At 71.1% G+C, this 217,914-nt stretch carries 230 protein-coding genes (1 of these 230 only partly in view); 118 read left to right on the forward strand and 112 right to left on the reverse strand.

The window, feature by feature from the left end:
- Together katG and MCBMB27_RS20905 are read right to left on the reverse strand one after the other, a co-directional pair.
- A protein-coding gene (gene katG, locus MCBMB27_RS20900; RefSeq protein ID WP_075381201.1) for a catalase/peroxidase HPI crosses the window boundary here: on the reverse strand, positions 1-548 show its beginning. The gene continues 1,771 nt to the left of window position 1, outside the view; 548 of the gene's 2,319 nt are visible here — the first part of the coding sequence; the start codon lies at positions 546-548; the stop codon falls past the left edge of the window.
- A 364-nt stretch (positions 549-912) separates the two neighbouring features.
- Complete coding sequence (locus tag MCBMB27_RS20905) at positions 913-1,158, reverse strand: hypothetical protein (RefSeq protein ID WP_075381202.1); 246 nt, start codon at positions 1,156-1,158, stop codon at positions 913-915.
- Between the two features lie 140 nt (positions 1,159-1,298).
- Between MCBMB27_RS20905 and MCBMB27_RS20910 the strand changes: the two genes are divergently transcribed.
- From MCBMB27_RS20910 to MCBMB27_RS20930, 5 genes are all read left to right on the forward strand, one after another.
- Positions 1,299-2,039: a GntR family transcriptional regulator gene (locus MCBMB27_RS20910; RefSeq protein WP_043389087.1), complete on the forward strand. Its 741-nt coding sequence runs from the start codon at positions 1,299-1,301 to the stop codon at positions 2,037-2,039.
- A gap of 86 nt (positions 2,040-2,125) precedes the next feature.
- A complete protein-coding gene (locus MCBMB27_RS20915; protein ID WP_075381203.1) occupies positions 2,126-3,361 on the forward strand; it encodes an MFS transporter in 1,236 nt (411 codons plus the stop codon).
- 4 nt (positions 3,362-3,365) lie between these two features.
- Positions 3,366-4,280, forward strand: coding sequence for an amidohydrolase family protein (locus MCBMB27_RS20920; protein WP_075381204.1), 915 nt, complete (start codon positions 3,366-3,368; stop codon positions 4,278-4,280).
- A gap of 44 nt (positions 4,281-4,324) precedes the next feature.
- Positions 4,325-5,683: an MFS transporter gene (locus MCBMB27_RS20925; RefSeq protein ID WP_083683655.1), complete on the forward strand. Its 1,359-nt coding sequence runs from the start codon at positions 4,325-4,327 to the stop codon at positions 5,681-5,683.
- A gap of 95 nt (positions 5,684-5,778) precedes the next feature.
- Positions 5,779-6,303 (forward strand): cupin domain-containing protein, encoded by a 525-nt coding sequence (locus MCBMB27_RS20930; protein ID WP_043389080.1) that lies wholly within the window; start codon positions 5,779-5,781, stop codon positions 6,301-6,303.
- Positions 6,304-6,418: 115 nt separating this feature from the next.
- Here MCBMB27_RS20930 and MCBMB27_RS20935 read toward each other — a convergent pair whose 3' ends face one another.
- Together MCBMB27_RS20935 and MCBMB27_RS20940 are read right to left on the reverse strand one after the other, a co-directional pair.
- Positions 6,419-7,279: a hypothetical protein gene (locus MCBMB27_RS20935; RefSeq protein WP_043357896.1), complete on the reverse strand. Its 861-nt coding sequence runs from the start codon at positions 7,277-7,279 to the stop codon at positions 6,419-6,421.
- A 59-nt stretch (positions 7,280-7,338) separates the two neighbouring features.
- The gene (locus tag MCBMB27_RS20940) at positions 7,339-7,614 is read right to left on the reverse strand and encodes a hypothetical protein (RefSeq protein ID WP_043357894.1); all 276 of its coding nucleotides are present in this window, start codon (positions 7,612-7,614) and stop codon (positions 7,339-7,341) included.
- 154 nt (positions 7,615-7,768) lie between these two features.
- Between MCBMB27_RS20940 and ppk2 the strand changes: the two genes are divergently transcribed.
- From ppk2 to MCBMB27_RS20955, 3 genes are all read left to right on the forward strand, one after another.
- Positions 7,769-8,686, forward strand: coding sequence for a polyphosphate kinase 2 (gene ppk2 / locus MCBMB27_RS20945; RefSeq protein ID WP_043357892.1), 918 nt, complete (start codon positions 7,769-7,771; stop codon positions 8,684-8,686).
- An 80-nt stretch (positions 8,687-8,766) separates the two neighbouring features.
- Positions 8,767-9,015, forward strand: a complete 249-nt coding sequence (locus MCBMB27_RS20950) for a hypothetical protein (RefSeq protein ID WP_139231578.1) — start codon at positions 8,767-8,769, stop codon at positions 9,013-9,015.
- Between the two features lie 523 nt (positions 9,016-9,538).
- The gene (locus MCBMB27_RS20955; RefSeq protein ID WP_043357889.1) at positions 9,539-9,766 is read left to right on the forward strand and encodes a hypothetical protein; all 228 of its coding nucleotides are present in this window, start codon (positions 9,539-9,541) and stop codon (positions 9,764-9,766) included.
- A 7-nt stretch (positions 9,767-9,773) separates the two neighbouring features.
- Here the strand turns inward: MCBMB27_RS20955 and MCBMB27_RS20960 are convergent, their stop codons facing one another.
- Complete coding sequence (locus tag MCBMB27_RS20960; RefSeq protein ID WP_043357887.1) at positions 9,774-10,730, reverse strand: helix-turn-helix domain-containing protein; 957 nt, start codon at positions 10,728-10,730, stop codon at positions 9,774-9,776.
- A 121-nt stretch (positions 10,731-10,851) separates the two neighbouring features.
- Between MCBMB27_RS20960 and MCBMB27_RS20965 the strand changes: the two genes are divergently transcribed.
- Positions 10,852-11,295, forward strand: a complete 444-nt coding sequence (locus tag MCBMB27_RS20965; protein ID WP_374701394.1) for a Ros/MucR family transcriptional regulator — start codon at positions 10,852-10,854, stop codon at positions 11,293-11,295.
- Positions 11,296-11,436: 141 nt separating this feature from the next.
- Here MCBMB27_RS20965 and MCBMB27_RS20970 read toward each other — a convergent pair whose 3' ends face one another.
- The 16 genes from MCBMB27_RS20970 to MCBMB27_RS21045 all read right to left on the reverse strand — a co-directional run bounded on the left by MCBMB27_RS20970 (position 11,437) and on the right by MCBMB27_RS21045 (position 29,925).
- Entirely contained in the window at positions 11,437-11,952 is a 516-nt protein-coding gene (locus MCBMB27_RS20970; protein WP_075381206.1) for a hypothetical protein, read from the reverse strand.
- Between the two features lie 31 nt (positions 11,953-11,983).
- A complete protein-coding gene (locus MCBMB27_RS20975; protein WP_051045126.1) occupies positions 11,984-12,508 on the reverse strand; it encodes a hypothetical protein in 525 nt (174 codons plus the stop codon).
- Positions 12,509-12,676: 168 nt separating this feature from the next.
- Complete coding sequence (locus MCBMB27_RS20980) at positions 12,677-13,615, reverse strand: pirin family protein (protein WP_043389064.1); 939 nt, start codon at positions 13,613-13,615, stop codon at positions 12,677-12,679.
- 198 nt (positions 13,616-13,813) lie between these two features.
- Positions 13,814-14,845, reverse strand: coding sequence for an aldo/keto reductase (locus MCBMB27_RS20985; protein ID WP_043357881.1), 1,032 nt, complete (start codon positions 14,843-14,845; stop codon positions 13,814-13,816).
- A gap of 111 nt (positions 14,846-14,956) precedes the next feature.
- Positions 14,957-15,952, reverse strand: coding sequence for an HlyD family secretion protein (locus MCBMB27_RS20990; RefSeq protein ID WP_075381207.1), 996 nt, complete (start codon positions 15,950-15,952; stop codon positions 14,957-14,959).
- A 1-nt stretch (position 15,953) separates the two neighbouring features.
- Entirely contained in the window at positions 15,954-16,169 is a 216-nt protein-coding gene (locus MCBMB27_RS20995) for a DUF1656 domain-containing protein (protein ID WP_236952766.1), read from the reverse strand.
- On the reverse strand, positions 16,166-18,022 hold the full coding sequence (locus tag MCBMB27_RS21000; protein WP_075381208.1) for an FUSC family protein: 1,857 nt from the start codon (positions 18,020-18,022) through the stop codon (positions 16,166-16,168). The genes MCBMB27_RS20995 and MCBMB27_RS21000 overlap by 4 nt, the downstream gene beginning before the upstream one ends.
- Positions 18,023-18,069: 47 nt before the next feature.
- Positions 18,070-19,056: a cytochrome d ubiquinol oxidase subunit II gene (gene cydB / locus MCBMB27_RS21005; protein WP_043389059.1), complete on the reverse strand. Its 987-nt coding sequence runs from the start codon at positions 19,054-19,056 to the stop codon at positions 18,070-18,072.
- A 6-nt stretch (positions 19,057-19,062) separates the two neighbouring features.
- A complete protein-coding gene (locus MCBMB27_RS21010; RefSeq protein ID WP_053609659.1) occupies positions 19,063-20,487 on the reverse strand; it encodes a cytochrome ubiquinol oxidase subunit I in 1,425 nt (474 codons plus the stop codon).
- 107 nt (positions 20,488-20,594) lie between these two features.
- Positions 20,595-22,106: a malate dehydrogenase (quinone) gene (gene mqo / locus MCBMB27_RS21015; protein WP_043389053.1), complete on the reverse strand. Its 1,512-nt coding sequence runs from the start codon at positions 22,104-22,106 to the stop codon at positions 20,595-20,597.
- Between the two features lie 31 nt (positions 22,107-22,137).
- Positions 22,138-22,533 carry a cupin domain-containing protein gene (locus tag MCBMB27_RS21020; protein ID WP_075381209.1) on the reverse strand — a complete coding sequence of 132 codons (396 nt, stop codon included), beginning with the start codon at positions 22,531-22,533 and terminating at the stop codon, positions 22,138-22,140.
- A 30-nt stretch (positions 22,534-22,563) separates the two neighbouring features.
- A complete protein-coding gene (gene poxB / locus MCBMB27_RS21025; RefSeq protein WP_075381210.1) occupies positions 22,564-24,291 on the reverse strand; it encodes a ubiquinone-dependent pyruvate dehydrogenase in 1,728 nt (575 codons plus the stop codon).
- A gap of 46 nt (positions 24,292-24,337) precedes the next feature.
- Positions 24,338-25,795: a class II fumarate hydratase gene (gene fumC, locus MCBMB27_RS21030; protein WP_043389241.1), complete on the reverse strand. Its 1,458-nt coding sequence runs from the start codon at positions 25,793-25,795 to the stop codon at positions 24,338-24,340.
- A 270-nt stretch (positions 25,796-26,065) separates the two neighbouring features.
- Positions 26,066-27,508, reverse strand: a complete 1,443-nt coding sequence (locus MCBMB27_RS21035; RefSeq protein WP_075381211.1) for a CoA transferase — start codon at positions 27,506-27,508, stop codon at positions 26,066-26,068.
- Between the two features lie 216 nt (positions 27,509-27,724).
- Entirely contained in the window at positions 27,725-28,588 is an 864-nt protein-coding gene (locus MCBMB27_RS21040) for a class II aldolase/adducin family protein (RefSeq protein ID WP_053609663.1), read from the reverse strand.
- A 32-nt stretch (positions 28,589-28,620) separates the two neighbouring features.
- Entirely contained in the window at positions 28,621-29,925 is a 1,305-nt protein-coding gene (locus tag MCBMB27_RS21045; protein WP_043389044.1) for an MFS transporter, read from the reverse strand.
- Between the two features lie 131 nt (positions 29,926-30,056).
- Between MCBMB27_RS21045 and MCBMB27_RS21050 the strand changes: the two genes are divergently transcribed.
- Together MCBMB27_RS21050 and MCBMB27_RS21055 are read left to right on the forward strand one after the other, a co-directional pair.
- On the forward strand, positions 30,057-30,950 hold the full coding sequence (locus MCBMB27_RS21050; RefSeq protein WP_053609665.1) for a LysR substrate-binding domain-containing protein: 894 nt from the start codon (positions 30,057-30,059) through the stop codon (positions 30,948-30,950).
- 296 nt (positions 30,951-31,246) lie between these two features.
- Complete coding sequence (locus MCBMB27_RS21055) at positions 31,247-32,608, forward strand: NAD(P)H-dependent oxidoreductase (RefSeq protein WP_043357553.1); 1,362 nt, start codon at positions 31,247-31,249, stop codon at positions 32,606-32,608.
- A 4-nt stretch (positions 32,609-32,612) separates the two neighbouring features.
- On the opposite strand, the gene MCBMB27_RS21060 is transcribed toward MCBMB27_RS21055, so the two are convergent.
- Together MCBMB27_RS21060 and MCBMB27_RS21065 are read right to left on the reverse strand one after the other, a co-directional pair.
- The gene (locus MCBMB27_RS21060) at positions 32,613-33,503 is read right to left on the reverse strand and encodes an AraC family transcriptional regulator (RefSeq protein WP_075381212.1); all 891 of its coding nucleotides are present in this window, start codon (positions 33,501-33,503) and stop codon (positions 32,613-32,615) included.
- Positions 33,504-33,584: 81 nt separating this feature from the next.
- Positions 33,585-33,815: a hypothetical protein gene (locus MCBMB27_RS21065; protein ID WP_043357549.1), complete on the reverse strand. Its 231-nt coding sequence runs from the start codon at positions 33,813-33,815 to the stop codon at positions 33,585-33,587.
- Between the two features lie 553 nt (positions 33,816-34,368).
- On the opposite strand from MCBMB27_RS21065, the gene MCBMB27_RS21070 reads away from it, so the two are divergent.
- Positions 34,369-35,685 carry an HlyD family secretion protein gene (locus MCBMB27_RS21070; protein ID WP_075381213.1) on the forward strand — a complete coding sequence of 439 codons (1,317 nt, stop codon included), beginning with the start codon at positions 34,369-34,371 and terminating at the stop codon, positions 35,683-35,685.
- Entirely contained in the window at positions 35,682-37,823 is a 2,142-nt protein-coding gene (locus MCBMB27_RS21075) for a peptidase domain-containing ABC transporter (protein ID WP_075381214.1), read from the forward strand. Before MCBMB27_RS21070 ends, MCBMB27_RS21075 begins: the two co-directional genes overlap by 4 nt.
- Here the strand turns inward: MCBMB27_RS21075 and MCBMB27_RS21080 are convergent.
- The 4 genes from MCBMB27_RS21080 to MCBMB27_RS21095 form a co-directional block, all read right to left on the reverse strand.
- On the reverse strand, positions 37,789-38,793 hold the full coding sequence (locus MCBMB27_RS21080; protein ID WP_075381215.1) for a helix-turn-helix domain-containing protein: 1,005 nt from the start codon (positions 38,791-38,793) through the stop codon (positions 37,789-37,791). The genes MCBMB27_RS21075 and MCBMB27_RS21080 overlap by 35 nt on opposite strands.
- A 124-nt stretch (positions 38,794-38,917) precedes the next feature.
- Positions 38,918-40,327 carry an MFS transporter gene (locus tag MCBMB27_RS21085; RefSeq protein WP_236952767.1) on the reverse strand — a complete coding sequence of 470 codons (1,410 nt, stop codon included), beginning with the start codon at positions 40,325-40,327 and terminating at the stop codon, positions 38,918-38,920.
- A gap of 249 nt (positions 40,328-40,576) precedes the next feature.
- Positions 40,577-40,822, reverse strand: a complete 246-nt coding sequence (locus MCBMB27_RS21090; protein ID WP_075381217.1) for a hypothetical protein — start codon at positions 40,820-40,822, stop codon at positions 40,577-40,579.
- Between the two features lie 233 nt (positions 40,823-41,055).
- Positions 41,056-41,469: a Ros/MucR family transcriptional regulator gene (locus MCBMB27_RS21095; protein WP_043389239.1), complete on the reverse strand. Its 414-nt coding sequence runs from the start codon at positions 41,467-41,469 to the stop codon at positions 41,056-41,058.
- A gap of 529 nt (positions 41,470-41,998) precedes the next feature.
- On the opposite strand from MCBMB27_RS21095, the gene MCBMB27_RS21100 reads away from it, so the two are divergent.
- The 3 genes from MCBMB27_RS21100 to MCBMB27_RS21110 all read left to right on the forward strand — a co-directional run bounded on the left by MCBMB27_RS21100 (position 41,999) and on the right by MCBMB27_RS21110 (position 43,064).
- The gene (locus MCBMB27_RS21100; protein WP_043357527.1) at positions 41,999-42,259 is read left to right on the forward strand and encodes a hypothetical protein; all 261 of its coding nucleotides are present in this window, start codon (positions 41,999-42,001) and stop codon (positions 42,257-42,259) included.
- Positions 42,259-42,666: a hypothetical protein gene (locus MCBMB27_RS21105; RefSeq protein ID WP_043760055.1), complete on the forward strand. Its 408-nt coding sequence runs from the start codon at positions 42,259-42,261 to the stop codon at positions 42,664-42,666. Before MCBMB27_RS21100 ends, MCBMB27_RS21105 begins: the two co-directional genes overlap by 1 nt.
- Before the next feature lie 86 nt (positions 42,667-42,752).
- A complete protein-coding gene (locus tag MCBMB27_RS21110; protein WP_043357523.1) occupies positions 42,753-43,064 on the forward strand; it encodes a hypothetical protein in 312 nt (103 codons plus the stop codon).
- A gap of 27 nt (positions 43,065-43,091) precedes the next feature.
- Here MCBMB27_RS21110 and MCBMB27_RS21115 read toward each other — a convergent pair whose 3' ends face one another.
- From MCBMB27_RS21115 to osmF, 7 genes are all read right to left on the reverse strand, one after another.
- On the reverse strand, positions 43,092-43,544 hold the full coding sequence (locus MCBMB27_RS21115; protein WP_043357521.1) for a hypothetical protein: 453 nt from the start codon (positions 43,542-43,544) through the stop codon (positions 43,092-43,094).
- A 52-nt stretch (positions 43,545-43,596) separates the two neighbouring features.
- Positions 43,597-43,962, reverse strand: a complete 366-nt coding sequence (locus MCBMB27_RS21120; RefSeq protein ID WP_236952768.1) for a hypothetical protein — start codon at positions 43,960-43,962, stop codon at positions 43,597-43,599.
- A gap of 464 nt (positions 43,963-44,426) precedes the next feature.
- Positions 44,427-44,639, reverse strand: a complete 213-nt coding sequence (locus MCBMB27_RS21125; RefSeq protein ID WP_043389020.1) for a hypothetical protein — start codon at positions 44,637-44,639, stop codon at positions 44,427-44,429.
- Positions 44,640-44,896: 257 nt separating this feature from the next.
- A complete protein-coding gene (locus MCBMB27_RS21130; protein ID WP_075381218.1) occupies positions 44,897-45,640 on the reverse strand; it encodes an ABC transporter permease in 744 nt (247 codons plus the stop codon).
- Positions 45,637-46,569, reverse strand: coding sequence for an ABC transporter ATP-binding protein (locus MCBMB27_RS21135; RefSeq protein ID WP_043389016.1), 933 nt, complete (start codon positions 46,567-46,569; stop codon positions 45,637-45,639). Before MCBMB27_RS21135 ends, MCBMB27_RS21130 begins: the two co-directional genes overlap by 4 nt.
- Positions 46,566-47,756 carry an ABC transporter permease gene (locus MCBMB27_RS21140; protein ID WP_043389013.1) on the reverse strand — a complete coding sequence of 397 codons (1,191 nt, stop codon included), beginning with the start codon at positions 47,754-47,756 and terminating at the stop codon, positions 46,566-46,568. The genes MCBMB27_RS21135 and MCBMB27_RS21140 overlap by 4 nt, the downstream gene beginning before the upstream one ends.
- A 118-nt stretch (positions 47,757-47,874) precedes the next feature.
- Entirely contained in the window at positions 47,875-48,768 is an 894-nt protein-coding gene (gene osmF, locus MCBMB27_RS21145) for a glycine betaine ABC transporter substrate-binding protein OsmF (RefSeq protein WP_043389235.1), read from the reverse strand.
- A 442-nt stretch (positions 48,769-49,210) separates the two neighbouring features.
- Here osmF and MCBMB27_RS21150 point away from each other — a divergent pair, with 442 nt between their 5' ends.
- On the forward strand, positions 49,211-49,426 hold the full coding sequence (locus MCBMB27_RS21150) for a hypothetical protein (RefSeq protein ID WP_043357502.1): 216 nt from the start codon (positions 49,211-49,213) through the stop codon (positions 49,424-49,426).
- 16 nt (positions 49,427-49,442) lie between these two features.
- Here the strand turns inward: MCBMB27_RS21150 and MCBMB27_RS21155 are convergent, their stop codons facing one another.
- The 5 genes from MCBMB27_RS21155 to MCBMB27_RS21175 form a co-directional block, all read right to left on the reverse strand.
- Positions 49,443-50,918 carry a protein adenylyltransferase SelO gene (locus MCBMB27_RS21155; RefSeq protein ID WP_075381219.1) on the reverse strand — a complete coding sequence of 492 codons (1,476 nt, stop codon included), beginning with the start codon at positions 50,916-50,918 and terminating at the stop codon, positions 49,443-49,445.
- A 332-nt stretch (positions 50,919-51,250) separates the two neighbouring features.
- Positions 51,251-51,511, reverse strand: a complete 261-nt coding sequence (locus MCBMB27_RS21160; RefSeq protein ID WP_043357512.1) for a hypothetical protein — start codon at positions 51,509-51,511, stop codon at positions 51,251-51,253.
- A gap of 178 nt (positions 51,512-51,689) precedes the next feature.
- Complete coding sequence (locus MCBMB27_RS21165) at positions 51,690-52,220, reverse strand: Ros/MucR family transcriptional regulator (protein ID WP_043389007.1); 531 nt, start codon at positions 52,218-52,220, stop codon at positions 51,690-51,692.
- 352 nt (positions 52,221-52,572) lie between these two features.
- Entirely contained in the window at positions 52,573-52,875 is a 303-nt protein-coding gene (locus tag MCBMB27_RS21170) for a hypothetical protein (protein ID WP_043357496.1), read from the reverse strand.
- A 168-nt stretch (positions 52,876-53,043) separates the two neighbouring features.
- A complete protein-coding gene (locus MCBMB27_RS21175; RefSeq protein ID WP_043357494.1) occupies positions 53,044-53,424 on the reverse strand; it encodes a hypothetical protein in 381 nt (126 codons plus the stop codon).
- 96 nt (positions 53,425-53,520) lie between these two features.
- On the opposite strand from MCBMB27_RS21175, the gene MCBMB27_RS21180 reads away from it, so the two are divergent.
- From MCBMB27_RS21180 to MCBMB27_RS21190, 3 genes are all read left to right on the forward strand, one after another.
- On the forward strand, positions 53,521-54,279 hold the full coding sequence (locus MCBMB27_RS21180; RefSeq protein ID WP_043357492.1) for a CDP-diacylglycerol diphosphatase: 759 nt from the start codon (positions 53,521-53,523) through the stop codon (positions 54,277-54,279).
- Positions 54,280-54,364: 85 nt separating this feature from the next.
- Positions 54,365-54,694: a hypothetical protein gene (locus MCBMB27_RS21185; RefSeq protein ID WP_236952769.1), complete on the forward strand. Its 330-nt coding sequence runs from the start codon at positions 54,365-54,367 to the stop codon at positions 54,692-54,694.
- A 196-nt stretch (positions 54,695-54,890) separates the two neighbouring features.
- Positions 54,891-55,136 (forward strand): hypothetical protein, encoded by a 246-nt coding sequence (locus MCBMB27_RS21190; protein ID WP_170861824.1) that lies wholly within the window; start codon positions 54,891-54,893, stop codon positions 55,134-55,136.
- A 16-nt stretch (positions 55,137-55,152) separates the two neighbouring features.
- Here the strand turns inward: MCBMB27_RS21190 and MCBMB27_RS21195 are convergent, their stop codons facing one another.
- Both MCBMB27_RS21195 and MCBMB27_RS21200 read right to left on the reverse strand, forming a co-directional pair.
- Complete coding sequence (locus tag MCBMB27_RS21195; RefSeq protein WP_043357488.1) at positions 55,153-55,341, reverse strand: hypothetical protein; 189 nt, start codon at positions 55,339-55,341, stop codon at positions 55,153-55,155.
- 173 nt (positions 55,342-55,514) lie between these two features.
- A complete protein-coding gene (locus tag MCBMB27_RS21200) occupies positions 55,515-55,778 on the reverse strand; it encodes a hypothetical protein (RefSeq protein ID WP_043389003.1) in 264 nt (87 codons plus the stop codon).
- A gap of 238 nt (positions 55,779-56,016) precedes the next feature.
- On the opposite strand from MCBMB27_RS21200, the gene MCBMB27_RS21205 reads away from it, so the two are divergent.
- The 4 genes from MCBMB27_RS21205 (at position 56,017) to MCBMB27_RS21220 (ending at position 57,479) form a co-directional block, all read left to right on the forward strand.
- The gene (locus MCBMB27_RS21205) at positions 56,017-56,403 is read left to right on the forward strand and encodes a hypothetical protein (protein ID WP_043357484.1); all 387 of its coding nucleotides are present in this window, start codon (positions 56,017-56,019) and stop codon (positions 56,401-56,403) included.
- A gap of 20 nt (positions 56,404-56,423) precedes the next feature.
- On the forward strand, positions 56,424-56,609 hold the full coding sequence (locus tag MCBMB27_RS21210) for a hypothetical protein (protein WP_043357482.1): 186 nt from the start codon (positions 56,424-56,426) through the stop codon (positions 56,607-56,609).
- A 64-nt stretch (positions 56,610-56,673) separates the two neighbouring features.
- Positions 56,674-56,937, forward strand: a complete 264-nt coding sequence (locus tag MCBMB27_RS21215) for a hypothetical protein (protein WP_043357480.1) — start codon at positions 56,674-56,676, stop codon at positions 56,935-56,937.
- 296 nt (positions 56,938-57,233) lie between these two features.
- The gene (locus MCBMB27_RS21220) at positions 57,234-57,479 is read left to right on the forward strand and encodes a hypothetical protein (protein ID WP_043357477.1); all 246 of its coding nucleotides are present in this window, start codon (positions 57,234-57,236) and stop codon (positions 57,477-57,479) included.
- Positions 57,480-57,497: 18 nt separating this feature from the next.
- On the opposite strand, the gene MCBMB27_RS21225 is transcribed toward MCBMB27_RS21220, so the two are convergent.
- On the reverse strand, positions 57,498-58,238 hold the full coding sequence (locus MCBMB27_RS21225) for a DUF4336 domain-containing protein (protein ID WP_075381220.1): 741 nt from the start codon (positions 58,236-58,238) through the stop codon (positions 57,498-57,500).
- A gap of 384 nt (positions 58,239-58,622) precedes the next feature.
- Positions 58,623-58,922 carry a hypothetical protein gene (locus MCBMB27_RS21230; protein WP_236952770.1) on the reverse strand — a complete coding sequence of 100 codons (300 nt, stop codon included), beginning with the start codon at positions 58,920-58,922 and terminating at the stop codon, positions 58,623-58,625.
- Between the two features lie 191 nt (positions 58,923-59,113).
- On the opposite strand from MCBMB27_RS21230, the gene MCBMB27_RS21235 reads away from it, so the two are divergent.
- Positions 59,114-59,842: an SDR family oxidoreductase gene (locus MCBMB27_RS21235; RefSeq protein WP_075381221.1), complete on the forward strand. Its 729-nt coding sequence runs from the start codon at positions 59,114-59,116 to the stop codon at positions 59,840-59,842.
- 18 nt (positions 59,843-59,860) lie between these two features.
- On the opposite strand, the gene MCBMB27_RS21240 is transcribed toward MCBMB27_RS21235, so the two are convergent.
- From MCBMB27_RS21240 to MCBMB27_RS21250, 3 genes are all read right to left on the reverse strand, one after another.
- Positions 59,861-60,622 (reverse strand): amino acid ABC transporter ATP-binding protein, encoded by a 762-nt coding sequence (locus MCBMB27_RS21240; RefSeq protein WP_043388991.1) that lies wholly within the window; start codon positions 60,620-60,622, stop codon positions 59,861-59,863.
- On the reverse strand, positions 60,619-61,299 hold the full coding sequence (locus MCBMB27_RS21245; protein WP_043357468.1) for an amino acid ABC transporter permease: 681 nt from the start codon (positions 61,297-61,299) through the stop codon (positions 60,619-60,621). The genes MCBMB27_RS21240 and MCBMB27_RS21245 overlap by 4 nt, the downstream gene beginning before the upstream one ends.
- 221 nt (positions 61,300-61,520) lie before the next feature.
- Positions 61,521-62,237 (reverse strand): amino acid ABC transporter substrate-binding protein, encoded by a 717-nt coding sequence (locus tag MCBMB27_RS21250; RefSeq protein ID WP_418287739.1) that lies wholly within the window; start codon positions 62,235-62,237, stop codon positions 61,521-61,523.
- 388 nt (positions 62,238-62,625) lie between these two features.
- Here MCBMB27_RS21250 and MCBMB27_RS21255 point away from each other — a divergent pair, with 388 nt between their 5' ends.
- Positions 62,626-63,552, forward strand: a complete 927-nt coding sequence (locus MCBMB27_RS21255) for a dihydrodipicolinate synthase family protein (protein WP_075381223.1) — start codon at positions 62,626-62,628, stop codon at positions 63,550-63,552.
- Positions 63,553-63,682: 130 nt separating this feature from the next.
- Here the strand turns inward: MCBMB27_RS21255 and MCBMB27_RS21260 are convergent, their stop codons facing one another.
- Positions 63,683-64,903, reverse strand: a complete 1,221-nt coding sequence (locus MCBMB27_RS21260; RefSeq protein WP_043760080.1) for a pyridoxal phosphate-dependent aminotransferase — start codon at positions 64,901-64,903, stop codon at positions 63,683-63,685.
- Between the two features lie 261 nt (positions 64,904-65,164).
- On the opposite strand from MCBMB27_RS21260, the gene MCBMB27_RS21265 reads away from it, so the two are divergent.
- From MCBMB27_RS21265 to MCBMB27_RS21280, 4 genes are read left to right on the forward strand one after another with little or no spacing between them, the layout of a single operon-like run.
- The gene (locus tag MCBMB27_RS21265) at positions 65,165-66,583 is read left to right on the forward strand and encodes a cytochrome ubiquinol oxidase subunit I (RefSeq protein ID WP_053609675.1); all 1,419 of its coding nucleotides are present in this window, start codon (positions 65,165-65,167) and stop codon (positions 66,581-66,583) included.
- A 7-nt stretch (positions 66,584-66,590) separates the two neighbouring features.
- The gene (gene cydB / locus MCBMB27_RS21270; RefSeq protein WP_075381224.1) at positions 66,591-67,598 is read left to right on the forward strand and encodes a cytochrome d ubiquinol oxidase subunit II; all 1,008 of its coding nucleotides are present in this window, start codon (positions 66,591-66,593) and stop codon (positions 67,596-67,598) included.
- Complete coding sequence (locus tag MCBMB27_RS21275) at positions 67,598-67,720, forward strand: DUF2474 family protein (protein ID WP_043346965.1); 123 nt, start codon at positions 67,598-67,600, stop codon at positions 67,718-67,720. The genes cydB (MCBMB27_RS21270) and MCBMB27_RS21275 overlap by 1 nt, the downstream gene beginning before the upstream one ends.
- Before the next feature lie 45 nt (positions 67,721-67,765).
- Positions 67,766-68,344, forward strand: a complete 579-nt coding sequence (locus MCBMB27_RS21280) for a GbsR/MarR family transcriptional regulator (protein WP_075381225.1) — start codon at positions 67,766-67,768, stop codon at positions 68,342-68,344.
- Between the two features lie 42 nt (positions 68,345-68,386).
- Here the strand turns inward: MCBMB27_RS21280 and MCBMB27_RS21285 are convergent, their stop codons facing one another.
- Together MCBMB27_RS21285 and MCBMB27_RS21290 are read right to left on the reverse strand one after the other, a co-directional pair.
- Positions 68,387-69,082 carry a GntR family transcriptional regulator gene (locus MCBMB27_RS21285; protein ID WP_075382060.1) on the reverse strand — a complete coding sequence of 232 codons (696 nt, stop codon included), beginning with the start codon at positions 69,080-69,082 and terminating at the stop codon, positions 68,387-68,389.
- Between the two features lie 284 nt (positions 69,083-69,366).
- The gene (locus MCBMB27_RS21290) at positions 69,367-70,305 is read right to left on the reverse strand and encodes a LysR family transcriptional regulator (protein WP_043346969.1); all 939 of its coding nucleotides are present in this window, start codon (positions 70,303-70,305) and stop codon (positions 69,367-69,369) included.
- Positions 70,306-70,424: 119 nt separating this feature from the next.
- Between MCBMB27_RS21290 and MCBMB27_RS21295 the strand changes: the two genes are divergently transcribed.
- The 5 genes from MCBMB27_RS21295 to MCBMB27_RS21315 all read left to right on the forward strand — a co-directional run bounded on the left by MCBMB27_RS21295 (position 70,425) and on the right by MCBMB27_RS21315 (position 74,434).
- Positions 70,425-71,348: a ring-cleaving dioxygenase gene (locus tag MCBMB27_RS21295; protein ID WP_075381226.1), complete on the forward strand. Its 924-nt coding sequence runs from the start codon at positions 70,425-70,427 to the stop codon at positions 71,346-71,348.
- Between the two features lie 71 nt (positions 71,349-71,419).
- The gene (locus MCBMB27_RS21300; protein WP_075381227.1) at positions 71,420-72,052 is read left to right on the forward strand and encodes an alpha/beta hydrolase; all 633 of its coding nucleotides are present in this window, start codon (positions 71,420-71,422) and stop codon (positions 72,050-72,052) included.
- A gap of 34 nt (positions 72,053-72,086) precedes the next feature.
- Positions 72,087-72,497 carry a DoxX family protein gene (locus MCBMB27_RS21305; RefSeq protein WP_170861825.1) on the forward strand — a complete coding sequence of 137 codons (411 nt, stop codon included), beginning with the start codon at positions 72,087-72,089 and terminating at the stop codon, positions 72,495-72,497.
- A gap of 37 nt (positions 72,498-72,534) precedes the next feature.
- Entirely contained in the window at positions 72,535-73,356 is an 822-nt protein-coding gene (locus tag MCBMB27_RS21310; protein WP_075381229.1) for an alpha/beta fold hydrolase, read from the forward strand.
- A gap of 100 nt (positions 73,357-73,456) precedes the next feature.
- Positions 73,457-74,434: a Gfo/Idh/MocA family protein gene (locus MCBMB27_RS21315; protein WP_075381230.1), complete on the forward strand. Its 978-nt coding sequence runs from the start codon at positions 73,457-73,459 to the stop codon at positions 74,432-74,434.
- A 171-nt stretch (positions 74,435-74,605) separates the two neighbouring features.
- On the opposite strand, the gene MCBMB27_RS21320 is transcribed toward MCBMB27_RS21315, so the two are convergent.
- From MCBMB27_RS21320 to argJ, 3 genes are read right to left on the reverse strand one after another with little or no spacing between them, the layout of a single operon-like run.
- Positions 74,606-75,034: a (deoxy)nucleoside triphosphate pyrophosphohydrolase gene (locus MCBMB27_RS21320; RefSeq protein ID WP_043346979.1), complete on the reverse strand. Its 429-nt coding sequence runs from the start codon at positions 75,032-75,034 to the stop codon at positions 74,606-74,608.
- Positions 75,031-75,747: an SIMPL domain-containing protein gene (locus tag MCBMB27_RS21325; protein WP_043346980.1), complete on the reverse strand. Its 717-nt coding sequence runs from the start codon at positions 75,745-75,747 to the stop codon at positions 75,031-75,033. Before MCBMB27_RS21325 ends, MCBMB27_RS21320 begins: the two co-directional genes overlap by 4 nt.
- Complete coding sequence (gene argJ, locus MCBMB27_RS21330) at positions 75,744-76,994, reverse strand: bifunctional glutamate N-acetyltransferase/amino-acid acetyltransferase ArgJ (RefSeq protein WP_075381231.1); 1,251 nt, start codon at positions 76,992-76,994, stop codon at positions 75,744-75,746. The genes MCBMB27_RS21325 and argJ overlap by 4 nt, the downstream gene beginning before the upstream one ends.
- Positions 76,995-77,222: 228 nt before the next feature.
- Between argJ and MCBMB27_RS21335 the strand changes: the two genes are divergently transcribed.
- Both MCBMB27_RS21335 and MCBMB27_RS21340 read left to right on the forward strand, forming a co-directional pair.
- Complete coding sequence (locus tag MCBMB27_RS21335; RefSeq protein ID WP_043346983.1) at positions 77,223-77,657, forward strand: response regulator; 435 nt, start codon at positions 77,223-77,225, stop codon at positions 77,655-77,657.
- A 540-nt stretch (positions 77,658-78,197) separates the two neighbouring features.
- A complete protein-coding gene (locus MCBMB27_RS21340; RefSeq protein WP_083683864.1) occupies positions 78,198-80,144 on the forward strand; it encodes a methyl-accepting chemotaxis protein in 1,947 nt (648 codons plus the stop codon).
- A gap of 13 nt (positions 80,145-80,157) precedes the next feature.
- Here the strand turns inward: MCBMB27_RS21340 and MCBMB27_RS21345 are convergent, their stop codons facing one another.
- The 7 genes from MCBMB27_RS21345 to MCBMB27_RS21375 form a co-directional block, all read right to left on the reverse strand.
- Positions 80,158-80,979: a TetR/AcrR family transcriptional regulator gene (locus MCBMB27_RS21345; protein WP_170861826.1), complete on the reverse strand. Its 822-nt coding sequence runs from the start codon at positions 80,977-80,979 to the stop codon at positions 80,158-80,160.
- 102 nt (positions 80,980-81,081) lie between these two features.
- Positions 81,082-81,891, reverse strand: coding sequence for a pyrroline-5-carboxylate reductase (proC, locus tag MCBMB27_RS21350; RefSeq protein ID WP_075382062.1), 810 nt, complete (start codon positions 81,889-81,891; stop codon positions 81,082-81,084).
- 8 nt (positions 81,892-81,899) lie between these two features.
- Complete coding sequence (locus MCBMB27_RS21355) at positions 81,900-82,409, reverse strand: type III secretion system chaperone family protein (protein WP_043346992.1); 510 nt, start codon at positions 82,407-82,409, stop codon at positions 81,900-81,902.
- A 290-nt stretch (positions 82,410-82,699) separates the two neighbouring features.
- A complete protein-coding gene (locus MCBMB27_RS21360; protein ID WP_043346993.1) occupies positions 82,700-82,984 on the reverse strand; it encodes an accessory factor UbiK family protein in 285 nt (94 codons plus the stop codon).
- Positions 82,985-83,132: 148 nt separating this feature from the next.
- Positions 83,133-83,381, reverse strand: a complete 249-nt coding sequence (locus tag MCBMB27_RS21365; protein WP_043760094.1) for a hypothetical protein — start codon at positions 83,379-83,381, stop codon at positions 83,133-83,135.
- 133 nt (positions 83,382-83,514) lie between these two features.
- On the reverse strand, positions 83,515-84,231 hold the full coding sequence (locus MCBMB27_RS21370; RefSeq protein ID WP_012321860.1) for a PhoH family protein: 717 nt from the start codon (positions 84,229-84,231) through the stop codon (positions 83,515-83,517).
- 419 nt (positions 84,232-84,650) lie between these two features.
- Entirely contained in the window at positions 84,651-87,032 is a 2,382-nt protein-coding gene (locus tag MCBMB27_RS21375) for an ATP-dependent helicase (protein ID WP_043389230.1), read from the reverse strand.
- Between the two features lie 499 nt (positions 87,033-87,531).
- On the opposite strand from MCBMB27_RS21375, the gene MCBMB27_RS21380 reads away from it, so the two are divergent.
- On the forward strand, positions 87,532-90,987 hold the full coding sequence (locus MCBMB27_RS21380) for an AsmA family protein (protein WP_075381233.1): 3,456 nt from the start codon (positions 87,532-87,534) through the stop codon (positions 90,985-90,987).
- Between the two features lie 138 nt (positions 90,988-91,125).
- Here the strand turns inward: MCBMB27_RS21380 and MCBMB27_RS21385 are convergent, their stop codons facing one another.
- The 3 genes from MCBMB27_RS21385 to MCBMB27_RS21395 all read right to left on the reverse strand — a co-directional run bounded on the left by MCBMB27_RS21385 (position 91,126) and on the right by MCBMB27_RS21395 (position 95,725).
- The gene (locus MCBMB27_RS21385) at positions 91,126-93,261 is read right to left on the reverse strand and encodes a S9 family peptidase (protein ID WP_075381234.1); all 2,136 of its coding nucleotides are present in this window, start codon (positions 93,259-93,261) and stop codon (positions 91,126-91,128) included.
- Between the two features lie 297 nt (positions 93,262-93,558).
- Entirely contained in the window at positions 93,559-94,473 is a 915-nt protein-coding gene (locus MCBMB27_RS21390; RefSeq protein ID WP_043355261.1) for a manganese catalase family protein, read from the reverse strand.
- A gap of 553 nt (positions 94,474-95,026) precedes the next feature.
- Positions 95,027-95,725, reverse strand: a complete 699-nt coding sequence (locus MCBMB27_RS21395) for a glutathione S-transferase family protein (protein ID WP_075381235.1) — start codon at positions 95,723-95,725, stop codon at positions 95,027-95,029.
- A gap of 110 nt (positions 95,726-95,835) precedes the next feature.
- On the opposite strand from MCBMB27_RS21395, the gene MCBMB27_RS21400 reads away from it, so the two are divergent.
- Entirely contained in the window at positions 95,836-96,399 is a 564-nt protein-coding gene (locus tag MCBMB27_RS21400) for a TetR/AcrR family transcriptional regulator (protein ID WP_075381236.1), read from the forward strand.
- A gap of 318 nt (positions 96,400-96,717) precedes the next feature.
- Here the strand turns inward: MCBMB27_RS21400 and MCBMB27_RS21405 are convergent, their stop codons facing one another.
- The 3 genes from MCBMB27_RS21405 to MCBMB27_RS21415 all read right to left on the reverse strand — a co-directional run bounded on the left by MCBMB27_RS21405 (position 96,718) and on the right by MCBMB27_RS21415 (position 100,042).
- Positions 96,718-97,575, reverse strand: a complete 858-nt coding sequence (locus MCBMB27_RS21405; protein ID WP_236952771.1) for a hypothetical protein — start codon at positions 97,573-97,575, stop codon at positions 96,718-96,720.
- A 284-nt stretch (positions 97,576-97,859) separates the two neighbouring features.
- Complete coding sequence (locus tag MCBMB27_RS21410) at positions 97,860-99,611, reverse strand: LLM class flavin-dependent oxidoreductase (protein ID WP_075381237.1); 1,752 nt, start codon at positions 99,609-99,611, stop codon at positions 97,860-97,862.
- Positions 99,612-99,688: 77 nt separating this feature from the next.
- Positions 99,689-100,042: a putative quinol monooxygenase gene (locus tag MCBMB27_RS21415; RefSeq protein WP_083683658.1), complete on the reverse strand. Its 354-nt coding sequence runs from the start codon at positions 100,040-100,042 to the stop codon at positions 99,689-99,691.
- 767 nt (positions 100,043-100,809) lie between these two features.
- Between MCBMB27_RS21415 and MCBMB27_RS21420 the strand changes: the two genes are divergently transcribed.
- The 3 genes from MCBMB27_RS21420 (at position 100,810) to MCBMB27_RS21425 (ending at position 103,558) form a co-directional block, all read left to right on the forward strand.
- Positions 100,810-102,501, forward strand: a complete 1,692-nt coding sequence (locus MCBMB27_RS21420) for a methyl-accepting chemotaxis protein (protein ID WP_075381238.1) — start codon at positions 100,810-100,812, stop codon at positions 102,499-102,501.
- A gap of 186 nt (positions 102,502-102,687) precedes the next feature.
- On the forward strand, positions 102,688-102,846 hold the full coding sequence (locus MCBMB27_RS29760; protein WP_159020367.1) for an STAS domain-containing protein: 159 nt from the start codon (positions 102,688-102,690) through the stop codon (positions 102,844-102,846).
- Between the two features lie 328 nt (positions 102,847-103,174).
- Positions 103,175-103,558 carry a nuclear transport factor 2 family protein gene (locus MCBMB27_RS21425; protein ID WP_075381239.1) on the forward strand — a complete coding sequence of 128 codons (384 nt, stop codon included), beginning with the start codon at positions 103,175-103,177 and terminating at the stop codon, positions 103,556-103,558.
- A 286-nt stretch (positions 103,559-103,844) separates the two neighbouring features.
- On the opposite strand, the gene MCBMB27_RS30290 is transcribed toward MCBMB27_RS21425, so the two are convergent.
- Positions 103,845-104,015 carry a hypothetical protein gene (locus tag MCBMB27_RS30290; RefSeq protein ID WP_164706349.1) on the reverse strand — a complete coding sequence of 57 codons (171 nt, stop codon included), beginning with the start codon at positions 104,013-104,015 and terminating at the stop codon, positions 103,845-103,847.
- Between the two features lie 503 nt (positions 104,016-104,518).
- Between MCBMB27_RS30290 and MCBMB27_RS21430 the strand changes: the two genes are divergently transcribed.
- The 3 genes from MCBMB27_RS21430 (at position 104,519) to MCBMB27_RS21440 (ending at position 107,371) form a co-directional block, all read left to right on the forward strand.
- Positions 104,519-106,027: a PAS domain-containing protein gene (locus tag MCBMB27_RS21430; RefSeq protein WP_257787390.1), complete on the forward strand. Its 1,509-nt coding sequence runs from the start codon at positions 104,519-104,521 to the stop codon at positions 106,025-106,027.
- Positions 106,028-106,189: 162 nt separating this feature from the next.
- The gene (locus MCBMB27_RS21435; protein ID WP_052083757.1) at positions 106,190-106,426 is read left to right on the forward strand and encodes a hypothetical protein; all 237 of its coding nucleotides are present in this window, start codon (positions 106,190-106,192) and stop codon (positions 106,424-106,426) included.
- 93 nt (positions 106,427-106,519) lie between these two features.
- Positions 106,520-107,371: a DUF6456 domain-containing protein gene (locus MCBMB27_RS21440; protein WP_170861827.1), complete on the forward strand. Its 852-nt coding sequence runs from the start codon at positions 106,520-106,522 to the stop codon at positions 107,369-107,371.
- Positions 107,372-107,377: 6 nt separating this feature from the next.
- On the opposite strand, the gene MCBMB27_RS21445 is transcribed toward MCBMB27_RS21440, so the two are convergent.
- Both MCBMB27_RS21445 and MCBMB27_RS21450 read right to left on the reverse strand, forming a co-directional pair.
- Positions 107,378-107,806 carry a SufE family protein gene (locus MCBMB27_RS21445; protein ID WP_075381241.1) on the reverse strand — a complete coding sequence of 143 codons (429 nt, stop codon included), beginning with the start codon at positions 107,804-107,806 and terminating at the stop codon, positions 107,378-107,380.
- An 80-nt stretch (positions 107,807-107,886) separates the two neighbouring features.
- The gene (locus MCBMB27_RS21450; RefSeq protein WP_170861828.1) at positions 107,887-108,978 is read right to left on the reverse strand and encodes a sensor histidine kinase; all 1,092 of its coding nucleotides are present in this window, start codon (positions 108,976-108,978) and stop codon (positions 107,887-107,889) included.
- A gap of 345 nt (positions 108,979-109,323) precedes the next feature.
- Between MCBMB27_RS21450 and MCBMB27_RS30630 the strand changes: the two genes are divergently transcribed.
- The 3 genes from MCBMB27_RS30630 to MCBMB27_RS21465 all read left to right on the forward strand — a co-directional run bounded on the left by MCBMB27_RS30630 (position 109,324) and on the right by MCBMB27_RS21465 (position 111,734).
- Positions 109,324-109,707 carry a DUF3761 domain-containing protein gene (locus MCBMB27_RS30630; protein ID WP_236952773.1) on the forward strand — a complete coding sequence of 128 codons (384 nt, stop codon included), beginning with the start codon at positions 109,324-109,326 and terminating at the stop codon, positions 109,705-109,707.
- Positions 109,708-109,828: 121 nt separating this feature from the next.
- Positions 109,829-110,467 (forward strand): helix-turn-helix domain-containing protein, encoded by a 639-nt coding sequence (locus MCBMB27_RS21460; protein WP_075381242.1) that lies wholly within the window; start codon positions 109,829-109,831, stop codon positions 110,465-110,467.
- Positions 110,433-111,734: a DNA-packaging protein gene (locus MCBMB27_RS21465; RefSeq protein WP_083683661.1), complete on the forward strand. Its 1,302-nt coding sequence runs from the start codon at positions 110,433-110,435 to the stop codon at positions 111,732-111,734. The genes MCBMB27_RS21460 and MCBMB27_RS21465 overlap by 35 nt, the downstream gene beginning before the upstream one ends.
- Positions 111,735-112,056: 322 nt before the next feature.
- Here the strand turns inward: MCBMB27_RS21465 and MCBMB27_RS21470 are convergent, their stop codons facing one another.
- Positions 112,057-113,034 carry a hypothetical protein gene (locus MCBMB27_RS21470; RefSeq protein WP_075381243.1) on the reverse strand — a complete coding sequence of 326 codons (978 nt, stop codon included), beginning with the start codon at positions 113,032-113,034 and terminating at the stop codon, positions 112,057-112,059.
- A 30-nt stretch (positions 113,035-113,064) separates the two neighbouring features.
- Between MCBMB27_RS21470 and MCBMB27_RS21475 the strand changes: the two genes are divergently transcribed.
- From MCBMB27_RS21475 to MCBMB27_RS21485, 3 genes are all read left to right on the forward strand, one after another.
- Positions 113,065-114,258 carry a phage portal protein gene (locus MCBMB27_RS21475; protein ID WP_075381244.1) on the forward strand — a complete coding sequence of 398 codons (1,194 nt, stop codon included), beginning with the start codon at positions 113,065-113,067 and terminating at the stop codon, positions 114,256-114,258.
- Positions 114,259-114,351: 93 nt separating this feature from the next.
- Positions 114,352-114,864, forward strand: coding sequence for an HK97 family phage prohead protease (locus MCBMB27_RS21480; RefSeq protein ID WP_043355122.1), 513 nt, complete (start codon positions 114,352-114,354; stop codon positions 114,862-114,864).
- Positions 114,865-114,890: 26 nt separating this feature from the next.
- On the forward strand, positions 114,891-116,183 hold the full coding sequence (locus tag MCBMB27_RS21485; protein WP_075381245.1) for a phage major capsid protein: 1,293 nt from the start codon (positions 114,891-114,893) through the stop codon (positions 116,181-116,183).
- A 254-nt stretch (positions 116,184-116,437) separates the two neighbouring features.
- Here MCBMB27_RS21485 and dps read toward each other — a convergent pair whose 3' ends face one another.
- The 3 genes from dps to MCBMB27_RS21500 all read right to left on the reverse strand — a co-directional run bounded on the left by dps (position 116,438) and on the right by MCBMB27_RS21500 (position 118,916).
- Positions 116,438-116,983 (reverse strand): DNA starvation/stationary phase protection protein Dps, encoded by a 546-nt coding sequence (gene dps / locus MCBMB27_RS21490; protein ID WP_043353382.1) that lies wholly within the window; start codon positions 116,981-116,983, stop codon positions 116,438-116,440.
- Positions 116,984-117,095: 112 nt separating this feature from the next.
- The gene (locus MCBMB27_RS21495) at positions 117,096-118,019 is read right to left on the reverse strand and encodes a S1 family peptidase (protein ID WP_078947095.1); all 924 of its coding nucleotides are present in this window, start codon (positions 118,017-118,019) and stop codon (positions 117,096-117,098) included.
- A gap of 126 nt (positions 118,020-118,145) precedes the next feature.
- Positions 118,146-118,916, reverse strand: coding sequence for a S1 family peptidase (locus tag MCBMB27_RS21500; RefSeq protein WP_075381246.1), 771 nt, complete (start codon positions 118,914-118,916; stop codon positions 118,146-118,148).
- Between the two features lie 25 nt (positions 118,917-118,941).
- On the opposite strand from MCBMB27_RS21500, the gene MCBMB27_RS21505 reads away from it, so the two are divergent.
- Genes MCBMB27_RS21505 through MCBMB27_RS21560 form a run of 12 tightly spaced genes read left to right on the forward strand, consistent with a single transcriptional unit; the run spans position 118,942 to position 129,184 of the window.
- Positions 118,942-119,505, forward strand: a complete 564-nt coding sequence (locus tag MCBMB27_RS21505) for a head-tail connector protein (protein WP_075381247.1) — start codon at positions 118,942-118,944, stop codon at positions 119,503-119,505.
- Between the two features lie 34 nt (positions 119,506-119,539).
- Positions 119,540-119,893, forward strand: a complete 354-nt coding sequence (locus MCBMB27_RS21510) for a head-tail adaptor protein (RefSeq protein WP_043349544.1) — start codon at positions 119,540-119,542, stop codon at positions 119,891-119,893.
- Entirely contained in the window at positions 119,890-120,318 is a 429-nt protein-coding gene (gene gp17, locus MCBMB27_RS21515; protein ID WP_043349542.1) for a tail completion protein gp17, read from the forward strand. Before MCBMB27_RS21510 ends, gp17 begins: the two co-directional genes overlap by 4 nt.
- A gap of 11 nt (positions 120,319-120,329) precedes the next feature.
- A complete protein-coding gene (locus tag MCBMB27_RS21520; protein WP_043349538.1) occupies positions 120,330-120,740 on the forward strand; it encodes a phage major tail protein, TP901-1 family in 411 nt (136 codons plus the stop codon).
- 5 nt (positions 120,741-120,745) lie between these two features.
- The gene (locus MCBMB27_RS21525; protein ID WP_043387351.1) at positions 120,746-121,078 is read left to right on the forward strand and encodes a gene transfer agent family protein; all 333 of its coding nucleotides are present in this window, start codon (positions 120,746-120,748) and stop codon (positions 121,076-121,078) included.
- A 14-nt stretch (positions 121,079-121,092) separates the two neighbouring features.
- Complete coding sequence (locus MCBMB27_RS21530; RefSeq protein WP_075382066.1) at positions 121,093-121,296, forward strand: phage tail assembly chaperone; 204 nt, start codon at positions 121,093-121,095, stop codon at positions 121,294-121,296.
- A 9-nt stretch (positions 121,297-121,305) separates the two neighbouring features.
- Positions 121,306-121,872, forward strand: a complete 567-nt coding sequence (locus tag MCBMB27_RS21535; protein ID WP_075381248.1) for a phage tail tape measure protein — start codon at positions 121,306-121,308, stop codon at positions 121,870-121,872.
- Positions 121,873-121,915: 43 nt separating this feature from the next.
- Positions 121,916-122,557 (forward strand): DUF2460 domain-containing protein, encoded by a 642-nt coding sequence (locus tag MCBMB27_RS21540; protein WP_075381249.1) that lies wholly within the window; start codon positions 121,916-121,918, stop codon positions 122,555-122,557.
- A 14-nt stretch (positions 122,558-122,571) separates the two neighbouring features.
- Entirely contained in the window at positions 122,572-123,447 is an 876-nt protein-coding gene (locus MCBMB27_RS21545; protein ID WP_053609246.1) for a DUF2163 domain-containing protein, read from the forward strand.
- Positions 123,444-124,019, forward strand: coding sequence for an NlpC/P60 family protein (locus MCBMB27_RS21550; protein ID WP_075381250.1), 576 nt, complete (start codon positions 123,444-123,446; stop codon positions 124,017-124,019). Before MCBMB27_RS21545 ends, MCBMB27_RS21550 begins: the two co-directional genes overlap by 4 nt.
- Complete coding sequence (locus MCBMB27_RS21555) at positions 124,007-127,915, forward strand: baseplate multidomain protein megatron (RefSeq protein WP_075381251.1); 3,909 nt, start codon at positions 124,007-124,009, stop codon at positions 127,913-127,915. Before MCBMB27_RS21550 ends, MCBMB27_RS21555 begins: the two co-directional genes overlap by 13 nt.
- 18 nt (positions 127,916-127,933) lie before the next feature.
- Positions 127,934-129,184: a DUF2793 domain-containing protein gene (locus MCBMB27_RS21560; RefSeq protein WP_075381252.1), complete on the forward strand. Its 1,251-nt coding sequence runs from the start codon at positions 127,934-127,936 to the stop codon at positions 129,182-129,184.
- A 39-nt stretch (positions 129,185-129,223) separates the two neighbouring features.
- On the opposite strand, the gene MCBMB27_RS21565 is transcribed toward MCBMB27_RS21560, so the two are convergent.
- Entirely contained in the window at positions 129,224-129,757 is a 534-nt protein-coding gene (locus tag MCBMB27_RS21565) for a GDSL-type esterase/lipase family protein (protein WP_075382067.1), read from the reverse strand.
- Positions 129,758-129,870: 113 nt separating this feature from the next.
- Here MCBMB27_RS21565 and MCBMB27_RS21570 point away from each other — a divergent pair, with 113 nt between their 5' ends.
- The 17 genes from MCBMB27_RS21570 to MCBMB27_RS21650 all read left to right on the forward strand — a co-directional run bounded on the left by MCBMB27_RS21570 (position 129,871) and on the right by MCBMB27_RS21650 (position 145,952).
- Positions 129,871-130,380, forward strand: coding sequence for a phage tail tip lysozyme (locus tag MCBMB27_RS21570; RefSeq protein WP_075381253.1), 510 nt, complete (start codon positions 129,871-129,873; stop codon positions 130,378-130,380).
- Between the two features lie 66 nt (positions 130,381-130,446).
- Positions 130,447-130,968: a hypothetical protein gene (locus tag MCBMB27_RS21575; protein WP_051976246.1), complete on the forward strand. Its 522-nt coding sequence runs from the start codon at positions 130,447-130,449 to the stop codon at positions 130,966-130,968.
- A gap of 40 nt (positions 130,969-131,008) precedes the next feature.
- Entirely contained in the window at positions 131,009-131,368 is a 360-nt protein-coding gene (locus MCBMB27_RS21580; protein WP_075381254.1) for a hypothetical protein, read from the forward strand.
- A 1-nt stretch (position 131,369) separates the two neighbouring features.
- Positions 131,370-131,591 carry a hypothetical protein gene (locus MCBMB27_RS21585; RefSeq protein WP_075381255.1) on the forward strand — a complete coding sequence of 74 codons (222 nt, stop codon included), beginning with the start codon at positions 131,370-131,372 and terminating at the stop codon, positions 131,589-131,591.
- A 197-nt stretch (positions 131,592-131,788) separates the two neighbouring features.
- A complete protein-coding gene (locus MCBMB27_RS21590) occupies positions 131,789-132,160 on the forward strand; it encodes a PepSY domain-containing protein (RefSeq protein ID WP_043354854.1) in 372 nt (123 codons plus the stop codon).
- A gap of 35 nt (positions 132,161-132,195) precedes the next feature.
- Positions 132,196-132,873: a response regulator transcription factor gene (locus MCBMB27_RS21595; RefSeq protein ID WP_012321897.1), complete on the forward strand. Its 678-nt coding sequence runs from the start codon at positions 132,196-132,198 to the stop codon at positions 132,871-132,873.
- A complete protein-coding gene (locus MCBMB27_RS21600) occupies positions 132,870-133,235 on the forward strand; it encodes a PrpF domain-containing protein (RefSeq protein WP_257787391.1) in 366 nt (121 codons plus the stop codon). Before MCBMB27_RS21595 ends, MCBMB27_RS21600 begins: the two co-directional genes overlap by 4 nt.
- 15 nt (positions 133,236-133,250) lie before the next feature.
- Entirely contained in the window at positions 133,251-134,669 is a 1,419-nt protein-coding gene (locus MCBMB27_RS21605; protein WP_043349505.1) for an ATP-binding protein, read from the forward strand.
- 189 nt (positions 134,670-134,858) lie between these two features.
- A complete protein-coding gene (gene ccmI, locus MCBMB27_RS21610; protein WP_075381256.1) occupies positions 134,859-136,349 on the forward strand; it encodes a c-type cytochrome biogenesis protein CcmI in 1,491 nt (496 codons plus the stop codon).
- Positions 136,350-136,533: 184 nt separating this feature from the next.
- A complete protein-coding gene (gene ccmE, locus MCBMB27_RS21615) occupies positions 136,534-137,046 on the forward strand; it encodes a cytochrome c maturation protein CcmE (RefSeq protein WP_043388080.1) in 513 nt (170 codons plus the stop codon).
- Between the two features lie 10 nt (positions 137,047-137,056).
- A complete protein-coding gene (locus MCBMB27_RS21620; RefSeq protein ID WP_043760138.1) occupies positions 137,057-139,057 on the forward strand; it encodes a heme lyase CcmF/NrfE family subunit in 2,001 nt (666 codons plus the stop codon).
- On the forward strand, positions 139,057-139,521 hold the full coding sequence (locus tag MCBMB27_RS21625) for a cytochrome c-type biogenesis protein (protein ID WP_043388082.1): 465 nt from the start codon (positions 139,057-139,059) through the stop codon (positions 139,519-139,521). The genes MCBMB27_RS21620 and MCBMB27_RS21625 overlap by 1 nt, the downstream gene beginning before the upstream one ends.
- Before the next feature lie 97 nt (positions 139,522-139,618).
- Positions 139,619-140,275 carry a glutathione S-transferase family protein gene (locus tag MCBMB27_RS21630; RefSeq protein ID WP_053609266.1) on the forward strand — a complete coding sequence of 219 codons (657 nt, stop codon included), beginning with the start codon at positions 139,619-139,621 and terminating at the stop codon, positions 140,273-140,275.
- Positions 140,276-140,735: 460 nt separating this feature from the next.
- Positions 140,736-141,209, forward strand: coding sequence for a formate dehydrogenase subunit gamma (locus MCBMB27_RS21635; RefSeq protein ID WP_010684574.1), 474 nt, complete (start codon positions 140,736-140,738; stop codon positions 141,207-141,209).
- Positions 141,206-142,765, forward strand: a complete 1,560-nt coding sequence (locus MCBMB27_RS21640; RefSeq protein WP_043760140.1) for a formate dehydrogenase beta subunit — start codon at positions 141,206-141,208, stop codon at positions 142,763-142,765. The genes MCBMB27_RS21635 and MCBMB27_RS21640 overlap by 4 nt, the downstream gene beginning before the upstream one ends.
- Positions 142,766-142,775: 10 nt before the next feature.
- Positions 142,776-145,649, forward strand: coding sequence for a formate dehydrogenase subunit alpha (fdhF, locus tag MCBMB27_RS21645; protein ID WP_043349489.1), 2,874 nt, complete (start codon positions 142,776-142,778; stop codon positions 145,647-145,649).
- Positions 145,650-145,658: 9 nt separating this feature from the next.
- Positions 145,659-145,952, forward strand: coding sequence for a formate dehydrogenase subunit delta (locus tag MCBMB27_RS21650; RefSeq protein ID WP_043349488.1), 294 nt, complete (start codon positions 145,659-145,661; stop codon positions 145,950-145,952).
- A 268-nt stretch (positions 145,953-146,220) separates the two neighbouring features.
- On the opposite strand, the gene MCBMB27_RS21655 is transcribed toward MCBMB27_RS21650, so the two are convergent.
- Together MCBMB27_RS21655 and MCBMB27_RS21660 are read right to left on the reverse strand one after the other, a co-directional pair.
- On the reverse strand, positions 146,221-146,883 hold the full coding sequence (locus MCBMB27_RS21655) for a 3-oxoacid CoA-transferase subunit B (RefSeq protein ID WP_043349486.1): 663 nt from the start codon (positions 146,881-146,883) through the stop codon (positions 146,221-146,223).
- Between the two features lie 24 nt (positions 146,884-146,907).
- Positions 146,908-147,648: a CoA transferase subunit A gene (locus MCBMB27_RS21660; RefSeq protein WP_043349483.1), complete on the reverse strand. Its 741-nt coding sequence runs from the start codon at positions 147,646-147,648 to the stop codon at positions 146,908-146,910.
- 304 nt (positions 147,649-147,952) lie between these two features.
- On the opposite strand from MCBMB27_RS21660, the gene MCBMB27_RS21665 reads away from it, so the two are divergent.
- Both MCBMB27_RS21665 and MCBMB27_RS21670 read left to right on the forward strand, forming a co-directional pair.
- Positions 147,953-149,788: an AsmA family protein gene (locus tag MCBMB27_RS21665; RefSeq protein WP_236952775.1), complete on the forward strand. Its 1,836-nt coding sequence runs from the start codon at positions 147,953-147,955 to the stop codon at positions 149,786-149,788.
- A 67-nt stretch (positions 149,789-149,855) separates the two neighbouring features.
- Positions 149,856-150,635, forward strand: coding sequence for a DUF1499 domain-containing protein (locus tag MCBMB27_RS21670; protein WP_043349473.1), 780 nt, complete (start codon positions 149,856-149,858; stop codon positions 150,633-150,635).
- Between the two features lie 13 nt (positions 150,636-150,648).
- On the opposite strand, the gene MCBMB27_RS21675 is transcribed toward MCBMB27_RS21670, so the two are convergent.
- Together MCBMB27_RS21675 and MCBMB27_RS30295 are read right to left on the reverse strand one after the other, a co-directional pair.
- Positions 150,649-151,569, reverse strand: coding sequence for an MBL fold metallo-hydrolase (locus tag MCBMB27_RS21675; RefSeq protein WP_075381258.1), 921 nt, complete (start codon positions 151,567-151,569; stop codon positions 150,649-150,651).
- A gap of 228 nt (positions 151,570-151,797) precedes the next feature.
- On the reverse strand, positions 151,798-151,974 hold the full coding sequence (locus tag MCBMB27_RS30295; protein WP_164706346.1) for a hypothetical protein: 177 nt from the start codon (positions 151,972-151,974) through the stop codon (positions 151,798-151,800).
- A 204-nt stretch (positions 151,975-152,178) separates the two neighbouring features.
- On the opposite strand from MCBMB27_RS30295, the gene MCBMB27_RS21680 reads away from it, so the two are divergent.
- Positions 152,179-152,355, forward strand: coding sequence for a DUF1328 domain-containing protein (locus tag MCBMB27_RS21680; RefSeq protein WP_007568853.1), 177 nt, complete (start codon positions 152,179-152,181; stop codon positions 152,353-152,355).
- A gap of 185 nt (positions 152,356-152,540) precedes the next feature.
- Here the strand turns inward: MCBMB27_RS21680 and MCBMB27_RS21685 are convergent, their stop codons facing one another.
- A complete protein-coding gene (locus MCBMB27_RS21685) occupies positions 152,541-152,888 on the reverse strand; it encodes a NepR family anti-sigma factor (protein ID WP_236952776.1) in 348 nt (115 codons plus the stop codon).
- Positions 152,889-153,061: 173 nt separating this feature from the next.
- Between MCBMB27_RS21685 and MCBMB27_RS21690 the strand changes: the two genes are divergently transcribed.
- Entirely contained in the window at positions 153,062-153,865 is an 804-nt protein-coding gene (locus MCBMB27_RS21690) for a response regulator (RefSeq protein WP_043349459.1), read from the forward strand.
- 249 nt (positions 153,866-154,114) lie between these two features.
- Positions 154,115-154,696: a hypothetical protein gene (locus tag MCBMB27_RS30635; protein ID WP_236952777.1), complete on the forward strand. Its 582-nt coding sequence runs from the start codon at positions 154,115-154,117 to the stop codon at positions 154,694-154,696.
- Between the two features lie 147 nt (positions 154,697-154,843).
- On the opposite strand, the gene MCBMB27_RS21700 is transcribed toward MCBMB27_RS30635, so the two are convergent.
- Positions 154,844-155,032, reverse strand: coding sequence for a con-10 family general stress protein (locus MCBMB27_RS21700; protein WP_043349455.1), 189 nt, complete (start codon positions 155,030-155,032; stop codon positions 154,844-154,846).
- Positions 155,033-155,275: 243 nt separating this feature from the next.
- Between MCBMB27_RS21700 and MCBMB27_RS21705 the strand changes: the two genes are divergently transcribed.
- Positions 155,276-155,482 (forward strand): hypothetical protein, encoded by a 207-nt coding sequence (locus tag MCBMB27_RS21705; RefSeq protein WP_053609227.1) that lies wholly within the window; start codon positions 155,276-155,278, stop codon positions 155,480-155,482.
- A gap of 18 nt (positions 155,483-155,500) precedes the next feature.
- Here MCBMB27_RS21705 and MCBMB27_RS21710 read toward each other — a convergent pair whose 3' ends face one another.
- Positions 155,501-156,316 carry a thioredoxin domain-containing protein gene (locus MCBMB27_RS21710; RefSeq protein ID WP_236952778.1) on the reverse strand — a complete coding sequence of 272 codons (816 nt, stop codon included), beginning with the start codon at positions 156,314-156,316 and terminating at the stop codon, positions 155,501-155,503.
- 79 nt (positions 156,317-156,395) lie between these two features.
- Here MCBMB27_RS21710 and MCBMB27_RS21715 point away from each other — a divergent pair, with 79 nt between their 5' ends.
- On the forward strand, positions 156,396-156,839 hold the full coding sequence (locus MCBMB27_RS21715) for a cyclic nucleotide-binding domain-containing protein (protein ID WP_043349450.1): 444 nt from the start codon (positions 156,396-156,398) through the stop codon (positions 156,837-156,839).
- On the opposite strand, the gene MCBMB27_RS21720 is transcribed toward MCBMB27_RS21715, so the two are convergent.
- Positions 156,840-157,280, reverse strand: a complete 441-nt coding sequence (locus tag MCBMB27_RS21720) for a VOC family protein (RefSeq protein ID WP_075381259.1) — start codon at positions 157,278-157,280, stop codon at positions 156,840-156,842.
- A gap of 171 nt (positions 157,281-157,451) precedes the next feature.
- Here MCBMB27_RS21720 and MCBMB27_RS21725 point away from each other — a divergent pair, with 171 nt between their 5' ends.
- Positions 157,452-158,132: a L,D-transpeptidase gene (locus MCBMB27_RS21725; RefSeq protein WP_043349444.1), complete on the forward strand. Its 681-nt coding sequence runs from the start codon at positions 157,452-157,454 to the stop codon at positions 158,130-158,132.
- A gap of 46 nt (positions 158,133-158,178) precedes the next feature.
- Here MCBMB27_RS21725 and MCBMB27_RS21730 read toward each other — a convergent pair whose 3' ends face one another.
- On the reverse strand, positions 158,179-158,439 hold the full coding sequence (locus tag MCBMB27_RS21730; protein ID WP_075381260.1) for a hypothetical protein: 261 nt from the start codon (positions 158,437-158,439) through the stop codon (positions 158,179-158,181).
- Positions 158,440-158,648: 209 nt separating this feature from the next.
- Between MCBMB27_RS21730 and MCBMB27_RS21735 the strand changes: the two genes are divergently transcribed.
- On the forward strand, positions 158,649-159,152 hold the full coding sequence (locus MCBMB27_RS21735) for a thermonuclease family protein (protein ID WP_075381261.1): 504 nt from the start codon (positions 158,649-158,651) through the stop codon (positions 159,150-159,152).
- Between the two features lie 13 nt (positions 159,153-159,165).
- Here the strand turns inward: MCBMB27_RS21735 and MCBMB27_RS21740 are convergent, their stop codons facing one another.
- Positions 159,166-160,284: an AI-2E family transporter gene (locus MCBMB27_RS21740; protein WP_043350201.1), complete on the reverse strand. Its 1,119-nt coding sequence runs from the start codon at positions 160,282-160,284 to the stop codon at positions 159,166-159,168.
- A 302-nt stretch (positions 160,285-160,586) separates the two neighbouring features.
- On the opposite strand from MCBMB27_RS21740, the gene MCBMB27_RS21745 reads away from it, so the two are divergent.
- From MCBMB27_RS21745 to MCBMB27_RS21770, 6 genes are all read left to right on the forward strand, one after another.
- A complete protein-coding gene (locus tag MCBMB27_RS21745) occupies positions 160,587-160,895 on the forward strand; it encodes an acyl carrier protein (RefSeq protein WP_010683687.1) in 309 nt (102 codons plus the stop codon).
- A gap of 22 nt (positions 160,896-160,917) precedes the next feature.
- On the forward strand, positions 160,918-161,397 hold the full coding sequence (locus tag MCBMB27_RS21750) for a 3-hydroxyacyl-ACP dehydratase FabZ family protein (RefSeq protein WP_043350198.1): 480 nt from the start codon (positions 160,918-160,920) through the stop codon (positions 161,395-161,397).
- Between the two features lie 7 nt (positions 161,398-161,404).
- Positions 161,405-162,532, forward strand: a complete 1,128-nt coding sequence (locus MCBMB27_RS21755; RefSeq protein ID WP_075381262.1) for a beta-ketoacyl-ACP synthase — start codon at positions 161,405-161,407, stop codon at positions 162,530-162,532.
- Between the two features lie 370 nt (positions 162,533-162,902).
- On the forward strand, positions 162,903-163,112 hold the full coding sequence (locus MCBMB27_RS21760; RefSeq protein WP_010683690.1) for a cold-shock protein: 210 nt from the start codon (positions 162,903-162,905) through the stop codon (positions 163,110-163,112).
- A gap of 123 nt (positions 163,113-163,235) precedes the next feature.
- Positions 163,236-163,604, forward strand: a complete 369-nt coding sequence (locus MCBMB27_RS21765; protein WP_043350195.1) for a DUF6481 family protein — start codon at positions 163,236-163,238, stop codon at positions 163,602-163,604.
- A 35-nt stretch (positions 163,605-163,639) separates the two neighbouring features.
- On the forward strand, positions 163,640-163,840 hold the full coding sequence (locus tag MCBMB27_RS21770) for a hypothetical protein (protein WP_043350192.1): 201 nt from the start codon (positions 163,640-163,642) through the stop codon (positions 163,838-163,840).
- 12 nt (positions 163,841-163,852) lie between these two features.
- On the opposite strand, the gene MCBMB27_RS21775 is transcribed toward MCBMB27_RS21770, so the two are convergent.
- A complete protein-coding gene (locus MCBMB27_RS21775) occupies positions 163,853-164,335 on the reverse strand; it encodes a GNAT family N-acetyltransferase (protein WP_043761689.1) in 483 nt (160 codons plus the stop codon).
- A gap of 2 nt (positions 164,336-164,337) precedes the next feature.
- Positions 164,338-165,105 (reverse strand): NAD kinase, encoded by a 768-nt coding sequence (locus MCBMB27_RS21780; RefSeq protein WP_043350190.1) that lies wholly within the window; start codon positions 165,103-165,105, stop codon positions 164,338-164,340.
- A 143-nt stretch (positions 165,106-165,248) separates the two neighbouring features.
- Here MCBMB27_RS21780 and cutA point away from each other — a divergent pair, with 143 nt between their 5' ends.
- The 3 genes from cutA (at position 165,249) to MCBMB27_RS21790 (ending at position 166,887) form a co-directional block, all read left to right on the forward strand.
- Positions 165,249-165,602 carry a divalent-cation tolerance protein CutA gene (gene cutA, locus MCBMB27_RS21785; RefSeq protein ID WP_075381263.1) on the forward strand — a complete coding sequence of 118 codons (354 nt, stop codon included), beginning with the start codon at positions 165,249-165,251 and terminating at the stop codon, positions 165,600-165,602.
- A 133-nt stretch (positions 165,603-165,735) separates the two neighbouring features.
- The gene (locus MCBMB27_RS29765; protein WP_139231579.1) at positions 165,736-166,215 is read left to right on the forward strand and encodes a hypothetical protein; all 480 of its coding nucleotides are present in this window, start codon (positions 165,736-165,738) and stop codon (positions 166,213-166,215) included.
- 84 nt (positions 166,216-166,299) lie between these two features.
- Positions 166,300-166,887 carry a cupin domain-containing protein gene (locus tag MCBMB27_RS21790; RefSeq protein ID WP_236952779.1) on the forward strand — a complete coding sequence of 196 codons (588 nt, stop codon included), beginning with the start codon at positions 166,300-166,302 and terminating at the stop codon, positions 166,885-166,887.
- A gap of 45 nt (positions 166,888-166,932) precedes the next feature.
- On the opposite strand, the gene MCBMB27_RS21795 is transcribed toward MCBMB27_RS21790, so the two are convergent.
- The 4 genes from MCBMB27_RS21795 to MCBMB27_RS21810 all read right to left on the reverse strand — a co-directional run bounded on the left by MCBMB27_RS21795 (position 166,933) and on the right by MCBMB27_RS21810 (position 171,468).
- Positions 166,933-168,069, reverse strand: coding sequence for a glycosyltransferase family 2 protein (locus MCBMB27_RS21795; protein ID WP_075381264.1), 1,137 nt, complete (start codon positions 168,067-168,069; stop codon positions 166,933-166,935).
- Between the two features lie 67 nt (positions 168,070-168,136).
- Positions 168,137-168,895: a lysophospholipid acyltransferase family protein gene (locus tag MCBMB27_RS21800; RefSeq protein ID WP_075381265.1), complete on the reverse strand. Its 759-nt coding sequence runs from the start codon at positions 168,893-168,895 to the stop codon at positions 168,137-168,139.
- Positions 168,896-168,990: 95 nt separating this feature from the next.
- Entirely contained in the window at positions 168,991-170,520 is a 1,530-nt protein-coding gene (locus MCBMB27_RS21805; protein ID WP_043760156.1) for a phytoene desaturase family protein, read from the reverse strand.
- 105 nt (positions 170,521-170,625) lie between these two features.
- Positions 170,626-171,468 carry a type 1 glutamine amidotransferase gene (locus tag MCBMB27_RS21810; RefSeq protein WP_043760158.1) on the reverse strand — a complete coding sequence of 281 codons (843 nt, stop codon included), beginning with the start codon at positions 171,466-171,468 and terminating at the stop codon, positions 170,626-170,628.
- 964 nt (positions 171,469-172,432) lie between these two features.
- On the opposite strand from MCBMB27_RS21810, the gene MCBMB27_RS21820 reads away from it, so the two are divergent.
- On the forward strand, positions 172,433-172,885 hold the full coding sequence (locus tag MCBMB27_RS21820; protein WP_236952780.1) for a cache domain-containing protein: 453 nt from the start codon (positions 172,433-172,435) through the stop codon (positions 172,883-172,885).
- 32 nt (positions 172,886-172,917) lie between these two features.
- Here MCBMB27_RS21820 and MCBMB27_RS21825 read toward each other — a convergent pair whose 3' ends face one another.
- The 6 genes from MCBMB27_RS21825 to croR form a co-directional block, all read right to left on the reverse strand.
- Positions 172,918-174,126 (reverse strand): ABC transporter permease, encoded by a 1,209-nt coding sequence (locus tag MCBMB27_RS21825; protein ID WP_043386036.1) that lies wholly within the window; start codon positions 174,124-174,126, stop codon positions 172,918-172,920.
- Positions 174,123-175,100: an ABC transporter ATP-binding protein gene (locus MCBMB27_RS21830; protein ID WP_043350168.1), complete on the reverse strand. Its 978-nt coding sequence runs from the start codon at positions 175,098-175,100 to the stop codon at positions 174,123-174,125. The genes MCBMB27_RS21825 and MCBMB27_RS21830 overlap by 4 nt, the downstream gene beginning before the upstream one ends.
- A gap of 4 nt (positions 175,101-175,104) precedes the next feature.
- Entirely contained in the window at positions 175,105-175,524 is a 420-nt protein-coding gene (locus MCBMB27_RS21835; protein ID WP_043350167.1) for a DUF2141 domain-containing protein, read from the reverse strand.
- Positions 175,525-175,571: 47 nt separating this feature from the next.
- The gene (crtI, locus tag MCBMB27_RS21840) at positions 175,572-177,161 is read right to left on the reverse strand and encodes a phytoene desaturase family protein (protein WP_043350165.1); all 1,590 of its coding nucleotides are present in this window, start codon (positions 177,159-177,161) and stop codon (positions 175,572-175,574) included.
- Between the two features lie 410 nt (positions 177,162-177,571).
- Positions 177,572-178,399, reverse strand: coding sequence for a TrmH family RNA methyltransferase (locus MCBMB27_RS21845; protein WP_170861829.1), 828 nt, complete (start codon positions 178,397-178,399; stop codon positions 177,572-177,574).
- A gap of 1 nt (position 178,400) precedes the next feature.
- Positions 178,401-178,874 carry a 3-hydroxybutyryl-CoA dehydratase gene (gene croR, locus MCBMB27_RS21850; RefSeq protein WP_043386041.1) on the reverse strand — a complete coding sequence of 158 codons (474 nt, stop codon included), beginning with the start codon at positions 178,872-178,874 and terminating at the stop codon, positions 178,401-178,403.
- Between the two features lie 189 nt (positions 178,875-179,063).
- Here croR and MCBMB27_RS21855 point away from each other — a divergent pair, with 189 nt between their 5' ends.
- The 3 genes from MCBMB27_RS21855 (at position 179,064) to MCBMB27_RS21865 (ending at position 181,577) form a co-directional block, all read left to right on the forward strand.
- Positions 179,064-179,669, forward strand: a complete 606-nt coding sequence (locus MCBMB27_RS21855; RefSeq protein ID WP_170861830.1) for a cation efflux transmembrane domain-containing protein — start codon at positions 179,064-179,066, stop codon at positions 179,667-179,669.
- A gap of 22 nt (positions 179,670-179,691) precedes the next feature.
- Positions 179,692-180,543: a metallophosphoesterase gene (locus MCBMB27_RS21860; protein ID WP_170861831.1), complete on the forward strand. Its 852-nt coding sequence runs from the start codon at positions 179,692-179,694 to the stop codon at positions 180,541-180,543.
- 140 nt (positions 180,544-180,683) lie between these two features.
- A complete protein-coding gene (locus MCBMB27_RS21865; RefSeq protein WP_043350152.1) occupies positions 180,684-181,577 on the forward strand; it encodes a transporter in 894 nt (297 codons plus the stop codon).
- 87 nt (positions 181,578-181,664) lie between these two features.
- Here MCBMB27_RS21865 and MCBMB27_RS21870 read toward each other — a convergent pair whose 3' ends face one another.
- Positions 181,665-183,110 (reverse strand): homospermidine synthase, encoded by a 1,446-nt coding sequence (locus tag MCBMB27_RS21870; RefSeq protein ID WP_043350149.1) that lies wholly within the window; start codon positions 183,108-183,110, stop codon positions 181,665-181,667.
- A gap of 376 nt (positions 183,111-183,486) precedes the next feature.
- Here MCBMB27_RS21870 and MCBMB27_RS30300 point away from each other — a divergent pair, with 376 nt between their 5' ends.
- From MCBMB27_RS30300 to MCBMB27_RS29770, 4 genes are all read left to right on the forward strand, one after another.
- A complete protein-coding gene (locus MCBMB27_RS30300; RefSeq protein WP_167380422.1) occupies positions 183,487-183,663 on the forward strand; it encodes a hypothetical protein in 177 nt (58 codons plus the stop codon).
- A 102-nt stretch (positions 183,664-183,765) separates the two neighbouring features.
- Positions 183,766-184,473: an invasion associated locus B family protein gene (locus tag MCBMB27_RS21875; RefSeq protein ID WP_043760167.1), complete on the forward strand. Its 708-nt coding sequence runs from the start codon at positions 183,766-183,768 to the stop codon at positions 184,471-184,473.
- Positions 184,474-184,600: 127 nt separating this feature from the next.
- A complete protein-coding gene (locus MCBMB27_RS21880; protein WP_075381268.1) occupies positions 184,601-187,993 on the forward strand; it encodes a hypothetical protein in 3,393 nt (1,130 codons plus the stop codon).
- Positions 187,990-188,157, forward strand: coding sequence for a hypothetical protein (locus MCBMB27_RS29770; protein WP_159020369.1), 168 nt, complete (start codon positions 187,990-187,992; stop codon positions 188,155-188,157). Before MCBMB27_RS21880 ends, MCBMB27_RS29770 begins: the two co-directional genes overlap by 4 nt.
- Before the next feature lie 124 nt (positions 188,158-188,281).
- Here the strand turns inward: MCBMB27_RS29770 and fliP are convergent, their stop codons facing one another.
- The 3 genes from fliP to MCBMB27_RS21895 are packed head-to-tail and all read right to left on the reverse strand — an operon-like array spanning position 188,282 to position 190,615.
- Positions 188,282-189,046, reverse strand: a complete 765-nt coding sequence (gene fliP, locus MCBMB27_RS21885; RefSeq protein WP_043350145.1) for a flagellar type III secretion system pore protein FliP — start codon at positions 189,044-189,046, stop codon at positions 188,282-188,284.
- 14 nt (positions 189,047-189,060) lie between these two features.
- Positions 189,061-190,128: a flippase-like domain-containing protein gene (locus tag MCBMB27_RS21890; RefSeq protein ID WP_075381269.1), complete on the reverse strand. Its 1,068-nt coding sequence runs from the start codon at positions 190,126-190,128 to the stop codon at positions 189,061-189,063.
- A gap of 55 nt (positions 190,129-190,183) precedes the next feature.
- The gene (locus tag MCBMB27_RS21895; protein ID WP_043354672.1) at positions 190,184-190,615 is read right to left on the reverse strand and encodes a hypothetical protein; all 432 of its coding nucleotides are present in this window, start codon (positions 190,613-190,615) and stop codon (positions 190,184-190,186) included.
- Between the two features lie 192 nt (positions 190,616-190,807).
- Between MCBMB27_RS21895 and MCBMB27_RS21900 the strand changes: the two genes are divergently transcribed.
- Both MCBMB27_RS21900 and MCBMB27_RS21905 read left to right on the forward strand, forming a co-directional pair.
- The gene (locus MCBMB27_RS21900) at positions 190,808-192,118 is read left to right on the forward strand and encodes a KpsE/RkpR family capsule polysaccharide export protein (protein ID WP_075381270.1); all 1,311 of its coding nucleotides are present in this window, start codon (positions 190,808-190,810) and stop codon (positions 192,116-192,118) included.
- Positions 192,119-192,220: 102 nt separating this feature from the next.
- Positions 192,221-192,505, forward strand: a complete 285-nt coding sequence (locus tag MCBMB27_RS21905; RefSeq protein ID WP_043347393.1) for a hypothetical protein — start codon at positions 192,221-192,223, stop codon at positions 192,503-192,505.
- A gap of 109 nt (positions 192,506-192,614) precedes the next feature.
- On the opposite strand, the gene flbD is transcribed toward MCBMB27_RS21905, so the two are convergent.
- The 8 genes from flbD to MCBMB27_RS21945 form a co-directional block, all read right to left on the reverse strand.
- The gene (gene flbD / locus MCBMB27_RS21910; protein ID WP_043386056.1) at positions 192,615-193,976 is read right to left on the reverse strand and encodes a sigma-54-dependent transcriptional regulator FlbD; all 1,362 of its coding nucleotides are present in this window, start codon (positions 193,974-193,976) and stop codon (positions 192,615-192,617) included.
- A 93-nt stretch (positions 193,977-194,069) separates the two neighbouring features.
- Positions 194,070-194,402 carry a flagellar motor switch protein FliN gene (gene fliN / locus MCBMB27_RS21915; protein WP_012321962.1) on the reverse strand — a complete coding sequence of 111 codons (333 nt, stop codon included), beginning with the start codon at positions 194,400-194,402 and terminating at the stop codon, positions 194,070-194,072.
- Positions 194,403-194,412: 10 nt separating this feature from the next.
- Positions 194,413-195,024, reverse strand: coding sequence for a FliH/SctL family protein (locus MCBMB27_RS21920; RefSeq protein WP_043347399.1), 612 nt, complete (start codon positions 195,022-195,024; stop codon positions 194,413-194,415).
- Positions 195,021-196,079, reverse strand: a complete 1,059-nt coding sequence (locus tag MCBMB27_RS21925) for a flagellar motor switch protein FliG (protein WP_075381271.1) — start codon at positions 196,077-196,079, stop codon at positions 195,021-195,023. The genes MCBMB27_RS21920 and MCBMB27_RS21925 overlap by 4 nt, the downstream gene beginning before the upstream one ends.
- 25 nt (positions 196,080-196,104) lie before the next feature.
- Positions 196,105-197,733: a flagellar basal-body MS-ring/collar protein FliF gene (fliF, locus tag MCBMB27_RS21930; RefSeq protein ID WP_043347402.1), complete on the reverse strand. Its 1,629-nt coding sequence runs from the start codon at positions 197,731-197,733 to the stop codon at positions 196,105-196,107.
- Between the two features lie 370 nt (positions 197,734-198,103).
- Entirely contained in the window at positions 198,104-198,379 is a 276-nt protein-coding gene (gene sciP, locus MCBMB27_RS21935; protein WP_007569077.1) for a CtrA inhibitor SciP, read from the reverse strand.
- Positions 198,380-198,470: 91 nt separating this feature from the next.
- Positions 198,471-199,160, reverse strand: coding sequence for a flagellar hook assembly protein FlgD (locus MCBMB27_RS21940; RefSeq protein WP_043386058.1), 690 nt, complete (start codon positions 199,158-199,160; stop codon positions 198,471-198,473).
- A gap of 89 nt (positions 199,161-199,249) precedes the next feature.
- Positions 199,250-200,737 carry a flagellar hook-length control protein FliK gene (locus tag MCBMB27_RS21945; RefSeq protein ID WP_236952782.1) on the reverse strand — a complete coding sequence of 496 codons (1,488 nt, stop codon included), beginning with the start codon at positions 200,735-200,737 and terminating at the stop codon, positions 199,250-199,252.
- A 333-nt stretch (positions 200,738-201,070) separates the two neighbouring features.
- Between MCBMB27_RS21945 and mnmA the strand changes: the two genes are divergently transcribed.
- From mnmA to MCBMB27_RS21965, 4 genes are all read left to right on the forward strand, one after another.
- A complete protein-coding gene (mnmA, locus tag MCBMB27_RS21950; RefSeq protein WP_075381272.1) occupies positions 201,071-202,225 on the forward strand; it encodes a tRNA 2-thiouridine(34) synthase MnmA in 1,155 nt (384 codons plus the stop codon).
- A gap of 25 nt (positions 202,226-202,250) precedes the next feature.
- Positions 202,251-202,904, forward strand: a complete 654-nt coding sequence (locus MCBMB27_RS21955; RefSeq protein ID WP_043357432.1) for a class I SAM-dependent methyltransferase — start codon at positions 202,251-202,253, stop codon at positions 202,902-202,904.
- Entirely contained in the window at positions 202,901-203,695 is a 795-nt protein-coding gene (locus tag MCBMB27_RS21960) for a TVP38/TMEM64 family protein (RefSeq protein WP_053610826.1), read from the forward strand. The genes MCBMB27_RS21955 and MCBMB27_RS21960 overlap by 4 nt, the downstream gene beginning before the upstream one ends.
- 210 nt (positions 203,696-203,905) lie before the next feature.
- A complete protein-coding gene (locus MCBMB27_RS21965) occupies positions 203,906-205,393 on the forward strand; it encodes a sensor histidine kinase (RefSeq protein ID WP_043357428.1) in 1,488 nt (495 codons plus the stop codon).
- 107 nt (positions 205,394-205,500) lie between these two features.
- On the opposite strand, the gene bioB is transcribed toward MCBMB27_RS21965, so the two are convergent.
- Entirely contained in the window at positions 205,501-206,514 is a 1,014-nt protein-coding gene (bioB, locus tag MCBMB27_RS21970; RefSeq protein ID WP_075381273.1) for a biotin synthase BioB, read from the reverse strand.
- 513 nt (positions 206,515-207,027) lie between these two features.
- Positions 207,028-207,912, reverse strand: coding sequence for a fumarylacetoacetate hydrolase family protein (locus tag MCBMB27_RS21975; protein ID WP_043357420.1), 885 nt, complete (start codon positions 207,910-207,912; stop codon positions 207,028-207,030).
- A gap of 413 nt (positions 207,913-208,325) precedes the next feature.
- Here MCBMB27_RS21975 and MCBMB27_RS21980 point away from each other — a divergent pair, with 413 nt between their 5' ends.
- The gene (locus tag MCBMB27_RS21980; protein ID WP_075381274.1) at positions 208,326-209,639 is read left to right on the forward strand and encodes an OmpP1/FadL family transporter; all 1,314 of its coding nucleotides are present in this window, start codon (positions 208,326-208,328) and stop codon (positions 209,637-209,639) included.
- A gap of 82 nt (positions 209,640-209,721) precedes the next feature.
- Here the strand turns inward: MCBMB27_RS21980 and MCBMB27_RS21985 are convergent, their stop codons facing one another.
- On the reverse strand, positions 209,722-211,503 hold the full coding sequence (locus MCBMB27_RS21985) for a PHA/PHB synthase family protein (RefSeq protein ID WP_053609579.1): 1,782 nt from the start codon (positions 211,501-211,503) through the stop codon (positions 209,722-209,724).
- Positions 211,504-211,719: 216 nt separating this feature from the next.
- Here MCBMB27_RS21985 and MCBMB27_RS21990 point away from each other — a divergent pair, with 216 nt between their 5' ends.
- The 4 genes from MCBMB27_RS21990 to MCBMB27_RS22005 all read left to right on the forward strand — a co-directional run bounded on the left by MCBMB27_RS21990 (position 211,720) and on the right by MCBMB27_RS22005 (position 214,255).
- Positions 211,720-212,097, forward strand: coding sequence for a hypothetical protein (locus MCBMB27_RS21990; protein WP_236952783.1), 378 nt, complete (start codon positions 211,720-211,722; stop codon positions 212,095-212,097).
- A 120-nt stretch (positions 212,098-212,217) separates the two neighbouring features.
- Positions 212,218-213,435, forward strand: a complete 1,218-nt coding sequence (locus MCBMB27_RS21995; protein ID WP_043357422.1) for an LL-diaminopimelate aminotransferase — start codon at positions 212,218-212,220, stop codon at positions 213,433-213,435.
- Positions 213,436-213,569: 134 nt separating this feature from the next.
- Complete coding sequence (locus MCBMB27_RS22000; RefSeq protein WP_020090818.1) at positions 213,570-213,782, forward strand: hypothetical protein; 213 nt, start codon at positions 213,570-213,572, stop codon at positions 213,780-213,782.
- Between the two features lie 113 nt (positions 213,783-213,895).
- Positions 213,896-214,255: a hypothetical protein gene (locus tag MCBMB27_RS22005; RefSeq protein WP_043357408.1), complete on the forward strand. Its 360-nt coding sequence runs from the start codon at positions 213,896-213,898 to the stop codon at positions 214,253-214,255.
- Positions 214,256-214,276: 21 nt separating this feature from the next.
- Here the strand turns inward: MCBMB27_RS22005 and MCBMB27_RS22010 are convergent, their stop codons facing one another.
- On the reverse strand, positions 214,277-214,615 hold the full coding sequence (locus MCBMB27_RS22010; RefSeq protein ID WP_043385613.1) for a DUF3140 domain-containing protein: 339 nt from the start codon (positions 214,613-214,615) through the stop codon (positions 214,277-214,279).
- A gap of 198 nt (positions 214,616-214,813) precedes the next feature.
- Here MCBMB27_RS22010 and prfB point away from each other — a divergent pair.
- Positions 214,814-215,942, forward strand: a protein-coding gene (prfB, locus tag MCBMB27_RS22015; RefSeq protein WP_100794053.1) for a peptide chain release factor 2 whose coding sequence is annotated in 2 segments (ribosomal slippage) — positions 214,814-214,882 and positions 214,884-215,942 — 1,128 coding nt in all. Because the reading frame shifts where the segments join, the coding sequence is not laid out codon by codon here.
- Between the two features lie 218 nt (positions 215,943-216,160).
- Here the strand turns inward: prfB and ggt are convergent.
- On the reverse strand, positions 216,161-217,762 hold the full coding sequence (gene ggt, locus MCBMB27_RS22020) for a gamma-glutamyltransferase (RefSeq protein WP_075381276.1): 1,602 nt from the start codon (positions 217,760-217,762) through the stop codon (positions 216,161-216,163).
- Positions 217,763-217,914: the final 152 nt, after the last annotated feature.

Here is a 217,914-nt window from a genome sequence, read left to right on the forward strand (position 1 = left end):
CCGTAGGTCGGCAGGCCCATGATCTCCAGGGCGCAATTGCCGGTCAGGACCATCAGGTCGGCCCAGGACAGGGCGTTGCCGTACTTGTGCTTGATCGGCTGCAGGAGGCGGCGCGACTTGTCGGTGTTGCCGTTGTCCCACCAGCTGGAGATCGGCGCGAAGCGCTGCATGCCGGTGCCGGCGCCGCCGCGCCCGTCGGCGATCCGGTAGGTGCCGGCCGAGTGCCAGGCCATACGGATCATCTGCGGGCCGTAATTGCCGTAGTCGGAGGGCCACCAGTCCACCGAGGAGGTCAGGAACTGCTTGATGTCGCGCTTGAGCGCCTCGAAGTCGATCTTGGCGAACTCAGCCGCGTAGTCGAAATCCGGCCCGAGGGGATCGGCCGCCAGTCCGTTCTGGTGGAGCACTTCCACCCGCAGGCGATGGGGATACCAGTTCTCCAGCGTCGGACGGTTGCCGTGGGCGCCGCCGATCCGGTCGCCGCCGAACGGACACTTGCCCGCCATCGGGAACGTCGTCGTGTCCGTCTTGTCGATCGTCTCGCTCATCAGTGGTCCCCTAGGCATTGAGCCGCCGGCCGCCCGAGGCTCGGGCATCGAAGGCGGCGGGGCGGTGCAGGCAGTTCGAACCGCCGGGGAATCCCCGTCGCGCTCGAGGCTGGTGACGAAATGAGGCAGTCGCTCCCGGGATCAAGTTCGGAGCAGCGAAGTCCTTCCAAGGACCGGGGCAGGCGGCCTCGCAATAGTGCCGATGACATTGCCGTGATCCGACACGCCGCCGCAGGCGCCGAGGGCGCGCGGGGATTCCACGTCGACACGGATACCCGCCCGGGGGTCGCTGATCCTCGCGAATCTGTGTCTCGGCGTCTCAGCGCACCACTTGGCGCACCCTCTGGCGTGAAGCCGCTCCTCGTCAGGGCGCCGGACGCGCGCTGGCTGCCGGGGCGGCCCCGCCGGAGCCCGTCTCGGAACCGGTCACGACCTTTCGGGCCGCGGCCTGGCTCTGGCTGGCGTAATCGGGCGGCGATGCCGCGCCCTGCCAGATCAGCAGACCGGCCCATGCGGCGATCATCAGCGCCACACTCACGGCGAGCACGACGAGAACCGGCCTGCCCCGCCGGCCCTGGCGGCTCTCTTGAGCCGTGCGACGTTCGATCATCCGCTCCTCGCTGAGCCCGCCTTCAGACATCCGGGCTCAAACCCGCGACGCTGCGCCTGGGTCCCGCCCTGCGACGCTGTGCACCGCCGCTGCCCTCGGCCCCATTGGCGGCGATGCGCGAGGATCATACAGTCATACACATGACCTTCACGCCCGCGCCGCAGCCCGATCTCCGTCTGCCGCTCTATCAGCGACTGCGCGACGCGATCGCCTTCCAGATCGCGCGCAACGTCTGGCGGTCGGGCGAACCGATTCCCACGGAGGCGGAACTCGCGGCGACCCATCGCGTCGCCATCGGCACCGTGCGCAAGGCGATCGATGTCCTGGTCGCCGACGGCTTGGTGGAGCGCCAGCAGGGCCGCGGCACCTTCGTCCGCCGGCCGCGCTTCGACCGATCCTTGTTCCGGTTCTTCCGGCATCTGGGGCCGGATGGGAGCCAGGCCGTGCCGGAAGGGCGGATCCTGCTGCGCGAGGCCCGGCCGGCGCCCGCGGCCGTGCGTGAAGCCCTCGGCCCCGACGCAGGCGGCGAGGCGATCCGCCTGATCCGGACGCGGCTCCTGCAGGGCCGACCGATCCTGTCCGAGGAGATCTGGCTGCCGGCCGCGCGCTTCGCACCGCTCCTCGAGGCTCCGCTGACGGAGATCGGCGATCTGCTCTACCCCGCCTACGAGCGCCTGTGCGGCGAGATCGTCGCCCGGGCGGAGGAGACCCTGACGGTCGGCATCGCCGATGCGACCGACGCCGAGCGCCTCGGGATCGCGGAGGGCGAGCCCGTCGTCGTGATCGCGCGCCTCGCCTTCGGCTTCGATGCCCGCCCGATCGAGTGGCGCGTGACGCGCGGCGCCGCCAGGGACTTCCGGTACCACATCGACATCCGGTGAAAGGCCGCCGCCTTGACGGGCCGTCGGGCCCATGCTCATTAAGTCATATAAATGACTAGTCCTCTTTAGAGGGCGGAGGAAAGCCCGTGTTCCGCTGGTACCGTGAGGTCGGTCCGGCCGAGCGTCGCACCTTCTGGGCCTGTCTGGGCGGGTGGTCGCTCGACGCCCTGGACGTGCAGATGTTCAGCCTCGCCATCCCCGCCCTGGTCGCGAGCTTCGGGCTCAGCCGCCCGGAGGCCGGCCTGATCGGCGCGGTCACGCTGGTCACGGCGGCGATCGGCGGCTGGCTCGGCGGCCTCATGGCGGATCGGATCGGCCGCGTCCGGGCCCTCCAGATCACGGTGCTGTGGTTCGCGGTCGCGACCTTCCTGGCGGCCTTCGCGCAGAGCTTCGGCCAGCTCTTGATCGTGAAGGCGCTGCAGGGGATCGGCTTCGGCGCCGAATGGGCGGCTGGCGCGGTCCTGATGGCGGATGCCATTCGGCCCGAGCATCGCGGCAAGGCGCTGGGCGCCGTCCAGGGCGGCTGGGCGCTCGGCTGGGGCGCGGCCGTGCTCCTGTCCACCGCGGCCTTCTCCGTCCTGGATCAGGAGACCGCCTGGCGGGCTCTGTTCGCCTGCGGCCTCGCGCCCGCGCTCCTCGTCCTCTACCTCCGCCGCTCGGTCCCGGAGCCGGTCCGACCGGCCGCCGGACCGATCCGGCCGGCCATCGGGCCGCTCCTGATCTTCTCGCCCGGCCTGCGCCGGATCACGGTGATCGGGACGCTGCTCGGGCTGGGGGCGCACGGGGGCTTCCACGCCCTGTTCACGTGGCTGCCCACGTATCTGAGCGTCGAGCGCGGCGCCTCTGTGGCGGGCACCGGGCTCTACCTCGCGATCATCATCGCGGCCTTCGGCCTGGGCTGCCTCGTGGCGGGCGGCCTCGTGGACCGGCTCGGTCGCCGGCGGACGGTGGCGTTGTTCGCCGCCGGCTGCATGGCCCTGGTCGTCCTCTACCTGCTGGTGCCGGTCGGCGGCACGGGGCTGCTCCTTCTCGGCGCCCCGCTCGGTTTCTGCACGGCCGGGATCCCCGCGAGTCTCGCCGCTCTGTTCAGCGAGCTCTTCCCGGACGGCCTGCGCGGGACCGGGATGGGCTTCTGCTACAATGCCGGCCGTCTCGCCTCCGGGGTGCTGCCCCTCGGCGTCGGCCTGCTCAGCGAGATCTGCGGCCTTGGGACGGCGATCGGCCTGTCGGCCATCGGCGCCTACGGGCTCGTCCTCCTCGCCGTCGCGCTCCTGCCGGATCGGCAGTCCGGCGGCGCGCTGCTCCCCCAGACCGTGAGATGATCCGATGAACCGGCGCCTGTTCTGCCGTACCCTGTTCGCGGGCGGCGTCGCGCTCGCATTCCCCGTCCGCGGCCGGGCGGCCGAGACGGGCCCCGACGCGCGCGACGGCGTGGCGGCGGTGGATACCCACGCCCACGTCTTCACCCGGACTCTCACCCTGGTCGGGGACCGGCGCTACGCCCCGGCCTACCACGCGAGCATCGCCGATTATCGCGCCATGCTGGACCGGAACGGCATGGCGCGCGGCGTGCTGATCCAGCCGAGCTTCCTCGGCACCGACAACAGCTACATGGTCTCGGCCCTGCGATCCGCCCCGGAGCGGCTGCGCGGCATCGCGGTGCTGGACCCCGCGGCGGAGACGGCCACCCTGCGCGATCTCGCCGACCAGGGCGTCGTCGGTCTGCGCCTCAACCTGATCGGCCGGCCGGACCCGGAGTTCGGCAGTCCGGTCTGGCGGGCCCACCTCGCCCGCGTGGCGGATCTCGGCTGGCAGATCGAGGTCCAGGCCGAGGCGCGGCGTCTCGCGCATCTGCTGCCGCCGCTGATCGAAGCGGGCGTCCCGGTGGTGGTCGATCATTTCGGCCGGATCGACCCCGCCCTCGGCATCGCCGATCCGGGCTTCGCCGACCTCCTCGGCTTCGGCCGCGGCGGCCGCGTCTGGGTCAAGCTCTCGGGCGCCTACCGCATCGGCAGCGGCGCGGCCGGCCGGCAGACGGCGCTGCAGGCGGCCGAGCGCCTGCGCGGTGCCTTCGGTGCGCGGCGCCTGCTCTGGGGCAGCGACTGGCCGCACACGCAGTTCGAGACCCAGGCCAGCCCCGCCGAGGCGCGGCGCGACCTCGACGCCTGGGTACCCGACCCGGCCGAGCGCCGGATCATCCTGGGCGAGACGCCCGCCGCCCTTTTCCGCTTCGACCACTGAGCCGCCCGGCGCGCGCCAGCCCGGATTTCAACGAGGACAGGACCATGGCAACACCGACCATGCCTCACGGGGCGGACGCGGCCGCCTTCGAGAGCCGAACGATGCGGAAGGTCGGCCTGCGCCTGATCCCCTTCCTTGTGCTCTGCTACTTCATCGCCTACGTCGACCGGGTGAATGTCGGATTCGCGGCGCTGACCATGAACCGCGACCTCGGCCTTTCCGCCGCGGCCTTCGGCCTGGGCGGCGGCCTGTTCTTCGTGGCCTACGTGCTGTTCGAGGTGCCGAGCAACCTCGCCATGGAGCGGGTCGGCGCCCGGATCTGGATCGCGCGGATCATGATCACCTGGGGGCTCGTCGGCATCGGTTCGGCCTTCGTCACCGGTCCGGCGAGCTTCGCCACCGCCCGCTTCCTGCTCGGCGCGGCCGAGGCCGGCTTCTTTCCCGGCGTGATCCTGTACCTGACCTACTGGTTCCCCAAGGCCTACCGGGCGCGGATCGTGGCGATGTTCATGGTCGCGATCCCGCTCTCCAGCTTCTTCGGCTCGCCGCTCTCGGCGGCGCTGCTCACCCTCGACGGGGCCGCGTCCCTGCGCGGCTGGCAGTGGCTGCTGATCATGGAGGCGATCCCGGCCGTCCTCCTCGGCATCGCCGCCCTGGCGCTGCTGCCGAGCCGGCCGGCCGAGGCGGCCTTCCTGAGCCCGGCGGAGCGCCGATGGCTGGCGGATCGGCTGGAGACCGAGCGCCGCGCCGCGGAGGCGGGTTCATCCCACCACGCCCACGGCCTCGCGGCGGTGTGGGCGGTGCTCGCCAGCCGTCAGGTCTGGCTCCTCGCCGTGATCTACGCGGGCAGCTCGGCCACCAGCAACACGCTGTCGCTGTGGATGCCGCAGATCCTCAAGGGGTTCGGCCTCAGCAACCTGGAGACCGGCCTTCTGAACATGATCCCCTTCGGCATCGCCTCGGTGTTCATGATCGTCTGGGGCCTGCGGGCGGACCGCAGCGGCGAGCGCATCTGGAGCACGGCCCTGCCGCTGGCACTGACCTCGCTGAGCTTCGCCCTGACCCTGCTGACGGGCTCCCTCTGGATCACCCTGGTCCTGCTCTCGCTGGTCCTGCTCGGCAATTACGCGATCAAGGGCCCGTTCTTCGCCCTGGCGACCGAGACGCTGCCGCCAGCCCAGACGGCCGCCGGCATCGCGGCGATCAACACGCTGGCGCATCTGGGGACCGGAGCGATCACCTCGCTGATCGGGGTGCTGCGCGAGCAGACCGGCAGCTTCCCCGTCGCCCTGCTGCCGCTCTGCGCCCTCACGGGCATCGGCTGTGCCCTGGTCTTCTGGATCGGCCGGCACCCGTCGCGGCCGCCGGCCGTCGGCCCGGCCCCGTCGGTGGCGGGGGGCTGAGGCTGCGGGGAACCGTCCGGCCGCCCGTCGATCCCGCGACCGGCCTCCTCGGCGATCCCGCGCCGCCATGCCATGATGGCGCGGGAGGATTCGACATGCACGACAGCGGCGACGATCACACGCACCCGCATGCGCACGACGAGGCCCACGAGCCGGGCGCCCCGGAGCGGTGGAAGCACGACGGCGTGCGGGTCATCCCGGGCGACCGGCTCGATGCCAACACCGCGCAGACGCCCGGCATGTTCCGGCAGGCGGCCGTCAACGCCGCCCGGGTCGGCGCCCAGAAGATCTGGGCCGGCACGGTGGCGATCCAGCCCGACGCCAAGACCGGCGTGCACCATCACGGCGAGCTGGAGAGCGTGATCTACGTGGTCTCCGGCCGGGCCCGGATGCGCTGGGGCGACAAGCTCGAATACGTGGCCGAGGCCGGCCCCGGCGACTTCATCTTCGTGCCGCCCTTCGTGCCGCACCAGGAGATCAACGCCTCGACCGACGAGCCCCTGCATTGCGTGCTGGTGCGCTCCGACAACGAGGCGGTGGTGGTCAACCTGCCCGATGTCGAGGCCGCCGAGACGCCCGAGACCGTCTACTGGGTCGATCCGATCCACAGGCATCCGTGAGCGACCGGCGCCCGCGGCGATAGGCCGGACGCCGCGCCCCGGCGGCCGCGTCGAGTGCGACAGCGGCCTCGCCCGGCCGGCCCACCGCGTCTTCCCGCCGGACGCCCCGCCGGCCTCAGACGGGCCCCGATCCGGGATGCGGGCCCATGCGGCGGCGGTCGTGTTCGATGGCGAAGACATGGGCGTAGAGGTTGGCGACCCAGCCCCGGCCCTCGACCGTGAGGTCGAGGAAGCGGATCGCATCCCCGATCACGGGCTCGATCTTGCCCCAGAAGAAGGACGGATAGCGCTCGGCAAGGTCGGCCGGGCTGTCGTAGCCGAGTTCCGCGTTGACGCCGATCTCGGCGAATTCGTGAAACAGCGCATTCAACTTGCGCGGATAAAGCGGGTCGCCGAGCTGCCCGATCAGGTCGGCCGCCCGCAACAGGCCCGCCTCGGTCCCGGTCTCGCGATGCGCGTCGTCTTCCGGCACCGGGAAGCGGGTCAGCTCGATCGCCCGGATGACCCGGCCCGCATCGACGAGATCGTGCGTGCCGAAGCGCTCCTGGACAGCGAGTTTCGAGCGCTCGACGTGATACGGCGCCAGCGCCGCATCGGAGGCCCCGCGGGGCAGGCACACGGTCCCGCCCCGCGCGTCGATGACGAAGGCCTGGGCCCGGTCGCCCGCGCAGACGCCGCGCACGTAACCGATGTCGTGGTAGAGGGCGGCCAGGATCATGTGCAGCCAGTCCTCCGGCGTGACACCCTCGTGCAGGAAGCGGCCGCGCAGGATGTCCTGGGCGACCAGGGTGACGAGGGCCGTATGATCGCCGTCATGGTAGAGGGCATCGCTCCCGACGATCCGCTCGATCGTCAGGCGCGCCGAGGCCTCGATGATCTCGGCATAGCGCGGCTCCCGGCTGCCGAAGGTCCGCTGGTAGGTGACGGCGAGGTGCTCGCCGAGGGCATCGGCGAGCATCTTGGTCGCGTCGAACATGGTCGGGCCTCGCCGTCAGCTGCGGCCGGCGGCGACGCGCCGGGCCGGGTCGGTGCAGATCACGTGGACCGCTCCCCGCGTTGCACCAGCCGTTCTTCGAGATAGGCCGCCGCATCCGCGTAGAGTTCGTAGCGGCGGAGCAGGACCGCGCGCTTCTCGGCCGGCGTCGCCGCATCGAGCTTGCCATGGGCCTTGTCGGCGCGGGCGCGCATCTTCCTGGCGAGCTTCTCGAACGCCGCGTCGATCCGGGCGCCGACCTTCTCGCCTTCGGCCCGCGCCGGATCCAGATCGTCCGGCGCCCGCCCCGGCGGGGGCTTCGTCGCTTCTCCAGCCATGACGCGTCTCCGGTCGCGGTGCTCCGTGGCCGAAGCGTATGACGGAACGATCACGGGTGCGATACCGGATCGTCCGCCCGCGGACCGATCGCTTCTCAGGCCTGTCACGGAAGGCTGCTCTAGCTCGGCCGTCCGACACGCAGGGGGACCCGCGATGAGGCTCGACGACAGTGCTGCCCTGGATGCCGCCCTGGAGGCGATCCGGCGCGACCTTGCCGACAGCTACGATGAGGAGGTGGAACTCGGGCTCGAGGAGGAGCGCCTCGATCGGCTCGCCGCCGACGGCGCACAGCCCGAGCGCCTGGACCGCAAGGTCTATTTCCGCGAACTGCTGCGCCTGCAGCACGAACTGGTCCGCCTCCAGGACTGGGTGCAGGATCGGAAGCTGCGTGTCGTCGTCCTCTTCGAGGGCCGCGATTCGGCCGGCAAGGGCGGCGTGATCAAGCGGATCACCCAGCGCCTCAACCCCCGCGTCTGCCGCGTGGCCGCCCTGCCGGCCCCGAGCGAGCGCGAGCGGACGCAATGGTACTTCCAGCGCTACGTCTCTCACCTGCCGGCCGGCGGGGAGATCGTGCTGTTCGACCGGTCCTGGTACAACCGCGCCGGGGTCGAGCGGGTGATGGGCTTCTGCACCGAGGCGGAGGTCGAGGAGTTCTTCCGCTCGGTGCCCGAGTTCGAGCGGATGCTGGTGCGCTCCGGCATCGTCCTCCTCAAATACTGGTTCTCGATCACCGACGCGGAACAGGAATTCCGCTTCCAGATGCGGATCCGCGATCCGCTCAAGCAGTGGAAGCTGTCGCCGATGGACGTCGAGTCGCGTCGGCGCTGGGAGGATTACACGCGGGCGAAGGAGGACATGCTGGCGCGCACCCACATCCCCGAGGCGCCCTGGCGGGTGGTCGAGGCGGTGGACAAGCGCCGGGCCCGCCTGAACTGCATCAGCCATCTGCTCGGCCAGATCCCGTACGGCAGCGTGGAGCACCCGCCGGTCCACCTGCCGGCCCGCCTGCGGCATGCGGATTACGTGCGCGGTCCGGTCCCCGCCGAGATGTACGTGCCGGACGCGTACTGAACGGGGCGCCGCGGCCCGGGGCGGGAGTCGTGATCCTGTCGTGCAGACGCCGCTATAGCGCCGCCATGGCGAAGCGCCCGATGACCCTCGACCTGTTCACGACCCTCGACATCGTCGATGACGACGTCTCGGCCGTCGTGGACGCGTATCTGGCCGATCCCACGCCCGGCTCTGTGGCGTTCGGGGACGGCTTCCGCATCGACCCTGCGGCGGCGGTGGCCTCGCATCCCTTCGCCCGGACGCTGATCGATCAGCCCTGGGCCGATACCGGACTGCGCCGGGCGGCGATCCGCGCCGCCATCCTGCTGGCGGAGCCCGAACGGGTCTGATCGAACCGGGCCGTTCGGCCCGTGACTGCCGCGCTCGGGATGTCGGGGCCCGTCGCACCGCCGGCGCGGTCGCGTCGCGGCGGCGCCCGGTCGGCCCGCTTGCGCGCGATCTGCGCCCGATCTGCGCCCGGGTCGGACCTCCTCCTAAAGCGGTATGCGCGCGGCCTTCCATCGGCGCGGCGACCCGGATCTATCCTGGGGCGATCACGGGGCGGATGGACGGCCCGCCGCCACGGTGAACGATTGGTTTACCCAATCGGCAAACTTGCACCGACCGCCCCGATCCGGATGCGATCGGCCGGCGTTCTACGGGCAGTTCCACCGGAGACGTGCTGCCATGCTGATCTTGAATCCGCTGACCGGACAAACCGTCGAGGTGCGTGTTCCCCGGCCGAAGCCGAAAGCCGCCTGAACGCGCGTCGCGTTCCGCTCCGCGGGCGGCCCCGGAGGCCTCCCGCGCTCCGCTCGCTTCCCCTGCACGTCCGCGGCATCGGCGGCGTGCCCCTCCAGACCCGCCTATGCCATGATGCCGACCGACCTCGACAGACCCGCCGAACTGACTCTCTGGCCGGGCTACGCGCCCGCCCGGGTCGCCGACTCGCGCAGCTTCCCGACGCTGCGGGCCGCCCTGGCCGCCGCGGTCGCGGCGATCGACGCCGAGGATGCCAGCCCGTGGATCATCACGGAGGACGGCGACATCCTCGCGCCGGGATGGATCCGGGCGAACTCCGCGGGGGCCCGTCCCCAATAGCCGGCCGTCAGCCCGCGATCCCGGGCGCCCTCCGGTAATCGCTCGGTGAGAGTCCGTAGCTCTCCTTGAAGCGTCGGCTGAAGTGGCTCTGGGTACTGAAGCCGCAGCTATAGGCCAGCTCGCCCACGGACAGGTGGCTGAAGCCGGGATCCGTGAGCCGCTGTGCGGCGCTCTCCAGACGCCGCCGCCAGATCCAGTCTGCGATGTTGCGGTCCTGCTCGCGGAACAGCGTCTGCAGGTGGCGCAGCGACACGCCGACCGCCGCCGCGAGCTGGGCGGGGTCGAGATTCACGTCGCCCAGATTGGCCTCGATGTGGGCCAAGGCGCGCTGAAAGATGAGGATCCCCTGGATGTTCCTCGGGGGCTCGTGGGCGAGGCGCTCCGCGATGCTGGCGACCACCAGGTCGACGCCGATCGAGGCCATGCGGTTCGCCATGTCCGGGGTCATCTGACCGGCGGTGCGGGCGAGCTCCTGGAAGAAGGTCGTGACCATCGACGTGCCGACTTGGTCGGCCCCGATCGTCAGGGCCGTGAAGCGGCGCGTCGAGCCGAGCGCCCGTTCCAGGCACGCGCGCGGCATCTCGATGAACAGCGTCTGCGTGTCGCCATCCGAACCCATGACGGCCGGTCGCCGATCCATCACGACGATGTCGCCGGGATTTTGGATCGCGGTGCGATCGTCCTGCGCGCTGAACACGCGGCCCTTCAGGGTGATCGCGACGTTCAGCGTCTCGTATTTGCCGTGCCGCCGGATCGTGTCCGGGGTCGCGACGGTCGTGACGGCACTCTGCGTCACCCGCGTGATGAGCAGAGGTCCGACCTCGGCGGCCTCCAGGGAGCCGGCGAATCCGTGAGCGGCGGTGGGCGTAAGTTCGACAGGCACAATGCGATCGAAGATCGTCTCACGCCAGAAGCGGAAACTGTCTTCTGGCGCGTAATCCGCCGTCGAGAACAAAGTCCTCATTGCAACTTCTTGTATTCGGGCGCCCGCGTGCGCGCTCAGGAAAACGGTAGCACGCTTCCAGGCAAGCGCAATGGGACGGACCAACCTATGAAGGTTTTCATCCCATTCAGGAGGCCGCCCCGTGTCCCCATCGACTCCGATGAGCCCCCAATCCAATATCGAGCTGGTTGCTGGGCTCGTCGTTGCCTACGTGTCGAATAACCGGGTCCCCGTCACCGAATTGCCGGCCCTGATCGCGCAGTGCCACAGCGCGATCAGCGCGCTGGCGTATCCCGGGAGCGGGCCGGTGACGGCGGCCCCGGATCTGCAGGTGCGGCTCGACAAGCCGAGCGCGGCGCAGGTCCGCGGCTCGGTCCAGCCCGACGGCATCATGAGCTTCATCGACGGGCGCGTCTACAAGACCCTCAAGCGCCATCTGACGGCGCATGGGCTGGACCCACAGAGCTATCGCGCCCGCTTCGGCCTGCCGGGCGACTATCCGATGGTCGCGCGGGAATATGCCGAACGCCGGGCCGCGCTGGCGCGTGCGATCGCCCAGGGCGTGCCCCGCGACCGGGCCGCCTGAGCCGGCGGATCCCGACGGGCTGAGGCCGACCCACCTCGGATTCCGACGAGGAGGTTCTCCTGACCGGGCAACGGGCCGTCTTCCCGGGGCCGATGACCCACCGGGAGACCGGCGTTTCCGAAAGGCCCGGCGTCCCGCGCTTCAGGCGGCCGCATGCCGGCCGTCCGGCAGCAGATCCCGGCTGGCCTGTTCGATACGCTTGAGCCAGTCCTCGGCCGACTCCGCCCGCACGATCGCGGCCTCGGCGCGCTCGTCGGCGTCCCGGACCCGCCCGTCGGCCAGCGCCTCGACCTCGCGGACGCGCAGTGCCGCCTGGGTCTGCACCTCCTGCAGATGCGCCCGCAGCGCCTCGATTTCCTGCCGGGCCGCCTGCAACTCCGCAGACAGGGTCTCGCAGGTGGCGGATCGCTGGCGCAGGCGCTGATCCTGCTCCTGGGCCGCGATGCTCGCGGCCGACAGCGTGTCCAGAACCTGGCTCCAGTCCGCATCCGGCCGCGACGGTGGCTCGGACGGTGGCTCGGACGGCGTCTCGGGACCCGCTCCGGAGGCCGCCACCGGGAGCGGCCCGGCGACCGCCGGATTGCCGTCGGCGGTCGACGGGGCCGGCTCCGCGCGCGCGATGCGTGCGTCGAGCTCTGCCCAGAAGGCCGCGTTCATCGCCGCCGCGATCCGGCCGGGCCCGCGCGGGTCACGAGGCCGCCCGGGTGGCGGAGGCCCGGGTCCGGGCGTCCTGTGGGCCCGCCTGCGTCACGAACTCCGCGTCGATCGTCTCGGCGATGCGTTGGAGCATGAGTTCCGCCGCTGCAGCCCGCTCTTCGGCGGCCGCGGCCCGGTCCTCGGCGGCCTGGATCAGTTTGATCGCCTGCGCATGGACCTCGTGGGTCTCCCGCTCGGCCGCCTGCACCTGGGCGCGGGCCGCATCCATGTCGGCCCGCACCTGCCGCAGGAGATCCTGGACGTGCGTCTCCTGCTCCTGCGCCCGGTCTTCGACGTCCCGGATGTACCGGGCCGCGCCCTGCACCCGCTCCAGCAGGTCTGGCCACCGCTCCACCGGCGACGGGTTCGGGTTCCGGCCCTGCGCGGTGGCGCGCTCGTCCGCGGCGAGAAGGACCAGGTTGCCGGTCCGGATCCGGGTCGTCGGCTCGCGGATGTCGCACGCGGCGGCTTCGATCGGGGTCAGCGTCTCGGCCTTGGGGTGCTTCGTCTGTTCCATCACGCGTCCTGCCGGCAGGGTGCAGCGCAAGCCTCCGATGAGGCATCGGTGTCCGTCCCACACCGATGGAAAATGGTTAACAACTCCTTAACACTCGCGCTAGGGTTGCGTTCGAGCGGCCATGATCGCCTGTCGCTGCACGCCGGACCGCCGGATCGGGCTGTCGGCTCAGGGGTAGCGGACGGGCTGCGGATCCTCCGGCAGGGGGATGAATTCGGCGTCGTTCGGCACCGTGTCGAACCGGCCCTGGCGCCAATCCTCCTTGGCCTGCGCGATCCGCTCGGGGCGGGAGGAGACGAAGTTCCACCACAAGTGGCGTGGACCATCCATCGGCTCGCCGCCCAGCACCATGAACCGGGCCCCCTCCAGGGCGCGCACGCTGATGCGGTCGCCGGGCCGGAACACCAGCAGCTGGCCGGGCCCGAAGCCGTCGCCGGCGATCTCGATGGCGCCCGCCACCGTGTAGATCGCCCGCTCGTCGTAGGTCGGATCGAGGGGCAGGACGGCCCCGGCCTCGAGCGCCACGTCGGCGTAGACCATCGGGCTCGAGGTGCGCACCGGCGAACGTGCGCCGAAGGCCTCGCCCGCGATCAGCCGGACGGTCTTGCCTTCGCCGGTGAGGACCGGCAGCGCGGCGGCGTCGTAATGCTCGAAGGCGGGGGCGTTCTCCTCGTCCCGGTCGGTGAGGGCGACCCAGCTCTGGATGCCGAACAGCCGGGAGCCAGTCTGCCGCAGCGTCGGGGCCGTGCGCTCCGAATGGGTGATTCCGCGGCCTGCGGTCATCCAGTTCAGCTCGCCCGGCCGGATCGGCAACTCCGTGCCGAGGCTGTCGCGGTGCATGATCTCGCCGTCGAACAGGTAGGTGACGGTGGAGAGGCCGATATGCGGATGCGGCCGCACGTCCATGCCCTGCCCGAGCAGGAACTCGGAGGGGCCCATCTGATCGAAGAAGATGAAGGGGCCGACCATCCGGCACTCGGTGGAGGGCAGCGCCCGCCGCACCGCGAAGGAGCCGAGATCGCGCGAGCGGGGCACGATCAGGGTCCGGATCGCGTCGCAGCTGAAATGGTCGCCCGGGATCGGATCCTCGGCACTGTGCCAGCTCATCGCCTTGCTCCTTCGCGCGGGGGAGGGAGGAGCGCCATCGGCTGCTGCGCGGCGCCCCGGATGGCGGAGCCGACATCGTTCGGGATCGGCCCGCCATCCGCAGGCATCCTGGACCGGGACCGCACGAGTTGAAACAGAAACGATCGAAACGCATCGTTTCCGATTTCCGCCCTCAGGGTCCCGGCCGCGCGCCGCGGGCTACCAGACCGTCGGCTTCGGGTTGCGCTCGTCAAAGCCCTTCTGGTGCCAGTACGGATAGATCGGCGTCTCGTGGCTCGCCGCGTCGAGGCGGGCGACCTGCTCGGCGGTCAGGGTCCAGCCGAGGGCGCCGAGATTCTGCTTCAGCTGTTCCTCGGTGCGGGCGCCGACCACGATGTTGCACACGGTCGGCCGGGTCAGCAGCCAGTTGAGCGCCACCTGCGCCACCGTCTTGCCGGTCTCGGCCGCCACGGCGTCGAGGGCGTCGACCACGCCGAACAGGTATTCGTCGGAGACAGGCGGCCCACCCTCGGCGCCACCGGCGGCGATGCGGCCGCTCTGGTTGGCCTGTCCGCGGCGAATCTTGCCGGTGAGGCGGCCCCAGCCGAGCGGGCTCCAGACCATCAGGCCGACACCCTGGTCGATCCCGAGGGGCATCAACTCCCACTCGTAGTGCCGGCCGATCAGCGAATAGTAGCCCTGGTAGGCGACGTAGCGGGCGAGGCCGTGGCGCTCCGAGGTCGCGAGCGCCTTCATGAGCTGCCAGCCGGAAAAATTCGAGGCGCCGATGTAGCCGATCTTGCCCGCGCGGGTGAGGTCGTCCAGCGCCCGCAGGGTCTCGTCCACGGGGGTGAGCGCATCGAACCCGTGCATGAAGTAGACGTCGATATGGTCGGTGCCGAGCCGCTTCAGGCTGGCCTCGCAGGCGCGGACCAGATGGTAGCGCGAGGAGCCCACCTGGTTCAGGTCGTCGTTGAACCGGAAGGTCGCCTTGGTGGAGATCAGCGCCCGGTCGCGCTTGCCCTTGAGGGCCTGACCCAGGATCTCCTCGGAGGCGCCGCCCGAGTAGATGTCGGCCGTGTCGAAGAAGTTGACCCCGGAATCGAGGCAGAGATCGACCATGCGGGTCGCCTCCGCGACGTCCGTCTGGCCCCAGCGCTGGAAGAATTCGTTCGTGCCGCCGAAGGTGCCGGTGCCGAAGCTGAGCACCGGCACGGTAAGGCCGGAGCGTCCGAACTGCCTGTAGTCCATCGGATCCTCATCGCGATCGCGGGCGCCGCATGTCGGCGCGCCTGCCGGTCTAACGCGGTCGCCGCCCCGGCTTTCCCGGCGGCGGGCATGCCACGACGAGGGCCGTGCGCGTCAGCGCCGCGACTCGACGACCGGCGCCCCCTCGCAGCGCTGGCCGGCGGCCGCGCCGGTGCGCCGGTCGGGCGGCAGGGCGTTCGGGGATCCGGCCTTCTCGGGCAGGATCGCGACATTCGCCGTCATCCCCGCCGCCAGCACGATCGGGCACGGCACGTCGTCGAGGTCGATCCGGATCGGCACCCTTTGCGCCAGCCGGACCCAGGTGAAGATCGGGTTGACCGTCGGTAGCCCCTGAACGCCCGGGGCGGCGTCGGCGACGCTGATGCCGCGGCCGAGGCCGGTCACCCGGCCCCGGATCGGACGGTCCGGCCACGCCATCAGCGACACCCGCGCGGCGTCACCCTCGCCGATGCGCGGCAACTGGGTCTCCTCGAAGTAGCCTTCGATCCAGAAGCTGTCGCCGTTGACCAGCGTCAGCGCCGGCTGCCCCGTGGCGGCGAACCCGCCCTCCTGCAGCAGCAGGTTGGTGACCCAGCCGTTCACGGTGGCCCGCAGGGTCGTGCGCTCCAGGTTGAGCCGCGCCTGCGCCAGCGCGCCCTCCGCCTGGACCACGTTGGCCTGGGCGGCCTGCGCCTGGCCGCTGGTCGTCTGCTTCTGCTGCGGGGTGGTGGCGAGATCGTCGAGTTCGGCGGTGCGCTGCGCGATCCCCGCGAGGTAGCCGGCCTGTGCCCGGGCGCTGGCGAGGGCGCCCTCCGCCTGGGTCACGGCGTTCCTGAACGTGCCGGGATCGATCGTGAACAGCACGTCGCCCTTGCGGACGAACTGGTTGTCCCGGACGCGGACCGCCACCACCGTCCCGGAGACCTCGGGAGCCACCTGCACGGTGTAGACGCGCACGCGCCCGTCCCGGGTCCAGGGCGTGTAGGCGTAGTAGAGGAAGGCGAGGTAGGCGAGGCCCACGGCCGCCGCCAGCGCCAGCAGGGTGGCGGCGACGTTGTAGGCGGGCGGCGGCTGCCAGTCGCGCAGGGACGGTCGCGGGGTCGTGGCCATGTCACGGACCCTGGACGCGCAGGGACAGGATCAGCAGAGCCGTCACGGCGGTCAGGAGGCTGAAGTCGAACAGGGCGCGGTTCCAGACAAGGTGGTTGATGCCGATCCAGTCCAGGATCCAGCGCAGGCCCCAGGTGATTACCAGGGCGGCGAGCAGGCAGATCACCGCGGGCTCGACGTAGAGCCCCAGCACGTCGACCGCCCGCAATCCGATCACGCCCGCACCCCCGGATCGAGGTTCGGCCAGCCCGCGCGGTCGAGATCCGACACGAGGGCGGCCAGCGCCCCGATGCGCTCCGCCTGGAGCGGCAGGGTCGCCCGGCCGGCGAGCTCGCGCAAGGGATCCGGCACCGCATCCGCCTCTGCCGGACGGGACGCGGCGAGCCGGGCCCAGACCGCCCGGCCGACCCGGCGGCCCTCCCGGTCGTCCGTCTCCCGCAGGGCGAGCAGCAGGAGCCCGATGACGAGCAGGCGCTCGCCGCCCCGGGCCATCGCCTCATCCGCGCCGATGAGGGCGAGCCGGCCGAAGCCCCGGGCGAGATAGCGATCGCGGGGCGGCAGCAGGAGCGCCGGGTCGAGGGCCGCGCCGCGCACCGACCGGACCAGCCGGCGGCGGGCCCGCAGCCGCAGCGTCGCGGGGCTCACCGGCGGCGGCAGGGCGGCGAACGCGACCGCCGCCACCGCCATCCCGAGCAGCTCGGCCAGCACGGTGTTGAGCGAGTCGGCGAGGTCGTAGGTCATCGGGTTCTTGGGATCGAGGACGCCGAAGACGAAGAAGCCGAAGCCGATGCCGTAGATCGCGCGCTTGTCGGCCCGGCCGACCACCGCCAGCATCGCCACCGGCAGGAGCACGGCGGCCAGGAGCGCGAAGCTCCCGGTGGTGGTCAGCAGGGTGTAGCGCAGGGTCAGCCCGACCACGGCGGCGAGCAGCGCGCCGATCAGGAAGGCGCGGGATTCCGCCCGCGGGTCGGCATGGGCGGCGAGCAGGACGCAGACGAGGCTCGCCCAGGTCGCGGCGCCGGCCCCGTGCGACCAGCCTGTGGCGTACCAGAAGCCGTTGACGAGCAGGACGGCGGCGGCGGTGCGCAGGCCGTTGTCGAAGGCGTGCCAGCCGTCCCAGTCCAGGTCGTTCCACAGGAGCAGGTGCGGGCGGAACGGCACGCGCCGCCGCCCCACCCGGCCCCCGGCCCGCAGGAGCCGCGCCGAGACCCGGACGCGCCCGATCTGCCGGACGGCGATCGCCCCGCCGGCCCCGATCAGGTCGGTCGAGCGCGATCCCGGCCGGTCCGGCAGCAGGGCCCGCAGCAGGCCCGCGGCGAGCACGCGCCGCAGCCGGGGGGCGGCGTTGCGGATCCCCCGGCCGCCGGAACGGAGGGAGGGCTGCTCGGTGAACGTGTCGCTGACTTCCTCGCCGAGCGTCATCACGGCGGCGATCGGCATCGGGCCCGGCCGCTCGCCCCGCCGCAGGGCGGCCATCCAGGCGTCGCAAGCCTGCGCGGCCGCCTCGAGCCGCCCCGCCAGGGTGCGGCTGACGGCGGGGACGCCCGGCGCCACGAACACGTTCGACGCGTAGGCGCAGCCGATCCCGAGCAGGATCGTCGAGCAGCGGTCGACGCCGATCTGGAACACCGTCTCGGGGCTCTGCACGTCGGCCAGGGCGATGATCGGCACCGTGAAGCCCATGGAGGCGAAGCCGTAGGCGCGCTGGCCGCTCTCGACGCTGGAGGCCGCGGTGAGCAGGCCCATCCACAGGGCCAGCGCGAGGTCGAAGGCCAGGGTCGCCTGGGCGAAATTGGCCACCAGCACCATCGCGACGGTGACGCCGACAAGCGTGCTGCCGGCCCGCCACAGGCTCTTGCGCAGGGAGGCCGCGCGGGTGGCGAGCGTCACCGAGATGACCGTCCAGCCGGCCCAGTGCGGCAGCGCCAGTTCGAGCCACATGGCGAGCCAGATCGCCGCGATGGCGGTGAGCGCGATGCGCACGGCCTCGGCCGCCTCCCGCGGCCACCACGCGGCGAGGCGCTGCAGGAGGCCCGGCGCGTCCTCGGAGAGCGCGACCTCACCGGCCACGGCGCGGCCTCAGCGGCCGGGGCGGGTCGGGGAGCCCGGTCGCGGGCTCACTCATAATGCTCGGCGACGTCGACCTTCCCCTTGAACACCCGATAGACGACCAGGGTGTAGATCAGGGTGATCGGCAGGACCACGATCCCCGCGCCCCAGAACATGAAGGACAGGCTCGCCTCCGGCGCCGCCGCCTCGGTCACCGTCACGCTGAACGGCACCATGTAGGGCAGGAACGAGGCGGCGAGCGTCGCGAAGGCGGCGGCGAAGATCAGCGCCACCAGCGGGAACGGCAGGGCGTCGTTCCGGCGCCGCGCCGCGTAGAGGAGCCCCGCGCAGGCCGCGGCCCCCACGAGGGGCAGGACCAGCATCTCGGGCCGCTCGATCCAGCGGTGCAGCACCCGCAGGTTGATCGCCAGCGCGTACACGAAGGCCGCGCCTAGGAAGGCCAGCACCCCGAGCAGGAGCCGCGGCAGCAGCCGGAAGCCGAGGTCGCGCACGTCGGACTCGGTCTTGCCGCACAGCCACGCGGCGCCGAGCAGCGCGTAGCCGAGGCACAGGCCGAGCCCGCAGAGCAGCGAGAAGGGCGTGAGCCACCCGAACGCCCCGCCGACATAGAGCCCGTCCCGGACCGGCAGTTCCTGCACCAGCGCCCCGACCGTCACGCCCTGCACGAAGGCCGCGCAAAAGGAGCCGCCGACGAAGCCCGCGTCCCAGACCCGCCGCAGCCGCCGGGACTTGTAGCGGAACTCGAAGGCGACGCCGCGCAGGATCAGGGCCGCGAGCATCAGGAGGAGCGGCAGGTAGAAGGCCGAGAGCAGCAGCGCGTAGACCGCGGGGAAGGCCCCGAACAGGATCGTCGCGGCCAGAACCAGCCAGGTCTCGTTGCCGTCCCAGACCGGGGCGATCGCCTGCATCATGTGGCGGCGCGCCGCCTCGTCCGGGGCGATCCCGAACAGCATGCCGACGCCGAGGTCGAACCCGTCGAGCAGCACGTAGAGCATCAGGGTGAGGGCGAGGGCGGCGGCCCAGAATTCGATCATGGCCGCTTACTCCGCCGGTGTGCCGGTCGGCGTGGCGCCGGGTGTGCCGGGACTGTCGCCCGGCACGGCGAGCGGCCGCTTGGGGTTGGCGGCGCTCCCCGCATGCGCGGGCGTCGGCAGGATGCCGGCCCTGAGCATGCGGTAGATGTAGACGGTGCCGGCCGCGAAGATCAGCGCGTAGACCGCGCCGAACACGGCGAGGGAGGTCGCCACCTGCGGGGATGTCAGGAACGGCGTCGCCGCATCGGCAGTGCGGAGCTGGCCGTAGACCGTCCAGGGCTGGCGCCCGACCTCGGCGGTGAACCATCCGGTCAGCGTCGCGACGAAGCCCAGGGGGAACGACAGGAAGATCGCCCATTGCAGCCAGCGCGCCCGCTCCAGCCGCCCGGTGGCGTAGAAGGCCATCCCGCCCCAGGCGAGCGCCAGCATCAGCAGCCCGCAGCCGACCATGATGCGGAAGGCGAAGAACGGGATCAGCACCGGCGGCCGGTCGGCCTTGGGGATGTCCTTGATGCCGATCACCTTGCCGGTGAGGGTGCCGTCGTCGATCAGGCTGCCGGCGGGGGCGGGCAGGGCGATGACGAAGTGGTTTGTCTCCTGCGCCTCGTCGGGCCACGCGAACAGGATCTCGCCGGCCGGCGCCCGGCTCTCCCAGTGGCCCTCGATGGCGGCGATCTTCGAGGGCTGGTGCCGGACGACGTAGTCGCCGGTGAGGTGGCCGAAGAACAGCTGCAGCGGCACGAGGACCGCGGCGAGGCCGAGCCCCATCCGGACCATGGCGCGGGCCTCGACGCGGTCCCGGCCCCGCAGCATGGACCACGCGCCCGTCGCCGCGACGCAGAAGCTGGTGGTGACGTAGGCGGCCAGGACCATGTGGGGGAAGCGGACCCAGACGACTCCGTTGAAGAGGATTGCCCACCAGTCGGTCGGCACGAACACGCCGTCCGGCCGCAGGGCGAAGCCGGTCGGATACTGCATCCACGAGTTGTTCACGAGGATCCAGAACGACGACAGGCTGGTGCCGAGGCAGACCATCAGGCAGGCGAACAGGTAGAACCAGCGCGGCACCCGCCGCCGGCCGAACATCAGCACGCCGAAGAACGAGGCCTCCAGCGCGAAGGCCGTGAAGCTCTCGTAGCCGAGAAGCGGCCCCTGGATCGGCCCGGTGCGGCGGGCGAGCTCGCTCCAGTTGGTGCCGAACTGGAACGCCATGACGATGCCGGAGACGACCCCGAGCCCGAAGGCGACCGCGAAGATCTTGAGCCAGAAGTCGAACAGGCGGTCGTAGACCGGCTCGCCCGAGATCATCGCCCGCGCCTGGAGGAAGGCGAGCCAGGCCGCCAGCCCGACCGTGAAGGCCGGGAAGATGATGTGGAACGAGACCGTGAAGGCGAACTGGATGCGCGACAGCATCAGGGCGGAGATGTCCATCGTTCCTCTCTCCAGCCGAAGCTCGCCGGTCCGCCGCCCCCGCTCGGGCGCGTCGCACCCTCTGATGTCCACCGGCGGGGCGCGGGGAACCGCGCCTCGCGGAAGTGTCAGACGGTGTCGATCCTCAGGATCGGCGCCGTCTCGGCCCGGCTGCGCCGGCAGGCCTCGGCATCCTGCTTGAGGTCGATGCCGTAGGTCGGGATCACGGCCTTGAGGCGGGGCAGCCAGCCCTCCGGCGTCAGCCGGTCGGCGAAGCACTTCTCCAGCACCTCGACCGCGATGAAGGCCGCCGTCGAGGCGCCCGGCGAGGCGCCGAGCAGCGCGCAGATCGAGTGGTCGGCGGCGGCCACGAGCTCGGTGCCGAACTCGAGGTAGCCCTCCTCCAGCGGGTTCGACTGGCCGGTCGGCTTGATCGTCTGCACCCGCTGGCCGGCGACCGCCGACGTCCAGTCCTGCTTCAGCGCCTTGGGGAAGAACTGCTTCAGTGTCGCGAACTGGTGGTCGGAACTCTGGAGCACTTGGCCCACGAGGTACTCGGTCAGCGCGACGTTGTCCTTGGCGACGTCGAGCAGCGGCACGATGTTGTGCGGGGTCAGCGCGGTGAACAGGTCCGTGAGCGCGCCGTGCTTGAGGAAGCGCGACGAGAAGCCCGCATAGGGTCCGAACAGCAGCGAGCGCTTGCCGCCGATGATGCGGGTGTCGAGGTGGGGCACCGACATCGGCGGCGAGCCGGAGGCCGCCTTTCCGTAGACCTTGGCGTGGTGGCGCGCGCTGACCGCGTCGACGTCGCAGCGCAGCCAGATGCCGGAGACCGGGAAGCCGCCGTAGCCGCGCCCCTCCGGGATCTTCGAGGCCTGCAGCAGCGGCAGCGAGCCGCCGCCCGCGCCGATGAACACGAACTTCGCCGTCACGGTCTGGCGCGTGCCGTCGTAGGTGTCCTCGACGGTGACGGCCCAGCGGCCGTCGTCGACCCGGTCGAGGGCGACGACCTTCCGGTTGTAGTGCACGGAAAAGCCGGGCTGCGCCGCGAGCTGCTTGACCAGCAGGTGCGTGAGGGCGCCGTAATCGACATCCGTCCCTGTGACGATCCGGGTGGCGGCGATGGGCTCGCCGGGGGCGCGGCCCTCGATGATCAGCGGCGCCCAGCCGGCGATGACCTGCGGGTCCTCGCTGTATTCCATGCCGTGATAGCAATGATGCGCCGACATCGCGGCGTAGCGCGCCTTGAGGAACGCGACGTTCTCGGCCCCCCAGACGAAGCTCATGTGCGGGCAGGGATGGATGAAGGCGCGGGGATCGGGGATCGCGCCCTTCCGCACGAGATGCGCCCAGAGCTGGCGCGAGATGTCGAACTCGGTGTTGACCTCCAGGGCCTTGGCGATGTCGACGCTGCCGTCGGGGCGCTGGGGCGTGTAGTTCAACTCGCAGTTGGCCGCGTGGCCGGTGCCGGCATTGTTCCAGCCCTCCGAGCTCTCCTGCGCGCAGTCGTGGAGCGTCTCGAACATCGCGATCCGCAGCGACGGCTCCAGCTCCTTCAGGACGGTGCCGAAGGTCGCGCTCATGATCCCGGCGCCGATCAGCACCACGTCGGGAGTGTCGTCGTCGCTTAGGCCGGCCATCGCGGAACTCCTGGCACCGGTTCGGGGGAACTCACTGGGCGTTCGGGACGAAGGGCAGCCGGGCCTCGGCGCCGGGGGCGAGGATCACGTAGGCCCGGCACCAGGGCTCGTCGTCGACGAGGCGCCAGGAATGGCCGGAGCCGGCCGTGTCCTCGGCGATGAGGATGTCGCCGGGGCGGATCGTGAAATGCGCCCCGGCCTTCGTCTGGAAGTCGAGGGTGCCGCGCAGGGTGATGACGAACTGGCGGGTCGGGGCCGTGTGCCACGCGTAGGTGCCGCCGGACTGCGTCTCCCGGAAGGAGATCGAGACCACGTCGGTCGTGCCGCTGAGGAGGTCGCCGCGCTCGCCGTGGGGCAGGTCGATGACGCCCTCCGCGAAGTGGGAATTGCCGTCGTCACCGGTCCAGATGCGAACGCAGCGGATCATCGGGCTGACCTCCAGCTTGGGATCGGCGCGTCAGCGCCAGAGGTTGGTCTTGGCGAGGTCGACGATCTCGGTCCCGCGCCCGTCGATCACCGCCTTGGCGAGCCACATCCCGAAGCCCGTCACCTGCTCGAGGCCGACCTTCGGCGGCATCGACAGTTCCTGGCGGGCCGAGACGACGTCGAGGAGGGCCGGACCGTCGTGGTCGAGCAGCGCGCGCATCGCGTCCGGCAGTTCGGCCGGATCCTCGACGCGCCGGGCGAAGATGCCGGCCCCGCGCGCCATGGCGGCGAAGTCCGGGTTCACCAGTTCGACGCCGGTCTCGAGGAAGCCCGCGGCCTTCATCTCCATCTCGACGAAGCCCAGGGTGCCGTTGTTCAGCACCACGATCTTCACCGGCAGCTTGTGCTGGTTGAGGGTCAGCAGGTCGCCCATCAGCATGGCGAAGCCGCCGTCGCCGGAGAACGAGATGATCTGCCGCCCGGGATAGGCCGCCTGCGCGCCGATCGCCTGCGGCAGGGCGTTGGCCATGGAGCCGTGGTTCAGCGATCCGATCAGCCGGCGCTTGCCGTTCATGGCGAGGTAGCGGGCCGCCCAGATCGTCGGCGTGCCGACGTCGAAGGTGAAGACCGCGTCCTCGGAGGCCGCCTCGCTGAGCGTCCGGGCGACGTATTGCGGGTGGATCTTGCCGCCGGGCTTGCCCACCGCCAGGGCGTCGAGCCCGGCGCGGGCCTTGCGGTAATGGGCGAGGCTGTCGTCGAGATGCGCCCGGTCGGTCTTCGCCTGCAGCTTCGGCAGCAGCGCCGTGATCGTCGCGCCGACGTCGCCGATCAGGCCGAGATCGATCCGGCAGTGGCGCCCCAGGCTCCCGGCCCGCAGGTCGACCTGCGCGATCTTGGCGTCCTCCGGGTAGAACTGGCGGTAGGGGAAGCCGGTGCCGAGCAGAAGCAGGGTGTCGCAGTCGAGCATCGCCCGGTAGCCCGAGGAGAAGCCGATCAGCCCGGTCATGCCGACGTCGTAGGGATTGTCCCACTCGACGTATTCCTTGCCGCCCAGCGCGTGGACCACCGGCGCCTTCAGCGCCTCGGCGAGCTGCAGCAGCTCCGCGTGGGCGCCGGCGCAGCCGCGGCCGCAGAACAGGGTCACGCGGCCGGCATCGTTAAGCATCCCGGCCAGCGCATCGAGGTCGGCGTCGCGCGGGCGCACCACGGGCGGGGGCGGCACCAGGGCGGCGGAGAGTGCGGGCGCGTTCCCCGGCATGGCCATGAGGCCGACATCGCCGGGGATCACCACCACGGCGACCCCGCGCTCGGCGACGGCGACGCGGATCGCGGTCTCGATCACGCCGGGCAGCTGGGCCGGCGAGGAGACCAGCTCGCAGTAGTGGCTGCATTCCTGGAACAGGTTCTGCGGGTGCGTCTCCTGGAAGTAGCCCCGGCCGATCTCCGCCGAGGGGATCTGGGCCGCGATGGCCAGCACCGGCACGCGGGAGCGGTGCGCGTCGAACAGGCCGTTGATCAGGTGGAGGTTGCCCGGCCCGCAGGAGCCGGCGCAGACCGCGAGGTCGCCGGTCAGGTGCGCCTCGGCGCCGGCCGCGAAGGCGGCGCTCTCCTCGTGGCGCGTGTGGATCCAGGCGATCGAGCCGTCCTGGCGCAGGGCCTCGGTCAGCCCGTTGAGGCTGTCGCCGACGACGCCGTAGATGCGCTTCACGCCGGCTTGCGCCAGCGCCCGGACGAACAGATCGGCGACCTTCGTGCTCATGGTGTCTCGCTCAGCTGAGGGGCCCCGACGGATGGTCCCGGCGGGTTCAGGCGCCGGCCAGCCCGTGGCCGGTCATGGTCTTGGGATCGCACACCGCGTCGAAGCGCTCGGCCGGAACGCCCTCGGCCAGGGCGGCCTCGCGCAGCGTCGTACCCTCGTCGTTGGCGCGGTGGGCGATTTTGGAGGCGAGGTCATAGCCGATCACCGGCGACAGGGCCGTGACCAGCATCAGCGACTGGTTCACGGTCTCGTCGATCCGCTTCCGGTTGAGCTCCGTGCCCGCGACCGAGTAGGTCCGGAATTTCTCGCAGGCATCGCCCAGCACGCGGATCGCGTGCAGCGTGTTGTTGATGATGATCGGGCGCATCGCGTTCAGCTCGAAATTGCCCTGCGCGCCCGCGAAGGCGACGGCGTTGTCCTCGCCGATCACTTGGATGCAGACCATCACCATGGCCTCGCACTGGGTCGGGTTGACCTTGCCGGGCATGATCGAGGAGCCCGGCTCGTTGGCGGGCAGCAGCAATTCGCCGAGACCGCAGCGCGGCCCCGAGGCGAGCCAGCGCATGTCGTTGGCGATCTTCATCAGCGCGACCGCGAGCCCGCGCACCGCCGCCATGGCGGCGACCATGGCGTCGAGGGAGCCTTGGGCGGCGAACTTGTTGGGCGCCGTGACGAACGGCTTGCCGGTCAGCGCGGCGATCTGGCCGGCGATCTCCGCGCTGAAGCCCTCCGGGGCGTTGAGGCCGGTGCCGACCGCGGTGCCGCCGGCCGCGAGCTTGTAGAGCCCGGCCCGCGACGCCGCGACTAGGGCCAGCGCGTCGCGCATCTGCTCCACGTAGCCCGACCATTCCTGGCCGACCGTCAACGGCGTCGCATCCTGAAGATGAGTCCGGCCGGTCTTGACCACATCCATCCAGGCCTGCGCCTTCGCGTCGATCGCGTCGGCAAGGGCGTGCGCCTGCGGGAGGAGCACCTCGTCGAGTTCCAGCACCGTCGCGATGTGCATCGCGGTCGGGAAGGTGTCGTTCGACGACTGGCCCATGTTGACGTGGTCGTTCGGGTGGACCGGGCTCTTGGAGCCGAGTTCACCGCCGAGGAGCTGGATCGCGCGGTTCGACAGCACCTCGTTGACGTTCATGTTGGACTGGGTGCCGGAGCCGGTCTGCCAGACGTAGAGCGGATAATGCGCGTCGAGCTTTCCCGCGATCGTCTCGTCGGCGGCCCGGACGATGGCCTGCGCCCGCCAGTCCTCCAGGCGTCCGGCCGCGGCGTTGACCAGGGCCGCGGCCTTCTTGACGTAGCCGTAGGCGTGATAGACCCGCTTGGGCATGCGATCGTTGCCGATCGAGAAATGCTGGAGCGAGCGCTGCGTCTGCGCCCCCCAGTAGCGGTCCGCCGGAACGTCGATCGCCCCCATCGAATCCGTCTCGCGGCGTGTCCCCGTGGCGGAGATGCCGATCGGGATTTCGCGCAGGACAGGATGGTCCGGGGCAGACGCGGGCATCGTCATCCTTCTCGGTGTCGAACCGTATGGCACAGAGCAAGTCTGGGTCGGCGAAACGGATGTGCTTTGAGGTAAATCGTATTAATATTCCCTTTTGCTTGATGGACTGTTGCCAAATCGAGGTTTTTAGGAATTTATCGTTTCATTTTTGCAAATTGTTGTATATATTAACATAGTGTCATGCATATCGTACGTGCCGATTGCCAGACGACGCGGATCGATGTCAAGGGTCGCGTAATGTCGCCGGTGCAAAAATATTAGATGGATTGATCAATTTATAGCGCGGCTGCTGTTCGGGCTGGAAAATTGCGCGCTATCGAAATTGGAAACCAGTGCAGCCTCCGTAGATCCGAGATCTCGGGCGGGCCTATCCCATCGCAGGGGAACGCCGTCGATCCGCGCGGGCGCGTACAGCCTGAGGGCGGGTCCCCACGCCGTGTGTTCGATCTTTGGTAAGAAGTCCCGGTCCTGATCTCCGCTGAAGGCGGGCCCCGGTGCGCCGCCGACATGGTCGGTGAGCAGAAACGCCGTGCGGGCCAGGGAGAGCCTCGCGGTGGCGGCGCGCCCCTCCCGCAACCGGGCGATCAGGCCCCGTATGGACGCCGCCGCCATCAGATAGCCGGTGGTGTGGTCGAGCGCCTGGACGGGCAGCGGCACCGGCCGGTCGGCCTGTTTCCAGCGCTGTCCGGCCGACGCGATGCCGGCCGACATCTGGACGAGGCTGTCGAAGCCGCGCCGACCGGCCCAGGGCCCGGTCCAGCCATAGGCGCAGAGCGTGACGTCGATCAGGTTCGGACTGAGCGCCCGGCGATGCTTCTCCCCGTAGCCGAGCCGCTCCAGGGCATCCGGGCGGTATCCATGCACGAGGATGTCCGCCTCCGAGAGCAGCCCCTCGAACCGCTGTCGGTCGGCTGCCCGATGGAGGTCGAGCCGGGTGCAGACCTTGCCCAGGGTGACGTCGGGCGCCAGGGACGGCTCGTCCCAGCCGGGCGGGTCGATTCGCAGGACGTCGGCGCCCAGCCCGGCCAGGAAGCGCGTGGCCACAGGCCCCGCCAGGATGCGGGTCAGGTCGAGGACCCGGATCCCCGCGAGGGGACGGGCCGGGTCCGGGCGCCACCGTCCGGAGTCGTGGCCGGGCGCCTCCGTGACCGCCACGAGGGGCTCGGCCCGGACCGCCCGGCCCTGGTCCAGTCGCTGCCACGCCTCCAGGCTGCGCATCGCCGCGGCGCAGCCCCCCGCGCGCAGGATCGCCGATTCCAGGGTCTCGGCCGTCTCCCGGGCCACGGCGGCCGCAACCGCCTGCCGGTCGCCCGGACAGTCGAGCACCGAGAGGGCGGCGGCGCGATGGTGGGGCGCGTTGGTGTGCAGCCGGATCCAGCCGTCCGCCGCCCGGTAGTCGCCGGCGATCGGGTCCCAGGCGGCCGGCATCGTCCATCCGCGCGGCCGCACCGACGGGCCGAACCACGCCGAGGCGAGATGCCGGTCCACCGTCACGGCGGGCGCATCTCCGAACAGGCCCAGAAGTTCGGAGACGGCGAGGCCGGCGGCACCGATCGCCGTCGTCGCCAGCTCCGTGACGGGGAAGCAGGACGGCAGGCTCTCCGTGCCGGTGACCGTCAGCCGGTCTCCGGCATCGGGCGGCAGCGCCAGGGCTGCCAGCGCCTCCGCGAAGATCGACCGCAGGGCGTCCTCGTCGGCGTGTCGCTTGCGCATGGTCGCGGCCCTCACATGACCTGTGCAGGGTGGCGGCCGCCGACGGATGAATCAATCTTGTACCGCTGATGGGCAGGACGGACCGGCTCCCCGCTCCATCCGGATGGCGCCGCCCGGGCGCCGGCCCATACCGGCCCATAGCGGAAGGGCCGGCCTCGCGGCCGGCCCCGATGCGCGTCGCGGCGCCGTCCGCGCGGGGGCGGCGCCCGCCGGGCCTCAGGCGAACATGTCGGGCTGGGTCTCGGCGATGTGGTTGTACAGCGTCTGGAAGTGCAGCCAGCCGATATAGTCGCTGCCGACATGCTCGCGGCTGTAGCGGGCGGTCTTCTCCGAGAGGAGCTGCGGCTTGATGCCGGAGGCCTCGACGAGGAGCTGCTGCTTGCAGGCCCGCTCCAGGGCGATGAACCAGAAGGCCGCGTCGTCGATGCTGTGGTGCGAGCAGGTCAGCAGGCCGTGGTTCTGGTGCAACACGCCGCGGTTGCGGCCGATCTGCTGGGCGACCGAGAGGCCGCTCTCCTTCTCCACCGCCACGGCGCCGGCCGAGGCGCCGATCACCGCGTGGCTGTTGTAGAAGGCCGCCGCGTCCTGGCTGATCATGTCGAGGGGCCGACCGGTGGCGCACCACGCGGTGCCGTATGTGGTGTGCGCGTGGCACATCGCCATGACCTCGGGGTACTCGTCGTGCACGGCGGCGTGGAGGACGAAGCCCGCCCGGTTGATGGCGTGGCGCCCCTCGACCACCCGGCCCTTGTGGTCGGCCAGGATCAGGTTCGACATCCGCACCTGCGAGAAGTGCACGCACATCGGGTTGGTCCAGTAGAGCTCCGGACGCTCCGGGTCGCGGATCGTCAGGTGCCCGGCGAAGCCGTAGTCGAAGCCGTGCATCGCGAAGGCGCGGCAGGCGGCCACGAGGTGCTTCTTGCGGTACTCGCGCGCCTCGGCGTGGTTGGCGAATTCCGGGATCTCCGGGAAGATCAGGCCGGCCTGCTCCGGCTGGTAGATCGAGGTCCGCTTGCGGCCGGCATCGTCGTCCGGCAGGTCGAGGGCGACGGGCGCGTCGTGGGAATGATCGTCGAGCATGGCGTATCCTTTCGTCGGGTGAGGGGAGGGCGTCAGCGGTTGACGAGGCGCTTGGGCACCGTCAGCGCCAGGAGGCTGCCCAGGGCGAGGCACGCGGCGAGGGTGTAGACGCCGAGGCTCGTGGACTTGGTGGTGTCGATGATCCAGCCGATCAGGTAGGGGCTCACGAAACCCGCGAGGTTGCCGACCGAGTTGATCACCGCGATGCCGGTGGCGGCGGCCGCCCCCGCCAGGATGGCGGTCGGCAGGCACCAGAACTGGGCGAGCGTCACCAGCACGCCGATCGTCGCCACGGTGAGCGCCGCCTCGGCGATCACGAGGTCCGTGCTGAACCGGATGCTGACCAGCCAGCCCGCCACCCCGACGAGGCCCGGCACCGTGATGTGCCAGCGCCGCTCCCGGGCCGCGTCGGACAGGCGCCCGACCGTAATCATCGCCACGGCGGCGGCGCCGTAGGGCAGCATGGTCAGGAGGCCGATCTGCAGCGGGTCGGAGACGCCCGCGCCCTTGATCAGGGTCGGCAGCCAGAAGCCGACGCCGTAGAGGCCCATGATGAAGAAGAAGTAGATCCCGCAGAGCAGCCAGACCCAGCCGCTGGTGAAGCCGTCCCGGAACCGGTGCGCGGTCACGGAGGCGCCGTCGGCGGCGACGTTGTGGGCGAGCAGCGCCTTCTCGTCGGCGCTCAGCCACTTGGCCTTCTGGATGCCGTCGTCGAGATAGGCGAGGACGCAGAAGCCCAGCACGACGGACGGAAGCGCCTCGATCAGGAACAGCCACTGCCAGCCCGCGAGGCCACCCGTGCCGGCAAACGCGTTCATGATCCAGCCGGAGACCGGTCCGCCGATCAGGCCGGCGATCGGGATGCCGGTCATGAACAGGGCGATGATGCCGCCGCGGCGCTCGGACGGGTACCAGTAGGTCAGGTAGAGGATCACGCCCGGGAACAGGCCCGCCTCGGCGAGGCCCAGCAGGAAGCGCAGGACGTAGAACCAGGTCGGCGAGGTCACGAACATCATGGCCGCCGAGATGACGGCCCAGCTCAGCATGACCCGGGCGATCCAGATCCGGGCGCCGACCTTGTGGAGGATCATGTTGCTCGGCACCTCGAACAGGAAGTAGCCGAGAAAGAAGATCCCGGCGCCGAGGCCGTAGACGGTCTCGCTGAACTGCAGGTCGCTCAGCATCTGCAGCTTGGCGAAACCGACATTGACGCGGTCGAGATAGGCCGCGACGTAGCAGGCGAACAGGAACGGCACGAGGCGCCACGTAACCTTGCGGTAGACCCGCGTCGTCTCGTCGATACTGGGCTCGACGAGGGTCATGACCCCCTGTGCCATTCCGATGTCTCCCTAGACTTTATCGTTTCGCCACCGTCTGCGCGGCGCGGCCGGCACTATCGTGCTGCGTCCAATCGTTGACAAACGACGATTTTTCACGCTTTTCGTGAATTCAATTCACGGATTGTCCCATGCGCCGGATCCCGAGCTTCCCCGCCCTGCGGGCCTTCGAGGCGGCCGCGCGCCTCGGCAGCTTCGCGCGGGCGAGCGAGGAGCTGCACCTCACGCCCTCGGCGGTGAGTCACCAGATCCGCGCCCTGGAGCGCTGGTTCGGACGGGCCCTGTTCCGGCGGGCGAATCGTCAGGCGACGCTCACCGCCGACGGCCAGCGCCTGCTCGCGGGGCTCTCCAGCGCCTTCGACGCCATCGAGGCGGTCTGTGCCGAGCTGAGCCCGCCGCCCCCCTCGTCGCTGGCCGTCCACTGCACGCCGAGCTTCGCGGCGAAGTGGCTGGGGCCCCGGCTCCCCGCCTTCGTGGAGACGCATCCCGGCATCGCCATCCGCCTTTCCACCAGCGCCGACCCGTTGGATCTCGCCCGGCACGAGGAGATCGACATCCTGATCGCCTACGGCCGGCCGCCGCGCGGGCCCGGCCTGACCGTCGAGTCCCTGGGGCCGGAGGAGATCGCCGCCCTGTGCACGCCGGAGGTTGCCCGGGCCGCGGGGTCGGCCGGGGCCTTCACCCGGCTGGACTCGTCCTTCAGCCCCATCCGCTGGCCGGACTGGTTCGCCCATAACGGCCTGCCCGTCCCGACCGGCGCGTCGGGCGCGGCCTTCGACCGGGGTTCGCTGGTGATCTCGGCGGCCGTCCAGGGGCTCGGCGTGGCGCTGGAGACCCTGCGGTTCGCCCGGGACGAACTCACCGCCGGGCAGTTGGTGCGCCTCGGCGCCGGGCGGTTCGAGAGCCTGTCCCGGGACCTGCACTTCATCTGCTACCGCGAGCGCGACGGGGCCTTGGAGAAGATCCGGGCTTTCCGCCGCTGGCTGCTCGACGTGGAGGTGGAGAGCCGGGCGGTTCCGGCCTGACGCGGAAAGATGTTGGCGCGGAAAGACATGGGCGCGGTGATCGTCGTCGGCCGGATCGCTTCGGCGACAGGCGGGCGCCTCACGCCGTCGGTCCGGGGCGCCGGAGGCGAGCCCGGAACCCGGAGACACGGGCGGCGCAGGGTCCGGCGCGCGTCCCCTCGGTCGCAACGGTTATGTCAGTCTTGTCATGCGGCGGGTCTCAACGGGATCGCGAGCCGCGCTAGGTGCGGGTCCAAACAACGCGGCAAACGCGGCGGGACCCGAGCCCGACCGTGCGCCCCCAGGGAGAACGCCCCATGTCCCTCTTCGCCAAGCTGCAGCGGCGCGCCGACGAGGGCCGGCCCGTCCGGGTCGGCCTGATCGGGGCCGGCAAGTTCGGCGCGATGTACCTCTCGCAGGCGCCACGCACGCCCGGGATCCACCTGATCGCCGTGGCCGATCTGTCGCCCGACCGGGCGCGCGCGTCGCTGCGGCGGGTCGGCTGGGAGGAGGCCCGGTTCGCGGCGCGCGGGCTGGAGGAGGCCGCCCGGGCCGGCACGACCCTCGTCACCGAGGATGCCGACGCGATGATCGCGAGCCCGTTCGTGGACATCGTCATCGACGCCACCGGCAGCCCGGCCGCCGGAATCCGCCACGCGCTGCGGGCCTTCGCGGCGGCCAAGCACATCGTGATGGTCAACGTCGAGGCCGACGTGCTGGCCGGGCCGCTGCTGGCGCGCAAGGCGGCCGAGGCCGGGGTGATCTACTCCATGGCCTCGGGCGACCAGCCGGCGCTCATCGCCGAGCTGGTCGACTGGGCGCGCACGATCGGGCTGGAGGTGATCTGCGCCGGCAAGGGCACCAAGTACCTGCCGGCCTACCACGCCTCCACGCCCGACACGGTCTGGGGCCATTACGGCTTCAGCGAGAGCCAGGTCGCGGGCGGCGACTTCAACCCGCAGATGTTCAACTCCTTCCTCGACGGCACCAAGTCGGCCCTGGAGATGGCCGCGGTGGCCAATGCCTGCGGGCTCACCCCCCCGCGCGACGGCCTCGCCTTCCCGCCCTGCGGCGTCGACGACCTGCCGAGCATCCTGAAGCCCGTGGCGGATGGCGGCCTCCTCACCGAGCGCGGCACCGTCGAGGTGGTCTCGTCCGTCGAGCGGGACGGGCGGCCGGTGTTCCGGGACCTGCGCTGGGGCGTCTACGCGGTGTTCGAGGCGCCGAGCCCCTACGTGCGCGACTGCTTCGCCCAGTATGGCCTCAAGACCGACGCCAGCGGCCGGTTCGCCGCCACCTACAAGCCCTATCACCTGATCGGGCTGGAGCTCGGGATCTCGGTGGCCTCCATCGCGGTCCGCGGCGAGGCCACGGGTGCCACCGGCGACTGGCGCGGCGACGTCGCCGCCACCGCCAAGCGCGCCCTGCGGGCGGGCGAGCGGCTCGACGGCGAGGGCGGGTTCACCGTCTACGGCAAGCTGATGCCGGCGGCGGAGTCCCTGGCGCAGGACGCCCTGCCGATCGGGCTCGCCCACAACATGGTCCTCAAGACCGACGTGCCCGCCGGCCGGGCCGTGCGCTGGAGCGACGTCGCGTACGAGGCCGACCAGGAGGCGATCCGCGTCCGGCGCGAGATGGAGGACCTGTTTCGCGGGGCGACGGGGCGGGCCGCCGGCTAGGCGCTCAGGCGCGCCGGCCGGCCGTGCGCCCGGTCGGCGAGCGCCCGACCAGCTTCCGGAACGTCCGGCTCATGGCGCCGGCGCTCGTGAAGCCCGACCGCGCGGCGACCTCCGCCATGGACCCCGCGCCGGAGCGGATCAGGGCCTCGGCCCGGCCGACGCGCTCGCGCATGATGTACTGGTACGGCGTCACCCCGGTGCTCTGGCGGAAGGCCCGGATGAAGTAGCCCTCGCTGAGCCCGACGATACCGGCCAGGGCCGACACGGTGATCTCTCGGTCCAGGTGCTCCCGGATATACGCGCAGGCGCGCCCGGCCTGCGATGCCGACAGATCGGGTCCGGCCGACCGGCCCTCCGTGCGGACCGCGATGACCGAGCGCAGGACCGCCAGATGGAGGCTCTCGATCAAAAGCGGGTCTGGCGAAGGATCGTCCCGATGCGCGCAGCTCAGCGCGCTGAGGATGTGACAGGTGCTCCGGCAGGCGCGGAGGTCGCGCCCGTCGGTCGCAAACGCGATCTTTCCGATGGGCGCTTCCGCGAGGCGCTCGACGGCCGCCGCCGAGAAGGACAGGACCCGGCCGGTATACGGGCCGACCCACCGGGTCGTGCCGTGCAGACCGGGGCGCCGGACCAGCAGGCCCTCGCGGTCGCTCAACCGCGCCGCGATCTCGTAATCGACCTCGTGATGCGCCCCCGCGGGCTGCGTGCTGGCCGCGACTTCGAGACCGGAGACCGCATGCGTGCTCCAGCCCCCGGTGGCGAAGCGGAAATCGATGAAGGTGATCTCCGGGAGACCGCGGTCGCCCGGCGCGCAGCAGGTCAGTTCGGGACGGCCGGAGAGATGTCCGGAACTGCCGCTGGTGGCGTACGTGATGGTCTCGGGCGTGCTGTCCATGCGGGCCAGTCGGTTCCGGCTTCGTCGCCCTCGGGCGCCTGAGGAGGGCGGCCTCGCGGCCGCCCTCCCGATTCTCCTCCGTCAGCGAAGGGCGCCGGTCACGCCGCCTACGAGGCCGCCAACCGCGCCGAGCACGCTGCCCACCAAGCCGCTCACGAGGCTGCCCGCTTGGCCGACGACCCCCGAGACCGCACCGAGTTCCTGGCTTGCGTCGACCCCCAGGCCGACGGTGAGGCCGACCCCGAGGCCGCCGCCCACCTGGTCAAGCTCGGTGGCGCTCAGCTCGCGGACGGTATCGATGCTGTCCTGCATGATCGTTCTCCTGATTGAGATTCAAGAAGAAGTTTATTCTGCTCGATCTATTGTCTGATCGCAGCGTCGAGGCGCCTTGGACGTCGGCGCCTGCCTTTAGGATTACAGAGATGTGCTTCGTGTCAATCGGTATCTGGTTCCCGATACGTATCGAGTTCTCTCGAATTCGGCGAATGCGCAAAAACTGACCGGGCTTGCCTTTCCCAGGGCGCGCTCCAGGCGCTTTCGCATCGAGCGCCGTCTTCGCTGGGGCCCCGTGCCTCTCGACAGCATCGCGAAGACGCGATCTTTGCGCTGCAGCACGAGAGCGCGCAAAAATTGACCTTGTTTTGCGGCGCAAAACAAACCGGACCCTCATTCCATTCAAGCAGTTGATATCGTTGAAGTTTTACAGAAAACTGCGACGATCTGACGCGGCATCGGGAATACAAAATTCGCATTCCCGTGCAGTGTTGACACAGCACTCGTACGATGCGACCGAACAAGCCGGATGACGTCGAGGCGCGCTATCCTCGAAGATGTGGTCTCGTTCTGGGAAGGTTGCTTTAGCCGGGTGCCAAGTCCGCTCTTTCGACTGGAAGTTATAGAGGCACGACGCAATGCGTGGCTGGGCGAGGCGCAGATCATCCAGCCCTTGCCGATCCGCATCGTGGCCCTGTCCTGCGTGGCCATGGTGGCGGCCGTCGGCCTCTATGCCTGGCAGGGCACCTATACCCGCCGCATCCACGCCGTCGGCCTGCTCGCGCCCGATATCGGTCTGATCAGTCTCGCCAGCCCGGTCGCCGGCCGCGTCGGCTCGACGGGGGTGCGGGAGGGCGACAAGGTCGCCCGCGGGCAGCTCCTGTACACGATCGACCTCGACGCCGTGTCGGCGAGCGGGCCTACGCAGGAACGGGTGATCGCCGAGCTGGAGCGCCAGCGGCATAGCGTGGAGCGGCAGCGGGCCGCCCGGGCCGATCTGGCCGGGACGGAGCGCCAGGCCCTCCGGGAGCAGGTGGCGAATCTGAGCGAGCAATCCGCCCAGCTCGCCAAGCAGATCGACCTGCAGGAGAAGCTGGTGCCGCCGCTCCGGTCGCGGGTCGAGGAACTCGCCGACGCCGTGGCGCGCGGCTTCGCCCGCGCCGCCGATCTCCAGAGCCAGAACTACCTCTACATGCAGGCGAGCGCGCAGCTCGCGCAGTTCCAGCAGAGCCGCCTCCAGGTCGACGGCAAGCTCGCCGACACGAAATCCCAGCTCGCCGCCTACGACGACCGGCTGGCCCGCGACCTCGCCGACCTCGACCGGACCGCCGCCCAGCTGGCGCAGCAGAAGGCCGAGAGCGAGGCGCGCCGCGCCATCGAGGTCCGGGCACCGGAGGCCGGGACCCTGACGTCGATCCGCGCGCAGGTCGGCCAGACCGTGGCGGCCGGGGCGACGCTCCTGACCCTGCTGCCGAGCGCGGGGCGCCTCCAGGCCAACCTGTTCGTCGATTCGTCGGCCATCGGCTTCGCCGAGGCCGGCGCGCCGGTGATGCTGCGCTACGCCGCCTTCCCGTTCCAGCGCTTCGGCTTGCATCGCGGCGTCGTCACCGAGGTCACGCGGGCGCCGCTGGGCAGCGACGACGCCCCGGATTTCGCGCGCCGCGCCTCCGCCCGGGGGGAGGGGACCGACCTGTACCGCATCGTCGTCCGGCCCGATTCCGACACCGTGCTGGCCTATGGCGAGCGGCGCAGCCTCGAGGCGGGCATGCGGGTCGAGGCCGATATCGCCCTGGAGAAGCGGTCGCTCTACCGCTGGCTGCTCGATCCCGTCGCGCATGTTCGGGAAAGCCTCGCCCTCGTCACGCGCGGCGGCCTCGACGCCCTGCCGGTCCGGAAGGCGGCCCCGTGACGGCGCCATCCCGTGCCGCCCGGCTGGACTTCGGGCTTCGCCGCCGGGTGCCGGTCGTCCTCCAGGCCGAGGCTGCCGAATGCGGCATGGCCTGCCTCGCCATGGTCCTGGCCTATCACGGCCGCCAGCTTGACCTCGCCACGCTGCGGCGGCGCCATCCCCTGTCGCTCAAGGGCATGACCCTGCGCAACCTGATCGACCTCTGCGGCGCCCAGGGCCTGACCGCCCGCGCCCTGCGGGTCGAACTCACGGATCTGCCCCGGCTCCGGCTCCCCTGCATCCTGCACTGGGGCCTCAACCACTTCGTGGTGCTGACCCGTGTCGAGCGCGGCGGCCTCGTCATCAACGATCCGGGCCGCGGCCGGCGCCGGATCAGCCTCGCGGAGGCCTCGCGGGAATTCACCGGTGTCGCCCTGGAGGCGGTGCCGAACCCGGGCTTCAAGCGCGAGCGGGCCAACCCGGGCCTGCGGCTGCGCGACCTGTTCCGCAACATGGCCGGCATCCGCGCCGCCCTGGCCCAGGTGCTGGCCCTCTCCCTGGGGATCGAACTCGTCGCCCTGCTGATGCCCATCGCCTCGCAGGTCGTGATCGACGAGGTGATCGTGAATGCCGACCACGACCTGCTCCTCGTGGTGGCGATCGGCCTCGGATTGCTGCTGCTGCTCCAGCTCGGCCTCAGCATCGCCCGGACCTGGGCGATCATGCTGGCCGGGACCCGGCTGAACTACCAATGGTCGGCCGGCCTGTTCGACCACCTGTCGCGGCTGCCCCTCGACTATTTCGAGAAGCGCCATGTCGGCGACGTGATCTCCCGGTTCGGCTCCCTGGCCACCATCCAGAAGGGCCTGACGACCGACCTCGTCCAGGCCGTCCTCGACGGCCTCATGGCGGTCGGGATGCTGGCCATGCTGATGGTCTATGGCGGCTGGCTGGTCGCGGTGGTTCTGGCCTCGACGGCGCTCAACGCGATCCTCCGGGTCTTCGCCTACGGCGCCTATCGCGAGGGCAGCGAGGAGGCCCTCGTGGCCGAGGCCCGCCAGCAGACGCACTTCATCGAGACGGTCCGCGGCATGGCGAGCGTCAAGCTTCTCGACCTGCGCGAGCGGCGCGGCGGCGCCTGGATGAACCACTTCGTCACGGCCTTGAACGCCCGGCTGCGGCTGCAGCGCCTCGACCTCGTGTTCGGCCGCGCGAACGAGTTCCTGTTCGGCCTCGACCGCCTGATCCTGCTGGTGCTGGGCGCCCGCGCCGTGATCGGCGGGTCGCTGTCGCTCGGCATGCTGGTGGCGTTCCTGGCCTATCGCGACCAGTTCGCCACGCGGATCGGCAGCCTGATCGACGCGTGGTTCAAGCTGCGCATGCTCGACGTGCAGACCGACCGGCTCGCCGACATCGTGCTGTGCGAGCCCGAGGAGCAGGATCTCGCTGCCGCCGCGCCGCCCGCGGCGCCGGTCGTCGCCCTGAAGGCCGGGGCGCTCGCCGGCGTAAGCCTGGCGCTGCGCTACGGCGCGGACGAGCCCTGGATCTTCCGCGGGGTCTCGCTGTCGGTCCGGGCCGGCGCCTGCTTCGCGATCACCGGTCCCTCGGGATGCGGCAAGACCTCGCTCATGAAGGTGATGATGGGGCTGACGCCCCCGACCGAGGGGATCGTCGCCGCCGACGGCCAGGACATCCGCACCGCCGCCGGATCCTACCGCCGCCGGATCGCCGGCGTGATGCAGAACGACGGCCTGTTTGCGGGCTCCATCGCCGAGAACATCGCTGCCTTCGACGAGCATCCGGATGCCGGCTGGATCGCCGAATGTGCGGCCCGGGCCGCGATCCTGGACGATATCCGCCGCATGCCGATGGGCTTCGAGAGCCTCGTCGGCGACATGGGCTCGACCCTGTCGGGGGGCCAGAAGCAGCGCATCGTGCTGGCGCGCGCCCTCTACCGGCGGCCCGAGATCCTGTTCCTCGACGAGGCTACGAGCCATCTCGACGAGGCCACCGAGGCGGTGATCGCCGAGGCTCTGCGGGACCTGCGCATGACGCGGGTCATCGTAGCCCATCGCCCGGCGACGATCGCCCATGCGGACGCGGTGTTCGATTTCCCCGCCCAGGTCAGGGGCGCGGCGGATCTGGCTGCCGCGGGCTGATGCGGTCCGCCTGAGGCCGCGCGGGCCGGAGGTCGCCCGGTGCCAGGCCGAAGCGCTTGCGGAACCCGCGGTTGAAGGTCGGCACGTCGGTGAACCCGCACGCATAGGCGATCGAGGCGATCCGCACCTTGCCGTCGCGGGCAGCTTCCAACCGTCGGCGCGCGAGGTCGAGGCGCGCGTCGCGGATCGCCGTCGCGATGCCGCCGGTCTCCGCGAAGGCGCGGTACAGGCTCGTCCGGGACAGGCCCAGCGCCCTCTGGATGTCCTGCGGGGTCAGGTCGGGATCGTGCATCCGGCGCGCGATATGGGCGCGGGCGAGCGAGACCACCGCCGCCTGCGAAACCTCCGCGGGCTTCGTGCGCCGGGCCGTGCCGTCGACGAGGTGGCCGAGAAGGTGCAGCACGCCCTCGATCGCGGTCTGTGCCTCGCCCTCGGACATCCAGGCGATGGAGGCGGCCACGGTGCACAGGCGCGTCCGGAACGCCACCCCGGCCGGGTGCGGGTTGAGGCTGCGGCCCGCGAAGGCGTCCGCATCGCCGACCCAGGCTTCGAAGACCTCGCGCGGCACGGCGAGCCGGATCTCGCCGTAGGCGCTCTGGGTGCCGGCCACGAAGGGCCGGTTCCGCGACAGGAAGCTGATATCACCGGGGTTCAGTTGGGCGCCGCGGCCGTGCTGCTCGTGATAGCCGACGCCGTCGAGCCCGAGGCCGATCACCACCATCGCGCGGGCATTCCGGTCGACGTGCCGGGACCGGAACTCCAACTCCACCGGGCTGCTGACCGTATGGGTCAGCGACCAGCCGGCCGACGCTACGGTCAGGCGTTTGGCCGCGAAGCGCTCCCGGGGATGCCGCCGGCCGATGTCGCCGAAAGCGGCCAGGGCCGTGCAGCGCCAGAATTCGAAGGCCTGCTTGGGCTCGACGTGATTGGTCGTCTCGACGAGGCTTGGGACGAGCACCGGGCTCAACACGTGTGACACTCCCGTCCGGCCCGGCGGCGCTGTCCCAGCGCCTGTGCAACTCTATCGTGTGAATCTTGCCGGATTGGCAACCGACGCCGATCGGGCCTGACGATGCGGGGCGTCCCCGCGCGGCCTATGCAACGGCCCGGCCGGACAGGCCGCGCGGTCCGGCAAGCAGCAGCGCGGCGCTGGCCCCGAGGACGATCGTGATCACCGCGAACATCGCGTGCGGTCCGTAGGCCGAAAGGACCGGCAGGAGGATGAGCGGCGCCAGGGCGGCGGCGACCCGGCCGCCGGCCCAGGCGCAGGTCATGGCCGAGGCCCGCAGCGGCGTCGGGAGGAGTTCCGTGGCGTAGACGGCGAGGACGCTGCCGTAGGTCGCCGCGGCGGTGTTGAAGGCGATGCCGACGAGAACCAGCGTCAGGAACGTGCCGCTCGCCGCGAAGGCCGTGCCCAGGGCCGCCATCGCGGCCGCCAGGGCCGTCAGGCAGGCGCGCCGCTCGAGCCGGTCGATCACCAGCGCGGTCAGGAGGGTGCCCAGCGGCGGGCCGAGCATCGACAGCGCGGCGAAGGCGAGGGATTGATCGACCCGGAAGCCCTTCTCCACCATCACGACGGCGCTGAGCAGCGGGAAGGCGATCGTCGCCAGGGGGGCGAGCGTGAAGAGGCCCACGAACAGGGCCGTCTGGCGCGTCTGGCGCGTCCCGGTGAACAGGGCGCGAAAGCCCGCCGGCCCGTGTATCGCCGGCCCGTGTATCGCCGGCGCTGGGGCGAGGTCGGCTGCTCCGACGACCGGCGCCCGGCCGGCCGCGCGCTCGAACCGGCGGCAGGCCCCGTCGGCCTCGACGGGTCGCCCGACCGAGGCCAGCCATCGCGGCGATTCCGGCAGCCCCGCGAACAGGATGCTGCCCAGGGCCGCCAGGGCGCCCCCGAGGATCAGGGCCCAGCGCCACGGTTCGACGCCGAGGGGAGCCCCCGGTGCGAGCGCCTGCACCAGGAGGAGGACGGCCAAGCCGCCGAGGAGCCCGATCCCGGCACAGACCATCAGTGTCGCGCCGCGGTGGCGCGCCGGCGTCACCTCGGCGAGGTAGGTCGCGACGAGGGGCGGAAACCCGCCGACCGCGAAACCCGAGACCGTGCGGGCGAGCGTCAGCGCCGTGAGCCCCTGGCTCGCGGCGGCCGCCAGAGATCCGGCGGCCATCAGCGCCAGGGAGGCCTGAAGGGCGCGCCTGCGGCCGAAGCGATCACCGAGGATCCCGAAGAAGGGGGCGCCCACCGCCCCACCGGCGAAGACGGAGGCGAGGAGCAGCGAGAGGCTGCCCCGTGGCATGTTGTGGGGCGGTGCGAGGAAGATGGCCGCCAAGGCGTTGCTCAAGGCGACCTCGGCGATGTCGGTGAACAGGCCCAGCGTGCAGACAGCGAGCGCCGCCACGTGGAGCCGCGTGATCGGGAGGGAATCGAGCCGCCGCGTGACGACCGCCACCGATCCGGCCGCGGGCGCGGCGCTATCGGAGGGCGTCGCGGCCTGCAGGCGGGCGTCCATCAAGGGCGTGTGTCCTCTCCCGACCGGAGCGTGGGCGCAACCGGTGCCGCACCGCCATAGCTGCGCGCCTCGAACCGGGAAACGTGGCGGCGCTCACAAACGCACGATGCGCTGCTGTCGCGGGTCACACGAGATCCGGCGCCGCGCAGGCCGGCCGGCTGCCGCGGACGGCCCTGCCTCCCGCTCGTTCCGCCGACGGAGCGAAGCCGGCCCGGGCGCGCGCCGCGCTGATGGGGCCGCGGCCGCCGGCTAGAAGCGCGGTTGCGTGTGCTTAGATCGATCGCGCTGCGATACGGGAGCGACCGGGCCGGGCCGATGGCCGATCACGTCGCCGTTGCGGTAGGCCTCCCGGATGTTGCGTCGTGCGGAGCGACCGGCCGTCCCACCGGGCTGCGTCACGGCCGAGTCGCCGGATGGCGCCAGGACGGTCTGTGCGGAGGCCGCTCCCCCGCCGAGCAGGGACAGGATGACGACGCAGCCCGACAGACCCTTCATGCCCGTATTCCCCTCGCCTGATCGCGCCGTCCCAGCGGACGGTTCCAGCATCGCCGGCGCGCGTCATAGGTCCGGGGTATCTACGTCCACGCGGACGATCGGTTCACGGGCGAGCCCGGCGCCTGTCCGCCGAGCCCGGTGAGGCTCCCGGCGGGAGCCCGCCCGGCCATGGTGGCGCGGGCGCGGTCGGGGTGCCGCGCGGCAGCCGGGAGCGGCGCCGGGGATCGCGCCGGTCAGGCCGCGTTGCGGCCGAGCCGGATCGCCTTGGCGATTTCCGAACGTCGCTCGGCATAGCCGGGCGCGGTCATCGGGTAGTCCTCCGGCAGCCCGTAGCGTGCGCGATACGAGGCCGGCGTCAGCCCATGCGCCGTGAGATGCCGCTTCAAGGTCTTGTAAGATCGGCCATCGATGAAGCTGACGATGCCGTCCGGGCGGACCGACCGATGGATCTGCGCGGGGGTCGGCTGCTCGTAGGGGATCTCGGCGGCCTTCGGCCGGTCTGTCAGTGCGAACAGGGCGCCGTGCACGGTGGCCAGAAGCGGCGGCAGGCTGGTGTGAGGAATTGCGTTGTTCGACAGGTAGGCCGTGACGACGCGCACCGCGACCTCGCTGATCGTCGATTCGAGATGGTCTTGGTCTTTCGGCAACGCGATCGATCGCATCTCTGGTCCCGGCAACCTCGCTCGGTCCTTATGACTACTCGTACATTATGGCCTGTCAATACTTGTTCGCATGTCCGGTAACCCTCTTATTATGCATACAAAATTTTATTGAGATCTTAGAGACCCGGATCCGAAGGCTTATCGGTCTGCGCTGTTGTCTGAGGTTTCCGGCCTTCACGCCGGCGTGGTCCACCGTCGGGCGCAGGGAATGTGCGGCTGCCTGAAACCGGGCGAAGGAGCGCGGCCGATGCGACGGTCCGACGGGGCCGAGCCGTCGATGGATCCAGGCCGGCGCCGGACCTTGCCGGGTCATGCCTCGTTCGCGATGGGAGGCGCGCCGGACGGGGCGGGCTCTCGGGCGCGGCCGATCTTCGAGGGGTGGTGGGTGTGAGGCTGCGCCGGTTCTGTCTCGGGCGTGACGAAAATGTGGCAGAAGCTTGACTATTGTAGCGGAATCAGTTTATCCCTTGACCGTTGCCTTGCGGTTACACCCCCGAGACCTCTGGAGGTTCGGATGTGCGCGCGGAAGACCTTCTACATTTTCGTGGCGGCCACGGACGGTGAGCAGTTCTGCGCCGTCCGACAAGACCAGCCGATCCCGGCGATCATCGACGGTGTGCACTGGATGTATGTGGGCTGCATCGATACCGCGCGGGACAAGCCGTACGGGTTCGATGCGGACGCGGCGCATGCGGCGATGCGGCGGGGCGGCGTCTACCTCTACCGGCGCGAGCTGATGTTCCGGCGGGCCAATTTCCTGCTCGAAGCCGCCTGATGGGGGGCCGGGCGGGTGCGGTTCTGGCGGGCGCGCTCGTCGTCGGTCTCGGGCTCGCCCCCGGCACCGCCGCGGCGCAGATGCCGACACGGGTCGGCACCTGCGTGGCGACCACGATCTCGCGGATCGGGACGCGGTTCAGCGACAAGCTCGTGAAGCCGAAGGGCGACGGGATCGACGAGGGGACGAGCGTCGATCTCAAGAACGGCGTCTACGGCGTCTCCTACGCCTATATCGACGCGATCGCGCGGTCGCGGGTTGGCGATCGGGTGATGACCTGCCTCGTCGCCCTGCCGACCGGCTGCCCCAAGGGCGACGATCGCGGCAAGATGTATACGACGACCAACCTGCGCACGCTGGATTCCTGGACTCTGCCCGACTCCCAGCACATGTGCGGCGGGGCCTGACCCGGCGGCGGTGAACCCGCCACCGGTGTGACCGCGTTTCCCCGCCGGGGGCCGGAATCCAGGTCTCGGGGAGCGGAGGAGCATCCGTGTCGATCAGGAACGGTCTTGTCGCCCTCGTGCTGGCGGCGGTGGGGATAGTGCCGGCTCCCGCCTGGGCGTGGGGCGTTCCCGGATGCACCAACCTTCCCGAATACAACCGCGCCCTGGGCGCCCTGCAGGGCATGACGAGCGCCTGCGACATGAGCGTCGAGGAGGCCCGCCGGATCGTCGCGGCCCATGACGGCGTCGCGCCCGGTCCCCCGGCCGCCGCAGCGGCGCCGCAGGCCACGCCGCGGGTCGCCCCGCGCCATCGCCGGGTGCGGGCGCACCGGAGCGCGCGTCCGCAGCCCCGCCGCTGAGACGGCTCTCCGCCGGCCGAGGGACGCTCAGGCCTCGTCCCCCGGCGCGGCCGGAGGATCCGTGCGGGTGCGGGCCCAGTCCCGGTCGCGCTCCGCCTGCCGGGCGCGCTGCTCCGCCACGTAGGCGTCCTGGTCGGCGCGCTCCCGCTTCCGGCGGCGGTCGGCGGCGGCCGCCGACCGCTTCTGCCACGCCTCCGTCTCGGCCTTCTGGTGGAGCAGTTCCTCGACCGTGATGGGCGTCACCGGCGCCTTGGGTTGCGCCCAGGGATAGGACCGCCGGGGCGGTGGCGGACGGGTCGCCCGGTGGGCGGATTCCTGTCCCGTCCGCCGGAGCCCTTCGGCCGCCTCGGCGAAGGTGAGGCCCGCGCCCCGGGCGATGCGCTCGGCGGCGGCCCGGGCGGCCGCGCGCTCGCCCATCGTGGCGCCCTGGGCGGCGAGGGCGAGGCATTTTTCGAACCGGTCTCGGTCGGCGGGCGTCATGAACGGCGTCTTACCGCCAAGTCGGCCCGCCTGTCCCGTCGCCCCGAACCTGTCAGTCCCGCTTCGCGCTGGCCACCGCGTTGGTGAAGCTGTAGCTGCCGAGCTTCTCGCCGACCACCTGGATGGCGCCGTCCGTGAGGGAGTTCAGCCGTCGGGAGCGGATCTTCATGGTCCCGGAGATGCCGGCGTACTTACCGGTTCCGCCGATCCACTCGCCCGTGCCCTCGTTGACCGCGCCCAGGGGCTGGACCGGATAGTCCCACTTCTCGAAGACGTGGTCGCCGTCGGCGTCGACGTAGTCGCAATAGCCGTGATTCTCGAGGGTCTTGGCGGCGGTGTCGATCAGCGGGGCGGAGGTGCAGCGTCCGGCCATGTTGTGCAGGAGCCGCCCGCCCGATTCGTTTACGGCGGTCATCATGTTGATCGTCGCCGAAGCCGTTCGGTTGTCGCCGATGGCGACAGGTTTCGGCGCAGAGATATTTGTCGATGTGTAAGTGATTCTGAAATCGCCCTGTCGCGGCATGTCCTCGGCGCGGGCCGTTATGGCAGCGGGCAGCATCAGGACGAGCGCGACAGCGGAGAGTCCTGGGGCGAATGCTGTGTGGATGGTCCTTCGTGTCATGGCGACCTCCCAGTCCGACGCTTTCAAGACCGGTCGGCATCGATCGCGCAATTGGACGACGGCCGAACGAATCGTGTGCGTCGAGTTAATATTGTTATAGCGGGTTTAAATATTCAATATGTTTGGAGTTTGACAGTTTTTGTCGCTCGATCTGCGCGTCGCCATCGCTGCCGGGCCGGCTGGCGGTCCATATGCGCCTGGCCCGCCGTGCGTCTGGGGCCGGTCATGCCGCGCGATTCCGGCGCGTGGGCGGGCCGATGCTACGAGCGGGCGCGTCCGTCCCCGCCCGGACCGATCACCGGCAAGCCGGTCCCGTCCGGCAGGCCGCCGAGCACCACGAGGATCCGTCCCAAGAGCGCCCGCGAGTGCCGCGCGCCACTGCCGGCGCGGTCCGGCCGCCCCGGACGGCCCTCGTAGGCCGCGCGCAGCCGGGCGAGCTGACGTCCGCGCGTTTCGGGATCGCTGGAGCCCATGGTCCATCCCCCCGGCGGGCTCTGATCCGCGGTGCGCCCCCGCGAACGAGCCTTCGACCATCCCGAGTCGGGGAGTTGGAAAACCGTGTCTGAACGGTCCCTACGACCTTTAGCGCCGGAACGCCTGGACATGCGTCGCAGGCTCCCCGACCGTATGGCCAAGGATGCGGGTGCCGTTCTGGTCGGCACCAACCATCAGACAGGGGGTTCCACGCCCCAGGGCCGCGCGTACGGCCCCGCTGGCGTTTTAGTCGCGTCTAGGAACGAAATCCAGCCCGGCGTGCCGCCCCGCGCTCGACATGGCGGAAGCCGGCATCGATCAGGAGGGCCAGCGCCGACACCACGAGGCCGCCCTGCAGCACGTAGGCGGTGTTGCCGGTGAGGAGGCCGGAGATGATCACTTCGCCGAGGGTGCTGGCCGCCACCGTCGAGCCGATGGTCGCCGTCGCGAGGCCGATGACGGCAGCGAGGCGGATCCCCGACAGGATCATCGGCAGCGCCAGGGGCAGTTCGACGCGGAGGAGCCGCTGCCGGTCGGTCATGCCCATGCCGCGCGCGGCCTCCATCAGCGCGGGATCGAGCCCGTCGAGCCCGGTGAGCGCGGTCTCGAAGATCGGCAGGAGCCCGTAGAGCACCAGGGCGATCAGGGTCGGGACGGCGCCGAACCCGAAGATCGGCACCGCCAGGGCCAGGACCGCCACCGGAGGAAAGGTCTGCCCGATCCGGGCCACCGACCGGGCGAACGGCAGCACGTCGCGCCCGGCCGGCCGCGTGGCCGCGACTGCGAGGCCGAGGGCGATCGCGGCGGCCGTCAGGGTCGCGGCGGCGACCAGCACGAGGTGGTTGACGGCGAGGGTCAGCAGCGGCGTCTGCGCGTAGATCGGCGGCGTGTCGCCGGGGGCGAACGGCTGAAACAGGGGCGCGAATCGGCCCGGAGCGACCAGGAACACGCCGAGGAGGGCGAGGAGCGCGGCCCAGGCAAGAGGCGGGGCCCGGCTCACGGCCGGCCGCCCTGCGCCTCGAGGGCCGCCCGCGTCACCCGTCCCAGGATGACGCCGTCGCGGCTGACCGGCAGGGCCGGGCGCCGGGACCACAGGCTCTCCGCGAGGGCGGCCCGCACCGAGGTCCCGGCCGGGATGGGCGGGCCCGGCGCCGGGCCGGGCTCCACCAGATCGTCCACCACGCGCAGGGCCATGAGCTGGAAGGCCCGGTCGCCGCTGCCGAGGAGGGTGCCGACGAAGGCGGTGGCGGGTGCGCCGAGAAGGTCTGCGGGCGGCGCCTCCTGCACGAGGCGCCCGGCATCCATCACGGCGATCCGGTGGCCGAGGTGCAGGGCCTCGTCCATGTCGTGGGTCACCAGCACGATCGTGGTGTTGTAGCGCTGCTGGATCGTCCGCAGATCCTCCTGCGCCCGACCGCGGATGATCGGATCGAGGGCGCCGAAGGGCTCGTCCATGAGCAGGATCGGCGGCTCGGCGGCGAGCGCCCGGGCCACGCCGATCCGCTGCTGTTCGCCGCCGGAGAGCGCCGCCGGCAGGCGATCCCGGTAGGCCGCCGGATCGAGGTTGAACAGGCTGAGGAGTTCGTCGACCCGGGCGGCGATCCGCCTCCGGTCCCAGTCGAGCAGCTTCGGCACCACCGCGATGTTCTCCGCGACCGTGCGGTGGGGGAACAGCCCGTGTCCCTGGATGGCGTAGCCGATCCCGCGCCGCAGGAGATGCGGGGGCACGTCCCGGATGTCGCGGCCTGCGATCCGGATCGTGCCGGCGCTCGGCTCGATCAGGCGGTTGATCATCCGCAGCAGGGTGGTCTTGCCCGATCCCGAGGTGCCGACCACCGTCAGGATCGTCCCGGCCTCGACCCGGAGGGTCACGTCCGCCACGACCGTGCGTCCTTCGAAGACGCGGCTCACCTGGGCGAGGTCGATCATGGAACCCGCTCCGCCGCCCGGCCCCGGCTCAGATCGACGACCGCGTCGAGCAGCACCGCGGCGCCGGTCGCCATGGCGACGGTCGGCAGCGCGCCGAGCAGGACGAGGTCGCCCGCATTCTGGCTGATGCCCTGGAAGACGAACACGCCGAGGCCGCCGCCGCCCACGAGCCCTGCGATCACCGCAAGCCCGATGTTCTGGACGAGGACGATCCGGATTCCGGTCAGGATCGCCGGGAGGGCGAGGGGCAGCTCCACCTGGAGCAGCCGTTGCCGCGCGGTCATGCCGACGCCCCGGGCGGCGTCGCGCACCGGCCAGGGCACGGCATCGAGGCCCGCGACAGTCGCGGCGGCCACGGGCAGGAGCGCGTAGGCGAACAGCGCCACGAAGGCCGGCGCGGCGCCGATTCCCGCAATGCCGAGGGCGGCCGCGCCCGGGACCGCCCGGCCGATCCAGGCCAGGGGCGCGATCAGCATCCCGAACAGCGCCATGGACGGGATGGTCTGCACGACGTTGAGGGTCGCGAGCAGGCCCGTCCGCAGCGCAGGAACCGGGCGCGCCAGGATGGCCGCCGGGATCCCCAGAGCGGCGGCGGCCGCCACCGAGGTGAGGGCGAGGGCGGCGTGGGTCCGCAACTCCCGGCCGAACGTGTCGGAGCGGCTGGCATATTCCCGCAGCACCGAGAGGTTGTTCCAGAACCCGGTCCGCAGGGCGAGTCCCGTCGCGGCGACCAGCAGGGCCAGCAGGGCGATCCGCAGGATCGGTCCCGGCCGCAGCCGCGCCAGCCCGTCGCCGACGGCGAGGGCCGCCGTCGCGAAGGCGAGCCACCAGCCTGCATCCGGCGAGACCCGGCCGTACCGGTCGCCCGGCAGGGTCAGGTGATCGGCCGCCCAGCCGGCCGACAGGCCGAGGAGCAGGAGGATCGCGGCGGCGGCGGCGAGGCGCAGGGGCGGCGCCGCGCGGAGCGCCAGCAGCGGCAGGCCGAGGGCGACGACGCCTCCGAGGAGGAGCACCGCATCCGACGGGAGGGCGGACCAGGCCGTCAGCCCGGTGCCGGCCGCGATCCGGTTCGGCCGGGTCGTCATCAGCGGCAGGGCGAGCAGGCTCAGTCCCAGCAGGGCCGCGAAGGCCGAGCCCAGCGGATCGACGCCCGGGCGGAGCAGCCCCGTCGCGGAATGTCCCCCCATCCTCAAGCTCCGACGGCGCCGGCGCGCGCGGGCCCGCGCAAAAGTGGCCGGCCTCGCGACGAGTCCCCGCGACCCGCCGAGAACCCATGCCGGCAGAGTCTCGGCTTGTCGACGCGTGTCAGCGCACGAATCCGTTCTGCCGGAGGAAGTCCGCCGCGACCGCGGAGGCGGGTTCGCCGCCGATCTGGACGCGGCCGTTGAGATCCCGGAGCGTCGCCAGGTCGAGCCTGCGGAAGATCGGATCCAGCACCGTGGCGATCTCGGGATGGGCCATGAGGACCGCCCCGCGGACCACCGGCGCCGGCTGATAGACTGGCTGGACGCCCTTGTCGTCGTCCATCGTCACGAGGCGCGCGACCGCGAGGGCGCCATCGGTGCCGAACACCATGGCGGCGTTCGTGCCGGACGTGCCCCGCGCCGCCGCGGCGATCGTGGCGGCCGTGTCGCCGCCGGCCAGGATGACGAGCTGCTCCGGCTTGAGGGTGAAGCCGTAGGTCCTGCCGAAGGCCGGCAGGGCGCCCGGGGCGGTCACGAATTCCGACGCGGCGGCGAGCTTGATCGCGCCGCCGCCCGCTACGTAGCGGCCGAAGTCGCTCAGGGTCTTCAGGCCCGCGGCCTGCGCGATCTCCTGGCGCACCGCGATCGCCCAGGTGTTGTTGGCCGAGGCGGGTGTCAGCCAGACGAGGTCGTTGGCCGCGCGATCCAGGTCCCGGGCCGTCCGGTAGGCCGCCTCGGGATCCTTCCAGACCGGGAGATCCGCCTTCCCGAAGAAGAATGCCGCGTTGCCGGTGTATTCCGGATAGATGTCGATCTGACCCTCGATCAGGGCCTGGCGCACGATCGCGGTGGCGCCGAGCTGGATCTTGTCGACCGTCGGGAGGCCCCGGGCCTGCAGGGCCTGCAGGATGATGTTGCCGAGCACCCCGCCCTCCGTGTCGATCTTGGAGGCCACGACGATCCCGGCCGCCGGCGCGCCGGGCGTCGGGCCACATTGGGCGACCAGCAGCGCCAGGGCCGGTGCGACGAACCACGCGAGGATCCGCCTCACCTTGGCCTTCGGATCCCCCGTTCGCGTCGTCTGGTCTCGGCGGGGGCCTGCCGCGCGCGATATCCGGCTGGGGCTGGCGATGATCCCGTTGAGCCCGGGCGACAGGCCGGCGGCCACGGTCGCGACGCGATTCGACTTCCGTTTCATGGGGATGGCTTCGCCGCCTTTGCACGCGGAGCTGAGGGATCCGGCCACGCGCCGCTCATCGCTCCCGCGCCGCTCTCGGTCCCCTCGCGAGGCTCGTGACGACAGGGATGACCTCCGCGCCCGGCGCCTCCGATCTCGACCGTATCAAATCAACGCACTCCGGTTAATAATGGTTAACCTTTACACGATGCTGACGCGAACAATCCTAGCCTAAGAGATATAATGTTGAGTAGATCGTTTGCGTCGAAAGGAGGGGAGTATGTCGTATTCGATTCTGGTCCGCGATCTCGCCCGCGAACCTGGCGGTGCTCCCAAACTTCTAGCTTACGACATTCACGACCGGTCGGCGGCGGAGACTCTCGTTTCCGTGATCGCCACGTCGTACCGGGATCACGGTTTCAACCCCGCCACCCGCGTCCACTGGTTTCGGCACGAGGGCGGGGTGCGCGAGATCTTCACCTGGCCGCGGCAGTGACCGCCGGCGCGCCGCCTCAGGTGCCGCAGAAGGTGCGGTAGCCGACGCCACCGTCCTCGGGCGCCATGGCGAAGGCGGCCTGATCCGGCTGATCCACGTAGGGGCGGGACAGCACGGTCAGCAGCGTCTCGAACGGGGCGAAATCCCCCCGTTCCACGGCTGCCTCGATCATCGCCTCGACCCGGTGGTTGCGCGGGATGAAGGCCGGATTGACCCGGCGCATCGCGGCGGCGGTCTCGGCCGGGTCGCGGGCCTCCTGCGCGAGCCGCCCGCGCCAGTCCTTCGCCCAGGCATCGTAGGCCGTTGGATCGACGAACAGGTCGCGCACGCCCGCGTCGGCCTCCGGCCGCTCCGCGGCGGCGCAGAGCGTGCGGAACGTCAAGGTGAAGTCGGCCCGATTCTCGGCCATGCGCTTGAGGAGGTCGCCCGCCAAAGCGGCGTCGCCGTCCCGGGTCTCGGCGAGGCCGAGCTTGCGGGCGAGGCCGCCGTGATAGGCCGTCTCGAAGCGCGCCGCATAGGAGGCCAGCGCCGCCTCGGCCTCGGCGACCGAGCCCGCCTCGTCCTCCGCGAGCAGCGGCAGCAGGGTCTCGGCCAGCCGCGTCAGGTTCCACAGCGCGATGCGCGGCTGCTGGCCGTAGGCGTAGCGGCCGTTGCGGTCGATGGAGCTGAAGACGGTCCCGGGATCGTAGGCGTCGAGGAAGGCGCAGGGTCCGTAATCGATCGTCTCGCCGGCGATCGACATGTTGTCGGTGTTCATGACCCCGTGGACGAAGCCCACATGCAGCCAGCGGGCGACGAGTTCGGCCTGGGCGGCGATGACGCCCTCCAGCAGCGCGCGGTAGGGGTTCGCGGCCGAAGCGGCCTCGGGATAGTGCCGGGCCACGACGTGGTCGGCGAGCGCCCGCAGGCCCTCGACATCGCCCCGGACCGCGAAGAACTGGAACGTCCCGACCCGGATGTGACTCGCGGCCACGCGGGTGAGGACCGCGCCCGGCAGGAGCGTCTCGCGCACCACCGGCTCGCCGGTCGTCACGGCGGCGAGCGCCCGGGTGGTCGGGATGCCGAGCGCCGCCATGGCCTCGCTGACGAGATACTCGCGCAGCACCGGACCAAGCGCTGCCCGCCCGTCGCCCCGCCGGGAGAACGGTGTCGGGCCCGCGCCCTTCAGCTGGATATCGCGGCGCTGCCCAGTCCGGTCGAGCACTTCGCCCAGGAGGACCGCGCGGCCGTCGCCGAGCTGCGGCACGAACTGGCCGAACTGATGTCCGGCATAGGCCGCCGCGATCGGATCGGCGCCCTCCGGGACGGCGTTTCCCGCAAGCGCCGCCACGCCGTCCGGGCCGGCAAGCCAGTCCGGATCGAGGCCGAGCTCCGCGGCGAGCGCCCGGTTCAGCCGGACGAGACGCGGGGCCGCCACGGGCGTCGGCGGTTGGCGCGCGTAGAAGCGCTCCGGCAGGCGGGCGTAGCTGTTGTCGAAGGGGAGTGCCGTCATCGTCGGGATCTATGGACGGTGGGCGCGGGGGACAAGCGGAAGCCTGAAGGAGCTCGTCGATCGCGTCACCGCCGGCCGGCCGGGTCGTTTCCACCGATGCGTGCCGCAGCGCTCGCGGCAGACGGGCCCGGTTCCGTGCACCCGCTGCTCTGGCCCCACCGGCAGGCGCGGCCTGTGATGGCGGCCCGATCCGCTGGGCGCGACGGCCACGGCGGCGGGCCCACGCCGCGTCTGTCCCGCCGGACCGATATCCCTCGAAGTCGCGCCCCGGCGGGGACAGGCCCGTGCGGCTGCGCAAGTTCGGCTGGGGGCGCCGGGGCTGTGACGGGACGCTAGCGGCTCGTCGTCGGAGGGGTCCCGGTGGCCGGGGGCTTGCCGGTGCCGACCTGACCCTCCGTCGGCGGAACGGCCGACGGATGGGTTACGGCTTCCGTCGCCGTCCGGCCGGGATCCTTCGTATCGGCCGCCGGCTTCGGTGCGGTCTCGGTCCGGGGCGCCGGTCCGGTTCCGGGCCGATCCTGCGCCCAAGCTGCGGCCGGGAGGGCGGCCACGGTCGCGGCGGCGAGGAGAAGGGCGGGGATCGGTCGGTTCACGTTGGGCTCCGTGGCGTTCAGCCGGGCATTCCGCTGGGCCAACGGATGGCCGCAGGCGTCGTTCCGGCACTCCGCGCCGCGGTCTTGACGGGTGGATGCGGCCGCCCCGGCTGTGCCCGATCCCGTCATTCCGAGTCCGGGCCCCGGGATCGCACGTCAGGGCCCGCAACCTCAGGGCTCACGCCTCCGCGTCAGCCTTCCGGGTCTTGCGGCCCTTGGCCACCTTCGTGCCGTCCGCATCCGGCGCCGCGGCGGACGCCGCAGGCTCGCCCCGCTTCGCGGCCGGGCTCCGGCGCTTGTGGCCCAGGCCGGCATTGCGGGCGAACTCGGCCCGCATCGCCGAGTAGGTGGATGCGGTCGTCGGATAGTCCGGCGGCAGACCGTAGCGCTGCCGATACTGCTCGATCGTCATGCCGTTGCCGGTGAGATGCCGCTTCAGCGTCTTGTACGGCTTGCCGTCGATGAAGCTGATCAGGGCGTCGGGGGTGATCGATTTCTTGATCTGCGCAGGCGTCGCCTTCTTGAATTCCGGCTCGGCCGAGACCGTCGTCTGGCTCAGGCCGGCGAGTGCGGCATGAACGCCGGACAGCAGCGACGGCAGATCGGGGACCGGGACGGAATTGTTGGCGACGTAAGCGGAAACAATGTCGGCCGTCAGCTCCACGAAATCGACTGGATCCTGATGCGGTGCGGGATTGCTATCTTCCATGAACGCCTCTCACGTTGGAGTGATGCATGAACGTTGATCCGCCTCTCGACAGTCAAGTCCATATATGAGCGAAGATAACCTATTATGGCTGTTATCTACCGAATGTCTGGGCGAATACCAACATAGATCAGTAGCGATTCTGCCGCTGGATCATTCCGGTCGGAGCTGGCAGCGCGGCTTCCCTCGGATCGTCCGCACGGGGGCCTGCGGCGCGGGCCCGGGCGGGCGGCTTCAGGAAGTGTTAATCCTGCCGTGATCAGTGGCAGGGTCGCTCCGGCTTTGGGGGTAAGAAGCCGAACGGCAGGCGGGCCGAGCCCTGCCCCTCCATGCTCGGCCCGCGCCCCTGCGGCGCTCACGCGTTGACGGCGGTCCCGATCGGCGTGGCGATCGCGCCGCGCGTCCCGGGTGGGACCACCGATTGCAGAATCCGCGCCGGACCGGATGCGGGATCTCCGCGATAACCGCGCTCGAGCGTCATCAGCGCGTGCATCGGGGCTTCAGCCAGGTCGAGAAGGCGCGCGTCGCGCCAGCGGCGCTTGGTGAGGCCGGTCCGGCTGAGCCACCGGGGCTTCTCTTCCTCGACGAGCAGGACCAGCTTGCCCGTCCACGTCTTGCGAAACCAGAACCGTCCCGTGAGCTTGGCTGCGCCGAACATGCCGCACCTCGCGTGAGAGCCCCCTGAGCCAACGTGGGTCAAGCTCGGCGGTTTCCGCCGGAGACCGACCGCAGGATGCCGGGCTGGCGGCGCAGACATGCATCGGCGACATGCATTGGGACATGTGCAAACGTCCGCGTCCGCGGCGACGGTCCGGCCGGGCCGGATTTATCGGCAGGTCGCGTCGTCCGGGCGCCCGCGGCCCAGGACCGCGAGCAGGCGGCCCGCCACCGCGCCGGCCAAGGCCGCGACGGCTTTCACGAGGAAATCGTCGAACCGGCCGTGGCGGGTCCCGGTAAGGGTCTGCCCAAACTCCAGGCCGCCGGCGAGGAGGATGCTGCCGACGAGGATCCAGCGCCCGTGCCGCGGGTAGCCCATGGCCATCAGCAGCCCGGCGAGCGCGTAGGCGGCGAAGCGCTCGATGCTGGGTTCGGCCGTGACGACGGGGCGGAGCCCGATCGGCACCAGCGTGACGGCGGCGATCAGGGCCACCAGGATCCAGGCCGCGATCCGGATCAGGCCGAGCCACGGCACCTTCCCTCTCAGCATCGCGGAATCGTAACCTCGCGCCGACGGCGCCCGCGTACAGTGATGGCGCGCTGCCGCCTGTAGCATAACGGCGGCCGGGGACCGGAACATCTGCTCATGCTTCGTCGTCTGGTCGCCGCGATCCTGTTCGCCTTCGCCACGGTGCCGGCCGCCATCGCGGCGAACCCGGTGCGGGACGTGCTCTGGGTGGCGCTGCAGGGCTGCGTGCTCGCCAAGAAGGCGGCGGGCCGGAGCTTTCCCTGCCTCTCCGTCGACCTCGGCGATGGTACGCGCCCGGGGACGGCGGTGCTGCGCGCGCCGGGACAGCCTACCCACACGGTGGTGATGCCCACCGACAGCATCTCGGGCATCGAGGCGCCCGTGCTCCAGGGACCGCGGGGCGCCGCCTATTGGCGCGCGGCGCTCGCGGCCCGGCACTTTGTGTCGGATGCGCTGCCGGGCCGGCTGCCGGTCGCGGCGGTGGGTCTGGAGGTGAATTCCGTCGGCGGCCGCAGCCAGGACCAGCTTCACATCCATCTCGACTGCATGCACCGGAGCGTCATGGCGGCCCTGAAGGCCCATGGCGGCGCCGTCGGCGAGACCTGGGCCCCGTTCCCCGTGCCGCTGGCGGAGGCGCGTTACGTCGCGCTGCGGATTCCCCCGGACGCGGTGGCGGAGTTCAACCCGTTCGCGGCGCTGGCCCGGGTGCCGGGCTGGCAGGGGCATCTGCACGACGCGAGCTTCGCGGCGGTGGAGGCGGATCCCGGGGATCCGCAGGGCGGGATGATCCTCCTGGCCTATCGGGAGCCGGAGGCCAGCGCCGAGTACCTGATGGATCACAGCTGCCGGATGGCCAAGCCCGGCCGGCACGGCTGATCGGCCGCCGTCCCGAGTCACGGCCACTGTTGCTGCTACGTTCTATCCGAGCTGGGCGCGAATCGGTCATAAAGCGATCATGCGCATGCCGGTGCTCAGCTTGTCCGCGATGCTCCTCCTGACCACCGGTCCTGCCGTCGCGGGTCCGGTCGCCGGAGCGTCCGATCCGGCCGAGCTGGAGCGCGCGTGGCACCGCTGCCTTCGAGACGCCTCCGGGCATCAGCCGACGGGTCAGAGCCGCGCCGGGGACGAGCGCAACGCCCTCGACGAGTGCAAGTCCCGCGAGGATGCCCTGGTGGCATCCCTGATGGCCGGCGCCCGCCCGGCGGACGCACGCACCGGCACGGTGTGGTCGCGGACCTGGGCCGCGTTCGCGGAGCCCCTTGTCACCTGGTTCGGGGCGCTGCGGCGCTGAGGGCGCCCCGTGCCGCGTTTCTCGCGTCCGATCCAGTCGCACCGGGCCGGCACGATCTGGCCGGCACGATCTTGTGCGCTGCGTGTCCGCGACGCTCACGAACCGTCGCGGATATCGCGTTCGCTGAAGCCCGCTCCGCGGCGTCGCACCACGCCTTGCGGGACGAACCGCCGCCGCCACCGATCGTTGGGCATCCATGAGCGCGCAGAATCCCAAGCCACATCCCGATGCCGTCGCCGAGGCCCGTCGTCGCGAGATGGCGACCGAGCATCTGCTGTTCGGGACGGTCCGGTTTCTGGCGCAGCGTCATCCGGAATTGCTGGACGAGCTTGAGGGCAGCCTCGCCCACCTGTGGGATCCGGTCGAGGGCGAGGCGCGGGACGATGAGGCCGTGCGGACCATCGCCCGGCGCATCATCAAGGGCCTGCGGGCCGAAGGCTGATCCGGCCCGTCCGGGCTCACCGCTGGGCGGCGTCGTTCACCTTGACGGTCGGGATCATCGCGACGGCCTTCGCGGTCACGCGGTCGAAGACATCGCCGGTGAGGCCGCGCTCGGTCGCGAGCTTTCGGATCCGCTCCGCATGCTGCGCGAGGGTCAGCCCGAAATAGGTCTTCTCTGTCGCCTGTTCGACAGACTCGTTCGCCACGCTTCGACTCCTGTTCATGGTGGGTGAGGGCCGATGATTTGGGCTGCGGCGGCCGCGGCTTCAACCCCCGCCCGGAACAGGGCGCCCCGGCCATGACGGTTCGTCATACCCTTGGGGGCGCCCTGCAGATGGCCCGCTTGGCCGGGCGCGATGGGGCCGGACGGCCTGCGGTCTCAGCGGCTGCAGCCGATGCAGATTCCGCGCGTGATCGCGTCGTTGCGCTCCTCGATGGCATCCCGCCGCTCGATGCTGCCGGTCTCGCTCGGGCCGAGAGCGCCGGGGTTGGGCACCGTCTGGCCGGTCGCGGCGGTGTGGGGCGCCTTGGCGGTCGTATCGGGGCCGCCCCCGGTTCCCGTCCTGCCGACGGGATCGGCCCAGGCGGTGGCTGAAGCCAGGCTCAGGGTGGCGGCCATGGCGAGGGTTGCGGATCTGCGCATGTGAAGCTCCCGGAACTGCGTGCGTCGGTCTGCGAGAAACCGACGCCTGTCCGTTCATGAAGTTCCCGCGCCCGCGACGCGCCCGCGCCGGCATGTGGTGCATTCGGAGGCGTCGTTTCGCGGCGATGCCGTCGAATTCCGCGCTTAACCTTCGGGCGTAATGGCTAATCAATTTTGAGAGGTATTTTGCAGGCGGAATTGACGGATCGTGGCGCAGTAACATTCGGAGGCGTGCGTCATGAACCCGACCGTCAAAGCCGTTCTGCTGAACGAGCGGGCCGCCGTGCTGTCGGCCATCGCGGCGCGCCAGGGCACCGTCTCCGACCTGCTGGTCCAGATCAACGGCGTCGAGAACGACATCTGGCGCCTGCGCCACCGCCTGATCGACCTCGAAGCGTACCTGATCGGGCATCGCGTCGACCTGCCGAGCGCGGATGGCGGATCCGCCGGGACCGCGGAGGCCGCCGGCACCCTGACCCGGTGCGATCCGGTGCCGCCGGCCGGGATGCGGCCCGCGGAGGTGATCGGCCTTCCGGCCTGCAAGCCGCTCGGCGAATTCGTCCGCACCAAGGGCGGGGCGCGGAAGGCGCAGGCCGCCGCCGGCCGCCTGGCCGAGACCGCCTGAGAGGGTCGGGGGATCTGCGCATGCGCCGCATCCGCACTGGCCTGCGCTGGCGGCGCGGGCCGCCGGCACCGGTCCTGCCCGAGAGTCTGACACGCTTCGTCTCGGAGCCGGGAGCGTTCACCGCTCCGCTGTGGGACATCGCCCTGGCGTTGCTGGCCGGCGTCGTCGTCGCCCTCGCCTGCGGCTGGATCCTCCAGGCTTGGTAGCCGGTCCTGACTGTATCCCGCCCATGGCCTATGAGGATCGGCGAGGATCCGGAGGGATGGACGGATGAGCGACGGCAGCGGCGCGCCGAGCGTGAAGATCGCGGAGGTCCAGCGCCTCGCCACGGCGCTTGCGGCGCGGGTGCGCTACGCGCAGCTCGTCGGCCGTCCCGTCTATGAGGCGCAGATCGCCGCCCTGGTCGGCGCTGCCCGCCTCATGGACGAGGAGAAGGCACCCTGGCCGCCGATGGTGGAGGAGGTGCTGACCGAACTCGCCCGCTCGATCGAGGGGGCCGTCACCGTCGCGGCTGACCCGCCGGAAGAGCCCTGAACGGCCGCCCTTCTTCCGGTCCACGCATCGTCGGTGCCCCGCGCGAAGGCGTCCGCCGGGTCGAGCCCGGACCGAATCGGCGCGCGGGCCGTCATCCATCTGCACGCCTGCTGCGCGGGGCGGGCGATCCCCGACTGCGCCATCGCGGGGGGCGGCTGCCGGCCGGACCCTATCGACGTCGGAACTTCGGCGCGAAGGGTCGATTGACCAGAGGGATCGGTACGGAGATCTGCGCCCGTCGCCAACGTGCGATGGACTGATCCGGCCGAAGTCTTCGCCTTGAAGTCGATGGCCGAATGATCCTGAGCCTGCAGGCCGTGCAGGTCGCGACCAGCAGCGACGATACCGAGAGCCAGCTCGTCTTCGCCGACGGATTTCTGGTCGCGGTGTTGGTCCGCCTCTCGGCGCAGCACGGCGAGGACACCGGAAAATGGTTCCTGGAGGCCGGATTCGGCCCGCTCGCACCGGCTTGTCCGCCGCTCTTCGCGGATCTCGCGGCCGCCCGGGCCTGGATCATGCGACGGCTGATCGCTGCGGCGTGATCCCGATACCGCCCGCCCTCAGAGGCCTTTCGCGAGCCAGCGGAGCGCGTGTCTGAGGCGCGCTGCGCCGTCCCCGGCGAACCAGAGGCCGTGTGCGAAGATGACCCGCTCGGGAGCCAAGGTGAGAAGGTCGCTCGCTGCTCTCGCGGCGTCGTGCCGGCGGAGTTTGATCACGAGGCGCAGGTAGGGGGGCGGCTGGCCGTGCGGTCGCGTCATGCGGGCGAGGCGCAGGAACGGACGCAGGAGCGCCGGCATCTTCTCCGGTTCCAGGTTGAGGACGAGATCGGTCAGGATCAGCGTCCGGCTCGCCCCGTGGAAGAACGCGACCTCCCGGAACCCGAAGCCGCCCGGCACGACGATCTGGCGCAAATCGGCCGCCCAATCGGAGGGGGCGTCGTCCCCGAGAACCCGGTCGATGCGGAGGCCGGCGCGGCGGACCGGGCGACGCTGGCCCAGGTTCGGAGCCGCCCAGGTCAGCGCCTCCGGGCAATGCGCCTGCCACGCCTTCAGGAAGGTCCAGTGGGCGATGTTAGGGGCGACCAGATGCCGGATCGGCCCCAATGCGGCGATCTCGCGGTACAGGTGCGGATCGAACCGTGTCGGTGAGTGCAGCCAGAGTCCGCCGTCGCCTAGGCGGACGACGGTCATGCGGACCGGGAGGGGGATGCCGAGGACGCGGAGCGGCCCGCTGTCGACGATCCAGACGCCATCGGCCACCGGCTTGAGGACGTCGAGGGGCGGATAGGTGGCTTCGGGCAAGTCCCGGTCTCTCCCTCGGCCGCGCAACGTCGCGCCCACGAACCTGTGCAACCGCGGAAGCGCAACGGATTTCCGGGATGGATCGCCGCAGGCCGGCGGACCACGCCCCCGCCGCGGCCGGCGCGCCCGACCTCCTCACAGGAGCCAGGACGGCGCGTCGAAGTGCGCTCACGATCCTGAGGATCGTGTCGGCGCATGGCAGGCCCGTCCGAGTGCCGGACCGTCCGGACCGATCCAGACGCGCGTCGCCGCTGCCCCCCCTTGGTGCAGCCCAGGGTCCGAACGGATCGAGGCGCAGGGCGGTCGCGGCGGATGGGATGATGTGGCGCTTGTTGGCCGGGAGGTGGAAATCTCCACCTCCACCATCCGCCGCCTCAGCGGGCCCTACACGGCCTGGATCGGTGCGTGCTTGCCGTCATGCGCCGCACCCGAATCCAGGCTCTGCGTCTCTGCGCTGTCCTGCTGGTCCCGCGTCGGCGGCGGATAATCCGTCAGCGGACGCCAGGGAGCAGCCGGGGCGCCCAGGCGGGCGCCGGACGGACGCAGCGAGAGCCAGATCGCCACGGCCATCCAGGGCACGACGAAGAAGACGAAGGCGGCAAGCCCCACGGCGATCCTCCACGAAAAAGTTTCGTCGTGAGAACGCCGGACGGGCATCCAGAGATCCGCCGCCGTGCCGGTCATCCCGCGCGGTCGGTTGATTGCGTCGCTCCGGGCGGCGGCGTCGGGTCGGATGGACGGGGCGATCGGGCCTGGAGCCCCGCCCATCCCGAACCTACAACGCTGGGGGGCACTCAGCCCGGATGCCCGGATCTGGCCGGCGTATCCCGGTCCGGGAGCCGACGCGGCGAAGTGCAGCCTGCTGGGAGCGAGCAATGGCAGATCTGTCCGGGAAGACGGTCCTGATTACGGCGGCGGGGCAGGGGATCGGGCGGGCGAGCGCGCTCGCCTTCGCCCAAGCCGGGGCTCGGGTCCACGCCACCGACATCAACGCGGATGCCCTCGCCGGGCTGCGCGCCGACGGTCTCAGCACCGCGATCCTCGACGTTCTCGATGCGGGCGCCGTCAGCACCCTGGTCGCGCGGATCGGCGTGGTCGACGTCCTGTTCAACTGCGCCGGCATCGTGCACGCCGGCACCATCCTGGAGATGCGCGACGACGACCTCGACGTCGCCCTCGATCTCAACGTCAAGGCGATGATCCGTACGATCCGCGCGGTTCTGCCCGGGATGCTGGAGCGCCGCGACGGCGCCATCGTCAACATGGCGTCGGTTGCCTCCTCGGTGAAGGGCGTGCCCAACCGCTTCGCCTACGGGTTGACGAAGGCGGCGGTGATCGGCCTGACCAAGGCGGTGGCGGCCGACTATGTCGGCCACAACATCCGCTGCAACGCGATCTGCCCCGGCACGGTGGAGAGCCCGTCGCTCCAAGAGCGCATCCGCGCGCAGGGCGACTACGCGCAGACCCGCGCGGTCTTCATCGCGCGGCAGCCGATCGGGCGGCTGGGTACCGCCGAGGAGATCGCCGACCTCGCCGTTTACCTGGCGGGCGCGACCTACACGACCGGCCAAGCCGTCATGATCGACGGCGGCTGGACGATCTGATCCGGGCCGGATCGCCCTTTACGCCTCCTCCGCGGCTTCACCGAGCAGGGTCCGGATGAAGCGGCGGGTGCGCGGATCCTTCGGGTGGGCGAACAGGTCCGGCGCCGGTCCCCGCTCGACGATCGTGCCGCCCTCCAGGAACACCACCGTGTCGGCGACGCGCCGCGCGAGGCGCAGGTCGTGGGTTGCCATCAGCATGGTCATGCCCTCCCCCGCGAGGCTGGCCAGCACATCCACCACCTCGGCTGCGAGTTCCGGGTCGAGGGCCGAGGTCGGCTCGTCGCAGAGGAGCAGGCGCGGGGAGGGGGCGAGCGCCCGGGCGATGGCGACCCGCTGCTGCTGGCCGCCTGACAGGTTGGCAGGCCAGTCCCCCGCCTTGTGGGCGAGGCCGACGCGCTCCAGCAACTCCAGCGCCCGCGCCCGCGCCCTGGCCTGCGGCCACTTGGCGACGGTGACGAGCCCCTCCGTGACGTTCTCGAGGACGGTGCGATGGGGAAAGAGCTGGAAATTCTGGAACACCATGCCGGTCTGGCGGCGCACCGCGAGCATCTCCCGCCGGGTCGGCGGCCGGTCCGGTCGGAAGGTGAGTCGGATATCGCCGAGGTCGAGCGTACCGGACCGCGGCATCTCCAGCAGGTTGACGCAGCGCAGGAGCGTCGACTTGCCCGAGCCGGACGGGCCGATCAGCGCCGTGACGCGGCCCTCGGGCACTGCGAGATCGATGCCCCGCAGGACCGCGTTGCCGCCAAAACTCTTCTCGATGGCCGACAGGGCGATCATGCGCGCGCCTCCAGATATCCGCCGTATCGCCCGAGCCGCCGCTCCAAGAGCGTCTGGATCCAGGACAGGAACGTGGATAGGACGAGGTAGATGAGCGCCACTTCGATGTAGAGGATCAGCGGCTCGTAGGTGACGGCTACGATGCGCTGGGCGGCCTGGAACAGTTCCGGCACGGTGATCGCGGCTGCGAGCGAGGTGTCCTTGACCAGCGCGATGAAGGAGTTGGCGAGCGACGGCACCGCCACCCGCGCTGCCTGAGGCAGGATCGTGCGCCGCAGGGCTTGAGCGGGCGTCATGCCGGTGGCGTAGGCCGCCTCCCATTGTCCCCTCGGAATGGAGGCGATGGCGGCGCGGATGATCTCGGACGTGTAGGCGCCGACATTGAGCGTGAACCCGATCACGGCCGCAGGGAAGGCGTCGATCAGGATGCCGGTGCTCGGCAGCCCGTAGAAGATCACGAAGAGCTGCACGAGGAGCGGCGTGCCCCGGAAGATCCACACGTAGAACCAAGCCAGTGCCGCCAGCGGGCGTGGGGCGAACAGGCGCACGAGCGCGGTTCCGAGCCCCAGGCCGAGCCCCAGCATGAAGGCGATCAGGGTCAGCGGGACCGTGAAGCGGAGGCCTGCCGCGAGCAGCGGCCCCAGCGACTGGAGCATGAGGTCGAGCCAGTGCGGCACGGGGCGACGTTTCCTTTCGGTCGGACAGGGTTACGGGTTTCGCAGGTTCGGCCTCGGGGCATGGCCTTCGCCGAAGGATATGTGCGGATCCCCGCGTCCCCTCGGGGAGGGATCCCGATGCGCTCTGCCTTCAGAAGCGCGCCCGGATCCTCGCAGCCTTCAGGCTTGCAGGGGCCTGCAGGCGACCCGCAGGGGCGCCGCGACGGGCCCCTTCCGGACGGCTACTTCGAGACGTCGGCGCCGAAGTACTTCTGGGCGATCGCCGCGTAGCTGCCGTCGGCCTTGATCGACTCCAGCGCCTTGTCGATGGCAGCCTTCAGCGCGGGGTTGTCCTTGCGCATGATGATCCCGGATGCGTCCGCGTCCGTCTGCTCGGCGACGATCTTCACGGGCGCATTCGGCTTCTGCTTGTGGAAGTCGAGGAACGACAGGCTGTCGTTGACGGTCGCGTCGGCGCGGCCGGTAGCCACGAGCTGAACCGACTGATCAAATCCGTCCGTGCCGACGAGCTCGGCACCGGACTGCTCGGCAAGGCGCGCGAAGTTGCTGCTCAGGCTCTGCGCGGCCTTCTTGCCCTTCAGGTCGGCGAAGGACGTGATGTCCGCCCGGTCCGCGCGGGTGATCAGCACGGCCCGCGCCCGGATATAGGGCTCGGAGAAGTCGAACTTCGCCTGACGCTCCTTGGTGATGCCGACTTGGTTGATCACCACGTCGTAGCGCTTGCCGTCGAGGCCGGCGATCAGGCCGTCCCATTTGCCTTCGAGGAATTGCGGCGTGACGCCGAGCTTCTCGGCGACCTTGCGGCCGATCTCCACGTCGAAGCCGACGAGCGCCCCGGAGGCGTCGTGGAACGTGAACGGCGCGTAGGTGCCCTCCGTCCCGATGCGCAGGGTCTTGGCCGCACGGATCGCGTCGAGGTCGTCCGCCTGCGCGGGCATTCCGAGGAGGCATGCCGCAGCGGCGAGGACCAGGGCCAGGCGGGTCGAGACAAAGCGCATCGTGGTTGGCTCCAGCGCGATAGAAGGTCCTGCCGCTGTCGCCGAGGTCGCTCTCAGCTGTCGACGCGGGACGCAGAAAAGGTTTCGGGCAGCCAGCGCGTGGCCGGGACTTGATGGACCGTCAGGAAATGCCGCCGCATGGCGCCACGCTCATGAAGGCCGCGCTTCCCATATCAAGGGGAACCCGGGACGCCTACCGACAGGGGCATCGTCCCGGGGATATGATGCGGCCGCGGACAGGCCGGCTCCGTGCTAGGAGGAAGCGGGTCTCGAATCCGGACCGATTCACGCGCCGGGGAACGCGGCCTTCTCGATGGAAGGAGCGCGCATGACCTCGCCTGCCCAATCCTACCGGGGCGTCTTCCCGGTCGCCCCGACGGTCTTCGACGCCGCGGGCGCCCTCGACCTCGACGGGCAGCGCCGGGCGATCGACTTCATGATCGACGCCGGCAGCCAGGGCTTGTGCATCCTCGCCAACTTCTCCGAGCAGTTCGTCCTCACCGACGCGGAGCGGGAGATCGTCATGCACGCCGTGCTGGAGCACGTGGCCGGCCGCGTGCCCGTGATCGTCACCACGACCCATTTCGCCACGCAGGTCTGTGCCGAGCGCTCGCGGCTGGCGCAGGAGGCCGGGGCCGCCATGGTGATGATCATGCCGCCCTATCACGGGGCCACGATCCGCGTGCCGGACCTCGGCATCTACGAGTTCTTCCGCGCGGTCTCGGACGCGATCTCGATCCCGATCATGATCCAGGACGCTCCGGTTTCGGGGACGCCGCTCTCGGCCGCGTTCCTGGCGCGCATGGCCCGGGAGATCGCCAACGTCGCCTATTTCAAGATCGAGACCGCGCAGGCTGCAGCCAAGCTCCGCGAGTTGATCGCGCTGGGCGGCGAAGCGGTGGTGGGCCCCTGGGACGGCGAGGAGGCGATCACCCTGATGGCCGACCTCGATGCCGGCGCCACCGGAGCGATGACCGGCGGGGCCTATCCGGACGGGATCCGGCAAATCACCGACGCCTACGCGGCGGGCCGCCGGGACGAGGCCATGGACGCCTACGCGCGCTGGCTGCCGCTGATCAACTACGAGAACCGGCAATGCGGCCTGCTGGCCTGCAAGGCGCTGATGGCCGAGGGCGGGGTGATCGCCCACGAGACCGCGCGGCTGCCAATCCAGCCGCTGCACCCCGACACGCGCGCCGGGCTGATCGAACTGGCCCGCCGAAACGATGCGCTGGTCCTGCGCTGGGGGCGCTGACGCGGCGCAGCGGCCTCGGACAGACGACTCCCTGAGCAAGGACGACCCGTAGGCCTTCACCGTCTCTGCTTCACCGCCCTGCTTCGTCGCCGCGCGTGCAAGGCGAGCGGGGCCGCCTAACCCGCCCGGCTCAATGCGCCGACGCGGCCGGGTCGCGGGTCCCGAGTGCGCCCGAGAGCCGCCGTACCGCCTCTCGCGCCAGGGCCGGGCTGATGGCGAAGCAGATCCGGACCAGACCTTCGCCCTCCGGCCCGAAGGCGGTCCCCGGCGCCACCCCGACCTTGGCCTCCCGCAGCAGGCGCAGCGCCAGGTCGAGGCTGGGCTCGTCGCCGCCCATCCGGGCCATGAGGTAGAAGGCCCCGTCAGGCGGTGCGACCGTGACGCCCGGGAGACGGGACAAGCCCTCCATCAGGATCGCCCGGGCCTCGGCGCAGCGGTCGACCATGGTGCGGATGAAGCCGTCGCCCTCCTCGAGGGCCGCGATGCAGGCGTGCTGGACGAAGGTCGGGATCGAGGTGGTGCTGTACTGTCCGAGCTTGGCGAAGGTGGGCGCGAGGCCACGGGGATAGATCACCCAGCCGGCGCGCCAGCCGGTCATGGCCCAGTTCTTCGAGAAGGTGTTGGTGACGATCAGCCGGTCGTCCTCCGAGCAGATCTGCAGGAAGGACGGCGCGATCCGGTTGCCGTAGGTGAAATGCGCGTAGACCTCGTCCGAGAGGATCCAGAGGCCGCGCTCCCGGGCGAGGTCGCGCAGGGCCTTCATCTCCGGCAGCGGCATGGTCCAGCCGGTTGGATTGGAGGGTGAATTCACCATGATCACCCGGGTGCGCGGGGTGAGCGCCGCCTCGATATCGGCGAGCGGCAGCGCGAAGCGTCCGTCCGGCAGCCTGCGGTACGGGACCGTCACCGGGATGCCGCCGGCGATGCGGACCGCCTCGCCGAGATTCGGCCAGGCCGGGGACGGGATGATCATCTCGTCGCCCGGCTCCAGCAGCACCTGGGCGGCCTGCATGATCGCGTTCATGCCGCCCGCCGTGACGGCGAACCGGTCGGGCGGGATCTCCACGTCCCAATGGCGGGCGTGATAGGCGCCGAGCGCCGCGCGCAGCGCCGGCAGCCCCAGCGAGGTCGTGTAGCGGGTGTGCCCGGCGAGCATCGCCTTGTGGGCCGCCTCGACGATGAAGGGCGGGGTCGGCAGATCGCCCTCGCCGATCCAGAGCTTCACGACCTCCGGGTCGTCCCGCCCGCGATCCGCCACCAGCCCGATCTGGCTCGTCCCGATGCCGCGGATGCGCGCCGAGAGGGCGGAGGCGAGATCGACGGGCGCGGCGGATGCGGGGATATCGGCCATGGCGGCGCGTGCTCTGCTTGCGTCGGGACGCGGCGTGCCGTGGCGCGGCATGCACCGGAGCGCCTGCAGGATCCCGACCTGTGGGGAAGGCCGCGACCCTGCCGCGTTCAAGCGCGGACGTCCAGACCCGCGCGTCGCCCGGATCAGCCCCGGAGGCCGACGCGCGCGGCCGCCCCGACGCGCGGCCGTTCTGCATTCTGACTTTTCAGACATTTCTGAAATTGCTATATGCCGAGTCGCGCTCAGTGCCGGAGGCCCGACGTGCTCGCCAATCTCGATCCCCTGATCCTCGCCCGCATGCAGTTCGGGTTCACGGTGGCCTTCCACATCGTGTTCCCGGCCTTTTCGATCGGCCTCGCGAGCTTCCTCGCCGTGCTGGAAGGGCTTTGGCTCGCCACCGGGCGTCAGGTCTTCATGGACCTGTTCAAGTACTGGATTAAGATCTTCGCGATCGCCTTCGCCATGGGCGTCGTGTCGGGGCTGGTGATGTCCTACCAGTTCGGCACGAACTGGTCGGTCTTCTCGGACAAGACCGGCCCGGTGCTGGGCCCGATGATGGCCTACGAGGTGCTGTCGGCCTTCTTCCTGGAGGCGGGCTTCCTCGGCGTGATGCTCTTCGGCATGACGAAGGTCGGGCCGCGGCTGCACTTCGCCGCGACGCTGATGGTGGCGTTCGGGACCTTCTTCTCGGCCTTCTGGATCCTGTCGGTGAATTCCTGGATGCAGACCCCGGCGGGCTACGGCACGAACGCGGACGGCCAGTTCGTGCCGCTCGACTGGTGGGCGATCGTGTTCAACCCGTCCTTCCCGTTCCGCCTCGTCCACATGGTGCTGGCCGCCTATCTCACCACCGCCCTGGTGGTCGGCGCGGTCGGCGCGTGGCACCTCCTGCGCGACCGGTCCAATCCGGCTGCCCGGACGATGTTCTCGATGGCGATGTGGATGGCCGCGCTGGTGGCGCCGGTCCAGATCCTCGCCGGCGACGCGCACGGCCTGAACACGCTGGAGCACCAGCCCGCCAAGGTCATGGCCATGGAGGGGCACTACCAGAGCCACCCGGACGGCGCGCCGCTGATCCTGTTCGGCCTGCCCGACCAGGAGACCGGCACCGTCCGCTACGCGGTCGAGATCCCGAAGCTGTCCTCGCTGGTGCTGAAGCACGATCCGAACGCGCCCCTGAAGGGGCTCGACAGCCTGCCGCGGGCGGAATGGCCGCCGGTGCCGATCGTGTTCTGGTCGTTCCGCATCATGGTCGGCCTCGGGATGCTGATGCTGCTGCTCGGCGCCCTGAGCCTCCTCGCCCGCTGGCGCGGGACGCTCTACGCGTGGCCGCCGCTGCACCGCTTCGCGGTGGCGATGGGCCCGGCCGGCTTCGTGGCGGTGCTGGCCGGCTGGATCACCACCGAGGTCGGGCGCCAGCCCTACACGGTCTACGGCCTGCTGCGCACGGCGCAGTCCGCCTCGCCGCTCCACGCGCCCGCGGTGGCGGCCTCGCTCACCGCCTTTGTGGTGATCTACTTCGCGGTCTTTGCCATGGGCACCGCCTACATCCTCCGCCTGATGGCCAAGCCCCCGCATGCCGGCGAGCGCGGCATCGAGCCCGGCGTGCCGATCCGGACGGCGGGCCTCACCCCCGCCCCGGCGATCGATCCCGACCGCCATCTCCAGCCGGCCGAGTGAGGAACCCATGGCCTACAGCTTCGACCTCACGGTGGTCTGGGCGTTCGTGATCGCCTTCGCGGTCTTCGCCTACATCGTCATGGACGGCTTCGATCTCGGCATCGGCCTCCTGTTCCCCCTCCTGCGGCCCGGCGCGGAGCGGGACACCGCGATGAACTCGGTCGCCCCGGTCTGGGACGGCAACGAGACCTGGCTCGTGCTGGGGGGCGGCGGCCTGTTCGCCGTCTTCCCCCTGGCCTACGCGGTGATCCTGCCGGCGCTCTACGCGCCGATCATCGCGATGCTGCTCGGCCTGATCTTCCGCGGCGTCGCCTTCGAGTTCCGCTGGCGCGATCCCCGCCACCGCGCCGCCTGGGACGTGGCCTTCGCGGGCGGCTCGCTGGTGGCGGCCCTGGCCCAGGGCATCACGCTGGGCGCCCTCTTGCAGGGCATCACCGTCGAGGGGCGGGCCTATGCCGGCGGCTGGTGGGACTGGCTCACGCCCTTCAGCATCCTCGTCGGCGCGAGCGTGGTCGTCGCCTACGCACTGCTCGGGGCGACGTGGCTGGTGATGCGCACCGAGGGCCAGCTCCAGGCGCAGGCCCGGCGCTATGCCCTGGGCCTCACCGTGGCGACGGTCGCGGCCATCGCCCTCGTCAGTGCCGTGACGCCGTTCCTCCAGGGCCGCTACGCCGAGCGCTGGCTGGCGATGCCGAACGTGCTCGTCACCGCGCAGGTGCCGCTGCTCGTGGCGCTCGCCGCGTACGCCCTGTGGCGGGCCCTGCGCAGCGGCGCCGAGCGGGCGCCCTTCCTGATTGCCCTGGGCCTGTTCGCCCTGACCTTCCTGGGGCTGGGCATCAGCATCTTCCCCGACATCGTGCCGGGCCGGATCACGATCTGGCAGGCGGCCGCTCCCGAGGCGAGCCAGATCTTTCTCCTCGCCGGCGCCTCGGTTTTGATCCCGATCATCCTATCCTACACCGCGTACGCGTACTGGGTTTTCCGCGGCAAGGTCGACGCGCACGGATATCACTGATGGCACCCGCATCGGCACAACCCCTCTGGAAGCGCCTCGCTTGGTTCGCGGTGCTCTGGGCCTCGAGCGTCGTCGGCCTCGCCTTCGTGGCGACGCTCCTCCGGTTCTGGCTCAAGTCCTGATAAGCCGGGGGCGACCCCGTACCTTCCCCGCGTCGGACCCTCGCCGTGCAGCTGCCTCCCCTCGTCCAGACCTTCGTGCTGCACTTCGGCGAGATGGGCTCGCGCTGGGGCATCAACCGGACCGTGGGGCAGATCTACGCCCTGCTGTTCGTGGCCGAGCGGCCGTTCAACGCCGACGAGATCGTGGAACGGCTCGGCGTGTCGCGCTCCAACGTCAGCATGGGCCTGAAGGAACTGCAGGCCTGGAATCTCGTGCGCCTCCAGCACCGGCCGGGCGACCGACGCGACTACTTCACGACGCCCGAGGACATCTGGCAGATCGTTCGGACGCTGGTCGAGGAGCGCAAGAAGCGGGAAGTCGATCCGACGCTGACCCTCCTGCGCGAGCTCCTGATGCAGGACGCCGCCACCGAGGAGGAGCGGCACGCCCAGGAGCGTCTCAAGGAGATGCATGACCTCTTCGAGCTGTTCGCGGGCTGGTACGCCGACGTGCGCCGCCTCGAAACAGAGCGCCTCGTCCAGCTCCTCACCCTCGGCGCAAAGGTCCAGAAGGTGCTCGAGATGAAGGATCGCCTGACCCGTCTGCCGGGGCGGATCGGCGGTCGGGCGTCCAAGCCGGACTGAGTCGGCCGGATGCGTCGGGGCGCACGGCTTTGTCAGGTCCGATCAGGCCCTGGCGAGAGCACGCCGGTAGAGGGCGATGAGGGAAGTGCCGACATGCTCGATATGGCCGCGCAGGCAGGCCGCGGCCTCCTGAAACCTGCGCGCCTCGCACAGGTCGAGGATCTGGGCATGTTCGCTGAGGGCGCGGGTCGCGTCGTTGGAGGTCGAGATCTGCAGCCGCGTCGGCCGTTCGCAATCCTGCAGCAGTCCGGCCACGATCGTCAGCGACCGCGGGCGATTGGCGTGGCGGAGCAGGTCGAGATGGAAACGGCTGTTCAGGTCGCCCCATCGGAGGACCTCGCCCGTCTCCAGCGCCGCGCCGTACTCCTGCGCGAGCGCGTCGAGATCCCGGATCTCGTCGTGCGACAGATGAGGGGCCGATAGCAGCAGCAATTGCGGCTCCAGCTGGACGCGCAGCTGGAAGATGTCCTCGACCTCTTGCAGCGACAGACCCGTCACGACCGCACCCCGATGCGGCATGATCTTCACGAGATTACTGGCTTCCAGCTGGAGCAAAGCTTCGCGGATCGGGATCCGGCTGATCCCGAATTCCTCAGCCAGGGCATCCTGGCGAAGCTGCACCCCGGGCGGCAGGTCTCCGTTCAGGATTTGCTGACGCAACGAGTCCGCGACGGCCGCGGACACGGTCTTGTGCCGCAGCCGATCTGGCGCGGGTCGGCCGGGGACCGCAGGGGACATCAACGCCTCGCCGAATGTATACATTTATGCAGGACACCGTCATGCCGCGGAAACGCTCGCATGTCCAATGCCAGATTGTCCTGAGCGAACTTGAGGTTGCAAATTTGCGGGCCCCTGCGGTTTGGTTGTACGTCTCGGCCCCCGCCCGCGAGGTCATTCCGCCGGCAGGGACATCATGCGACTCGCCTGCTGATCGCCGATAACGCACGCAGACGTGGACGGCACTGATCCAGATTGCGAAAACCAGGACCGAAACCGGGTGGGGTACGGCCCCGTCGCGCGGCCTATCGTTCTGGCGGATCGCGCCGGTGGTGCGGATCGGCCCAAGGCGACTGGGCGAGGGTCTGCCCCAGGTATGCGATCAGCGCCGTCACCCGCGCGGGCCTCGGATCGCCGGGGGGCATGACGAGATGCAGCGCGATCGGGGGCGGCGACCAAGCGGGCAGGACCCGTTCGAGGCGCCCGGCCTCGAGGTCCTCCCAGATCATGAAGTCCGGTTGCAGGGCGAGGCCGAGACCGGCCCGAAGCGCCGGTGTCAGGGCCTCGGCATTGTTCGCCCGAAGCTGGCCCGCGGGCACCACGACGGCCTCGGTCCCGGCTCCGTCCACGAATCGCCAGCGATCGGGCGTCGGCAGGTAGGCGTAGCCGAGGCAGGTGTGATGGACGAGATCGTCCGGATGTTCGGGCCTGCCGTGCCGGTCGAGATAGGCGGGCGTGGCCACCAGCGAGCGGCGGATCCCGCAGAGCCGGCGCGCCCGCAGCGATGAGTCGGGCAGGGCGGCGATGCGCAGCCCGGCATCGAATCCGCCCCCGACCAAGTCGACGACCGCGTCGGACAGGTGCAGGTCGACCGAAACGGATGGGTATTGCTGCAGGAAGGCCGGCAGAATCGGCGCCACGTGCATCACCCCGAAGGTCATCGGCGCGGCGAGGCGCACGAGGCCCCGCGGCTCTGTGGCGCTCGCCGTCGCGAGGGCCTCGGCGGCCTCACCTTCGGCCAGGATGCGTGCGGCGCTGTCCTTGGCGCCTTGCCCAGCCGCCGTGAGGGCGAGTTTCCGGGACGTGCGGTTGAACAGACGGGCACCGATCCGGACCTCGAGCCGGCTCACAGCCTTCGAGACCGTGGCCTTCGACAGGCCGAGCTCCGTGGCAGCCCGACCGAAGGAGCCGGTCTCCACCACCTTGGCGAACACCGCCCAGGCCTCGAAATCAGGCAATCGCATCGGTCAATTCCAGAAACGATAGGTTTCCATCGTTTCTATTTTCGCGAGACATGGCAAGGGGCACATTCCCGTCATCGAAACACGCCGCCCTCCGCGGTGGCCTGTCGGGAGACATCGCCATGGTTCAGACCGGCCTCCATCATGTCACGGCCTTCTCCGGCCCGGCCCTCCGCAACCTCGACTTCCACACCCGCGTCCTCGGGCTGCGTCTGGTGAAGAAGACCGTCAACTTCGACGATCCGGGCACCTATCACCTGTATTACGGCGATGCGGCCGGGCGCCCGGGCACGATCCTGACCTTCTTCCCCATCGAGCACGCCGCGCCGGGCCGCGTCGGGATCGGCGAGACCCAGGAGACCGCCTTCCGGGTTCCCCGCGCCTCCATCGGCTGGTGGACCCATCGCTTCATCGAGAAGGGCGTCGCCCACGAACCGCTCGTTCAGGTCTTCGGCGCGCCGACCCTGCGATTCCGCGATCCGGACGGCATGATGCTCGCCCTGGTGGGCGTCGATGTCGGCGATGCGGAGGGCTGGGCGTCGAGCGAGGTACCGGCCGAGCACGCGATCCGCGGCCTCCACGGGGTGACGCTGCTCCTCGACAGGGCCGAGCCCACGGCCGCGATCCTCACGGAGGTGCTCGGCCTGCAGGAGGTCGGCCGCGAGGGCAGCCTGATCCGCTTCGCGGGCAGCGCCGAACTCGGCGGGCTCGTCACCCTGCGGGCGGTGGGCGGCTTCCTGCCCGGACGGCCGGGGGCGGGTTCGGTCCACCACATCGCATTCCGGGCGGCGGACGACGCCGCGCAGGCTGCGATGGGGCAGGCGCTCGCGGCGCGGGGCCTGCACGTCACGGAGCAGAGCGACCGGCAGTACTTCCGCTCGGTCTACTTCCGCGAGCCCGGCGGCGTGCTGTTCGAGATCGCCACGGACGCGCCCGGCTTCGCGGTGGACGAGCCGATCGAGGCCCTCGGCCAGGCGCTCAAGCTCCCCGCCGGCCTGGAGCCGCACCGGGCCGAGATCGAGGCCGTCCTGCCCAAGGTCGCCTGAGCCGCGACACCATCATGCCCGCCCCGCATCCGTGCGGGGCGGGACCGCGCCCCATCAGCCGTGAGGCCATCATGACCCAGGATACCACCGGCTTCATCCACCGCTTCGAGCCCGGTCCCGACACCGCACGTCCCCTGCTGCTCCTGCACGGGACCGGCGGCGACGAGAACGACCTCCTGCCCCTCGGCCGCATGGTCGCGCCGGAGGCCGCGCTGCTCGCGCCGCGCGGCGGCGTCAGCGAGAACGGCATGCCGCGCTTCTTCCGGCGCCTGGCCGAAGGGGTCTTCGACGAGGCGGATCTCCGTCGGCGCACCGGCGACCTCGCCGCCTTCGTGGCGGCGTCCCGGGCACGGTACGGCCTCGGGGCTCCCCTGGCTTTGGGATTCTCGAACGGCGCCAACATCGCCGCCTCGCTGCTGATGCTCCGGCCGGAGACCCTGACGGGTGCCGTGCTGATCCGCCCGATGGCGCCGTTCGCCGAGCCCCCGGCCGCGGACCTCGCGGGCCGGCCGGTCCTGATCCTCTCCGGGGCGATGGACCCGATCGTACCCGTCGAGAATGCAAGGCGCCTCGCGCAGCAGCTTTCCGCCTCCGGGGCGCGCGTGGAGCATAGGATCCTGCCGGCCGGCCACGGCCTGTCGCAGGCCGATGTCAGTCAGGCCCTCGCATGGCTTCGCAGCCTCCCAGGCCCCGAAGCGGCCTGATTCCGCAACTGACGACAGGATGGAGCGATTGACGATGTCCCCGATTTCCTCTCCCGGCGCGACCGCCCTGCTGCCGGTGGCCGGCCGGGTCCTGATGAGCGCGATCTTTCTCGTGAGCGGCGCCGGCAAGCTCGCCGCCCCCGCCGCGACGCTCGCCACCATCGAGGCCGCCCATCTGCCGCTGCCGCCGCTCGCCTACGCGGCGGCGACAAGCGTGGAGGTCGTCGGCGGGCTGCTGCTCATCGCCGGCTACCGCACCCGGCTCGTCGCCCTGATCCTCGCGCTCTTCGCGGTCGCCAACGCGGTGACCTTCCACGCGGCCCTCGGCGACCAGAACCAGATGTTCCACTTCCTGAAGAACCTCGCCATGTCCGGCGGCTTGCTCCAGGTCGCGGCCTTCGGGGCCGGTCCGTTCAGCCTCGACGCGCGGCAGGGCCGGGCCTGACCCGTCCTTCGACTGTTGCGACTATCGGGAGACCACCATGCCCTACTTCACCACGCAGGACGGTACGCAGATCTACTTCAAGGATTGGGGCACTGGGCAGCCGGTGGTCTTCAGCCACGGCTGGCCGCTCAACGGCGACGCCTGGGAGGACCAGATGCTGTTCCTCGGGCAGCACGGGTTCCGGGTCATCGCCCATGACCGCCGGGGGCACGGTCGCTCCGAGCAGCCCTGGTCCGGCAACGACATGGACACCTATGCGGACGATCTCGCCGGGCTGATCGCCCATCTCGACCTGCGCGACTCGGTGCTGGTCGGCCACTCCACCGGTGGCGGCGCGGTCGCCCGCACCATCGGGCGGCACGGCACGGCGCGCATCGCCAAGGCGGTGCTGGTCGGGGCCGTGACGCCCCAGATGGTCCGGACCCCCGCGAATCCGGGCGGCCAGCCCAGGGAGGTGTTCGACGGCATCCGCGACTCGGTCCTCCGCGACCGGTCCCAGTTCTTCAAGGACCTGAGCGGCCCCTTCTACGGCGCCAACCGACCGGGCGCCGCTGTCAGCGATGGCCTGCGGGACACGTTCTGGATGCAGGGCATGATGGCCGGCCTGCGGAACGTGCACGCCTGCGTGGCGGCCTTCTCGGAGACCGACTTCACCGCGGACCTGAAGCGCATCGACGTGCCGACCCTGTTCGTGCACGGCGACGACGACCAGATCGTGCCGATCGACGCCGCGGCGCGCGCCGCCGTCAAGCTCGTGCCGAACGCCGTGCTGAAGGAGTATCCGGGCGCCCCGCACGGGCTGGCCGCCACCCACAAGGACCGGCTCAGCGCAGACCTGCTCGCCTTCATCCAAGGTTGAGGAGACCGGCGGCCTTTCCCGCGCGGGTCCGGGCTCCTAAAGCCTGCGACGGGCCGCACGCCGCGGTCCGTCAGACCCGAACCTCCGCGTGGATCCTCGCATGCCGACTTCCGACGCACCCCTCGCCCTCGGGATCATCGGCGCGGGCATCATGGGCGAGCGCCTGCTCGGCGCGATCCACGGGGCGGCGGATTCGCCCGTGCGGGTCGCGGCGATCTGGGATCCGGCTCCGGAGGCCCTGGCCCGGATCGGCGCGGCCTTCCCGGCGGTGCCGCGCGTGGCCGACGCCGCCGCGGTCGTGGCGGCGAGCGACTGCGTCTACGTCGCCTCGCCGCCTGCCTCGCATCTCGACTATGCCCGTGCCGCCCTGGCCGCCGGCCGGAGCGTCTTCTGCGAGAAGCCGCTCGCCATCGATCTGGCCGATGCCCGCGCCTTCGTGGCGGACACCACGGGTGCCGGCGCGGTCAATTTCCCGTTCGCCTCGTCGCCGGGCGTGGCGACGATCGAGCGCTGGATCGAGGCGGGCGCGGTCGGCACGCCCCGGGCGCTCACCATCGCGGTGGAATTCGCTCGCTGGCCGCGCCCCTGGCAGGCCGACGCCGCGCACTGGCTCGACGCCCGGGCGGAGGGCGGCTTCACCCGCGAGGTGGTCTCGCATTTCCTGTTCCTGGCCCGCCGCCAGCTCGGCCCGCTCCAGGGTCTCGCCGGACGGATCGCCTTCCCGGAGCCGGGCCGGTCCGAGCGCGCGATCGACGTGACGCTCACCGCGGGTGGGATTCCCGTCACCCTGACCGGCCGGGTCGGGGGCGTCGAGGCCGACGACCACAACACGTGGACGCTGGAGGGCGATGCGGGCGCCGTCCGGCTGCGCGACTGGGCCATCGCTGAGCGTCGGGGCGCCGACGGGCGCTTCGAGCCGGAGCCGGACGCGATCCCCAACGAGCGGCTGCGGCCGATCACCCTCCGGCGACAGCTTGAGGGCGTCGTCCGGATGGCCCGCGGCGAACCCCACCCCCTCGCCACCTTCGCGGAGGCGCTCGCCGTGCAGGAGGTCGTCGAGGGTATCCTGGCCTTGTGAGGGCCGGGCGCGGGCCCGCGCCCGAAGAACGAACCCGCCGAGGCTCCGCCGTCTTCGAGCGGAGGGCGGCCATTCAGGCCGTGGGACGCGGGTTGGCCTCTCGCTACCCTGGATCGCTGCGCTCGCGATGACGGAGCGGACCGGGACCGAGCGACCCGGACGGTCAGGCGTTCAGCTTCCCAGCAGGTCGACCAGGAACGGGATCAGCGGCGCGTCGGCGGGCGGCATGGCGAGATCGCGCAGCGCCTTCGGCCGCACCCATTTGAGCGCCTGTCCCTCCATCGGGCGCGGCGTGCCGGTCCAGCGCCGGCAGACGTAGAGCGGCATCAAAAGGTGGAAGTCCGGATAGGCATGGCTGGCGAAGGTCAGCGGCGCGAGGCAGGGCTCCTCGACCCGGATGCCGAGTTCCTCGGCGAGCTCCCGGATCAGGGTCTGCTCGGGGCGCTCGCCGGGCTCGACCTTGCCGCCGGGGAACTCCCACAGGCCGGCGAGCTGCTTGCCCGCCGGACGCTCGCTCACCAGCACCCGGCCGTCGACGTCGACGAGGGCCACGGCGACTACCAGGAGCAGGCGCAGCGCGCCGCCTTCGAGCCCGCTCATTGCGCCACCGCGAAAGCGGCCGAGACCTCGGAGGACATCTGTATCGTGCCCGCCTCGATCGGCACCCGTCGCCCTTTGGCGGCCATCGGTGCCGCGCGGGCCATCTCCAGCGCCGGGCGGTACGGTGTCCCGACCGTGGTGGTCAGCGTGCAGAGCGCGCCGAGCTTGGCCCCGACCGCCTCGGCGAGCGCCTCGGCCCGGCTCCGGGCGTCCCGGGTCGCCGCGACCTGAAGGGCTGCTTCGCTCTTGTCCGGGTCGCGCAGTCCGAAGCTCACGCCGTCGATGCGGTTCGCCCCGGAGTCCAATGCTTGCCGGAGAAGGTCGCCGAGGCGGTCCATATCGGCGAGGCGGACCGTGACGAGGTTGCTGGCGCGGTAGCCGTCGGGCTCCTCGGTCACGGCGCCTCCGGGCCGGGCGACGGTGCGGGTCGCCGTCTGCAGGGTGACGGCGGCCGTCCCGATATCGGCCGGCGGGACCCCGAGGGCACGGGCCTGCGCCGAGACGCCGGACACCGCCTTCGAGGCCGCGTCGAGGGCGGCTGCCGCGGTCGCGGCGCGCGCCTCAATGCCGACGGTCACCTCGGCGAAGTCCGGTGCCCGCGTCTCCGCCGCGCGTCCGACGACGCTGATATGCCGCTTGCACGCCGCGTCGTCGGCCTGAACCGGGGCCGCCAGGACCGTGACCAGCAGGGCGCCGGACAGGATGGCCCTCACGAGCGGTAATCCCCGTTGATCTCGACATAGGCCTTGGTCAGGTCGCAGGTCCAGACGCGGGCATTGCCGTCGCCCAGGCCGAGATCGACCCGGATCTCGATCTCCGGTTCGCACATCACGGCGCTGGCAGCCGCTTCGCTGTAATCGGGGTCGCGGGCGCCCTGGACGGCCACCCGGACGTCGCCGAACCAGATCGCGAGCCGGTCGCGGTCGGCGGGCTCGCCGGCCTTGCCCACGGCCATCACGACGCGGCCCCAATTGGCATCCTCGCCGGCCACCGCGGTCTTCACCAGCGGCGAGTTGGCGATCGACATCGCGATGCGGTGCGCGGAGGCGTCGCTCTCGGCACCGGTGACCCGCACGGTGACGAACTTGCGCGCGCCCTCACCATCCTTGGCGACGAGCTGGGCCAGCTCGATCAGCAGGCCGTCGAGCGCCTCCCGGAAGCCGGCGAGACGCGGGTCGGCGGGATCCGTGATCGCCGGATGGCCGGCCTTGGCGGTGGCGAACAGCATCAGTGTGTCGGAGGTGGACGTGTCGCCGTCCACCGTCACGCAGTTGAAGCTCGTCTTCGTGCCTGCCGAGAGGAGCGCCTGCAGCACGTCCTGCGGCAGGGCCGCGTCGGTGAAGACGAAGGACAGCATCGTCGCCATGTCGGGGGCGATCATGCCGGCGCCCTTGGCGATCCCGTTGATGTTCACGCGCACGCCGGCGATCTCGGCCGTGCGGGTGGCGAGCTTCGGGAAGGTGTCGGTGGTCATGATCGCGCGGGCCGCCGCATTCCAGGCGGCCGGTCCATCCTCGGCCCGGGCCGCGCACTCCGCGAGCACGCCCTCGAACCGCTCCGCCGGAAGCGGCTCGCCGATCACGCCGGTCGACGCCACGTACACCTCCCCCGTGCGGCAGCCCGCCGCCTGCGCGGCGATCTCGACGGTGCGCGCCACCGCATCGCGTCCGAGCCGGCCCGTGAAGGCGTTGGCGTTGCCCGAATTGACCACCAGCGCCCGCGCGGATCCGTCGGCCAGGGCGTCGCGACACCAATCCACCGGCGCCGAGGGACATTTCGACCGGGTGAACACCCCCGCGGCCCGGGTGCCGGATTCCAGCGCGACGTAGAGCACGTCGGTTCGGCCGCTGTAGCGGATCCCCGCCTGAGCGGTGGCGATGCGCACGCCCGGCAGGGGGGGCAGCTCGGGCATCGCGGTGGGCGCCAGCGGGGAGACGGGAGGGGCTTTCGCGGATGACATCGGCTCAGGCTCCGGCACGCGCGGCTCAGGTTCCGCGGCGGCCCGGTGTTGCCCGCGCGACCCCTGCGGCGTCAACCGTGTGCTCAGCCTATGGCCACGCTTCGAGCTGCTTCGGTTTTGTGCACCGACGGCGCCGAATACGGCGGTATCACGGCGTCGGGCTTGCGTGTGGATTGCATCCCAGCCTAGCATGCTGCATCGCAAAGTCAGCGCGAGGTCGAGTGCGGAATGCCCCCAGCCGACGTCGAGACTGCCTCGGGCAGCCTTCCCCAGGGGAGCTGCTATCGAATCCAGGTTCTGGTGGTCGGCTGCCACAAGCGCTGGCGCGACGAGGTCTCCGCGCAAGTCCGGATGCTGGGTTATCAGGTCACCGCCTGCGATCGCGGCGTCGATGCCATGACGGTGCTGGCCCTCGGCCTCCCCGTGGATGTGATCGTGGTGGATACCGCGCTCCAGGGGGGATTGTGCTGCGCGCAGCTCGCCGTCGAGGCGCGGGCCCTGCGCCCGGCCCTGCGCATCATCCTCGCCAGCGACCCGGTGGACGCGATGGAGCCGGAGGCGTCGGCCCGCGTGCCCGACGCGCTGCGCGTCCCGCGCGACCAGCTTCAGAACGGCATGGTCGCCACGATGATGCGCGAGGCGCTGGCGAACCGCGCGGCCTGAGGTCCGGCGCGACGGCCTGAGGGGCCTCGCGAGGCGTCGAGCGAATCGCGGCCGACGCGACTCACGACGTCGCCGCGCCTCCGTGCCGGTTCGGGACTGTTGCAATCGGGACGGCCCGCTCGATGTCAGCAACGCAGGCCGGGCCGCACGGCAATCCAAATGCAGTGGCCGCGTGATCCGGTGAAAGAGGGATCGGCGCGCAGTTTTAGCGCGGCTGAGCAGCGGACACGCGCAAGGCGAATCTTTCGGTCGGCCCAGGACGCGTTGTCAGCACTGGTCCATCGCGACGAGAACGCCCCGATTGCCGTTTGCGCGTGCCGCCCTGCGTCTGCGGCTGACTTGCCTGGCCTGAATATCAAATATATCTCGAGACATTGCCGCCAAATATCTATAGTACAAGTTGAACTTGATCACGTGACACGATGTTGTCATGATTGAGGCGTCTATCGTTCGACCGAGAACTTGGCCTGTTCTGTGGAAGATGCGCCTGTGAGAACTGGGATACACTCTCGCCTCTACGCGGGATTTGCGATGCTCGTCATGATCACGGGTATCATCGGTGCATTCGCGATCTACCAGCAGGGTGTGATCAGCGAAGACCACGCGCTTCAGGAGCGGGTGGAGCGGGGGGCGCAATCGGTCCTGATGATCGACGGTCACGCCGCGCGCCTCATCGGAACCGCCGAACGGTACCGGATCCAGCCGGATCCCGATCTGATCGTCGCGATGGAGCAGGCCCGGCGGGCGATCGAGCAGACCTGCGACAAGTACTTCTCGCTGGCCATGACCGACGGCGGGCGGAAGCTGTACGACGACGTGCGGGAGGCCGCCCGCGCGATGAAGCCGAAGCTGGAGCGCCTCGCGGCCTCGGGCGCGACCCTGCGTGAAGCCAGGGCGAAACTCTACGAGACCGGCAATACACTCACCGTTCTTCTCGGAAACCTGCTCGCGGACGTGCGCGCCCGAGGCGGCGAGGCAATGCTGGCGCGGATCGAGCACATCGAGAATGCCGTCCTGCGGTCCCGCATCGCATCGGCCCGCTTCGTGATCGGCCTGGATCCGCAGGACCGCAGCACCTTCGAGCAGCGGGTCGAGCAGGCTCTGGCGGCCCTGGATGCGTTCAAGGACACGCAGGGCGGCGCGGTCTTCGCGCAGCAGGTCAGGGCCGTTCGCGACGCGCTGGTCGCCGCCGCGACCGGCTTCCGTGCGTACGATCAGGCGGTGGCTTCGGCAAAGGCGACGTTCGAAACCGGGATCAAGCCCCACACCGACGCGATCGAACGGCTCGGCATCGCGCTGCGCGACCGGATCGTGGCCGCCGGCGAGAGGATTTCCCGGGAGACCGCGTCGGCCGCGTCACGGGCCCGCTACATCCTGATCGGCCTCGTCGGCGCGGCCCTGCTCCTCGGGGGCGTCCTGGCCTTCATGCTGGCCCGCAGCATCATCCGGCCGATCGCCGGCATGACGGAGGCGATGACGCGGCTGGCCGGCGGCGACCTTCAGGTCGTGGTGCCGTACCGCGACGCGGCCGACGAGATGGGCGCGATGGCCAAGGCCGTCGACATCTTCCGGCAGAACGCGGTCGCCCGAGCGGAACTCGAGGCGGCGCAGGCCGCCGAACGGGAGGCTCGCCTGCGCCGGGCCGAGCGGGTCGAGCAGCGCGTCCAAGCCTTCCAGGCGAAGATCGCCGCCTCGCTCGCCATCGTCACGGCGGCGACCAGCGAACTCGACGCGACCGCGCAGGCGATGACCCGGGTGGCCGACAACACCAACAGTCAGGCGGTGACGTCGAGCTCGGCCGCCGCGCAGACCTCGGCCAATGTCCAGACCGTCGCGGCGGCCGCCGAGGAGATGGTCTCCTCGCTTCAGGAGATCGAGCGGCAGGTCGTGCGCTCCAACGAGGTGGCCGGTCACGCCGCCCACGAGGCCGAGGCGACCAACGCCGCGATGGCGAGCCTGCGCGCCGCCGCCGAGCAGATCGGCGCCGCCGTGATCATGATCTCCGGCATCGCGAACCAGACCAACCTGCTGGCCCTCAACGCCACCATCGAGGCGGCGCGGGCCGGCGAGGCGGGGCGCGGCTTCGCCGTCGTGGCCTCCGAAGTGAAGGAGCTCGCTTCGCAGACGGCGCGGGCCACCGAGGAGATCGGCGGCCAGATCGCCGCGATCCAGGCGGCCTCGGGGCAGGCCGCGGAGGCGATGGCCCAGATCGGCCGCACCATCGCCGCCGTGAACGAGATCAGCGGCGCCATCGCCGCGACGGTGGTGCAGCAGACGGCCGCCACGAGCGAGATCTCGCGCAATGCCGGTGAAGCGGCGCGGGGCACGGAGAATGTCTCGGCCAACGTCGCGCGCGTGCTGGCCGCCGCCCGCGAGACCGGCAGCGCAGCCGCGCAGGTCCAGAGCGCTGCGTCCGAGCTTGCCACCCAGTCATTGACGGTCAAGCGCGAGATCGACAGCTTCCTCGACGACATTCAGGCGGCGTGAAGGCCAGGGCGGCCTAGATGGCGGCGGTGTCCGTCTCGTCGCCGTCGCGCGTCCGCCGCTCGCGGGGGCGTCGATCGAGGAAGGAGCGGCCGAGGGCGCGCAGCGGCGCCGTCAACCGACGGACATCCTCGGCGCGTTCCATGACGCGCTCGCCGTTGCGGATTTCCTTGTCGAGCTTCGCCATCGTCCGGGCCAGGGCCGGGTCGTCGTCGTCGAGCCAGACCTGGGTCACGCGGGCGAAAGCGATGACCACGCCCTGCAGCTTGAGCTGTCCGAGGGGGCCTTCGGTGTCGATCCCGGCCGCCGCCAGCATGTAACGGTGCGAGTTCAGCATCACGCCGTTCAGCGCCAGCATCGACAGCGGATCGCCGCGCAGCGCGTAGGCGATCCGGCGCAGGGCGGGCTTGTAGGGCTCCATCGCATCGATGCGGCGCATCAGAACGTCGAACAGCCGCTCGCGGGTGGGCTCCTCCTCGAGGCCGGCGAGATCGCCCTCCAGGACCTTGCGGTCGATGATGCGGGTCAGGCCGCCGAGCACGGCGCCCTTCGACGGGAACAGGTCGCGCAGTTCGGCGAGCGTCAGACCCGCCTCCCGGGCGATGTCGCTCACCTCGATGTCGTTCCAGGGCTGCTCGGCGGCGAGCCGCATCAGAGCCTCGACGGCGGCCTCCCGGGGCGGCAGCTTCGGCGGGCTGTCCTCCGGCGCCGCACCGGCGCTCCGCGCCGCGCCATCCTGAGCGGAGGCCGCGGGGGCGACGCTCTCGGGGGCGCTGCTCGCCTTGGGGGACGTCGCGCCCTTGCGGGGACGCTTGGAGGTGGCTCTGCTCTCGGTCATGGATCGGTCGCCCGGTCTGTCGGTCGTGACGCCTCATGTAGGCGAGCCGGCGGCGAAGGGCAGGGCCGTCGCGCGGCCATGCCGCACGGACGCCGCGCCGTGTCAGCCGGCGAGGTCCTCCGCCCGTCTGCGGGCCGCCGCCACGGCCTCCCGCATCAGCGCGCCGAGGCCGTCCGGCCGCATGAGCACGTCGAGGGCCGCCGCCGTGGTGCCGCCGGGGGAGGTGACGTTGCGGCGCAAGTCCGCCGCCTCGGCCGGGTCCGCGTCGAGGAGCGCACCGGCCCCCGCCACCGTCGCCCGGGCGAGGTTGCGGGCCACGTCGGGATCCAGGCCGGCCGCGATGCCGGCATCCGCCAGGGTCTCGGCGAGCAGGAATACGTAGGCCGGCCCGGAGCCCGAGACCGCCGTCACGGCGTCGATCTGCGCCTCGTCGGTGAGCCACGCCACCGTGCCGTTCGCCGCGAACAGCGCCTCGGCGGCCGCGCGCTGCGCGGGCGTCACCTCGGGATTCGCGCAGGCGCCGGTGGCGCCCCGGCCGATGCTCGCCGGCAGGTTCGGCATGGCCCGGACGACGGCCCGCGCCCGCGGCAGGCGGGCGCGGAGATCCGCGATGGTCTTGCCCGCCAGGATCGAGACGAGGAGCGTGTCGCGGCCGATCAGCCGGTCGAGCCCCGGGGCGGCCGTCTCCAGACCCTGCGGCTTGATGCCGAGGACCAGAACGGCGCCGGGCTCGGGGGCCGGGGGGTTCAGGGCGATGCCCCGTTCGGTGCAGAGGTCCACGATCGCGCCGGACGGCACAGGGTCGATGATCGTTGTCCGGCGCGGGTCGAGGCCAGCATCCAGCCAGCCCGCCAGCATCGCGCCGCCCATCTTGCCGGCCCCGGCCAGGACCAGCGAGGCGGGCATCGGCATCGGGCCGGTCACGCCTCGCCTTCGGTCTCGAACAGGACAGCGTCCAGCGCTTCGCGGGCGCTCTTGCCGGCCCAGAGCACGAACTGGAACGCCTGGAAGTAGCGTTCGCAGGCGTCCACCGCGGTCTTCATCATGGTGGCGCATTGCGGGTGGGTCGGCACCGCGCCCCCCGTCAGCAGCAGGGCGTGCCGGAACATCACGACATTGTCGGTGGTCCAAAGGTCGAAATGGCCGACCCACAGTTGTTCATTGATCATCGCGATCAGGCGCATCACCTCGGTGCGCTGCCGCTCCTGCACCTTGAGGTCGAAGGCGCAGGCGACGTGAAGCGCCTCGACATCCTCGATCCAGGTGAAGGCCACGTTGTAGTCGGTCCACCGGCCGGGGCTCGTGACCGACATCTCGTCGGTCTCGGCCCGGTCGAAGATCCAATCGCGCAGGGAGGCCAGCCGCTCGACGACGTCGAGCGGATGCTCGTTCCGGTCCGGGTCGTGGAAGTCGACGTTGAGAAGCGGCATGACGATCCAAAAGGACGGCCCGGACGAGATCCGGCCCGACGTGACGGTGACGCGAAACCGGAGCGTGAGAACACTCCGAGAACTGGAACGATCGGCAGATCTAGGCCGGTGGTGATGCGATCGACTGTCGAAGCTCTGCGGACATCGCCCTGCAGCCCCCGAATCACCCTATGCCCGACTATAGACCGGCCGTGACTCGCGACACAAAGTGCAGGTCACAATCGGTGAACAGGAAACCGGATCGTCGCCGCGGCTTCCTGTGTAAAAGCCGGGGGCGTTGCCGCGGAGACTCAGACGGCCTCGCTCAGGCCCGCGGCGCCCGCTCCGGCGGCACCGGATTTCGCCTCCAGGGCCGCAATGCGGGCCGACAGGGCCTCGTTCTGCGCCTGCAGCTGAGTCACGAGGTCGCGGAGCACGTCGAGCTCCTCGCGCGAGGCGATGTCGAGGTCGCGGATGACGCGTTCGAGCTGCGCCCGGGCCACGGTCTCCGCCTCGCGGCGGACGCCCTGCGCGGCGCCGGCCGCGTCGGTCATCAGGCGGGCGAGGTCGTCGAACAGTCGATTGGAGGGGGGCATCGAGGTCTCCCGGATCGGCCGGCTGCCGCGGCGGCCGCCTGACGGCGCGATTCGAGAGGACGAGATAGGAATCTTCGCGATGGGGAGCAACGCCCGGTCGGTCCGGGACGGCGAGGCGGAGGCGCGAGGCCCCCGCTTCGCCGGCTGATCACATGTGGCGCATCATGCGGCGATGCATGCGGTGATGCATCATGCGGCGCTCCATCCGGCGGTGCATCATGCGGTGATGCATCCGGCGGTGCATCATGCGGTGCTCCATCGGGGTCATGCGGACATGGGTCACGGCGTCGGGCGCCGTGACGGCGCCGGGCATCGCCGGAGCCGCCGAGGCCGGCTGGACGAGAGCGGCGCCGCCCAGGGAGGCCAGCACGGCAAAGGCGAAGGTCAGTTTCCTCACGAGGAGACTCCAATTTTCTGGTGGCCGGGTCGGGTGCCCGGTTCCTCCTCCCGGACGGGAGGTGCGGAGAGTCGTCTCGTGCCGCGGGGCGGCACGGCGGGTCTGCGAGGACCCGCCGCCATCAACTGCCAAGTCAGAGATTCGTTTCCTCGAAGGCCTTCACCCATTCGGCACAGATTCCCGAGCGCACGATGTCGTTGCGGGTGAACTCCACCACCGGGATCGGCATCATCCGGCTCTTGACCATGTGCATGACGGTGCGCAGGCCGGAGGTCTCGCGCAGGTCGGTCTGCGACACATCGCCGTTGATGATGACCTGACAATCGTCGCCGATCCGGGTCAGGAACATCTTGATCTCGTTGATCGTGGTGTTCTGGGCCTCGTCGAGGATCACGAGGCAGTTCTTAAAGGTCCGCCCGCGCATCACCTCGAAGGGGACGATCTCGATGTCGCCGGTCTTGAGGGCGATCTCGAAGGCGGCGGCGCCCATGCGCTCCTTCATGGCCTCGGTCAGCGGGGCGACCCAGGGGGCGATCTTCTCTTCCAGCGTGCCGGGGAAGTAGCCGAGGGACCGGCCCGAGGGCACGTTCGGGCGGGTGATGACGACCTTGGCGATCCGGCGCTGGCGGAGCTGGTCGGCCGCGCGGGTGCCGGCGATGAAGGTCTTTCCGGTGCCGGCCGGCCCCAGGACGATGACCTGCGGGGAGCGGGCGAGGGCGTCGAGATACTCGGCCTGGCGTTCGGTAAGCGGCTGGATGGGGGCGAGGTTGCGTTCTTCGTCGAAGCGTGTGCGGTGAATGCGGGACGTGCGGTCTTCAACCAGTTCAAGTCGTGCGCGGCGTCTCTTCATGGATGTACACTCCAACGGGACTAGCCAACCTGGATCTGTATCTGAACTGCCGTTTACCTGCGTGCTCCCGGTTCTATTCGTTTGCGAAACTTAATACCGGCCCCAGGCCGAAGGTTCCGCCCCGCGCTCGTCCGCCTGTGGAGAGCGTCACGACGATCCGTGCGCGGCCGAATACACGATGCAACTGGCGCACCAGTGCGATTCGCATCCGACGAATGCGCGCCGGGTGTGACCAAGGGGTGACGGTGGGCAAGGGGGCTTCGAAAAAGCCGCGCGGCTAGCGCGGATGCATCAGGTTCGGGACGGGGGAGACGCGATGACGCGGCATCCGGCACGATCACGATCCTCCCCGCCCGCAGGGGCGAAGCCGGCCGACCCTGCCGCCCTGAAACGTCCGGGCTTGGTCGGCGGGACGGGCCTCACCCGGCCTGGATGAAGCTGTCGAGCACCATTTTCTGGCCGGCCTTGTCGAAGTCAACGGTGAGCTTGTTGCCATCGACGCCCGCGACCGTTCCGGGCCCGAACTTGGTGTGGAAGACCCGCTGGCCGGCCTGGAAGGCCGAGGGCGCGCCCGTCGACTTGGCGATCAGCTCGCCCTCGATCTGGCGGGGTCCGCCGGACTGGCCGCCGGAGCGGCCGCCCGGGCCCGCGGACCGGAAGCCGCCGCCGGACCCGGACCGGCCACCCGGCGCGGTGTTGGCCTGCGCCCGCTGCCAGCCCGGCGTGCCGTAGCTCGATCCGAACGGCGCCGGGTTGCGGTCGAACCGCGAGGCGCCGGCCGAGAAGTGGGCGGGGGCCTCGACCACGTCGACGGCGGTCTCGGGCAACTCGTCGATGAACCGCGACGGGATGGTCGACGACCAGAGCCCGTGGATGCGCCGGTTGACCGCGAAGGACAGCTTCGCCCGCTTGCGCGCCCGGGTCAGGCCCACATGGGCGAGGCGCCGCTCCTCCTCCAGGCCGGCGCGGCCGCTCTCGTCCAGCGCCCGCTGGTTCGGGAACAGGCCGTCCTCCCAGCCGGGGAGGAACACGGTGTCGAATTCGAGCCCCTTGGCGGCGTGGAGCGTCATCAGCGAGACCCGCTCGGCGCCCTCGGCCTCGGAGGCCTCCATCACCAGGGAGACGTGCTCCAGGAAGGCCGCGAGGTCGGGGAATTCCTCCATGGAGCGGACGAATTCCTTCAGGTTCTCCAGCCGGCCGGCGGCGTCGGCCGAGCGGTCCTTCTGCCACATCTCGGTGTAGCCGGATTCCTCGAGGATCGTCTGCGCGACCTCGCTGTGCGGCTGCGCCTCCACCAGCCGCGCCCACCGTGCGAAGCTCTCGGTGAGCGCCCGCAGGGTCGAGCGGACCCGGGGCTTCAGCTCGTCGGTCTCGCACAGGCGCTCGGCGGCGATCCGCAGGGGCAGCCGGTTGGCGCGGCCGTAGGTGTGGAGCTGCTGCAGGGTGGCGTCGCCCAGGCCGCGCTTGGGCGTGTTCACGATCCGCTCGAAGGCGAGGTCGTCGCTGACGTTCACGGTGGCGCGCAGATACGCCAGGGCGTCGCGGATCTCGGCGCGCTCGTAGAAGCGCGGGCCGCCGATGACCCGATAGGGCAGGCCGAGCTGGACGAACCGATCCTCGATCTCGCGCATCTGCGCGGAAATCCGCACCAGCACGGCGATCTCCGACAGGGGATGCTGCTTCACCTGGAGGGATTCGATCGATTCGGCGAGCATCCGCGCCTCCTCCTCGGAATCCCAGGCGCCCGTGACGGTGACGCGCTCGCCCGGCTCGTCATCGGTGCGCAGGGTCTTGCCGAGGCGGCTCTCGTTCTTGGCGATCAGCCCCGAGGCGGCGGCGAGGATATGGCCGGTGGAGCGGTAGTTGCGCTCCAGCCGCACCACCACCGCGCCGGGGAAATCGTGCTCGAAGCGCAGGATGTTGTCGACCTCGGCGCCGCGCCAGCCGTAGATCGACTGGTCGTCGTCGCCCACGCAGGCGATGTTCTTGCGCTGTTGCGCCAGCAGGCGCAGCCACAGGTACTGCGCGACGTTGGTGTCCTGGTACTCGTCCACCAGGATGTAGCGGAACCGGTCCTGGTAATTGGCCAGGACGTCGGGGTTCTCCCGCCAGAGCTTGAGGCAGAGCAGCAGGAGATCGCCGAAATCGACGGCGTTCAGCGTCGCGAGCCGGGCCTGGTAGGCGGTGTAGAGCGCGCCGCCCTTTCCGAAGGCGAACGAGGCAGCCTCGCCCGGGGGCACCTGCTCGGGGCCGAGGCCGCGGTTCTTCCAGCCGTCGATGGCGTGGGACAGGGCCCGGGCCGGCCAGCGCTTCTCGTCGACGTTCTGGTCGGCGATCACCTGCTTCATCAGCCGGAGCTGGTCGTCGGTGCCGAGGATGGTGAAGTCGGATTTGAGCCCGACCAGCTCGGCGTGGCGGCGCAGGATCTTGGTGCCGATGGCGTGGAAGGTGCCGAGCCAGGGCATGCCCTCGCCGGCGGGGCCGATCAGCGTGCCGATCCGGTGCTTCATCTCCCGGGCGGCCTTGTTGGTGAAGGTAACCGCCAGGATGTCGAAGGGGCGCGCCCGCCCGGTGGCGATCAGGTGGGCGATGCGGGTGGTCAGCACCCGGGTCTTGCCGGTGCCGGCGCCGGCCAGCACGAGGATCGGGCCCTCCGTGGTCTCGACGGCGCGGCGCTGCTCGGGATTGAGCCCCTCGAGATAGCCGGCGGCGTCGCGGCGGAGGGCGCCCATGGCGCGGGCGGTGATGGACGTGGCGGGCGCGCCGTCCCCGGCGGGCTGCGCTTGCGGGCGGTTCTGCATCCCGCATCCCTGGACCAAATCGCGAACGGCGTCGAGGCCGTTCGCGCCGCCGAGGGGCGCGGAGCCATGAAGCGCGGCTGTCCGCGCTGGGACGATCCGCGCCCTTCGGGGCCCGCGGCCGGCTACGGGGCGCCGCCGTCTCCCCGGTGGCTGCGGATCGGCACCTGTGTGATCGGGGGCCGACAGCGGCGGCGGAGCGCGACAAGCCCCCTCTCCCGTGCGGGAGAGGGTTGGGGTGAGGGACCAGGTCCTTCCGGAGAAGTCGCATCCCTCACCCTGTCCCTCTCCCGCACGGGAGAGGGGACCCGCGCCCGGTCCGGAACCCCTCGCCCGGGGTGCCGCGGACAGCCGCGCGCACCGCTCCGGACCGTGGCATCGCCGCTGGCGCTCCCGGGGGCTTATCGTGCTATGGCCGTGACAACTGACTCGCGGGGGCACGCGGGGCATGGCGGCACGGTGATGGCGCGGCCTCGCGGAGAGATGGTGCGGAACAGGACCATTGCGTGATCTTCTGACCGCGCTGGCGTGCGCCGTCATCCTGGTTCTCGTGGCGGCGCTCGCCGTTCCGCCCTTCGTCGACTGGCAGGCCCATCGCGCGCTCGTCGACCGGGCGCTCGCCCGGTCCCTCGGCGTCCCGGTCCGGACCGACGGCCGGATCGAGGTCCGGCTGCTGCCCTCGCCGCGGCTGCGCGTGGACCGCCTGCATCTCGGCGCCGATCCGGACCGGCCGAGCCTGGACGCCCGGTTCGTCAAGGCCGAGATCGCCCTCGCGCCGCTCCTGAAGGGCGAGTTCCGCTTCACCGAGACCCGGATCGGCCGGGCCGAGATCAAGCTCCCGGTCGCCGGCCCCGACGCCCTGAAGCTGCCGGCCGATTTCGGTGGCGCCCTGCGCGACCGCGACCTCGCGATCGAGAACCTGCAGATCCAGCAGTTCCTGGTCACCACGCAGGTGCCCGCCACCGGGCGGACCGACCAGCTCTACGTCCAGGACCTGCACCTGCAGGCGCCGGCCCTGGTCGGCCCCTGGCGGGTCGAGGGGACGAGCGGCGGCATCCCGTTCCGGGCGGTGAGTGGCACGCCGGGACCCGACGGGCGCCTCGCCGCCAAGATCTCCGGCGGCGGCGACGCGGCTCCGCGCTTCGAGGCGGATGCACGCTTCGGCCTCGCGCCGAGCGAAGCCGGCGGCTCCCTGGTCGAGGCCGAGGGCTCGGCGCGCCTCGTCGTCGGGCCGCCGACCCAGGCCGCGGGCGCCTACCTGCCCTTCTCGCTGGCCGGCACCTTCAAGGCCCGGGGCACGCAGGTGCGGTTCGAGGGCGTCGACCTCGCCATCGATCCCGGGGGCCGGAGCCTGCGGTTCGGCGGCACCGGCCGGCTCGATCTGCGCCAGTGGCGCGGCGGCCTGACCCTCGAGGCCCGCCGCCTCGACCTCGACGCCTTCCTGACCTCGGCGGAGGGCCAGAACCTGATCGGCCGCGGCCTGCCGCGCTCGGCCGGCAGCCTGCCGGCCATGCTCGATCTCGACCTCACGGTGGGCAGCGCCGTGCTCGGCGGCGAGGATTGGTCGAACCTCGCCCTCACCGGCACCCTGGAACGGGCCGGCGGCCTGCTGCTGCGCCGCCTGTCGGTGACGGGCCCGGCCGACGCCACCGTCGCGGCGAGCGGGCAGGTCGAGACGGCCCCGTTGCGCTTCACCGGCCCGGTAGCGCTCACCGCCCCCGATTCGGAGGCGCTGGGCCGCTATCTGCGCCGCCTCGGCGCCGAGGGGCCCCTCGTCGCGCTCCTCGACGGGCGCACGGTCGAGGCCGCCGCCGACCTGTCGGCCGCCGCCACCGGCCTGTCCCTGCGCAACCTGCGCCTCGGCCTCGGACCGGCGCGGATCACCGGCAACGCCCGCTACACCGCCGCCGAGGGCACCGAGCGCGGCCGCTTCGAGGCCCAGATCCGCGCCAGCGGCCTCGACATCGCCGGCCTGCCGCCCCTCGGGACGACGCTCGGGACCCTGCGCGACACCGACCTCGCCCTGACCCTGGAAGCGAAGGATGTCCGGTTCGGCGCCACGGGCTCCGGCACCGGGACGATCGCGGCGCGGATCCAGTCCGACGGCGCCGGCCTCACGGTCGACAGCCTCGACGTCACCGATCTCGCCGGCGCCAGCGCCCGGCTGTCCGGCCAGATCGGTGCGGACGGGACCGGCCGCGTCTCCGGACGGCTGAAGGCCCCGGCGGCGGCGCCGCTGCTCGGCCTGCTCGAGCGGGTCTGGGTGGGCGAGATCCGCCTGCTGCCCGCCGTCCTGCGGGACGCGCCCCTCGACCTCGCCGTCACCCTCGACCGGGCGGGCGGCGCGGCCGCGGCTTTGCGGACCCAGGCGCGGGGCAGCGCCGGCGGCGGCACCCTCGACCTGACCCTGGCGAGCCGCGGCACGCGGATCGAGGGCGGCACCGCCACGCTCACCGCGCCCCGGGCGGGGGCGTGGTTCGGCCGCACCGACATCGTTGGCCTCCAGCAGCCCGCCGAACTGCACGTGACGGCCGAGCGGCCGGACGGGCAGGCCCTCGCCCTGACGGCGAACGGCACGGTCGCGGGCCTCCGGCTCTCCACCGGCCGCCCGATCCTGGTCGGTCCCGACTTCGTGCCCACGGGCGGCGAAGTCCGGGCCGACACGGCCGATCTGGCGCCGTTCCTGACGCTCGCCGGCGCCGCGACCCTGGCCCCCGGCGCGTGGCCGGCCGATCTCACCGTCACGCTGTCGCGGCAGCAGGGCGAGGCCGCCGCCGCCATCGCCGGCACGGTCGCGGGTTCGGGGGTGAACGGGACGCTGCTGCGGGCGGCGGGCGGCGCCCTGCACGGCCGCCTCGCCCTCGACCGCCTGTCCGTGCCGCAGCTCGCCGCCGCCCTGGTGATCCCGCCGGGGGCGAACGGCACGTTCGGGCCGCCGACGGCCCATCCGGCCCTGTCCCTCGACGCCCGCGTCGCCAGCCTGGATCTCGGGCGCGGCCTCGTCGCCACGGAGGCGACGGCCGCCCTGGGCCTCACCGACGGGAACCTGATCCTGCGGGACCTGTCCGGCAAGCTCGCCGGGGGACGGCTCGTGGGTTCGATGACGATCGCCCGTCTCGGGGCCGGCGCCGCGGTCTCCGGCTCGGGCAGCCTCGACGGTGCGGCGCTCCCGACGCTGGCCGGCAGCCCGATCGGCGGCCGCCTGAGCGCCGATCTGCGGTTCGCCGCCACGGCCGAGACCCTGCCGGGCCTCGCCGACAGCCTCTCGGGCAGCGGCGCGCTCACCCTGACCGATCTGAGCCTGCCCGCGACCGATCCCGCGGCCCTCGGCCGGGTGCTGGCCCGGGCGGCCGAGATGGACGACCCGCTCCGCGAGGGGCGGCTCCAGGCCCTGGTCACCGAGGAACTCGCCCGGGGCGGCGGGCAGGCGCGGGGATCCGCCCGGGCCGCCGCCACCATCGTGGGCGGCGTCCTGCGGGCCGGGCCGTTCGACCTCGATCTCGGCCCGGCCCGCTGGGCCGGCACCGTCGGCTACGACCTGCGCGCCAGCCGCCTCGACGTCCGCGGCACGCTCGTGGGCGGCCCGGTCCCCCGGGGCTGGAATGCCGGCCCGCCCGCGGTCCAGTTCGGCCTGACCGGGCCCCTCGGCGCGCCGGAGCGCGTGCTGGACGTCGGCACCCTGTCGAACGGCCTCGCCGCCTTCGTGCTGCAGCGCGAACTGGAGACGATCGAGCTGACCGAGGCCGACCAGGTGGAGCGGCAGCGCCGCCGCGCCCGGATCGAGATGGACCGGGCCCGCGCGGCGGCTCTCAAGGCCGCGGCCGAGAAGGCTGCCGCCGAGAAAGTGGCTGCGGAGAAAGCCGCCGCGGAGAAGGCCGCCGAGGAGGCGGCGAAGCGGGCCCGCAATCCGGACGAGGGGATCGCCCAACCGCCGGCTCCCGCCGAGGTCCGACCATGAGGCCGGCCGCATCCTGAGGCAGCTCCCATCTCCGTGGGACCGGCCCCTCTGAACGCCTCAGGCGCCGCGCCCCGTCATGGTCCCGTCATGGCCCCGTCATCGCCGTCACGGGCCATGCGCCCGCACGGTCGACGGCGCTCAAGCCTTCCCCACCGCCATGAGCGCGAAGGCGTAGATCAGCGCCACCTCCTCCAGCCGGTCGAACCGGCCGGCGGCGCCGCCATGGCCGGCCTCCATGTTGATCCGCAGGAGCACCGGCCCGCCGCCCGTCATGGTGGCGCGCAGCCGCGCGACCCACTTGGCCGGCTCCCAGTAGGTGACGCGCGGGTCGGTGAGCCCGCCGAGCGCCAGGATCGCCGGATAGTCCTTGGCGGCGACGTTGTCGTAGGGCGAGTACGACAGGATTGTCCGGAAGGCGGCCTCGCTCTCCCCCGGGTTGCCCCATTCGGGCCATTCCGGCGGGGTCAGGGGCAGCTCCGCGTCGAGCATGGTGTTGAGCACGTCGACGAAGGGGACGTCGGCGACGATCCCGGCGAACAGCTCCGGCGCGAGGTTGGCCACCGCCCCCATCAGCATCCCGCCCGCCGATCCGCCATGGGCGACGATGCGCTTCTCGGCGGTGTAGCGCGCCGCGATCAGGGCCCGGGCGCAGGCGATGAAGTCTGTGAAGGTGTTGGGCTTCTTCTCGCGCTTGCCGTCGAGGTACCAGCGCCAGCCCTTCTCGGTGCCGCCGCGGATATGGGCGATCGCGTAGACGAAGCCGCGGTCGACGAGGCTCAGCAGGTTCGTGCGGAACGCCGCCGGCATCAGCGTGCCGTAGGAGCCGTAGCCGTAGAGCAGCAGCGGCGCGCTGCCGTCGAGGACGAGATCCCTCCGGTGCAGCAGCGAGATCGGCACCTGCGCGCCGTCGGGCGCGGTGGCGAAGAGCCGCCGGGTCACGTAGGCGGCCGGATCGTGGCCGCTCGGCACCGCCTGACGCTTGCGCAGGACCCGCGTGCGGGCCGCGCAGTCGTAGTCCCAGGTCTCCGACGGGGTCGTCATCGACGCGTAGACGAAGCGGATCGTGGCCGTGTCGAAGGCGAGGCCGGCGCGCAGGCCGAGGGAATAGGCTTCCTCCTCGAAGGCCACCGTGTGCTCGGCGCCGTCGGCCAAGTCGCGCACGACGATCCGCGGCTTGGCGTTCTCGATCTCCAGACGGATCAGGTGGCCGGTGAGCAGGTGCAGGTGGCGGATCATCACCCCGGCCCGGTGCGGCACGAGGTCGGTCCAGCGGGCGCGGCCCGGATCGTCCAGCGGCGCGGTGACGATCTTGAAGTCCTCGGCGCCGTCCGCGTTGGTGCGGATGAACAGCCGGTCGCCGCGATGCTCGACCCCGTAGATCAGCAGCGGCGTGCGCGGCTCGACGAGGCGCAAGGGGGCGTCCTCCGCGTGCCGGTCGAGGAGCCGGACCTCGGAGGTCTCATGGTCGCTCACCGTCACGTCGAGGAAGGCGCCGGACTGGGTCTTGCCGATATGGACGAAGTAGCCGGCATCGGCTTCCGTGTAGACGGTCTCGTCCTCGCTCTGCCCCGTGCCGATGCGGTGCCGCATGACCTTCGCGGGCCGGTGGTTGGCGTCCACCGCCACGTACCAGAAGCTTGCCCCGTCCGCGGCCCAGACCGCCTCGCCGGAGGTCGCGTCGACCCGGTCGTCGAGATCGAGGCCGGTGGCGATGTCGCGCACCCGGATCGTGTAGAGTTCCGAGCCCTTGGTGTCGGCGCTCCAGGCGAGTCGTTCGTGGTCGTCGGAATGCACCGCGGCGGCGATCTCGAAGAACGGCAGGCCCTCGCCCTCGCGGTCGCCGTCGATGAGGATCGTCTCGTCCGGGTCCGGCCCCGTTTCGGGCACGTCGGGCGACGTGGCCGGCCGCCGGCAGATCAGCGGGTGCTGGCCGCCTGCGCGATGGCGGGTGTAGTAGGCGAAGGGCCCGTCCGGCTCCGGGACGCCGCTCTCGTCCTCCTGGATGCGCCCGCGCATCTCGGCGACCAGCTGCCGCCGCAGATCCGTGCTCCCGGCGAGCGCCTGTTCGGCGAAGGCGTTCTCGGCCTTCAGGTAGGCGGCGATGTCGTCGGGCAGCGCCGACGGGTCCTTGAGGACCGTCTGCCAGTTCTCGGCCTTCAGCCAGGCGTAATCGTCGGTGATCTCCTGCCCGTGGACGCTGAAGCGTCGCGGCCGGACCTCGGCGACCGGCGCGCCGGACCGGTGAGCGAGCAAGCCGTGGCCGATCTCCGTCATTGTCTCTCCCGTCGGGTCCCGTCACGTTCGGGTGACGGGATGTGTCCCGCCCGGCGCCGGGATGCAAGGCACCCGGGGCGCAGGGCGGCAGGGCGAGGGCTGTGTTGCGGGGCAGAACGGCGCGGTGATCCCGGGATCTGCGTCACCCCGTCGTCCAGGGGCATCCGGGCCGGGCGCACCGCGCCCGGGGCCTGAACGCCATCGGCTCGGCCGTCCGAGCGGCAGAGAGCCGCCGAGAGAGCCTCCGCGCCCCGCGGCGTCGCATCCGCGGGGCGATCTCCATCCACCGTCGTCCGTTCAGCGGCTCTTCTTGTAGAGCTTGCTCGCGATCTCGAAGATCTCCTGGGGCGCGTAGTTGGGCGCGAATGCCCCGTAATTGCCGTCGAGCTCGGGGATCTTGCCACCCTCGGGCAGACCGTCCACCACTTCCAGGTTGCCGGGCGGATCGCCGGGCAGCGCCACCTCGTCGTTCGACCACACGCCCGCCGCTTCCTTGTAGTCGTCGGGGCTGAACCGGTAGAGGCGCCGGTGCGAGCCCTCCTGCAGGTATTTCTGGCATTCCGGTATCTTGTCGAGGACGATGTTCGGCGTGGGCAGCATCTTCTCGATCTCGACGCCGGTGAGCTTCTTGAGCGCCAGCGCGTAGGCGTGGGCGTGGACCGAGCCGCGCACCAGGAGATAGCCGCAGACCTCGCGACCGGTCGGGTCCGTCAGAGTCTCGTAGACGCGCAGCTTGTGCAGGCGGGCGCCGCACTCCAAGTGGAAGTTGTGCAGCAGGTCGATGATGATGTTGCCCGTGGTCGTGACCATGTCGACGTTCCACGACTGGGCGTTCGAGTTGACAGGTGTCGCGCCGCCGCCGTTCGACAGGAAGCTGCCGGCAAGCCGGATGTCCTGCATGTCGTGGAAGGGGGCCTTGGAGACGTCGACCTCCTCGGTGTCGTCACCCGGACCGTTGTTCAGCATGGCGATGCCGGTTGAGACCAGCTCGACATGCCCGAGTTCCTCCGCGAAGATGCTCGATACCAGGCTGTAGAAAGGGCGCAGCTTCGACTTGTTGCGGAAGTTGAAGCTTTGGAACATGTAGTTTCCGAGCGTCGACATCTCGCCGTATTTTCCGCCGAGCAGCTCCTGCAGGGCGGCAGCGGCGTTGGGATCGGGCTTCTTCGGCTGGGGCAGTTCAGCCTGAAGGCGGTCGAGCTTCATGAACATGCGAGCAGCTCCGTTTGCGCGGGGTGCGCAAGATGGCATCTGTTCGGGCGGATGATTGTTCCTGTCGCCTCGCAGATCGACAGGTGCGGGATCTGGCAATTACGCCAGGCGGGATTACGAATTCCGCCTCGATACGGTGGCAGCTGAGAAGCAGCCCGTCGCATATCCATCCGCACCGGCCGGTCCGCTTTCGCCCCCTTTCGGCCGTGCGGAACGCCGTCGCCGCTTCCGGGGCGCGGTCCCTTGTCGGTCAGCCGGCAGCTTCGGCTTGGAACGGGGCGCGGCCCCTGGCGCGTCGCGCCGAAGGGGGCATCCGCCTCCGACCCATGCCGGCCGCCGGGACAGCCGTCGGCCGCGCCCGAAAGCAGACCCGCATCCGTCAACTTCGGCTCGCGGTGGAGAGCGGTCGCCAGGTGCCGTTCCACAGCCGGAATTGCAGACATCACGTCCGGAGCGGACGCTTCGCCGTTCCCTTGAGAGGGTAGATCGGCCCCGATCGCCGAAACATTCGCGATCGGGCCGGTCCCCATCACCGCCGTATCACGCGCCGGGATTACTGACGGTCGTCCAGCTCCGGCACGCCGCTGCTGCGATCGGCGTAGGCCGCTCGAAACGCCGGGCGCTCCTGCCATCGCCGCCAGAAGGCATCGAGGTGCTCGAACCGCTCGTCCAGCGGCGTGGCGCAGACGGGGAATTTCGAGAAAGCCACCGCCGTCGCCAGCGTGATGTCCGAGAAGGTCGGCGCATCCCCGCCCAACATCCAGGCGCGGCCGTCCGACAGGTGCCGGTCCACGAGCCCCGCGTGAGCCAGCGCCTCCTTGCGGCAGTGCTCACCCCAGGCCGGATTGTGCGTCAGTTCGAGCTTCGGACCCAGCCCACGGTGCAGGACGTGGAACATCGTGGTGATGCGATAGAGGATGTGGACCCAGATGCGGCTGTCCCACATCGCGTCCAGGCCCTGCGCCATCGGGGTTTCGCCCAGGATGCGGCGGCCGGGGAAGGCTTGGTCGAGGTAGCGCACGATGGCGGTCGTCTCGGACAGGATCTCGCCGTCGGCGAGGCGTAGGGTCGGCGTCTCGCCCCAGGGATTCATCTTGAGGTGTTGCCAGCCCCGCTGCTCTCCACCGGGGGCCATGTCGTAGATGACCTCATCGAACTGATCGGCGATGCCCTTCTCGTGCAGAAAGAGGCGCACGCGCTGGGGGTTGGGGAAGGCCGAGGGCGAGGTGAAGAGGCGGGGCTTGTCCGTCATCGTAGCGTCCTCCACGGGCACCTACCGTGCGTCAGGTAGGTACGGTCGGAATAGGAGCTTCACGCATGGCCTGTCAAAGCCTATCTGGCGTCAGGTAGCAGGGGGCCGAGATGAGTGGCGACACGATGCGGGACCGGATCATGGAGGCCGCGCGGCTGACCGTGCAGGATCTCGGATACAGCGGACTCAGCTTCCGTGATCTCGCCAAAACGGTCGGGATCAAGAGCGCCAGCATCCACTACTACTTTCCGACGAAGGGGGCGTTGGTCGAGGCGATCGTGAGGCGCTACATCGATCGCTACGAGCGCTACCTCGACGAGGTCCTGAACGACGCCACGGACCGCACGACCGTGATGCGGCGGTACACCGACGTGTTCCGGGACACGTTGCTGAACGGCAACCGCATGTGCTTGGCCGGGATGCTGGCGGCGGAACGGAACGACCTCCCTGCCGAGGTCCGGACCGAAGTCGTCCGGTGGGGCGAGATGAACGAGCGCTGGATCGCGCGGGTGCTGGCCCCGGGGGAGGGGGATGCCCCGGAGGAGATCCGGCGGCGGGCGAAGGCCATCTTCGCGGCGGTATCGGGCGCGCAGATGATCGCGCACGGCCGGGACGAAGTCGCCCACTACACCGATGTCATCGCGGCTTACCGGGAGAGCGGCCTTATCCCGTGACTTGGGTCGCGTATCCTATGACCGGACGCGCCGAGAGGCCGGGGTGGGGCGTCAGCGGGTGGCAAGGCGAGGTCCGCGTCGATGCGTTGCCGTTCGAAAGCGGAGCAGCTGAGATCCACCCAAAGCGGCTATTGCCCTCCCGGCCCGAGTCGGACGTCCGATAGATCTCCGATCTCTCGAAAGGAGCTGTTCGTCGGCCGTGCGACGAACCCGGCGGGGTGCGCGGGCGGCATCACGCGGCACAACAAGGGTGAACGGCGTCACCTTTGTCCGTGAAGGCGCGGGTGGAGCCTCGCGGCGCGTTTGCCCTGGCTGCGATCAAAAGCTGTAACCGACACGCAGTCGCATCTGATGACGGTCGAAGCTGGACAAATCGAGCGGACCGGGCTCACCCGCCGACTGCCCGGCGATCTGGAAGCTCCAGGTGAATGAGGCCCAGGCATGCGGCGACAGGGTCACATAGGCCGTAGGCCCGAGATACGCGGCCTGACCCGCGAGCCGGTCCAGCGTCAGGCCATCATAGGTCCAGGCATAACGGACCTCGCCGCCGAGGAAGTAACCCGGTTGCACGCGGTAGGCCAAGGCGCCGGCGACCTCGACGCCTGACCCAGCCACGCGCGCGTCCGTCGCGTTCATCCGGACCGATGAGAATGCGAAGCCGACGTTGACCGCAGCGATCAGCATGTCAGGGATGACCTCGCGGTCGGCCAAAAGCCCGACCTCGGTGCCGAAGCTGCTGGCCGGTGCGCCTGATCCCCCGTCTACGGTCCCGTATCCCGGCACGAGGTTGAGGGTCAGGCCGAAGGGCGCGGTGCGGCGGTCCAGCAGACGCAGACGGGTTTCGAGGAAGCCGCCGTTGAACCCGCCCGTGGTCCGGGTCGGGTCGCCGGGCACGCCGATATCGTAGGCGTTGAAGGTGATCCCCGGCGCCAGGCGGAAGTCGCGGGTGAGTGGGACCTTCAGAGCGAGCCCGCTGTCGACGGCCAGGAAACGGCCCAGGCGCTTGCCCAGGCGCCCGCTCGTCTCCCATTCCAGCTCGACTTCCCCGGGTACGCCGAGGTCGCTGCCTTCCGTGAACCCGAACAGATGCTCGCTGTCGAGGTCACCGGGCGTCAGGTTCTCGGCGGCGGTGGGAAGGGTCTGCGCAAGCGCCGGTGCCGTGAGCTGCCCGAGCATCACCGCGAGCCCGCACAGGAGGGGGCCTGACACGGGCGACCGATGTCGGGCGGACGTCTGCCGCATAGCCATGACCCATCATTATAGCCTATGCTATACGTATTAGGCGTTGCGATGACGGGCCGTCAACAACCAAGGCTTACGGAGAGGGGCGGCCCGGCTCACGTGCCTTGCCGCCGTCCGATGCCTTTCACTCAGGCGGTCCCGGACAGGCGCGAGGTTCGTCGGCCGGGGGGCGCGCGACGTCTGCTGCGCCGGCGGGATTGCCGAACGCGGACCGATTCTCAGTGGCCCGGCGCGAAGCTCTTCACGGACAGGAGATCGAGGGGCCGGATGTCGGGCGGGCTCTCCAGCATCTCGTGCTGCAGCGTTCGCAATGATTTGACGATCTGACCGTGGATGTGATCCTCCCGTCCCTCATGACTGAGGAACGTGTCGTAGATGCCGTAGGTCAGGTCGTCGATCTGGAAGGCGTACCAGGTTATCGTACCCGCCTCATCCTCGGCGAATTGCTGCATGTCATGCAGCCACGTTTCCAGCTGCTCCTTCGTCTCCGGCTTTGCCTTGAGCGTGACCAGAAGGCCGACGTTGCGGGGTGAGGTGCGCAGCGTAACCGGGCCCGCGCTGCGCCGAGCCGACGCCTGGGCCGCGCCAACCTTGAAGGCCGCGCCGGGATGATCGTCGCGCAGGCGGCTCTGACCATAGACCCGCTCCCGGGCTGTCTGAGGACGGGCGGGTCGATCCTCCGGGATCAGGCCGCGGCGGCGAAGCTCCGGGGTGATCAGATCCCGAAAATCTTCGAACGTGCCGTAATTCGTCACCCGGGCGATGTTGAATCCATCGACGTCGGCGACGTCGAGCCATTCTTCCAGATGATCGACGATCGTCCTGGGGGACCCGACACAGCTCGCGCTCATCCCGCCCACGCAGAGCCATTCGGCGAGCCGCCGCGGCGTCCAGACGAGTTCGCTGTCCACGCGCGTCAGCATATCGCTGAAGGCCCGGATGCCGTCCCCCTGGAACTGATCGAGGGGCTTGTCCGGATCCGCGCCGGAGAGGTCGATGCCGGTCCAGCCGCCCCAGAGCGCCAGGGCCGCATCGACCTGCGCGCGCGACTTGATCAACGCGAGCTTCTCCTGGGCGGCTGCATCGGTCTCCGCCACGATCGGCGTCAGCATGATGATGATCTTCAGGCTGCGCGGATCGCGGCCCTGTTCCGCCGCCAGCATCCGATACTGATCGACGACGGTGCGGGTGTCCTTGGGATTGGTGCCGATGAGGAAGACCGCCTCGGCGTGGCGCGCGGCGAACTTCCGTCCCCGGGCGGAGGCGCCGGCCTGGAACAGGAAGGGCGTGCGCTGCGGGGAGGGCTCGCACAGATGTGCGCCCGGGACCTTATAGTATTTACCGGCGTGCCGAATGTCGTGAACCTTGGAGGGGTCGGTGTAGAGGCCGGTCTCGACATCGCGCCGCACCGCGTCGTCCTCCCAGGAGCCCTCCCACAATTTGTAGCAGACTTCCATGAACTCATCGGCCATGTTGTAGCGCTCGTCATGGGCGATTTGCGTGTCGAGTCCGAGATTGACGGCCGCACTCTGCTGGTAAGACGTCACGATATTCCAGGCGACACGACCTTTCGTCAGATGATCCAAGGTGGTCATCGTCTTCGCGAACTTGTAGGGCAGCTCGTAGGTCAGCGAGACGGTGGCCCCGAAGCTCAGATGGGTCGTGGCTGCCGACATGGCCGCGATGGTCATGAGCGGATCGCCGACCGGCGCCTGCGCGGCCGTACGCAGCGCCGCATCGCGGTTGCCGCCATAGACATCGTAGAAGCCGAGCACGTCGGCGATGAAGAGCGCATCGAACCCGCCCTGCTCCAGCACGCGGGCCAGCTCGATCCAGTATTCGATATCCTTGTAATTGTGCGTCTGGTCTCCCGGATACCGCCACATGCCCGGGTTCTGATGGACGACGCAGTGCATGTCGAAGGCACTGAGGAAGATGTGCGGTCGCGTCGGTCGCTGATCGATCAGCATAACTCTATCCATCGGCCGGAAGGAGGGCGGTGTCGCGGACGGAAGCCGCGCGCGTGTTTGAGGCGGGCCTTGCGACGCTAGATCTTGGACGCGAGGATCGAGATGGCCCGAAAGTCTGGCGGGCCGACGAGGATTTCCTCGCCGATGCGGCTCAGCAAGCGGCCGACCTCCCCATCCAGATGGGACTTGCGCGCGTCCTCGTCGAAGAACGTGTCGAAGATGCCGAAGCGCGTCTCCGAGATGCGGTAGGCGTACCATGTCACGGTGCCGCCCTCGCGGATGGCGGTCGTGAAGGCGGCGTGGAGCGTCTGCGCGACCTGCTCCTGCTGCCCGTTCTTCGCCTCCAGGGTTACGACGAGACCGTGGGTCGGCCCACGATGCGCTCCGGCAGCCGAGGCTCTGTCGGAGGGAGACGCGGGTTGACGGGTCATGGCGTGGCCCTCCGGCAAGGCTATCGTGCGTGTGCGATCACAATCGACTGGTCTCTGAGTGAGATCGTTTCGCAGTAAGTCCGATTTGATCGGCCTTCCGCTTCTTACATTAGGGAAAGTATTGCAATATGGGCCGCGTCATTAAGATTTAAATTTTGCATGTCGGCGGGCGGGATAAAAGACTGCTCTTCAAACGGCCACGGGCGCAAAAGAACGTGCTACGCCGCTGTCGGGCGGGTGCGACGATGCGGATTCCTGCGCCGGTCCCGTAGGCGCCACCCGCGCCGGGCATCGCGACAGCCGGCTCGGGGTGGCGGGCTGGCCGTCGCGACGCCGGGATGGGTGGGGCGGTTGTCGAACCGAGGCCTGCCCGCCGACCAGCCGAGACGGGTGGCTGTCGTGTGGGGCTGCGTCCCGTCTCACGGGGCAAGCGAAGCGCCCCGAACCGAGCCAGGACCTCACGGACGGCTCGGGAAGGGATGACGGGCCGGCTCAGAGCCGACTGATACCTTCGGATCGTGTTCGGCTAGATGCGGACGATGGAAATCCATCCGGCGCTGACTTCCTGCCTCCGGCACTTTCGACCGCATGATACGGCCTCGATTACGCCAAATGTCGGTCTCGATCAGGAAGATGACACGCGATTATCGTGTCGTAGAATTTAGTATTGATATTTGATATCTTCATTCGCATTTTGATATTTTAAGGGAAAATTTAAGATCGATCGCTATTTTCATCGGTGTAGATGTCGGGGCTGCGCTCGGGCCATGAGAATTTGGTTCTCCAGACTTTCGATCAAGCACCGCCTTGTCGGCGTCCTGGGCCTGCTCATCGGCTGTCTGCTTCTCGTCGACGGCCTGGGTCTCCACGCGGTCGGCACCCTCGCCGATGACCAAGCCCACCTCGGCACCAACACGTTGCCGAGCGTCCGATATGCCGGCGAACTGCGCGGCGACGTCATCGATGTGCGCGTCAGCGTCGTCAACCACATCCTCTACACCGACGCTGCCCGCATGCAGGCCGAGGAGGCCGCCCTGTCAAAGAAGACAGAGGCCACGGCCGCGGCGATGCGCAACTTCGCGCCGCTGATCGGCGACGCGCGCGAGCGTGAACTCTTCGACGGGTTCCGCCGTGAATGGCAGAGCTATCTCGCGGCGATCCCCGCCGTGCTGGAATACTCGCGGACCGGGCATAAGGACTTGGCGCTGCGCGAGAGCCTCGTCGGCGTCCGCCCGCACATCAAGGCGGCCTCCCAGGCTCTCGAAGAGATCGTAGCCCTCAACAATGCCAAGGGCGAGAACGCCGTGGCGCAGGGGGTTGCGACCGCGTCCAAGGCCAAGCGGCTCATGCTCGCCATCGGCGCCTTGGCGCTCGTGGTCGCCACCATCCTCGGAACCCTGATCGTGCGGAGCATCGCCGCCCGTGTCCGGGCCGTGCTGGAACCGATGCGGCAGTTGGCGGCTGGGGATCTCGCCGTCGCGATCCCGCACCAGGGCGAGGCGAACGAGATCGGCCAGATCGCCGACGCCGTGCAGGTGTTCAAGGAGGCCGGGATCGAGGCTCGGCGGCTGGCCGCGCTGCAGGCCGAGGCCGATGCCGCCAAGATGCGCCGGGCCGAACTCCTCGACCGCATCACGCGTGATTTCGAGCGGGAGGCGGGTGCGCTCACGGGCGAGCTGACCGCGGCTGCAACCGAGATGGAGGCGACCGCCGCATCGATGACGGAGATCGCAGCGCAGACCAATACGCTCGCAGTCAGCGTCGCGGTTGCAGCCGAACAAACGTCCGGCAACGTGCAGCAGGTTGCGAGCGCGACCGACGAGATGGCGGCCTCCGTCCAGGAGATCAGCGGACAGGTGACGCATTCGGTCGCGATCGCCGGCGCGGCCATCGCGCGCGCCCAGGAGACGGGCACCATCATTCAGGAGCTGTCCGACAGCGCCGACCGGATCGGCGTTGCGGCGGGCCTGATCTCGGGCGTGGCGAGCCAGACCAATCTGCTCGCCCTCAACGCCACCATCGAGGCGGCCCGCGCGGGGGAGGCCGGGCGCGGCTTCGCCGTGGTGGCCGCGGAGGTCAAGACACTGGCCGAGCAGACAGCCCGGGCGACGCAAGAGATCAGCGCCCGGATCGGTGCGATCCAGTCCGCCACGCGCGGCGCGGTCGAGGCGGTCCAGGGCGTGAGCCGCACGATCGACGACATGTCCGGCATCGCCACCCACATCGCCTCGGCGATCGAGGAACAGGGCGCGGCCACGCGCGAGATCGCGCGGAACGTCCAGGAGGCCGCACACGGGACCCGGCAGGTCACGGATCACATCGGATCGGTGCGCGAGGGCGCCGGCGAAACAGGATCGGCCGCGACGCAGGTTCTCGGTGCCGCGCGCACCCTCGCCGTCCGGTCCGATGGGCTGAGCCGAGCCGTCCGCAAATTCCTGGACGAGGTCCGCGCCGCTTAGTGGGGGAGGGGCCGCGGGGATCGACGCCCGTCTGCCACGCCGATGCCGGTCCACCTCAGACGCCCTGGCACGCCCCGCCGTCTCAACCGTCCCGCGGCAGGGGGAGGCCGGTAAGGCGGCTGTGATCGTTCGCCCAAACGGTATCCTGCGGTCAGGCGCGACCTCCAGGCGGCTCTCCTGGGGCATATGTCGGCCTTCGACGCCCTCGACCGGGTGGTGCGGACGTTCCGTCGCCACGGCATCGCGCTCCCTGTGGTCGGCATGAACGCGGCGACGGCAAGCCGGGTCGAGCGGATCGGCCCGCACGACAAGCCCGGGGCGGCCTGCGCGGTCGGCGGCCTTTGATCCGACCGAAGGCCATCCGCGCGCGGGCTGGCGGTTCGTGAGGATGGTCGCCCGGCGCGCTGCTTACGGTAATCGGATCGCTCCCGGCCCCGAGGGGGCATTCGGCGCACGATTCCTGTCCGGCTTACGGGAGATGGCCAGAGCGTCCATAGCGCGGCGATCCGTCGGTCTGTCTGCGAGAGCGGCTTGTAAGGGGGCGCGGGCACTTGCCTGCCCTATGCCGACATGCTCCCAATCACCGGTCGCAGACGTCCACGATCAAGACGCCCTCGATCCAACTGGCTGTCGGGGGCGGCGGATTGGCCTTGTCGTTGTAGAGGGAGGCCGCATGGCAGATCTCATGCGAAATAAGGCAAACGTGATCGCGTTCTACGAGCTGATGTTCAATGAGTGCCGTCCACGTGAAGCAATCGAGCGGTATGCCGGCGACGCTTACATCCAGCACAACCCGCATGTGGCCACGGGCAAAGACGGCTTCATCGCCTATTTCGAGCGCATGGCGCGTGAGTGGCCGGGGAAGCGGGTGTCGGTGAAGCGGGCAATCGCCGAGGGCGATATGGTCGTGCTGCATTGCCATCAGCACTGGCCGGGCGACCACGATTACGCGGCCGTGGACCTTTTCCGTCTCGATGAGAACGGCCGGATCGTAGAGCACTGGGACGTGCTGCAGATCCTGCCAGAGGCCTCAGCCAACCCCAACGGGATGTTTTGAACGGCGACACTCGCCTCCGCATCGGCGTGCCGCACGATTCGAGGCCGGCATGCGGGCGCGTCGCGCGGGCGCTGCGGCGGGTCGTGAGCGGATGGGTGGCCTCGTCCGCTTCCGCACAAGGCTGCGTGGGGGCGGACGGGCAGGCCCCCCCCTGGCTGTCGATCCAGGGGGTTCGGTTCGGGTATGAGCCTCGCGACCGGGGCGGTGACATCAGCCCCGGTCGCGATCGGCGGGTCCTGTGGCGCTGGGATGCGTGCCAGGGCCCGCCGCCCTTGAGGCTCGTTGGCTACGGCTTGTTGGCTGGGGCCGGGTTGGTCGTCGTCGCCGGAGGCGCCGGGTTTGCCGGTGCGGTGCTGGCAGGCGGCGGAGGAGGCGGGGGTGTCTCGGCCTTCTTCTCGTCTTTGCAGGCCGTGAGCGCGAGCAGGCCGACGAGCGGCAGCAGATAGCCAATACGCATGAGCGTTCCTCCTGTTTGGACCGGGTAGGCGGTAAGGAACGTCACCCGACCGCTGTTCGATCCGGCGCGCGGTGATCCCGGCCCCGCGCCTGATGCCGGTTCATCATGGGTATGGTCGCGGCTGCCCACCGCCACCGGTCTGATTTGGATGTCCCGCGAGACCATCCGGAACAATTCTCTCACCCCGTTCCATCATCGCAGACCGCCAAATCGGGACGGCACGGAGCGGGGATCGCGAGATTCTGCTTCGGGCCGGAAACAGGCGCGGCGACGACGTCCGCGGCCCTGAATTCTTGCCCGAAGGCGGACCGGGGGAAACCCACCCCGAGCGATCGCTCCGTTCCCCACCCATGGGGCCTAGGGAAGGCTGTCATGCCTTCCCGGGAGCAGCGCGCCTCGCCCTGGTCCCGAGCAATCCGGTTCAGGTGGATGGGCGCTTCAGCGGTCTTCGACGCTCTTCATGCGCAGGCGCCGACGCGTTATACGGCAGCGCTTGAGGTCTGATGTGTTCAGGACGTGCCCAGGTGCCGGACTATGAGGAAGAAGCCCGCATCATTCGCGAGCTGACGCGGGCGGGCGCCGGACCAGACCCTTTCTCGTCGGCCGTTCGCGCCACGCGCATGCCGATGCTCATCACCGACCCGCGACAAGACGACAACCCGATCGTCTTCGCCAACGCGGCCTTCACGCGGCTGACGGGCTATGGACGCGACGCCATCATCGGGCGGAACTGCCGCTTCCTGCAGGGACCTGCGACCGACCGGGCGGACGTCGCGCGCTTGAGGAGCGCGATCGACAGCAGGACGCCGATCGAACTCGACCTCCTGAACTATAAGAAGGACGGCTCGACATTCTGGAACCGCCTCCTCGTCTCTCCCGTGTTCGGGGAAGACGGTCAGCTCACCTACTTCTTTGCGTCCCAGTTCGATGTCACCCTGGAGCGTGAACGTCTGGTTCGCCTCCAGCGCGACCGCCTCGATCTGGAGGCGGAGGTCGCGCGGCGCAATGTCGAGTTGCAGGCGAGCGAGGAGCGCCTGCGCTTTGCCCTCGAGGCGGGGCAGCTTGGAAGCTGGAGCATCAACCTCGACACGGGGCATCTGACAGCGTCCGACAGCTGCAAGGCGATCTGCGGACGCCAGCCCGACGAGCCGCTGAGTCTCGAAGAACTGCGCGCCTCCATCCACCCGGACGATCGTGCGGTCCAGCAGGACGCGATCGAGCAGGCGATCGCGAACCGGTCGCTTCTCGACGCCGAGTATCGCCTGACGACGCCCGCCGGTCAGGAGCGATGGGTCCAGATTCGGGGGAAGGCGCATTACCGGGCCGACGGGACGCCGATCCTGATCACGGGAACATCGCAGGACATCACGGACCGTCGGGCGGTTCAGAGCCATCGCGCGCTGCTGACCCGCGAACTCCACCATCGCATGCAGAATACGCTGGCCTCGCTGCAAGCCGTCGTCTCGCAGACCATGCGGCGCGCCAACTCGCTGCAGGACGCCGCCGCGACGCTGACGGCGCGCATCCAGGCGATGTCGGCCGCCAATACCCTTCTGATCACGGAGGATTTCGGCAGCGTCTCGATGCAGGGCCTCATCATGCGTTCGCTCGCTCCCTTCGGGGTCGAAGACGGCGACCGCTTTCAGCTCTCGGGACCGGATCTGCGCCTGCCCCCACAGGTTGTCGTCGCCTACGCCCTGGCACTCCATGAGCTGGCGACCAACTCGACCAAGTACGGCGCGTTGTCTGTCGCCGCGGGTGTGGTCGACGTGGCGTGGAGCGTTCAGGGCGGGAAGGAGCCTCCGCTCCTCCATATTCGCTGGCAGGAGCGCGGAGGTCCCCCGGTCGTGCCCCCGCGGCAGACGAGCTTCGGAACCCAGCTGATCAAGCGCGTTTTGGCCACGGAGATCGGTGGGCGGGTCGATATCGACTACCGCGCCGAGGGCGTCGTCTTCACAGCCGTCGCCCCATTGGCGAACGCCGACCGGGATGACCGCGCTCAGACCGAATAGCGCCGTCCGCCGGCCATCCGGTTGCTGCCCCGGGCGGACCGTCGTCGGCCCGGGCGACCCGGCTTTCGGTTGCGGGACCGCGGGAGCCACGCCCGACCTCGGGCGTTGCATGACGGGCCGTGTCGTCGAACACGGTCGCCGGTTCGATCCCGAGGTGCCGCCATGGTCGCGATCCCCAATCCGTCGCCGGATGCGCAGGACGATCACCCCGAGGCGGATCTGGACCGGGTGAACGACCTCCTCGCCGTCTGGGCGGCCCGCTCCGCCGCCGAGAGCGCCGCGCTCATCGAGCGGTTCGAGGCGATGGGCTACGAGGTCCGGGACAAGTCCGAGGACGAGATCGCCGAGATCCTCCATCGGGCACCGACCCGTGCCGCGCGAAAGACCGCGGCGCGATAGCTGAGAGTTGTAGGTAAAAAAACCTTGAAATTCTGATTTTTCCTGATATGGTGCGGCTTCGGCGCGTCCGTGGTGAACCATACGGAACAAAACATGAACAAACCTCTCAAGGGTGGCCGCGTGGCTTCGGTGAAGGCGCGACCGCGCGGCGCCGGACCTGGGGATCTGCCGGCGGATGCGTGCCGCCTTCTGGCGCGACTGGGCGAGGCGGGCGCCGATGCGCGGCCCGATCCCCTGGTTGAGGATGCGCTGGTGATCCGGCGCGGCGGCGGCGGTGTCTCGGTGGGGGGCGGGCGCTTCGCGGCCGCGGCCGGCCGGGCTCTGGCCGCGGCCGATCTGGCGACGTGGAACGAGGCCGGCACGCGGCTGACGATCACGGAGGCCGGGCGGGCGCGCCTGCGCCGGCAGGCCATGCCGGGCGATCTGGCCTTCGCGGCCCAGCACCACGACCTCGCCGTCGTGGAGGGGGGTGGTGCGGGGCCGACCCTCCGCAACGCTGCCGAGAACCCCCTGGCCTGGATGGTGCGCCGCCGCGACCGGGACGGCACGCCGCTCATCGACGCGGCGGCGTTCGAGGCCGGAGAGCGGCTGCGGCGGGACATGACCGCCGCCGCGTTGCTGCCGCGCATGGGCTCGGATTTCGGGGCCCCCCGGGTCGATGGCGGCGGTCCCCGCGACCCGGCCAGCGCGGCCGACCACGTGATCGCGGCCCGGCAACGTGTGCGCGGGGCCCTCGATGCGGTCGGGAGCGACCTGTCGGGCCTGCTGATCGACCTCTGCGGTTTCCTCAAGGGCCTGGAGCGGATCGAGGCCGAGCGGCGCTGGCCGGCCCGCTCGGCCAAGGTCGTGGCCCGCATCGCCCTGGGGCGGCTGGCCGAGCATTACGGGCTGGAGCGGGAGGCGACGGGGCCCGATCGGGGCCGCCTGCGCCTCTGGCGGGGGTGAGGCCCCTCAGGCCCCGGCGGCGAGCCGGACCGCGTCGCGGTGGATGCGTTCCGCCATCGCCCGCACGCCGTTGGAGCGCTTCGAGGTCACGTGGGCGCCGAAGCGGAGCTGCCGGAACAGGTCGAGGCCGTCGGTCTCGGCGGCCTCCCGGGGCGTCTTGCCGGTGTAGAGCGCCACCATCAGCGCCACGAAGCCGCGGACGATGAACGAATCGCTGAAGCCGTGGAGGACGAGGCGCGGCGTGCCGTCGGACGGCTCCGCCTTCGTGTCGATCCAGACCTGGCTCTCGCAGCCATGGACGCGGTTCGCCTCGGTCCGCTCCGACTCGGGCATCGGCGGCAGGGCGCGGCCCAGCTCGATCAGATACTCAAGCCGCATGTCGTCGTCTTCGACGATCTCGAAATTCTCGATGATGGTGTTGATCGGAGGAAGCATGCTCGGCCGGGTCCGGTAGGGTCCACGCCGCTATAGGCCGACCGCGCCGTCATGGCGACGGGGCCCGGCGACGCGGTCGCTCATTGCGCGGCGGGGCGGGTCGGCGGCAGGGTCAGCCACAGGGGATCGCCCGGGCTGGCATCGCCCGACACGCTGATCTCGGCCTGTGCCGCGTAGGCGGCGATGAGGCGGGGGCCGAGCTTCGGGACGTTCGACCGGCCGGAATCGGCCATCTCGCTCACCCCGGAGACGATCGACAGGCGCGCCGGGAGGCCGGACTCGATGTCGATGGCGATGGAGCAGGCGACGTGCTCGGCCGTGGCGTCCAGGCACTCGGCGACGATCTCGGCGACGATCATCCCGAGGGCGTTGGCGGTACGCGGCTCCACGAGGCCGTTCCCCGAGCCGCCGACATGGACGCTGATCCGCCCGGCCCGCCGGAGCTGCCCGAGCCCGGAGGCGAGGCGGTGGAGGTAGTCCTTGAGGTCGATCGACGCGATGTGCGGCGCCTCATGGAGATGTTGCTGCACCAGCGCGATCGCCCGGACCCGCTGGCCCAGGGCCTCGAAGCTGCCCCGGCAGGCATCCGGCGCCGCCCGGCCGTAGAGGCCGATCAGGCTGACCATCACTTGGAGGTTGTTGCGGACCCGGTGGTAGACCTCGGCCAGCAGCGCCTCCTTCTCGGCCAGCGCGTGCTCGATATGCTCCTCCGCGTGCTTGCGGTCGGTGATGTCGAAGCAGGAGCCGAGATAGCCCTGGAACCGGCCATCCTCCATGAGGGGGCGGGCCGTGTCGAGCAGCCAGCGGTACTCGCCGTCGTGCCGCCGCAGCCGGAACTCGACGGTGAACGGAGCCCGCGCCTCGAAGGCCTCGGCGACGATCCGGGCATGCCGGTCGAAATCCTCGGGATGCAGTCCGCTGCGCCAGCCGAGCCCGAGTTCAGCCTCGAGGGGGCGTCCGGTGAATTCCAGCCAGCACTCGTTGTGGTGGATCGCGTGACCGGCCTCGTCCGAGCGCCACATCATCAGGGGCACGACGTCGGCGAATCGCTTGAAGCTGTCGCTCAGGGCAGCGGCTTCCGCGGTCCCCTGTGCCGGACCCCGACCAGGATCCCCCGAGGGGCCGTTATCCGGCGGTTGTGCCGCGCCGGACCCTGGTGGCTCACCGACCATTCTGTACCCGATTCACTTTGACGAACTGCGTAAAAGGCGATGCCTGCGTGCGGATGGCGCCGGTCAACGTGTCGACCGGACGGCCGTTCCGGTCTTCCACCGCCTTCAACAGCGCACTTTCGGCGACGATAGCCGCGATACCTTTCGAGCCCGTTCCGCGCCCCGCCGCCCTGCGCGCCCGGACCGGGGCGCACGGCCGGACCGCACGCGCCGGCGAGCCGGTCGGACAGACCGGCCATCATGCGGGAGCGACAACCTGTGAGTGACGATGAGATAACTTTAGATAGTTCGTGACGCGATGCTCTGGTTGTGTCTGATGGTGTTTGACACAACCTTGAGGGCGCCGTGCTGCCTGGCCCGATCGCGACCGTTCCCATCCTCCGCCGGAGAGGCGCCGGTGGCGACGCCAGCCGGTGGCGGATCACGCTGCGGCCCAGAGCCTTCCGCCGGGGCGCTGCCCGCTGGTGCGCCCTCGGTGGCTGCCTCCTCCTCGCCATGGCGGGCAGTGCGACCGCGCGGCCCTTCTCCGAACCGGACGACCGGAACCTCGACCGGCACGGCCATTACCGGAGCCGGGACGGATCCGAGGTCCATCAACCGGCCAAGAGCCTCGACGGCGCCAAACCGGCCGGCGCCACCGCCAAGTGCCGGGACGGGACGTGGAGCTTCAGCCATACCCATCGCGGCACCTGCTCCCGCCACGGCGGCGTCGCCCGGTGGGAAGGCTGAAGCCCAGGGCGATCTCTGCCTTAAATCCTATCCTGGGCCAAGAATAGGAATTTGCGCTTGACACCGTCGCGCTGCCCGTGTATCAACACGGCACGGTCGAGACGTGTGCGGAGAGACGCCGATGTGGCCACCTCCTCCCAGCCGGGCGGATAGCCGCGCCGAGGCCCTGAAGCTTCTCCGAGAGACCGATCTGCCGTTCGACGCGATCAGCGCCCGCCTCGGTGTCCATCCGAGCACGGTCCGCACCTGGAACGTCCGGGCCGGCTGGCTGAGACCGCGGAAGCATCGGCCCAGGCTCCTGACGGCGCGGTGGCCGGCGGCGCGTCGGGCGGCGCTGATCCGCCTGCTCTGCACCCCGGGCGCCGATCCCGGCGACGTCACCGAGATCCTGGGACTCGGCCGGCTCGATGCCGCGATGCTGGCCTCGGCCTTCGGGGCGGATCTGCCGCCGACTTTGATCCGGCGCGGCGACCCGGCGACCGATCCGGCGACCCTGCGGACGCATCTGCGCGCCCACATCCTCCGGCAGATCGCCGCCTTCGACGCGACGCTGAGCGGGGTGGGGCCGGCCGCGCGCGACTCCGCCCGGATCCTGCGCGACCTCGGCGGGCTCAAGCGGCTCCTCGACACGGTGGATGCGGACAGGGCGCGGAGCGCGGGGGAGGAGGGGGGCGATGGGAGCGAACCCGACCTGCCCGCCCTGCGCGCGGAGATCGCGCGACGCTATGCTGGCTTTATCGGCGGCCGGACGGCTGCCTGACTTCCTCGGGACCCTGCCTCAGGACCTGCTCCGGGCCCTGGCCGGCGACTGGCTGCATCAGGCCCGGCCCGATCAGCTGCCGCCGCCCGAGCCCTGGACCACCTGGGCGGTGATCGGCGGCCGCGGCAGCGGCAAGACCCGCACCGGGGCCGAGTGGGTCGACGCCCTCGCCCGGGGCGATCCGGCCTTCACCGAGGACCCGGTCGGACGGATCGCGCTCGTGGGCGAGACCCATCTCGACGTGCGCGACGTGATGGTCGACGGTCCCTCGGGACTCCTCGGCCTGCCGGCGCGGGGGCGCGCCCGCCCGGTCTGGTCGCCGAGCCGCCGCCGCGTCGAGTGGAGCAACGGTGCGGTCGCGCTGGCCTTCTCGGCTGAGGAGCCGGACGCCCTGCGCGGTCCGCAATTCGGCGCCGCGTGGTGCGACGAGGCCGCCAAATGGCGCCGGCCGGACGCCGCCTTCGACATGCTGCAATTCGGCCTGCGCCTCGGCGCCCGGCCGCGCAACTGCGTGACGACGACCCCCCGGCCGGTGCCGCTGATCCGCCGCCTGCTCGCCGATCCGCGCACGGTGGTGAGCCGGGCCCGGACGCATGACAACGCCGCGCATCTCGCGCCGGACTTCCTCGACCAAGTGGTCGGGCGCTACGCCGGCACCCGGCTCGGCCGTCAGGAACTCGACGGCGAGCTCATCGCCGACCGGGACGACGCCCTGTGGAACCGCGCCGCGCTGGAGGCGGGCCGGGTCGCCGCCGCGCCCGATCTCGGCCGGATCGTCGTAGCGGTGGATCCCCCGGCCGCCTCCGGGGCGCGCTCGGATGCCTGCGGGATCGTGGCGGCCGGGCGCGCGGGGGGGCACGCCTACGTCCTGGCCGATGCGAGCCTCGCCCGCGCCACCCCGCAGGCCTGGGCGGGTACGGCGCTGGCGCTCTATCACCGGCTCCAGGCCGACGCCCTCGTGGTCGAGGTCAACCAGGGTGGCGAGATGGCCGCCGCCGTGCTCGGCCAGTGCGACCCCGCGGTGCCGGTCACGCGGGTGCACGCCACGCGCGGCAAGTATCTCCGCGCCGAGCCGGTCTCGCTGCTCTACGCCCGCGGACTGGTCCACCATGTCGGGGCGTTCCCGGCGCTGGAGGACGAACTGTGCGATTTCGGGCCGGACGGCCTGTCCGGCGGGGCCTCGCCCGACCGGCTCGACGCCCTCGTCTGGGCGCTGACGCATCTGATGCTCGGGCCGCAGGCCGAGCCGCGGATCCGGCGGCTTTGACCGCGGCGTCTAGAAAACAATTCGGCGCGCTTCCGTGAGAAGCGCGCCGGAGGTGGTTCGTGGTCTCTGGAACGAACTGCATCCTGTATACACAATGTCGTGCGCCAAAGCTGTAGCTGTCCTGCCACGGCGTGCCGTCCCGTGCTGGGAATCCCCACCACAATTCTTTCCGCTTGTGCGACGGCGGCGGGTGGATCGGGCCGCGCATCCTGGGGGCACGATCCTTGCCGTCAGCTGGGGGCGCCGCAGGCGCGCCCGGCATCCAGGACCCCGGGCCCTCGGCGGGTCCTGCAATCCGGACGGTCCAGCACGGGGGGCGCCGTCACGGAGGCGCGGTCAGGGTCCGCAGGGCGGCCCGGACGTCGGCCAGGGAGCCGACCAGGGCATAGCAGGCGAAAGCATGCGCGCCGGCGGCGGCGTGCGCCACCCGGAACCGGCAGCTCAGGCGGTTCGCTCCGGCCTCGGCGTCGACCGCGAAGCCGGGTCGCGGCGCGTCGGGCTCCTGCTCCGGCGGGCCCGGCGCCCAGACCGCCAGGGCGTGCGAGCCCTCCGGCGTCGCCAGGATCACGGGGTCCGGCCGCTCCCCCGGTTCGGGATCGAGGGGCGCGATCCCGCCGCTGGCCGGGTCGAAGCGCCAGGCCGACGAGAATTCCGCCGGCACGGCGGCGGCGAGGGGTTCGAGCCGGAGCGCCGCCGCGGCCTCGGCCAGGTCGAAGCGGGCCTGCACCTCCACGGCGTTGCCGAGGCCGGGCAGGCCGAGGGCAATCCGCTTGTGCAGGATCGGGGCGGGCAATGCCGCGGCCGCGGCGCCCGTCGGGCAGTCTGACGGGGGCTCGTCGGCGGGATCCGACGGCCCGTCCCAGGCCATGCGGGTCTCGGTCTCGGCCCAGCTCCGCCCGGCGCGCAGGGCGCGGAGACGGCGGGCGGCGGGTTCGCCGGTGGGGTCCTGCGGGGTGCCCGCCTCGCTCGCCTGGCGGCAGCCGCCTCCGGACCCGACCTCCGCCCGCGCCTGCAGGGCATCGCCCGGTTCGGTATCGGCCAGGAACGTGACGCCGTCCCAGGTCAGGGTGTCCACCGCTCCGGCGACCCGCCGGGACAGGCGCAGGCTGATCTCGGACCGGCCGAAGGGGCGCGCCAGGATCAGGGTTCCATCGGGTTCCGGCCAGAGGGGCGCGGGCCCGGGCGCATCCCCGGCCCGGGCGGGCACGGCGAGGAGCGCCGCGACGAGGCCGCCGAAACGGGCGGCGCGGAAGCGCGCCCGGAACCGCGCCTGGGGCCGTGTGGGGAACCGGGGCTGCATCGCGTGACCATAGCTCAGGAACGGACCGGCATGTCGACCCTCCTCGAACGGCTGGCGCGGGTGGCGCGCCGCGCCAGCGGCGGCCCGGCGCTCGCCACCAAGGCCGCCGCGGCCCCGGCCTTCGCCCTCTATGCCGAGGGCCGGGCCAGCTGGACGCCCCGCGATCCGGCGGCCCTCGCCCGGGCCGGCTACCAGGCCAACCCGGTGGTCCACCGGGCGGTGCGGCTCGTCGCCGAGAGCGCCGCGAGCCTGCCGCTGATCGCCACCGGCCCCGGGGCCGAGCGGGCGGGCGCCCTCCTGGCGCTGCTGGCGCGGCCGAACCCCCGGGAGAGCGGCACGCACCTGCTTGAAACCGTCTATGCCGACCTCCTGCTCGGCGGCACGGCCTATCTCGAGGCGGTGAGCCTCGACGGGCGGATCGCGGCGCTCCAGGCTCTCCGGCCCGGGCGCATGCGGATGCTGCCGGGCCCGGACGGCTGGCCGACGGCCTATCTCTACACGGCGGGCGGACGCAGCCGCCGGTTCGATCTGCCCGAACCCGGGGCCGCCGTGGCGCCGATCCTGGCGCTGGCGCTGTTCCACCCGGACGACGAGACCGGCGGCCTCGCCCCGATCGCGGCCGCCGCCGCGGCCCTCGACATCCACAACGCCGCGAGCGCCTGGAACAAGGCGCTCCTCGACAATGCCGCCCGGCCGTCCGGGGCCCTGGTCTTCGGAGGGGCGTCGCTGTCCGAACCGCAATTCGACCGGCTGAAGGCGGAGCTGGAGGCGAATTACCAGGGGGCCGCCAATGCCGGCCGTCCCCTGCTGCTGGAGGGCGGCCTGGACTGGAAGCCCCTGGCGCTGTCGCCGCGGGACATGGATTTCGTCGCGGCCAAGAACGCGGCGGCCCGGGAGATTGCCCTGGCCTTCGGCGTCCCGCCGCTGCTGCTGGGGCTGCCCGGCGACAACACCCACGCCAACTACGCCGAGGCCAACCGCGCCCTCTACCGCCAGACCCTGATCCCCCTCGCCACCCGCACCGCGCAGGCGCTGGCCGGCTGGCTGGAGCCCGCCTTCGGCCCCGTCGACCTGGAGCCGGACCTCGATCGGATCGAGGCGCTGGCGGTGGAGCGGGAATCCCTGTGGCGCCGGGTCGAGGCCGCCGATTTCCTGTCGGTGGCTGAGAAGCGCGAGGCGGTGGGCTACCCGCCAGCGATGCCGCAGGAGCCGGGTTCCCGGTGAGGCGCAGGTCTCCCTCCTCCCGGCGCGGGGGAGGGAGGGCCCGTGGCAGTTCCGAACGTCCCCTCACGACCCGCTTCACGCGAGGATCCCCCCATGGACGGGCATTTCTCCGGCTATGCCAGCCTCTTCGGCGTGCCCGATCTCGGCCGCGACGTGGTGGTGCCCGGCGCCTTCGCGGTGAGCCTCGCCCGGCGTGGGGCCGCGGGGGTGCGGCTCCTGTTCCAGCACGACCCCGCCGAGCCGATCGGCCGGTGGCTCGCCCTGCGCGAGGATGGCCGCGGCCTGTTCGCGGAAGGCCAGCTCAACCTCGCGGTGCAGCGCGCCCGGGAGGTCGACGCCCTGATGCGCGGCGGCGGCCTCGACGGGCTGTCGATCGGCTTCCGCACGCTGCGCGCCCGGAAGGGCGCCGGCGGCGAGCGCCGGCTCCAGCAGGTCGAACTCTGGGAGATCTCGCTCGTGACCTTCCCGCTGCAGCCGGGGGCGAGGGCGAGCCCCAGCCCCGAGCCGGATCCGGAGGCCGACGCGATCCGCGGCCTCGCCGGCCTGATCGCACCGCTCCGCACCGCCAGACCCGCCGCCCGGCCTCGGCTGGCCGCGCGGTCCTGACTTTCACCCCGCCGACGAGGCTCACGATGGACGCCCAGACCCTGAACACCGATTCCGCCTTCGCGACGAAGAGCGGCCTGCCTCTTCTGGAGAACAAGGCCGCGCAACCCGAGGGCGGCCCGGTCCGCTCGGCCCTCGACGAGCTCGCCGCCGCCTTCGCGGCCTTCAAGGAGACGAACGACGCCCGGATCGACCAGATCGAGGGCCGCCTCGGCGCAGACGTGCTCACGGAGGAGAAGCTCGCCCGGATCGACGCGGCCCTCGATGCCGCCCGCACCCGCCTCGACCGGATCGCCCTGGAGCGGGCCCGGCCGCCCCTCGGGCAGCCGGACGTCCGCGAGGCGGGGGCCGCGCACGAGCACAAGGCCGCCTTCGATCTCTACGTCCGGGCCGGCGAGAGCGGCGGCCTGAAGCGCCTGGAGGCCAAGGCCCTGTCGGCCGGCTCCGGGCCGGACGGCGGCTACCTCGTCCCCGACACGATCGAGCGCACCGTGCTGACGCGCCTCGGCCAGGTCTCGCCGATCCGGTCGATCGCCAGCGTGCAGCAGATCTCGGGATCCCAGTACAAGCGAGCGGTCTCGGTGGGCGCGCCGGTGACCGGCTGGGCCGCCGAGACCGCGCCACGACCGGAGACCGCCGCGCCGGCCCTGTCGGAGATCGCGTTCCCCGCTATGGAACTCTACGCGATGCCCGCCGCCACCCAGACGCTTCTCGACGATGCCGTGGTGGATCTCGACGCGTGGCTCTCGGCCGAGGTGGAGACCGCCTTCGCCGAGCAGGAGGGCGTCGCCTTCGTGTCCGGCAACGGCGCGAGCCGCCCGCGGGGCTTCCTCAGCTACGACACGGTCGCCAATGCCGCCTGGGTGCCGGGCAAGCTCGGCACGATCGCCACGGGGGCGGCCGGGGCCTTCCCGTCCGCCAGCCCGGCGGACGTGCTGTTCGATCTGGTCTACGGGCTGCGGGCGGCCTACCGGCAGAATGCCGGCTTCGTCATGAACCGGCGCACCCAGAGTGCGATCCGCAAGTTCAAGGATGCGGAGGGCAACTACCTCTGGCAGCCGCCGCTCGCCGCCGGCCGGTCCGCCACGCTGATCGGCTTCCCGGTCACCGAGGCCGAGGCGATGCCGGATCTCGCCAAGGACAGCCTGTCGGTGGCCTTCGGCGATTTCCGCCGGGGCTACCTCGTGGTCGACCGCACCGGGATGCGGGTGCTGCGCGACCCGTACTCGGCCAAGCCCTACGTGCTGTTCTACACCACCAAGCGCGTCGGCGGTGGGGTGCAGGATTTCGACGCGATCAAGCTGTTGAAATTCTCCTGAGGGGATGCCGCGTCGCTCCCCTCGGCGCTTTCGGATCGCCGCGCCGGTTCATCCGCGATGCGCGCTCCTCCGCCGTCAGGGAGAACCGGGACGGGGGGCGTTCGGACGTCACCGGACCGCTCGGTCCAGAGCCGCCCTCACCCTTGGCCCCTCCCCACAGGGGGAGGGGGGATTGCACGCGTCCGGGACGGCGCCGGTCTCGGACGGGGACGTGTGATCCCTCGGGCCAGCGCCTTCAGAAGGACCGCGCGCCTTCAGCGGCCCGGATTGCCGTCGCGCAGGGCGCCGGTCGGCTCTTGGACGTGGGCCTCCAGGAACCAGAGGTGCTTGTCGACCGCCCGGGAGATCTCGGTGAACAGGTCGGCCGTGCCGGGATCGCCCGCTTCGTCGGTCTCGTCGATGTTCTCGCGCACGGCGTTGGCGTAGCCGGCATAGCTGTCGATCAGCGCCGCGACGTGGTCGGCGATGGCGTAGATGCCGGTCGGGTAGGGCGGCAGCTTCGTGCGCTCGGCGACCACCTGGGCCGATCCGAAGGCCGTGGCGCCGAGCTGCACCGCGCGCTCGGCGACCTTGTCGTTGAGGTCGTCCAGCTCGGTGCGGAACCCGTCGAGCATCTCGTGGATGCCGATGAACTGCGGGCCCTTCAGGTTCCAGTGCGCCTGCTTGATCGCCAGGGCGAGGTCGATGCCGTCCGCGAGCCGTGCGTTCAGGGCGTCGATCGAGACCTTCTTGGCGTTCGAGTCGGTGTCGTTGCGGGTCTTGTGGGTCCGGGGTGTGGTGCTGGTGCCGCTCTCGGCCATGCTTTCGCTCCGTCAGTCGAAAAGGTTCGGATGCGAAAGTGCCGGTGCGGCCTCAGGTTCCCGCAGCCGCGACGGATCCGCGGCGGCGGGACTGTTTCGCCGCAGGGCGCGCCTAGCGGTTGCGGCCGGGGCGCGCCATCCAGTCCGACCGGTTGCCGCGGGAGGCCGCCTCGCCGACCTGGATCCGCTGCAGTTCCGCCGAGCGCGAGGCGATCCAGCCGGCATGCTCGGCCACCGGCGTCACGGCGGTGAAGCCGCCGCAGGCGGTGCGGCGCGTGCCCTGCTGCAGGGCCCCGCTCGACCAGCTCACCACGCCGACGATCCGGTAGCCGCCGGGGCCTCCGGTCAGGATCGGGCCGCCGGAATCGCCCAGGCAGGCACCGGCGCCCGAGGTCTCGGCCATGCGCCGCCGGTCGGTCACGACGGTCACCCGGTTGGCGACCTGCAGGGAGCCGATCGACACGAGATGGGCGAGACGCAGGACCCGCGCCGAGTTCCGCCGGTTCTCCGCCACCACGCCGAAGCCCGCGATGTCCACCGGCTCGCCGTTGCTGATCGAGCCGGCGCCCCGGGGATCGAGGGGCACGTAGTCGTTGCCGAGCGGCTGCTCGAGCTTGAGCAGCGCCAGATCGACGCCGGGCTGATCCTCGGGGGTCGTCCCGGGCACGAAGTCCGGGTGCATGGAGGCGGCGATCACCGGGGTCCGGTGCTGCCGGAAGCTCCGGTCGACGCTGATCACCGTGTATCCGGCGGGGCGCATGACGCAGTGGGCGGCGCTGAGCACGAGGTCCGGGGCGATCAGTGTCCCCGAGCAGATCTCGCCCTCGGTGCTCTCGATGCGCACCACGAAGCTGCGCGCGCCGTTCGGATCCCGCGTCGTCGCGCCGTTGATCACCGCGGCGGCGGGCGTGGGGAGCAGGCCCGTCAGGGCGCCGAGCAACGACACGCCGAGCAGGCCGCCCCACAAGCCGCCCCTCAGGCCGCCGCGCAGGCTGCGCTCGCGGGGGCCGGCCGTCCGGATCGGGCGAGGGGACATCGGGATCTCCGGGCGCGCGCTCTGCGCGGGTGGGGGCGCCGGATGCGGGAGGCGGCGCGCGGTGAGCCTAGAGCAAGGCAAGTGCCCGGCCAAGCTGAGGTTCCCTGCGCACACGTCGCCGTGACGTTACTCCGTCCAGCGCGCGGTCCGGTTCCAGCCACCGAGCACGCGATCGATCCAGCCGCGCTGCGGCCCCGTCAGGATGCCCTGGGTCAGGCCGCCGCAGGCGCCGCCGATCCAGGCCGACAGCGCCAGGACGGCCCCGTCCGGTCCCGCGATCGGGCCGCCGGAATCCCCCTGGCAGGCGCCGCCGCCCGTGCCCTTCAGCCAGACCAGGACCCGGCTCGGCCCGTAGGGCTCGATCACCGGCAGCCCGACGCTGCGATAGGTGCCGGTGGAGCGCGGATCGCCGGGCTTGGCCGCGCCGTAGCCCGACAGGGTCAGGATCTCGCCCGCCCGGGCCGGGGCGGCGCTCAGGGTCACGGGCGCGAAGCGGGTCGGCAGCGGCGTCGCGGTGCGCAGCAGCGCGAGGTCGATGGAGCGCCGCCGGGCCGCGGCCGCGCCGGGCGCGTAGCCCGGATGCAGCGCCTGCGCGGCGACGTCGACGAGGACCGGTTCGCCGGCGGCGTCGCGGAAATGGACGCGGTGCTCCCTTGCGTCGGCGAGGCAGTGGCCGGCGGTCAGCACCGTGTCGGGGGCGAGCACCACGCCGGTGCAGACGCCGCCCTTCGACGACAGGACCATCACGGCCCCGCCGGCCGGGGCCTCGGTGCCGCCGACCACCGCCAGCGCCGGGAGGGCGGCGAACGCCAGGATCGGCGCCAGGGCCGCCGCGAAGGCCGCCGCAAGGCTCCCCCCCGCCGGGTGGCGCACCGGGCGGCGCTTCGAGATCGGCATCGGACCACCTGCAGAGAGACGCGCGATGATCCCGTTACGCATCGAGGCCGCCGCCGTCGAGCCGGTGGGCGTGCCCGACCTGCGCGCCTACCTGCGGTTCGAGTCCGATGCGGGCGCCGACGAGGACGGGCTGCTCCAGGCCCTGATCAGTGCGGCGCGCGCGAGCCTGGAGATCGAGACCCGCCGGATCCTGATCCCGGGCCGCTACCGGATCGCCCTGTCCGCATGGCCGCCGGACGGGCAGGTGCCGCTGCCCCTGAGCCCCCTGGTCGCGCTCCTCCGCGCCGGCTTCGCGCAGGCTTCGGGGGGCGTCACCGACCTCGCCGCGGGGCTCGTGCGCCTCGGCCCCGATCCGGGCGAGGCGCCGTCCCTGCGCATCGATCCCGCCGTGCCGGATCCCGCCGGCCGCATGATCCTGATCGAGGTCGCGGCGGGATACGGCGGCGACGGGCCGCCGCTCCCCGAGCCTCTGCGCCTCGCGATCCTGCGTCTCGCCGCCGCCCGCTACGAGCATCGCGGCGACGAGCCCGATGCCGCCCGTACCGACGCGGCCGAACTCGCCGCGCCGTTCCGGCGGATGCGGCTCTGACACGGCTGTGACGCTCGCTCCCGGAGTTTCCCCGATGGCGTCCTCGTCCCAACACCCGCCCCTCGGCGCGCGGCGCCGCCGCTTCGTGCTCGAACGGCCCCTGGAAGAGCCGGACGGCTTCGGGGGCGTGCTGCGCCGCTACGTGGCCGGCCCAGTCCTGTGGGGGGCCCTAGCCCCGGCGGGGATGGCCGATCGCCCGGCCGGCGGCCGCACCGACACGCTGCCCGCCTACCGCGTCACCCTGCGGAGCCGGGCCGAGCTCGACCCGACCATGCGGCTCGCCGCCGGCCCCCGCCGCTTCGCGATCCGCGCCGTCACCGAGCCGGATGCGCGGGGCCGCGACCTGATCTGCCACGTCGAGGAACTGCCCCGGGAGGGCCGGTCGTGAGCGATCCGGGCCCGCTCCTGGCGCTCCGCGCCGGCCTGATCGCCCGCTTCGCCGCCGATGCCGCCCTTGCGGCCCTGCTGGGCGGCCGGGTCCGGCTCTACGACGAGCCGCCGCGGGGCACGCTCCCGGTCTACGCTCTGTTCGGCGACGCCGAGATCACGGACGATTCCGTCGACGGCGCCGAGCGCCACCGGCACAGCCACGCGATCGTGGTGATCGCTCAGGCCGGCTCGGTGCGCACCGCCCTCGACGCCGCGGCGCGGATGGCGGCCCTGCTGCAGGACGCCGCGACGCCGCCCGTCCTCCCCCTTGCGGGCTGCCGGCTCGTCACCCTGCGGGTGCGGGCCGTCCGCGCCCACCGCGACGCCCGGACCGGCGAGGCCCGCGCGAGCCTGACGGTCGAGGCCGTCACCGAGACCCTGTGAGGAGAAGGCCGATGGGCGCGCAGAAGGGCAAGGACCTGCTGATCCGGGCCGGCGACGGCGCGGGCGGCTTCACGGCGGTGGCGGGCCTGCGCAGCCGCCAAATCACCCTCAACGCCGAGACCGTCGACGTCACCAACGCCGATTCCGCCGGGCGCTGGCGCGAATTGCTGGCCGGCGCCGGGGTGCGCCGGGCCGCGATCGCCGGCTCCGGCGTGTTCCGCGACCAGGCGTCGGATGCGCGCCTGCGGCTGCTGTTCTTCGAGGGCGCGGTCGAGGTGTTCCAGATCGTGATCCCGGCCTTCGGGACCCTGGAGGGACCGTTCCAGATCGCGAGCCTCGAATACCGGGGCGACCATGCCGGCGAGGTGACCTTCGACATGAGCCTCGAATCCGGCGGCGCACTCGCCTTCGCGGCGGCCTGAATCCCATGGCCAACCGGATCCGCGGCGAGGTGCCGCTCGACCTCGGCGGGCAGCGCTACACCCTCTGCCTCACCCTCGGGGCGCTGGCCGAGCTGGAGACCGCGCTCCAGGCCGGCGATCTTGCGGGCCTCGCCGCGCGCTTCGCGGGCGGGCGCGTCTCGGCCCGCGACCTGATCGCCCTTCTGGGCGTCGCCCTGCGGGGCGGCGGCCACGATCTCGACGACGCGGCGGTGGCGCGGCTGCCCCTGGCGGGGGGGCTCGATGCCGTCTCGGCCGCCCTGGGGGACGTCCTGGCGGCCGCCTTCGGGGAGGCGCCGGGCCCGGCAAACCCTCCCTAGAGCCGGATGCGGATCTGCCGCCGCGTCCGGCTCCGGGCCGCTTCCCCTGGGACGACGCCCTGGCCCTCGGCCTCGGCGCTCTGGGCTGGCGGCCCCGCGATTTCTGGTCGGCGACCCCGCGCGAATTCGCCGCCGCGCTCGGCCGGCGCGGCGGGCCGGAGCCCCTGACCCGCGCCGCCTTCGCGCGGCTGCTCGCCGCCTATCCCGATCCGACATGAGGCGCTTCGATGGCCGAGACCGACACGCAGACCGACGACCGGATCAGGCAGCTCGAGACCCTCGACCGCCTGGCGCAGACTTTCGGCCGCAGCCTCGACACGGCCCTGACCCGCGGGGCCGCCTCCGGTCGCAGCCTCGACGGGGTGCTCGGCACGATCGGGGCGCGCCTGGCCGGCGTGGCGGCGCGGGCGGCGGCCGGGCCGATCCAATCGGGCGTCACGGGCCTCATCGGCGCGATGCTGGGCTCGGGCTCGGAGACCGGCTTCGCCCGGGGCGGCGTGTTCCGGGGCGGCCGCGTCCAGCCCTTCGCCGCCGGCGGTGTCGTGGCCGCACCGACCTACTTCCCCATGGCGGGGGGCGCCGGCCTCATGGGCGAGGCCGGCCCCGAGGCGATCCTGCCCCTGGGCCGCGGTCCGGACGGGCGGCTCGGCGTCGCCGCGGGTGGCGCTCAGGCCCGGCCGGTTTCCGTGACCGTCAACATCGCGACTCCCGACCCGGGAGCCTTCCGCCGCTCCGAGGCCCAGGTGACCGCGAGCCTCGCCCGGGCGGTGGCGCGCGGCCAGCGGGCGACGTGAGGGATCCCGCCGCCGACGCCCCGCTCCAACCGCCGAGTTCGCCATGGCCGACGACTTCCACGAGGTGCTGTTCCCCCTCGACGTGTCCCTGCGCGCGAGCGGCGGCCCGCAGCGGCTCACCGAGATCGTGACCCTGGCCTCGGGCCGGGAGCACCGGAACGGCCGCTGGGCCGATTCCCGCCGCCGCTACGATGCCGGGTTCGGCATGCGCGGCCTCGACGCGCTGCATGTTGTGCTCGCCTTCTTCGAGGAGCGGCGCGGGCGGCTCTACGGCTTCCGGTTCCGCGACCGGGTCGACGGCCGCTCCGGGCCGCCCGGCCGGCCGATCGGGCCCCTCGACCAGCCTCTCGGCACGGGTGACGGCACCGCGACCACCTTCCCCCTGGTGAAGACCTACGGCGCCGGTCTCGCGACCTATCGCCGCCGGATCGCCAAGCCGGTGGCGGGCAGCGTCCGGGTGGCGGTCTCGGGCCGGGAGATCGAACCCGGCGCCTTTGCCTGCGATCCGACCACCGGTCTCGTCACCTTCGCCTCCGGCCAAGTCCCGCCCCCGGGCGCCGCGGTGACGGCGGGCTTCGCCTTCGACGTTCCGGTCCGCTTCGACACCGACGCGCTGACCATCGACCTCGCCGCCTTCACGGCCGGGGAGATCCCGAAGGTGCCGCTCGTCGAGATCGTGCCCTGAGGAGGCGTGAGGCCATGCGCGACATCCCGGAGGCCTTCGCGGCCCATCTCGCGGGCGGCGTGACCACCCTGTGCCGCTGCTGGTCCCTCCGGCGGCGCGACGGGCTCGCCCTCGGCTTCACCGACCACGACCGCGACCTGACCGTCGCGGGCCTCGTCCACGCCGCCCGCACCGGGCTGGAGGCGGCCGAGGCCAGCGCCGAACTCGGCTTCGCGGTCTCGGGCGGCGACGTGGCCGGGGCGCTCAGCAGCCTCGGCCTCACCGAGGCGGACATCGCCGGCGGCCTCTACGACGGCGCCGCGGTGGAGACCTGGCTGGTGGACTGGACCAACCCCGAGACGCGGCTTCTCATCGACGTCGCCACCATCGGCGAGGTGCGCCGCGACGGGGACGCCTTCGTGGCGGAGCTGCGCGGCCTCGCCCACCGGCTCGGCGCCGAGCGAGGCCGCACCTACCGGGCGACCTGCGGTGCCGATCTCGGTGATGCGCGCTGCCGGGTGGACCGCGCCGCGTGGACGACCACCGGCCGGGTGACCGGCGTGCCGGAGCCGGCCACGCTCGCGGCGACGCTCGTCGGCGCCTTCGCGGACGGCCTGTTCACCGGCGGGCGGCTCACCTGGACCGCGGGGGCCAATGCCGGGCTCGCGGCGGATCTGCGCCTCCAGCTCGGATCCCTGATCGAGCTCTGGACCGTGCCGCCCCGGCCGGTCGCCGTCGGCGACGGCTTCAGCCTCACGGCCGGGTGCGACAAGCGCCTCGCCACGTGCCGCGACCGCTTCGCCAACGCGGTCAATTTCCAGGGCTTCCCGCACATGCCCGGCAACGACGCGGTGATGCGCGCGGTGCCGGGCTCCGACCACGTCCTCGACGGCGGGAGCCTGTTCCGATGAGCGCGATGCGGCGGGATATCGGTGTTGCGGCGCTCGGCGAGGCGCGCCTGTGGCTGGGCACGCCCTACCGGCATCAGGCCTCGCTCCGGGGCGTAGGGTGCGACTGTCTGGGCTTGCTGCGCGGGGTCTGGCGCGGGCTCTACGGCGACGAGCCGGAGGGGCCGCCCCCCTATTCGGGAACCTGGGCGGAATCGGCCGCGCCCGGGACCGACCCCCTCACCGAAGCGGCCGCCCGCCACCTCGTGCCGGTGCCGGGACCCCTGGCGGATCTGGCGCCGCGGGCGGGCGACGTCCTGCTCTTCGCCTTCCGCCGCCACCTGCCGGCGCGCCACTGCGCCATCGCCACCGGCGACGGCGCCATGATCCATGCCCACGACGGCGCGGTGGTCGCCGAGGTGGCGCTCACCGGCTGGTGGCGTCGGCACATGACGGGGGTGTTCCGGTTTCCGGACGTCCCGTCGGGCCGCCGCGGCGTCGCCGAGTCCGACCTGCGGCCCGGCCGCGGTGCGCATCGAGACCGGCGGATCGATTGCGAACAGGTCGATCTCGGAGCTCCGTCATGGCGACGCTGATCCTGTCCTCGGCCGGCGCGGCCGTGGGCACCGCCCTCGGCGGTCCGATCGGCGGCATGATCGGTCGGGCGCTCGGCTCGGTCGCGGGCGCGGCGCTGGGCGGCGCCCTGTCGGGGTCCGGGCGATCTACGCGCTTCGTCGAAGGGCCGCGGCTCGCCGACGTGGCCGGGCTCACCTCCACCGAGGGCGATCCGATCCCGCGGGTCTACGGCCGGGCGCGGATCGGCGGCACCCTGATCTGGGCGACCCGTCCGCGGGAGGTCGCCAACACCGCGGTGCAGCGCGCCGCCGCGCCCGCCAAGGCCATGGGCGGCCTGACGGGCGGCCAGAGGACCGTCACGACCCGCTACACCTACTTTGCCAACCTCGCGGTCGGTCTGTGCGAGGGCGAGATCGCCTTCGTCCGCCGGATCTGGGCGGACGGCAAGGAGATCGACCAGGTCGGCCTGAACCTTCGGGTCCATACCGGCGGCCCCGGCCAGGAGCCCGACCCGCTCATCGTCGCCAAGGAGGGGGCTGAGAACGCGCCGGCCTATCGCGGCCTCGCCTATGTGGTGTTCGAGAACCTGCCGCTCGCCGCCTTCGGCAACCGCGTCCCGCAATTCGCCTTCGAGGTGATCCGCCCGGTCAACGGCCTGTTCGGCCGGGTGCGGGCCGTCGACCTGATCCCCGGCGCCAGCGAGTTCGGCCTCGATCCGGACCGGGTCACCGTCGATCTCGGGCTAGGCCGGACCGAGGCCGCCAACCGGCACCAGCTCCAGCGCGGCACCGACGTCGTCGCCTCCCTCGACGCCCTCCAGGCGCTCTGCCCGAACCTGCGCCGGGTCGCCGTGGTGGCGACGTGGTTCGGCACCGACCTGCGGGCGGGATCCTGCCGGGTCGTGCCGAAGGTCGAGGCCGCACACAAGCGCGCCCTGCCGGAGGATTGGAGCGTTGCCGGGATCACCCGCGACCGGGCCGAGGTGGTCTCGACCCTGCCGGACGGCAGCCCGGCCTATGGCGGCACCCCCGCGGATGCGGGCCTGACCCGGCTGGTGGCCGAGCTGGCGCGCCGGGGGCTCGCGGTGTCGCTCTATCCGTTCGTCATGATGGACGTGCCGGCCGGCAACGCGCTGCCCGACCCGCACGTCCCCGGCGCCGCGCAGCCCGCCTATCCCTGGCGCGGCCGCATCACCTGCGATCCGGCCCCGGGCCGTCCGGGAAGTCCGGACGGGACCGCCGCGGCCGACGCGCAAGTCGCGGCCTTCTTCGCGGGCGGGTACCGTGCCGCTCTGCTCCACTACGCCGGCCTCGCGGCCGGCTGGGCGGCCTCCGGGGTGCCGCTCGCGGCCTTCGTGATCGGCAGCGAGCTCGTCGGCCTCACCCGGGTGCGCGGCGCCGCCGGCTACCCGGCCGTGGACGCCCTGCGCGACCTCGCCGCCGCGCTCCGCGAACGCCTCGGCCCAGCGGTCACCCTGGTCTACGGCGCCGACTGGACTGAGTACGGCGCCCATGTCCGCGACGGCGGCGCCACGGTGCGCTTCCCCCTGGACGCGCTGTTCGCCGATCCGAACATCGGCGCCGTGGGGATCGACTGGTACCCGCCCATCTCCGATTGGCGCGACGACCCGGACCACGCCGACCTCGCGGTGACGGGCGACATCGCCGACCGGGCGTATCTCAAGGCGCGCGGCGCGTCCGGCGAGGCCTTCGACTGGTACTACGCCGACGCGGACGACCGGGCCGCCCAGACGCGCCGGCCGATCACCGACGGCGTCGCCGGCAAGCCGTGGCTCTACCGGGCCAAGGATCTCGTCGCGTGGTGGTCGAGCCCGCACGTGGAGCGCGACGGCGGCGTCGAGACCCGCAGCACCGCCTGGGTGCCGGCCGGCAAGCCGATCTGGCTCACCGAGATCGGCGTGCCGGCGGTGGACAAGGGCACCAACGGCCCCAACGTCTTCCCGGACCCGAAATCCTCCGAGAGCGCCTTCCCGCCGGAATCCCGGGCCCTGCGGGACGAGCTGATCCAGCTCCGCGGTCTGGAGGCCGTGATCGCCCGGTTCGACCCGGCCGTGCCGGGCTTCCGGGAGGCCGACAACCCGGTCTCGCCGGTCTATGGCGGCCGCATGGTCGATCCCGACGGGATTTTCGTCTGGGCCTGGGACGCGCGGCCCTTCCCGGCCTTCCCGACGGTGCGGGGCGTCTGGGCCGACAACGCCAACTGGCGGGTGGGCCACTGGATCACCGGCCGGATCGAAGGCTGCGACCTCGACCTGCTGGTCCTGAGGATCCTCGCGGATTTCGGCTTCGACGCGCCGGTCTCCGTGGAGGCCGCCGCCTATCTCGACGGCTACGTGATCGACCGGCCGCTCACGGCACGCGGTGCTTTGGAGACGCTGGCGCAGGTCTACGGCCTCGACGTCTCGGCGGTGGCCGGGACCCTGCGCCTGCGCGGTCCCCGCCGCGACCGGCCCGTGGCCCTGGCCGAGGCCGACCTCGTCCGGCTGTCCGAGGACCGGCCGGTCCTGCACCAGGTCCGGGCCGAGGAGAGCGCCCTGCCGCGCTCCGTGGAGCTGGGGATCACCGAATCCGAGAGCCCGGATTACCGACGCGCCACGGCGGCGGCCGTGCGGCCCGCCGGCCTGCGGCGGCGCGAGACCCGGATCGAGTCGGCGATCGTCACCCGCCGCGAGACCGGCGACGGGCTCGCGGAGGCGCTGCTCGACCGGCTGATCGCGGCCCGCGACAGCGCGGTGTTCACCGTGAGCCCGCGCCGGGTCGAGCTGGAGCCCGGCGACCTCCTGGCGGTGCCCTGCGCGGTGCCGGGCGGCACGGTCCTGCGCCGGATCGACCGGATCGACGACGCGCCCACGGGCCGCCGGATCGAGGCGAGCGGCGTGCCGCCCCGGGTGGGACCCGGGCGCGGGCTGCCTCGCCAGATGGCCCAGGCGGCGGTGGCGCCGCCCGCCTTCCCGGGACCGCCGCTCGCCCTGGCCCTCGACCTGCCGGTCGACCGCGGCAGCCCGACCGTCCTGCAATACGCCGCGGTGGCGGCCGAACCCTGGCCCGGCGCGATCGCGATCTGGCGCGCGGCGGGCGACGGACCGCTCGCCCTGCACCGCGTCGTCGACTACCCGGCCTGCCTCGGGCGCACCCTGTCGGCGCTGCCGGCCGGCCCGCTCTGGCGGATCCAGCGAGGCGTGCATCTCGACGTCGCCCTGCGGCGCGGCGCGGCCCTCGCGTCGATCGGGGAGGGCGCGATGCGCGCCGGGGGCAACCTGTTCGCCCTGCTCGGCGCGGATGGCGCCGTGGAGCTGCTCTGCGCGGCGAACGCGCTGCTGACCGGGCCCGACACCTACCGGCTGTCCGGCTTCCTGCGCGGGCTCGCCGGAAGCGAGGCGGCGGCGGGGCGCGTCAGCCCGGCGGGGAGCCTGATCGTGCGCCTCGACGACGGCGCCGTGACGCCCCTGATCGACCGGCTGGACGAGGTCGGCCGCGCCTTCCGCTACCGGATCGGGCCGGCGGACAGCGATCCGGCCGATCCGGCCTTCACCGAGTTCACAGCCACGGCCGGCCTCGCGGCGCTCACGCCGCTGCGGCCGGTCCACCTGCGGGCGCGGCGCGGCGCGGATGGCGTGCGGCTCTCCTGGATCCGCCGGGCCCGCCGCGACGGCGACGCCTGGGAGCCGGCCGAGATCCCGCTCGACGAGCCGGAGGCCTACGCGGTGACGCTGTTCTCGGCCGCCGGCACGGCCATGCGCACGCTCCGGGCCGAGGCCCAGCACTGCATCTACGCGGACGAGGCGGCCGATTTCGGCGGGGCCCAGGCGCATCTCGACGTCGCCGTGGCGCAGATCGGGCAGGTCGCCGGCCCCGGCCCTGCCTGTCGCGCCCGCATCCCCGTCCGCACGGCCTGACCGCCCGGGAGTTGCCTCATGTCCGACGCCACGCCCCATCTCGGCCTGCCGCTGATCGCCGCCAGCCAGGCGCAGAAGCACGTCACCCACAACGAAGCGCTCGGCCTTCTCGACGCCCTCGTCCAGCTGGCCTGCCTGGACAAGGACCTCACCGCGCCGCCGCCGAGCCCCGCGGAGGGCGACCGCTACCTCGTGGTCGCCGCCGAGCCCGGGGGCGCCTGGGCGGGGCTCGCCGGCCAGGTGGTGCGCTACGGCGACGGCGTCTGGACCGGCGCGGTGCCGCGGGCCGGCTGGCTCGCCTGGCTGATCGACGAGGCCGACCTCTACGTCTTCGACGGCGCAGCCTGGACGAGCTTGAGCCGGACGCTGACGGCGATCCAGAGCGTCAGCCGCCTCGGGATCAACACGGGGGCGGACGCCACCAACCGCCTCGCCGTCAAGGCCGATGCCGCGCTTCTGACCTGGGACGACGCCACGCCGGGCAGCGGCGACATGCGGGTGTTCGTCAACCGCAAGGCCGCCGCCCGCGACGCCGCTCTGGTCTTCGAGACCGGCTACGCGGCGCGGGCGATGCTGGGCACCCTCGGGAGCGACGACTTCAGCCTGAAGGTCTCGCCCGACGGGTCCGCCTTCGCCACGGCGCTCACTGCCTCGGCCCGGACCGGCGGGATCGACTTCGCCTCGGCCGAGACGGCGCTCGCGGCCGCCCCCACCACCGACCTCGGCGGTGCGGGCACGCGGCGGGTCCTCGTCACCGGCGCGGCACGGATCGCGAGCTTCGGCGCCGCGGCCGACCGGGAGCGGTTCGTGCGCTTCTCGGGGGCCGCGACCCTGGTCCACGATCCTGAGGCGCTGGCGCTGCCGACCCGGGCCGATCTCGTCACGGCCCCCGACGACACCTGCATCGCCACCTCGGACGCGGCGGGCCGCTGGCGCGTGCACCACTACCAGCGCGCCGACGGGACGCCGCTCGCGACCGGCGCGCAGGTGCTCGGCGCGACCGGGTCGGTCCGGCTCCCGGGCGGCCTGATCGTGCAATGGGGGCTCGTCACCGCCGCCGACGCGGACGTCGCGGTGGCGTTCGGCACCGCCTTCCCGGGGAGCTGCCTCGGGGTCTGGGCGCAGCCGGTCGCCGGCGCCGCGCTCTACGTCGCGCAGGTCAGCGACGTGGCAGTCGCCGGGTTCACGCTCCGCACCCGTCGCGCGACGGCCGGTTCGGTGGCGGGCGCCGGGTCGGTGCCGACCTACTGGCTCGCGCTGGGTGCGTGAGCGCCTGACCCTGCGGGTCCGTCGCGGCCGCGTCCGCTGTCAGTCCGGGACTGCGCCGAGGGCCCGCAGCATGACCGGCTCCACGGCCGCGTACCCCGCCCCGTTGAGGTGGATGCCGTCGTCGGTGAGATCCCGCCGGAGCGCCCCCTCCGCCGTGGCGAGCGCCGGCCCGTAATCGACGAGGCGGGCGGTGCCCGCCGCGCAATAGCTGCGCAGCCATCCGTTCAGGGTGCGGATCCGCGCCACCGGGCGCAACTCGGGGCGCCAGCCCCAGAAGTCGCTCGGCATCACGGTGCCGATGGTGAGCGGCAGACCGGCCGCGAAGGCCATCCGCCCCATGGCGATGATGTTCTGGGCGATCGCCCGGTCCGGGACCGGGCCGCCGATCTCCGCGATGTCGTTGATCCCGCATAGCAGGTGGACGCCGCGCGCATCCGCGGTGTCCCGGAGGAAGCGCGCCCGGATCTGTGCGCTCGTCTCGCCCGGCACCCCCCGGGCCACGAAGCCGTGTCGCGCGAAGGTCTCGGCCCGCACGACGCCCCAGGCGGCGGTGATCGAATCGCCGATGAACACGAGCGGCCGGTCCTGTCCGCGTCCCACACGTCCCCCATCGGCGCCGCGCCCGGGATCGGGCGCCGCCGCCTTAGCCCGGTGGGGTCGGGCACGCCACCGTCCGGAGCACGCCCATGTCGAGCCCCCTCCCGAATGCGCGGGATTCCTTCGCCGCCGCATGCCGCCGCCTCGGGCCGCGGCTGATGCGCGATCTCGGCCTGAGTGACGTCCAGGCCGCCGGGCTCCTGGGCAATCTCGGCCACGAGACCGGCGGGTTCCGCCACCTCCAGGAGATCGCCCCCGCGGTGCCCGGCTCCCGCGGCGGATGGGGGCTCGCCCAGTGGACCGGCCCCCGGCGCGTCGCCCTGGAGGCCTGGTGCCGGGCGCGGGGCCTCGATCCCGCCGATCCCGAAGCGGGCTACGGCTATCTCTGCGCCGAACTGCGCACCACCGAGGCGCCGGCCCTCGCCGCCCTGCGAACCACGACGACCCTCGCGGCCGCCACCGAGACGGTCTGGCGGCGCTACGAGCGGCCGGGCGTCGTCGCCCCCGCGCGCCGCCTCGCCTGGGCCCGCCGGGCGCTCGCCGCCCTTCGCGACGGCCCCGCCGCTCCGGCACCGGACCGGCGGCCCGGACAGGCCTGACCGGCCCCGTCGCACCCGATCCCGAGCCGGCCGGGTCCGCCGCGCGCATAGCCACGGAGATCGACGATGATGCACCGTATCCGGGCGGGCCTCGCCCTGGCCTGCACGAGCCTGTCGCTTGCCGCGCTCGCCGAGCCGGCCGCCGCCCGTTCCGCCACCGACCTGGCGATCCCGTGGGGCGACTGGCTGGTCGGCCTGCTCCAGCCGGTGACCGCCGCCCTCGTGCCCCTCGCCGCCGCCGCCGTCACCGCCGGCATCGCCCGGGTCGCGCCCTGGGCCGCCTCGGTGCTCACCCGCGATCGGATCGAGGCCGCGATCCGCGCCGGGGCCGAGTTCGGGCAGAATGCCGTGGCCGGGGCCGCCCGGGGCCGGACCGTCGGCGTCGATGTCGGCGCCGCAGTGGTGGCCGCTGGCGCCCGTCACGTGCTCGCGACCGCCCCCGCGCACGTCGTCCGGAAGGCGGGCGGGCCCGAGGGCGTCGCCGCGCGGATCTTCCGGGCGCTGCCCCTCGATCCGCAGGCGAGCGCCGCCAACGTCCTCGCCCCGGCGCTGACCCAACTGCGCGAGCCGGACAAGCGCCCCGGCTGAGGCCGACGCCCCGGGAGCCCGTGGAACAGGGATCGACGCCATGAACACCGCCCGCACCACGACCCGCAGGGCCTCGGGACGGGCGGTCGAGCCCCCCGAGGACGGGGCCGGTCCCGGCGTCGCGCTGGGCGGCCGGCCCCGGACGATCCGCTTCCCGCCCTTCTGGCACGCGTGGTTTGCGCGTCAGACCGAGCCGCGGCTCGCCGCCCTCGACGAGCTGGTCGATGCGCATGTCGAGCGCCGGGCGCTGCGCCGCTACCTGCGGCGGCTGAAGCACGCGACGGTGTTCGCATTCGTCGCCGCGGCGGCGGCCGCGCACTGGTTCTCCGATCAGGTCGCGTGGCTCGCCGCGCATGTCCCGGCCCTGTGGGCCCTCTGGAAGCTGCTGACGGGAGCGTGAGATGCGTCTGCGCTGGGACAGGGTTCTCGACCGGGCCTGGCTCGCCCTGGCCGCCGCTACGGCGGTGACGGTCGCCGTCCACGAGGGCGGCGCGGTCGGCCGGCGCGCCTGGACGCTCGGGTCCGGCGGCGGCGCGCTGGCCGCGCCGGCGGGACCCGGCGGGGTCAACCCGCCGGCCCGCGCCGCCCTGGCCTGCGGGCCCGCCCCCGCTCCGTCGCCATGACGGCGGTCGACGCGCCTGTGCGAAGCGGCCCGCGGCGTGGAACCGGGCGCCGCCTCGGCCGTCATGTCGGCACGATGCCGTCCGCCGCCAGATCAACCGCGAAGGGAATGTCCGGACCGACGCCGACAACCGCCGGGGTTGACGCACGGCTACGTATTCAGGACGCATTCAGTGCCCTGGGCGCACATCGTTCGCCAATGCGCTACGCCATCGCCCTCGTCGCCATCAGCCTGACCGCCGCGGCCCTCGCCGCGGGCGGGTTCGGCTCCATGGCGGATGACGGGCCGGCCCCCCAGACGGGCGCCGTCTCCAGCCAGGCGCCGCTGCGCATCGAGAGCTGCCTGTCCCCCGCCGACCTGCGCGAGGAGGTCGGCGAGCGGCGGGTGATCCCGCCCGTGGCGGCGATCCGCGCGGCCCGCACGGTGATCCCCCGGGCCGAGATCCAGCGGGCGAGCCTCTGCCGTCACGAGGGCGGCCTCGTCTATATGCTCACCGCCTTGCGCCGGGACGGGCATTTCGTGCACGTGATCGTGGATGCGCGCACCGGCACCGTGGCGGGACAGTATTGAGCGGGCGCCGCAACCGTGTCGGAGGGGAGTAAGCCGTGCGACTGCTCGTCGTCGAGGATGACAAGGACATCAACCGGCAGGTCGTGGCCGCGCTGGAGGAGGCCGGCTACGTGGCCGACAAGGCCTATGACGGCGAGGAGGGTGGCTATCTCGGCGAGAGCGAGCCCTACGACGCCATCATCCTCGACATGGGCCTGCCCAAGGCCGACGGCGTCACGGTGCTCCAGAAGTGGCGCCGGGCCGGCGTGAAGACGCCGGTGATCATCCTCACCGCCCGGGACCGCTGGTCCGACAAGGTCGACGGTTTCGATGCCGGTGCCGACGACTACGTCACCAAGCCCTTCCACATGGAGGAACTGATGGCCCGCGTCCGGGCGCTGCTGCGCCGCGCCGCCGGACACGCCACCAGCCAGATCGCCTGCGGGCCGGTCACCCTCGACACACGCTCCGGCAAGGTCTTCGTCGACGGCGCCCAGGTGAAGCTGACGAGCCACGAGTACCGGCTGCTCTCCTACCTGATGCACCATACCGGCCGGGTCGTGTCCCGGGCCGAACTCACCGAGCACCTCTACGATCAGGATTTCGACCGTGACTCGAACACGATCGAGGTGTTCGTGGGCCGCCTGCGCAAGAAGCTCGCGGTGGACCTGATCCAGACCGTGCGCGGCCTCGGCTATCTCGTGGATCCCAACCAGCCGCCGGCGCGGATGTGAGCGCAACCGCACGTTCCGGCACGCTGCCGGCCGTCTTCATGCGCGGCGGCACCAGCAAGGCGCTGATGCTGCACCGCCGGGACGTGCCGAAGGATCGCGCCGCCCGGGAGCCGGTCTTCCTCTCCGCCATGGACAGTCCCGACCCGTTCGGGCAGCAGCCCAACGGCATGGGCGGGGGCGTCTCGTCGGTGTCGAAGATCTGTGTGGTGGAGCGCTCCGCGCGGCCGGATGCCGACATCGACGACACTTTCTTGCAGGTCGTGGTTGGCGACGGCTGGCGGGTCGCGCGCGGCGCGTTCGTCCGCACGGCGCGCCCGCTGATGCGGGGCGCCGTGTTCGACGATGCGCCGCCGCCCGTCTGAGCGACCGACGCATCCATGATCGACCTCATCGGCCTCTTCTCCCTGCGCCGCCGCTCCATCGCGGTGCGGCTCGCCGTGTCGGCGTTCCTGTCGAGCTCCGCGATCCTGCTGATCGCGGCCTGGATCCTCACGACCCTCTACCGCGAGAACACCGAGCGCTCCTTCGACAGCCGGCTCCTCGTCTTCGCCAACAACCTCGCCACCGATCTCGTCTCGCCCAACGATCCCGAGAGCCGGACCTTCTCGCTGGGCGATCCGCGCTTCGACCTGCCCCTGTCCGGCTGGTACTGGCAGGTCGGCAAGCCCGACGCGAAGCCGCGCGACGTGCGCACCTCCCGCTCGCTGGTCGGCGTGCCGCTGCCGGCGGCCACCGATTCGGACGGCAAGGCCGGCGTCGGCCAGATCCGCCAGGGCTACGGCAAGGGGCAGGACGGGCGCCTCCTGCGCATCATGGAGCGCGACGTCGATCTCGGCGAGGAGGGCCGCTACACGGTCCGGGTCGCGGGTCCCGCCGACGAAATCGTCAACGACGTCGACCGGTTCCGCAATTCGCTGACCATCACCTTCGGCCTGCTGGGCCTGTCGCTGGCGATCACAACCCTGCTGCAGATCCGGTTCGGCCTCGCGCCGCTCAAGAAGATGCGTGCGGCGCTGGGCGCCGTGCGCCGGGGCGAGGCCGACCGCATCACCGGCACCTATCCCCGCGACATCGCGCCGCTCACCGGCGAGGTGAACCTCCTGATCGAGACCAACCGGGAGATCCTGGAGCGCGCCCGCACCCAGGTCGGCAACCTCGCCCACGCCCTGAAGACGCCGCTCTCGATCATCGTCAACGAGGTCGGCGCCTCCGATGCCCCCGAGGAGCTGACGCACAAGATCCGCGAGCAGGCCGCGGTGATGCGCGATCAGGTCAATTACCATCTGGACCGGGCGCGGGCCGCGGCACTCGCCGGCACGCTCGGCACCTCGACCGAGGTGGAGCCGGCGCTGGCCGGCCTCGTGCGCACCTTCGGGAAAATCTACCGGGACAAGGATATCGCCTACGACGTCCACGTGCCTCCCGGCCTGCGCTTCCGCGGCGAGCGCCAGGACTTCGAGGAGATGGTCGGCAACCTCGTCGACAACGCGTCGAAATGGGCCCACGGCCGGGTGGCGATCCGGGCCGAGGCGGTCGACAAGGACGATTATCCCCACCTCGTCGTCGCCATCGAGGATGACGGCCCCGGCCTGCCGCCGGAGGCCCGCCAGGCCGTGCTCGGCCGGGGGCGGCGCCTCGACGAATCGAAGCCCGGATCCGGCCTCGGCCTGTCGATCGTGGCCGACCTCGCCGCCCTGTACCGGGGGCGGTTCACCCTGGAGGAGGGAGCGCTCGGCGGCCTGCGGGCGGTGCTGGAGGTGCCGGGCGACCTGCCCGTCGGTACCGCGACCCACTGAGGCCGTCCGCGAGTTCCGCGAGGGGGCGGTGTGAGGCCGACGCGGCCTCATGGCCCAGCCCAGGCCCTTGTCATCGTGGGAGAGTTGCGTGACACCGTGCCGCCGTCGGGAGGCGTCGTGGCATCACGCTGCCGGCTCCACAGGGCGTGGGGAGGGGCGGGCCGGTCCGGCTCGTTGGCGGAAAGGTCCATGACGGCGATCTGGTTCATTCTGGCGGCCATGACCGCGGCGACCGTTCTCGGCCTGCTCTGGCCGATGTCGCGGCGCGCCGCCGTGCCGACCGGCGAGGCGGGCGGGAGCGGGCTCGCCACCGAGACCGCGTTCTACGAGGATCAGATCGCCGAGATCGACCGCGACCTCGAACGCGGCCTGATCGCTCCGGACGAGGCCGAGACCGCCAAGGCCGAGGCGGCCCGCCGCCTGCTCCGGGCAAGCCGCGAGGCGCAGCGCGAGGCCGAGGATGCCGGCCTCGTCGAGGCCGCGCGCCCGGCCGAGCCGCGCCTGCGCCGGCGGCGGGCGGCCTCGGCCTTCGCGCTCTCCACAATTCCCCTCGTGGCGCTGATCGCCTACGGCCTCTACGGCTCGCCCGAACTGCCCGCCCAGACGGAAGCCGACCGGCAGGCCACCCGCGGCGGGGCCGACGAACTCATGAAGGCGGTGGGGCAGATCGAGGCGCGCCTCGCCCGGGACCCGAACGACGCCCGCGGCTGGGCGGTGCTCGCCCCGGTCTACATGCGCACCGGCCGCTTCGACGATGCCGCCCGCGCCTACGCCAACATCGCGCGCCTGAAGGGCGAGACCGCCGACACCCTCGCCGATCAGGCCGAGGCCCTCACGGCGGCCGGCGACGGCACCGTCTCGCCCGAGGCCAAGGCCCTGTTCGAGAAGGCCCAGGCCAAGGAGCCGAACGCACCGAAGCCGCGCTTCTATCTGGCCCGGGCGGCCGAGCAGGCCGGCGATACCGGTGAGGCAATCCGCCAGCTCACCGAACTCGAGGCCAGCAGCCCGCCGACCGCCCCCTGGCTCGGAATCGTCAAGCAGAGCCTCGCCCGCCTCAAGGGCGAGCCGCCGCCGCCCCCGACGACGCCCCAGGCCGCCCCGAAGATCCCGGCCGAGCAGCAGACGGCGATCCGCGGCATGGTCGACGGTCTCGATGCCCGCCTCAAGGCCGGCGGCGGCACCTCCGACGAATGGCTGAGGCTCGTCCGGTCGCGGGTGGTCCTCGGCGAGCCCGATCAGGCGGCCGCCGCCCTGGCCCGGGCCCGGACCGCCCTCGCGGGTGACCCGCAGGGGCTCGCCCAGGTGGAGCAGGGCGCCCGCGCCGTGGGACTCGGCGCGGAGGGCGCGGCGCCCGGGCCCGCCGGGTCGGGTGAGGCCGGCCCGACCGCGCAGGCCGAGAAGGAGGCCGCGATGGCGGCGGTGCGCGCCATGCCGCAGGCGGAGCAGCAGGCGGCGATTCGCAGCATGGTCGAGGGGCTCGACCGGCGCCTCGCCGCGCGGGGCGGCACGCCGGACGAGTGGATGCGCCTCGTGCGCTCCTACAGCGCGCTTGGCGAGCGCGACCAGGCCGTGAAGGCCCTCGACCGCGCCCGGATGGCGCTGGCCGCCAACAGCGACGCGGTGGCGCGGCTCGACGGACTCGCCCGGGAGCTGGACCTCGCCGCCAAGCCGAATCCCTGACAAGCCCGATCCGCGACACCGCGAAATCGTGAGGCCGCCTGCGCGGGACGGGGCCCGTACGACAATCGGTCCTGATGCCCGCCCTTGACCCGCGGGCGCCTGGAGCCGACACCCTCAAGACTAGAATGAGAACGGTTCCGGTCGGGGCGGGTCTCCGCGCGCCGGACCGCGGGGTGGAAGTATCGTGACGCGTAAGAAACGCCGCCTGATCCTGATCGCCGCCTGCGGCAGCGTGCTGGCGCTCGCCGTGGGGCTGATCCTGTACGCCATGAGCGGCTCGATCGTGTTCTTCCGCTCGCCCACCGACATCGCCCAGCAGGCCATCGCCCCGGGTACGCGCCTGCGGCTCGGCGGTCTGGTGAAGGACGGCTCGCTCAGGCGCGGCCCGGACCAGACGGTCGACTTCGCCGTCACCGACACGAACGCCACCGTCGCGGTCCACTACAAGGGGCTGTTGCCGGACCTGTTCCGGGAAGGGCAGGGCGTGGTCGCCGAGGGGGTCCTGGAGCCCGGCGGCGAGTTCCGCGCCGACACGGTGCTCGCCAAGCACGACGAATCCTACATGCCCCGCGAGGTGGCCGACGCGCTGAAGGCGCAGGGGCGCTGGCAGGAGGGGGGGCCGAACAAGGCGGCCCCGGCGCCGAAACCCGCTACGGCGGCGGCGGACAGCACCCTCGGCCCCCGCAGCGAGCGGTGAGGGAATCCGCATGATCGTCGAGACCGGTCACTTCGCCCTCGCGCTCGCGCTGGCGATCTCCCTCGTCCAGATGGTGATGCCGATCTGGGCGGCACGTTCGGGCGATCCGGCCCTGCGCCAGACCGCTTCGCAGGCGGCGCTCGGCGCCTTCGCCTGCGTGTTGTTCGCCTTCGCGGCGCTCACCTGGGCGCACGTCACCTCCGATTTCTCGGTCCAGAACGTCGTCGAGAATTCGCACACGCAGAAGCCGCTGATCTACAAGCTCTCCGGCGTCTGGGGGAACCACGAGGGCTCGATGCTCCTCTGGGTGCTGATCCTCACGCTGTTCGGCGCCTGCGTGGCCGCCGCCAAGAACGCGGTGCCGCCGCGGCTGCGGGCCAACACCCTGGGCGTGCAGGGGCTGATCACCTTCGTGTTCGTGCTGTTCATCATCACGACCTCGAACCCGTTCACCCGCGTGATCCCGGCGCCGCTCGAGGGCAACGACCTCAACCCGCTGCTGCAGGATCCCGGCCTCGCGATCCATCCGCCGCTCCTCTATGTCGGCTATGTCGGCTTCTCGATCAGCTTCGCCTTCGCGGTGGCCGCGCTGATCGACGGGCGGATCGACGCCGTCTGGGCGCGGGCGGTGCGGCCCTGGACGCTGACCGCGTGGTGCTTCCTGACCCTCGGAATCGCGATGGGCTCCTATTGGGCCTATTACGAACTCGGCTGGGGCGGCTGGTGGTTCTGGGATCCGGTCGAGAACGCCTCGCTGATGCCGTGGATCGCCGGCACGGCGCTGCTCCACTCCACGGTGGTGATGGAGAAGCGCGACGCCCTGAAGGTCTGGACGGTGCTGCTCGCCATCCTGACCTTCTCGCTCTCGCTGATCGGCACCTTCCTGGTCCGCTCCGGGGTCATCACCTCGGTGCATTCCTTCGCCACCGACCCGACCCGCGGCGTCTTCATCCTGGCGATCCTGGTGCTGTTCATCGGCGGCTCGCTGACGCTGTTCGCGTGGCGCGCGCCGCTGCTCCGGCAGGGCGGTCTGTTCGCGCCGATCTCCCGCGAGGGCTCGCTCGTCCTCAACAACCTCTTCCTGGTGGCGGCCTGCGCCACCGTGCTGGTCGGCACCCTCTACCCGCTGGTGCTGGAGATGCTGACCGGCGAGAAGATCACGGTCGGGCCGCCCTTCTTCAATTCCACCTTCGTGCCGCTCGCGATCCCGCTGCTGCTGATCGTGCCCGTGGGGCAGGCACTGGCCTGGAAGCGCGGCGACGTGCTCGCCGCCGCCCAGCGCCTCTTCGCCGCGCTGGCGGTGGCCCTGGTCGTCGGCTTCGTGGTCCTGGCCCTCACCTGGGGCGGCCCGGTCCTGGCGCCGGTGGGGATCGGCCTCGGCGCCTATCTGCTGATCGGCTCCGTTCTGGAGATCGTCACCCGCGCCCGGGGCTACGGGGCGAGCCGGGCCCGCTCGCTCGGCCAGATCGGGCGCCGCGCCGTCGGCCTGCCGCGCTCGGCCTGGGGCACCGCCATCGCCCATGCCGGGGTCGGCGTGGTGGTGCTGGGCATCGCCGCACAGGGCTGGGCCACCGAGGGCTTGGCGACCCTCAAGCCCGGCCAGACCCTGGCGACGGGGCCCTACACGGCCACCCTGGACCGGGTCGCGCCGCGCAAGGGACCGAACTACGAGGAGGCCGCCGCCTACCTGACGATCCGCACCCGGGCCGGCGACGAGGTCGGCCAGGTCGAGACCGGCAAGCGCTTCTACCCGAGCCGCAAGATGGCGGTGACGGAGTCCGGGCTGCTGACGATCGGCGCCAGCCAGGTCTATGCGAGCCTCGGCGAGATCGGCCAGGACGGTGGCGTCGGCCTGCGCCTCTACTACAAGCCGCTGGTCCTGCTGATCTGGCTCGGGGCGGTGGTGATGGCGGTCGGCGGCGGCCTGTCGCTGACGGACCGGCGGATGCGCGTGGGCGTCCCCGCCAAGGCGAAGGCGCGGCCGCTCCCCGTCGCGGTGCCGGCCGAATGATGGCGCGCCGCTCCCTCCGACCGGCCCTGGCGGCGCTGGCCCTGCTGGCGTCGCTTCCCGCCCACGCGGTCCAGCCCGACGAGGTGCTGAAGGATCCCACCCTGGAGCACCGCGCCCGGGAGATCTCGGCCGAGCTGCGCTGTCTCGTCTGCCAGAACCAGTCGATCGACGATTCCGACGCGCCGCTCGCCAAGGACCTGCGCCTGATCGTGCGCGAGCGGCTGCAGAAGGGGGACAGCGACAAGGCGGTGCTCGACTACGTCGTGGCGCGCTATGGCGAGTTCGTGCTGCTGCGCCCGGTCTTCGCGCTGCACACCCTGCTGCTCTGGCTGACCCCGGTTCTGGCGGTGCTGCTGGGCGGCTTCGGCCTGTGGCGCCTCGCCCGCCGCCGGCCGCCCGCACCGGTCCGGACTCTGTCGGCCGCCGAGCAGGCGGAGGTCGCGGCGCTGCTGCGACGCGATTAGAATTGGGGGCGGTAGCGATTCGCCCGCCCCATTCGGCACGAGTCTTGGATCGGGCTTCGCAGACCGCATGATCGGCGACGCGCCCCGGGGCAGGACGATGACGGCCGCTACGCTCACCATCTCGAGCCGCAATTATTCCTCGTGGTCGCTGCGGGGCTGGCTGATCTGCCGGATGGCCGGTCTCGACTTCCAGACCGAGGTCCTGTCCGGCACGGATGCCACCAGCCGGGCGGAGCTGCTGCACCTGTCGCCGTCGTTCCTGGTGCCGCGCCTGCGCCACGGCGACGTGGTCGTCTGGGACACCCTGGCCATCGCCGAATATCTGGCCGAGACTTTTCCCGCGGCCGGTTTCCTTCCCGGCAACGCGGCGGAGCGCGCCCATTGCCGGTCCATCTCCGGCGAGATGCATTCCGGCTTCGTCAATCTCCGCTCGGCCCTGCCGATGAACCTGCGTGCCTTCCACCCTGACTTCCGGGTGTTCAACGGCGCGAAGGCCGACATCGAGCGTATCGTGACGATCTTCGACGATTGCCTGGATCGCTACGAGGGGCCGTACCTGTTCGGAGCGCGACCGTGCCTGGCGGACGCCATGTATGCCCCGGTCTGCACCCGCTTCCGCACCTACGACGTCGCCCTGCCGCCCCGCGCCGCCGCCTACCGCGACACGATCCTGCACTGGCCGCTGATGGTGGAATGGGCGGAAGCCGCTGCCGACGAGCCGGACGAGATCGAGGAACTGGAGATGGAGTTCTGACGAGCCGCCTGCGTGGCCTCCGGCCTGCGCAGGTCGTCCCTGCGAGCGGGGCGCGCAGGCAACCCGGATGCCCTCCCTCGGTCGCTCCCTGTCGCCGCCGGACGAAGGCGACTCACGCACCCAACGATCCAGGGTGCCGGGACACGGGCCAGCGTCGCGGAGGTGCATGGCTCGCGCCGCTCGGAAAGGCAGAGGCGGACGATCGAGCAGATTCACCGTGTGGATGCAATTTATTGCAGGGCACAAATTCATGTTGCGCCGCACGCAGATGTGGTCCGTCACCGCTCTGATTCAAAAAATGAATTTCCGACAAAGAATTAGCCGGAATCGGCCGAGGCGCGGTCGGCCGGGTTACAGCTCGACAAACGTCCTTTGTCGAGCGACCGGACTGCGCGATTGAAGCCAACCGGCATTTCTGTTCCTCTTCGCATTAGAACAGGAACAGACTGGGCTGGAAACCATGGCGCGTCACGAGCCCTGGAGCGCGGAGCGCGCATCCGGGATCATCGCCGAACACACCCATCTCGAAGGGGCCACGCTGCCGATCCTGCACGCGCTGCAGGAGACGTTCGGCTACGTGGATTCCGGCGCCGTGCCGCTGATCGCGGACGCGCTGAACCTGTCGCGCGCCGAGGTGCACGGCTGCATCACCTTCTACCACGATTTCCGCGCCCACCCCGCCGGCCGCCACGAGGTGAAGCTGTGCCGGGCCGAGGCCTGCCAGGCCATGGGCTCCGACAAGCTCCATCGCGAGATCCTCGGCCGCCTCGGCTGCGGCTGGCACGAGACCACCGCCGACGGCAGCGCCACGGTGGAGCCGGTCTACTGCCTCGGCCTCTGCGCCAACGGTCCCGCCGCGCTGGTGGACGGTGAGCCCGTCGCGCACCTGACCGCCGACGCCCTCGAAGCTGCACTGACGGAGGTGCGCCAGTGAGCGTGACCCTCTACATTCCCCGCGATGCCGTCGCCCTCGGCCTCGGCGCCAACAAGGTCGCCCGCGCCCTCTTCGCCGGCGCCGAGCGCCGCGGTCTCGACGTCACCATCGTGCGCACCGGTTCCCGCGGCCTGTTCTGGCTGGAGCCGATGGTCGAGGTCGGCACGCCCGAGGGGCGCGTCGCCTACGGCCCGGTCAAGCTGGCGGATATCGACGCCCTTCTGGATGCCGGCCTCGCCACCGGCGGTGACCATCCCCTGCGCCTCGGTGATCCTGAAAAAATCCCCTACCTCGCCCGGCAGCAGCGGCTGACCTTCCACCGCTGCGGCGTGATCGATCCGGTCTCCGTGGACGATTACCGGGCCCATGGCGGCTATCGCGGCCTCGAGGCCGCGCTGAAGCTCGATGCCGAGGGCATCGTCGCGGCGGTGCGCGATTCCGGCCTGCGCGGCCGGGGTGGTGCCGGCTTCCCGGCCGGCATCAAGTGGAACACCGTGATGCTCGCCAAGGCGGACCAGAAGTATGTGGTCTGCAACGCCGACGAGGGCGATTCCGGCACCTTCGCCGACCGGATGATGATGGAGGGCGATCCCTTCAACCTCATCGAGGGCATGACCATCGCGGCCGTCGCGACTGGTGCCACCCGCGGTTACATCTACCTGCGCTCCGAGTACCCGCAGGCGTTTGCCACCCTGAAGGAGGCCATCGCCAACGGCGTGACCGCCGGCGTGCTCGGCGAGAACATCCTGGGCTCGGGCAAGACCTTCCATCTGGAAGTGCGCCTCGGCGCCGGCGCCTATATCTGCGGCGAGGAGACCTCGCTGCTGGAGAGCCTTGAGGGCAAGCGCGGCATCGTCCGCGCCAAGCCGCCGATCCCGGCGCTGAAGGGCTTCCTCGGCAAGCCGACGCTGGTCAACAACGTCATGACCTTCACGGCCGTGCCGTGGATCCTGGAGAACGGCGCCAAGGCCTACGCCGATTACGGCATGGGCCGCTCGCTCGGCACCCTGCCGATCCAGCTCGCCGGCAACATCAAGCACGGCGGCCTGATCGAGATGGCCTTCGGCATCACACTCCGGCAGGTGATCGAGGATTTCGGCGGCGGCACCCGTTCGGGTCGGCCGGTCCGGGCCGTGCAGGTCGGCGGGCCGCTCGGGGCCTACTTCCCCGACCATCTCCTCGACACGCCCCTCGACTACGAGGCGATGGCGGCCAAGAAGGGTCTCGTCGGCCACGGCGGGATCGTGGTGTTCGACGACACCGTCGACATGGCCGCCCAGGCCCGCTTCGCCTTCGAGTTCTGCGCCACCGAGTCCTGCGGCAAGTGCACCCCCTGCCGCATCGGCGCCACCCGCGGCGTCGAGACCATGGACAAGGTCATCGCCGGCATCCGGCCGGATGCGAATCTCAAGCTGGTCGAGGACCTCTGCGAGGTCATGACCGACGGGTCGCTCTGCGCCATGGGCGGGCTCACCCCGATGCCCGTCATGAGCGCGATCACCCATTTCCCCGAGGATTTCAGGCGCGCCGGCGATCTGCCGGCCGCGGCCGAGTAAGGAGGCGTCGATGGGCCTGATCAAGGAGATCGACTACGGCACGCCGATCCGCGTGGCGGAGCAGACTGTCACGCTGACGATCGACGGCATGTCTGTGACGGTGCCGGCGGGCACCTCGGTGATGGCAGCGGCGATGCATGCCGGGACGCAGATCCCGAAGCTCTGCGCCACCGATAGCCTGGAGCCGTTCGGCTCCTGCCGCCTCTGCCTCGTGGAGATCGAGGGCCGGCGCGGCACCCCGGCCTCCTGCACGACCCCGGCCGAGAACGGCATGGTCGTCCACACGCAGAACGAGAAGCTCGCCAAGCTCCGCAAGGGCGTGATGGAGCTCTACATCTCCGATCACCCGCTGGACTGCCTGACCTGCGCGGCCAACGGCGATTGCGAGCTGCAGACGCAGGCCGGCGTCGTCGGCCTGCGGGACGTCCGCTATGGCTATGACGGCGACAACCACGTCAAGCCGAGCGCCGAGAAGTATCTGCCGAAGGACGAGTCGAACCCGTACTTCACCTACGACCCGTCGAAGTGCATCGTCTGCAACCGCTGCGTGCGAGCCTGCGAAGAGGTGCAGGGCACCTTCGCGCTGACCATCGCGGGCCGTGGCTTCGACAGCCGCGTGGCAGCCGGCCCGACCAACTTCTTCGAGTCGGAATGCGTCTCCTGCGGCGCCTGCGTGCAGGCCTGCCCGACCGCGACCCTTCAGGAGAAGTCGATCCACGAGTACGGCCAGCCCGAGCACGCGGAGGTGACGACCTGCGCCTATTGCGGCGTCGGCTGCTCGTTCAAGGCCGAGATGCAGGGCGAGCGCGTCGTCCGCATGGTCCCCTACAAGGGCGGCAAGGCCAATGAGGGCCATAGCTGCGTGAAGGGCCGCTTCGCCTACGGCTACGCCACCCACAAGGACCGCATCACCAAGCCGATGATCCGCGAGAAGATCACGGATCCGTGGCGCGAGGTCTCCTGGGAGGAGGCCATCGACCGGGCGGCCTCCGAGTTCAAGCGGATCCAGGCCAAGTACGGCAAGGATTCGGTCGGCGGCATCACCTCGTCGCGCTGCACCAACGAGGAGGCCTACCTCGTCCAGAAGCTCGTGCGCGCCGCCTTCGGCAACAACAACGTCGATACCTGCGCCCGCGTCTGCCACTCGCCGACCGGCTACGGCCTGATGTCGACGCTCGGCACCTCGGCCGGCACACAGGACTTCAAGTCGGTGGAGCATTCCGACGTGATCCTGGTGATCGGCGCCAACCCCACCGACGGCCATCCGGTCTTCGGCTCGCGGATGAAGAAGCGCCTGCGCCAGGGCGCCAAGCTGATCGTCGCGGATCCGCGCAAGATCGACCTCGTGAAGTCGCCCCACATCAAGGCCGACTATCACCTGCCGTTGAAGCCCGGCTCCAACGTCGCCTTCATCAACTCGCTGGCGCACGTGATCGTCACCGAGGGGCTGATCGACGAGGCCTATGTCCGCGAGCGTTGCGACCTCGCCGAGTTCGAGTCCTGGGCCCGGTTCATCGCCGATGAGCGGCACTCTCCGGAGAGCCAGCAGCCCTTCACCGGTCTCGACCCGGCGGAAGTCCGCGGGGCGGCCCGGCTCTACGCCAAGGGCGGCGCGGCCGGCATCTACTACGGTCTGGGCGTCACCGAGCACAGCCAGGGCTCGACCATGGTGATGGGCATGGCCAACATCGCCATGGCCACCGGCAACATCGGCAAGCTCGGCGCCGGCGTGAACCCGCTGCGCGGCCAGAACAACGTGCAGGGCTCCTGCGACATGGGCTCGTTCCCGCACGAGCTCACCGGCTACCGCCACGTCTCGGATGACGCCACCCGCGAGAGCTTCGAGGCCCTCTGGGGCGCCAAGCTCGACAACGCGCCGGGCCTGCGCATCACCAACATGCTGGACGAGGCCGTCGAGGGCTCGTTCAAGGGCATGTACATCCAGGGCGAGGACATCGCGCAGTCCGACCCGGACACGCACCACGTCACCTCGGGCCTGATGGCGATGGAGTGCATCGTCGTCCAGGATCTGTTCCTGAACGAGACCGCCAAATACGCCCACGTCTTCCTGCCGGGCGCCTCGTTCCTGGAGAAGGACGGCACCTTCACCAACGCCGAGCGCCGCATCTCGCGGGTCCGCAAGGTGATGGCCCCGATGGGCGGCTACGGCGACTGGGAGGGCACCGTGCTGCTCTCCAACGCGCTGGGCTACAAGATGGAGTACAGCCACCCGTCCGAGATCATGGACGAGATCGCCTCGCTCACCCCGAGCTTCACCGGCGTGTCCTACGCCAAGCTCGACGAGCTCGGCTCGGTGCAGTGGCCCTGCAACGAGAAGGCGCCGCTCGGGACGCCGATGATGCACGTGGACCGGTTCGTCCGCGGCAAGGGTCGGTTCATGATCACCGAGTTCGTGGCCACCGAGGAGCGGACGGGGGCGAAGTTCCCGCTGATCCTCACCACGGGCCGGATCCTGTCCCAGTACAATGTCGGCGCGCAGACCCGGCGCACCGAGAACTCGCGCTGGCACGAGGAGGACGTGCTGGAGATCCACCCGTTCGACGCGGAGCTGCGCGGCATCGTCGACGGCGATCTCGTCGCCCTGGAGAGCCGCTCGGGCGACATCGCCCTCAAGGCCAAGATCTCCGAGCGGATGCAGCCGGGCGTGGTCTACACGACCTTCCACCACGCCAAGACCGGCGCCAACGTCATCACCACCGACTACTCGGACTGGGCGACCAACTGCCCCGAGTACAAGGTGACGGCGGTGCAGGTCCGGCGGACCAACCGGCCGTCCGACTGGCAGGCGAAGTTCTACGAGGAGGACTTCTCCCTGACCCGGATTGCCAATTCCCAGGGCACTGCGCTCGACGCGGCGGAGTAAGAGTATCCGATGAGTGCCGTGACGCAGGCGGACAAGCTCGTCCGCATGGCCAACCAGATCGCCACCTTCTTCCGGTCCTACCCGGAGGAGGAGGCGGTCGCCGGGGTCCAGAAGCACATCAAGGCGTTCTGGACGCCCAAGATGATCGCGCATCTCGAGGCTGCCCTCCCGGAGCAGGGCGACCGGGTCGACAGCTACGTGCGGCGGGCGTTGCAGGGCGAGGAGCCGGCGGCCGACAGCCCGGTGCGGCCCGCGACCCGGGATCCGCAGCTCGCGGGCGCGGGCGCCAGCGACGCGGGCTGACCGATCGGCACTGGTCCGAGGCTTCGGGCTCTGACCCGGCCGGAGCGGAGCGGCAAAGGATCACGCGAAACGCCCCCCTCTTCCGACCGGGAGAGGGGGGCGTTTCGCGTCTGGCCTGTGCCGATGCGTGAAGGGGGGCTGGCGCTGACGAGGTGCGCCGACATCGGGCGCGTCTGAAGGGCGCCTGCGCCGTCATGCGATGGCCGCCCAATCTGGGCGGCCATCGCCCCGTTGGACCCGGCGACGTCGGTCGCCGGGCCTGCGGATGTCAGTTCTTGAGGGCGACCGTGAAGTCGGCCTCGGTCTTCTTGCGGATCTCGTCCTCGGTGACGCCGTCGGCGAGTTCGATCAGCGTCATGCCGCCGTCGCCCTTCTTGTCGATGGCGAACACGCCGAGATCGGTGATCACCAGATCGACCACCTGGGTTCCGGTGAGCGGCAGGTCGCAGGCCTTGAGCAGCTTCGGGCTCTCGGTGCCGTCCTTGTTCTTGGCGACGTGCTCCATCACCACGACCACGCGCTTCACCCCGGCCACGAGGTCCATGGCGCCGCCCATCCCCTTCACCATCTTGCCGGGGATCATCCAGTTGGCGAGGTCGCCATTGCCGGCCACCTGCATGGCGCCGAGGATCGACAGGTTGATGTGCCCGCCGCGGATCATCCCGAAGGAATCCGCCGAGGAGAAGTAGCTCGTCGTCGGAAGCGCGGTGATCGTCTGCTTGCCGGCGTTGATCAGGTCCGGATCCTCCTCACCCTCGTAGGGGAAGGGACCCATGCCCAGCATGCCGTTCTCCGACTGGAGCTGTACCGACATGCCCTCGGGGATGTAGTTCGACACCAGCGTCGGGATGCCGATGCCGAGGTTCACGTAGAAGCCGTCCTCCAGCTCCTTGGCTGCGCGCGCCGCCATCTGCTCGCGGGTCCAGGCCATCGTTCTCGCTCCCTTCCCGTCCGGTCAGTGCGTGCCGCCGCCGGCCGCGGCGGCCGGGGTCGCATCGTTGCGCTTGCGCGTCGTGCGCTGCTCGATGCGCTTGTCGCGCACGCCCACGTCGACGATGCGCTTCACGAAGATGCCGGGCGTGTGGATCGTGTCCGGATCGATCTCGCCCGGCTTCACGAGATGCTCGACCTGCGCCACCGTCATCTTGGCGGCGGTGGCCATCATCGGGTTAAAGTTGCGCGCGGTCATCCGGTAGCGCAGGTTCCCCTCGGTGTCGCCCGTATGGGCGTGGACCAGGGCGAGGTCGGCGAACAGGCCGCGCTCCATGACGTAGTGCTCGCCATCGAACTCGCGGACCTCCTTGCCCTCGGCGACCTTGGTGCCGACGCCGGTCTTGGTGAAGAAGGCCGGGATGCCGGCGCCGCCGGCGCGGATCCGCTCGGCGAGCGTGCCCTGCGGGTTGAACTCGATCTCCAACTCGCCACCGAGATATTGGCGGGCGAATTCCTTGTTCTCGCCCACGTAGGACGAGATCATCTTCCGGACCTGACGGGTGTCCAGAAGCTTGCCGAGGCCGACCCCGTCGATGCCGGCATTGTTCGAGACGACGGTGAGACCCTTGACGCCCGAGAGGCGCACTGCCTCGATCAGCTCGTCCGGGATGCCGCAGAGGCCGAAGCCGCCGCACATCACCATCATGTCGTCGTGCAGGAGGCCGGCCAGGGCCGCGGCGGCATCCGTGTAGACCTTCTTCATCGAACCGTCCTTTTCCCGCCGGACCCGACCGGCCGAAACCTTGGGAAGTGCGTGTCCTCGCGCCTGCTCTCCCCGATTCCGCGCGTGAAATCCAGTGGTGCGCCGCACCGGTCCGCGCGGACGCGGGCGATCCGTAACCGGCACTGCGTTGGGGAGGGCAGGGCGGCCCTGCGCGGGCGCGGCAGACAAAGCCGGCCAAGGACGCTAAATTGCCCACTCGACGTGCAGACCCTGCCGGGCCGCGGCAGCCCGAGGGGCCGGCGCGGCGCCCGGCTTCCGGTTACAGCCGCCGCCCCTTCGGAGCATGATGTCGCTGCGCCGCCCGATCTTCGTCCTCGCTCTCGGGAGCCTGATCGCGGCCGGCCTCGGCCTGCGCGATTGGCCCCTGGAGGACGGCCGGGTCACGGCCTACGCGCGCCGCGCCTTCGACGCCTACGGCCTGGGCCTGACGCTGCAGGGCCCCGCGAGCGTCGCGGTGCTGCCTTGGCCGCGCCTGACCCTCGACCGCGTCCGGCTCGCCGCCGGTTCCGACGGCCCGGTCCTGGCGGATGCGGGCCGCCTGACCCTCGACCTCGACCCGCTGAGCCTCCTCGGCGGGCGCGCGGCCGTGAGCGGGCTTCGCCTGGAGGGCGCGCGGCTGTCGGATGACCCCGCCGGCTGGGACGCCCCCCTCGCGCGCCTCGCCGAGCAGGCCCGGTCCGGCGAGACGGCCCGGCCACGCCGCATCGTCGTGCGCGACGCGCGCCTCGCCGCCGGCGACACGGCCCGGGACATCGACCTGGACATCGCGTGGCCGCTCTGGGGCAAGACCGCCGAGGGCCGCGCCAGCTTCACGTGGCGGGGCGTGCCGACCCGGATCACCCTGACCCACCTGCGTCCGGCCGAGCTGGCCCAGCGCCGCCGCAGCCCGTTCACCGCGGAGGTCACGTGGCCGGACGGCAGCCTCGCGGCGGACGGAACGGTGGCGCCGCCCGCGGAGGGGAACGCGCTGCCCGTCCTGTCCGGGCAGGTCCGGTTCGAGACGCGATCCCTGCCGGAGAGCCTGGCCTGGATCGGCCGTGATGTGCCGCTGGCGCCGCTCGCCGGCGCCTTCTCGATCGACGGCCGGTTCGAGACGGCGGAGCGGTCCATCTCGTGGCCGAGCCTGCGCATCGGCCTCGGTCAGAACGTGCTGGAAGGCGCCGGCGCCGTCGCCTTCGGACCCGGCAAGGCGCCGCGCCTCTCGGTGCAGGCGACCCTGGCGGCCGAGACCCTCGACTTCACGCCGCTCGTCGAGGATCTGACCCGGCTCCTCGATCCCGCCCCGGTATCCGTCGCCCTGGCGCCGCTCACGCAGGGCGACCTCGACCTCCGCCTGTCGGCGGCGGAGGGCCGCGCCGGCGCCGTTCGGGTGCAGGATCTGGCGGCGAGCATCCTGGTGCGGGATACCGCCCTTGAGGTCGCGGTGAACCGGGCCCGGATCCAGGACGGCACGTTCAAGGGGCGCGTGAACCTGACGAGCGGGACCGATCCGGCCGCGACGGAGCTGCGCACCCAGGGGAGCCTCGACCGCGTCGATCTCGGTGCGCTCCTCGGCGAGATCGGCGCGGCCCGCTGGGTGGTCGGGCCCGTCCAGGGGCATTTTGCCCTCGAATCCAGGGCGCGTGACACGGTCGGCCTCCTGGCGCATCTCGGCGGACGGGCCACGCTCGCCATGGATGGGGGCGCCATCGCGGGCCTCGATCTCGCCGACGTCGTCCACCGCAACGGTGCCGTGGCGTCCGGAGCTCTGGCGCGCCGGAACGGCCGGACCGCGTTCGAGCGGGCCGTAGTGACGCTGCGCTTCGTCGACGGTGTCGGCGAGATCGCCGAGTCGGGTCTTCTGGGGCCGAGTGTCGGCGCCACCCTTCACGGCCAGGTGTCGCTGCCGGAACGGCGACTCGACGCCAGGGGCGATCTCGTCCTGCGGCCGCCCGGCGATTCCGCCCGCGGGATCCTGTTCGCGGTGACGGGCCCCTGGAAAGCCCTGACGGCTCAGACGGCCGCCCACAGCGAGCCGTCCGATCCGGCCGGCCGGATCGGGGATGCGATGCTGCCCGATCCTCTCAAATTGCCCGCCACCCTCGGCCTGCCCGGCAGTGTCCGTGCCTTCGCGCCGTGACGGTCGCGCGTTGGCGCCGGCCCCGGCCAAGCTCTAAGATCGGATCCCGATCGCCGTCATGATCCCTATGCGCCGCCTGCTCATCGAGGAACCCGTCACCCGCGCAGGGCCTCTGGCTCGGCGGCTCGCCGTGTTCTCCGTCATCGCCACCGGCATCGCCCTGATCTTGGTCCGGGACCCGCGTGCCGACACCGACGCGGCGCTCGCGGCCCTGGTGGCCGGGTTCGGGGTCGCGGTGCTCGCCGCGGCGGCTGCGGTCTTCGCCTTCGTGCGGGTCTGGCGCGAGGGGGCTCGCGGTCTCGGAGCCGCCCTCGCAGGGCTGATCCTCGCGCTAGCGGTCCTCGGCTATCCCGCTTTCCTGGGCTTGCGCAGCCTGCGGCTGCCGGCGCTGTCCGACATCACCACCGACATCGACAACCCACCCGCCTTCTCGCGCTCGCGGGCGGCCTTCGCGGCTCGCGGCGGCCGCTACCCGGCGGATCCCGGCCCCGCGATCCGCGAGCGCCAGCGCGGCGCCTATCCGCAGATCGCGCCCCTGACCCTCGATATCGGCGCCGACGAGGCCTTCGAACTCGCCCGGCAGGCGGCGCTGAAGCGGCACTGGCAGATCGTCGAGGCGATCCGGCCGGGGGGACGCACCGGGAACGGTCGGATCGAGGCCGTGGCCCGCGGTCTGATCCTCAACCTGCCCGGCGACGTCACCGTGCGCATCCGCCCCCGCGCGGACGGGGCGCGGATCGACGTGCGCTCGGCCTCGCGCCTCAGCGGCCGCGATTTCGGCAGCAACGCGGACCGGATCCGGGCCTATCTCGACGACGTCGCCAACCTCGCCCTCGCGGTGAAGTGACCCGTCGCGTCCCTCAGGCCGGCGCGTAGGTGCCGTCCAGCCGGGGGGCGCCGTCGCAGGTCGCGCGGCCGCGTCCGACAAGATCCTCCAGATGGGCGAAGACCGACAGCGCCGCGGCGCCGCGGAGACGGGGATCGAGCCCCTGGTAGATCGCCGCGACGATGTCGGCGATCCGCCTGTCCCCGGCCGCCAGCCGCGCGCGGATCGCCGCTTCGCGCTGGCGGCGGTGCCCGGCCAGCCCGCGCAGGAACCGGGCGGGCTCGCATACGGGTCCGCCATGGCCCGGCCAGTACACGGTCTCGTCGCGCCCGCGCAGCTTGTCGAGGGAGTCCATGTAGGCCCGCATCGCGCCGTCCGGCGGGGCCACGATCGTGGTCGACCACGCCATGACGTGGTCTCCCGAGAACAGCGCCTGCGCTTCCGGCAGCGCGAAGGCGAGATGGTTCATCGTGTGGCCGGGGGTCTCGACGGCCACGAGGGTCCAGCCTCGACCGGACACGGAATCGCCCTCCGCCATGATCCGCTCGGGAGTGTGAGCCCGGTCGGCGCTGGCATCGAGCATCGGCGCTTCCGCCTCCGAGAGCGCGCGTGCGGCCCTGTGTGGCCCGCATCCGACGATTGGCGCGCCGGTGCGGGCAGCGAGGAGCCGCGCGCCCGGAGAATGATCACGATGGGTGTGGGTGACCACGATGGCCTCCACACGCTCCCCAGCGAGGTCCTGAAGCAGCGCCTCGATATGCACCGGATCATCCGGGCCCGGATCGAGCACCGCGACGCGATCCTGGCCCACCACGTAGGTGCAGGTGCCGCTCGCCGTGAAGGGGCCGCCGTTCGGCGCGACCCGGCGGCGGATCAACGGGGCGACCGGCTCCAGCCGCCCGGCTGGGGGCATCGAACGATCAAAGGTCAGGCTGTTCTCGTCGGCGTCCGCCATCGCGATCCCATGCGATCGACACGGCGCTTCCTTGGACGGTTCGACGCCGCGTGGCAATCGGCCCGGAGACCGCGATCCGACGGTCCGGGCATTCCCCGCGCATCCGGCAGGTTCCGATGTCGCAGACGCGCTCTGAGACCGGATGACCGCCCCTGCACCGGCCTCGCCCCCTGGAGGCGGCCGTCGGTCTGGGCGTGACGCTTACGGGCCAGACCGCGACGAAGGACGTCAGCCCTGGCGGCGGGTCTGCCGGGCGCGCACGCGGACCGGTACGGGCGCCGGTGCCGGCAGGAGACCGAGCGCTGCCGCGCGCAAGGCATCGCCGGTTCTATCGACGAGATCGGCGAGGCGCACCGCCAGCGCGGCGGCCTTCGATCGAACGGCACTCTTGGCAGATTGCAGCATCGCAAATCCCGGATCGAGCCTGGAGACCTCTCTTCGAACGCTAGCGCCCCTGTCTCGTTCCGTCACCCCTTGACGCGGACAGCGCACGCACCCCCGCTCCCCAGGGGACTTCGCGATCGGGGCGGAACCGGAGCGAAACCTTGGCGTTTTCGTGTTCAGAACGACGCGGCCCGCCCGCGTTGAGACTTTCGAAGGATCTGAACGATGCTCGGTTGGGCCGTAACTTTTCTCGTCGTCGCCCTCGTGGCCGCTCTGCTTGGCTTCGGCGGCATCGCCGGCACCGCGATGGAAGCTGCCAAGCTGGTATTCTTCGTGGCCATCGTCCTCTTTGCGATCTCGGCGGTCGTGGGACTGATGCGGGGCCGCTCGCCGACACTTTGAGGAACGACCGGAGACGCCGGCCCCGATCCCGGGCCGGCGCACGGCGCGATGAAAAGCCGCCGCCCCGTGCGGCGGCTTTTTTCGTCGTGTCGGTCCGCATACTGGGCTCGAGACGGTTCCGTCTGGCCGAGGCGGGGGTATCGGGATAGGCGTCCGCTGGATCCGGGGTCGAGGGCTCCCGACCGTCAGGCTTTGCGGTCGGCGCTGTCCAGCTTCGCGATCAGTTCGGCAAAGCGGTCGGGCACCGGTTGCTGCGTGACCGTGTCGTACATCGCGCGCAGCTGCGTCGCGATACGATTGCGGGTCTGGTCGCTCAGGCCGTTCTTGGTCCGGTGGCCGGTGGTCTGGTCAGGGGTGTCGAAAGGTTGCTGATCGACGGCGCCGTCCTGGCCCTCCGACGAGCGATTCGAGACAGTCTCGGCATGCGAATAGCGCGCGCGAAGACCTCCCTCCTTTCCCTGGTCCACCATCAATAGGCCCCTTGTTGCCGAAGTCGGCTCGGCCGCATTGTGCTGCGGCTCGACATACGCCATGGCTGCGGCGGCAACGCCTGCCCGCCGGGATCGGTTCCGCCGGGGGGTGGAACGGAGTGCGGGCCTCCGCGTTGGGCGGTAGGCTGCGCAGGACACAAGCCGGCCCCGGCAGGACTTCGGTAAAGGACCGAGGCGTTCGCGGCCGGGCAACACGGCGAGGCACAGGGGATCGAATGTCGACATCGCAACTCGTGGTACAGCACCTGCCGTACCTGCGCCGCTACGCGCGGGCGCTCACGGGTAGCCAAGTGGCGGGCGACGCGTATGTCGCCGCCACCCTGGAGACCCTCGTCAACGAACCGGACACGCTCGGCCGGAGCACCAACATCAAGGCCGATCTGTTCCGTGTCTTTACGCGGATCTGGAATTCGCTCTCGGTGAACGGCCGCAGCGAGCAGGTTCAGCACGATCTGCCGGCGGAGGTCCGTCTCGGCCAGATCACGCCGCTGCCGCGGCAGGCGTTCCTGCTCTCCTGCCTCGAAGGCTTCTCCGAGGAAGATGCGGCCATCATCCTGGGCGTCGACGTCTCCGAGGTCCGTGACCTCGTGGACGAGGCCGGCCGCGAGCTGGCCGCCGACATGGCGACCGAGATCCTCATCATCGAGGACGAGCCGCTGATCGCGATGGATCTCGAGGCCCTCGTGGAGGGTCTGGGTCACAATGTCATCGGCGTCGCCCGCACCCGCACCGAGGCGATCAAGATCGCCGGCGAGGGTAAGCGTCCCGGCCTGATCCTGGCGGACATCCAGCTCGCCGACGGCTCCTCGGGTCTTGATGCCGTGAACGATCTCCTGAAGACCTTCGAGGTCCCGGTGATCTTCATCACGGCCTATCCGGAGCGGTTCCTCACCGGCGAGCGTCCCGAGCCCGCCTTCCTCATCGCGAAGCCCTTCCAGCCGGCGAATGTCTCGGCGGTGATCAGCCAGGCGCTGTTCTTCCAGCAGACGGCCCGTCGGCGCGAAGCCAAGACGGCCTGAGAGGACGGCCTGAGCCGGGCTCGGCGGTTCTCGCCGGGCTGAACCGGTCCCAGGCCGCCTCCGAGCCTCGATGACGACGAAAACCCCGGCTTGCGCCGGGGTTTTTTGTTGTCCGTGCCGGAGGCCCGGACATCCCGGATGCAGGCGCAAAAAAACGGGCCGGAGAAGTCTCCAGCCCGTCGCGAAGGATCCGGCCGATGCACAAGGGGAATGCGGGGAGGACCAGGTGGCCGGGTGCAGAGAAAACGGATGCCGGACCGGGAGGTTCCAGCAAACGCACTTTTTCTGATGCGGTGGCCTTTTGGCCACATGTGGATGGTGTGGATTGCGGGCGTGCGCCGCCGCACCAACGGCCGGGCTGTCATCGAATACTCAGGATACGTAGGCGCGTCACAGTCTAGGAACCTGCGATTGCAGGGCGCGTTATACGAACATCCTGTCAAGCTCTCGCATGAGGTCGGGGCAATGCTGCGGTCTGGTTTCCTCCTGGGCGTGAGTGCTCCTGCCGCTCTTCTCACCGTCCTCGTCCAGCCGGTCGTGCGCGACACGGCGGATCGTTGGGTGCCCCCGGTGCCCACCGCCCAGACGGCGCAGATTCCGCTGCCGGGGATGCGGCCGGTCTCCATCGCGCTCAGCCCGACGCGGGTCGCGGGCGTTCAGAAGGCCGACGGTCGGATTGCCCCGGTGGCAGGGGAAGCCCAGGATCTGGAGATCAAGCCGATCCTGCGTCAGCCGCCCCGGCGTATGGTCCGCGAAGGCTGCGAGACGGCGCTGAGCTCCCTGGTCGGGCCCGAGGCGCGCCGCATGACCCCCGGGCGTTGCATTTCCTGATCGTTGCCCCCCGGATCCCGTAACGCAAAAGGCCCCGTCACCATGGCGGGGCCTTTTGCGTTGGTGTGCCGTGTTGGCATTGCCGAAACGAAAACGGCGCCGGTCCGAAGACGCGGCGCCGCTACGCGATACGCGTGAGCCGATGCCTCACTCGGCCCGGCCTGTCCCCGTGGACTGACCGCCCTTGCGACCGGCGGACGAGGCCAGTTCGCGATCCTGCGAAAAGGACCGCTTCTCTGCCGGCACGCTGCGGCCGCCCTTGCTGGCGATCTCGCGCTGCCGCTCGAGGTTCATCGAGGCAAAGCCCCGCTTCGAGGTCGAATTTCCGGATGCCATCAGTTCCTCCTCAGGCTTCGCTTCACCCCGCAACAACCTTCAGCAATAACCAAGGTTCCTATCCCGAGACCTGCTCAAGCTTCCGCCAGCTAAGCTTGGCAGCAACCCGGACTTGTGTCGGGCGTTGGTCGACGTTCGACCTTGGTCGACATCCGCGGCCGTGTCGGCATGACCGGAGCCACGGCGACTTGGTCCGGGAGGCGGTGCGACAGTGCGACCGCAGAATGAGATGGGGTATCGCGCATGACGAACCGCAACATGGTCAAGGATCCTGCCCCGGGCACGGCGACGGAGCGGCCGAACACGCCGCCGATGCCGCCGATGCCGGCCCCGGAAGATTCCGCTACGCCGACCACCCGTGAGGAGCCCACCGACTCGCCCCATCTGAATGCCAGCCTCAAGCGCGAAGCGCCCGCTCCCGGGCGCCAGGGCCTCTCGACCGAGCGCTGATCCGGGCCGAAGCCGCCCTCAAGCCTGCCGCCGATGCGTGAGGCGGGTCAGGGCGGCGATCAGGAGGGCGATCGCCAGGATGGTGACGATCCCGGCCCCCGTCAGGATCCGCTGGATGAGCGGCGTATAGAGACCCCGTGCGGCATCGTAGCCGTAGCAGAGCAGCGTGAGCCGGTCGGCGAGGCTGCCGACCCGGCCTTCGCCGGCCTCGGTCAGGGCGAGGCGGAGATCCCGCCCGGTTAGGGCGAGGGGCGACAGCACCCGTGCCACCCGGCCGTCGGCGGCGAGAAGAATGGCCGCCGCCGGATGGGCGAAGCTGTCGGTGCCGGCATCATAGACGGCCTGATAGCCCAGGGCGCCGGTGAGGCGCGCGAGGGCCGTGTCCGAGGCGATCAGCGCCCGGGGGCGGGCCGATGCATCCCGGTCTCCCAGCGTATCCGCGAGCATGCGGCGCGCGGCCGCGGGATCGTCGCGCAGGTCGATCCCGACCAGGACGAGCCCGTAATCGTCCCGCGCGAGTCCTGTCGCCGCGAGGGCCTCCACCGACATCGACACCATCGGGTCGCATACATTGCCGCAGGTGTAATCGACCGGCAGCAGCAGGGCGGCCCGACCGTCGAGGGCCTTGCCCAGGGTGGTGGGCTGCCCGGTGCGCGCATCGGTGACCGCAAGGTCGAGCGGGACGCGGGCCCCCGGGGGCGGCGTGACCGCGACACGGGCGAGATCGGCCTGGACCAGCCGGGCTGCGGCCGGCTTCGACCCCAGGATGAGGCCGAGTGCCAGCAGGGCGCCGAGACCACACCGCCAAGTTGCGTCCAGTGCAGGGCTGGACAAGTGCCTGACGAACCGCATGGATATACGGGCCCGTCCGGCCCCGCCGTCCTGGGCGTGAGACCCGTCGCGGAGCCCCCGAATGACCCTCGACACCGAGGTTTCCTCCCTGAAGCAGGTGCCGCTGTTCCGCGAGGTGGAACCGTCGCGCCTGAAGCTTCTGGCCTTCACCAGCGAGCGGGTGCATTTCGAGCCGGGGCAACGCTTCTTCGCCCGCGGCGATGTGGCGGATGCAGCCTACGTGATCCTCTCGGGCACCGCGGAGGTCAGCATCGATGGCCCCGCCGGCCCGGTGCGGCTGGCGTTGCTCGGCCAGGATGCCCTGGTCGGCGAGATGGGCATCCTGGCCGAGCAGCCCCGGTCCGCCACCGTGACGGCGCAATCCGCGGTGACCGCCCTGCGCATCGACCGGGGCGTCTTCCTGGAACTGCTGGCACAGTTTCCCCAGATCAGCATCGCCCTGATGCGCGTCCTGGCCTTGCGGCTGGAGCAGACCAATCAGGCGCTGGCCGAGAGCCGCGGCTGATCACGCTGCGTAAGTGATGAATTCCAGGAGCGACCCGTCCGGATCCCGGAAATAGACGCTCTGGCCGGGACCCGCGGCGCCGTGCCGCTCCACCGGCCCGAGTTCCACAGCGATGCCGGCTGCCTCGAGATGCGTGATCGCCGCCTCGATCGGACCCGACCAGCGGAAGCACAGATCGCTGTTGCCGGGCTGGACGGGTTTGGCCGCCACGGGCACCGCCTCGACGCCAGGGCCATGGCAGTTGAGCTGGACGCCGCCGAACCGGTAGGCGAAGCCTGGGCCGCGCTCGATGATCTCGGCGCCCACCACATCCCGGTAGAAGGCATTGGATCGGGCCCAGTCGCTGACGTGGATCACACAGTGGTCGAGGTGTATCGCCGGGCTGAGCGGGACCTCGGGTGCGGTCGTCGCCTCGGTCGGAAGAGTTTGGGTCTCGGGCATCCTTCACCTCCGCGCCGGCCGCAATAGAGCGTTGCCGCGATTCTGAATTAGGGCGCAACCGTGGCCGCGCGAGCCGCCCGCGCGCGATCCGCTGCGGCGGAAAAGCTACATCGTCACGGGCGCTGAGGCGGTAGGCATGGCGCGACGACCGTATCCCGCACGACAGGACCTATGATCGCCACGCTTCCATCGGCCTGGAGCCGCCTGCGCCGGATCGCCCTCTCGCGGATCCTCCTCGCCGTGGTGGCGATCGCGCCGCTGGCGGCCTGTCAGACCCGTCCGGTCCAGGTCGCGCAGGACGACGAATCCGCTTGGTACATCGGCGCAAAGCCCGACAAGCCCTTCGACATTCCCCTCGTCGATACCCAGCGGCTCGACCCCAAATATCGCCGGCAGCAGGTCAGCTACAACGGCCCCGAGCAACCCGGCACCATCGTCGTCGACATCGACAAGCGCCAGCTTGTCCTTGTTCAGGCCGATGGCACGGCGATGCAGTACGGCGTCGGCGTCGGCAAAGCGGGCTTCTCCTGGAAGGGCGAGGCCCGGGTCGGGCGCAAGGGTGTCTGGCCGGATTGGAGCCCGACGGCCACGATGGTCTCGCTCCATCCCGACTTGCCACGAACCCGTAAGGGCGGCGTCGACAACCCGCTCGGTGCCCGCGCGCTCTACCTGTACCAGGGCAACCGCGACATCCTGTTCAGGATCCACGGCACCAACGAGCCCTGGAGCATCGGTGAGCAGATGTCGTCGGGCTGCGTCCGGATGCTGAACGAAGACATCGCGGACCTCTACGAGCGCGTGCCGGTGGGAACCCGCGTTCTCGTCAAGCGCAACGGCCAATATCGGACCTGATCGGTCTGGCTTCCCCGACGTCGGCTGCGCTGCGCAAAGGCGGCGGTCAGCCGGCCGGCCTCAAAGAAGCGGCGTCGCGCGCCTCTTCGGAGGCATGGCGCGCGAGACGGCCGAGACCCTCACGATCCAGCGCCGGGTCACGCGGGGCGCCGTCCCGTACCATGCCGTCGCTCGCCAGGACCGCGGCCGTGGTCAGCCCCGGGCTCGTACGGGCGGCCGGTCCTTCCGGCCCGATCGCGAGGCCGATCCAGGTGAGAAGGGCCGCGCTCAGGGCCACGCCGGCGAGCAGGGTCTTGAGAAAGCTCATGCGATACAACGACGGCTCCGGGGCGCCGTTCCGTGGCGCAGCCGGCGCGCAGGGTCGGAACGCTTTCGCAACCACGACGGGAGAAAGTCGGCGCCGGGGAAGCGCCGATCCTCCGGTCGCCCGACAAATTCGCCACATTGGTCGTGCAGCGTGACGGCCCTCACACCGCTTTTCTTCGACGCCTTGCCTCCCGCGTGGACAGTTCCGTGATGATCAGACCGATGCTTGCCCTGTTCCTCCTGTGCGGCCCTGCGGCCGCGGCCGGGACGATCAGCGGTCCGGCGACCGTGATCGACGGCGACACGATCGAGGTGCAGGGGACGCGCATCCACCTGTACGGCATCGACGCCCCCGAGACCGCGCAGAGCTGCGAGAGCGCCAAGGGCCTGGAATATCGCTGCGGCCGCGAGGCCGCGCAGGCCCTGCGCGCGCGGATCGACGGCGGCGTCGTCACCTGCGAGCGGCGGGAGGGAGCCGTCGCCGGGCGTGTCACCGGGATCTGCCATGTCCATGGCGAGGATCTGTCCGCCTGGATGGTCGGCCAGGGCCTGGCGCTGGCCAGCCGCCACGTGACGCCCACCTATGTCCGCCACGAGGGGCACGCCTGGGCGACCCGCCGCGGCATCTGGGCCGGCACCTTCGAGAAGCCGGCCGATTGGCGCCAGGATCGGCGCCGGGTCGAGGCCACGGCCGGGGCGAGCGCGGCCGACTAGCGGGTCCGGCGGCTCAGGCCGTCGCGTCCTGCCCCTCGGTGAATTCCCGCCACAGCAGGACCAGGGCGGCCATCACCGCCGGGCCGACGAACAGGCCGAGCAGCCCGAAGGTCTCGACGCCGCCGAGGATGCCGAGGAGTACCCACAGGAAGGGCAGTTTCGTCGTGCCGCCGATCAGGGCCGGCCGGATGAAATGGTCGGCGACGAAGGTCACGACGAAACCCGCCGCAGCCACCACCAAAGCCGCCGTCACCGAACCCGCCGCCACCAGAAGAAGCGCCGCGATGGCGATGGCCACGGCGGCTCCGAACGGAATCATCGCCGCGACCGCCGTGAAGGCGCCGAGCAGCACGGGGTGGGGCACCCCCGCGAAGTGGTACACGATCCCCAGCACGAAGCCCTCGCCGAGCCCGACCAGCACGAGCCCGTCGACGGTGCCGTGCACGGAGGCCACCATCTGGCGGGCGACGCGCTCGCCGCGCGGGCCGAACAGCCGGTGGCAGGCGGTCAGCGACTGGTCCCGCACCGTCCGCCAGTCGCGGAACAGGAAGAACAGGGCCACGAGGCTGAAGCCGAACAGCACGATCCGGTGCACCACCTCGCGGCCGACATTGCGCGACGCCCCGAGCACGGAATTGTTCTCGAACCGGCGCAGCAGGTCCGAGCCCGCCTGCGCGTGGCCGAGATTGTCGTTCCACCACGCAGTCGCCTGCGCGGCGCCGTAGGGCAGGTGCTGGAGGAACTCCGGCGCCGGGATGCCGTTCGCCTCGGCATTGCGGACGAACTCGGCCACGTCGTGGGCCTCGCGGGCGGCCTGGACGCCGAGGATCGCCAGCGGCGCCAGGAAGACCAGCGCCACCGCCGCCGTCATCAGCGTGGGCAGCAGGATGTTGTGCTTCCCCGGCGGGAAGCGGTGCTCCAGCCGCGTGTAGACTGGCCACAGGGCGATCGCCAGCACCACCGCCCAGGCCAGCGCAGGCAGGAACTCGTGCAGGATCCAGAGACCCAGGGCCGACAGGGTCAGCACGAGCAGGACGCGAGCCGCACCCTGGGAGCGCGCCCGCTCCTGTGGCGGGAGGGGTGGCGTCTCGATCCGCGCCGGCGGAGCGGCGGGCTTGGTGATCGGTGGCATCCGTCTGTTCTCCTGAGGACGCGCGGTCCTCTCGCCGTCAAGCTAGGGTCGGCGCGATCGGCGCACATGCGCGTCCGCGCACCCGGCGGCGCACGCTTGTGGACAGGCGCTGAAACGCCGGGGAAGCGCCGCGGTTGCCGCCCCTGACACCCTCGTGTAGAGGTCGCCGCCATTCGACGGGGCCACGTACGAGGGCCCGTATACGCGTAGGGTGGCCGCACGGGGCGTTTCCGCCGGGCCGCCCGGGCGGCGAGGGGGCTCCCGCACGACCGATCCGGAATTCGAACAGCCCGCGAGAAGACATGTCCGACGAGCCCGCCCACGGCAGCGCCACCTTCGAGCGCGTGGCCGACATCATAGCCGAGACCGCCGACATCCCGCGGGACAAGATCACGCCCGAGAGCCACGCCATCGACGACCTCGGCATCGACAGCCTCGCCTTCCTCGACATCGCCTTCGCGGTGGACAAGGCCTTCGGGATCAAGCTGCCGCTCGAGCGCTGGACCCAGGAGGTCAACGAGGGCAAGGTCCCGGCCGAGGAGTACTTTGTCCTCAAGAACCTCTGCGCGCGCATCGACGGCCTCGTGGCCGAGAAGGCCGCCAAGGTCTGAACGCAGGCCGATCCGACCCATCATGCGCCTCGAATATTTCGAGATGATCGACTCCGTGCGGCTCCTCGATCGGGCCGCCGGCCGCATCGAGGCGCTCGCCCGGGTGCCCATGGCCAGCCCGGTCTTCGAAGGGCACTTCCCCGGCCATCCCCTGGTGCCGGGCGTCCTCCTCACCGAGACGATGGCGCAGGCCTCCGGCTACCTTGTGCTTGCCCATCTCGACTTCGCCCGGATGCCGTTCCTAACCGGCGTCGACAAGGCCCGCTTCCGGTCCTTCGTGGGCCCCGGGGCGGACCTCCTCGTCACGGCGCACCTGGAGCATGACGGCTCGGGCTACGCGGTCACCAAGGCGGCGATCAGCCACGACGGCAAGGCGCTGTGCGACGCGGAGCTGCGCTTCCGCACCATGCCGTTCCCGGACGGCCTCGACGCGCCGATGCGCGAGCGGGCGCGGACGATCGGCCTGTTTCCCGATTCGGCGCCGGCCGAACGCGAGCCCTGAGTCAGCCATGAGCCGCCCCGTCGTCGTCACCGGCCTCGGCCTCGTCTCCTGCGCGGGTGAAGGCGTCGACGCCCACTTGGCCGCCCTCGCCGGGGAGGCGGCTCCGCGCACGGATAGCGAGACCTTTGCGCCCTACCCGGTGCATCCGGCGCCGGCGATCGCCTGGGACGGCCAGATTCCCAAGCGCAGCGACCAGCGGCAGATGGAGGCCTGGCAGCGGCTCGGCGTCTACGCCGCCGGCCTCGCCCTCGACGCCGCGGGCGTGAAGGATGAGGCCGCCTTCAAGCAGGCGCTCCATCTCGTCGTGGCGGCGGGCGGCGGCGAGCGCGATTACGCGGCGGACGGGGCGATCCTCACGGGCCTGCGGGACGCCGCCGATCCGGGCGCCTACCTGAACGAGCGGCTGCAGAACGACCTCCGGCCGACGCTGTTCCTCGCTCAGCTCTCGAACCTGCTCGCCGGCAACATCGCCATCGTGCACGGGGTGACGGGCGCCTCGCGCACCTTCATGGGCGAGGAGTCCGCCGGGGTCGACGCCCTGCGGATCGCCCAGGCGCGGGTGGCTTCGGGCCAGATCGATGCGATCCTGGTCGGCGGCTCCTACAGCGCCGAGCGGCCGGACGTTCTGGTCATCCACGAGATGGGCGGCTACCTCGCCCGCGACGCCTACCGCCCGGTCTTCGCGCGCGGCGAGGCGGGCGGCTTCATCCTCGGTAGCTGCGCAGCGTTCTTGATGCTGGAATCGGCTGCGCATGCGGCCGCCCGCGGTGCCCGTGCCCTGGCCCGGCTTGAGACGGTGGCGAGCGACCGGACCCGGCGCACGCCTGGCAGCGTCGCCGACAGCCTCGAGGCTCTCTGGCGACAGGCCGGCCTCTCGGGCCCCGATCACGTCCTGTCCGGTGCCACCGGAGTCGCGCCGATCACCGCGGAAGAGCACGCTGCGCTGGCCCGTCTCGCGCCCGGCGCGCGGCTGCGCGCCCTCGGGGACGTGATCGGGCACGGGCTCGAAGTGGCGGCACCCTTCGGAACGGCGCTCGGGGCCGCCCTCGTCGCCGGCGGCAGCGCCCGCGAGGTCGCCGTGACCGCCGTCGGCCATCGGCGCGGCGAGGGTGTTCTGCGCCTCGTTCCGGCCTGAGCAAGCCCGTCCGGTGCCTGCGTGCCGACGGCGCTAGTTCGTGCGGCCGTAACCACAGACTTCATGCGCCCACGCCGCATTGAACTCCCTTATCTCGTTGTTCTCGCGGCCGTTCTGGCGTTGCTCAACCGCATTTTCCGCTGAGAATTTCCCGCATCGGCGGGCCTGTTGCCGGGTGAAATATTTCCCTGCGCTTGCCAAAAAACCGCCGGCGGTTTATTTAAGCCGTATCGGCACGTGTCCGGATATCTTGGACCGTTACGCCTTCGCAGGGCGGTTCTGACTTTCCTATCGCTATCGGTCGATGCCGGCGCCTTCTCGCATGAGCGGGTGCCATTCCTCACTATGCCTGCGAAGATCAAGGACTTCCATGAGCACCGGAACCGTCAAGTGGTTCAACGAGACCAAGGGCTACGGCTTCATCCAGCCGGATGACGGCGGCAAGGACGTGTTCGTTCACATCTCGGCCGTCGAGCGCGCCGGCCTGCGCAGCCTGAACGAAGGCCAGAAGGTTTCCTACGAGCTGGAGACCGACCGTCGCAGCGGCAAGCAGTCCGCCGGTCAGCTCCAGACGGCCTGATCGCCGTCCTAGGCGTTTCTGTCGAAGCCGCTCCCTTGGAGCGGCTTCTTCGTATCTGCATTCTCTTTCCTTGCCTTTCTCTCGTGGGCGACGGCCTTCGCCGTGCCCGATCCAGGAGTGTCTGTGAGCTTTTTGAAGAATCAGGGTGTCGTCGATCGTCTGGAGACCGCTGCGAAGGCGCGGTCCGAGATGCTGGCCCGGTTCCGGGCGCGCCCGTCTGCCGATGATCCCACGGTCCTGGCCCGCCAATCCGCCCGCCGCGCCGTGGTCGATGCCCGCGAGGCCCGTGCGGCCGAACGCGCCGCCCAGCGTCAGGCCGAGCTCGAGCGCGCCGCTGCCCTGGCCGAGGCCGAGCGTCTCGCGGAAATCGAGCGCAAGCACGCCGAGCAGCTGGCCGCGCAGGAGCGCGCCAAGGCTCTCCAGGCCGAACAGAAGGCCCAGCGCGACGCTCGCTATCTCGCCCGCAAGGCGAAAGCGCAGAAGAAGCGCTGAGGCGCGGCAGCGGCAACACCCTCCAGGAGCCCGGCATGTCCCACAAGTTCAAGATCGGCCAGCGTGTCTGCCGGCCCCGGCTCGGGACCCCCGGCGAAGCGGGCGAGGTCGAGGTGTTCGAGGTCCTGCGGCTCATGCCGCAGGATCAGACCGGCGAGCCGAGCTACCGGATCCGCACGAAGGCCGGCGAGCGGGCGATCCGCGAAGGCGACCTCGTCGCGGCTGCGCAGCCCTGATCCGGGCGCACCTCAGAGCGTCCGGAACATCACCAGCGCATCGACCGGCCCGAGGTCCGGGTGTCGAAAGGCGCCCGGCAGCCGTCCGACCACGGCGAAGCCGAAGCTTTCCCATAGCCGGACGGCCCGGACGTTGGTGCTGACCACGAAGTTGAACTGCATCGCCGTGAAACCGCGCGTCCGCGCCCGATCGAGGGCATGCGCGCACAGGGCGCGGGCGATTCCGCGGCCGATCGCGGCCTCCCCCGTCATGAATCCGCAATTGGCGACGTGGGCGCCTCCGCCCGCCTGATTGGCGCGCAGGTAATACGTGCCGACCACGGTCCCCGCTTCCTCCGCCACGAAGGTCTCGCGGTCCGGTCCGGTCCAGTAGGCGAGGGCTTCGGCCTCGCCGAGGTCGCGGTCGAGCGCATAGGTCTCTCCCGCCCGGATGGTCGGCACGATGATGCGGGTGATCGCCGCGTGATCGGTCGCTCGCGCGGGTCTGATGTCCAGGCTCACCCGAATTGCTCTCGCAGGATGCGCTCGTCGAGGCTGTGGCCGGGATCGTGGAGCAGCACGAGTTCGGTGGCGCGGTCGAGGGATGTCTCCACGGTGCAGACGCGGCGGAACTCGGTGTGGTCAGCGACCGCCGCCACCGGGCGGTGGGGCGCGTCGAGCACGTCGATCCGGATGCGGGCGTAATCCGGCAGGAGCGCGCCGCGCCAGCGCCGGGGGCGGAAGGCCGAGATCGGCGTCAGTGCCAGCAGCTTGGCGTCCAGAGGCAGGATCGGGCCGCCGACCGACAGGTTGTAGGCGGTCGAGCCCGCCGCAGTGGCGACGAGTACGCCGTCGGCGATCAGCAGGTCGAGCCGGACGTTGCCGTCGACGGCGATCTTCAGCTTGGCGGTCTGGTGGGTCTGGCGCAGCAGATAGACCTCGTTGATCGCCCGCGCCCGGTGAGAGCGGCCTTCGGTGTCGAGGACGTCCATCACCAGTGGGTGGATGACGCTGCGATGCGCCGTCTCCAGATGCTCCAGAAGGTCGTCGTCGCGAAACTCGTTCATCAGGAAGCCGACCGTGCCGCGGTTCATCCCGTAGATCGGCTTCGGGTTGTCCATGAAGCGGTGGAGCACCTGCAGCATCAGGCCGTCACCGCCGAGCGCCACCACGACGTCCGCCTCCTCGGGCGGGACGTGATCGTAGCGACGCATCAGGGCGGCGGCGGCCTCGCGGGCATGGCCGGTCGGACTCGCCACGAAGGCGATCTTCTGGAAGAGCGCCATGGCTCAGGCGCAGCCGCGCAGGCGCGTCAAAATCGCCTCAGGGTTCACGTCACGGCTCCAGTCTGATGAGCGAACCGCCCGGTTGACGTCCTGGCTTGGCATGGGCCTCACTCTGACGGCACATGCGCAATCGGAGGCATAGCATGGAGCGTCCGCTCCTCGTCTACACCACCTTTCCCGACCTCGCCTCTGCGCTGAATATCGGCGAGGCCCTGGTCCGCGAGCGTCTCATCGCCTGCATCAACGTGATGCCGGGCATGCAATCCGTCTACAGCTGGAAGGGCGCCGTCGAGCGCGGCGCGGAGGTCGCGGCCCTTCTCAAGAGCCGCGAGGGTCTCGCCGACGCACTGACGGCCGCCCTGAAGGCGCGACATCCCTACGACACGCCGATCATCCTGCATCTGCCGGTCGCCGGCGCGGACGCCGACACCACCGCCTGGATCCTGGCGGAAACGCAGCCGGACGGCTCGGCCGGAGCAGAGCCCCAGTCGGCCTGATCCAATAGGCCGAGCCCGCGGCACGACAAACCGTTGTGCGATCACCGCACCCGGGCGAACACCGCTTTGGCACCGATCCGGACGAACGCACCGGCGCCAGGACGACCGGGCGGTTCGGCGCCGCGTTGCGGCGATGGACCATGCCGGCACCGAGCAGGCTGTTGCCGGCGAAGGTGACAAGAGCCGCCGTCGCTCCGGCGAACAGGACGGCTGCCGCTGCGCTGCAAGCCGGGCGCGCGCGGTCGTGCGCTGCGAGCCACGACGAGGCGTATCCCGCGATGGGGAGCCCGGCATCCGAAGCCGTCGGATCCATCTGAGCCTCCGACCGGATCCTGCATCTGGCGGTCTGTGGGCGATGAGCGATCTTCGCCCCGATCTGCGGCCGCGGATCGGAGCCGAACCCGTCAGGTTGCCGGCCTCGCTGTCGGGCGTCTGTGGACAAGACCCCTGCGCCGTCGGACGCCGCATGGAGCGCGTGCATCCGGGTATTTCCTTTGACTTGCTTCTCGGCGTCGTGAACAGATCTAAGTTTGCATGCAAAGGTTCGAGATTAAAGATCGATGTTTCGGATAAAGAAAAGCATCGGAAGGTCGTTGCACGGGAAAAAGATTGAGAAAATCTGGCGGCCGATTTTAATGGGCTGCGGCGCGCGTCGCGCCCGAGACAAAGCCGAGGGGAAACCATGGGATGGTTCAGGATGGCAGACCGCGCCGCTGCGGCTCTGCTGATGTCGGTCATGGGCGCCCTGAATGTTCAGGCGGCCGGCGATCCGAAGAAGGAACCGTTGATGACCATCGAGGCGGCGCCGTCCGGTCCGGCCGGTCTCGCCTCAGCCGATCCGCCCGCCTTGCGGTACGGGGTTCTCTATGCCGACGACAAGGGTCACAGCCATGTCCAATACTGTGACCTGAAGAATTTCATCTTCAAGAGCTACGCGCCTCCAGCAGCGCCGCAATACGTCGGCTTTCCGCCGGGGGAGGTGGCGTCGATCAAGTATGCGGTCCTGCCCGTCGGCTATGTCGGCACGTGGCACACGGCGCCGGGGCCGCAATGGGTGATCACCCTGTCGGGCCGCTGGTCGGTGGAGGCCACCGACGGGAGCGTGCTCGAGCAGGGACCCGGCGAGGTGGAGTTCAACGCCGACATGGGATCGACGCCGCAGGGGGAGGAGGGCCATGTCGGGCACCTGACCCGGCAGGTCGGCGATGTGCCGAACGTTCAGCTCATCGTCTCGCTGAAGCCGTCTTCCGGAAAGGCCCGCAACACCAACCCGTGCCAGCCCTGAACGCGTGATCCGGGCCGGCGGTGGCCTTCCGTCGGCCTGCGCGGGTCAGCCGCCGCTCACGGGATAGCTGCGCCCCTTCCAAGTGGCCGCGCCGGCTCGCTCGCGGCGCAGGAGCACGTTCCACTGGATCGCCAGGGCCACCGCGACCGCCGCCGGGTGGAGCGGGATCGTCGCCCAGGGTGCCCGGACCGCCACCGTGACGGCCGTCCGGGTCGCCAGCGACAGGGCCAAGGCCAGGGCGGCCAGGGCCAGGGCGGAGGCGGGCACCAGCCCGAGCAGGCCGGCCAGGATGAGGAGCGGCGGCAGGACCTGGCCGCAGCCGAGCAGGAGCGTCCAGACCGGAAGGGCGCGGGGCGTGGCCATGCCCTCGTGGGCGTTCTTGGAGAAGCCGGCCCAGGCTTGGGTGAAGCCATCGTACATCCGGCATGTTGCCAGCGCGGCGGCGGCCACGAGATCCGTCCGGTAGCCCGCGGCACGGAAGAGGCGGGCCAGGCGGACGCCGTCATGGAGGGACCTGCGGATCGCAGCGTGTCCGCCGACGGCCGTGTAGGCCGCACGATCGACCAAGATCAGCTGACCGCAGGCCGCGCCGAGCGACGGGTCCGGCAGGCGACGCATCAGCGGCACCGGCAGGAAGCCGAGGAGCAGGAAGTCGATCATCGGGACGGTCAGCATCTCGCCGAGCGTGTCCGTGCGCTGCCGGGGTACGCCGCTGACGAGCGCCGCGCCGGTGCGGCGGGCCTGGGCCGCCACGGCAGCCGCGGCCTCGGCCTCGAGGCGCACGTCGGCGTCCAGGAACAGCAGGTGGTCGCCGCGGGCGAGGCCGGCCATATGGCTGCAGGCGTGGTTCTTGCCCGTCCAGCCTTCGGGAAGGGCCGGCACCGAGACGAGGCGCAGACGCGGATCGCCGACGGCGCGCACGATCTCCGCGGTCGCGTCCGTGGAATGATCGTCACCGACGATCACCTCCACCGGAACCGATGTGCTGGCGAGCGCCGCCCGCACGGTGGCGTCGATGTTGCCGGCCTCGTTGCGTGCCGGGATCAGGATCGAGACCAGGCCCGTCCCGGTCTCCGGCATGGGCCGGCGCAGAGCCGCGAGATTCACCGCCGCCAGCACGGCCGGCAGGAGGGCGGTGACCAGGCAGAGCAGGGCCAGGGCCGTGAGGATCGAATCGGTCATCGTCCGCGCCGCGCTGGTGTCGGGTCTCGACCTGGGATCGTACGGGGCCGGGCGCGAGCGGAAGGGGTCATCCGGCGCGATCCTGGCCGCCCGCGGCGCGATGCGCCGGATCGAAGCGTCGCCCGGAGAGCCGGGCCGCCACGCGTCGCCACAGATCGTAGAGGCCGCCGACGCCCTTTCGGCCGGAGACCAGGGTGCGGAAGCGTCCGGGTTCCCGGCTGATCACATCGGCGCTCAGACGGTCGAGGGTCGCGGTCAGGTCGGATTCCAGGCGCGCGAGCCGCTGGTCTCGCGGAAGCGCGGCGAGTTCGGATCCGCCGATCCCGGGACCGAAGGCCACGAAGGCGCCGGCGCCGCGCTCGTCCCAGAAGGTGTATTCCACGGCGAGGGGAACGAACAGGGCGTCGGGGGCGATCTCGGCGAGCCGTGCCACGCCGGGCCTCAGGGCCAGCGGCCGTGCGCGGGCATCCGCGAAACGGCCCTGTGCGGTGATCCAGAGCATGCCGTCGGAGGACGCCAGGATCGACCGGGCGGCCGTGAGGAACTGCGCCGCCCCGCGCGGGCTCTCCAGGTCGACCCCGAAGGCGCCGATCCGCTCGAAGATCCGGTAGCGCGCCAGCATCGCGGCGTCGAACGGGGCGCGGCTCCATCGCTCCGGATAGAGGCGGCCGGCCAGCACGACGATCAGCGCGGCGTCCCACCACGCCGGGTGGTTGCAATAGACCACGATCGCGCCCGGATGGCTCGTCGCCGGCGGTGTGCTCCAGAGGGGCAGCCGCACGGCGTCGAGGTGGCGGTGCATATAGCGCTCGAACCACGCCACCATGAAGGCGCGGATTCCGGGCGAGATCGGGGGCAAGGGGGCGCCGCGCGTACCTCTCTCGCCCCCCGGGACGGAGGCGGGAGGTGGCGGCGTCGCCGTCACGCCGAGGCGCGCAGGGCGCCGCGGGCGTCCTGGTCGTGCGCGTCGGCGGCGATCCAGCCCGACATCATCACCATCGGCATGCCGGGCCCCGGATGGGCGGCGCCCCCCGCGAGGTAGAGGCCGCGCACCTGCCGCGAACGGTTTCCAGGCTTGAATGCGCCCATCACCCGCCCGTGGGAGGCGAGACCGTAGATCGCGCCGTTCAGCACCTTGTAACGCTCGTGGATGTCCTGCGGCGTCAGGTGGCGCTCGACGACGATGCGCTCCTCCAGGTCCGGCATGCCGCCGGTGCGCTTGAGCTTGTCGAGGATCGTCCGGCGGTAATTCTGGAACAGCGGTCCGTCCGGACGCCAGTCGTGGTGCGGGCGCAGATACGGCGTATGCACGAGGACGTAGAGCGCCTCGCCACCCTCCGGCGCCACGCTCGGATCGGTGGAGGAGGGCGCCGCCAGATAGGCGGTCGGGTCGGGGGCCGGCTCGCCCTTGTTGTAGATGTAGTCGAACTCCTCTTCCGGATCCCGGGAGAAGACGAAGTCATGGTGGTTCAGGTGCTCGTAGCGCTTGTTCAGGCCGAGATAGAGCACCACGCCCGAGCAGGCCGGCTCGGGGTTCTTCTTGGCGTAGACCTTGGCCGCTTCGCCGCCGACGAGTTCGCGGTAGGTGCGGACCGAATCCATGTTGGAGATCACCGCGTCGAAGGGCGTGACGCCGTGGGCGGTCCGCACGCCCCGGACGGCGCCGTTCGCGGTCTCGATTCCGGTCACCTCGGTGTCGGTCTTGCAGGTGGCGCCGAGTTCCTGGGCGAGCTTCGCCAGCCCCTCCGCCACGGCGCGGGTGCCGCCCATCGGGTACCAGACGCCGTCGGCGGTCTGCATGTGCGCGATGGCGCAGAGCACCGCCGGCGCGCCGTAGGGCGAGGAGCCGACATATTGCACGAAGTGGTCGAGCATCTGCGCGAGCCGGGCGTCCTTGACCTTGCCGCGGATCGTCGAGGCGACGGAGGCGTGCATGCGCAGGGAGAGCACGTCGCGCAGCGTGCCCGGGTTCATGTTGGCGCGGATGTTGATCGTGTCGAACAGGTCTTCGACCGGCTTCCAGAAGAAGAACTTTTCCGAGACGCCGTGCAGGTGTTCCGAGATCGAGAGGAACTTCTTGTAGCCCTCGCCGGTGCCGGGCGCGAAGCGCTCCATGTCGCCGGCCATCCGCTCGACGTCCTGCATCAGGTCGATCTGGGTGCCGTCATCGAAGAAGCACCGCCATTGCGGGTCGAGGCGGCGCAGATCCATGTAGTCGTGGACCGAGCGGCCGGCTTCCGCGAAGATCCGTTCCAGCACCCGCGGCACGGTCAGGATGGTCGGGCCCATGTCGAAGCGGAAGCCGCCCTCATGGAGCACCGCCGCCTTTCCGCCGAGCCAGCCGTTCTTGTCGTAGACCGTCACGCGGTGTCCCCGCGCGGAAGCGACACACGCGGCCGCCAGACCGCCGAGTCCGCTGCCAATAACGGCCACCGTTGAATCCTGGCTCATCCTGATGGGTCGCTCCCCGGGCCTTCCACGAACGTGACCCGCGACAGCGAAGCTAGCCCCGGGGTCGTGCGGGTCAACGCGCCACCCGGTCGCGGCCGCATTCGGTCAATCCTCACCTGTGGACAGCCGGGTCAGAAAGTTGCCGATCTCGCGGCGGCGGCGATCCGCCTCCAGCACTTCCGGCCCCAATCCGTGGCGCCATGCGAGCCGGCGCACGGCTGTGGGCTCGCCTGTCTGAAGGCCTGCGATCTCGTCGGCATAGGCCGCCACCGTCTCCGGATCCTCCGCGAGGCCCGCCGCGACGATGGCCGTGTCGCACAGGCGGAGCATCGCGGCGACTTCGTCCAGGTCGAGTTCGGGATGATACTGCGTCCCCCAGAACCATCCGTCCCCCTGGCGGATCTCGATCGCCTGGATGCCGAGGATCCGGTTCCCGGCAAGCACGCGGGCGCCCGGCGGCGGTTGGAGCACCGCATCCGCGTGAATCGCGGGGGCGTCCCACGTGGCGGGCCGGCCGGCGAGGAGCGGATGGGTCCGGCCCTCCTCGGTCGGGGTAATGGAGCGGGCGAAGCCGTATTCCGGCCCGCGCGGGTTCTCGGCGGCCCGCCCGCCCGCCACCGTGGCGGCGACCTGCACGCCCCAGCACGATCCGAAGATCGCCAGCCCCGCGTCCAGGGCGGCCCGCATCAGCACGAGCTGCCGCCTCACCTCGGGCGTGCCCTCGGAAACTCTGAGCGTCGAGCCGGTGAAGATCACGCCGTCGACATCCGCGAGGGTCGCCGGGAGGGTGGCGTCGGCATCGGCGGGGCTGACGAGATGGCAGCTGATCTCCGGCCGAAGATCCCGGACCACGGCCGCGTAGGACTCGGCCGAGGTTCGGCCGGTGGCCGCGACGTGCCGGTCCCGGGCCGCGCGGTCGTTGCCGTCGGCGATGAGCAGGCGGAGCATGGGAGTTCCGTTGAGCGGGGCCGTGCGGCGGGGAAGCTGCATGTGCCCTCGCGGAGCCGCGGGGAAACGGCGCGGATCGTCGCGGGCCGAGCATGCCGCAGCCCGGAGCGGCTCCCGGAGCCCGTCGCAGGCGACCGGGTCGAAGCGCCCCCGGCCGGACGCACAGGGCAACGACCACGGTGTGACGGATGCCGAGCGCACGGGTCTTGGCGCGGGTCTCGGCACGGGCCAAGGGTCGGGCCAAGGGACGGAGCTCCCGCCCATCCCTCGGGCTGTCGAATATTATTTATTCGTTGGCGCATCCAAATGAATGATGCGCATTATCCCGCATACGATTTATATTAGGTCGGATCATTACTGAAATCGGGCTATGCTGGAGGGCGAAATGCCGGATTTCACAGGGGTCGAACTCTGTGTCCGAGAGGGGTGGGGTCTCCTCGTCCAAGACACGGAGGCCGTCCGTCGCGCGGCGCAGGCGGGCGCCTGCGCGGGGTCTCGCAGGACGGTCGTGCCGAGGCGTGCCGCGATCGACGACCGTCATTCGATGATCGAGCTGAACGGCAATTGCCTCGCCTTCGCGACGCTGCCCGATGCCGTGGGCCGGCCGGTTTCCGGAAGGCGGACCGGCTGTGCTCTCAGGGGGCACGGCCATGTCGGCGAAGTCCGCGCCTCGGCAACGCGCACGGGGCGGGATTATCCGATGACCTCGGAGGGCTCCCGGCAAGATCCTGACGGGTCGAGCGCGGACCCTCCGATATCCGTTCGGCCGGACTCCCGCAGCCATCCCCTCTCCGGGCAGGCGGGGCTGGAGACGGTGCTGCGGCCGCACCTGCAGTTCGGCGTGCCTGCCGCCTTGGGCGGATCGCCGTGGCGCAGCGCGCCGTGATCGTCTCGGGATCGCCTGGGACGTCTCAGATTCAATCGGTGAGGCGACCACATGTGGAGAGCCCTGCTGATATGGCCGGTGTTGCTCGTGATCGGCCTGACGCTTCCCGCATTCCGGACACGCTCGACTCCGCCCGTCCATCAGGCGGCCGAGATCGAGGCCCTGGTGAACCGGGCGGCCGAGGCGTTGGAAGACCGCGGCGCCGGGGCATTCGGAGAGTTCAGACGGAAAGGTAGCGTCTGGCGCTACGGGGACGTCTATCTGTTCGTCATCGACATGAAGGGGATCGTGCTGTTCAATGCCGCGCATCCGAACCGCGAGGGGCATGATCTTCTCGACGAGCGCGACGCCGACCGGAAGCAGTTCCACAGGGACTTCATCGAGGTTGTGGACCGCTTCGGTTCCGGCTGGGTCGATTACATGTTCCCGAAGCCCGGTCAGTCCGTCCCGACCGTGAAATGGAGCTACGTCTGCGCGACGCACGTCGCCGGTTCGGACGCGGTCATCGGTGCGGGCGTCTACGTCGAGTAACGCGGGTCCGATCCGCGCGCCCGATGGCTGCCCTACACGGTCCGCCGCGCCGCCAGGGTGAGGGCGAGGCCGAGCCCGCAGAGCGTCAGCGCGCCCAGCACCGCGAGCGACGGCGCTGCGGCGGAGAACCCTTCGCCGAGCGCGCTCTGATACGCCTCGATCGCCCAGGCATTGGGGGTGAGCCAGCCGGCCTGCTGCAGCCAGGGCGGCATCAGGAAACGCGGAACCATGGAGCCTCCCACCGCCGAGAGCAGCAGCACTCCGAAGGTCGAGGCGAGGTGCGCCTGCTGGCGCGAGCCAGCCAGCGCGCAGGCAGCGAGCGCGAGGCCGGCGGCCATCGCCGAGACGAGCAGGCAGGTGGCCAGGAAGGCCGGCCAGTGCGGCCCGATCTCGACTCCGTAGAGCAGCGCGGCGGCCAGGAAGATCAGCCCGGCCTGGACGAGACCCTGCAGCGTCAGGAAGGCGAACTTGCCGAGCACGACCACCGGCAGGCCGCCCGGACCGGCCATCAGCCGTTCGGCGAGGCCCGTCTCGCGCTCCTCGACCAGGGACATCGCGCCCTGCATCGCGGCGAAGAGCAGGAACACCGCTGTGATCGCACCGGCATAGTAGCTCACCCGCGCATTGGCGCTGCCAGCGGCGGTGCTGCGCCGCTCCACCAGGGCGGCGAAGCTGAACGGCTCCTTCTTGGCCCGCTGCTCCGCGAAGGCCTCGTCGAGGAAGCGGCGCTCGTCGGGGCCGATCTTGCCCGTGCGCTCGACGTCGGCAACGATCCGCGACAGGACCACGTCGGGCAGCGCCTCGTTCAGGACCCGCTGGAGCTGGCCCAGGGCAATCGGCGTCGCCAACGCCTTGGCGGGGTTCTCCACCAGCACCACCGGTTGATCGACAGACCCGGATGCGGCTTCCGCAGGCGCGGCGATCAGGTCGCCGCGCAGGACCAGCGCCACGTCGACCTCGCCCGCACGAACCGCCTGCGCCACGGCGGCAATGTCGGTGGCGGGCAGGCGCGTCACGCGCAGCGAGGGATCGGCCGCGAGGGCGTCGGCGAGGCGCTCGGTGGCGGCGGTGTGGGCCAGATCGGCCAGTCCGAGATGAATGCGGATCCGGTCGCCGATCGCCCCGGAGAAGATGGCCGCGAAGATTGAGAAGATCACCGTCGGCAGCACGAAGGCCATCACCAGCGCGGCCCGGTCGCGCAGGAGGGTCAGGAGCATCACGCGGAAGGCGGCGGCGATCATCCGGCTGCACCGACCCGGAGCGGCGTGGCCGCGGGATCCGTCAGCTCCCGCGGCCGGAGGGCGTCGAGGTAGAGCGTCTCCAGCCGTGGCGCCCGAACCCGGATCTCGGCCACGGGAACGCCCTGGGCGCGCAGCGCGCCGAGCAGGGCCGCGCCGTCGAGGCCGGAGCGCTCGACGGACCGCCAGACGAGGCCTCCCGCCTCGGCGGGCGCGAACCCGGCCCGGCGTAGCACACCCTCGGCCGGTCCCGTCGCCGGGACGGCGAGGCTCAGCTCCCGCTCGGGGGCGCCCGTGCGCAATTGCGCGAGCAGATCGGCGAGCCGGCCGGCGCGCACGACCCGACCCTGGGCCAGGAACGCAACCCGGGAGGCGAGGCGCTCCGCTTCGGCGAAGTCGTGCGTGGCGATCAGGATCGCGGTGCCGGCGGCCTTCAGGCGGTCGAGCACCGCGTGGATCGCGGCCCGGGCGGCGAGGTCGACGCCGCTGGTCGGCTCGTCGAGGAGAACCAGCCGGGGCCGGTTCATCAGGCTCGCCGCGATGTTGACCCGGCGCCGATATCCCCCCGACAGGACGCCCACCGGGCGTCGGGCCACGTCGGCGATGTCGGCCATGGTCAGGGCGGCCTCCACGGCGGCCTTCCGGTCGCGTCGGGCAACCCCCGCGAGCTGCCCGAAGACGCCGAGATTCTCCGAGACGGTCAGCCGGGGATAGAGGGCGATCTCCTGCGGCACCCAGCCGATGGCGCGGCGTGCGCGTCCCGCGCGATAGGGGTCCGCCTCGGCCACGCGCACCGATCCCGCGCTCGGACACAACCGCCCCGCGACGAGACGCATCAGCGAGGACTTGCCGGCCCCGTTCGGCCCGAGCAGCGCGAGGGTCTCGCCGGCCCCGAGCTCAAGATCGACCCGGTCCAGGACCCGTCGCCCGCGGAGGTCGAGGCCGACGTCCACGAGGCTGACGAGGGGGCCCTCCATCGTCTCACCGTCTCGGAAGGGCACGGCCAAGGCGCACCCGCAGGGCGGCGCCCGGTTCCCGCAGGGCGAAGGCCGCCTCGGCGAAATCGGGCCGCGCCCGGCGCCCGACGGCGCCCGAGAAGCCGTAGGGCTCCAGCGGCAGGCCGAGGCCGGTCCGGTCGAGGCGTCCGTTGCCGTTGGCGTCCTGATAGGCCGCAACCGCGTAGGTCCCCGGCGGAACGTCCCGGAAGGTGAACAGCGCCCGGTCGGCCGTCGCCGGCGAGTCGTCGCCCCGCAGGCACGACGTCTCCGAAAGACCGCCCTGACAGAGCGCCACGCGCACCTGACCGCCGCCCGGCTCGATCCCGTCGACCTCGACCTGAACGGCGGCGGCCGAGACGGGCAGGGCTGCGGCGCAGAGCCAAGCCGACAGGGCGATCGTCACGCGGCCTGTCGGCCCGCGGCCGTGTCTCCTCCGATCCGTCGCCGCGCTCACGAGGCCTCGCCGGAGGTCGCCAAGGGCGCCGTATCGGGAATGCCCGCCGTGGCGGCGGCGCGGGCGCCGGCCAGTTCCTCGATCAGCAACCGCGCCGAGATGCGGGCACCCTCGTAGATTACCGGCAGGCCGGAGCCCGGATGCGTGCCGCCGCCGACGATGTACAGCCCCGGTCCGAAGCGGTTGTGCGGGCGGAAATACAGCATCTGCATCAGGTCGTGGGCGAGGTTGAAGGTGGCGCCCTCATGGACGGCGAAATCCTCCTCCCACTGGGTCGGATCGATGATCCGCTCGTAGCGGATGCGGGATTCGAGATCGTCGATCCCGAGGAGCTTCAGACGCTCCAGGATCAGCGCGCGGTAGGTCTCCCGCAGCGTCGACCAGTCGATCCCCGCCTTGAGGTTCGGCACCGGAACCAGAACGTAGAGGGCCGTATGCCCGGGGGGCGCCATGCCGCCGTCCGTGTAGCCCGCGTGCTGCACGTACAGGGAGGGCTGCATCGGCAGCGTGCCCTCGGTGATCTCGCGGATGTTCTTCTCGTAGCCATCGGCCAGGAGGATCGTGTGATGCCCGAGGCTGTCGGGCATTTTCCCCTCGAGGCCGAGATACAGCATGAAGGTCGAGCAGGAGAGCCGGGCCTTCTGGATCTTGGCGTCGCGCCAGCGCGGCCGGTGCCGCTCCGGGACGAGGGCGCGGACGACCTTGGCGAAGTCGCCGTTGATCATCACTGCGTCGGCGTTGAAGGTTTCGCCGTCCGCCACCAGGCCGCAGGCGCGCTTGCCGTCGAACAGCACCCGCTCGACCGTGCTGTTCAGCCGGAGATCGACGCCCATGCGGCCGGCCAAGCCCGCCATGGCCTCCGAGACGGCGCCGCAACCGCCCACGGGGTGGTAGACCCCGTGCTCGTATTCGAGGAACGACAGGATGGTGAACAGGCTCGGGCACCGGAACGGCGACATCCCGAGGTATTTGGTCTGGAACGAGAAGGCGAGGCGCACCCGCGGGTCGGCGAAGTGGCGCTTGAGGTCGCGGTCGACGCTCCGGCCCGGATGCAGGTAGGGCAGGGCAGCCAGCATCGCCGGGCTCGCCATGCTGCGCAACGTGTGGAAGGCCTGTTCAAGGACCGGCTTGAAATAGTTCAGCTTGGTGCGGTTCTCGGCGAAGAAGGCTTTGACGTTCTTGGCGTCGTCCGGCGCGAGGCGGGCGATCTCCTGCTCCAGGCGCCCGACATCGCCCGTGGCGCTGATCGTCCCCGAAATGCCGTCCTGCCCCTCGAAAACGAGGTGGTACTGCGGGTCGAGCCGCTCGAGCTTGACGTGGTCTTCCAGCCGCTCCCCGCAGCTCGCGAAAATGTCCGCTAGAATCTGCGGATAGAGGAAGAACGTCGGTCCGATATCGAAGCGGTATCCGCCGGGCGCCTCAACGGTTTTCGTCCGGCCGCCGACTTGGGAATCCTTCTCGAAGATGGTGACATGGATCCCGGCCCGCGCCAGGAGCAGGGCAGAGGCAAGCCCACCTGGCCCGGCCCCGACCACGGCCACCCGGCGCCCGGTCAGCGCTCGCAACCCATCCCCAGACTGAAGCAACGTCCCCGACTCCTCACAGAATCCCGACACCCATGTGGCCAAGCTAGCTTGGCATCATCGCGCGGCAATTGCAGCCGTTTGTCGCGCGCAGAACGCTGTATACGATCATACCAGGGACACCCATTCGCAAGATTTGCGCAAGGCCGCCGTTGTCCCGGCCACCGAGGCGCCCGAGGGCGGGCCGGCCCGCAGGCCGCGGACCTGCGCGGGCCGAGACGCGGCCATCATCCGGGAGCCGCCGGTCGGCGGACATCCTGCGCCTCAGCACCGGCCCAGGCGTCGACACCATCCATGCCGGGGCCGGCCTCCGCCCGAAGGTCCCGCTGCCGACCGCCCCCTGCATCGGGCGCCCGGCCAGGGCGGCGATGCCGAGATCGGATTCCGGGCCCCGACCCGCCGGCGCCGCGCGCTCACGTCGGACCGAGGCGCCCCTGGCCGCGGGCGATGGTGAACAGGGCGATGCCCGCCGCCGTGGCGACGTTGAGCGAATCGAATCCGGCGGCCATGGGGATGCGGAGCGGCCGCGCCTGGGCCAGAGTCGCCGCGTCGAGGCCCGGCCCCTCGGTGCCGAGGATCAGGAGCGCCCGCGCCGGCACGGTGAGGGCATCCAGGGACTCGGTCGCCCCCGGGCTGAAGGCCAACGGCTGGAGGTCGAGGGCGTCGGCCAGCCGCAGCCAGTCCTGCCCCGCCGGGAGCCGCCCGAAGGGCTGGATCAGCGCGGCCCCGGCCGAAACCCGGATGCTCTTGCGATAGAGCGGATCGCAGCTCTCCCCGTCGAGGATCACCGCGTCGGCCCCGAAGGCGGCCGCGTTGCGGAAGGCGGCGCCGACATTGTCGTGATTGGTCAGGCCGGCAAGGCCGACCACCAGCGCGGGGGCGGGCGGCGGCGGCACGAGGGCGGTCGCCGCGGGTTCCGCGCCGCGCAGGCCGATGGCCAGGACCCCCCGGTGGATCGGGAAGCCGGTGACCGCGCTCATCACCACCTTGCTGGCGCAATAGACCGGAGGCGGCTCCGGGCAGGCGGCGACGTCGGCGACGAGGCTTGGCCAGCGCTCCGGGGCGATCAGGATCGATTCCGCGCGGAACCGGCTGCGGCGGCCGAGCAGCAGCCGCAGCGTCACCTCGCCCTCGACGATGAAGCGCCCGGCGCGGCCGACGAGGTCGCGCTCGCGCATCCGGGTATAGGGCTCCAGGCGGCGATCGTCCGGGTCGCCGAGGTCTTCCGGGTCCGGGGTCACCTCAGCCCTGGGCGCGCTCGGTGCGGTTCGCCAGCGGGTCGGCCTCGGCCTTGGTCGGCACCTTCACCAGCGCCTCGCCGTCGAGGACGGTCTCGCCCCCGACGGAGCACCGGCAGGCGAGGCGCGCCCGCCGCCGCTCGGGCATGAGTTCGGCCACCGTCACGGTGACGTCGACGACGTCGCCGATCCGCACCGGGGCGCGGAAGTTCAGGGTCTGGGAGATGTAGACGGCGCCCGGTCCGGGCAGGCGCGTGCCCAGCACCGCCGAGATCAGCCCGGCCGTGTACAGGCCGTGGGCGATGCGGGTGCCGAAGGGCGTGCGCGCGGCGAAGTGCTCGGACAGGTGGATCGGATTGCGGTCGCCGGTGATCTCGGCGAAACCCACCACATCCGACGAGGCGATGGTCTTCGACAGAGTCTCCGACAGTCCGACTTCGAGATCCTCGAAATAGAGCACGCGCAGTTCGGGCAGCATGACGCGGCAGACCTCCGGTTCGGGCCGGTCATTCGTCTCGTGCGGCCGGCTCCGGCAACGGCGTCGCACGATCCCGGCGCCGAATCCACCCGGACAAAGGCTGAAGGGCCTCGAACTTTCTTGAGCCGCCGACAGGGTTTTCTCAACAGCCGCTCGACAGAGCCGTGCGCGTCGGCGAAGAGGCGTCCCGTGATCGCCGATGATGTGCCCCCGCCCGCGCGGCCCGCCCTGCGCCCGGTCGTCGCCCGCGTGGCGGCGCTCAACCTCGGCTATTTCGGCATCGAGATCGCGGTGGCGCTCGCCATCGGCTCGGTGGCGCTGATCGCCGACAGCCTCGATTTCCTCGAGGACGCCGCGATCAACCTGCTGATCTACGCGGGCCTCGGCTGGAGCGCGCGCAACCGCGCCCGCCTCGGGACCGCCATGGCGGGCATCCTGCTGCTGCCGGCGCTGGCGGGCGCCTGGGCGGCCTACGGCAAGATCGCCGATTTCACCGCCCCCGCCGCTCTGCCCCTGACCCTCGCGGGGCTCGGGGCACTGGCCGTCAACCTCACCTGCGCGCTGATGCTCGCCCGGCATCGCTCCGGCTCGGGCAGCCTGACCCGGGCGGCCTATCTCTCGGCACGCAACGACGCCTACGCCAATCTGGCGATCATCGCCGCCGGCCTCGTGACGGCCCTCCACCCATCCCCCTGGCCCGACCTCGTCGTGGCGGCCGGGATCGCGATCCTCAACGCCGACTCGGCCGCCGACATCCTCAAGGCGGCCGCGGCCGAGCGCAGAGCCGCACGATAGCGGCCCCTCAGCAGCGACCATCATGCGCATCTTCCCCATCTCGGATCTGCACCTGGAGCGACGCCGCCTCGACCTGATCGCGCCGCCCGCAGAGCCGTTCGACCTGCTCGCCTGCCCCGGCGACCTCCACGAAGGGCATCCCGAACGGGGGCTCGCGGCCCTGCTGCATCTCGCCCAGGGGCGGCCGATCGTGCTGGTGCCGGGCAACCACGAGCGCTATGCCCCGACCGGGGACCGGCGCACCGCACCGGAGCTGCTCGCCGCCCTGGAAGGTGAGGTCGCCCGGCTCAACGAGCTGGGTGCCCGGATCCATCTGCTCCAGCGCGCGCAGAGCTGCGTCATCGACGGCGTCCGCTTCGTCGGCACCACCCTGTGGAGCGACTGGGACCTCGCCGGGCGCTGGCTCGCCCCGGATGCCCCGGACCGGCCCGCCGATCCGGTGGCCTACGCGGCCGCCCGCATGACCGATCCTGTGACGGGCTCGCGGGAATATCTCGGCGCGATCCGCAAGGCCGACGGCAGTCCCTGGCAGCCCGCGGACGCGATGGCGGAGCACCGGATCGAGCGGGCCGCCCTGCACGCGGCGCTGCGGATCCCGCACGACGGTCCGACCGTCGTGGTGACCCATCACCCGGCGAGCCCGTTGGCCGCGGACCGGTTCCGGGACGTGGCCGGCGTTCCCTGGTGGGTGCCGGCCTTCTATGCCAGCACGGCCCTCGACGCCCTTTCCGATCCCGCGCGACCGGCGCTGTGGATCTCCGGGCATTTCCACGCGGGCCACGACCTCGCGGTCGGGCGCTGCCGCTGGGTCTCGAACCCGGTGGAGGGCGCGACCTACCGCTGCGATTTCGTCGTGGAAGTCGAGAACCGGTGATTTAGTCCCGTCCCAAGAGATCGGACCGTCGAGGCTGTGCCGTTGCGCACGGCTTGGCCGTAACGGCGGGATGTTGTCGGAGCGAGCGCCCGTCCAACCCTGATCGGCCCCGCATCCCGGGGCTCAGGTTCGGGGTTCTCATGGTCGGATTTAGCCTGACGTCACGCGGGTTCGCGGCGGTGGTTCTTGCCGTCACCGCTCCCATCTCCGTCGCGTCGACGGCGACGGGCGCCCGGGCGGCCTCCGCTGCGCAGCCGGGGCAGACGGTCGGTCTGCCGGTGGGCGATCAGCTTCCCGTCGGCCTGTATTTCGTGAACCTGTCGAGCTTCGGCGTGCGCGGCACCCGCCCGCGGGATTCCGCAACCAACGTCAACCTGCCGACCTTCGCGTGGGCGACGCCCTGGGACGTCGCGGGCGCGCGCCTGCAATTCTTCTTCACCCAGCCGATCGCGGCCGCGAGCAGCCAGGGGGCGCCCTACCAGAGCGGCGTCGGCCAGCAATTGCTCGCCGCGCAGCTCGCCTGGGATCTCGGCGGGGATGTGGGTGTCAGCTACCTGTTCGGCGGCTACCTGCCGATCCAGACGCGCTTCCTGACCCAGTCCGCCTCGCTGACCCACCGCTTCGCGGTCAGCTACACCGGCCAGGGCTGGAACCTCACGGCGAACCTGCTCTACGGCGTCTTCCTCGACCCGCGCTCGCCCAGCGGCACCCTGTACCCGGACTACCTGAACCTCGACCTGACCATGACGAAGAAGTTCGGCGCGTGGCAGGTCGGCGCGGTGGCGTTCGGGTCGACGGACCTTCCCACCGGGGTGGCGAGCTACCGCCCGCAGGGGCAGATCGCGGTGGGCGGTCTCGTCGGCTACAATTTCGGACCCGTGAACCTCCAGGCCTACCTCACCCACGACGTGGTCGAGCGCAATTACGGCGGCCGCGAGGTCCGCGGCTGGCTGCGGGCGATCGTGCCGCTGTACCAGGACAAGAACGAGGTCGAGCCGGGCCGCACCCTGGTGACGCGGCGGCAGGCCGAGTAGCCAAGCCGGCTGACGCTGTCCGGGCTGGCGTCATCCCGGGCGCAGGCGGCGGATCCGCGCCCCGGCTGACGGGGCGCGGCAGAGCCTTCAGCCGTGCACCAGTACGTTGCGGAACTGCCAGGGATCGCTGGTGTCGATGTCCTCCGGGAACAGGCCCGGGCGGTCGGTGAGCGGCGTCCAGTCCGTGTACACGCCCACGACCGGACCGAGATACGGGGTCTGGACCTCCAGGCAGCGGCGGAAATCCATCTCGTCGGCCTCGACGATGCCGGCCTCCGGGTTCTCCAGGGCCCAGACCATGCCGGCCAGTACCGCCGAGGTCACCTGCAGGCCGGTGGCGTTCTGGTACGGTGCGACCCGGCGGGTCTCCTCGATGGAGAGCTGCGAGCCGTACCAGTAGGCGTTCTTCTTGTGGCCGTAGACGAGCACGCCGAGCTCGTCGATGCCGTCGACGATCTCGGTCTCGTCGAGGATGTGCTGCTGCTCCTGCACCTTGGCCGCCTTGCCGAACATCTCGTGGAGCGACAGCACGGCGTCGTCGGCCGGGTGGTAGGCGTAGTGGCAGGTGGGCCGGAAGACCGGCTTATCGCCCTCGCGCACCGTGTAGTAGTCGGCGATCGAGATCGCCTCGTTGTGGGTCACGAGGAAGCCGAACTGCGAGCCGGCGGTCGGGACCCAGGTGCGCACCCGCGTGTCGGCCCCCGGCTGCAGCAGATAGATCGCGCAGCGCGAGCCCTTCTCCTGCTCGCGGGCGTTGTCGGGCTTCCAGGTCTCGTGCGTGCCCCAGCCGAGCTCGGCCGGCTGGTTGCCCTCGGAGACGAAGCCCTCGACCGACCACGTGTTGACGAAGACGCCGCGCGGCTTCGGATTCTTGGCGCGCTGCGTGTCCCGCTCGGCGATGTGGACGCCCTTCACGCCCAGATCCTTCATCAGGGCGGCCCACTCGGCCTTGGTCTTGGGCTCCGGCCGCTCCAGGCCGGTATCCTGGGCGATATTCAGGAGCGCCTGCTTGACGAACCACGAGACCATGCCGGGATTGGCGCCGCAGCAGGAGACCGCCGTGGTGCCGCCCGGCTTCTGCTCGCGGGCATCGAGGATGTTCTCGCGCAGGGCGTAATTGGTGCGGTCGCCCTGGCTCTTGGTCTTGTCGAAGTAGAAGCCCGGCCAGGGCTCGGCCACGGTGTCGATGTAGAGGGCGCCGAGTTCGCGGCACAGCTCCATGATCGCCCGCGAGGAGGTGTCGACCGACAGGTTCACGCAGAAGCCCTGGCCGCCGCCTTCGGTGAGGAGCGGGGTGAGCACGTCGCGGTAGTTCTCCGGCGTCAGCGCCACCTTCTCGAAGCGCAGGCCGTGCTTCTCGGCGAGGGCGCGATGCGTGTCGACCGGGTCGATCACCGTGAAGCGGGCCCGATCATACTCGAAATGGCGCTCGATGAGCGGCAGGGTGCCCCGGCCGATCGAGCCGAAGCCGATCATCACGATGGGGCCGGTGATCCGGCCGTGGATCGGGTGACGGGTCGGCTGATCGGTCATGCGGGATATCCTCGTTGGCGGATGCCGGGCGCGTCCGCTCATCTGGCTCGCGGGCGGGTTATGGCGCGCGTGTGACAGTGCAGCGACAGGCCCGCGCCGCCGGAGCGGTGCCGGTGCGGTCCAGGGGCCGAGTCGCCGGAAGCGCGCTCAATGGCCGCTCGCCCGTCGCCGGTCAACCGCGCGGATCCGCGCCTTCGTTAACGGCATCTTGCACGCGCCGGGTCGAAACCATGACCTCGACGCATGCGCCCCCCGCCCTGGAACGGATGGCAGGCTCCGCGTGCAGGGCTCATATTGCAGTGCAGCAAGGTCACCGAGAGGACCGCAGGAACTGGGGAGCGTGGAAACGCCCGGGCCCTCGCACTCCGAGTCCGTCATGCTCGCGCTCATAACCTCCCGGATCCCCGGCCCGGCCGTCGAGACCGCCGACCGTGATCCCGGCTTCCTCACCCTCGTCTTTGTGGTCGCCCGTGGCCTGCGCAACGGAGCGGAGACCGCCTTCGCGCGCCGCTGCGCCCTGGCCCGCGCCGTCGGCGGCCCGAATCCGCTCTGAGGGCGGCCCCCGACCCACTGACGATGCTCCGGACGATTGCGTCGCCCCGGCTAGGGCATTAGGCGGCTCTGCCGTCCAATGGCTTCGGGGGATCGTGATTCCATGCCGACATTTCGTGCGCATCTGCGTCTCAGCCTGATCGCGACCTTGCTCACGGCGGTCCCGATCCTGGCGGCGCGCGCACAGGATGCCGAGCCCGAGGCCGCGCCGGCCGCCGAGGCACCCGCCAAGGCCCGTCCCAAGCCCCGGCCGAAGCCCGTCCCCCACAAGGCGGCCAAGCCCGCGGAGGCCGCCAAGCCCGCCGAGGCGGCGAAGTCCGAGGCGGCCGCCACGCCTGCGGCGGCGCCGGCCCACGCCGCGTGGCCCACCGGAGCCAGCACCGTCAGCGAGAGCTACGGCGACTGGACGATGACCTGCACGCGTCCGAACGAGAAGGTCACCTGCATCGTGGCCCAGGCGCAGGGTGATTCGCAGACCGGCCGGCGCAAGTTCGGCATCGAGCTGCAGACGCCGGCGAACGGCCGCTCCGAGGGGATCGTGCTGATGCCCTTCGGACTCGCCATCGAGCCGGGCGTGACCTTCAAGCTCGACGAGCAGACCCTGGGCAAGGGCGCGCCCTACACGACCTGCAGCGCCGAGGGCTGCATCGTGGCGATCAGCTTCCCGACGCTGGCCCTCGACGGGATGCGCACCGCCAAGGCGCTCACCGTGACCGGTCAGAAGGCGGGGGGCACCGAACCGGCCACCGTCTCGGTGCCGCTGGTGGGTTTCCCCCAGGCCTTCGACCGGGCCGTCGCCCTCAGCGGCTGAGGCCCGTCGCCTTTTCCGGTTACGGTTAAGCCAGCGTTAGCCGCAGCGCGGCAGGATCCCGCCGAGATGTGGCGCCGCGCGCCGCGGCGCGTCCAGTGCCGCGCGCCGGGTTCGGATCGGCGAGGCGATGGGATCGGTGGGCGGGCGACCCCGGGTCGGTCGAGGACGTGGCGTGCGGCTGCTGACGACGGCGTCGCTGGCGCTGCTTGCCCTTCTGGCGGCGATCGACCCGGTCCTGGCCGCACGGCTGATCGGCGCGAAGGGCAGCGAGAGCGGCAACGGTGCCGGCGGTTACGGCCGGATCGTGTTCACCTTCGACAAGCCGGTCGCGATCAAGACCAAGCTCGCCGGCGGCGTGCTGCTCGTCGGCTACGGCGAGCGGATCGCGGCCGGGCCCGAGCACCTCGCCGACGACATGCCGGCTTTCGTCGCCAGCGTCCGCCGCGATCCTGACGGGACGGGCCTCCGGCTCGCCCTGCAGCGGCCTTACCAGGTCAACGTCCAGACGGCCGGCGAGCGAGTGTTCGTGGACCTGCTGCCGGAGGGCTGGTCCGGCCTGCCGCCGCCGCTCCCGCCGGAGGTGATCGCCGAACTCGCCCGCCGGGCCCGTGCCGCCGAGGAGGCGCTCAGGGCGCGCATCCCGGAACCCGTGCGCCGGCCGCTGTCGCTCGAACTGGCGCGGCTTCCGACCTTGACGCGGCTGTCGCTGCGCCTGCCCGCCGAGGCCGTCTCAACGGTGACCGCCGAGGGGCCGGCGACGCGGGTGCGGGTGGTTGGGGCCTGGACCATCGACACGGGCGAGACCCGCGGCCGTCCGAGGCCGGGCATCGCCAAGCTGGCCACGGAGATCGACGCGAGTTCGGCGAGCCTGCTCGTCACCCCCGAGGACGGGTTCACGATCGGCACCGAGCGCGAGGACGGCGCCATCATCGTGGACGTGGTCCGGCGCAAGCCGCCGGAGCCGGCGACGGCCGCCGTCGACGTGCCGGGGCCAGCCGCTGCGACAGCGTCGCCGCCGATCCCGGTCCCGGTCCCGCCGCGCCAGGCGGCGCCGGCCGCTCCGCCCCGGCCTCCCGAGGCACCGCCGAAGCGCCGTGCCGGCGGCGGCCTGGTCTTCCCGTTCCAAACCCTGCCGCCGGCCGTCCTGTTCGAGCGCGGCGGCGTCGCGACCCTGGCCTTCGAGACCGCCGAGCCGGTGACCCTGCCGCCGGCGAGCCAGGGGCTCGCGCCAATGGGGCCGCCCGCCCGGAGCGGCCCGCTCACGGTGATGCGGTTTCCCGTCCCGCCCGGACGCCTCGTCGATCTCAGCGCCGTCACCACCGCCAGCGGAGTCGCCTGGGAACTCTCGGCGGGCGAGACGCTGAGTCCGAGCGACACGATCGATCCCGTCCGCAAACCCGATCCGTCCGGCCGCATGGCCGTCACCCTGGCGCTGCCGCATCCCGGTTCGGCGACGTGGCTCACCCTCGACAACGAGCGGATCGCGGTGGTCACCTCGGCCGCGCAGCGCCCGGTCGGCAACCCGAAGAGCCGCCGCTTCGTCGATTTCGAGATCCTGCCGAGCCGGCACGGTCTCGCGGTGCTGGCCGGCGCCGACGATCTCGCCGTGCGGCCCGAGCTCGAGAGCGTCTCGATCGGCCGTGAGGGCGGTCTCGCCGCCTCCATGGCGGCCCGCAAGCCGGAAGCGGTGCTCGCGGATGCGGGTGCGCTTGCGATCGCGAAGGAGCCCTGGGAGCGTGCCCGGATGGGCAACGTCCGCGAGACCCTGCGCGGCCTCTTCGACGCGGCCGTCGCTGCGACGCCATCCGAGCGCGGTCCGGCCCGCCTCGCTTTGGCGCGTGCGGATCTGGCCAACGGCCTCGACTACGAGGGCCTCACGGTCCTCGAGATCGCGGCCGCCGACGATCCGCTCCTGGCCTCCCAGCGCGAGACGGCCATCCTGCGGGGCATGGCCCTGGTGCGGATCGGCCGGAACGCGGAGGCGCTGAAGGCCCTCAGCGTGCCGCCCCTGGCCGATGATCGCGAGGCCGCCCTGTGGCGGGCGATGGCGGCAGCGGGTGCGGGCGACTGGAAGGCGGCGGAAGCCGGCTTCCTCAAGGTGCTGCCGCTGGCCAGTGGCTATCCCACGGATGTGGCGCAGCTGATCCGGGCGAGCGCGGCGGAATCGGCGATCGAGAACGGCGATGCCGAGACCGCCGCCGCCCGGGCCGAGGCAGAGCGTCATCTGGCGCCCTGGATCCGGGACCGCTTGGCCCTGGTCCGCGCCCGCGTGGCCGAGGCGACCGGCCAGACCGAGGCGGCCCTCGACGCCTATGCCCGCCTGGAGGATTCAGCCGTGCGGCCGGTCTCGGGCGAGGCCGCCCTCAGGGGGGCGCTCCTGGCTCGGGCTTCCGGCAAGCTGGCCCTCGATGCCGCCACCGAGCGGCTGGAGCGGCTCGCCCTGACCTGGCACGGCGGCCCCGTCGAGGACGGCATCACGGCCGGCCTCGCCCGCCTCTACCTCGACGCGGGCCGGTGGCGGGACGCCTTCACGGTGGTGCGCCGGGCCAATGCCTCCGCGCCCAACGCCCCCACCACGGAGGCCCTGACGCGGGAGGCGCAGATGGCCTTCGAGAACCTGTACCTCACCGACAAGGGCGACAAGCTCTCCGGGATCGAGGCCGTGGCGCTCTTCTTCGACTTCCGGGAGCTGAGCCCGATCGGGCGGCGCGGCGACGCGGTGGTGCGCCGGCTGGCCGACCGCCTCGTGGGCCTCGACCTCCTCGATTCCGCCGCCGACCTCCTGAAGTACCAGATCGACAACCGCCTCACCGGCCCGGCGCGGTCCGCCGTGGCGACGCGGCTCGCGACGGTGCGGCTGATGGACGACAAGCCGATGGAGGCGCTCAAGGCCCTCGACGCCACCGAGCTGCCCGAGCTCCCGGGCGAGCTCAGGCGCGCCCGCGGCCTGATCCGCGCCCGTGCCCTGTCGGACCTGACCCGGACCGACCTCGCCCTGGAGACGATCGACGGCGAGAGCGGCCCGGATATCGACCGGCTGCGCGCCGACATCTACTGGGGCGCACGCCGCTGGCGCGAGGCCGGCGAGGCCCATGAGGCGCTGCTCGGCGATTCGTGGCAGTCCGGCCAGCCGCTGGACGATCAGGCGCGCGCCGACGTGATCCGCGCCGCGATCGCCTACGATCTCGCGCACGAGGCCATCGGCCTGGAGCGGCTCAAGGCGAAGTTCTCGGAGGCCATGGCGGCGAGCCCGGACGCCCGCACCTTCGCGCTCCTGACCGGCATGGACCCGACCCGGGCGCCGGGCTTCCGGGACATCGCCGCGCGCGCCACGAAGGCCCAGACCCTGTCGGCGTTCCTGGCCGAGTATCGCAAGCGCTACCCGGACGCCGCCACACCCGCGCGCGGCGGGCCGGACGCACCCGGCGCGAGCGGCGAGGCGTCCCAGGAAGCTCCGCAGGCAGGCGGGGCGGGCGGCCAGCAGAGCAGCGCCGGATCGCCCGGCGCGCCGCCCGGGTGAGCCGGCCCGTCGGGATCGATCCGGACGCCTTCCTGACGACCGACGACGGTCGCGTCTGCACGCCCGAACGGAAGGCCGAGCGGCGCGAGATCCTGTGCGGCCTGCAGGGCGCCGGCACGTCGACCGGGATCGCCCGGCAGAGGCCGCAGGCCGGCCGCGTCTAGGCCGATGCCGCGCGGCCCGTCAGGCGACTCCGCGCACCGATCCCCGCCATCGCGCGATCCTGCGGTGTCGCCGCGGAGGCCGTCCGGATTTGCCCGGATCGTCGACGGCCGGTCGCGGCTGCCGTCATCCGCCGTAGCTCTGGACCAGCGAGCCGGCGACCAGGGTCCAGCCGTCGACCAGCACGAAGAAGATCAGCTTGAACGGCAGGGCGACCGTCGCCGGTGGGACCATCATCATGCCGACGGCCATCAGGACCGACGCGACCACGAGGTCGATGATCAGGAACGGGATGAACAGCAGGAAGCCGATCTCGAAGGCACGGCGCAGTTCCGAGATCATGAAGGCCGGGGTCACGATTTCCAGGCCGACATCCTCCGGGCCCTTCGGGGCCGGCACCTTGGCGAGGTCGAGGAACAGCTTCAGGTCCTTCTCGCGCACATTGCGCAGCATGAAGGTCTTGAACGGCGCCGAGGCGCGCTCGAACGCCTGCGCCTGCGTGATCCGGCCGGCGACCAGCGGCTCGATGCCGGCGCTGTAGGCCGCGCGGCCCGTGGGGGCCATCACGAAGGCGGTCAGGAACAGCGCTAGGCTGACCAGCACCGCGGTCGGTGGCGCCGTCTGGGTGCCCAGCGCCGACCGCAGGATCGACAGCACCACGACAATGCGGGTGAAGGCCGTGGCCATGACCAGCACCGACGGGGCCACCGCCAGGACGGTGATCAGCGCCACGAGCTGCAGGGCGCGCTCGGTGGTGCCGCCGGCGCCCAGATCGAGGGTGACGCTCTGCGCGAGGGCGGGGCCGGCGGCGAGCAGACCGCCGGCGAGTCCGGCCAGGGCGAGCAGCCGCAGGCGCGGCTTCGGGACAAGGGCCGCCGGGCGAGGCGGCACGGGACGATTCTGGGTCACGGATTGTCGCAGCTGGGTGTGGCCGGACGCACCCCGGCCCGGCGCGCTTCGAGGTTCTGCCAGACGAGGAGCGCCGGCAGGCCGAGCACCACGTCGGGCACCCGGCGGGCGAGCGAAAGGGCGAGGGCGGTGCCGGCATCGATGCCGAACAGACCGCAGACCAGGACGAGCCCGCCCTCCTGCACACCGAGGCCGCTCGGGACCGGAAAGGCTGCGGCCTTGATCGCCTGGCTGAGCGCCTCGATCACCAGGATGTCGGCCAAGCCGACATGATCCACGCCGATGCAGGCGAGGACGACGGCGACCTCTGCCGTGCCGAGCAGCCAAGCCAGCGCGTGCAGGACGAAGGATTGGGCCAGGTGACTCCGTCGGCTCGGCGCCCAGATCGTGTCCAGAGCCCCCTGGATCCGCCGGGGCGGCTCGGGGCGCGCCTCGGTCTCGCGCACGAAGCGCCGGCCGAGGGCGGTGAGCCGATCCTCGATCACCCGCACGATGCCGATCCGCTGGAGGGCGAAGAACGCCGCGACCACCAGACCGGCCACCGCCAGCGTCCGCAGCGTCCAGCTGGCGAGCGCAGCCGCTTCGGCGCCCTGGACCCGGCTCAGGAGGCCCGCGCCGAGACTGGCGAACAAAGCGAGGGTTCCGACCTGGAAAAGCAGGTCGGCCAGGACCGAGGCCGCCGCCAGGGACCCGGCAACACCCCAGAAGGTGAGGAGGCGTGCCCCGAGAACGTCTCCGCCCACCGAGGCGACGGGCAGCAGAACGTTGATGCCTTCGCGGACGAAGCGCAGGATCAGACAGGCCGGGCCGGCCGGGGGCGGCAGCCCGTCGAGGATGCGCGCCCAGGCGAGGCCGCAGAGGAGGATCACGAGGATCCGCACCAGCGTGACGCCGGCGAAGCCCGCGAAGCCGATCCGCCCGAAGGCCGTGGCCACGGCGGCCAGATCGTTGGTCGCCACGAGCCAGACGGCGAGACCGAGGCCGATCAGGGTACCGATCAAGGGGAGGCGACGCAGCACGGCGTGGGCTGCCCGCCGCTTCCGGGAAACGTGGTTGCCGGTCACGGTGCGGGGGCCTCGCGTCGAGAGGCGGGCAAGAGCGCGCTCCAGGTTGTGCCGGTCAGCGGACCGGCGGCGATTCGTCGGATGGTATCGCCGCTAGAGCGGTATTGGGGCCGAATTCGGGGATTGCACGGCGGGGCAGGACGGGATCGAGTACGGCGGCACGCGCTTCGGCCGGGCCGGCGGCGGGATCGAGCAGGAAAACGCGGCCCGCAGCCAGGCTCGCGCCGGTGGCGACCGCCACCGCGCGCTTGGGGCAGGGGCCGAGGCAGCCCGATTCCACGACACAGAGCTTCCTCCGGCGGCCGGCTCCCCCGTCCTGGACGGTCTGCTTTCCGGCCTTTTTCAGCAGGGCACGGAGGTCTCGGCCGCGCAGACCCTGCCGCTTGGCGCATTTGGAACAGACGACGACGATCTCGGTGAGCTTGGTCTTGGCCGAACGGCCGGTCGGGCGGCCATCCACGCCCGGGACATGGGGTTCTGTCATCATCCAGAGACTGTAGGACGCGATACCCGGTGCGGGCTACGGCGCCTGTCGCCGCGGTGCAGCGACGGGCGGAGCGGCCAAGCCGGGTGCCATAAAAAGGGCCTAAAAGAACGGGATTCCGGTTATCGCGCACGGGCCGCCCCTCGGCCGGCGCCGCGGCAGCGGAACCGGCGCAGACCCAGGAACAAAGAGCGGATGAGCTTCGACGACGTCAAGGACGACACGCGCGAAGGCGAGATCGTGACGTTCGCCGCACCGACGATGACCGAGTTGCGGCGGAGCGCGGAGACGATCCGGCCGGTGCCGGAGAAGCGCACCGCACGAGCGCTCGTCGCCTCGGTCCGTGAGCGCCTGGACTGGACCCGTCTGCCCGGTCTGCGCCCGCGGCAGGAGGACACGTCGAGCTACTGCGCACGGATCATCCGCCGGATCGGCTTCTTCGTGCTTTTGCCCACCCTGGTGGTCGGCCTCTACCTGTTCGCCTTCGCGTCCAACCAGTACGTCGCGGAGGCCCAGTTCGCGGTCCGCGGCAATGTTGAGCCGATGGAGAACATCTCGCTCGGCCAGTACACGAACCTGATCCAGAAGCATAACAGCCAGGACAGCTTCATCGTCCGCGACTACATCAACAGTCAGACCCTGGTCGAGGCTCTCGAGAAGAGCATCGGCATTTCCAAGATGTTTTCGCGGTCCGAGGCGGATTTCTGGGCGCGCTTCGATCCGACCGATCCGATTGAGGATCTCACCAAATACTGGCGCAAGCACGTCGAGGCGCATATCGACTCGATCTCAGGCGTGATCCGGCTGTCCGTGCTCGCCTTCACACCCGAGGACGCCCTGACCATCGCCCGCGCGGTGGTGTTGCGCTCTGAGGCTCTGATCAACGACATCTCGAAGCGGGCGCAGTCCGACATGGTCGCCCAGGCCGAGGCGGACGCCAAGGTCGCGCAGGACCGTCTGCGCAAGGCGCATCTCGCGCTGCAGGCCTTCCGCAATCAGTGGGGCGTGATCGATCCGATCAAGTCAGCGGAGGGAACGCTGACGGCCCTGACGTCCCTGCGGAAGGACAAGCTGAAGGCCGAGAACGACCTGCAGGTCCTGCGCGGCTCCAATCTGGACGAGCGGTCGCGCTCGATCCAGACGCTGGTGGCCAACATCGCGGCCATCGACCAGCAGATGAAGACGCTCCAAGACGAGATGACGAGCGCCACCGCCGGCGCGGGCGGGCAGAACCTGACCGAGGCGCTGCTCCAGTACGAGGGCCTGCTGGTCGAACGGACCATCGCCGAGAAGCTCGAGGAATCAGCCCACACCCTCCTCGACCGGGCCCGCGTCTCTGCCAGCAAGCAGCACATCTTCCTGGCCACCTTCGTGCCTCCGGTCCTTCCCACCGACAGCCTCTATCCCGAGCGGGGCCATACCCTGCTGGTGGCGTTCTTCTGCTTCCTGGTGATCTGGAGTTCGTCCGCGCTCCTGCTCGCAGGCATCCGCGACCAGAGGATGTAGCCGCGGTCGCGGCTCCCGGATCTGGATCCGGGGCGGCGCGGTCTGTAGAGGGAGGCGGCCCGGCCTTTCGGGCGTCCCAGAATGAGCGAACGCTAACACGCCATGTCGGATTTCTCCGATCTCGTCGCGAAGGCGATCCAGCCGTCGATGACCCGTGAGGAGCGCGAGGCGGTCTACACGGTGGTGCGGCAGGCCGTGCTCCGGTTGCAGGAGCGGGAGGCGCTGCCCGCCGACGATCCGCGGGTGGCCCTCCAGCGCCACCTGGTCGAGGAGACGATCCGCGACGTGGAGGGCGACGTGGCCCGCTACGAGTCGCTGCGCAAGCTCGACGCGGCCTTCGCGGCCCAGACCGAGGCCCACAAGGCGGCGCAGAGCGGGCGGCGCTAGGACCGTTCACCACCGCGTCGAGACACCGCCATCCGCATCGATTCCGGGCCGGATTTCCGCCGAGCGGCAGCGCGCCTGAGCGGGGATCGGTCCCGCGACCCCTGGCGCGTCAGCCGCAGGCGACACTCGTCCGGACGCTCCCGGGCTCGGCCACTTCGAGCCCTGCCGAGACGTATTCGTTGAGCTTGTTGCGCAGGGTCCGGATGGAGATGCCGAGGATCCGGGCGGCGTGAGTCCGGTTGCCGAGGCAATGATCCAGGGTGTCGAGGATCAGGTCGCACTCGACCTGCGCCACGGTCCGCCCCACCAGCCCGCGGGTGGCGGCCTCGGCGACCTGCGCGGCGCGCGCGGCCGGTCCCTCGGCCGCGAAAGTCTCGCCGTCGGGCGAGAGAATCGCCTCCGGGCCGATCGTGTCGCCCGAGGCGAGCAGCACCGCCCGGTGAAGGGTATTCTCCAGCTCGCGGACGTTGCCGCGCCACGGGTTCTTCAGCACCAGGGTCCGGGCTTCCGGAGAGAGCGGGCGGACCGGCATCCCGTTCACCGCGGCGTATTTCCGGGCGAAGTGGGTGGCGAGTTCGATGATGTCGGCCGGGCGCTCCCGCAGGGGCGGCAGCCGCAGGGCGACGACGTTGAGCCGGTAGAGCAGATCCTCGCGGAACGTGCCCTTCCGGACTTCCTCGGCGAGGTTGCGGTTCGAGGTGGCGAGCACGCGGATGTCGACCCGCACCGGCGCCGTGCCGCCGACCCTGTCGATCACCCGCTCCTGGAGGGCCCGCAGCAGCTTCGCCTGCAGGCGCACGTCCATCTCGGAGATCTCGTCGAGGAGCAGCGTGCCGCCATTGGCCTCCTCGAACCGGCCGATCCGTCGGGCGACCGCCCCCGTGAACGCCCCCTTCTCGTGGCCGAACAGCTCGGATTCGAGCAGCGCCTCGGGGATCGCCGCGCAGTTCACCGACACGAAGGGCTTGCCCGCCCGGTTGGACTTCTGGTGGACGTGGCGGGCCAGCACCTCCTTGCCGGTGCCGCTCTCGCCGGTGATCAGCACCGAGGCTTCGGAGCGCGCGACCTGCTCGGCGAGCTTGACCACCCGCTCCATGGACGGGTCGCGCCAGACGAAGGCCGCGCGATCCGTGGCGACCGCCTCCAGCACCGCGGCGATCATCTCCGGGTCGGGGGGGAGGGGGATGTACTCCTTGGCGCCGGCCCGGATCGCCGCCACGGCGGCCGACGCGTCCGCCGACACGCCGCAGGCGACCACGGGCGTGCGGATCCGCTCCGCCTCCAGGGCGGTGACGAGCTCGCGGATCGGCAGCCCGACATCGATCATGATCAGGTCGGCGCCCCGGGCGCGCAGGACGTTGAGGCCCTGCGGCACGGCATCGGCCTGCGTCACCGACGCGCCGCGCTGCATGCAAATCTTCGAGGCGGTGATCAGCTCGCCATTGAGCCGCCCGATCATCAGGAGCCGCATGGTTCGTCCCTCTCAAACATCCTGGCGCGGGTTAAGCGCCGAACTGGCCTGCGGCCGTCGCCGGCGCCCGGGCCACATTCTCGGTCGCCCGGGTCATTCACCCTTGACGATCTCGGTCATCGTCACACCGAGCCGATCCTCCACGAGGACGACCTCGCCGCGGGCGACCAGCCGGTTGTTGACGAACACGTCGATCGCCTCGCCGACCTTCCGGTCGAGTTCGAGAACCGCCCCGGGCGCCAGCCGCAGCAGGTCGCCGATCGGCATCCGGGCCGAGCCCAGGACCGCCGAGACCATGACGGGCACGTCGAAGAGCTGCTCCAGGTCGGCGGCGGTCTTCGGGGTGGTGGGCGCGTCGCGGATCGAGCCCGCCGCGTAGTCGGTGTCGTGCTCGCCGAGCTGGGGCAGGCTGAAATCGTCGGACATCAGGATCTCCTCACAGGCTCGTCGGCAGGCCGAGGGCGTCCAGCACCGCCGCCTCGATGCGGGCGCGCTCGCGGACGATGCCGCCGTCCGCCCACTCGATGCGGGCGTCGCCCGCCGCCATGTCGGGGTCGCCGAGGACGACGAGGCGGCCCTCGTAGCCGCGCTCGCGGGCGAGGCGCTTCACCAGGGTCTCGACCTCCTCGACGAGGCTGTCGTGCACCCGCACCACCAAGTGCGGCACGCCGCGCAGATGCTGGAGCGCCGTCCGGGCCGCCTCGCCGATGCCGGCGAGCGGGGCGGCATCGAGGGCGTCGCCCGCCACCTTGCGGGCGATCAGCATGGCCACCTCGACCGCTTGCGCCTCGCGCTCGGTGTCGCGGGCGTCGGCCTGGGCGATCAGGCCCGCGGCGGCGAGCGCCAGGCGGGTCATGGCGTCGGCGAGCCGCCCCTGGACCTGCGCCTCGGCCTGGGCGCGTCCCTCCTGCAGGCCGCGGGCATGCGCCTCGGCCTCGGCGCGGAGCGCGGCCTCGGCGGCGCGCTGGGCCTCGGCGCTCGGGCGGGCGCTGCGGAAATCGGTCTCGAACAGGAACGGCTTGGCGCTCCGGGCGGATTGGGCGCTCAATAGATCAGCTCCTCCTCGGCGCTATTCTTGGCGATCATGATCTCGCCCTTTTCGGCGAGGTCCTTGGCGATCTCGGTCATCTTCGCCTGGGCCTCGTCGACCTCCTTGAGCCGGACCGGCCCGAGGGCGGCCATCTCGTCGGTGAGGTTCTTGGCAGCCCGGGTCGACATCTGCTGCATGAAGAAGGCCCGAGTCCTCTCGTTGCCGCCCTTCAGGGCGCGGCACAGGGTGTCGTTGTCGACCGAGCGCATCAGCGTCTGGACGCTGCCGGGATCGAGCTTCAGCAGGTCCTCGAAGGTGAACATCAGCTCGCGGATGCGCTTGGCCGAGCCGCGGTTGGCCTGGTCCAGGGCGGCGAGGAAGCGGCCTTCCGTCTGCCGGTCGAAGGCGTTGAACACGTCGGCCATCATCTCGTGGGCGTCGCGGCGCTGGGTCTGGGCGATGGTGGAGACGAACTCGACCCGCAGGGTCTCCTCGATGTGGCGCAGCGCCTCCTTCTGCACCGTCTCCATGCGCAGCATCCGGTTGAGGCAGTCGATGGCGAAATCCTCGGGCAGGATGGTGAGCACCTTGGCGGCGTAGTCGGCCCGCACCCGCGACAGCACCACCGCCACGGTCTGCGGGTACTCGTTGCGCAGGAACGAGGCGAGGATCTCCGGGTCGACCTGGGCGATCGAGGCCCAGACGCGCTTGCCCGACGCGCCCTTGATCTCCGCCATGATCAGCGAGACCTGGTCGCTCGGGAAGATCTTGAGGAGCAGCGCCTCGGTCCGCTCGAAATTCGACGAGATGCCGCCGCTGTTGCCGAGCTTCGTCACGAACTCGATGATCAGCTTCTCGACGGTCGTCGCCTCCAGCGTGCCGAGCTGGACCATCGCGGCGCTGACCTTCTTGATCTCCTCCTCTTCGAGCGCCTGCCAGATCGGCGCGCCTTCCTCCTCACCGAGCATCAGCAGGAGCGCGGCGGCGCGCTGCGGACCGGGCATCGCCGCGAACGAATCGCCGCCCGCCGTCGCCAGCGTGTTCGCCAAACCCTGTCCCGCACCTGCCGCCATCGTGTTGCCCTCGACGCCCTACGCTTCACTCTTCCTGGATCCAGGTGCGCAGCACCTCGACGGTCTCGGACGGGCTCGCCCGGACCATGTCGACCACGCGCTGGACCGTCTCGGCCTGGACCTGGCCGTTGATCTTGGCGAACTCCATCAGCCGTGCGGTCGGATTGTCGCGGTCGATGACCGTCACGGTCCCGCTCGGACCCGCAACCACGGCGTCGCCGGGAAAGCCCATGCCGGCCGCGGCCAGAGCCGGCGCCTCCGGCACCGGCGCGAGCACCTGGCGCACCAGGGGGCGGACCACCGTGAGGAGGACGATGAGGGTGAGCAGCGCCAGGACGGCGAGTTCGGCCATCCGCAGCACGTCCTCCTTGGTGGGGGCGAGCAACGACTGGATGAGCGTGGGCTCGGTGAATTGCGGCACGCTCGGCGCCTCCGCGAAGCGCAGGTTCACCACCTCGATCTGGTCGCCGCGGGCCTTGTCGAAGCCGACCGCGCCGCGGACCAGGGCGGTGATCCGCTCGATCTCGGCGGGCGTGCGCGGGCTGTAGGTCTGCTTTCCGTCGGGCGCGGTGGCGTACACCCCGTCGAGGACGACGGCGACCGACAGGCGCTTGATCCGTCCGCCCTCGGCGATCTCGGTCTTCGTCACGCGGGAGATCTCGTAGTTCGTGGTCTCCTCGTTCTTGTTCGTCGCGTCCTTCGGCGTGGGCGCCTTGTCGCCGCCATTGGCGCCGGGCAGCTCGTTGCCGACGCTGACCTGCCCCTCGGCATTGCCGGTGACCGCCGATTCGGTGCGGGTCTGGGCGGAGCGCACGACGCGGCTCTCGGGATCGAAGGTCTCGGAGCGGCTTTCGATCCGGTTGAGGTCGAGTTCGGCGTTGACCTGGACGCGGGCCCGGCCGGTGCCGACGATCCCGGCGACCACGTCCTCGATCTGGCCGCGCAGGCGCCGTTCGAGGGCGGCCTGCCGGTCCTCGAAGCCGCTGGCGACGTCGGTCCCCGCGTCCCGGGCGCCGTCCGCCAGCAGCCGGCCGCGCTCGTCGACGATCGAGACCCGGTCGGGCTTGAGGCCTTCGACCGCGGAGGCCACGAGATGGCGGATCGCCCGAACCTGCCCGGCGTCGAGGTCGCCCATCAGCTTCAGCACGATGGCGGCGCTCGGGCTCTCCCGGTCGCGCTCGAACAGGCGGCGCTCCGGCAGGACGAGGTGGACCCGGGCCGCCTGGACCCGGCCGATCGCCCGGATCGAGCGGGCCAGCTCGCCCTCCAGGGCGCGCAGGTGATTCACGTTCTGCACGAAGTTGGTGGACGAGAACGCATCGCCCTTGTCGAAGATCTCGTAGCCGACCCCGGCCTGGGTCGGCAGCCCCTTGCCGGCCAGATCCATGCGCAGCTTGGCGAGGTCGGGGCGGGGAGCCAGGATCGTCTGCCCGGCATCGCCCCGGGTCTCGTAGCGGATTCCGCGGCTGTCCAGCTCGCGGACCACGGAGGCCGAATCCTGCATCGACAGGTCGGAGAACAGCACGCCCATATCGGGGCGCGAGACCCGCAGGATGATGAACGCGAAGAAGCCGATGAGAGTCAGCGTCACCGCCGCCATGGCGGCGATTCGGGCCGGTCCGAACTTCGTGACGAGATCGAGGACCGGCTTCACGGGAGGATTCGCTGCACTCTAACGCTGGCGGACCCCGGCGGCCCGCTCGGCAGAAATTGCCCAGGTCGTGGTTAGCGAGGCGTTAATGCCGCGCAACCGAGGCCCAAAGGCGGGCGCCGGAACAGCACGAAGCCGCGCCCGGAATCCGGACGCGGCTTCGTGGGTTCTCGGATTCGGGCGATCCACCCCACCGGCGCCGTCGACGTGGTCGCTGCGGGAGTGAGGCCATCGCGTCAGTCCAGGATTGCGAAGCGGAGCCCGTCATCCAGAGCCGCCGACGCGCCGGGTTTCGGCACCCTCGGTCGTGTTGGGGTTCCGGGGGCGTCTGCAGCATCCCGGAACGATGGCGCCCGACAGAGGCGTCGGATAATCAGTGGCGGTAATGCTGGATCCGCGTCGTCCGCAGGCCGGCGAGACCGTGCTGGTCGATGGAGAACTGCCAGCTGAGGAATTCCTCGGTGGTCAGCGTGTAGCGCTTGCACGCCTCCTCCAGGCTGAGAAGGCCGCCGCGCACCGCGGCCACGACCTCGGCCTTGCGCCGGATCACCCAGCGACGGGTGCTCGGGGGCGGAAGATCCGCGATCGTCAGGGGGCTGCCGTCGGGCCCGATCACGTACTTCACTCTCGGGCGGCTCGGTTCGGTCATGATACGCTCTACACTCGACTGACCTGTCGAGCATTGAAGGTACTTGCGCCCGCTTAAGAGATGTTGAAGCGAGTCACTCGGATGTGATTCGTTAAGTGCCACTTGTGGACAACCCGATGGTCTGCACGCTGGACAGCGGCACTTTCTGGGAGCCGATGATCAGCACCGGTGTCGTCCCGCTGAGATCGACCTCGTCGACGGTGCCGGTGAGGCTCGTGTCGACCGCCACGGTGGCGCCGGTGGCGTCGGTGGCCGAGACCTTGATCGAATAGTTCCCATCCGGCGCGGTCAGGCCCGCGGAGGTCTTGCCGTTCCACGTGTAGGCCTGGCTTCCGGCGGTCAGCGTCGTGCTCTGCGTGGCCACGACGTTGTTCTGGGAATCGAGGATCGAGATCACCGCCTTGGAGGCGGCTCGGGCGGGCGTCAGTGTCCAGGAGGCCGAGCCCTTGGACAGCTGCGACGCGCTTCCATCCGCCGTCACGGTCTTGCCGATGTAGCTCGTGGCCGAGGCCGAACTCGCCGATTGCGACGCGCTCAGGATGCTGTCGAGGCGGTCGTTCGATTTGAGCTGCTGCTCGACGCCGGCGAACTGGACCAGCTGCTGGGTGAACTGATTGGTGTCCATCGGATCGAGGGGGTTCTGATTCTTGAGCTGCGTGGTCAGCAGAGTCAGGAACTGCGTGAAGTTGCTGGCGATCTCGGTGGAGTTGCCGCTGCTGCTGCTCGACGACGCGCTCTTCGTCGCCGTCGTGCTGGTGAGGCTGGATATGCCGCTCGTCATGCTGATCTCTCCGGTGCTGCGCCCTGGCGCGGGCCTGGATGCGCGCTGTGTCTGTGTCGGTTCGCGATGCGGGCGCTTGCGCGCGCCGCCTAGATTCTCATGTCGACGCCGCCGTAGCCGCGCAGAAGGCGGATCGGGGCGATGTCCTGGGAGGCCTCGGCCTGATCCTGGGACCAGTTCGCCCCGTTGCTGCGGGGGGAATCCCCCTGCTGGCCGCCGCTGCCGCCCTGGGCGCTTCCGTCGCCCCGCAGCGACAGGTTGATTCCGCCGCCCGAGGGGTCGAATCCCGCCTGGGACAGCGCCTGTTGCAGCTGGCCGGCGTCGCGCTGGAGCAGGGCCAGGGTCTCGGGCCGGTCGACCACGAGGTGGGTCATGACCCGGCCATGCGCCTTGTCGATCTCCAGCTTGACGTCGATGCGCCCGAGTTCGGCCGGATCGAGCCGGATCTGGAACTCGTTCGATCCGCGCAGGGAGCGCAGGCCGATGGTCATCGGCACCTGGCCGATGGGGATGGGCGGATCGGTCTGGACCGGCGCGGCGGTCTGGTTCGGCGCAGCGGTGCCCTCTGCGGCCTTCGTCGTGCCGACGGCCGGGCTCGACGGGACCGGCGGCGTCTGGCCGCCCTGCGGGGCCGGGGGCGTGCCTGAGAGCGGACCTGCGCCCTGTCCCATATCGGCCAGGGCAGTCAGGAAATCCTGGCCGTCCTTGTCCGATGTCGCGACCGCGGAGCCGCCGGCCGCCGGGCCCTCCACCGGGACGGTGCTCTTCCCCACCGAGCCCGGCTCGTTGCCGGCGCCTGCCGCCTTCGCCCCGGAGGGGGTGCCGGCGATGCCCGATACGGCATCACCCGCGGGGCTGCCGACCGGCCCGCCGCTGCCGGGAGCGCTCACGGCCGCGCCCGTTCCGAGGAGCGCTGTCCCGCCGTCCTGCGCGGTCGCCGCGCCGGTGCCCGCGGGCGCCTCGGTCTTGACCGTTCCGGTCGCCGCGCCGCCCTCGGTTAGCGCGGCGATGAGGGCCAGCAGCGAGGCGGCAGGGTCCGAACCGGCGGGCGGGGCGGCGGGCTCGGCCGTCTGCGGCGCCGCAGTCTCAGCCTGCACCGTCGTCTCGGCCTGCGCCGCCTCGGGAGCCGCCGTGTCGCCTGTGGCGGAGGCGCGATCCGATGAGGTCGTGGCAGCCTCGGAGCCCTGTCGTGCGGCGGGTTTCGCCTGGCCCGTCTGTGCGTCGCGCGCCGCGGCCGGCATCCGCGCTTCCGGGCGTGCGTCTGCGGCGGCACGCGGTGCGTCGGCCTTGCCGGTACGCCCCGCCGGAGCCGCCGCCTCCGCCTGTCGGGCGCGGTCGGCCGTCCGGTCCGCGGCGCGGGCCTCGGCCTGCCGTGCCGAATCCTGCGCACGGTCGCCGGCCGCCCGGGCGGCCTGGGCCTGATCGCGCTGATCGGCCTGTCGGGTGCGGGCCGACGCGGCGAGGTCGCGCAGGTCGGCCGTGCGGGCGCGCGTCTCCGCCGCGTCGTCGCGGGCCTGGGCGGCGGTCAGGGCGGCGCCGAAGCGATCCTGCGTCGAATCCCCGGCCCGGGCGGCCACGCCCGCCGCCTCCCAGCCTGACCGCGGGGCAGACGCACTCCGCGCGGACGGAATCCAGGTGGTGACATCCAAACGATCCGCCGCACCGCTCGCCATACCGGACTCCTCTGGGCCGCCCGCAGCAAGCCGCGCGCCACCGGGGTGGCCCGCTAAGATACTGAAAAATATAGTGCTCTTCCGCTGCGCGCGGCGCGGCCCTGATCGAACCTGCCGCCCGATCGGCAGGATCTGCCGGGTGTCGGCGCTGGCCGCCCTGGAAAGCCGGGCGAAGTCCCGCTATAGACGGCCCGTGCAGCCAGGAAGCTTCCGGGCCGGCGGCTGCGGACCCTCGCGATGAACGCCCTCGATCTTCCCAAAGCCCCCCACGAGACGCGCGTCGTCGTCGCCATGTCGGGCGGCGTCGATTCCTCCGTGGTCGCTGGACTGCTGAAGCGGCAGGGCTTCGACGTGGTCGGCGTGACGCTCCAACTCTACGACCACGGCGCGGCGAGCCACCGCAAGGGCGCCTGCTGCGCCGGCCAGGACATCAACGATGCACGGGCTGCGGCGGAGCATCTCGGCATCCCGCATTACGTCCTCGACTACGAGGACCGCTTCCGCGACGCGGTCATCGAAAAGTTCGCCGAGAGCTACCTCGCGGGCGAGACGCCGATCCCCTGCGTCGAGTGCAACCGCACGGTGAAGTTCCGCGATCTGCTGGGCCTCGCCCGGGACCTGAACGCCGACGCGCTGGCCACCGGCCATTACGTGGCGAGCCGGGCGCTGTCGGGCGGCGGCCGGGCGCTCCACCGCGCCCTCGATCCGGCCCGGGACCAGAGCTACTTCCTCTACGCCACCACGACGGAGCAGCTGGCATTCCTGCGCTTTCCCCTGGGCGAGATGGAGAAGACCGAGACCCGCGCGCTCGCGAAGGATCTCGGCCTGTCGCTCGCCGAGAAGCCGGACAGCCAGGACATCTGCTTCGTGCCGCAGGGCCGCTACAGCGACGTGATCGCCCGCCTGCGCCCCGATGCGGCGCGGCCTGGCGAGATCGTCGACCTCGCCGGCCACGTCCTCGGCCGGCACGACGGCATCGTCCACTACACGGTGGGGCAGCGGAAGGGCCTCGGCCTGTCCGGGCCGGAACCGCTCTACGTGGTGCGCCTGGAGCCGGATGCGGCCCGGGTGGTGGTCGGACCGCGCACAGCCCTGGCCACGACCCGGATCCGCCTCTCGGACCTGAACTGGCTCGGCGAGGGCCCGGCCGAGGCCGTGCGCGACCTGCCGGTGGCGGTGCGCGTGCGCTCGACCCGGCCGCCGCGCCCGGCGACACTCACGGTCGGGCCGGACGGCACGGCCGAGATCGTTCTCACCGAGCCCGAGGACGGCGTGTCGCCGGGCCAGGCCTGCGCGATCTACGCGGATGACGGGCCCCGGGCCCGGGTCCTGGGCGGCGGCACCATCCGGCGTGTCGACGCGTTGTCGGCCCGGCCCCGCGAGGCCGCCTGATCTCAACCTCTGGAACCTTCGAACGATGCTGAGCGAGCCGCAGATGGCCGGGCCGAGCACGGCCCTGATGCGCAAGGCCTATGCCCGCTGGGCCCCCGTCTATGACGTGGTCTACGACAAGCTCACCGAGCCCGCGGCCCGCGCCGCCGTCGAGGCGGCGGCCGAGCACGGGCCGCGGATCCTGGAGGCCGGCGTCGGAACCGGGCTGGCGCTGGGCTACTATCCGACATCGAGCTTCGTCTGCGGCGTCGACCTCTCCGAGGACATGCTCAAGCGCGCCCGTGCCAAGGTCCGGCGCCGGAACCTGTCCCACGTGAAGGGGCTGCAGGTGATGGATGTCTGCCACCTGGGCTATGCCGATGCGAGCTTCGACGCGGTGGTGGCGCAGTTCCTGATCACCCTGGTGCCGGATCCCGAGGCCGCGATGTCCGAGTTCCTGCGGGTGGTGCGGCCGGGCGGCGGCATCGTGCTCGCCAACCATTTCGGCCAGAGCGACGGCCCGGTCGCCCGGGTCGAGGAGATCGTGGCCCCGCTCTGCACCAAGATCGGCTGGTCGTCGGACTTCAAGGCGACGCGGATCGAGGCCTGGGCCCGGCGCAACGGCGTCGAGGTCCTGGGATTGAAGCCGACCTTCCCGGGCGGGTTCTTCAAGATCCTGCGGATGCGCAAGCCCGGGTGATCGAGACCGGGAACGCGCCCGTCGGCGAAGAGCGGCGTGACGGACGCTGGAAGCGGCTGCGGCGCTGGCTCCCGCTGGTGCTGCTCCTGACGGTGTCGGCGATCGTCGTGGTCTCCGGCGCCGCCCAGCTCCTGAGCCTCGACCGACTCCTCGCCTCGCGGATCTGGCTGCGCGGCTTCGTCGAGGCCGGCTATCTCCGCGCCTTGGTCGCGGCCTACTGCCTCTATGTCGGGGCCGTGGTCGTGTCGGTGCCGGCCACGCTGATCCTGACGATGGTCTGCGGCTTCCTGTTCGGCATCGTGCCGGGCGCGCTCACCGCGGTCTGCGCGGCCACCACGGGCGCCGCCCTCGTGTTCGCCATCGGCCGGGGGCCGGGGGCCGACCTGCTCCGGCGGATCGGCGGCACGCGCCTCGCCGGGCTGGCCGAAGGCTTCCGGCGCGATGCCTTCGGCTATATCGCGGTCCTGCGCCTCCTCCCCCTGTTCCCGTTCTGGGTGACCAACCTCGCCCCCGCCGCCTTCGGGGTGAAGATGCGGGTCTTCGTCCTCGCGACCTTCCTGGGGCTGCTGCCCGGCGCCGTCGTGTACGCCACCACGGGAGCGGGCATCGAGGACGTCGTCGCCGCCCACGAAGCCGCCAAGGCGGCCTGCCTGGCGGCGGGGGCGGGCGGCTGCGACGACGCCCTGACCCTGCGGGCCCTCGTCACGCCCAAGATGGTGGCGGGCCTCGCGATGCTGGCCGTCTTCGCCCTGGTCAGCGTGCTGCTGAGCCGGCGCGCCAGACGCGGCTGAGAGCGACGCCCGGGATACGCAATCCTCCGCCGGCTGTGTTTTTCCGTGTCTGAGGGCACATGCAACCGCCTGCGGGTGGATATCGTATAGTGCTCACTGCCGAGAGCCTGTATTGCCGCCTGCGAATCTGTGGCTTGCGAACATGTATCCCGCGAAGGCCGGACCCGGCTCGAGCTTTCTCAATCCGCCCTCCGCCGATCCGAATCCGCGATGCCCGCGCGGAGCGTGACCGGCGTGTCCGTCGAGTCCGATGAGGCCGCGGCACCGGCGATGCCGGCGTCCGCCCCGAGCCGCGATCTGCCGGAGCGGCGCACGGCCCGCCTCGGCCTGTCGGGGCGGCTGTTCCTCGTCACCGTCGCGTTCGTGGTGGTGGCCGAGGTGCTGACCTATGTGCCGGCGGTGGCCAATTACCGGGTCGAGTGGATGTCGGACCGCCTGGCGGCCGCGCAGGTCGCCGCCCTGGTCCTCGACGGCCGGACCGGGGAGCCGGTCTCCGAGGCGCTGGAGAGCCGGCTCCTGGCCGGGGTGAATGCCCGGGCGATCGCGGTTCGCGGCGGTGGCGCCCAGCGCCTGCTCGCCATCGAGCCCATGCCCGAGCAGGTCGCCGACATCGTCGATCTGCGCGACGTCACAGCGCTGTCGGCGATCCGGGGGGCGTGGCGCACCCTGGTGGCGCCGGTCCGCGAGCCGATCCGCGTGATCGGGGAGGGGGGGATCGGCTTCGACCGGGTCGAGATCCTCCTCGACGAGGCGCCGCTGCGCACCGCCATGATCGACTATGCCCTGCGCCTGCTGGTCTCCTCGCTGATCATCGCGGCCGCCGCGGCGGGCCTCGTCTTCGTGGTGCTGCAGGTGCTCATCGTGCGGCCGGTCCGGCGGCTCGCTACCAGCATCACGGTCTTCGCGGACGATCCGGAGGATGCGGGGCGGATCATCGCCCCGTCCCGCCGCAGCGACGAGATCGGCCAGGCCGAGCGGGCGCTCGGGCGGATGCAGCGCAGCCTCGCCGACCAGCTCCGCCAGAAGCGGCGGCTCGCCGAACTCGGGCTCGCCGTCAGCAAGATCAGCCACGAGCTGCGCAACCTGCTGACCGGCGCGCAGCTACTCGGCGATCGCCTGGAGGGTACCGAGGATCCGACCGTTCAGCGTGTGGCCCCGCGCCTCGTGGGGACGCTGGCCCGGGCGATCCGCTTCTGCGAGGCGACGCTCGCTTACGGGCGCGTCTCCGAGCGGACGCCGCTCCTGGCCAGCACGCCGCTGGCGCCCATCTTCGCGGAGCTTCCGGATCTCGCCGCGCTGGCGGCGCATCCGGTCTCCGTGGAGGTCGCGGCGGCCGACCTGAGCGTGCAGGCCGACCCGGAGCAACTGGCGCGGGCGCTGGCCAACCTCGTCCGCAACGCCGTGCAGGCGCTCGACGGGGCCGCCGTGCCGGAGGCTGCGGTCCGCGTCGTGGCCTCCCGCGGGGCGCCGGGCCGGATCACGATCCTGGTCGCCGACAACGGCCCCGGCCTGCCGGCGCGCGCCCGGGAGAACCTGTTCGCGCCGTTCCAGGGCTCCATGCGCTCCGGCGGCACGGGGCTCGGCCTGCCGATCGCCGCCGAGCTGATCGGGATCAACGGCGGCACGCTCACCCTCGATGCCTCCGAGGCCGAGGGGCTGAGCGGCGCGCGCTTCCGGATCGTGCTGCCGGAGGGCTGACGCGATCGGCCGTGGGGGGCGGCCGTCACCACCCCATCAGCGCGCGCGGCAAGGTCCCAGCGGCAAGGTCCAAGCGGCAAGGCGCGAGCGGAAAGGCGTCCGTGGGCCTATTCCGCCGCGGCCCGGACCGGCTCGCCGACCCGGATGCCGAGATCGGCCAGCAGGGCCGCGTCGTCGTCCTGCCCGTTATTGGCGGTGGTCAGCAGCCGCTCGCCGTAGAAGATCGAGTTGGCGCCCGCCAGGAAGCACAGCACCTGCGCCTCACGGGTGAGGCTCTTGCGGCCGGCGCTGAGACGGACCCGGGATCGCGGCATCACGATCCGCGCCGTGGCGCACATGCGCACGAGATCGAACGGATCGACCGCCGGCTGGTCCTCCAGCGGAGTACCGGGCACCACCACCAGGGCGTTGATCGGCACGCTCTCGGGATGGGGGGCGTGGTTGGACAGCACCTGAAGCATCGCGGCGCGGTCGGTGACGCCCTCGCCCATCCCGACGATGCCGCCGCAGCACACGCCGATCCCGGCCTCGCGGACATTCGCGAGGGTCTGCAGGCGCTCGTCGTAGGTCCGGGTGGAGATGATGTCCTCGTAGAAATCCGGGCCGGTGTCGAGGTTGTGGTTGTAGGAGGTCAGCCCGGCCTCGGCGAGCCGTCCGGCCTGGGAGGGCGTGAGCATGCCGAGCGTCACGCAGGCTTCCATGCCGAGGCCGCGCACGCCGCGCACCATGGCGAGAACCGCGTCGAACTCGGGCCCGTCCTTGGGCTGGCGCCACGCGGCGCCCATGCAGAAGCGCTGGGCCCCCGCGGCCTTGGCGGCGGCGGCCTCGGCCAGCACGGTCTCCACCGGCATCAGCCGCTCGCGGGCGACGCCTGCGCCCTTGTGGTGGGCCGATTGCGGGCAATAGGCGCAATCCTCCGGGCAGCCGCCGGTCTTGATGGACAGGAGCGACGCGCGCTGGATGTCGGCCGGGTCATTGTGCCGGCGGTGGACCTGCGCCGCCCGGAACACGAGGTCCATCAGCGGCAGGTCGTGGATCGCGCGGATCTCCGCGACGCTCCAGTCGTGGCGGATGTCGCCGAGGTCGGGCTGCGGGGAACCGGGAAGGGAAGTCGCGCTCATCCGGTGTTTGAGCCGGATCGGCGGACAGAAATCAAGCGGGCCGGGCGCCCGAACTCCCCGCGGACGGATCGGTCTGGACTTTGAGGCCGTGCCAACCGAGGCCGCGCGACGTCTCGCGGCCCGGTATCCGGGGGAGGGCCGTGCCCGTGCCGGTCCCGCTCGACGCCGCTCGTGAGACCGTCCGGCCGGCAGGACGCCCGCCCGGTCAGCGATCCAGTCTGATCGGAGGCCCCAAGGATCCGGCCGCCGGCCCCGACCAGGCGCGCGAGGCGATTGGGCTGCGCCGCGATCCGCCGGATCCGGTCGGGCTCGTCCCGCACCGCCTGCTTGACGGTGTCGGCCCGGATCTCGATTGCCTTGCGCGTCGGCGGCTCGGGCTCCGACCCTGCGCGCGGGCCTGCGGACGATCCGATGTCGCAGTCTTGTCCGGCCGAAGCGCGGGACGATCACCGATACCGGTGTCTGTTCCTGGAACCGGCGCCGCCGCCCGGATGCGGGCGGCGGCGCGGCCAGTCAGTCCGTCGGCTCGCCGGCGGAGACCTTGGCGGTCCAGTCGTCGAAGGCGATGACCTGCTGACGCTGCTCGCCGAGCCGGTCGATCCGCAGGACCATCTCGTCCCCGGCCTTGAGGTAGCGCGGCGGCTTCATGCCGAGCCCGACGCCCGGCGGGGTGCCGGTGGTGATCACGTCGCCCGGCTCCAGCAGCATGAAGTGCGACGTGTAGGCGACGAGCTGGGGAACGTCGAAGATCATCGTGGCGGTGGAGCCGGTCTGACGGCGCTCGCCGTTCACGTCGAGGCTCATGGCGAGGTTCTTCAGGTCGGGAATCTCGTCCAGCGTCACCAGCCAGGGGCCCAGCGGCCCGAAGGTCGGTGCGCTCTTGCCCTTGGTCCAGGTCGGACCGCGGTTCATCTGCCATTCGCGCTCGGAGACGTCGTTGCAGATGCAGGCCCCCGCCACGTAGCTCAGCGCCTCGTTGGCGTGGACGTAGCTGGCGCGCCGCCCGATCACCACGGCGAGTTCGACCTCCCAGTCGGTGCTGTGCGACCCCTTGGGGATGATCACCGTGTCGTTCGGCCCGCACAGGCTGGACGGCGCCTTGTTGAAGATGATCGGCTCGGCCGGGATCGGCGAGCCGGTCTCGGCGGCGTGGTCGGCGAAGTTCAGGCCGATGGCCACGACGTTGCGGGTGCCGCCCACGCAGGGGCCGAGGCGCACGTCCGGCGGCAGCTTCGGCAGGGTCTCGGGATCGAGGGCGCGCAGGCGCGCCAGCGAATCGGGCGACAGCGCCGGCCCGGCGATGTCCCGCACGATGCCCGACAGGTCGCGCAGGCCGCCTTTCGCATCCACGAGGCCGGGCTTCTCGTCGCCGCTCGGGCCGTGCCGGAAGAGCTTCATGGCCGCACTCCTCATCCTTCCCTGTGCCGGTCTGCGCCGGACGCCGGGACCATGGCCGGGCCTCGACCCGGGTGCAAGGCCGGCGGTCCGCACGCAGCGCCCCGCCGGGTGTCGCAGCCAAGCAACAGGCCTGCAAAAAAGTTCATGGTCTGATGATAGTGGATCTATTGTTCAGGGCTCAGCGCAAGAGGAAAAGTTGGGTGCGTAATTATCGAAAACAGGTCTTCGTCAGACGTCGGACCCAATGAGACAATGCATCCCAATGTCTCTACGGATCTTCTTTTCACCTCCGGAGGCCGTCTTGGTCATTGCGGTTCAGTCCCCGCAACCGGCACCATGCCCGAAAGGGTGCCACCTGTTGAAGCTCGAAGAATCCTCGGCGCCCGCCAGAACGACAACGCTTGGGGGACGAGATGGGCGGGACGGTGCGCGCTGCAATGCTGGCGGCGACGGCAATGATCCTCGGTGCCGGGCAGGTCCAGGCTGGGGCGTTCGGTCTGCGGGAGCAGAGCACGCAGGCGCAGGGGCTGGCGTTTGCGGGTGCGGCCTCGGGATCGGGCGGCGTGTCGTCGATGTTCTGGAACCCCGCGACCATCACGATGAACCCGGGCTTCGTCGCGGAGCAGAACTTCACCTATATCGGCCTGTCTTCGGAGATCCGCCCGGCGCCGGGCACCAATCCGGGCTTCGCGCGGCTGGGCGGCTCGGGCGAGATCGGTCAGGGCGCCCTCGTGCCGGCGGGCGCGACCTCGTACCAGCTGAACGACCGCCTGTGGCTCGGCCTCTCGACCGGCGCGCCCTTCGGGCTCGTGACCAAGCCCAACCAGGTCTGGGCCGGGGAGGTCTACGGACGCTCGTCGCGGATCTTCTCCCTGGCGATCAACCCGGTGATCGGCGTCAAGGTCAACGAATGGCTGTCGATCGCGGCCGGGCCGAACATCGAGTATTTCCGCCTGACCCTGCGGCAGGCGCTGCCGGTCCCGGGCCTTCTGCCGACCGCCTATCCGAGCTCGTTCCTCAAGGGGGAATCCTGGGGGGTGGGCTTCACCGCGGGCGCCACGCTGACGCCCCGCGACGGGACCGTGCTGGGCATCGGCTACCGCTCCTCGGTGCACCACGACATCGACGGCTCGATCGGCGTGCCGCTGCTCGCCCTGGCCCCGCTCGCCGGCCAGGTCCGGGCGAGGCTGAACACCCCCGACAAGCTGAGCGTCGGCCTGACCCAGGCGGTCTCGCCGGTGGCGCGGGTGAACCTCGGCTTCGAGTGGGACAACTGGTCGAGGCTCGGGACCATCGGGATCGTGTCGAAGACCCTCGGCCTGCCGGTGACCACCCTGCCGCTCAACTACAAGGACGGGTTCACCTACGCGATCGGCGCCGAGTACGACGCCTCGCCGAACCTGACGCTGCGCACGGGCTTCGCCTACGAGACATCGCCGATCGACTTCCGCAACCGTTCGGTGCGGCTGCCGGACGGGGACCGCTACATCGCCTCGGTGGGCGCCAGCTACCGCTGGAGCCGGCAGCTGACGCTGAACCTCGCCTATTCGCACTTCTTCCTGGACCGGTCGCGGATCCTGGCGGGCCTCGGCCGCGACTACAACGTCGGCAACATCGCCTTCGCGGGGGTGGTGGATTCCAGCGCCGACATCGTCTCGGTGGGCTTCCGCTACGTGTTCGGCGCGCCGCCCGCCCCCGCTCCCGCGCCCCTCGTGCGGAAATGGTGATGCGCCTGCGCGGGGCGCCCGGCTCCCCCGGGCGATCCGCGACGGGCGGTGCCCCGCTCCGGTTCGCCGCGGATGGCGCGCCTCAGGCCCGCATGCGCACGTAGGTCCCCGGCGCCGGGCCGAGGGATTGGAGCGCATCCCCGCCGGGTTTCCGGGCCGGCACCCGCTCCGGCGCCTGCGCCTCGATCCACTGGAACCAGTACGGCCACCACGAACCCTTGGTCTCGACCGCGGCGCTGATCCAGTCCTCCAGCGTCCCCTTGACCGGGCCGCCGGTCCAGTAGCCGTATTTCGGCTTGGACGGGGGGTTGATCACGCCGGCGATATGGCCCGATCCCGCCAGCACGAAATCGACCTTGCCGCCGAACACCTTCGAGCCCTCGAAGACCGAGAGGGCCGGCGCGATGTGATCCTCCCGGGTTGCGAGGTTGAAGATCGGGACCTGCACCTTCTTGAGGTCGAGGCGGACGTTGCCGAGCACCATCCGTCCCTGCGCCAGCGTGTTGTCGAGGTAGCAGTTGCGCAGATAGAAGGAATGATTGGCCGCTGGCATCCGCGTGGCGTCGGAATTCCAGTACAGCAGGTCGAAAGCCGAGGGCGATTTGCCCTTGATGTAGTTGTTGACGATGTAGGGCCAGATCAGGTCGTTCGGCCGGAGCATGTTGAAGGCGTTCGCCATCCGGGCGCCCTCCAGGTAGCCCTGCTCGGCCATCCGGGCCTCGACCTGCCGGATCTGCTCCTCGTCGGCGAAGACCTTCAGGTCGCCGGCATGGGTGAAGTCGACCTGCGTGGTGAGCAGCGTCGCGCTCTTGATCCGCCGGTTTCCGGTGGCGGCCTGCATGGCCAGCGTCACGGCGAGCAGCGTCCCGCCGACGCAGTAGCCGGCCGCCGTGACCTCGGTCTCCCCGGTGGCGACCCCGATCGCGTCGATGGCCGCCTCGATCCCCTCGCGCATGTAGGACTCGAAGTCCTTGTCGGCATGCCGGGAATCCGGATTCACCCACGAGATGCAGAAGACCGTCAGGCCCTGGTCGACCATCCACTTCAGGAAGCTCTTCTGGGGATTGAGGTCGAGGATGTAGAACTTGTTGATCCAGGGCGGAACCATCAGGAACGGGCGCCGCAGCACGGTCTCGCTGGCGGGCGCGTACTGAATCAGCTCGATCAGATCGTTGCGGAACACCACCTCGCCGGGGGTGACCGCCATGTTGCGCCCGACCTCGAACCCGCTCGGGTCGGTCTGGCGCACGCGCAGATGTCCGCCGCCCGCCTGTAGATCCTCCTCGTACATCTTCAGGCCGCGGACGAGGTTGGCGCCGTTCTCCTGGAGGGTATGGCGGATCAGCTCCGGGTTGGTCGGCAGGAAGTTCGACGGCGAGAGCATGCTGGTGAGCTGGCGCAGGTAGAATTGCGCCTTGTGGCGCGTGTGCGCATCGAGCCCCTCGGCCTCGTCCACGAGGCTTTCGGCCCAGCGGGCGGCGAGCAGGTAGGCCTGCTTGATGAAGTCGAAATACGGGTTGGTCGACCACTCGGCATGGGCGAAGCGCGCGTCCCGGGGCTCCGGAAGAACCACCGGGTCGGCGGGCTGGCCCTGCAGGCGCATGTAGGTCGAGCCCCAGAGCGACAGGAAGGCCTGCGACAGGCGGGCCTGGGCCTCGGCGCTCCGCTTCGGGTCGGCGAGCCAGGTCTCGGCTACCTGCCCGAGGACCTTGGCGGCCTCGTTCATCTCGCTTCCGGGGGCGCCTCCCTGTCCCTCGGGCCCGAGGGCGCGGGCGATATTGCGCCCCATCGCCTCGACGAACTGTCCGGCATTGCGGGACAGCGCCTCGAAATCCGGCATCGGAGCGGCCATGCCGTCCGGCATCGCGCCGTTCGAGACCGACTTCGGAGGGGCGGTCCGATCCGGCGCCTGCGGACTCGTCAAACGTGCCTCCCTGTGTTTCGTCTGTCGACCCGATCGCGCGGGCCTCGTTTCCGACAAAATAAGGAGCGAGCCAGAGCTTTCGCCACCCCGGTTGCGGACGTCGCCGAAACATCCGGCCGTTCTTTTCAAACCCATGTGACGATGGATCGTGCCATTTTGAACCCTGTCGCCCGCATGTCCCGCAGCGTGCCGCTGATCCGCACGGCCGGCCTCGGGCTGCTGGTCAGCCTGCTCGGGGCCTGCTCGGGCGACGTCGTCCGCTCGCTGGCCTCCGATGCAGGCTACGGGCCGCGGACCGTCGCCGCGCCGGATTTCGTCGCGGAATCCCGCAGCAAGGCGCAGCCCGACTTCATGCCGGTGGGCGTCGACGCCCCGAAGCGCCCGGTCCGGGCCAAGTCGGTCACCGGCCAGAAGGCCCTGGAGGCGGAGCTGGAGAGCGCCCGCGGCCGCAACGAGGTCCGCGGCCGGGCGGCGGCGAGTGCCGGGCAGGGCGCCGCGGCCACCATCAAGCCGGCCCCGGCGCCGCCGCAATAGCACCGATTTGAGCACCGATTTGTGGGTCGGCGGCGGCCCGCAACTCTGCTAGAGCATGGGGTTCGCGCGACCGGCCCAGACGAAAGACGCCAGATTCGGGACGCGCCGATGGACACGCCCATGACCGACTTCCACCGCATCAAGCGACTGCCGCCCTACGTCTTCGAGCAGGTCAACCGGATCAAGGCCGCCGCCCGCGCGCAGGGCGCCGACATCATCGATCTCGGGATGGGCAATCCCGACCTCGACGCCCCCAAGCACGTGATCGCCAAGCTGTGCGAGACGGCCGGGCGGCCCCGCACCGACCGCTACTCGGCCTCGAAGGGCATCGCGGGCCTGCGCAAGGCCCAGGCCGGTTACTACCAGCGCCGGTTTGGCGTGACCCTCAACCCCGACACGCAGGTGGTGGCGACGCTGGGCTCCAAGGAGGGCTTCGCCAACATGGCTCAGGCGATCACCGCCCCGGGCGACGTCGTGCTGGTGCCAAACCCGAGCTACCCGATCCACGCCTTCGGCTTCCTGATGGCCGGCGGCGTCATCCGCTCCGTGCCGGCCGAGCCGACCCCGGCGATGTTCCCGGCCCTCGAGCGGGCCATGCGCCACTCGATCCCGAAGCCGGTCGCCCTGGTCGTCTGCTACCCGTCGAACCCGACCGCCTACGTGGCGAGCCTCGACTTCTACCGGGATCTCGTGGCCTTCGCGAAGCAGCACGAGCTGATCCTGCTGTCGGACCTCGCCTACGCGGAGGTCTATTTCGACGACAACCCGCCGCCCTCGGTCCTGCAGGTGCCCGGCGCCATCGACTGCACGGTGGAGTTCACCTCGCTGTCGAAGACCTACTCGATGGCCGGCTGGCGCATGGGCTTCGCGGTGGGCAACGAGCGCCTGCTCGCGGCGCTCACCCGGGTGAAGTCCTACCTCGATTACGGCGCCTTCACGCCGATCCAGGTCGCCGCGACCGCCGCCCTCAACGGGCCGGACGACTGCATCCACGAGATGCGCAGCATCTACAGGAAGCGCCGCGACGCGCTGGTGGAATCCTTCGGCAAGGCCGGCTGGACCATCCCGTCGCCCGCCTCCTCGATGTTCGCGTGGGTTCCGATCCCGGAGCGCTACCGGGAGATGGGCAGCCTCGAATTCTCCAAGCTGCTGCTGGAGAAGTCGGATGTCGCGGTGGCGCCCGGCATCGGATTCGGCGAATTCGGCGACGAGTATGTCCGCATCGCGCTGGTCGAGAACGAGCAGCGCATCCGGCAGGCCGCGCGCAACATCCGCCGGTTCTTCGACGGCACCGACAAGACCCTGCACAACGTCGTGCCGATGGTCCGGGCCGGCTAGCCGACCCCGCGCGGATTGTTGCCGCGGGGCGACAGGCTCCGCCAAAGGCGCCGACGCCCCGCGCCGGCGCTTGTCAGGACGGATCGCGATGGCCAGGGTCAGGTGCGGGGGTCCTCCCGCGTCCCGAGTGTCGCATGCGCCGCCTGAACCTGATCGCCGCCCTGCTGCTCGCCGCCGCGGCCTCGGCCTGTGCGCCGAACCCGATCATCGCCCGGGATCCGATCCCCGCGCCCGGCCCGGCGGACGTGTATGCGTGCGACTCGAAGCCGTTGCCGGTCAACGCCTTCACGACGGATTGCCGGCCCGTGCCGGCAAGCCCGCAGGTGGTCCTGCGCGCCCGCGGCTGATCCGCGCCGGCATTTCGGTAACCGGTCGATTCGGATGGGCCGGACAAGCCGCCCGCGATCAGCTAGACTGTAGGCCAGATGCCGGACCGGCCGGCCCCCTGACGGAGCATCGCGTGAGCACCAAGACCCTGATCGCCGCCGGACTGCTCGCCCTCCTGGCGGGGCAGGGCGCCTCGGCCTCCGACGCCGCTTATCCGCCCGCGCCGTACCAGCCCCGCGCCTTCGTGTTCACCGCGCCGAACGGGCCCACCGTTCTCGAGACCGAGGGGTGCTGCCAGGTGGTGGTGCCGCCGGGCCGTCCCGATCTCGCGCAGCCCGCGGTCCCGGTCGCCGAGGTGATGAACGGCGGCGGTTTCGGCTATACGGGCTTCGACTATTACAACGACCAGATCACCGAGGGCCGGTTCGGCGCGCGCAAGCGGCCGAAGGAGTACGTGATCGCTCCGTCCTACATCGTGCCGCCGCGCTACTGAGCCGCCGGGCGTTCCGGAGCCTCAATCCTTGTGCGGATCGTGGCCCCAATTCATCAGCGACAACCGCCACGGTGAGTCGGGGTCCTTCCGGGCCTCTCCGCCCTGCTTGAGATGGCGGTGGACGTAGCCCACCACCTTGCGCATGGCGGCGTAATCGTCGTCCGTCAGGTCCGCCTTCTTCGTATCCTTGATCGCCAGGATGCGCCGGCCCATCGCGTGGCCGGTGGACTCGCCGCCGCCCTTCTTCTGGCCGACCTCCTTGCTGGCCTCGCTGTCGAGGTGCTTCTTCAGCGCCGCGGGCGTCATGTTGACGGCCTCGTTGAAGTCCGCCCACGTCGCCGCGTGATCGTCGTCCGCCATCCGCTGCCTCCTGGGCCCTGTCGTTCGTGCCCGACAACGCGCCCGAGGCTTGCCGGCTCGCCTCCTTCCCTGCGGTCGGGCGCCGCACGGGCGGCATGCGACGCGACGCGGAAGCGTTTACAGGCCGGGTCCCGGGGGCTATCACCCCGACCCGACGAGCCTCCATTCTTTCCCCAAACCCCATTCCCGAAAAACCAGATGCGCGCCGAGATCGAGCAAGCCTCGGATGCCGCCAAGCAGTCTATAGGGCTGCTGAGGAGGCATCTTTGACTGGGATACAGTCGATAAACGCCTCGCGGAGCTGAACGCGGCTTCCGAGAACCCCGACCTCTGGAACGATGCCGAGGCCGCCCAGAAGGTCATGCGCGAGCGCCAGCAGCTCGACGAGGCCGTCACGGCGATCAAGAAGCTGGAGCGCGACCTCGAGGACGGCGCCACGCTGATCGAGCTCGGCGAGATGGAGGGTGACGAATCCTCGATCCGCGAGGGCGAGGCGGCGATCCTGGCCGTCGAGAAGGAGGCCGCGAGCCGGCAGGTCGAGACCCTGCTGTCCGGCGAGGCCGACGGATTCGACACCTATCTCGAGGTCCATGCCGGGGCCGGCGGCACTGAGAGCCAGGACTGGGCCAACATGCTTCAGCGCATGTATGCCCGCTGGGCCGAGCGTCGGAAGTACAAGGTCGAGGTCGTCGAGATGACCGACGGCGAAGAGGCCGGGATCAAGGGCGCCACGCTCCTGATCAAGGGCCACAACGCCTATGGCTGGCTCAAGACCGAGTCCGGCGTGCACCGTCTGGTGCGGATCTCGCCCTACGATTCCAGCGCCCGGCGGCACACCAGCTTCGCCAGCGTCTGGGTCTATCCGGTGATCGACGACCGGATCGAGATCGAGATCAAGGAATCCGACTGCCGGATCGACACCTACCGGTCGTCGGGCGCCGGTGGCCAGCACGTGAACACCACCGACTCGGCGGTGCGCATCACCCACAACCCCACCGGGATCGTGGTGGCGTGCCAGCAGGAGCGCTCGCAGCACAAGAACCGGGCGACCGCCTGGAACATGCTGCGCGCCCGCCTCTACGAGGCGGAGCTGAAGAAGCGCGAAGAGAAGGCCAACGCCGAGGCCGCGTCCAAGACCGATATCGGCTGGGGTCACCAGATCCGGTCCTACGTGCTGCAGCCGTACCAGCTGGTGAAGGACCTGCGCACCGGCACCCAGTCCACCGATCCGGACGAGGTGCTCGACGGCGATCTCGACCCGTTCATGGAGGCCTCGCTCGCCCAGCGGGTCTACGGCGGTGGCGAGGCGGTCGAGGATATCGACTGATCCGAACCTCCGGGGATCCGAACGATTGTCGTTCCGGTCCCCGGGGCGTCCAATCCGATCACCTCATCCTGAGGTGCCGGAGCGTAGCGGAGGCCTCGAAGGAGGCCTCCGGATACCGTTGCGATTGCGGGAGCCCTCCTTCGAGGCCCGCTGACGCGGGCACCTCAGGATGAGGGCGGTGGGTGGGAAGGCCTTGAGCATCCCACCGGCCAAGCCCCTCAATACCCCAGCGCCGCCCCGTCCTTGCGCGGGTCCGAGCCGGCCGCCAGCGTGCCGGCCTTGCGGTCGATCCAGATGATCTGGCCGCCGCCGAGCGGCAGCGGCGCGCGGATCGCCGGGTGGCCGCGCTCGATCAGCCCTGCCATCACCGCGTCGGAGATCCCGCCCTCGACCTCCAGGGTCCCGCCATAGGCGAAGCTGCGCGGGGCATCGAGCGCCTCCTGCACGTCGAGGCCCCGGTCGATGAGCCCGGAGAGCAGCTCGACATGGCCCATGGCCTGATAGTGGCCGCCCATGACGCCGAACGGCGCGACCGCCTGCCCGTCCTTCATCAGCATGCCGGGGATGATCGTGTGCATCGGCCGCTTGCCGGGCCCGACGCTGTTCGGGTGGCCGCCCTCCGTGCGGAACGACAGGCCGCGGTTGTGCAGCAGCACGCCGCTCTCGGGGGCCAGGATGCCGGAGCCGAAGCCCTGGAAGATCGAGTTGATCAGCGACAGGGCGTTGCCGTCCCGATCGACCACGCAAAGATAGACCGTGTCCTTGTGGGCGCGGCCCTCGGCGATCTCCTGCCTGATCTCGGGATAGATCTCCGGCTCGCGGGCCCGGCCCATGTCGATCGCCCCGTGGGCGGCGGCCTTCCAGGCGTCGGAGAGGAGGTGCTCGATCGGCACCTGGGCGAGGGCGGCGTCGCCGAACAGGACGTCGCGGTGATGATAGCCCTGCTTGCAGGTCTCGGCGAAGAGATGCAGCCGGTCGAGGTCCGAGATGGCGCCGACGTCGTAATGCGTGAGCACGTTGAGCATCATCAGCGCCGCCAGGCCTTGGCCTGCGGGCGGGCACTCGTAGACGTCGTAGCCCCGGTAGCGGGTTGAGACGGGTGTCACCATGTCGGGCCGGGCAGCGGCGAAGTCGTCCAGGGTGTGCAGGCCGCCGAGCGCGTTGAGCCGGCTCACCATGTCTTCGGCCACCGGCCCCGTGTAGAAGCCGCGCGCGCCCTCCTGGGCGATGCGCCGGAGCGTCGCCGCGAGCTTCGGCAGGCGCAGGACGCTGCCGATGGCCGGCACCTGCCCGCCGGGCAGGTAGGTCTCGGCGGCGTGCGGATCGGCGGCGACGCGCTCCGCGCCCCGCTGCCAGTCCCAGCCGACCCGTTGCTGGATCACGAACCCGTCCTCCGCGTAGCGGATCGCCGGCTGGAGGAGCTCACCCAGCGAGCGGGTGCCGTGCTCGCGGACGAGCAGGTCCCAGGCTGCGATGGCACCCGGCACCGTGACGGCGTGCGGCGAGGTCGGCGTGATGGCGACGCCGTGCTCGGCGTACCAGTCGGGCGTGGCGGCCGCCGGGGCGCGGCCCGAACCGTCCAGGGCGAGGGGCTTGGTGGCGCCGGCGGGGGCGTAGAGGGCGAAGCAGTCGCCGCCGATGCCGGTCATCAGCGGGTCGACCACGCATTGCACGGCGACCGCCGCGATGCCGGCATCCACGGCGTTGCCGCCCGCGCGCAGCACCTCGATGGCGGCGAGAGTCGAGAGCGGGTGCGAGGTCGCGACGGCGGCGTTGGCGGCGTAGACCGGGGAGCGGCCGGGGGCGGAGAAGTCTCTCACGGGATGTCCTGCTGTATGGATCGTCTCGACGAGACGACGCTGCTTGATCCAAAAATCGGCCTGAGGTGCCGGAGCGAAGCGGAGGCCTCGAAGGAGGGCTCCAGGGATCGTGCGGCTCGCTGGAGCCCTCCTTCGAGGCTCGCTGCGCTCGC

The sequence above is a fragment of the Methylobacterium phyllosphaerae genome, assembly GCF_001936175.1.
Lineage (GTDB): Bacteria > Pseudomonadota > Alphaproteobacteria > Rhizobiales > Beijerinckiaceae > Methylobacterium > Methylobacterium fujisawaense.

Bases quoted from the DNA above. Each gene is read 5' to 3' on its own strand.
- MCBMB27_RS20905 (WP_075381202.1), bottom strand. From the start codon at position 1,158: ATGATCGAACGTCGCACGGCTCAAGAGAGCCGCCAGGGCCGGCGGGGC.
- MCBMB27_RS20910 (WP_043389087.1), top strand. From the start codon at position 1,299: ATGACCTTCACGCCCGCGCCGCAGCCCGATCTCCGTCTGCCGCTCTAT.
- MCBMB27_RS20920 (WP_075381204.1), top strand. From the start codon at position 3,366: ATGAACCGGCGCCTGTTCTGCCGTACCCTGTTCGCGGGCGGCGTCGCG.
- MCBMB27_RS20925 (WP_083683655.1), top strand. From the start codon at position 4,325: ATGGCAACACCGACCATGCCTCACGGGGCGGACGCGGCCGCCTTCGAG.
- MCBMB27_RS20930 (WP_043389080.1), top strand. From the start codon at position 5,779: ATGCACGACAGCGGCGACGATCACACGCACCCGCATGCGCACGACGAG.
- MCBMB27_RS20935 (WP_043357896.1), bottom strand. From the start codon at position 7,279: ATGTTCGACGCGACCAAGATGCTCGCCGATGCCCTCGGCGAGCACCTC.
- MCBMB27_RS20940 (WP_043357894.1), bottom strand. From the start codon at position 7,614: ATGGCTGGAGAAGCGACGAAGCCCCCGCCGGGGCGGGCGCCGGACGAT.
- ppk2 (WP_043357892.1), top strand. From the start codon at position 7,769: ATGAGGCTCGACGACAGTGCTGCCCTGGATGCCGCCCTGGAGGCGATC.
- MCBMB27_RS20950 (WP_139231578.1), top strand. From the start codon at position 8,767: ATGACCCTCGACCTGTTCACGACCCTCGACATCGTCGATGACGACGTC.
- MCBMB27_RS20955 (WP_043357889.1), top strand. From the start codon at position 9,539: ATGATGCCGACCGACCTCGACAGACCCGCCGAACTGACTCTCTGGCCG.
- MCBMB27_RS20960 (WP_043357887.1), bottom strand. From the start codon at position 10,730: ATGAGGACTTTGTTCTCGACGGCGGATTACGCGCCAGAAGACAGTTTC.
- MCBMB27_RS20970 (WP_075381206.1), bottom strand. From the start codon at position 11,952: ATGAACGCGGCCTTCTGGGCAGAGCTCGACGCACGCATCGCGCGCGCG.
- MCBMB27_RS20975 (WP_051045126.1), bottom strand. From the start codon at position 12,508: ATGGAACAGACGAAGCACCCCAAGGCCGAGACGCTGACCCCGATCGAA.
- MCBMB27_RS20980 (WP_043389064.1), bottom strand. From the start codon at position 13,615: ATGAGCTGGCACAGTGCCGAGGATCCGATCCCGGGCGACCATTTCAGC.
- MCBMB27_RS20985 (WP_043357881.1), bottom strand. From the start codon at position 14,845: ATGGACTACAGGCAGTTCGGACGCTCCGGCCTTACCGTGCCGGTGCTC.
- MCBMB27_RS20990 (WP_075381207.1), bottom strand. From the start codon at position 15,952: ATGGCCACGACCCCGCGACCGTCCCTGCGCGACTGGCAGCCGCCGCCC.
- cydB (WP_043389059.1), bottom strand. From the start codon at position 19,056: ATGATCGAATTCTGGGCCGCCGCCCTCGCCCTCACCCTGATGCTCTAC.
- MCBMB27_RS21010 (WP_053609659.1), bottom strand. From the start codon at position 20,487: ATGGACATCTCCGCCCTGATGCTGTCGCGCATCCAGTTCGCCTTCACG.
- mqo (WP_043389053.1), bottom strand. From the start codon at position 22,106: ATGGCCGGCCTAAGCGACGACGACACTCCCGACGTGGTGCTGATCGGC.
- MCBMB27_RS21020 (WP_075381209.1), bottom strand. From the start codon at position 22,533: ATGATCCGCTGCGTTCGCATCTGGACCGGTGACGACGGCAATTCCCAC.
- poxB (WP_075381210.1), bottom strand. From the start codon at position 24,291: ATGAGCACGAAGGTCGCCGATCTGTTCGTCCGGGCGCTGGCGCAAGCC.
- fumC (WP_043389241.1), bottom strand. From the start codon at position 25,795: ATGCCCGCGTCTGCCCCGGACCATCCTGTCCTGCGCGAAATCCCGATC.
- MCBMB27_RS21035 (WP_075381211.1), bottom strand. From the start codon at position 27,508: ATGCGCAAGCGACACGCCGACGAGGACGCCCTGCGGTCGATCTTCGCG.
- MCBMB27_RS21040 (WP_053609663.1), bottom strand. From the start codon at position 28,588: ATGCTCGACGATCATTCCCACGACGCGCCCGTCGCCCTCGACCTGCCG.
- MCBMB27_RS21045 (WP_043389044.1), bottom strand. From the start codon at position 29,925: ATGGCACAGGGGGTCATGACCCTCGTCGAGCCCAGTATCGACGAGACG.
- MCBMB27_RS21050 (WP_053609665.1), top strand. From the start codon at position 30,057: ATGCGCCGGATCCCGAGCTTCCCCGCCCTGCGGGCCTTCGAGGCGGCC.
- MCBMB27_RS21055 (WP_043357553.1), top strand. From the start codon at position 31,247: ATGTCCCTCTTCGCCAAGCTGCAGCGGCGCGCCGACGAGGGCCGGCCC.
- MCBMB27_RS21060 (WP_075381212.1), bottom strand. From the start codon at position 33,503: ATGGACAGCACGCCCGAGACCATCACGTACGCCACCAGCGGCAGTTCC.
- MCBMB27_RS21065 (WP_043357549.1), bottom strand. From the start codon at position 33,815: ATGCAGGACAGCATCGATACCGTCCGCGAGCTGAGCGCCACCGAGCTT.
- MCBMB27_RS21085 (WP_236952767.1), bottom strand. From the start codon at position 40,327: ATGGACGCCCGCCTGCAGGCCGCGACGCCCTCCGATAGCGCCGCGCCC.
- MCBMB27_RS21090 (WP_075381217.1), bottom strand. From the start codon at position 40,822: ATGAAGGGTCTGTCGGGCTGCGTCGTCATCCTGTCCCTGCTCGGCGGG.
- MCBMB27_RS21100 (WP_043357527.1), top strand. From the start codon at position 41,999: ATGTGCGCGCGGAAGACCTTCTACATTTTCGTGGCGGCCACGGACGGT.
- MCBMB27_RS21105 (WP_043760055.1), top strand. From the start codon at position 42,259: ATGGGGGGCCGGGCGGGTGCGGTTCTGGCGGGCGCGCTCGTCGTCGGT.
- MCBMB27_RS21115 (WP_043357521.1), bottom strand. From the start codon at position 43,544: ATGACGCCCGCCGACCGAGACCGGTTCGAAAAATGCCTCGCCCTCGCC.
- MCBMB27_RS21120 (WP_236952768.1), bottom strand. From the start codon at position 43,962: ATGATGACCGCCGTAAACGAATCGGGCGGGCGGCTCCTGCACAACATG.
- MCBMB27_RS21125 (WP_043389020.1), bottom strand. From the start codon at position 44,639: ATGGGCTCCAGCGATCCCGAAACGCGCGGACGTCAGCTCGCCCGGCTG.
- MCBMB27_RS21135 (WP_043389016.1), bottom strand. From the start codon at position 46,569: ATGATCGACCTCGCCCAGGTGAGCCGCGTCTTCGAAGGACGCACGGTC.
- MCBMB27_RS21140 (WP_043389013.1), bottom strand. From the start codon at position 47,756: ATGGGGGGACATTCCGCGACGGGGCTGCTCCGCCCGGGCGTCGATCCG.
- MCBMB27_RS21150 (WP_043357502.1), top strand. From the start codon at position 49,211: ATGTCGTATTCGATTCTGGTCCGCGATCTCGCCCGCGAACCTGGCGGT.
- MCBMB27_RS21155 (WP_075381219.1), bottom strand. From the start codon at position 50,918: ATGACGGCACTCCCCTTCGACAACAGCTACGCCCGCCTGCCGGAGCGC.
- MCBMB27_RS21165 (WP_043389007.1), bottom strand. From the start codon at position 52,220: ATGGAAGATAGCAATCCCGCACCGCATCAGGATCCAGTCGATTTCGTG.
- MCBMB27_RS21170 (WP_043357496.1), bottom strand. From the start codon at position 52,875: ATGTTCGGCGCAGCCAAGCTCACGGGACGGTTCTGGTTTCGCAAGACG.
- MCBMB27_RS21175 (WP_043357494.1), bottom strand. From the start codon at position 53,424: ATGCTGAGAGGGAAGGTGCCGTGGCTCGGCCTGATCCGGATCGCGGCC.
- MCBMB27_RS21180 (WP_043357492.1), top strand. From the start codon at position 53,521: ATGCTTCGTCGTCTGGTCGCCGCGATCCTGTTCGCCTTCGCCACGGTG.
- MCBMB27_RS21185 (WP_236952769.1), top strand. From the start codon at position 54,365: ATGCCGGTGCTCAGCTTGTCCGCGATGCTCCTCCTGACCACCGGTCCT.
- MCBMB27_RS21190 (WP_170861824.1), top strand. From the start codon at position 54,891: ATGAGCGCGCAGAATCCCAAGCCACATCCCGATGCCGTCGCCGAGGCC.
- MCBMB27_RS21200 (WP_043389003.1), bottom strand. From the start codon at position 55,778: ATGCGCAGATCCGCAACCCTCGCCATGGCCGCCACCCTGAGCCTGGCT.
- MCBMB27_RS21205 (WP_043357484.1), top strand. From the start codon at position 56,017: ATGAACCCGACCGTCAAAGCCGTTCTGCTGAACGAGCGGGCCGCCGTG.
- MCBMB27_RS21210 (WP_043357482.1), top strand. From the start codon at position 56,424: ATGCGCCGCATCCGCACTGGCCTGCGCTGGCGGCGCGGGCCGCCGGCA.
- MCBMB27_RS21215 (WP_043357480.1), top strand. From the start codon at position 56,674: ATGAGCGACGGCAGCGGCGCGCCGAGCGTGAAGATCGCGGAGGTCCAG.
- MCBMB27_RS21220 (WP_043357477.1), top strand. From the start codon at position 57,234: ATGATCCTGAGCCTGCAGGCCGTGCAGGTCGCGACCAGCAGCGACGAT.
- MCBMB27_RS21230 (WP_236952770.1), bottom strand. From the start codon at position 58,922: ATGACCGGCACGGCGGCGGATCTCTGGATGCCCGTCCGGCGTTCTCAC.
- MCBMB27_RS21235 (WP_075381221.1), top strand. From the start codon at position 59,114: ATGGCAGATCTGTCCGGGAAGACGGTCCTGATTACGGCGGCGGGGCAG.
- MCBMB27_RS21240 (WP_043388991.1), bottom strand. From the start codon at position 60,622: ATGATCGCCCTGTCGGCCATCGAGAAGAGTTTTGGCGGCAACGCGGTC.
- MCBMB27_RS21250 (WP_418287739.1), bottom strand. From the start codon at position 62,237: ATGCCCGCGCAGGCGGACGACCTCGACGCGATCCGTGCGGCCAAGACC.
- MCBMB27_RS21255 (WP_075381223.1), top strand. From the start codon at position 62,626: ATGACCTCGCCTGCCCAATCCTACCGGGGCGTCTTCCCGGTCGCCCCG.
- MCBMB27_RS21260 (WP_043760080.1), bottom strand. From the start codon at position 64,903: ATGGCCGATATCCCCGCATCCGCCGCGCCCGTCGATCTCGCCTCCGCC.
- cydB (WP_075381224.1), top strand. From the start codon at position 66,591: ATGGCCTACAGCTTCGACCTCACGGTGGTCTGGGCGTTCGTGATCGCC.
- MCBMB27_RS21275 (WP_043346965.1), top strand. From the start codon at position 67,598: ATGGCACCCGCATCGGCACAACCCCTCTGGAAGCGCCTCGCTTGGTTC.
- MCBMB27_RS21285 (WP_075382060.1), bottom strand. From the start codon at position 69,082: ATGTCCCCTGCGGTCCCCGGCCGACCCGCGCCAGATCGGCTGCGGCAC.
- MCBMB27_RS21290 (WP_043346969.1), bottom strand. From the start codon at position 70,305: ATGCGATTGCCTGATTTCGAGGCCTGGGCGGTGTTCGCCAAGGTGGTG.
- MCBMB27_RS21295 (WP_075381226.1), top strand. From the start codon at position 70,425: ATGGTTCAGACCGGCCTCCATCATGTCACGGCCTTCTCCGGCCCGGCC.
- MCBMB27_RS21300 (WP_075381227.1), top strand. From the start codon at position 71,420: ATGACCCAGGATACCACCGGCTTCATCCACCGCTTCGAGCCCGGTCCC.
- MCBMB27_RS21305 (WP_170861825.1), top strand. From the start codon at position 72,087: ATGTCCCCGATTTCCTCTCCCGGCGCGACCGCCCTGCTGCCGGTGGCC.
- MCBMB27_RS21310 (WP_075381229.1), top strand. From the start codon at position 72,535: ATGCCCTACTTCACCACGCAGGACGGTACGCAGATCTACTTCAAGGAT.
- MCBMB27_RS21315 (WP_075381230.1), top strand. From the start codon at position 73,457: ATGCCGACTTCCGACGCACCCCTCGCCCTCGGGATCATCGGCGCGGGC.
- MCBMB27_RS21320 (WP_043346979.1), bottom strand. From the start codon at position 75,034: ATGAGCGGGCTCGAAGGCGGCGCGCTGCGCCTGCTCCTGGTAGTCGCC.
- argJ (WP_075381231.1), bottom strand. From the start codon at position 76,994: ATGTCATCCGCGAAAGCCCCTCCCGTCTCCCCGCTGGCGCCCACCGCG.
- MCBMB27_RS21335 (WP_043346983.1), top strand. From the start codon at position 77,223: ATGCCCCCAGCCGACGTCGAGACTGCCTCGGGCAGCCTTCCCCAGGGG.
- MCBMB27_RS21340 (WP_083683864.1), top strand. From the start codon at position 78,198: ATGATCACGGGTATCATCGGTGCATTCGCGATCTACCAGCAGGGTGTG.
- MCBMB27_RS21345 (WP_170861826.1), bottom strand. From the start codon at position 80,979: ATGACCGAGAGCAGAGCCACCTCCAAGCGTCCCCGCAAGGGCGCGACG.
- proC (WP_075382062.1), bottom strand. From the start codon at position 81,891: ATGCCGATGCCCGCCTCGCTGGTCCTGGCCGGGGCCGGCAAGATGGGC.
- MCBMB27_RS21355 (WP_043346992.1), bottom strand. From the start codon at position 82,409: ATGCCGCTTCTCAACGTCGACTTCCACGACCCGGACCGGAACGAGCAT.
- MCBMB27_RS21360 (WP_043346993.1), bottom strand. From the start codon at position 82,984: ATGCCCCCCTCCAATCGACTGTTCGACGACCTCGCCCGCCTGATGACC.
- MCBMB27_RS21370 (WP_012321860.1), bottom strand. From the start codon at position 84,231: ATGAAGAGACGCCGCGCACGACTTGAACTGGTTGAAGACCGCACGTCC.
- MCBMB27_RS21375 (WP_043389230.1), bottom strand. From the start codon at position 87,032: ATGCAGAACCGCCCGCAAGCGCAGCCCGCCGGGGACGGCGCGCCCGCC.
- MCBMB27_RS21385 (WP_075381234.1), bottom strand. From the start codon at position 93,261: ATGACGGAGATCGGCCACGGCTTGCTCGCTCACCGGTCCGGCGCGCCG.
- MCBMB27_RS21390 (WP_043355261.1), bottom strand. From the start codon at position 94,473: ATGTTCATGAAGCTCGACCGCCTTCAGGCTGAACTGCCCCAGCCGAAG.
- MCBMB27_RS21395 (WP_075381235.1), bottom strand. From the start codon at position 95,725: ATGACGGACAAGCCCCGCCTCTTCACCTCGCCCTCGGCCTTCCCCAAC.
- MCBMB27_RS21400 (WP_075381236.1), top strand. From the start codon at position 95,836: ATGAGTGGCGACACGATGCGGGACCGGATCATGGAGGCCGCGCGGCTG.
- MCBMB27_RS21405 (WP_236952771.1), bottom strand. From the start codon at position 97,575: ATGCTCGGGCAGCTCACGGCACCGGCGCTTGCGCAGACCCTTCCCACC.
- MCBMB27_RS21410 (WP_075381237.1), bottom strand. From the start codon at position 99,611: ATGCTGATCGATCAGCGACCGACGCGACCGCACATCTTCCTCAGTGCC.
- MCBMB27_RS21415 (WP_083683658.1), bottom strand. From the start codon at position 100,042: ATGACCCGTCAACCCGCGTCTCCCTCCGACAGAGCCTCGGCTGCCGGA.
- MCBMB27_RS21420 (WP_075381238.1), top strand. From the start codon at position 100,810: ATGAGAATTTGGTTCTCCAGACTTTCGATCAAGCACCGCCTTGTCGGC.
- MCBMB27_RS29760 (WP_159020367.1), top strand. From the start codon at position 102,688: ATGTCGGCCTTCGACGCCCTCGACCGGGTGGTGCGGACGTTCCGTCGC.
- MCBMB27_RS21425 (WP_075381239.1), top strand. From the start codon at position 103,175: ATGGCAGATCTCATGCGAAATAAGGCAAACGTGATCGCGTTCTACGAG.
- MCBMB27_RS30290 (WP_164706349.1), bottom strand. From the start codon at position 104,015: ATGCGTATTGGCTATCTGCTGCCGCTCGTCGGCCTGCTCGCGCTCACG.
- MCBMB27_RS21430 (WP_257787390.1), top strand. From the start codon at position 104,519: ATGTGTTCAGGACGTGCCCAGGTGCCGGACTATGAGGAAGAAGCCCGC.
- MCBMB27_RS21435 (WP_052083757.1), top strand. From the start codon at position 106,190: ATGGTCGCGATCCCCAATCCGTCGCCGGATGCGCAGGACGATCACCCC.
- MCBMB27_RS21440 (WP_170861827.1), top strand. From the start codon at position 106,520: ATGAACAAACCTCTCAAGGGTGGCCGCGTGGCTTCGGTGAAGGCGCGA.
- MCBMB27_RS21445 (WP_075381241.1), bottom strand. From the start codon at position 107,806: ATGCTTCCTCCGATCAACACCATCATCGAGAATTTCGAGATCGTCGAA.
- MCBMB27_RS21450 (WP_170861828.1), bottom strand. From the start codon at position 108,978: ATGGTCGGTGAGCCACCAGGGTCCGGCGCGGCACAACCGCCGGATAAC.
- MCBMB27_RS21460 (WP_075381242.1), top strand. From the start codon at position 109,829: ATGTGGCCACCTCCTCCCAGCCGGGCGGATAGCCGCGCCGAGGCCCTG.
- MCBMB27_RS21465 (WP_083683661.1), top strand. From the start codon at position 110,433: ATGCTGGCTTTATCGGCGGCCGGACGGCTGCCTGACTTCCTCGGGACC.
- MCBMB27_RS21470 (WP_075381243.1), bottom strand. From the start codon at position 113,034: ATGCAGCCCCGGTTCCCCACACGGCCCCAGGCGCGGTTCCGGGCGCGC.
- MCBMB27_RS21475 (WP_075381244.1), top strand. From the start codon at position 113,065: ATGTCGACCCTCCTCGAACGGCTGGCGCGGGTGGCGCGCCGCGCCAGC.
- MCBMB27_RS21480 (WP_043355122.1), top strand. From the start codon at position 114,352: ATGGACGGGCATTTCTCCGGCTATGCCAGCCTCTTCGGCGTGCCCGAT.
- MCBMB27_RS21485 (WP_075381245.1), top strand. From the start codon at position 114,891: ATGGACGCCCAGACCCTGAACACCGATTCCGCCTTCGCGACGAAGAGC.
- dps (WP_043353382.1), bottom strand. From the start codon at position 116,983: ATGGCCGAGAGCGGCACCAGCACCACACCCCGGACCCACAAGACCCGC.
- MCBMB27_RS21495 (WP_078947095.1), bottom strand. From the start codon at position 118,019: ATGTCCCCTCGCCCGATCCGGACGGCCGGCCCCCGCGAGCGCAGCCTG.
- MCBMB27_RS21500 (WP_075381246.1), bottom strand. From the start codon at position 118,916: ATGCCGATCTCGAAGCGCCGCCCGGTGCGCCACCCGGCGGGGGGGAGC.
- MCBMB27_RS21505 (WP_075381247.1), top strand. From the start codon at position 118,942: ATGATCCCGTTACGCATCGAGGCCGCCGCCGTCGAGCCGGTGGGCGTG.
- MCBMB27_RS21510 (WP_043349544.1), top strand. From the start codon at position 119,540: ATGGCGTCCTCGTCCCAACACCCGCCCCTCGGCGCGCGGCGCCGCCGC.
- MCBMB27_RS21520 (WP_043349538.1), top strand. From the start codon at position 120,330: ATGGGCGCGCAGAAGGGCAAGGACCTGCTGATCCGGGCCGGCGACGGC.
- MCBMB27_RS21525 (WP_043387351.1), top strand. From the start codon at position 120,746: ATGGCCAACCGGATCCGCGGCGAGGTGCCGCTCGACCTCGGCGGGCAG.
- MCBMB27_RS21535 (WP_075381248.1), top strand. From the start codon at position 121,306: ATGGCCGAGACCGACACGCAGACCGACGACCGGATCAGGCAGCTCGAG.
- MCBMB27_RS21540 (WP_075381249.1), top strand. From the start codon at position 121,916: ATGGCCGACGACTTCCACGAGGTGCTGTTCCCCCTCGACGTGTCCCTG.
- MCBMB27_RS21545 (WP_053609246.1), top strand. From the start codon at position 122,572: ATGCGCGACATCCCGGAGGCCTTCGCGGCCCATCTCGCGGGCGGCGTG.
- MCBMB27_RS21550 (WP_075381250.1), top strand. From the start codon at position 123,444: ATGAGCGCGATGCGGCGGGATATCGGTGTTGCGGCGCTCGGCGAGGCG.
- MCBMB27_RS21555 (WP_075381251.1), top strand. From the start codon at position 124,007: ATGGCGACGCTGATCCTGTCCTCGGCCGGCGCGGCCGTGGGCACCGCC.
- MCBMB27_RS21560 (WP_075381252.1), top strand. From the start codon at position 127,934: ATGTCCGACGCCACGCCCCATCTCGGCCTGCCGCTGATCGCCGCCAGC.
- MCBMB27_RS21570 (WP_075381253.1), top strand. From the start codon at position 129,871: ATGTCGAGCCCCCTCCCGAATGCGCGGGATTCCTTCGCCGCCGCATGC.
- MCBMB27_RS21575 (WP_051976246.1), top strand. From the start codon at position 130,447: ATGATGCACCGTATCCGGGCGGGCCTCGCCCTGGCCTGCACGAGCCTG.
- MCBMB27_RS21580 (WP_075381254.1), top strand. From the start codon at position 131,009: ATGAACACCGCCCGCACCACGACCCGCAGGGCCTCGGGACGGGCGGTC.
- MCBMB27_RS21585 (WP_075381255.1), top strand. From the start codon at position 131,370: ATGCGTCTGCGCTGGGACAGGGTTCTCGACCGGGCCTGGCTCGCCCTG.
- MCBMB27_RS21590 (WP_043354854.1), top strand. From the start codon at position 131,789: ATGCGCTACGCCATCGCCCTCGTCGCCATCAGCCTGACCGCCGCGGCC.
- MCBMB27_RS21605 (WP_043349505.1), top strand. From the start codon at position 133,251: ATGATCGACCTCATCGGCCTCTTCTCCCTGCGCCGCCGCTCCATCGCG.
- ccmI (WP_075381256.1), top strand. From the start codon at position 134,859: ATGACGGCGATCTGGTTCATTCTGGCGGCCATGACCGCGGCGACCGTT.
- MCBMB27_RS21620 (WP_043760138.1), top strand. From the start codon at position 137,057: ATGATCGTCGAGACCGGTCACTTCGCCCTCGCGCTCGCGCTGGCGATC.
- MCBMB27_RS21625 (WP_043388082.1), top strand. From the start codon at position 139,057: ATGGCGCGCCGCTCCCTCCGACCGGCCCTGGCGGCGCTGGCCCTGCTG.
- MCBMB27_RS21630 (WP_053609266.1), top strand. From the start codon at position 139,619: ATGACGGCCGCTACGCTCACCATCTCGAGCCGCAATTATTCCTCGTGG.
- MCBMB27_RS21635 (WP_010684574.1), top strand. From the start codon at position 140,736: ATGGCGCGTCACGAGCCCTGGAGCGCGGAGCGCGCATCCGGGATCATC.
- fdhF (WP_043349489.1), top strand. From the start codon at position 142,776: ATGGGCCTGATCAAGGAGATCGACTACGGCACGCCGATCCGCGTGGCG.
- MCBMB27_RS21650 (WP_043349488.1), top strand. From the start codon at position 145,659: ATGAGTGCCGTGACGCAGGCGGACAAGCTCGTCCGCATGGCCAACCAG.
- MCBMB27_RS21655 (WP_043349486.1), bottom strand. From the start codon at position 146,883: ATGGCCTGGACCCGCGAGCAGATGGCGGCGCGCGCAGCCAAGGAGCTG.
- MCBMB27_RS21660 (WP_043349483.1), bottom strand. From the start codon at position 147,648: ATGAAGAAGGTCTACACGGATGCCGCCGCGGCCCTGGCCGGCCTCCTG.
- MCBMB27_RS21665 (WP_236952775.1), top strand. From the start codon at position 147,953: ATGATGTCGCTGCGCCGCCCGATCTTCGTCCTCGCTCTCGGGAGCCTG.
- MCBMB27_RS21670 (WP_043349473.1), top strand. From the start codon at position 149,856: ATGCGCCGCCTGCTCATCGAGGAACCCGTCACCCGCGCAGGGCCTCTG.
- MCBMB27_RS21675 (WP_075381258.1), bottom strand. From the start codon at position 151,569: ATGGCGGACGCCGACGAGAACAGCCTGACCTTTGATCGTTCGATGCCC.
- MCBMB27_RS30295 (WP_164706346.1), bottom strand. From the start codon at position 151,974: ATGCTGCAATCTGCCAAGAGTGCCGTTCGATCGAAGGCCGCCGCGCTG.
- MCBMB27_RS21680 (WP_007568853.1), top strand. From the start codon at position 152,179: ATGCTCGGTTGGGCCGTAACTTTTCTCGTCGTCGCCCTCGTGGCCGCT.
- MCBMB27_RS21685 (WP_236952776.1), bottom strand. From the start codon at position 152,888: ATGGCGTATGTCGAGCCGCAGCACAATGCGGCCGAGCCGACTTCGGCA.
- MCBMB27_RS21690 (WP_043349459.1), top strand. From the start codon at position 153,062: ATGTCGACATCGCAACTCGTGGTACAGCACCTGCCGTACCTGCGCCGC.
- MCBMB27_RS30635 (WP_236952777.1), top strand. From the start codon at position 154,115: ATGCCGGACCGGGAGGTTCCAGCAAACGCACTTTTTCTGATGCGGTGG.
- MCBMB27_RS21700 (WP_043349455.1), bottom strand. From the start codon at position 155,032: ATGGCATCCGGAAATTCGACCTCGAAGCGGGGCTTTGCCTCGATGAAC.
- MCBMB27_RS21705 (WP_053609227.1), top strand. From the start codon at position 155,276: ATGACGAACCGCAACATGGTCAAGGATCCTGCCCCGGGCACGGCGACG.
- MCBMB27_RS21715 (WP_043349450.1), top strand. From the start codon at position 156,396: ATGACCCTCGACACCGAGGTTTCCTCCCTGAAGCAGGTGCCGCTGTTC.
- MCBMB27_RS21720 (WP_075381259.1), bottom strand. From the start codon at position 157,280: ATGCCCGAGACCCAAACTCTTCCGACCGAGGCGACGACCGCACCCGAG.
- MCBMB27_RS21725 (WP_043349444.1), top strand. From the start codon at position 157,452: ATGATCGCCACGCTTCCATCGGCCTGGAGCCGCCTGCGCCGGATCGCC.
- MCBMB27_RS21730 (WP_075381260.1), bottom strand. From the start codon at position 158,439: ATGAGCTTTCTCAAGACCCTGCTCGCCGGCGTGGCCCTGAGCGCGGCC.
- MCBMB27_RS21735 (WP_075381261.1), top strand. From the start codon at position 158,649: ATGATCAGACCGATGCTTGCCCTGTTCCTCCTGTGCGGCCCTGCGGCC.
- MCBMB27_RS21740 (WP_043350201.1), bottom strand. From the start codon at position 160,284: ATGCCACCGATCACCAAGCCCGCCGCTCCGCCGGCGCGGATCGAGACG.
- MCBMB27_RS21745 (WP_010683687.1), top strand. From the start codon at position 160,587: ATGTCCGACGAGCCCGCCCACGGCAGCGCCACCTTCGAGCGCGTGGCC.
- MCBMB27_RS21750 (WP_043350198.1), top strand. From the start codon at position 160,918: ATGCGCCTCGAATATTTCGAGATGATCGACTCCGTGCGGCTCCTCGAT.
- MCBMB27_RS21755 (WP_075381262.1), top strand. From the start codon at position 161,405: ATGAGCCGCCCCGTCGTCGTCACCGGCCTCGGCCTCGTCTCCTGCGCG.
- MCBMB27_RS21760 (WP_010683690.1), top strand. From the start codon at position 162,903: ATGAGCACCGGAACCGTCAAGTGGTTCAACGAGACCAAGGGCTACGGC.
- MCBMB27_RS21770 (WP_043350192.1), top strand. From the start codon at position 163,640: ATGTCCCACAAGTTCAAGATCGGCCAGCGTGTCTGCCGGCCCCGGCTC.
- MCBMB27_RS21780 (WP_043350190.1), bottom strand. From the start codon at position 165,105: ATGGCGCTCTTCCAGAAGATCGCCTTCGTGGCGAGTCCGACCGGCCAT.
- cutA (WP_075381263.1), top strand. From the start codon at position 165,249: ATGGAGCGTCCGCTCCTCGTCTACACCACCTTTCCCGACCTCGCCTCT.
- MCBMB27_RS29765 (WP_139231579.1), top strand. From the start codon at position 165,736: ATGGACCATGCCGGCACCGAGCAGGCTGTTGCCGGCGAAGGTGACAAG.
- MCBMB27_RS21790 (WP_236952779.1), top strand. From the start codon at position 166,300: ATGGCAGACCGCGCCGCTGCGGCTCTGCTGATGTCGGTCATGGGCGCC.
- MCBMB27_RS21795 (WP_075381264.1), bottom strand. From the start codon at position 168,069: ATGACCGATTCGATCCTCACGGCCCTGGCCCTGCTCTGCCTGGTCACC.
- MCBMB27_RS21800 (WP_075381265.1), bottom strand. From the start codon at position 168,895: ATGGTGGCGTGGTTCGAGCGCTATATGCACCGCCACCTCGACGCCGTG.
- MCBMB27_RS21805 (WP_043760156.1), bottom strand. From the start codon at position 170,520: ATGAGCCAGGATTCAACGGTGGCCGTTATTGGCAGCGGACTCGGCGGT.
- MCBMB27_RS21810 (WP_043760158.1), bottom strand. From the start codon at position 171,468: ATGCTCCGCCTGCTCATCGCCGACGGCAACGACCGCGCGGCCCGGGAC.
- MCBMB27_RS21825 (WP_043386036.1), bottom strand. From the start codon at position 174,126: ATGATCGCCGCCGCCTTCCGCGTGATGCTCCTGACCCTCCTGCGCGAC.
- MCBMB27_RS21830 (WP_043350168.1), bottom strand. From the start codon at position 175,100: ATGGAGGGCCCCCTCGTCAGCCTCGTGGACGTCGGCCTCGACCTCCGC.
- croR (WP_043386041.1), bottom strand. From the start codon at position 178,874: ATGCTGCCCGAACTGCGCGTGCTCTATTTCGAGGATCTCGAAGTCGGA.
- MCBMB27_RS21860 (WP_170861831.1), top strand. From the start codon at position 179,692: ATGCGCATCTTCCCCATCTCGGATCTGCACCTGGAGCGACGCCGCCTC.
- MCBMB27_RS21865 (WP_043350152.1), top strand. From the start codon at position 180,684: ATGGTCGGATTTAGCCTGACGTCACGCGGGTTCGCGGCGGTGGTTCTT.
- MCBMB27_RS21870 (WP_043350149.1), bottom strand. From the start codon at position 183,110: ATGACCGATCAGCCGACCCGTCACCCGATCCACGGCCGGATCACCGGC.
- MCBMB27_RS30300 (WP_167380422.1), top strand. From the start codon at position 183,487: ATGCTCGCGCTCATAACCTCCCGGATCCCCGGCCCGGCCGTCGAGACC.
- MCBMB27_RS21875 (WP_043760167.1), top strand. From the start codon at position 183,766: ATGCCGACATTTCGTGCGCATCTGCGTCTCAGCCTGATCGCGACCTTG.
- MCBMB27_RS21880 (WP_075381268.1), top strand. From the start codon at position 184,601: ATGGGATCGGTGGGCGGGCGACCCCGGGTCGGTCGAGGACGTGGCGTG.
- MCBMB27_RS21895 (WP_043354672.1), bottom strand. From the start codon at position 190,615: ATGATGACAGAACCCCATGTCCCGGGCGTGGATGGCCGCCCGACCGGC.
- MCBMB27_RS21900 (WP_075381270.1), top strand. From the start codon at position 190,808: ATGAGCTTCGACGACGTCAAGGACGACACGCGCGAAGGCGAGATCGTG.
- MCBMB27_RS21905 (WP_043347393.1), top strand. From the start codon at position 192,221: ATGTCGGATTTCTCCGATCTCGTCGCGAAGGCGATCCAGCCGTCGATG.
- flbD (WP_043386056.1), bottom strand. From the start codon at position 193,976: ATGCGGCTCCTGATGATCGGGCGGCTCAATGGCGAGCTGATCACCGCC.
- fliN (WP_012321962.1), bottom strand. From the start codon at position 194,402: ATGTCCGACGATTTCAGCCTGCCCCAGCTCGGCGAGCACGACACCGAC.
- MCBMB27_RS21925 (WP_075381271.1), bottom strand. From the start codon at position 196,079: ATGGCGGCAGGTGCGGGACAGGGTTTGGCGAACACGCTGGCGACGGCG.
- sciP (WP_007569077.1), bottom strand. From the start codon at position 198,379: ATGACCGAACCGAGCCGCCCGAGAGTGAAGTACGTGATCGGGCCCGAC.
- MCBMB27_RS21940 (WP_043386058.1), bottom strand. From the start codon at position 199,160: ATGACGAGCGGCATATCCAGCCTCACCAGCACGACGGCGACGAAGAGC.
- mnmA (WP_075381272.1), top strand. From the start codon at position 201,071: ATGAACGCCCTCGATCTTCCCAAAGCCCCCCACGAGACGCGCGTCGTC.
- MCBMB27_RS21955 (WP_043357432.1), top strand. From the start codon at position 202,251: ATGCTGAGCGAGCCGCAGATGGCCGGGCCGAGCACGGCCCTGATGCGC.
- MCBMB27_RS21965 (WP_043357428.1), top strand. From the start codon at position 203,906: ATGCCCGCGCGGAGCGTGACCGGCGTGTCCGTCGAGTCCGATGAGGCC.
- bioB (WP_075381273.1), bottom strand. From the start codon at position 206,514: ATGAGCGCGACTTCCCTTCCCGGTTCCCCGCAGCCCGACCTCGGCGAC.
- MCBMB27_RS21975 (WP_043357420.1), bottom strand. From the start codon at position 207,912: ATGAAGCTCTTCCGGCACGGCCCGAGCGGCGACGAGAAGCCCGGCCTC.
- MCBMB27_RS21980 (WP_075381274.1), top strand. From the start codon at position 208,326: ATGGGCGGGACGGTGCGCGCTGCAATGCTGGCGGCGACGGCAATGATC.
- MCBMB27_RS21985 (WP_053609579.1), bottom strand. From the start codon at position 211,503: ATGCCGGACGGCATGGCCGCTCCGATGCCGGATTTCGAGGCGCTGTCC.
- MCBMB27_RS21995 (WP_043357422.1), top strand. From the start codon at position 212,218: ATGACCGACTTCCACCGCATCAAGCGACTGCCGCCCTACGTCTTCGAG.
- MCBMB27_RS22000 (WP_020090818.1), top strand. From the start codon at position 213,570: ATGCGCCGCCTGAACCTGATCGCCGCCCTGCTGCTCGCCGCCGCGGCC.
- MCBMB27_RS22010 (WP_043385613.1), bottom strand. From the start codon at position 214,615: ATGGCGGACGACGATCACGCGGCGACGTGGGCGGACTTCAACGAGGCC.